Source organism: Caulobacter sp. FG7 (genome assembly GCF_057808875.1).
The window spans coordinates 162583-356739 of the sequence record NZ_JBMDIW010000001.1; the positions used below are offsets into that span (position 1 = coordinate 162583).

Sequence of the window (194157 nt, forward strand, 5' to 3'; positions counted from 1 at the left end):
CCGCGCCGCCGGCCATGGACTGGAACATCTCGGCCCATGACGACGTCCTGCCGGGCGTCGACGCCGGCGTCGGCGAGGCCAGCGTGCCGCGCATCGCCATCCACGCCTTCGGCGTCCGCGCCGAGACCCTGGCGGTCATCGAGGCCGCGGCCGCCGACCGCCGCATGGCCCGCGCCTCGGTGGTCGCCCGTCACGGCGGGCTGGAGGCGGCCGTCGACTTCTACCAGAACCAGCCGACGCCCTCGCTGGTGCTGGTCGAGACCATGGACTCGGCCCAGCGCATGCTGGCCCTGCTGGACGGCCTGGCCCAGGTCTGCGATCCCGGCACCAAGGTCGTGGTCATCGGCCAGACCAACGACATCGCCCTCTATCGCGAGCTGATGCGTCGCGGGGTCAGCGAATACCTGACCCAGCCCAAGAGCCCGCTGCAGGTGATCCGCGCGGTCACCGCGCTCTATTCGGACCCGTCGGCCCCGTTCGTCGGCCGTCAGGTCGCCTTCGTCGGGGCCAAGGGCGGGGTGGGTTCGTCGACCCTGGCCCACAACTTCGCCTGGTCGATGGCCGAGCGGATGGAGGCGGCCACCGTCATCGTCGACCTCGACCTGCCGTTCGGCACCGCCGGCCTCGACTTCAACCAGGACCCGCTGCAGGGCGTGCTCGACGCGCTGAGCCAGCCCGAGCGCCTGGACCCGGTGCTGATGGACCGCATGATGGTCCGCTGCGGCGACCGCCTGTCGCTGCTGGCCGCTCCGGCCACGCTGGAGCAGGACTATGACATCGGCGCCGACGCCTACGAGGAGGTGACGCAGAAGATGCGCGGCGCCGCCCCGTTCGTGGTGCTGGACCTGCCTCACACCTGGGCGCCGTGGACCCGCAAGGTGCTGGTCGGCAGCGACGACCTGGTGATCGTCGCCACGCCCGACCTGGCCTCCCTGCGCAACGCCAAGAACATCGTCGACCTGGTGCGCCAGGCCCGTCCGAACGACGTCCCGCCGCGCCTGGTGCTCAACCAGGTGGGCGTGCCGGGCCGTCCCGAGATTCCGGTCAAGGACTTCGGCGAGGCGCTGGGCGTGACCCCGTCGCTGGTGCTGCCGTTCGATCCCAAGCTGTTCGGCCAGGCGGCCAACAACGGCCAGATGGTGGCCGAGGTGGCGCCCAAGTCGAAGGCGGCGGAAGGCGTCGACCATCTGGCGCGGCTGATCAGCCGTCGCGAGGCGCCGGCGGCGACCAAGTCGGCCTCGATCCTGTCGGGTCTGTTCAAGAAGAAGTAGGGGCGAATGTTCGGCAAGCGCGATCAGGCCACCGTCACCGAGCGCCAGGCGCCGCCGCCCGCCCCCACCGGCGGGACGGCCATCGCCACGCGCCCGCAGCGCGTCGATCCGGCCGCGCCCGCCCCGGCCGCGCCGGCCAAGCCGGCGTCCGCGCCCAAGGCCACCCAGGGGCTGGAGCAACTGCGCGCGGCCCAGGGCCAGCCGCAGACCGCCACGATCGTCCGTGAGCAGAGCGACTACTACCACGCCACGAAGACCACGATCTTCAACGCGCTGCTCAACACCATCGACCTGTCGCAACTGGCCCAGCTGGACCAGAAGGCCGCCGCCGAGGAGATCCGCGACATCGTCGCCGAGCTGGTGGCGATCAAGAACGTCTCGATGTCGGTGTCCGAGCAGGAGCACCTGGTCCAGGACATCATCAACGACGTCCTCGGCTACGGCCCGCTGGAGCCGCTGCTGGCCCGCGACGACATCGCCGACATCATGGTCAATGGCGCGCACCGGGTGTTCATCGAAGTCGCCGGCAAGGTGCAGCTGACCAACGTCCGCTTCCGCGACAATCTCCAGCTGATGAACATCTGCCAGCGGATCGTCAGCCAGGTCGGCCGCCGGGTCGACGAAAGCTCGCCGATCTGCGACGCCCGCCTTCCCGACGGCAGCCGCGTCAACGTCATCGCGCCGCCCTTGGCCCTGGATGGTCCCACCCTGACCATCCGGAAGTTCAAGAAGGACAAGCTGACGATGAAGAACCTGGTGGAGTACGCCTCCATCAGCCCCGAGGGCGCGCGCGTCCTCGGCGTCATCGGCGCCTGCCGCTGCAACGTCATCATCTCGGGCGGCACGGGCTCGGGCAAGACCACCTTGCTCAACACCATGACCGCCTTCATCGACCCCACCGAGCGGGTCGTGACCTGCGAGGACGCGGCCGAACTGCAGCTGCAGCAGCCGCACGTGGTGCGCCTGGAAACCCGTCCGCCCAACCTGGAAGGCCAGGGCTCGGTGACCATGCGCGACCTGGTCAAGAACTGCCTGCGGATGCGTCCCGAGCGCATCATCGTCGGCGAAGTCCGTGGTCCGGAGGCGTTCGACCTCCTCCAGGCCATGAACACCGGCCACGACGGCTCGATGGGCACGCTGCACGCCAACAGCCCGCGCGAAGCCATCAGCCGCGTCGAGAGCATGATCACCATGGGCGGCTACGGCCTGCCCTCCAAGACCATCAAGGAGATGATCGTCGGCTCGGTCGACGTCATCATCCAGGCCGCCCGCCTGCGCGACGGTTCGCGCCGCATCACCCACGTCACCGAGGTGGTCGGGCTGGAAGGCGACGTCATCGTCACCCAGGACCTGTTCGTCTACGAGATCACCGGCGAGGACGAGAACGGCAAGGTGCTGGGCAAGCATCGCTCGACCGGCATCGCCCGGCCGCGCTTCTGGGACCGCGCCCGCTACTACGGCCTCGAGCGCGAGCTGGCCGAGGCGCTGGACGCGGCGGAGTAGGGCGGGGTCATGTTCATCCTGATCGCGGTCCTGGGCTTCATCACCATCGCGGGCCTCGGCTTCGTCCTGACGGGCGGCGGCGAGAGCGCCGGCGCCAAGGCGTCCAAGCGCGCCCAGGTGATCGTCGGCGGCGGCGAGCGCCAGGCCGCCGCGCGGGCCAAGGTCGCGGCCAACACCCCCGACGCCCGCCGCAAGCAGATCCTCAAGACGCTGAAGGAACAGGATCGCAAGCAGAAGAAGGCCACCCTGACGATCGCCGCGCGCCTGCGGGCCGCGGGCCTGGGCGAGAACGTCAGGGTGTTCTGGATCATCAGCGTTGTGCTGGGGGTGCTGGTCGCCGTGCTCCTTCTGGGGCTTCGGCAGATGCCGCTGGTGGCGCTGGGCGGCGGCTTCGCCGCGGCCCTGGGCCTGCCGCGCTGGGTGATCGGGTTCCTTGGCAAGCAGCGCACCAAGAAGTTCATCGACGCCTTCGCCGACGCCATCGACATCATCGTCCGCGGCATCAAGTCGGGCCTGCCGGTGCACGACTGCCTGAAGATCATCGGCAAGGAGAGCCCCGAGCCCCTGGCCGGCGAGTTCCGCACCCTGACCGAGAACATCGCCATGGGCATGCCGCTGGATACGGCGCTGGAGCGGCTCTACGAGCGGATGCCGACCGCCGAGGTGCGGTTCTTCGCCATCGTGCTCAACATCCAGCAGAAGACCGGCGGCAACCTGGCCGAGGCGCTGGGCAACCTGTCGACCGTGCTGCGCTCGCGCAAGCTGATGGCCGAGAAGATCAAGGCCCTGTCGGCCGAAGCCGTGGCCTCGGCCTTCATCATCGGCTGCCTGCCGCCGGGCGTGATGATCCTCATCACCGTCATCGCCCCCGACTACATGAGCACCCTGTTCACCGACCTGCGCGGCCGCCTGATGCTGCTGGTCGCGGCGGTGTGGATGAGCATGGGCATCTTCATCATGCGCCGCATGATCAACTTCAAGTTCTAGGGAGACGCGCATGGTCCAGATGCTGACGGATCCTTCGAACCTCCTGACCGCCTTCGTGGCGCTGGTGGTGTTCGCCACCATCATCACCCTGGCCGCGCCGGTGATGAGCAACAGCGGGCTGGAAAGCCGGCTGAAATCGGTGGCCAACCGCCGCGAGGAACTGCGTCGCCGCTCGCGCGCGGCCATGGCCCAGAAGGGCGCGTCCGGTTCGAGCCTGCGCCACACCGACGAAGGCGTCTACAAGACCATCGTCGACCGTCTGCAGCTGTCGAAGCTGCTGGAGGATCCCAAGGTCGTCGACAAGCTGGCCCAGGCCGGCTTCCGCGGCCCCAAGCCGGTGTCGACCTTCTACTTCTTCCGCTTCGTGATGCCGTTCGCCTTCGCCCTGCTGGCGGCGATCTACCTGTTCGGCATCGACGGCTTCGGCCTGCAGATGACCCAGAAGCTGGCGATCTGCGTCGGCGCCCTGACGGTCGGCTACTATGCCCCCAACCTCTACATCCAGAACGCCGCCCAGAAGCGCCGCGAGTCGATCGTCGCAGCCTTCCCCGACGCCCTCGACCTGCTGCTGATCTGCGTCGAGAGCGGCATGTCGATCGAGGCGGCGATCCAGAAGGTCAGCGGCGAGGTCGGCACGAGCTCGATGGAGCTGGCCGAGGAACTGAGCCTGCTGACCGCCGAGCTGTCCTACCTGCCCGACCGGCGGCTGGCCTATGAGGGCCTGGCGCGACGCACCAACCACCCCGGCATCAAGTCGGTGGCCACGGCCATGATCCAGGCCGAGCGCTACGGCACGCCGCTGGGCGCGGCCCTGCGGGTGATGGCCAAGGAAAACCGCGAGCTGCGCCTGTCGGCCGCCGAGAAGAAGGCCGCCAGCCTGCCGCCCAAGCTGACCGTGCCGATGATCGTGTTCTTCCTGCCGGTGCTGTTCATCGTCATCCTGGGCCCGGCGATGCTCAAGGTCGGCGACATGATGGCCAAGAAGCCGGTCGGCTGAGCTTCCCCGAAAAGTCGACCCCCGCCGGCGCAGGTTCCGGCGAGGGTCAGTCAGGGGAAAGGATCAACCCGCCAGGCGCGGGGCCGGGCGCGGGGCTCCGGCGGCCGCCAGGAAGGCGGCGTGGCTCGGCAGCGAGGCGGCGGAGCGGCCGGCGATGCGGGCCAGGTCGTCCAGCCAGCCGTCGACCTGGGCGTTTGCGACCACGGCGGTCATCGGATGGGCCGCGGCGGGCGTGACGCCCTGGCCCAGCAGCACCTGCACCCAGCTGCTTTCCTTGAAGAGGTCCTCGTCGCGGCTGAACACCCGGCCGCTGCTGGCGAACAGCGCCATGCGCTCGGCCAGGCTGTCCGGGATCTCCATCGCCTTGCGGCTGGCCCAGAACGGCGTGTCCTCGCGCTGCGTGGCCTTGTAGTGCAGCACGAGAAAGTCGCGGATGCAGGCGTATTCCTGCTCGGTCTGGCGATTGAATTCGTCGGCCAGCAGCGGGTCGAAGCCCTTGTCGGGAAACAGCGCCAGCAGGCGGGCCAGGCCCGACTGCACCAGGTGGATGCTGGTCGACTCCAGCGGCTCCATGAAGCCCGAGGCCAGGCCCAGGGCCACGACGTTGCGGTTCCAGCTCTTCTTGCGGCGGCCGGTGACGAAGGTCAGCAGGCGGGGCTGCGCCAACGCCTCGCCTTCCAGGTTGGCCATCAGGGTGCGGGCGGCGGCGTCCTTGTCGGTCCAGGCGCTGGAGAAGACGTGGCCGTTGCCGGTGCGGTGCTGCAACGGGATCCGCCACTGCCAGCCGGCGTCGCGGGCCCAGGCGCGGGTGTAGGGAACCGGCGGGGCGTCGTCGCGGCTGGGCACGGCCCAGGCGCTGTCCATCGGCAGCCACTGGCGCCAGTCCTCGTAGCCCGATTTCAGCGCCTCCTCGATCAAGAGACCCCGGAAGCCCGAGCAGTCGATGAAGAGCTCGCCCTCGACCCGGCCGTCGTCCTCCAGGGCCACGGCGCGCAGGAAGCCGCTGTCCCCGTCCTGGTCGACGCCGACGATGCGGCCCTCGATGCGTTGCACCCCGCGCGCTTCTGCATAGCTGCGCAGATGACGGGCATAGAGGGCGGCGTCGAAGTGGAAGGCCCAGGTCAGGGGCTCTGCGCCCGGCTGGCCCTGCGGCGTGCGGCCAAAGCGTCCGGCGCGCGCGGCCAGGGCGTTGGCCGACCAGGCCCAGAAATCGTCGCTGGCGGCTCCGCGCCGGCGGGCGTCCAGCCAGTAGTGATGGAAGGGCGTGGTTCCCAGCGGCCGGCCGACCGGACCGAAGGCGTGCATGTAGCGATGGCCGGGGGCCAGCCAGTCGACGAACTCGATGCCCAGCTTGATCGTGCCTTCGGTGGCCCGCAGGAAGGCGTCCTCGTCGAGGCCCAGGAAGGCGTTGAAGTTGCGCAGCTGCGGGATCGAGGCTTCGCCGACCCCGACCGTGCCGATCGCCTCGGACTCCACCAGGCTGATCCTGGCGGCCGGGCCCAGGGCGCGGGCCAGCATCGCCGCGCTCATCCAGCCGGCCGTGCCGCCGCCGACGATGACGATCCTGCCGATGCGGTTGTCCGCCATGGCCTGTGAGTCCTTCTCTCCCTGTGAAAAGCAAAAAGCCCCGCCGGCGGACCGGCGGGGCTCTTCGGGGCGGGCCTAGAACTTGTAGGCGACGCCGAACATGTAGGTGGTGCCGTACTTCTGGTAGTCGATGGTCCGGCGCTTATCGCCGTTCTCGTAGGTCTTGAACGGCTCGTCGGTGATGTTGTTGGCTTGCAGCATCAGCGACAGGCCCTCGAAGCGGCCCTCGCGGAATTCGTAGCCGATCTGGGCGTCGAGCACCGATTCAGCGTCCACCGTGCGGTAGATGCGCGCGGCCGACAGGCCGGCCACCTCGCCGAGGAACTTGCCGCGATAGCGGTTGCTGATCCGGGCGTTGAAGCCGTTGTTCTCGTAGTAGAACGTGGTGTTGACGACCTTCTTCGACAGCCCGGGCATGTCGATGGGGTCCATGTTGTCTTCCAGCTTCACTTCGCTGTCGGTCAGCGAGGCGCTGAACTGCAGGCCGAAGTGGCGCAGGGGCTCCCACAGCAGGTCGCCCTGCAGCGAGGTCGAGAACTCGACGCCGCGGATGAAGCCGCCCTTGCCGTTGTCGGGGCCGGTGACCAGGCCGACGGTGGTGCCCAGCGCGGCCTGCTGGGCCGGCGTCAGCAGATAGGTGAAGGCCGCGAAGTCCTTGTAGCTCGAGGAGTTCGAGTTCACGTAGTTCGACAGCTTCTTGTAGTAGGCGGCCACCGAGACATAGGCCGAGCGGCCGAAATACTTCTCGAGCGACAGGTCCACGCCGTCGGCGATGTACGGACGCAGGCGCGGGTTGCCGCCGTTGGCGCTGAAGTACGACTGGTTCGGATTGGTCGAGGTCAGGTAGGCCGGGTTCTGGTTGAACGACTGGCTGGCGCGCAGTTCGTCCATCCGGGCGCGGGCCAGGGTGCGGGCCAGGCCGACGCGCAGCAGGGTCTCGTTGCTGAGGTCGAAGGTCAGGTTCAGGCTGGGCAGCACGTAGGTGAACTTGTCGCCGTCGTCGGTCGACATCGGGTTGGCGACGTTGTTGGGATCGACGGCTACGCCGGTCGAGAACTGGTCGGTATAGACCACCTGCACGCCGGCGTTGCCGGTCACCGGGATCGAGCCCAGGGTGCTGTCGATGCCGAACTTGGCGTAGGCCAGGTGAACCTCTTCGCGCACCGACCAGTTGCGGGTCTGCACGGCGGGGTTCTGGTCGGCGATCAGCGTGTAGACGCCGTTCTTCAGCAGGTACATCGGATCATAGGCCAGCATGCCCTTGATGCCGATCATGTCGAGGCTGACCGTGCCCAGGATCGCCGCGGCCGGGATGGCGCGGCTGGTCGGGGCGCCGTCGGCGATGCGGCCGCCGAAGGTCAGGAAGCTTTCGTGCACTTCCTTGGACTTCTCGCGCAGGCTGCCGTTGTAGGCGAACTCGACGCTGTTGATCGGGCCCCAGGACAGGTCGCGCTTCGCGGCCAGCTTGATCGCCTTCAGCTCGTCCTCGATTTCCGGGGTGTTGTAGAAGCCGGCCTGGGTCAGCGCCCCGCCGGCCGCGCCCGCGCCCCAGCCTTGCGGGTCGGTCAGCACGATCTGGGCGGCGTTGGTGTAGTCCAGCGTCGAGCTGAACAGGGTGCCCGCGCCCGGCGTGGTGCGGAAGCTCAGGGTGTCGGTCGCGCCGCTGCCGCTGGGGCCGGTGCCCGAATAGGACTCGAAGATCACGTCCTTGCGCTCGGCGTGCGACCAGGAGAGGTCGGCGACGGCGGTCCAGCCGTTGTCGAACGTGTAGGCGGTGTTCCAGCCCAGCGAGGCCAGCTTGGCGTTGCGGGTGTTGAGGTCGTTGCGCATCACGCCCTTGACCCCGGTGTAGGTGCCGGCGGTCACGAAGCCGTCGGTGACGGTGTAGCCGGGCTGCAGCGTGGCCGAGCTCCAGTAGAGCGGCAGCTCGATGCCGCGCAGGATCTGCTTTTCCTTGAAGTCGGAATAGTAGGCGTCGAGCGAGGTGTGGAACTTGTCGTTCGGCTTGTATTCGAACACGCCGATCACGCCGGTGCGCTTGAGGTTGTTGGACTGGTTGTAGGGCTTGGCGCCGCCGATCACCAGGTCGTTGGCCGCGCCCGTGGTCGGGTAGCCCCAGGCGTTGAAGCGACGGCTCTGGGTCGGCGAAGAGATGTGCGAGACCGACAGGGCCACGCCGACGGTGTCGTCGGCGAACTGGTCGACGAAGGTGGCGCTGAAGCGGCCGCCCTTGTCCTTGGCGTCGGGGTTCAGCTTCTTCTCGCCGTTCATCTCGTAGCGGGCGTTGGCCGAGATGACGGTCTTGCCGTAGTCGAGCGGGCGGATGGTGCGCAGGTCGACGGTGGCGGCCAGGCCCTGGCCGACGACGCCGGCGTCAGGGGTCTTGTAGACCACCACGCCGCTGAGGATTTCCGACGGATACTGGTCGAATTCGACGCCGCGGTTGTCGCTGGTCGAGACCTGCTCGCGGCCGTTCAGCAGCACGGTGTTGAAGTCGGGGCCCAGGCCCCGGACCGAGATCGACTGCGCGCGGCCGTCCAGGCGCTGGGCGGTCAGGCCGGGCAGGCGGGCCAGGGATTCGGCGATCGAGGTGTCGGGCAGCTTGCCGATGTCTTCGGCCGAGACCGTCTCGACGATCGAACTGGAGGCCTTCTTCAGGGCGATCGAGTTCTCGATCGAGGCCCGGATGCCGGTGACGGTGATTTCCTCGACGGCGTTGTCTTCGGTGGTCTGGCCGGCGGCCGGGGCCTGCGCCTGGGCCGCTCCGGCGGCAAGCAGCAGCGCCAGGCCGGTGGCGGCCCCGCTCATCAGCGCCGCGCGGCGCAGCTTGAATCGGATGTCCATGTGTTCCCTCCCGCAAGTTGGTCCGCGCGGTTCTCCCGCGCCGTGTTGCGCAAATTACTGCAAACGCATTGCGACTTTTGCAACTGAAAAAATGGACGGATTGTCATGTTACGCCACGTCAGGCGTACGAACTCCACGTTTGCAAGGGTTTTTGCGGCTATTTGGCCACAGTGCGACAGGGCTTGGTGGGCTGATCGCGAGGCGAATGGATTGACAGCCTGCAAACGGCTTTGCAAATCTATGCAAAATTGACCTGAGCGGCGCATCGTTCAGGATCGCGACGCTAGGGATGGAGGGGCAGGGGATGAACACCCGCAATCGGTGGGGGCGGCTGGCGGCCGCGCTCGGCTGCGCCGGCGTGACCCTGACCGCCGTTCCGGCCCTGTCGGCGCCGGCCTCGGAAGCGTTCCGCGCCAGGCCGCCGCAGGACGAGGTGATCTATTTCGTCCTGGCCGACCGCTTCGCCAACGGCGACCCATCCAACGACCGTGGCGGCCTCAGAGGCGACCGCCTGGCGACCGGCTATGATCCGACCGACAAGGGCTTCTTCCACGGCGGCGACTTCAAGGGCCTGGCCGGCAAGCTCGACTACGTGCAGGGCCTGGGCGCGACGGCGATCTGGCTGGCGCCGATCTTCGTCAACAAGCCGGTGCAGGGTCCCAAGGGCCAGGAGAGCGCCGCCTATCACGGCTACTGGATCACCGACTTCACCGATGTCGACCCGCACCTGGGAACCAAGGCCGACTTCAAGGCCCTGGTCGACGCCGCCCACGCGCGGGGGATGAAGGTCTATCTCGACATCGTCATCAACCACACGGCCGACGTCATCAAGTTCCGCGAATGCGAGGGCCGCCGCTGTGAATACCGCAGCAAGGCCGACTATCCGGTCAGCCGCCGGGGCGGCGTCTCGGGCGCGGCGATCAACGCCGGTTTCGCCGGCGACGCCGACGGCTCGGCCGAAAACTTCCGCAAGCTGACCCGGCCCGACTTCGCCTATACGCCCTACGTCCCGGCGGCCGAGGCCAAGGTCAAGAAGCCCGACTGGCTGAACGACCCGATCTGGTATCATAACCGCGGCGAGAGCGACTTCGTCGGCGAGAGCTCGCTCTATGGCGACTTCGCCGGGCTCGACGATCTCTACACCGAGCATCCGCGCGTCGTGGCCGGCTTCATCGACATCTACGGCGCCTGGATCGACGAGTTCGGGATCGACGGCTTCCGCGTCGACACCGCCCGCCACGTCAATCCGCAGTTCTGGCAGGCCTTCGTGCCGGCCATGCAGGAACGGGCGGCAAAGCGCGGCATCCCCAACTTCCACATCTTCGCCGAGATCGCCGACCCCGATCCGGTGGCCCTGGCCCGTTCGTCCGTGGTCGACGGCTTCCCGGCCGCGCTGGACTTCGCCTTTCAGCAGGCGGTGACCGAGACCGTGGCGGGCAAGGCCGGGACCGACCGCTTCGCCAGGCTCTACGCCGCCGACGCCCTCTATCGCGGCGGCGAGGCGGCCGGGCCGCAGATCCCCACCTTCCTGGGCAACCACGACATGGGTCGCTTCGGTCGCCGGCTGCTGGTCGGCCATCCCGTCGCGCCGGACGCCGAACTGGTCCAGCGCAACGTGCTGGCCCACGCCATGCTGATGTTCCTGCGCGGCGCCCCGACCCTCTATTACGGCGACGAGCAGGGCTTCACCGGCGATGGCGACGACAAGGACGCCCGCGAGGACATGTTCGCCAGCCAGGTCGCCGTCTACAACGACAACCGGCTGATCGGCGGCAAGGGCGGCTCGGCCGATCGCTACGACGCCGGCGCGCCGCTCTATCGCGCCATTTCCGGCATGGCCAAGGTGCGCGCCGCCGAGCCGGCCCTGCGCTCGGGTCGGCAGGTCATCCGCGCCGCCGGCGACAAGCCTGGCCTGCTGGCCGTCTCCCGCATCCTCCAGGGCCGCGAAGCCCTGGTCCTGTTCAACACCGGCGCGGCGCCGGTGGACGCCCATGTCGAGGTCGAGACGACCTCGGGCGCCTGGCGCTCGGTGGTCGGGGCCTGCGCCCCGGCGGCCGCGGCCCCCGGCAGCTATCGCGTGACCATCGCGCCGCTCGACTACAAGATCTGCGTCTCGGAGGGCGCGCACCAGTGACGACCGAAAGCTTGACCAAGCCCGCCGACGTTTCCCTCGCCGCGCCCGCCGAATGGTGGCGCGGCGCGGTGATCTATCAGGTCTATCCGCGCAGCTACGCCGACTCCAACGACGACGGGGTGGGCGACCTTCCGGGGATCACCGCGCGCCTCGAGCATATCGCCTCGCTGGGCGTGCAGGCGATCTGGCTGTCGCCGTTCTTCGCCTCGCCGATGAAGGACTTCGGCTACGACGTTTCGGACTATCGCGACGTCGATCCGATCTTCGGAACCCTGGCCGACTTCGACGCCCTGATCGAAAAGGCCCATCGCCTGGGCGTGAAGATCATCATCGACCTGGTGTTTTCCCACACCAGCGACGAGCACGCCTGGTTCGCCGAGAGCCGCGAAAGTCGAGATAATCCGTATGCGGATTGGTATGTCTGGGCCGACGCCAAGGCGGACGGTTCGCCGCCGTCAAACTGGCAGTCGGTGTTCGGCGGTCCGGCCTGGACCTGGGACGCCCGGCGCGGCCAATACTACATGCACAACTTCCTGGCCTCGCAGCCGCAGCTGAACCTGCACAATCCGAAGGTGCAGGAGGCTCTGCTCGACATCACCCGCTTCTGGCTGGAGCGCGGGGTCGACGGTTTCCGCTTCGACGCCATCAACTTCTCGATGCACGACCCGGCGCTGCGGGACAATCCGCCCCTGCCGCCGGGCGGCAAGCGCACGCGGCCGTTCGACTTCCAGGACAAGGTGTTCAACCAGGGTCACCCGGACATCCCGAAGTTCCTGTCGCGCCTGCGGGCCCTGACCGACCAGTACGAGGGCCGGTTCTCGGTGGCCGAGATCGGCGGCGACCGGGCCGACGAGGAGATGAAGCTGTTCACGGCCGGCGAGGACCGCCTCAACAGCGCCTACAGCTTCCTCTACCTCTATGCCGACGAACTGAAGGACGAGCTGGTGCGCTTCGGCGCGACCTCGTGGCCGGGCGCGCCGGGCGAGGGCTGGCCGTCCTGGACCTTCTCCAACCATGACGCCCCGCGGGCCGTGTCGCGCTGGGCCCGCGGCCGCGATCGCAAGGCCTTCGCCGAGATGGGCCTGCTGCTGCTGATGACCCTGCGCGGCAACGTCTTCGTCTACCAGGGCGAGGAACTGGGCCTGCCCCAGGCCCATGTGCCGTTCGAGCGGCTGGTCGATCCCGAGGCCATTGCCAACTGGCCTCAGACCCTGGGCCGCGACGGCGCCCGCACGCCGATGCCGTGGACGGCCGGGGCGGCCAATGCCGGCTTCTCCACCGTCGAGCCGTGGCTGCCGGTCGATCCGGCGCACCTGCCCCTGTCGGTCGACGCCCAGGAAGCCGACCCCGCCGCGACCCTGCACGTCGCCCGCCGCCTGATCGGCCTGCGCGCGCAGTGGCCGGCCCTGAAGACCGGCGGTATGCACCTCGTCGACACCAACACCCCGCTGCTCGTTTTCGAGCGCGGCGAGGGCGAGGCGGCGATGCTGTGCGTGTTCAACCTCGGCTTCGAGGCGGTTCCTTGGGAGCTGCCGGAGGGCTGGACGATGGTCGACAGCGTCAATCTCGGCGGGCCGGGCGTCGTGCCGCCGCTGGGCGGCCTGCTGGCGAAGCGGGGCGCTGCGTGAAAGCCCTCCCCCTTGATGGGGGAGGGTTGGGTGGGGGTGATCCCGCGTCGGCCGGCTGGCTTGGCCGGCCTCGCGTCACCCCCATCCCCGACCCTTCCCCCATCGAGGGGGAAGGGAGAGGCGGGTCACCCCCCGCAGCTCTCGCGAATGATCAGGTCCGTCGGAACTCGCTCGCTGCGGCTGGCCCCCTGCCCACTGGCGTCCAGCAGCTTGGACACCATCAGCCTTCCCGCCTTGGCGGTGTCCTGAGAGATCGTCGACAGGGCCGGGCGCGAGTAGCGGGCGAAGGGCACGTCGTCGTAGCCGATCACCGAGACGTCGCCCGGCACCGACAGGCCGGCGTGCTGCAGGGCGCGAATGGCGCCCAGCGCGATCAGGTCGGAGGCGGCGACGACGCCGTCGAACTTCACGCCGCGCTGAATGAGGCTGTCGATGCTGGCCTCGGCCGACTCGACTTCGAAGTGGGCCGGCACGATCAGGTCGGGATCCACGCCCAGGCCGAACTGCTCGACGGCGTCGAGATAGCCGCGGTGGCGCTGCATGGCTTCGGGCGCCTCGGTGTCGCCCAGGAAGACGATGCGCTTTCTTCCGAGACGCGCCAGGTGCAGCGTCGCGCGCTTAGCGCCCAGCGGGTTGTCCGACCCCACCGAGCAATAGGCCTGGTCGGGCAACTGCGCGCCCCAGACCACGAAGCGGGCTTCGGTCTCGGCCAGGCGGTTGAAGGCGGTGTGCAGCCAGGACTGGCCCAGGAAGATCACCCCGTCGGCGCGGCTGGTGGTCATGGCCGCCGACAGGTCCTCGAAGCTGCCCGGGGCCACGTGGCTGACCAGGATGTCGCAGCCCCGCTCGCGGGCCGCCTCGCCGACCCCGGCGAACAGTTCGAGGAAGAACGGGTCCGACAGCCGGCCCTCGCGGTGCTGCGGGCGCGGCACGACGATGGCGATCGTGCCCTCGGCGCCGATGGGCCCCGCGGGCATGTAGCGGCGGAACGGATAGTCCATCTCGCGCGCCAGCTTCCAGATCAGTTGCTTGGTGCGCTGGTTGACGGCGGGGCTGTCGTTCAGCGCCCGCGAGGCCGTGGAGATCGAGACGCCGGCCATCCTGGCCAGGTCTTCCAGACGCGTCGCCCCCTTGCTCACCGTGTCCCGCCCCTGTGGTGCCTAGCGGCTGCAAAACTTGCCGCAAATTTTTTCAACGACCTGTTTAACGCATCGCCCGCCGTGCTTGGCAAGTGCGGCGAGGCGAGGTTTTCCGGAGTAGAAGCATGATCCTGCGCCTTCTCGCCGTGGCCGCCCTGGCCCTGGCGGCTTCGCCTGCGCTCGCGGCCGTCACGGCCACCGCCACCTCGCCCGACAAGGTGCTGAGCGTGACGGTGACCACCGACAACGACGGCCAGCCGACCTATTCGGTCAGCCGCCTGGGCCGGCCGGTGGTGGCGCCGTCGAAGCTGGGCTTCATCCTGGTCGACGCCCCCAAACTGCAACGCAATTTCGAGGTCACCGACCAGAAGACCCGCAGCGTCGATGAGACCTGGGACCTGCCCTGGGGCGAGCGCAAGGCGGTGCGCAATCGCTTCAACGAGCTGCGCGTGACCCTGGTCGAGAAGACCCCGCTGCACCGGCGCCTGGACGTGGTGTTCCGCCTCTATGACGACGGCCTGGGCTTCCGCTACGAGTTCCCCGAGCAGGCCAACCTGAAGACCGCCCGCATCGGCGAGGAGCTGACCGAGTTTTCCCTGGTCGACGAGGCCACGGCCTGGTGGATCCCGGCCTATGAGTGGAACCGCGAGGAGTATCTCTACAATACCACGCCGGTCGAAGAGGTCAGCGTCGCCCAGACGCCGATGACCCTGCGCACCAAGGACGGCCTGCACGTCTCGATCCACGAGGCCTCGCTGGTCGACTATGCCGGCATGAACCTGGCCCGCGCCCAGGATCGCCGCTTCAAGGCCAGCCTGACCCCGGGCATCGGCGAGGCCAAGGTCGAGCGCACGGCGCCGTTCCCCACCCCCTGGCGCACTCTGCAGATCGCCGACAGCGCCGGCGGCCTTGTGACCTCCAGCCTGATCCTGAACCTCAACGACCCCAACAAGCTGGGCGACGTGTCGTGGATCAAGCCGATGAAATATGTCGGCGTCTGGTGGGAGATGCATCTCGACCACAAGACCTGGGGCTCGGGGCCCAAGCACGGCGCGACCAACGACAACGTCATGCGCCACATCGATTTCGCCGCCAAGCACGGCCTGGGCGGGGTGCTGGTCGAGGGCTGGAACAAGGGCTGGGACGGCGCCTGGTTCGCCGACGGCTCGGAGTTCAGCTTCACCGAATCCTATCCGGACTTCGACCTGAAGAAGCTGACCGACTACGCCCGCAAGAAGGGCGTCGTCCTGATCGGCCACCACGAGACGGCCGGCAATACCGTGGTCTACGAGCGCCAGATGGACGGCGCCTTCGACCTCTACAGGTCGGTGGGCGTGCCGGCGGTCAAGACCGGCTATGTCGCCGACGCCGGTGGCGCCCAGGTGACGGGACCGGACGGCAAGGTCCATTTCGCCTGGCACGAAAGCCAGGCTATGGCGCAGCATCACCTGCGGGTGCTGGAAGCCGCCGCCAAGCGCCAGATCGCCATCAACGCCCACGAGCCGATCAAGGACACCGGCCTTCGCCGCACCTATCCCAACTGGATCAGCCGCGAGGGCGCGCGGGGCATGGAGTTCAGCGCCTGGGGCCAGCCGGGCAACCCGCCCGAGCACGAGGCCAACCTCGTCTTCACCCGCCTGCTGGCCGGGCCGATGGACTACACGCCGGGCATCTTCGGCATGAAGACCAAGGCTCCCGACGGCGTCGCCACCACCTGGGCCAAGCAGCTGGCGCTGTACGTGGTGATCTACAGCCCGATCCAGATGGCCGCCGACCTGCTCGAGAACTACGAGGCCAACCCCAAGCCGTTCAAGTTCATCGAGGACGTGCCGGTCGACTGGGCCGACACCAAGGTGGTCAACGGCGAGATCGGCGACTTCGTCACCATCGCCCGCAAGGACCGCAAGAGCGACGACTGGTACCTGGGCGCGATCAGCGACGAGCAGGGCCGGGTGCTTTCGGCGCCGCTGTCGTTCCTCGATCCGGGCCGCAGGTACCGCGCCGAGATCTATCGCGATGGCGAGAAAGCCGATTGGAAGACCGCCCCGCAGGACATCGTCATCGAAGCCCGCGAGGTCACCGCGGCTGACGTGCTGGAGCTGAAGCTGGCCCCCGGTGGCGGCCAGGCGATCCGCTTCGTGGCGCTGAAGCGCTAGCGCTTCTCTCTCTCCGTAAAATCCCCGCTTTCGCGGGGGTTTTACGGTTTGGGGGCGACGCCTGTTCCTCGTCCTTCGACGAGCTCAGGATGAGGAACAGGGCAGAGGCCGCTCAGTCGAAAACCTCACCCTGAGCCTGTCGAAGGACGGGGTTTTCGGCCCTACCCAAATACCAGCGACCGGTGCGCGCCCACCCCCGCCAGCACGCCGTCGGCCGAGGCCAGGGTGGCGTTGTGGTTGGCCCGCGCCGCGTCGCCGGCGGCGAACACGCCCGGCACGCTGGTCGCCTTCCAGTCGTCGACGCTGATCAGCGGGCCCAGCGGGCCGTCCTCCAGCGCGCAGCCCAGACGCTGCGCCAGGGGGCTGGCCATGCGCACGGTCGGCGAGGCGAAGATCGCCTCGATGGCCACGACGCGGCCGTCGGCCAGCCGGGCGCCGGACAAGTCCGGCTCGTCGCCCAGCAGCTCGACCACCGGAACCTCCTCGATCGCCACGCCGCGCGCGGCCAGCTGGCCCCGTGTCTCGGCGTCGATCGGCAGGCCCTGGCTGAACAGGATGGTGGGGCCCCAGTCGGGGATCATCTGGGCCTTGTGTAGGTCCATCGGACCGCTGGCCAGCACGCCCAGCCTGCGGTCGCGCGCCTCGTAGCCGTGGCAGTAGGGGCAGTGCAGCACGGTGGCGCCCCAGCGGGGCTTCAGGCCCGGGATGTCGGGCAGCTGGTCGGCGACGCCGGTGGCCAGCACCAGGCGCTTGCCGCGCAAGGTGCGGCCGTCGTTCAGGGCAACGGAAAAGCCCCCGTCCTCAGCGCCGGCGTCGCGGGCCTCGGCCTCGACGAACCGTACGGTGGGATAGGCCGCCAACTGACAGCGCGCCTCGCGCAGGATGTCGAACGGCGCCTTGCCGTCCTGGCCGAGAAAGCCGTGCGAGGCGTCGGCGAAGCGGTTGCGCGGCAGGCCGGCGTCGACCACCAGCACGTCGCGGCGGGCGCGGGCCAGCTGCATGGCGGCGGACAGGCCGGCGAAACTGCCGCCGACGACGATGACGTCATGACTCATGATGGGGATCCTTGCAGCCGGCTGCCGCCAGTACGACGCGGCGCGGGCCGATCTGGGCGGCCAGGTCCGCCAGGGTGATCTTGGAGAGCCGCTCGTCCAGCAGGCGGCGGGCCTGGGCGACCGCGTCGTCCAGCGCGACGTTTACCGCCTTTTCGACCAGGCAGCCGGGGCTTTCCTCGGCCTTGCCCAGCGCCAGCAGCGGCTCGTCCAGGGCGGCCTGGATGTCGGCCAGGGTGACGGCGTCCAGCGGCTTCAGCAGGGTCCAGCCGCCGCCGTGGCCCTTGGTCGAGCCGACGATGCCGGCGTCGCGGAGTCCTGCGAAAGTTCGGCGGATGACCACCGGATTGGTCGCGGCCCACGAGGCCAGGACGTCCGAGGTCAGGGCCTTGTCGGCCTGTTCGGCCATGTGCAGCAGCACGTGCAGGGCGACGGAGAGGCGGCTGTTCCGTTTCATGTAATTATACATGTTACGTGATGGGGCGGGATGCAAGGGGCTCCCGCTTCCTCTTGTCATTCCCGCCCCCGTGGCGGGGACATCCCACCGCTGCCGAAGAGGCTTCTCGCCGTTCGCCGGGCGACAGGAAAGACGGTGAGGACTAGCTCGGCTCGAGCATTTCGGCGAGCGCCAGCACCGCCGTCCACGTCCGCCCGGTGATCCGCGTGCCGAGCGTCTTCTCGACCAAGCTGGTGGTCAGTTTCGAGCCGCCGACGCCGTCGGGATAGATCGCATAGATCTGGCGGCTTTCGGCCCGCGCCTGCTCGGTCCCGCGGATCGCCGCGCGCAGGGCGCCCATGGCCTTCTTGTCGGGGGTGTCCTTGCAGAACAGAGTCATCAGCCAGCCCGGATCGGCCGCCGCGAAATCCGGGAACGGGTTGGCCGCGACCAGGGCCCGCCAGGCCTCGGCGGTGCGGACATAGACATCGGTGCGCAGGCCCAGGCGCGCCATCAACTCGGTTTCGATCTGGGTCTGAAGTTCCGCGCCGGTGCGCTCGTTGCTCTCAAACACCAAGTCGCCGACCTTGGGGCCCATGCGGACTTCGGTGTGGCCGAGATCGGTCAGCACGCCGGTCAGTTCTTCGGCGGTGATCAGACGGCCACCGGCGGCGTTGACGCCGCGCAGCAGGGCGATGTGGAGGGACATGGTCGGGCCTTTCGAACGAGGCGGCTGTTTAAGCCCTGTGCGGGCCGCCGTCGCGGGGGATTTGAGGCCGGCGCTTCTTGCGCCTCACGCGCCGGCGGAGCCAGGGGGGCGCCGCAGGGGCGGGATGACGGGAGAGTGGTGGTGATGCAAATTTATGAGAATTCTTGCTGATCGCAGGCGGTCCTCATCTCGGGGGAGGTCTCGTGAACGCCAGGCGGAAGATCCATTTCGGCGCCCATTTCGCCCTTAGTACCTACGATAGCCTCACTTCCCCGTTGCATCGCCCCGCGCCCCATGCGCAAATGCCCGCATCAAAGCGCATTGCAAATATTTGCGCAAAAGGCCGGGCCAACCGGCGGCGTCAAGGTGGGGAAGCGATGACCAAGGCCAGGCTGAGCCTCTTCCAGATCTGGAACATGTGCTTCGGGTTCTTCGGGATCCAGATCGGCTTTGGCCTGCAGAACGCCAACACCAGCCGCATCTTCCAGACCCTCGGCGTCGAGATCGACCACCTGGCCATCCTGTGGATCGCCGCGCCCGCCACGGGCCTCCTGGTGCAGCCGATCATCGGCTACCTGTCCGACAAGACCTGGGGGAAGCTGGGCCGCCGACGGCCCTACTTCTTCTGGGGCGCGATCCTGACCACGGCCGCCCTGGTCGTGATGCCCAATTCGCCGACCCTGTGGATCGCGGCCTCGGCGCTGTGGATCATGGACGCCTCGATCAACATCACCATGGAGCCGTTCCGGGCCTTCGTCGGCGACAACCTGCCCGACGAGCAGCGATCGACCGGCTACGCCATGCAGAGCTTCTTCATCGGGATCGGAGCCGTGCTGGCCTCGTGCCTGCCGTGGATCCTGACCAACTGGCTGGACGTGGCCAACACCGCCCCGGCCGGCCAGATCCCGCCGTCGGTGCGCATCGCCTTCTATGTCGGCGGGGCGGCGCTGCTGGCCTCGGTGCTGTGGACCGTCTTTTCCACCCGCGAATACTCGCCCGAGCAGATGGCCGCCTTCGAGGCCGCCGAAGCCGCCGCCAAGGGCGAGGCCGTGGCGATCGAAGCCGGTCTCGGCCGGGCCGTCTCCACCTATCTGACCGGCGGCGCGATCTGGACGGTCGCCGGCCTGGCGGTCGCGGCTGGCGTCTACGCCTCGAAGCTGGAGAAGGAGCTCTACGTCCTGGCCGCCCTGGTCGCCGGCTTCGGTCTGGCGCAGCTGGTCGCCGGCCAGCTGAAGCGGGCAGGGCGCGCGGCCAACGGCTTTTCCGAAGTGGTCGAGGACCTCTTCGCCATGCCCGCCACGATGAAGCAGCTGGCGGTGGTGCAGTTCTTCTCGTGGTTCGGCCTGTTCGCCATGTGGATCTACACGACCCCTGCGGTCGCCGCCTTCCACTACGGCGCCAGCGACGCGACCTCGGCCGCCTACAACGCCGGGGCCGACTGGGTGGGCGTGCTGTTTGGCGTCTACAACGGCGTGGCGGCACTGGCGGCCCTGCTGATCCCCGTGATCGCACGCGCCTTCAGCCGCCGCGTCGCCCACGCCCTGTGCCTTGTGCTGGGCGGGCTTGGCCTGCTGTCGTTCCTCGTGATCCGCGACCCCAAGCTCCTGGTCATCGGCATGGTCGGCGTGGGCTTTGCCTGGAGCTCGATCCTGTCGTCGCCCTATTCGATCCTGTCGGGTTCGGTGCCGGGGCGGAAGATGGGCGTCTATATGGGCATCTTCAATTTCTTCATCGTCATCCCGCAGCTGCTGGCCGCCACGGTGCTGGGCCTGCTGCTCAAGACCTTCTTCGGCGGCCAGGCGATCTACGCCCTGGTGCTGGGCGCGGCCTCGTTCCTGATCGCCGCGGCTTCCGTCTTCGCCGTCAACGACCCGGGCGAGCCCAAGCGGCTGGCCAAGTCTCTTTCGTGAGGCCCCTCATGCGTACCCTCAAGACCCTGATCCTGGCCGCCTCGGCCCTGACGGCGGCGTCGGCCGCCCAAGCCGCCGAGCCGGCGACGACCTGGGCCTATTCGGCCAAGACCGCCGTCGGCGCCTCCTACGAGGCCTATGTCGACGGCGCCTACAAGGACGGCGGCCCGACCGGCGCGGTGTCGAAGGTGTGGTTCTCGGTCGCCGACGGCGTGCTGACCGAAACCATGTACGGCCTGATCCACGAGGCCCAGATCAAGCAGATGCGGATCGCCGTGAAGACCGCCGACGGCGTCGCGGTCGAGGGTCGCGACACGACCGCCAGGACCGAATATCTGTATACGGACAAAAAGGGCCGCCCGCTGTCGCCGGCCTACAAGATCACCACCACCGACAAGGCCGGCCGCTTCGTCATCGAGAAGCGGATCTTCACCGATCCCGACCGCCACGCCCTGTTCCTGCGGGTGACCATCAAGCCGCTGAAGGGCTCGGTGACGCCGTTCCTGGTGCTGGAGCCGCACATGGCCAACACCGGCGGCAACGACGTCGGGTCGGCCGGCGCCCAGGCGCTGACGGCCGGCGAGGGCAAGGTCTACCTGACCCTGCGCGGCGACCGCCCGTTCGCCAAGGCCGCCGCCGCCAGGCTGGAGGGCAACGACGCCCTGAAGATCCTCGGCGAGGACGGCGTGCTGGCCGGCGGCTCCGAAGCCAAGGGCGCGATCGTGCTGGCCGCCCAGTTGCCGACCCAGGCCTCGGGGGCAGCCACCTACGACTTCGCCATCGGCTTCGGCGCGGATCCCGGCGCCTCGGCCCAGACGGCCATGGCCAGCCTGAAGACCGGCTATGACGAGGTGCTGGCCCGCTACAACGGCGAGGGCGACCGCGTCGGGTGGAGCGACTACATCGCCTCGCTGACCGAACTGCCGCGGGTGGCCAAGGAAAGCGCCGACGGCGGCAAGCTGGCCTATGCCAGCGCCCTGATGCTGAAGGTGCAGGAAGACCGCACCTATGCCGGCGCCCTGATCGCCTCGCTGTCCAATCCCTGGGGCGACACGGTCGACGCCTCCAAGCCCTCGACCGGCTACAAGGCCGTCTGGCCGCGCGATTTCTACCAGTGCGCCATGGCCCTGGCGGCCCTGGGCGACAAGGAAACGCCCCTGGCCGCCTTCCACTACCTGCCCACCGTGCAGGTCGGCGAGAAAACCCCGGGCAACAAGGGCGCCGGCGGCTGGTTCCTGCAGAAGTCGGAAGTGGACGGCACGCCCGAGTGGGTCGGCGTCCAGCTCGACCAGACGGCCATGCCGATCATGCTGGGCTGGAAGCTGTGGAAGCTGGGCTGGCTGTCGGAGCCGGACCTGAAGGCCTACTACGCCCGCATGATCAAGCCGGCCGCCGACTTCCTGGTCGACGGCGGCAAGGTCGGCATCGGCTGGAACAAGGCGACGATCACGCCGCCCTACACCCAGCAGGAGCGCTGGGAGGAGCAGGACGGCCACTCGCCCTCGACCACGGCCGCGGTGATCGCCGGCCTGGTCACCGCCGGCGAGATCGCCGACCTGGCCGGCGACGCCAAGTCGGGCGACCGCTACCGCCAGACCGCTGACGCCTATTCGGCCAAGGTCGAGGCGCGGATGTTCACCACCTCGGGCAAGTTCGGCGACGGGTCGTACTTCATGCGCCTGAACAAGAACGAAGACCCCAACGACAAGGCCCCGATCGGCGCGGCCAACGGCCAGATCGCCCCGCCCGAGGACGAGGTGGTCGACGGCGGTTTCCTGGAACTGGTCCGCTACGGCGTGCGCCGCGCCGATGACAGCCACATCGTCGGCAGCCTGCCCGAGCTGGACGACACCGCCCGCGAGGACATGTACCGCGTGCGCTACGACTTCAGCTTCCCCGGCGTGAAGGGCAGCTTCCCCGGCTGGCGGCGCTACGACGTCGACGGCTATGGCGAGGACGCCAAGACCGGCGGCAACTACGGCGAGGGCGGGGAGATGAGCCCCGGCCAGCGCGGCCGGGTCTGGCCGATCTTCACCGGCGAGCGGGGGCACTACGAGCTGGCCTTGGCCGCCGAGAAGGGCAAGCCCTCCAAGACCCAGATCGCCGCCATCCGCGCCCGCTATGTGAAAGGCATCGAGCTCTTCGCCAATGACGGCCTGCTGATCCCCGAACAGGTGTGGGATGGCGTCGGCGCCAAGACCCGCCATCCCTACGTAACCGGCGAGGGCACGGATTCGGCGACGCCGCTGGCCTGGTCGCACGCCGAGTACCTCAAGCTGCTGCGCTCGCTGGCCGACGGCCAGGTCTGGGATCGCTACGAGCCGGTGGCGGCGCGGTACGCGAAGTAGAGGCGTTTGCCCCAGGCGCGGCGTCGGCTACGGTTCCGCCCCGGAGGAACGCCATGACCGGTCAGCCGATCACGCTGAGGCTGCGCATCCAGGACCCGGTTCCTGGCGTGGCCTACAGCCTGCAGGACAAGAAGAACCATCCCGTGGGGCCGGTGGTCGCGGGCGACGCCTCCCTCGCCCTCGACGTGGAGGTGCGCGCCGCGCCGGGGCCCCGGTTCCTGGGCGAGTTCGTCCGCAGCGAAGGGCCCAGCCGGCGGTTCGTCTACATCGCCATCGGAACCTCGGCCGGCCAGCACGGCTCGACCTGGACGAGGCGGGCCAAGATCGACATCCACACCATCCCGGCCGACCTGCTGGCGCGGGCCCTGGAGGGCGCGGTGCTGGAGGTGCTGCTGCCCGGCCGCGCCAAGGACGGCGGCCCGGCCTGCGCCACCGTCGTCCCGCTCGAAGGCTGGCGCGTGGTCGGCTGACGCGCGCCTTCCTCTGGCCCTCGACTCCGGCTAAGAACGGAGCATGAACGACGCCGTCGACCCCTACCTGATCCTCGCCCTGGTGTTCCTGCTCGCCGCCGCCGGCGCGGTGGTGTGGGCGATCATGGCCCAGCGCAAGGCCGCGGCCGCCGAGCAGGAGGCCTGGCGGCTGTCCGCGCAGCTGGAGCAGGCGCTGGAGCGCCACCGCATGCTGGAAGACCAGTCGGCGACCCAGATCGAACTGATCCGCGCCCAGGCCGAGAAGAGCGCCCAGGCGGTGGCCGAGCAGCTCATCAAGCGGGCCGACGAGAACGCCAAGAGCCGCGACCAGCTGACCCATGCCCGCCTGGAGGCCCAGCTGAAACCGGTGGCCGAGACCCTGGCCAAGTTCGAGGCCCAGGTCACCGCCGTCGAGAAGGTGCGCGCCGAGGAGACCGGCGGCCTGAAAGCCCAGATCGCCGCCTTGATGGAAGCCTCGACCGCCACCCAGGCCGAGGCCCGCAAGCTGTCGGCGGCCCTGCGTCGCGGGGCCGGCGTGCAGGGCCGCTGGGGCGAACAGATGCTGCGCAACGTGCTGGAGATGGCGGGCCTGAAGCACGGCGTCGACTTCACCGAGCAGGTGCAGCTGGACGGCGGCCGCATCCGGCCCGACGTGGTGGTGCGCATGCCGCGCAACGCCGCCTTCGTCATCGACGCCAAGTGCTCGCTGAACGCCTATCTGGAAGCCCAGGACGCGGTCGACGACGTCACCCGCGAGGCCGCCTACCTGCGCCACGCCGCGTCCTTGCGCACGCACATCCAGCAGCTGTCGGCCAAGGCCTATTGGGACGCCCTGGAGGTCTCGCCCGACTTCGTGGCCATGTTCGTGCCCGGCGACGGGATTCTCGCGGCGGCCCTGGAGCGCGCGCCCGAACTGATGACCGAGGCCATGGAAAAGCGGGTCATCATCGCCACGCCCTCGACCCTGTTCGCCCTCTGCAAGGCCGTGTCCTACGGCTGGCGCGTGGAGGAGCAGGCCAAGAACGCCGTCGAGGTCGCCGCCCTGGGCCGCGAGCTCTACAAGCGCGTGGCCGACATGGGCGGCCACGTGGCCGGCATGGGCAAGTCGCTGTCGGCCGCCGTCGACAAGTATAACGCCTTCGTCGGCTCACTGGAGAGCCGGGTGCTGCCCAAGGCCCGCGAGTTCGAGAAGCTGAAGGTCGAGCACGGCGGCAGGGGCATCGAGGAGCTGGCCGGCGTCGACACCGCGGTGCGGCCGGTCACCAAGCTGGAAATCTCAGACGCCTCAAATGGTTCTGGCGACGGGGTGGGACAAAACCCCGCCTTGACCCTTGGAAACGGGACGCCTACCTGAGTCCCGTTATGGCTATCCGTCGCATCCTCACCATCGACAATGCCGCCGACCTGGCGACGCTGAAGAAGATTTCCACGCCCGTCGAGGCCGTCACCGACGAGGTGCGCGCCCTGATGGATGACATGCTGGAGACCATGTACGACGCGCCCGGCATCGGCCTGGCCGCCGTGCAGATCGGCGAGCCCGTGCGCATCATCGTCATGGACCTGGCCCGCGAGGAAGAAGAGCCGGCGCCGCGCTACTTCATCAATCCCGAGCTGTTCGATCCGTCGGAAGAGCTGTTCGTCTACGAGGAAGGCTGCCTGTCGGTGCCGGAATATTTCGACGCCGTCGAACGCCCGGCCCGCATCAAGGTGCGCTACCTGAACTACCAGGGCGAGAAGGTCGAAGAAGAGGCCGAGGGCCTGTTCGCCGTCTGCATCCAGCACGAGATGGACCACCTGGAAGGCGTGCTGTTCATCGACCACCTGTCGCGCCTGCGCCGCGACCGGGCGATGGCCAAGGCCAAGAAGGTCGCCCGGGTGGCCTGATCGCCGCCGCATGGAGTTTCAGAAGAGCCCCGGTCCCAAAGGCCGGGGCTTTTTTTGATCCTCCCTCGCGTAGCGGGGGAGGTGGCGCGGCGCCATCGGCGATGTGACGGAGGGGGCGACGGCTCGCACGGCGCCCAGTCTCGCCCCCTCCACCACTTCGTGGTCCTCCTCCCCCGCAAGCGGGGGAGGAGAGGGGCGGCGCCAAGATCCTCCCCCTCTGGCGGAGGTGGCCCGAAGGGCCGGAGGGGGGGCGTTTTCAGCTTCCGCTGAACTGGTCGATCATCGCGCCACACCCCGCTCCGTCAACGTCGCCGACACCTCTCCCTTCAGGGAGAGGGTTCCCCCGCGCGGCTTCACGCGCTAACCCGCATCCTAGATGCCCCAGTCCGTACGCACCGCCTATCGTGAGCGTCTCGCCGCCGGCGAGATCCGTCCCGACGTCGCCCAGGCCGCCGCCATCGACGCCCTGGCCCGCCTGGAGTCAGACCTCGACAATGCCGGCGAGCCCAGCTTCTCGTTCTTCGGCCGCAAGCCCAAGAGCCAGCGCGGGCTCTACATCTGGGGGCCGGTCGGCCGCGGCAAGTCGATGGTCATGGACCTGTTTTTCGACAGCGCCCCGGTGCACCGCAAGCGCCGGGTCCACTTCCATGTCTTCATGGCCGAAGTGCACGCCCACATCGACGCCTGGCGCAAGGGCGACGCCGCCGAGCGCAAGGCGCGCTTCGGCCGCCACAAGGGCGACGACCCGATCGCGCCGACGGCCGAGCTGATCGCGGGCGAGGCGCGGCTTCTCTGCTTCGACGAACTGCAGGTCACCGACATCGCCGACGCCATGATCCTGGGCCGGCTGTTCGAGGCGCTGTTCGCGGAAGGGGTCACGCTGGTGGCCACCTCCAACCGTCCGCCCGACGACCTCTACAAGGACGGCCTCAACCGCCAGCTCTTCACCCCCTTCATCGCCATGCTGAAGGAGAAGATGGAAGTGGTGGCCGTGCGCGGCCCCGTCGACTTCCGCCTCGACCGCCTGCGGGCCGGCCGCACCTGGCTCTCACCCCTCGGCAAGACCACCGAGGCCGAGTTCGACACGCTGTGGGCCGACATGCTGGACGGCGCCGAGGAGACCGGCGCGACGCTGGAGGTGATGGGCCGCAAGCTGCGCCTGCCGCGCGCCGCCGGCGGCCTGGTGCGCAGCTCGTTCGCCAGCCTGTGCCAGCAGGCGCTGGGGCCGCAGGACTACCTGGCCCTGGCCGAACGCTTCCACACCATCTTCCTGGAAGACATTCCGCTGCTCGTTCCCGAGAAGCGCGACGCGGCCAAGCGCTTCAACACCCTGATCGACGCCCTCTACGAGGCCGACGCCAAGCTGGTGGCCCTGGCCGCCGGCGAGCCCGAGGCGCTGTACCCGGCCGGCGACGGCTCGTTCGAGTTCGAGCGCACCGTGTCGCGCCTGCAGGAGATGCGCTCGGCGGACTATGTGGGGCGGGTGCGGGACTAGGATCTGAAACCTCTCCCATAGGGAGAGGGAGGGTCCGATTTCTCAGAACACCCTATCCAGCGACACGGTGAACCTGCAGGCCAGCCCCGCCGGTTCGTACTCGATCGCCACCCGCCCGCGCAGCTCGGCGCCAATGCTGCGTTCGATCAGGCGCGAGCCGAAGCCCCGGCGATCCGGGACGGCCACGGGCGGGCCGCCGGCTTCGCGCCATTCGAAGGACAGCATGCCCGGCGGCTCCTCGCGCCAGGTCAGCAGCAGGCGGCCGGTCTCGGTGCTCAGCGCGCCGTACTTGGCGGCGTTGGTGGCCAGTTCGTGGAACACCATGCCCAGCGACAGGGCCACGCGGGCGGGCAGGTTGAGGTCGGGGCCGTCCATGACGATGCGGGCCGGATCGTAGGGCGCCAGCTCCTGCGCCAGGATCTGGCGCAGGCCCGCGCCGGCCCACTGGCTGTCGGTCAGGGCGTTGTGGGTCTGGGACAGCGCCAGCAGGCGGGCCTCGAAGGCGCGGGCGAAGGCCTCCGGCGTCAGGGCGCCGCGCAGGGTCTGGCGAGCGATGGCCTGCACCGTGGCCAGGGTGTTCTTGACGCGATGGTTCAACTCGTCGAGCAGCAGCCGCTGCTGCTCGCCGGCCAGCACCTTGTCGGTGACGTCCGAACCCTCGACCAGCACGCCGGAGACCGAGCCGTCCGGCTCGATGATCGGCTGGTAGATGAAGTCGAGGAAGCGGTCCTCCAGAGGCCCGTCCGGCGTGCGTTGCAGCGCGACCTTGATCTCGCGGCCGATGAAGGCCTCGGCGCTGGCGGCGACCCGGTCGAGCAGGGTCACGAAGCCCTGTTCGACCACCTCGGGCAGGGCCTCGCGCAGGGGCAGGCCCACGACGTCGCGCCAGCCGATCAGCTGGGTATAGGCTTTGTTGACCAGGTCGAAGCGGTGCTCGGGCCCGCGCAGCACGGCCATGAAGCTGGGGGCCTGCATGAACAGGCGACGCAGGTCGTCGTTCTGGCCCCCGGCGGCGCCGGCCCGCAGCAGCACGTCGTCCTGCAGCATGGCCATCTCGCCCCGACCGAAGGCGACTTCCTTCAGCCGCTGGATGGCCGTGACGTCCTGGGTGTGCTGGACGATGTAGGCTGTCCTGCCGTCGGGACCGGGAATCGGGGTGTGAGTGGCGCTCCAGATCCGATCCTCGAAGCCGCCGCCCAGATGGTCGGGGCGCTCGATGGCGTAGGGGATCAGCGGCAGGTGGTCGACCTTGCCGCTGTCGCGGGCCCGCAGCAGCGACTCCTCGAGCCGTGCGCGCGACTCGCCCTCGGCGGGGAAGGCCTCGAACACGTGGACGCCCGCGATGCTCTCCCAGCCGCGACCGACGGCGTCCAGATAGGCCTGGTTGGCGGCGACGTACCGCAACTGCCGGTCCAGCATCATGTACGGCGTCGGCAGACGATCGAACACCGTCGCGAAATCGATCGGCCCAGTCATCGCCTGAAGTTCATCGCCTGAAGGTCATCCCCCACTGAACAGCCAGCGATAACGCAAGCTTTGCTAGAGAGGTTCCTTCATTCCCCCATCGGGTGAAATGCGAACGTATCTCAAGTAACGGCCGTTTCGTTGACACCCCGGCGCTCGCGCTTAAAAGCGTCCCGCAACGCACAAATCCACAGGTTGGACGTAAAAATGACCGAGACGAGCCGGGGGCTCCCTGAGCGTCCGCTGTCGCCGCACCTCCAGGTCTGGCGCTGGCACATCACCATGGCGTGCTCGATCCTGCACCGCGCCAGCCTGTTCGCCCTCTATGTCGGCGTCCTTCTGCTGGCCGGCTGGGCCCTGGCCCTGGCCTCGGGTCCCGACCACTACGCCTGCTACACCGGCGTGCTGGGTTCGGTGCTGGGCAAGCTGGTGCTGTTCGGCATCACGGTCGCGGTCTTCTACAACGTCGGCTACATCGTCCGTCAGAGCTTCTGGGACCTGGGCAAGGGCTTCGCGCCGAAGACCGCCGACGCCACGGGCCTGGCCGTGATCGCGTTCGCGATCGTCGCCGCCGTGGTCACCTGGATCATCGCCCTCGCGACCGGAGCGATCTGACCATGAGCACCTCCAAGAGCCAATTCCGCACCCCGCTGTCGCGCGCGCGCGGCCTGGGCGCCTCGCACCACGGCGTGGGTCACTTCATCTCCGAGCGCGTCTCGGGCCTCGCCCTCGTGCCGCTGTTCATCTGGGGCGCCTTCGCCGGCATCCGCCTGGCCGGCTCGGACTTCGACACCGTCGCCGCCTGGGTGGCGATCCCGATCAACGCCGTCCTGCTGTCGCTGCTGTTCATCGCGCTGCTGGTGCACCTGAAGAACGCCATCCAGGTGGTCATCGAGGACTATGTCGAGGCGTTCGCCCCGAAGGCCGCCCTCGTCATCGGCAACCTCTTCGTCTGCATGCTCGCGGGCGCCGCCGGGATCGTCTCGATCCTGAAGATCGCCTTCACCGGAGCCCTTTGATGTCGGCCTATACGTTCATCGACCACAAGTTCGACGTCGTCGTCGTGGGCGCCGGCGGCTCGGGCCTCCGCGCCGCGCTCGGCGCCGCGCAAGCCGGCCTCAAGACCGCCTGCATCACCAAGGTGTTCCCGACCCGCAGCCACACCGTGGCGGCCCAGGGCGGCATCTCGGCCTCGCTCGGCAACATGGGCCAGGACGACTGGCGCTGGCACATGTTCGACACCGTCAAGGGTTCGGACTGGCTGGGCGACCAGGACGCCATCGAGTACCTGACCCGCAACGCTCCGGCGGCGGTCTATGAACTCGAGCACTGGGGCGTGCCGTTCTCGCGCACGGCCGAGGGCAAGATCTACCAGCGCGCCTTCGGCGGCATGACCAAGAACTTCGGCGAAGGCCCGATCCAGCGCACCTGCGCGGCGGCCGACCGCACCGGTCACGCCATGCTGCACACGATGTACGGCCAGTCGCTGGCCCACGACACCGAGTTCTTCATCGAGTATTTCGCCCTCGACCTGATCATGGAAGACGGCGCCTGCCGCGGCGTGACCGCGTGGAAGCTCGACGACGGCACCCTGCACCGTTTCCAGGCCCAGACCGTGATCCTGGCCACCGGCGGCTATGGCCGGGCCTACTTCTCGGCTACCTCGGCCCACACCTGCACGGGCGACGGCAACGCCATGGCGCTGCGCGCCGGCCTGCCGCTGCAGGACATGGAATTCGTGCAGTTCCACCCGACCGGCATCTACGGCGCCGGCTGCCTGATCACCGAAGGCGCCCGCGGCGAAGGCGGCTATCTGACCAACTCGGAAGGCGAGCGCTTCATGGAGCGCTACGCCCCGTCGGTTAAGGACCTGGCGCCTCGCGACATGGTCAGCCGCGCGATGACCATCGAGATCCGCGAAGGCCGCGGCGTGGGCCCCAACAAGGACCACATCTTCCTGCACCTCGACCACCTGGATCCGAAGATCCTGGCCGAGCGCCTGCCGGGCATCTCGGAGACGGCGAAGGTGTTCGCCGGCGTCGACGTGACCAAGGCGCCGATCCCGGTGCTGCCGACCGTCCACTACAACATGGGCGGCATACCGACGAACTATCACGGCGAAGTCGTCACCAAGTCGGGCGACAACCCCGACCAGGTGATCCCGGGCCTGATGGCCGTGGGCGAAGCCGCCTGCGTGTCGGTGCACGGCGCCAACCGCCTGGGCTCGAACTCGCTGATCGATCTCGTGGTGTTCGGCCGCGCGGCCGGCCTGCGCTGCGCCGAGACCCTGACCCCCGGCGCCAAGCAGCCGGAACTGAAGGCGTCGCAGACCGAAGCGCACATCGAGCGCTTCGACCGCATGCGCAACGCCAACGGCTCGATCCCGACCGCCGAACTGCGCCTCGAAATGCAGAAGGCAATGCAGGAAGACGCCGCCGTGTTCCGCACCGGCGAGAGCCTGGACAGCGGCGTGGCCCGCCTGCAGGCCGTCTGGGACAAGAAGGGCGACGTGAAGGTCTCCGACCGCGGTCTGGTGTGGAACACCGACCTGATGGAAACCCTCGAGTTCGACAACCTCATCGGCCAGGCCGTCGTGACGGTGAACGGCGCGGCCAACCGCACCGAGAGCCGCGGCGCCCACGCCCGCGAGGACTTCTCCGAGCGCAACGACACTGAGTGGATGAAGCACACCCTGGCCTGGCTCGACAACGAGACCGGCAAGGTCAGCATCGATTTCCGTCCGGTGCACAACTACACGATGTCGCAGGACATCGACTACATCCCGCCGAAGCAACGGGTTTACTAGGGGAACGCAGATGGTCCAGCTCTCTCTTCCCAAGAACTCCCGCGTTCAGAGCGGCAAGCACTGGCCCGCTCCGGCCGGCGCCAAGAACGTGCGCTCGTTCAAGATCTACCGCTACGATCCCGAAACCGGGATGAACCCGCGGTGGGACACCTATGACGTCGACGTCGACGCCTGCGGCCCCATGGTCCTGGACGCGCTGCTCTACATCAAGAACACCATCGACCCGACCCTGGCCTTCCGCCGGTCGTGCCGCGAGGGTGTCTGCGGCTCCTGCGCGATGAACATCGGCGGCCGCAACACCCTGGCCTGCACGCACGGTCACTCGGAGACCCCGGGCAAGGCCGTGCAGATCAGCCCGCTGCCGCACGTGCCGGTGGTCAAGGACCTGATCCCGGACCTGACGCTGTTCTACGCCCAATACGCCTCGATCGAGCCGTGGCTGCACACCACGACCCCCGAGCCGCAGAAGGAGTGGCGCCAGGCCCCGGAAGACCGCGAGAAGCTCGACGGTCTGTACGAGTGCATCCTGTGCGCCTGCTGCTCGACCTCGTGCCCCAGCTACTGGTGGAACGGCGAGAAGTACCTGGGCCCGGCGGCCCTGCTGCACGCCTACCGCTGGCTGATCGACAGCCGGGATGAAGCCACCGGCGAGCGCCTCGACGACCTCGAGGACCCGTTCAAGCTCTATCGCTGCCACACGATCATGAACTGCGCCCAGGTCTGCCCGAAGGGCCTGAACCCGGCCAAGGCCATCGCCTCGATCAAGAAGATGCTGGTGGAGCGCGTGGTCTGACGACCCATTCTCTTCCGGTTTTCGGATAGTCTGCAAAGCCTCGCCGCTCGTCGGCGAGGCTTTCGCATATTCGGCGGCCTGTTCGCCTGCCGCGCTTTCCGGCGGGCGCCCTTTCCGATAGGGCGGGTGCTGTTCTATGGCTGGAACGACGTTGGTCGGCCCGGCTTGCAAAAGATGACGGGGTCGTCAATTTTGTTCCGTGCGGGAGGCAAGCGCGTTGAGTGAAGCGGTCGTGAGCGATCCGAAGGCCAAGGTGGTGATCGTCGGCGCGGGCCATGCGGGCGGCTCGGCCGCCGCCTTTCTGCGCCAGTACGGCCACGAGGGCCCGATCGTGATGATTGGCGAAGAGCCGTTGCTGCCCTATCAGCGCCCGCCGCTGTCCAAGGCCTGGCTGAAGGGCGAGGCCGACGCCGACAGCTTGGCCCTCAAGCCGCAGGAATGGTACGCCGAGGCCAATGTCGCGCTGCGCCTGCAAGGGGTGGCGACCGGCCTCAACCGCGGCGATCGCACCGTGACCCTCGCCTCGGGCGAGGTCATCACCTACGACTTTCTGATCCTGGCCACCGGCGCTCGCGCCCGCGAACTGCCGATCCCCGGCGCGGATCTGGCCGGCGTGCTGGCCCTGCGCACGGCGGCCGACGCCGAGGCGCTGAAGGCGGCCCTGGGTGAGGGCAAGCGCCTGGCCGTGGTCGGCGGCGGCTATGTCGGCCTGGAGGCGGCCGCCTCGGCCCGCGCCCTGGGGGCCGAGGCCACGGTGATCGAGCGCGAGAGCCGGGTGCTGGCCCGCGTGGCCTGCGAGACCCTGTCGACCTTCTTCCAGGACTATCACGGCGCCCGCGGCGTGACATTCGAGCTGAACGCCAATGTCGAGGCCTTCGAGGGCGAGGACGGCCACGTCACCGGCGTGCGCCTGAAGGGCGGCGAGGTCGTGCCTTGCGACGCCGCCCTCGTGGGCGTCGGCGCCCATCCCAATGTCGAGTTGGCCCAGGACGCGGGCCTGGAGTGCACGGGCGGCATCGTCGTCGATCTCGAGGCCCGCACCAGCGATCCGCGCGTCTTCGCCATCGGCGACGTCGCCCATCGGCCGCTGCCGCTGTACGAGCGCCAGTTCCGTCTCGAAAGCGTGCCCAACGCCCTGGAGCAGGCCAAGCAGGCCGCCGCCGCCATCGTCGGCCGCGCGAGCCCGTCGCCGGAAGTGCCGTGGTTCTGGTCGGATCAGTACGACCTGAAGCTCCAGATCGCCGGCCTGCCGTTCGACGCCGACAGCACCATCGTGCGCGGCGACGTGGCCGCCGCCAAGTTCGCCGTCTTCCACCTCAAGGGCGACCTCGTCCAGGCCGTGGAAGCCGTCAACGCGCCGCCCGAGTTCATGGCCGGCAAACAATTGATCGCCAAGCGGACGCCCGTGTCTAAGACAAAGCTGTCCGATCCGGCGATATCCATGAAGGAAGTGGCGGCCTGAAAGCCGCCCGCTAGCTACGCAGGGGAACCATGGCCAAGATCACCTACATCGAATTCGACGGGACCGAGCACGTCCTCGACGTCAAGCCGGGCCTGACGGTCATGGAAGGCGCTGTGAAGAACAACGTCCCGGGCATCGACGCCGACTGCGGCGGCGCCTGCGCCTGCGCGACCTGCCACGTCTATGTGGACGACGCCTGGACCGACAAGACCGGCGACAAGTCGGCCATGGAGGAGTCGATGCTCGACTTCGCCGAGAACGTCGAACCCAACAGCCGCCTGTCCTGCCAGATCAAGGTCAGCGACGCGCTGGACGGCCTGGTCGTGCGCCTGCCGGAAAGCCAGCACTGACACTTTGAGAGGCGAGGGGATCTCAGCGGCTCGGGACGAGGCGCCGGATCCCCTCTTGCATTTCCAGGAGCGCCTCGACGACGTGTTCGTCGCGGATCATCGCGCGCGCATAGGCCTCCACGCGCGGCAGCGCCTCGATCGGGTCGATCCCGAGACGCCCGCCCGTGACCCGGGCGGCCAGCAGCGCAGGCGCGATCGCGCAGTCGGCGTGCGACAGTGATCCGCCGACGGCGTAGGGGCCGTCTTCCAGCAGGTCGTCGAGCAGGGCCAGGGCGTCGGCCAGCTGGTCGACCAGCCGGCGGTTCTCGGTCGGACTCTGGGGCGCGGCCAGCGCGACCATCGGCGGCATCAGGTAGAGATCGGCGACGCGCACCAGCTGCCGCGCCCGCGCGCGTTCCAGGACGTCGGCGGGGAGAAGCGGGCGCGCCTGGGGAAAGAGCTCCTCGAGCAGCTCCAGGATGACGGCCGACTCCCACACCGCCTCACCGTCGTCGAAGATCAGCACCGGCACGCGGCCCGTCGGGCTGATGTCGCGAAATTGCCTGTCATTGGGCCAGCCGGACGGCGGCGGGACGATCTCGACGTCCAGGCCCTTGGCCCGGAGCGCGATCCTGACCCGGGTCGCGAACGGCGAGGCCGGAAGGCTGATCAGCTGCATGGAAGGCCCCCTCTTAAGCGAGGGCGCGACCTTCGCGCGCTCCGGCGCGGCTTGCAACCGAAGGGGTCAGGCCCCCTTGGCGCTCGCCGCCACGGGAGCGGCGGCGATGGGGCCCTGGCTGAGGGTCGGATCCTTGGCGACCACCCGCCGCGCCAGAATTTCCGAGCCGCTGCCGGTCAGGTGGCCGTAGTCGAACTGCACCGGATAGCCCTTCGGGTCGATCTCCAGGCAGTGGCCGGCCGGGCACATGGCCGAGGCCAGAGACACGTAGCGGGCGCCCTTCTTGCGCGCCAGCTTGCCGACCTCGCGGTCGACGCCGCTGACGTCGATGCGCTGCTCGTCGACGAAGTCGGGATCGTGCAGGCGGTCGGAGACGGCCAGCAGGCGGGGCAGGGGCGAGCGGTACTCGATGATCGGGCCGAACACGATGACGTCCAGGCCCTGGCCGCGCAGCTTGGTCAGGGTGGCTTCCAGCCGCGGCAGATCCTCGCGCTTCCAGCGGGCGGCCAGCACGACGGTGTCGACCTTGTGGGCCGGCAGGTAGTCGTCGAACATCCGGTCCATCAGCGCCACGCAGCGCTCCTCGGCCGAGCCGGGGTGGGTCAGGGTCGGCTTGCAGCCCGAGGCGGTGGCCTGCATCACGTTCACCGTCGGCATGGCCTTGGCCAGGCCGTACCACAGGTGGGCGGCGTGGCTGTCGCCGATCAGCAGGTAGTCGCGGCGTTTGGGATCCTGGCGGACGCAGGCCATGTCGAAGTCGTCGACGGTCGAGCCCGACGGCAGGAAGCAGGTGCCCTCGCGCATCTGGCGGTGGCTCTTGTCGGTCAACAGGTCGGCGATCTGCTGGACACGCGGCGAGTAGCGGTAGGACAGGCCCTGGTCGACCTGGCCGGCCACGCCGACGGCGACCAGCACGGCCGCGGCGGCGCCGGCGGCCTGGAACAGCGCCTTGCGGGGCAGCTTCAGCGGGCCGACCCGGAAGGGCCGCTCGATCAGCCACCACGAGATCGTCGCCAGCACCAGCGAGACCAGCACCGTGCCGATCTTGATCGCCATGGCCGGGGCGCCGCCGAACAGGAAGCTGTTCATCTGGGCGCCGACCATCACCGGCCAGTGCCACAGGTACAGCGAGTAGGAGATCAGGCCGACGAAGACGACGGGGCGCCACGACAGCAGCCGGCCCATCAGCGTCGGCCCCGTCTCGCCGGCGGCGATGACCAAAGCAGCGCCCAGGCAGGGCAGGATGGCGGCCGCGCCGGGGAAGGGCATCTGCTCGCGATACAGCAGCACCGCTGCGCCGATCATCGCCAGGCCGGCGAAGGCGGCGGCTTCGCGCATCCAGGCGCTGCGGATCTTGGGAACCATGCCGAGCGCCAGCACCGAGCCGATCATCAGCTCCCAGGCGCGGTTGTGCGGCAGGTAGAAGGCCGCGCTGGGCGCCAGGGCAACGCTGGCCACGGCGCTGGCGAACGAGGCGGCCATCAGGCCCCAGATGATCGGCTTCAGCCGCGTGGGGAACACCCGCAGCAGAAACGACAGCAGCAGCGGAAAGACGATGTAGAACTGCTCTTCCACCGACAGCGACCAGGTGTGCAGCAGAAGCTTGGTCGAGGAGTCGGAGTCGAAATAGCCGGCCTGGGTCCAGAAGAAGACGTTCGAGGCCGAGAACACCGCCGCGATCAGGCTGCGGGCGTATTCCAGCATCTCGCCGGGCAGCAGGGTGAAATAGGCCAGCGCGGTGGCCGCGACCAGCACCGCCAGCAGGGCCGGCGCGATCCGCCGCACTCGCCGCTCGTAGAACCGCAGCAGCGAGAAGTCGCCCCGGGAGAGCTCGGCGAAGATATTGCCGGTAATCAGGTAGCCGGAGATGACGAAGAACACGTCCACCCCGACGAAACCGCCGGGCAGCTGGTTGAAGCCGGCGTGGAAGGCCACCACCGGCAGCACGGCCACGGCGCGCAGGCCGTCGATGTCCTTGCGGTACTGCATGCGTGTATCCCTGCCGTCTGGAACACCGGCTAGTCGCGCGCCGCCCCCCGGGCCCGTCAACGTCAACCTTGGATCGAGAGCGATAAGGACAGCTTGTGACCGTTGCTTGTTCGCCCCGCGCCGAACATGTGGACAGCGCGCGGGCCGCCCTGGGCGATAACCCCGATCGTCAGGGCGATCCATGTCGATGAGGGCCGGTCGCCGACGCAAACCCCCTCGCCTGCGGCGGTCGCGCTTTCGGCTGCGCTTACTTGAGGGCGATCATTCTAATAGTTTATACTTAAGGCTGAATTTGCGAAAGTTCGCCAACGGGGAGTGCGAGCCATGCGGGAAAGACGCGCCCGCTACGTGGTTTTGCCGCGGAGCGGAATCCTGAGCGACACCCTGCAGGCCGCGCTCAGCGAGCCTGGCTTGAAGGCCGGCGCCTGGGAGGAGACCCCGGGGCAGGCCCAGGGCCGCTTGCTGAGGGCCGCTGTCAGCGCAGCTTCGCTGTTCGAGCCAAGCACAGGCGGAGGGACGGAAGCCGTGGCCATGGCCGAGGCCTCGCCGGCGGCGATGGACCAGCTGGCGGCCGAGATCGGCGACGAGGACTATCGGGTGCTGTCGCAGCAGTTCGACGATGGTCCGGCCATGGTCCGCCTGACCGAGACGGCGCGCCTGGGCTTCGAGGCCGCCAATCCGGGCGTACGCGTGCTGCCGGTCACGCGCTACAGCTTGCCCGACACCGAGGCCGCCGCCCGCCGCCGCAGCAAGCCCGCCGCCGAGGGGCGGGGCGGAGCGGAGGTGGCCGCCGCATCGTCCGGCAAGGTCACGCAGAACGCCGTGGGCGCCGACAACCTGGTCTGGGCGGCCGACCTGAAGAGCGTCATCCTGCCCACCCTGGCGGCCGGCGCTCTGGGAGAGGGGGTCAATGTCGGGGTCATCGACACCGGGATCGACTTTGCCCATCCCGCCTTGGCCGGATCTCTGCAGGCTTCGCGCTGCCTGATCGCCGGCGCCAATCCGAGCGCCGGCCGGCCGGTGGACTGGGGCGCGCCCCGCGCCGCCCGGGCCGCTCACGGCACGCACGTCGCCGGGATCATCGCCGCTCGGCCGGGACAGGGCGGTCCCGAAGGCGTGGCGCCGGCCGCGGGTCTGTGCAGCTATCGGATCTTTCCCGACAATCCGGGCGGAGAGAAGGGGGCGGAAAACATCGACATCATAAACTCGATCATCGCCGCCATTCGCGACGGCTGCCATGTGATCAATCTCAGCATCGAGGGCGCCAAGCTGCGCGAGGACGGGGTGCGCAGCGCCATCACCGAGGCCTGGAACCAGGGGGTGATCTGCGTGGCCGCCGCGGGCAACGGCTCGGGCAAGCCGGTCAGCTATCCGGCGGCTCATCCCAACTGCGTGGCGGTGACGGCCCTGGGCAGGAAGGGCGCCTATCCGCCGCGGCCCGAGTTCCAGAAGTACGAGTCGACCGAGCTCTCGGCCACCGACCCGTCGATCTACTTGGCCAGCTTCTCCAACTTCGGGCCCCAGGTGCAGTTCGCCGCGCCTGGACACGCGATCGTTTCGACCTTCCCCGACGGCCAATGGTGGTTCGATTCCGGAACCTCGATGGCCGCGCCCTACGTATCGGGCGTCCTGGCCAGGGTGCTGTCGAACAATCCCCAGGTGCTGAACGCCTTTGGCGACGCAACGCGTAGCGCGGCGATGCTGGGCCTGTTGATCGGCGGCGCCCGAGCCCTGAAGCTTCCGCAGCGTGCTCAGGAGGGGTATGGTCTGGCCTCGTGACCTGGAGTGCGTGTCGTGGATGGCCCCCGCGCCAAGCTGATGCTCTTCCCCAGCGGCGGTTTCGCCGAGGCCGGTCCCGTGGCCATCGACGATCTTCGAACCCAGATCCGCCAGACCACCGGCATCAGCGACCTTGCCCTGGAGCCGCGTGGAGACGCCGGCGTCGAATTGACCTTCCCTGCCCGCAACGCCTGGGAGCGCGACCGCGTCCGCAAGCTGGTCGACAACGAGGTCGACGGCTGGAACGTCGGTGAAATCAGCACCTACGCCCTGCCCAAGTCCTTGTAGGGACGCAGCAGCGCCACGAAGGCGATCAGGCGGGGCGCCTGCCAGCGCGGCGGGCCCGGTGGCATGGCGCGTTCGGCCGCCAGGATCAGGGTAATCATGGGCAGGGCCAGCAGGTGTGAGCCCGGTACGGCCTCGCACAGCATCATCCAGGGCCAGCAGGCCGCCACGCACCAGCTTCCCGTGTGCAGTCCGAACGCCAGGCAGTCGCGCCATGCGGCCCAGCCCTTGACCGACAGTGGTCGCATGCGGTGCGAACGGTTGCGGGCCAGCTGGGCGACCGGCGAGGCGCTCCAGGCCAGGGCTCCGGCCAGGGCCAGCCCGAACAACCATTCGGGGGCGAGCCATTGGCGCAGCAGCATCGTCGCCGCCATCAAAGCCGCGGCCATCGGCGCCCACGCGCCCAGATAGGCCCCCACGAACAGGGCCACCGAGCGCGGCAGGTCCCGGCGGAAGGTGGTGCGCTCGATGTGCTCGATCGGCAGGATCAGGAGGGGCAGCATCATCGCGCAGAGCATGGCGATCCACCTGAGCGCCATGCTCGACGCGTCCAGGAGCTGAAGGTTCACCAACAGCAGGCTCAGCGATGCGCCCTGACCGCAGACGCCGGCCCAGGCCGGCTGTTCGGCGCCGACGCCTCCGGGCGCGAAGGCCAGGACGAAAGCCGCGGCGCTGACCGCCAGGGGCCCGGCGCGCGACCAGCGCCCCAGGCCCGAGGTCAGCTGGACGATCACTCTTCGGTGTCGGGGGCGGTCGCGGAGGGGGCGCTGTAGACGCTGACCCGGCCAACCTTGAAGGGCGCGGTTCCGTCACCGGAGGACGATTGGGTCAGGATGACCTCCAGGTCCTCGAGTTCGGCGTTGGCGTTGCGCTTGAGCGCATTGACCGCGTCGGTGATGTCGACAACGAAGCTCATGCCGTTGCCGCCGTGGCCGCCCTCGGGATCGGAGGCGTCCTCCAGGCCGAACAGCGCCTCGCTGCGAACGAATTCGTCCGCCGACCCCGGAGCCTCCTGGGCTTTGCCCTTCACGCCGATGTTGATGCTGATGACCGCATTGGGCGTCTCGCCCGTCACGTTCTCGATGTTGAGGAAGTAGCTCTGCGGGGCGTCGTCGAGGCCGGCCGGAACGTTGGCGGTGACCAGGCTCAGGTCGGCGGCGATGCTCTCGCCGGGCGGGACCGTGGCGTTGATGACGTTCGCGCCGACCAGGTTGGAGGCGGGAGGGGCGGCGGGGCTTTCGTCGTCGAGGCCTGCGGGCATGGCTGCGCCTCTCACGGTGGGCGGCCGGATGCCGGAGCCCTTGTAAAGATCATCATAGGTGGGGGCCAGCGGGGCGCCGGGCAAGGTCTGGGACGGCTTGAACGAGCGGAACACGCCGTTCGGATCGGGCAGGGTGAAGGGGGGCAGGGCCGGGCCGTTGGCCCAGGCCGAGCCGGTTTCGCGGATATTGGACGGCACGCTCATCCAGGCGGCCCACAGTCGGTCGATGTTGCAGTGATGCAGCCAGAAGATCGGGTCCAGAGCCGCATACCGGGGGCTGCCCATGAAGCCGCGATTGCCGCCGATCATGACGTGCACGAGGTTGTGGGGATTGAGCTCCATGGCGCCGGCGGCGTTCGGCGCGCCGCCGAAGCCTTCCACATTGGGGGCCGGGGTGTAGCGCGTGAGGGTCATGGCTCTCAGGTTGATGTCGGTCGGCAGGCCTGGGCGCGGGGCCAGCACCGTATATTCGCGCGGCCAGGGCGCGCCGCCGCCGCCATAGGGCATGACGTACAGAGGATTGGGCGAGCCGTCGGGCAGGGTCGGCAGGGTGAAGACCCGCGGGATCCGCCGGGAATTGGGATCGTTGGCGTTCAGATAGTTCCAGTAGGGCAGCGTCCAGCCGGGCGGGCCGCCCAGGTCGACGATGGTCTTGGCGACGATCGCCTCGAAGGCGGCGCAGTAGCCCCGGTGCCAGGGCAGAAAGAACCAGTTGCCATGCTGGCACTGTCGCCATTGCGGGGCGACGGGCTGGCCCGGAGGCAGGATGCCGAACTGCTGCCATCCGGCCGGATCGACCCCGTGCAGGGCGGCTTGAAAGGCCCAGCTGGTCGGATCCGAGGCGGGTTTGGCGGCTAGCGCCCTCACGGCCCGGGCGTACCACTCCGTGGTGGGCGACCAGCCATTGCCGAACGATGCGACGTCACGCCTCACATTGGACATTTGGTTCTCCCCGCTGACTTGAGGCCGCGCTCGACGGCCCGCGAGCGTCACAGCTTGACCAGTGGCTGTCAACCTGAGGTATATAAAATGTCGCGTTACCCTTGAGGTGGAGTCGGGTTGCGCGGAATGGTCGCGATGCGAGCGTTGGCCAAGTTTACGTCTCGCGGGTTGCGTTCAAGCTTGACTTTGGCGCGCTCCGATCATCGCATGCTCCCCGCAGGTCACGGTTGTGCGCCTGCAATCTGGGGGCGTGATGTTCTGTCGGGTTGTGTGTCGCGCGTTGGCCGCGATGCTGTGGTCGAGCGTTCTGTCAGTAGGCGTCGCGCAGGCCCAGTCGACAGTCACCTACGCCTATGACGCCCTGGGGCCGCTGTAGAACGACTCCGATCCGGACGGCGATCCACTGACCATCGTGGCGATCAACCAGCCGGACAACGGCGTCACGGCCAGCTTCACCGGCAACACCATATCGCTCGACCGCATCGTCGCGGGGACCGTCGTGGTCGTCTACGCGATCTCGGGCGGCCAGGGGCGCACCGCCCAGGCGAGCCTCTTCATCACCGGCAACCTCGGGACGCCGGAATGGTGACGACGCCCTCGTCCCCCGCCGCCGCCGGGGCCTCGCCCCGGGGGCGCCTCGCCGCCATCCGCGCCGCCTTTGTCTCAAAGCTTTCCATCCCACAGGGACCAATGATGCCCGTGCTCGCTTCCCGCGCCTTCTGGATGTCCTCGTCGTGCTGGACGCGCGGCCTGATCGGTTCGGGCCTGGCGCTCGCCATCGGCGGAGCCGCCTTCGCCCAGGCGACGACCACCCTGCCGTCGATGCGCTTCGCCCGCGGCGAGCTGGTCTCGCCCAGCGCCGCCGTCGGCTATTACGGCGCGGCGACCACCCGCTCCTCCAGCTTCACCGGGGTCAGCGGGTTCGAGGGACGGCCCCCCGAGGTGGTCGAACTGGCGCGCGCCCTGAAGGGCGACGAGACCGACCAGGGCAAGATCGCCGACCTGATCCTGGAGCACGTGCGCAACGGCGCCGACACCGCCTTCACCTTCGGGCTGAGCAAGGGGCCGCTGGGCGTCATCGTCGACAAGTCGGGCACGCCGTTCGACCAGGCGGCGCTGGTCGTCGAACTGGCCAGGCAGTCGGGGCTGAACGCCCGCTACCGCGTCGGCCAGGTCCGCCTGACCGCCGCCCAGTTCGCCGACTGGACCGGCATCGGCGACCGGCAGGCCGCCTGCCGTTTCCTGGCCAACGGCGGCATTCCCGCGAGTTTCCCCGAAGCGACGTCCGCCGACTGCTCGTCCGGCGGGACCTTCACCACCGTGACCCTGCTGCACGCCTGGGCCGAGGTCGAGGTCGGCGGCGCCTGGCGGGCGCTGGATCCCAGCTTCAAGGCCCGCAAGCCGGGCTCGGCCAACGACGTCGCCGCCCTGGCCGGCCTGACCGCCGGCGCGGCGACGACGGCCGGCGCGACGGGGCTTGAGACCGGCAGCCAGTCGGGCGCGCCCTATATCCGCAACGCCGGCTCCGAGCAGATCGACGCGCTCTTGTCGGCGCGCAGCGTCCAGCTCCTCAATGCGATCCGCAACTCGGCGACGGCCTCGACCGAGGACCTGTCGACCTTCCTGGGCGACGGCGGCCGCACAGAGACCTATCTCGGCACGCCGGCCTGGACCAACGCCGCGCCCTACGTGATCACCGATCCGGGCGTGGTCATCACCGGCGACCTGCCGGACCAGTACCGCACCAAGCTGCACGTGCGGATCGAGTTCTGGATCTATCCGAACCCGCCGGCCACCGGCCCCGCGCCGCTTGAGCGCCTGCTCTACGCCGACGAGATCTACGGCCGCCGACTGGAGATCGACACCGACTTCGACGAGAACATGACGAGCTACCACCACGACCGCGTCGCGATCGAGCTCGACGACGTGCCGCTGGCGACCTGGAGCCGCGACTGCCCCGGCTACGTCAACGCCTGCACGCCGGGCTTCGACGGCATCTTGCAACTGGCTGTCGACCATCCCTACGCGTCCGGCGCGGGCGCCTATGCCGACCAGACCGTCCGCAAGTATGTCGGCCTGACCGTCCCGGTGGCCATCGTCGCCGGCTTCGGCTCCACCTCCGACGCCCTGGGCGCCAAGTGGGCGGGCGAGCGGGCCAAGGATGAACTGCTGCCGCGGCAGCAGGGCAGCTATCAGTGCGCGGAAGGCAAGGAGTACCAATGCTTCCCGATCTACCGGACCTCGGTGGGTGACCAGCAGCGCCAGCGCTTGACCGCCAACTGGCTGGCTGGGGCTAGCCAAGCCTTCTATATCCACAACCGCATCGCCGGGATCGAGGGGCAACACCACCATTCTCTGGGCGTCACGGCCTGGCGCTACAAGGTGGAGTCCCGTCAGGACAACACGCTTCAGATCGCCGACTGGAGCATCGCCGAGCAGACCACCAACCTCGACATCGACAGCATGTTCAGCCTGGCGAGCCGGACCAACGACGCCGGCAAGGTGCAGGCCGCGTCGCGCGCCTTCGCGATGACGGCGGCGACCCTGGAGGGCGCGCTGGTCGAGCAGGTGATGGACACCCCCGACAGCGCCTCGACGGCGGCGCGGTTCGCCTGGGGCAACCGGCCCGAGGAGGATCCGTGCAATTTCGGCGCGCGGCGGTTCTACAGCTATGCGTCGGCCAGCGCGGCCAATCGCCCGGGGCTGCTGCTGGGCGAGGGGCCGTCGGGATGCGCGAGCACCCTGCCTCAGGCCTATTCGACCTTTCTCGAGAACGGCAAGACGCGATACGCCCAGGCCCTGGATCGCTACATCGCCGCCGGCTACCAGAGCGTCGTCGGTTCCGCCGAAACCTTCATGGGGCCGGGGCACCGCGTCGGCGCCCAGCTGCCGCCGACCTGCTCTGTCTATGACGGCGGCTGCTACTCAAAGGGCTACGACGAGTCCCCGCAGCGCGGCGGCGCGCTGAGCGCGACCCGCTACGACGGCGCGATCGTGGCCGAGGTGGCCCACGCCATCGTCGACCGCAATGGCGTCACCAAGGGCGGCGCGGGCAAGGACGCCGAGCGCCAGGGCGCCTATGACCCCAATCGCGCGGCCGATCTCCTGAAGGACCGCTTCGTCGATCGCGGCGCGGTCGTCGGCGTCGAGCTGAAGACGGGCCTGGCCGGCTACACCACGCCGACCCTGGCCGCGGTCGGCGGCGAGGCGCCGCTGGGGCTGCAATATAAGCTGACCTATAAGGCCGGCGTGCCGTGCATGGGCGAGACCGGCCCCTGCACGGGCCCCGTCCAGGGCGGTTGGTCCAGCAACTGGGAAACCCATTTCAGCGTCTCGGGCAGCGCGGCCGAGAGCCTGGGCGCCTCGTCACTGCGCGCGACGCCGAGCAGCCTGGCGACGTTCGCGGCGCTCCAGGCCGTCTATGCCGACGCCTCGATCGACGACCTGCGCAAGGACGTCTACGCCAACCTCGTCGCCGACTGGTGGCGCCGCCAGATGGCCGGCAACACCGCGACGGTGACCTCGTCGGGCAACGGCCTCCAGTTCGTCAAGCTGGCCGATGGGTCGTGGTGGGCGCCGACCAGTCCGGAGAGCCAGCTGCTGCAGACCGGCGTCTCGGTCAGGGTGAGGGACACCTGTCCGGACTTCGCCGCCACGCGGCGCTGGGACTGGATGGGTACGAATTTCACCGCCAAGATCAGTCCGGGCGACGCGCTGGCCTTCGCGCCGTGGAAGACCAACTACATTCCCCAGGACGTCTGCGCCTTCACCTACGGCTTCAAGCCGACGACGTGGACCTGGACCAAGGGCGGCTCGCTGACCTTCGCCACCGACGGGTTCGGCAAGGTGACAGGGGTGACGACCAGCACCGGCCGGACGGCGACGATCTCCGAAGTGGGCGAGTTCGCGGCTGGAGGGCAGACAGCGCGGCCGGTCGTCAACGCCAAGGGCGAGACCATCCGCGTGGATTTCGCAGCCCCGGTCTCGCGTTCGGCGACCGCGCGGCCCGTTCCGTTCCAGCGGATCGCCACGATCTATGAGCCTGTGGAAGCCGGGGCGTCGACGGCGGGCGCTCGCGCCTCGCTGTCCTATGTCTACGACAACGTGGGCAAGGTGCGCGAAGCGCGCGACGGCGTGGCCATCCAGAGCAATCTGGCCGCGCACCGCTTCTTCCTTGCCGAAGGCGTGCGGGCCCAACGGATCGATCCCCTGGGTGGCCGCTACACGATCTATTTCGACCAGAACGGTGATGTCGTTCGTAACGTCGACGAACTGGGTCGTGTGACCGTCTCCGCATACGATGGGCGTCACCGCACCCTTTCGCACACTTATCCCGAAGGCGATGTCGACCAGTTCAAGTACGACGATCGCGACAACGCCATCGAACTGAAGAAGGTCGCCAAGCCGACCTCCGCTGAATTCGGCACGCCGATTGTGATCCAGGCAGCTTACGACGCGACCTGGAACAAGCCCCTGTGGGTCAAGGACGCCCGCGGCTACCAGACCGACCTGACCTATGTCGCCGCTGGCCTGGCCGGCGCGGGCGAGATCGAGACGGCCACCCAGCCGGCGGTCAACAACGTGCGTCCGGTCTGGCGCTACGAGTACGGCGCGCTCGGCCTGGTGACCAAGGCGACCGACCCGACCGGCGTGGTCACAACGACGGCCTATGACGGTCTCGGCAATCCGACCAGCTCGACCCTGGATCCGACCGGGGTGGCGGCCACCAGCTGCAAGTCGTTCGACGCCGCCGGCGATGTGCTGAGCGAAACCGACCCCCGCGCGGGGGTGTGCCCGTGAGCCGCGCAAAGGGGATGACCAGCATGAACAAGCAGCGAATGGCCTGGCTCTGCGCGGCCAGCATGGTTGGTTTGGCGACGGGTCTCGCCACTGGGCAGGCGTGGGCGCAGACCTACGCCGCCAGCGACTACACGACCTATTACCAGTACGACGCCATGCGGCGGCCGGTGATGAAGATCGGGCCCGATCCCGACGGCTCCGGCCCGCTCAAGCGCAAGGTCGAGAAAACCACCTACGACACGGCCGGGAGGGTGGTGCGGCTGGATGTCGGGACGACTAGCAACACCACCGGTTCCGACTTCGCCATCAGCCAGACGACGCTGACGCGCTACGACGCTTCGGGCAACAAGACCCAGGTCCATGCCTTCCCGGGCACCGAGGCTGCCAGTCTGACGCAGACGAGCTATGACAGCATGAACCGCGTCGTCTGCTCGGCGGTGCGGATGAACGGCGGCGCCTTCAACGATCTCTACAACGCAACTGATCGACCGGACGCCTGCGCCCTGACGACCCAGGGCGCGCAGGGGCCCGACCGGGTGACGAGGACGGTTCTCGACCTGGCCGGCCAGACTCTCCAGGCGATCCAGGCGAAAGGCACGAGCGTCGAGCGCGTCTACGGCGTCTACAGCTATACCGCCAACGGCAAGCAGGAGACGATCACCGACGCCAACGGCAACAAGACCACCCTGGCCTATGACGGCTTCGATCGGCTGAAGTTCCAATACTTCCCGTCGACGACCCGGGGGGCGGGGACGTCGAGCGCGACCGACTACGAGCAGTACGGCTACGATCCCAGCGGCAACCGGGTGGGATGGCGCAAGCGCGATGGGGCGGTTACCGGCTACGGCTATGACGCACTGAACCGGATGTTGGCCAAGGAAGGCCCGGGCTTTGCGACGGTGAATTACGCCTACGACTTGGCGGGGCGCCCCACCTCGACGCATTTCTATGCCAGCGGCCAGGGGGTGACCTACACCTATGACACCGCTGGGCGGCAGCGGACCGAGACCACCTTCGGCCGGACCCTGACCTATGATCATGACAAGGCCGGCAACCGCACCTACCTGCGCTGGCCTGACAACGCCTCCACCAGCTTCGCCTACTACGCCGACAACAAGCAATATTGGCTGGGCGACGGCGCGAATTTCGGCGTCAACACCAATCGCGACGACCTGGGGCGAATAGCTAGCATCGGCAGCACCAATCGGGTGTCGATCCATGGCTACGATCCTGGCAACCGCCTGACCTCGCTACAGCATGTGCTGCCGTCGAGCAGCGCCTCCGCCGTCACCCTCGGCTTCACCTACAATTCGGCCAGCCAGGCGATCAGCCAGTCGGTTTCGAACAGCGGCTATGTCTGGGGGGCGACCAACACCAGCCTGGCGGCGACGGCCGACGGTCTCAATCGCGACGCCGCGATCGCGGCGGCCGGCGGCTATGACGGTCGCCAGAACCTGATCAGCGACGGCGCCGGACGGACCTTCGGCTATGACGGTGAAAACCGCCTCACCTCGATGAGCGGGCCGGCCAACGCGGCGCTGGAATATGATCCGCTGGGCAGGCTCTCCAAGACGACGATCAACGGCGCCGTCACCCAGTTCCTGTATTCGGGCGACAAACTGGTCGCCGAGTACGACGGCGCCGGCACGCTGCTGCGCCGCTATGCTCATGGCCAGGGCGATGACGTGCCGCTGGTCTGGCTCGAGGGGGCGACGGTTTCGGCCGCCGCGGCCCGCTACCTTCTGACCGACCGGCAGGGCTCGGTCATCGGCGTGGTCGACGGTTCGGGCGTTTCGATCGCCAGCTACACCTACAGTCCCTACGGCGAGCCTGGCGACAACTGGGGCGCTGGCAGCCGCTTCCGCTACACCGGCCAGATCGCCCTGCCGGAAATGAAGCTCTATCACTACAAGGCGCGCGCCTATGACCCGGCGCGGGGATGGTTTCTCCAAGCCGACCCCATCGGCTACAAGGATGACCTAAACCTATACGCATACGTCGCAAACGATCCGGTCAATAGGAGGGACCCAGACGGGACCTATGGGCGTGGAACAGGTTTTACGGACGACCAGTGGAAGAACTTTAATAAAATTCAGCAGACTGCCGCGAAAGATATGGACCGGCGCGCGGATAAACTCGACGCTAAGGCTGATAAAATGGACGCGAAGGGTAAGGCTGGCGGCGACCAATTGCGTGAGAGGTCTGCTGCGCTTCGATCTGGCTCTCGCTTCCTAAAGAGTGATGGGAGTGATGGTGCTAAGGCAAATATGGTTTCGGCTTCCGACTGGAAAGGCAGCGCAGGTGCCGCAGCAAAGGTCGATAAGATTGGCGGCAATCAGATTTTCCTCAACGGTGGGCATAGTGCTTGGGCGAAAGGAAGCACTGATGATCGCGTGACGTTCATCGTAGGGCATGAGTCACTTCACAATGCAGGCTATCGTCACGCGCTCGGGCCTGGTGGCACTCCTTCGTATCGTTATGGCGACCCAGCCCAGCAAAATGTTTATAAATCGATAACTGGGACCCCTGCGGCGAATAGTGATCCTGATCATCTTATGTCTGAGGTCTATAAGTGAAGTATTTTTTTGCTATTATAATTCTAACGACCGGCTGTGTTGCCGCTGATTCATCGAATTCATTCTATATTGGGTATAAATCTAATGATGTTCCGGTAGATGGTAGAATCTATATAAAATATAAAAATGATACTGCGAAAGGGGTGTGTCTATATCCAACGAATTGGCCTCGAGGTGATGGAAAAATTGACTCTGGAAATGGGCGGATTTTCATTACGATAGATGAAAAAATATACCCTATGGAGGATTTTGATGGCGGGTACTGTCCGGGGTGTGTGACTAGGGTTGAGCCTGGTCAGGAAATTGTCGGTCATTTCAATTATGTCGACTTTGGTATTCCTGGGGAATTAATTGAGAAGAGAAAATCTCTCAATTTTTCCCCAGTGGCCACCCCCTGTAAAGTCAGTGTAACTAAGCATTAGGCTAAATGGGGTGTAGAATATTCATTCCAATAATATGTCGCAATTTAATCGATCGTCCGTAGTCTGAGTGGTGCCGCGCAGATTGAGGGCGTCGGTGAGGCCTGTTGATCTGCCATTCGACGCTTTTTGCTCAAGGTGTTCTCCCCCCCCCCCCCCTCTCTCTCTCTTTCTCACCCCGCTCCAAAACTAACCGTATGCGACCCGCCCGCCCCTGACGGTCCCTCTGTATAGGGCAGGCATGCGCTGAGGGCGGCGATGGCTCGGGCTTCGGCGACCAGGCGGGCTTCGCTGGGCGGGCCGCCCTGGGGGCGGACGATGCGGGGCGGGGTGGCCATCAGGCCGCGGTGATCCAGGGTCACTTCCAGCTGCACGGGCACGGTCGAGCGGCCGGGCAGCTTCTTCCAGCAGGGCTCGACGAAGCCGAACAGGCCCCCGCCGCCGGCGCCCTTGCCCCTGGTGGGCGAGGCCGAGCGCGGGCCGGCCGCGGGTTTGGCGGCGGCCTGGCCGGTCTCGCGCCCAGCGCCTTCGCCGCCGCGATCCTCCTGTCCCTTGCCGCGCCCCTCGCCCTGCTGGTCGCCCCGGCTCTGGCGCGCGCGGGCGGCCTCGACCGCCTCGAACAGGCTGCGGGCCGAGCTGCGCGGCTGGGTCGTCTGGGTGACGGGGATGGCGATCTCGGGGTCGGCCTGGCGCAGCCTAGTCAGCAGCTGGGCGATCTGGGCCGACTGCTCCTGCGCCGGATCCGGCTGCTCCTCGCCGGCGCGGCCGGAAAGCTCGATGGCCACATAGGGCTCGACGGGGCCGACCGTCTCGCCGCCGCCGGCCTGGGGCAGGTCGCCGCCGGCCTGGCCGAACATCGCCAGCAGCAGCAGGGCGTGAAGCGCCACCGACGCGGCGAGCGCGGCTGTCCGTCGACGGCGTCGTGAAGCGAGACTGGGGAGCAAGTTCGAGTAACCACTGGTTGCGCTCTGCGCTTATATGATAGAACCGGGCTTCGGAAGGCCTTGGTGGGAGCGGGCGCGTCGGGGGCGATGCGGGCCGGTAGTAAGATTCGTTTTCGCAACAATCATTGCGCCCCGCACGGCGAGGCGGGGTTCGCCGCCGTCGACGCCCTGGTGGCGCTCGTCGTGCTGTCGACCTGCCTTGGATTGACCCTGGCCGCCGCCCACGCCTCGCGCCGTGCAGGCGAGGCCGCCGCCGAGTTCGCCCAGGCCCAGGCGCTGCTGCGCTACCTGGTCCAGACCGCGCCGGCCGCGCCCGAGCGCGTCAGCGGGCGCAGCGGGGGCCTGGCCTGGACGCGCGAGGTCTCGCCGCTGGGCGGTCCGGCCATGCGTCCGCGCATCTGCCGGGTGAAGGTGGAGCTGCGCGGCGACAGGAGCCGCCGCCGCTATCAGGTCGCCACCGACCGCGCCTGCCCGGAGGCGGCGTGATGCCCGACGACGGCTACACCGACGGCTACACCCTGGCCGAGGCCCTGGCGGCGATCGTGATGATCGGCCTGGCCATCGGCGGCCTGGCCCAGGCGGCCCATGTGATCGGCCGGCTGCAGGAGCGGTCGGCGGCCGGCGTCCAGGCGCAGGCCCGGAGCCTGGCGCTGCAGCAGGGGCTGGATCGCCAGCTGCAGGCCGTCGAGCCGGTCTGGTCCGATCGCGGCGGGGCGCAGGCGTCCGGCCGTTCGGCCGTGCTGCCCTGCGGCCATGGCGCCATGTGTCGGCTGGACCTCGAGAGGGCGGCCGACGGCGAGCGCCTGAACCTGAGCGACGCCCGCGGGCGCAAGCGTTCCCTGGCCCTGGGGCCGACGCGCCGCGCGCGGTTCGCCTATGTCGACGACGAGGGCGTGCACGAGACCTGGCCGCCGGCGGTCGTGCCCCGCCGGACGCTGCGGGCCATCGCCGTGATCGACGGCGAGCGGCCCCTCGCGGTCGGCCGCATCTGGCCGGCCCAGCCAGGGCCCTGCGTATTCGATTCCGTCTCTGGCGAGTGCAGGAGCGCGTCATGATCAAGCCCGCCAGCCTGCAGCTCGTCGAAGCCGAGGCCGCCGAAACCCCAGCCGAAGCCGCTGTCGTCGAGCCGCGCGTCTTCGCCCGCTCCATCGCCGCCCCGGCCGGCTGGCCTTGGGAGCAGTCGCGCGCCGCCGCGCTGGAGGCCCGCCATTCGGCGCCCCTGCCCATGCACGAGGTGGCCCACCAGCTGCGCCGCCTGGAAGCCTGGCGACCGGGGCAGCCGGCGCGGTTCGCCGCCTTCTACGTCCGTCGCGCCGAGGTCGGCGACCGGCTGGAGACCGAGGCCCTGCTGGCCGGCGAACGTCATCGCGTGGTGTTCGTCTCGTCCGCCCAGGAGCTGCGGCGGATGCGCATGCTGGCCCTGGTCGGCCTGGGCGCGGGCTTGACGGTGTTCGCGGCCATCGTCGGGGCCGGGGTGGCCCGCCAGGCTGGCGAGGCGGCCGAAGCTCGCCTCTCGGCGCTGGAGGTCAGCGCCCGCGCGGACCTGCGCAAGGCCCAGACGCTGAGCCGGCAGCGGCGCCTGGCCGCCGCCATCGAGGACCGCGACCGCGGTCCGGGGTTCGACATGCCGCTGTCCGATCTCGCCTGGAGCGCGCGCGGCAAGAAGCCCGAGGCGAGGATCCTGTCCTGGCACTGGGAACCCGGCCTGTCGGCGGTCGAGAGCCGCGGCAAGGACAGTCCCTTCGCGGCCGTCGACCGACCGGTCCAGAGGTCGGGTGCGCCGGTCCGCCGCGGCGTCTGGCTTTGGGGCGTCGGGCCCGCCGCCCAGACCGCCGAGCCTGTCGCCGCGGAGCCCCGCCGATGAACGTGAAAGCTCAGACCCCTGGCCCCTTGATGGTGCTGGGCGCCGTCCTGTCCGCCGCCAGCATCGCCCTCGTCGGCGCCTGGGGCCTGGCCGGCCTGGCGCGGCCCGTCGACCTGGAGAGCCGTCTCGAGGCCGTGACGGCCATGCAGGCGCGCACCGAGCGGCTGGCGGCGGGACGGGGCTCGAGCACCATCTATCCGCCCGAGGCCGTGTGCCCGTCCACCAAGGCCGCCGACCTGGTCGCCGCGCGCCAGCGCCTTGAGGTGATGGCGACGGGCTCTGGCCTGACCCAGCCGAGCGTGAAGGTGGCCCCGGCCGCCGCCGAGTTCGGCGATCCGCTGACGCCGGTCCGGTTCACGGTCGAGGCCGGCGGTTCCTATGCAGCGGCTGTCGGGCTCATGGAGACCCTGCGGCGCGGCCCGATGCTGACCCAGGCCGACGCGGTGGATCTGCGTGGCGAGGACGGGGCGGTGCGACTTACTCTTGAAGGACGCTTCTATTGCTGGACCGCCGTTTCACGCTGATCCTCGCCGCCGCGCCCGTCGGACTGGCGCTCGGCGTGGCGGCCTGGGCCGCCGCCGGAGGGCCGAAGATGGCCGGCGAGCGCATCGCCGCCGTCGAGGAGGCCGCGCCGCGACTGCGCAGCGGCCGCGGCGCGGCAGCGCCGGGCGCCGGCGACTGGAGCGGCGCGCCGTCGCTGTTCGCGGCGACCGTGGCGGCCGAGCCGGAGGTCCGCCTGCTGGGCCTGTCGCGCAGCGCGCGGCGGACGGCCGCGCTGGTCTCGATCGGCGGTGCGGCGGCGGTCTGGCTGTCGGTCGGGGAAGCGCGTGACGGCGTTACCCTCGAAAGCGTCAGCGCCGGCGGCATCACGATCGATACGGCCGGCGGCCTGCGTGACGTGCGGCTGGGCGAGGCGAGCGCGGGCGCGTCCGGCGGCTCGACGTCGCCGTCGACGCTGAGCGACGCCAGGCCGCCTCCGGGGCGCGGACCGATCCCGCCGGCCAGCGCGCCGGCGATGAGCGGCACATGAGGAATCTTCGACTTTGGGGCCTGGCGTGAAGCGTTTGAAGTATAGCACCGCGGCGATCTGGCTGGCCTTGGCGCCGGTCGTGGCCGGCGTGTCCGCGCCGGGCGTCGCCTGGTCGCAGGGACGGGCCGAGACCTACACCTTCGCGTTCCGCGACGCCGACATCGCCCAGGTGGTCGAGGAGATCCTCGGCTCGACGCTCGGCGTCGCCTACACCGTGGATCCGGCGATCACCGGCAAGATGTCGTTCCGCATCGAGCAGCGGCTGACCCGCGCCCAGCTCTACGAGGCGCTGGAAGCGACGCTGGCGGCCAGCGACATCGTCCTGGTGCGCGAGGGCGACAATGTTCGTGTCACGCCGCGCGCCAAGGCGCGTTCCGGCAGCGCCATCCGCACCGCCGGCGACGGCTCGCGCAGCCGCCGTGCTGGCTATGACGTGCTGGCCGTGCCCGTCTCGTTCGTCGCCCCCAGCGAGGTGGCCAAGGCGCTGGAGGCGATGAGCGGCGGCGATACGGTGCTGTACGTCAACGACAAGCAGGGCCTGATTATCCTCGGCGGCCTGGGTTCCGAGATCGACGCTGCGCTGGAGACCATCAAGGTCTTCGACCGCAGCGCCTTCGAAGGCTCGCGCATCCGCTGGTTCGAGCTGCGCCAGGTGTCGGCCTCCACGGCCGCCGGCGAGCTGGAGCGACTGCTGCAGGCCGGCGGCATGACCTCGGTCACGCTCGTCCCGCTCAAGCGGCTGAACGGCCTGGTGGCCCTGGCCCGCACCTCGCAGGCCCTCGACGAGGTCGGCGCCTGGGTGCGTCGCCTCGACGTCGTCGCGCCCGACGCCGGCTCCAGCCTGTGGGTCTACCGGCCGCGCAACGTCGCCGCCGAGACGCTGGGGGCGACCCTGGCCAGCGCCTTCGGCGCCGAGGCCGCCTTCGCGGGCAGCAACGCCGCCAACACCGCCTCCACCCTCTCGGCGTCGTCTTCGTCGATGACCGGCGGCACGAACGGCGGCGCGTCCACGAGCGGCGGAGCGGCCGCCTCGACCGCTGCCCCGTCGTCGGGCGGGGCGCGGGTGACCGCGGGCTCGGAAGGCGAGGACGGCGTCCGCATCAGCGTCAACAAGGACTCCAACACCCTGCTGATCTTCGCCTCGCAGTCGCGTTGGCTGCAGATGCAGAAGATCCTGGCCGAGATCGACCGTCCGGCCGGCCAGGTGATGATCGAGGCGTCGATCCTGGAGGTCACGCTCAACAACGACCTGCAGTTCGGGGTCGACTGGCAGGCGCTGGGCGCCTCGGGCAAGCTGACCGCCAGTTCGATCTACAACGAAGGCGGCGCGGTCGCCCCGACCTATCCGGGCTTCTCGGTCACCTACCTGGCGGGGGACATCAAGGCGGCCATCAACGCCCTGGGCTCCAAGACCGACGTCGAAGTCGTCTCGGCGCCGAAGATCGTCACGCTCGATAACAAGTCGGCCACCCTGCAGGTCGGCGACCAGGTGCCGATCGTCACCCAGTCGTCCCAGAACACGACGAGCGAGAACCCGGCGCTGATCAACACCGTCGACTATCGCAACACCGGCGTGATCCTGAACGTCACGCCGCGCATCACCGGCGACGACCGCATCGTCCTCGAAGTGGCCCAGGAGGTCAGTTCGGTCGCCCGCACGGTCACCTCGGGCATCGACTCTCCGACCATCCAGCAGCGCAAGCTCGAGAGCACCCTGGCCATCGCCGACGGGGCGGTCGTCGCGCTCGGCGGCATGATCAGCCGCACCCGCACCCGCAACGAGGCCGGCGTGCCGGGGCTGCGCAGCGTCCCTGGCATCGGATCGCTGTTCAAGTCGCAGAGCCGGGACGAGAGCCGCACCGAGCTGATCGTGCTGCTGACGGCGCGGATCATCACCGACCCGGCCGGCGCCCAGCGGACGATGGAGGATCTCTACGCCGACCTGCGCGAGTTGCGCGCCCGCGGGCTGTTGCCCGATGGCCGATAGGACCGGCGGCTATGTCAGCGGCGCCGCCTTGGCGGTGGTCCTGGCCATGTCCATGATCGCCGGCGCGGTCACGCAGCGCAGCGTCTCGGCCCTGCGGCAGGCCCAACGCGACATGGCTGCGCTGCAGGCCGACTACGCCCTGGCCGGCGCTCAGGAGCAGGCCGTCGCGCGTCTGGTCGGCGACACCGGCGAAGGGAGACTGTCGTTCACCGTCGAGACCGGCGCCGGTTCGGCGGCCGTCCTGGCCGAGCCGGAGCGCGACAAGCTGCGGCTGGCCAATGGGGTGGCGGCGAGCGATCTGGCGGCTCTCGGGGTGGCTGATCCCAGCGCCCTGCAGGCCCGGCTGACGGCGCTGGCCGGCCTCTATCCCTCGCCCGAGACGCTGTCCCAACTGGCGGCGGCGCCCGACTGGCGGACCTGCGGAGCCTCCCTGGTCTCCGGCTGGGGCGAGGCGAGCGAGGCGGTGGTCTCGGCGCCGGGGCGGCCGGGCGCGCAAGGGTCCGGCTCGCGCCTCGGACAGGTCTGGCGCTTGCGGGCCCGGCTCGATTCAGGTTGGACGGACGAACGCCTCGTCCGCTTCGTGGGCGGCGACCAGCAGGCGGCCGCCGTCATCTGGCGCAGCTTCAGGCGACAGGGAGAGGGCGGCGATCGATGCATCGGCAAGAAGGCCAAGAGCGCATGACCAGGAATGACGACGGCTACACTCTGACCGAAATGCTGGTGGTGATCGCCATCATCGGCCTGATCGCGGCGGTGCTGACGCCAAGCCTGATGGGCCAGCTGGGCCGTTCGCGCGTCAAGGCGGCCGAGCTGCAGCTGGATTCGGTGGCCGCCGCGGTGGAGACCTTCCGCAGCGACGTGGGCCGCTATCCGACCGAGGCCGAGGGGCTGAAGGCCCTGGTCGACGCGCCGTCCGGCGAGGACGCCTGGACGGGGCCCTATGTGAAGAACGCCAAGACCCTGCAGGACCCGTGGGGCCAGACGCTGATCTATCGCCTGACGGACGAGGGTCAGGCGTTCGAAGTGTCCAGCAACGGCGCCGACCGCAAGCCGGGCGGCGCCGGCGTCAAGCGCGACCTGCGTCGGCCTGAATGACGGTCGACTGGCCCCTGCTGGCGCTGGGCGCCGCCTGCGGCCTGCTGGCGGGACGCGTCTGCGTCGCCGTGGCCGGACGCGTGGCCGGCGCAGGCGCGGCCTGGAGCGGCGGGCTTCTGTCGATGCACCCGCTCGCGCAGGTCGCCGGCGGGCTGGTCGTGGCGTCGGCCCTGGCCGTCGCCCCCGGTGTCCGCGGCCCGCTGCTGGCGCTGCTGGGGCTGACCTTGCTGACGGCCGCCGTCATCGACGCGGCGACGATGCGCTTGCCCGACGTCCTGACGGCGATGGTCGCCGCCGCCTGCGGGGTTTTGGCCTGGCTGGGAGGCCGGCTGATCGAAGGCGCAGCCTGCGCCGTCGCCGTCGCCGTCGTGCTGCTGGTGCTGCGCGCCGTCCTGGCCCGCCGCGCCGGTCGGCAGGCCCTGGGACTGGGCGACGTCAAGCTTGCGGCCGCCCTGGCGCTGTGGCTTGGCGCGGCCACGCCCTGGTTCCTGGTGCTGGCGGCCCTGGGCGCGCTGGCCCTGATCGTCGTGCGGCGACCGGCCGACGGCCGTCTCGCCTTTGGCCCGAGCCTGGCGCTGGGCGCCTGGATCGTCGGCCTTGTCTCGGAGGCCGGCCCATGGCCGATGTGACCCGCCTGCTGAACGATCCCTCCGCCCGCCAGCGGGCGGCGCTGCTGGAGAACCTGCTGGAGGCCGGCCTGGTCGACGCCTCCGCCGTGGCCCGGGCCGAACTGGTGGCCTCGCGCACCGGCCAGCCGGTCGAGCAGGTGCTGAACCAGCTGGGCTCGCTGGCCGACGACGACCTCGCCCAGGCCTATGCCGAGGTCTCCGGCTGCGAGATCTGGCGCCCCGAGCGCCTGTCGCCCGCGGTCGATCCGGCCGAGCTCGGCGTCTCCGAGGAATTCCTGCGCCGCGCCCGCATCCTGCCGCTGCGCCGGGTGCGCGACGGCCTGATCTGCGCGGCGTGCGACCCGCTCGACAACGAGGCGCTGAGCGGCCTGGTCTTCGCCACCGGCGAGACCGTCAGCCTGTTCGTCGCCCGGCCGGCCGACTGGCGGCGAGCCATGGACACGCTGTTCGGCCAGGCCGCCCGCGCGTCATCGGACGACGCGCCCGACGAGCGGCGCCTGGAGCGCGAGATCGACCAGGTGTCGGACGGCGCGCTCGACGGCGGCGGGGCGCGGCTGGTCTCGGCGGTGTTCGAGGCCGCCCTGGCGGCCGGGGCGTCCGACATCCATTTCGAGCCCCGCCGCCATGACCTGGCCATCCGCCTGCGCATCGACGGCCGGATGGTCGATCACCGGGTGGTCTCGGCCGACCTGGCGGCGCCCGCCGTGTCGCGCATCAAGGTCATCGCCAACCTCAATCTGGGCGAGCGCCGCCTGCCGCAGGACGGCCGCACCAGCTTCGTCGTCGGCGGCAAGGCCGTCGACGTGCGCGTCGCCACCTCGCCGACGGTGTTCGGGGAGTCGGCCGTGCTGCGGATCCTCGACCGCTCGGCCGTGCCGCTCGACCTGAAGGCCCTGGGGCTGGGGGCGGCGGTGTCCGAGCCGCTCGACCGGGCCGCGCACATGCCGCACGGCCTGTTCCTCATCACCGGCCCGACCGGCAGCGGCAAGACCACCACGCTCTACGCCATGCTGCAGAGCTTCGCCGGCTCGGCCAAGAAGGTGCTCAGCATCGAGGACCCGGTCGAGTACCACTTCGAGCACGTTTCCCAGACCCAGGTCGCCGCCCAGCTGGGCCTGACCTTCGCCGCGGCCCTGCGCTCGTTCCTGCGCCAGGATCCGGACGTGATCCTGGTCGGCGAGATCCGGGATCCGGAGACGGCCGCGGTGGCCATCCAGGCGGCCATGACCGGCCACCTGGTGCTGGCCTCGGTGCACGCCAACGACGCCCTGGGGGTGCTGCCGCGTCTGCGCGACATGGGCGTGGAGCCCTACCAGCTGGCGGCGGCCTTTCGCGGCGCGGCCGCCCAGCGGCTGGTGCGCAAGCTGTGCCCGCACTGCCGGGTCGAGGCGCCGATCGACGCCGCCGGGGAGGCCGTGCTGACGGCTGCGGGCCTTTCGGCGCCGCGCCGGGTGTTCCGCGCCGTGGGCTGCCCGTCCTGCAGCGGGGGCTTCCGGGGGCGGATGCCGATCGCCGAGGCCTTCCTCGCCGACGACCGGATGCTGCGGGCCGTGGCCGAAGGCGAGGGCGAGAGCGCCCTGGCCGCGCACGCGCATCGCCGTGGCCTGGAAAGCATGCTGCGCGACGGCCTGGTCAAGGCCCTCGAGGGCGTGACGACCATCGAGGAAGTGACGGCGGCGGTCCATGGCTGAGGGAGCGAGCCGCTTCGACTACGTGGCGCTCGACGCCGGCGGGCGCCGGGTCAAGGGCCGGATCGAGGCCGGCGGCGAGGCCCAGGCCTTCGAGCGCCTGCGACGCGACGGCCTTTCGCCGGTCCGGCTGAAGCGGGCCCGCGACGCCGGCGCGGCCGCCGGAGGGCAGGGCGGTTCGCGCCGGGCGATCGACGATCGCCGGCTCTCGACCCTGCTTGGCAGTCTCGCCGACCTGCTGCGCGCCGGCGCCGACATCCGTTCGGCGCTGGGCATTCTCGGCGGGCCCGGCGCGCCGCCGGCTGTGCGCGAGTTCTGCCGCAGACTGGCGGCCCAGATCGGCGGCGGCGAGGCCGTCGAGGCCGCCTTCGCGCGCAACCTGCCGTCCAAGGACGCCTTCGTGGCGGCCTTCGTCGCGGCGGGCGAGGCCTCGGGCGACCTGCCGGGCGGCCTGCAGCGCGCCAGCGACCTGGTCGCCTCGCGCGACAAGCTGCGTGAACAGCTGATCTCGACCCTGTCCTATCCGGCCTTCGTGCTGGTCAGCACCGTGGCGGCCCTGCTGGTCATCCTGCTGTTCGTGGTGCCGACCCTGACGCCCCTGGTCGAGACCTCGAACGGTCCGCCGCCGCTGGTCCTGGGACTGCTGATCGGCGCGAGCTCGGCGTTGCAGTCCAGCGGGCCCTATCTGGCGGCCGGGGCGGGGGTGGCGGCGATCGCGCTTCTCGTCATGGGACGGGCCGGCCTGCTGGCCGAGCCGGTCGACCGGTTCCTGGTCGAGGGGCCCACCGGCCCGCTGGTCCGCCCGCTGGTGTTCGGCCGCTTCGCCATCGGGCTGGGCGGCATGCTGGCGGCCGGCGCGCCGATGTCGGAGGCCCTGCGGCTGGCGGTCCGCGGCGTCGGCTCGCCCACGGCCCGCGAGCGCCTGGCGAGCCTGGCGCCGACCGTGCGCCAAGGCGTGGCGCTGTCGGCGGCGCTGGAGCGGGTGCGCGGCTTTCCCGCCGCCGCCGCGCGCCTGGCCGCCGTCGGCGAGGCCTCCGGCGCGCTGGGCCAGATGCTGGCGCGCGGCGGGCGGCTGGAGGAAGAGGCGGCCATGCGGCGCATCGAGGCCTTCGGCCGGATGGCTGGCCCGGTGCTGATCGTGCTGCTCGGCGGCATGGTCGGCCTGCTGATGGCCGGCCTGCTGTCGGGCGTCACCGAGCTGGGCGAAGCGGCGCTGCGCTGACCCGTACCGAGCGACGGAGCTTGCTGCCGTCTGTCGGCCGGAAGAGCGCGTTGACGCGGAAAAGTTGTGGATATTGCCAAGCTTCATTTGACAGTCGCGCGCCCTATGGTTGCTCAATGCCGCGTTGAGTAGCGCCGCAAGGCGGGGGCTAGTATGAGCGTTGAGTGCAAGGGCCTGGGGTGGGTCCGAAGGCGTATGCGTGCGGGCGGCGGGCCGCGAATGCCCTACGCTCGTCTGGCCGGGCTGAAGCCCGTCGGCCTGGCGCTCGTTGCCTCGCTCGCCGCGGGCGAGGGCCTCGCCCAGACCTCGATCACCTACCGCTACGATACGCTGGGGCGCCTGATAGGCACGAGTTCATCGAACGGTGACGCGGCCAACTACGCCTATGATCCGGCGGGCAATCGCACGCAGGAGGTCGGCTTCACCAACAACCGCTTCCCGGTCGCGGTGAACGACGTCCTGCGCGTGCCCTTCAACACCACGACGATCTTCGATCCCCGCGTGAACGACAGCGACCCGGACGGCGACGCCCTGTCGGTGACGGGCGCGAGCGGCGCGGCGCACGGGGCGCTGTCCACGACAGGATCGTCCATCACCTACACGCCCGCCGCCGGCTATCGCGGTTTCGACAGTTTCTCCTACACGATCACGGACGGCCGCAGCGCCACGGCTTCGGCCACGGTGGCGGTGACCGTGGGCGACCCGCCGACCGTGAGCCCGGTCTCGGCGACCGTGGCCTATAACGGCTCGACCTCGTTCGCCCTCCAGCCGGCCGGGGCCTACACCTCGCTGACGATCACCCGGGCGCCGGCCCATGGCTCGGCGTCGATCTCGGGCACGACGGCGACCTACACGCCCTCGACCGGCTACTACGGGGGCGACAGCTTCGACTATGCCGCGACCGGCCCCAGCGGCACGGGCGCGGCGGCGACCGCCAGTCTGGCGGTGGCGCCGCCGCCGCCGCCGACGGCGTCGGACGTCTCGGTCTCGACCAACAGCAACAAGGCCGTGACCATCACCTACCCGGTCGCGGGCGATTACGCCCAGATCGTCATGGACGCCGCTCCCGCGCATGGCACGGTCGTCAACAGCGGCTTCTCGGCGACATACACCCCGGCGTCCGGATACACCGGCGTCGACGCCTGGACCTATCACGCGGTCAACCCCGGCGGCAGTTCGGCGGTCCGAACGGTGACCGTCAGCGTCGTCAACCAGGCTCCCGTCGCCAACAACGACTACTACAGGTTCGAGCGGTCCAGCGCGGCCAGGAGCCTGGCTGTACGGGCCAACGACACCGATCCGGATGGCGACGCCCTGTCGATCATCGCCGTCACTCAGCCGGGCAACGGCGCGACGGTCACGTTCACGAGCAGCGCCGTGACGCTCAGCCGGGTGATCGCTGGAACGACGACCTTCACCTACACGATCTCCGACGGCAACGGGCACACCGCCACCGCGACCGTCGAGGTCATAGGGCTGATCAACGGCGTCGAGCCGTAGTGTCCGCGAACACTTTCTGCTTCAATTCTTGCACTTGGACGCATCGATGAACCGCGTTTCGCGCCTGGTGCTGGCGAGCTTTTCCGCGCCGGCCTCCCTTCTGCTGATCGCCGCCGCGCCTGCGCCGACCCTGCCCTCGATGCGTTTCGTGAGCGCCGAGGTCGTGTCGCCGTCGACAAGCTACTACGCCGGCGCCAGCACCCGCTCCTCGTCCTTCACCGGCGTCAGCGGCTTCGAGGCGCGGCTGCCAGAGGTCGTGGAGATGGCCCGCGCCCTCAAGAACGATGTGGACCTGATCTACGGCTTCGTCCGCGACCAGATCCGCACCGATTTCGCCTTCGGCCTGCGCAAGGGCGCGCTGGGGGCGGTGATCGATCGTTCCGGCACGCCCTTCGACCAGAACGTGCTGTTCGTCGAGATGCTGCGCCATTCGGGCTACACCGCCCAGTACCGGGTTGGCGAGATAACCCTGAGCGGTTCTGCATTCGCCGCCTGGACCGGCGTGTCCGACGCCGGCGCCGCCTGCCGCATGCTTGCCGCCGCCGGCATTCCGTCCAGCGTCAACGGCTCGGCGGCGCTCGACTGTCCGATGAGCGGCCCGGTGACCAGCGTGAAGATGCTGCACGTCTGGACGGAGGTGATGATCAATGGGGCCTGGTACAGCTTCGACCCGAGCTACAAGGAGTCGTCCTGGCCCGGGCCGCACGACCTGGTTGCGGCAAGCGGCCTGAGTTCTGGGGCGACCGCGGCGCAGCTGGCGGCGGGCTTCCAGACCGGAACCGACGCGGCGTCGGGCGCGCCGTTCGTCCGTGGCGGCTCGCCGGCCCAGCTGGACGCCTATCTCAAGTCCCGCGACGTCCAGCTGCTCGCCCACCTGAAGTCCAGCAACTTCGTCTACACCACCAACGCCGTCGTCGGCATCGGCCAGATCGTGCCGGACGCGCCGCCCGCCGGCGGCTGGCGGCGCCAGGACTTGCCCTATTACAGCGCGAGCCCCCGCTACACCTACGGCGATATTCCCGACCTCTACCGCACCAAGCTCACGGTCACCGCGATCAAGAACATGACCGTGCCGGTGAACATGCTGTCTCGGACCCTGTTCACAGACGAGGTCTACGGCCGGCGCCTGGGCTTCGACACCAACTTCACCATGGCCGACATCCAGGCCCCGAGCGACTACTGCTACCAGGAAGTCCGGCTCGTGCTCGACGACGTCGTCCTGCAGACCTATTCCGAGCAGCGCGACATCAACGTCCAGGGCATGTGCGGTTCACGCCCGGACGGCGTGGTTTCCCTGGCCATTGATCACCCTTATGCGGCCCAGGGCGGCGCCTATGCCGACCAGACGGTGATCAAGGAAACGAAGTTCTACGTTCCGTCGGCGGTGGTCCTGGGCCTCGGCGAAACCTCGTCGCAGCTGGCCAGCAAATGGTCGGGAGAGCGGGAGGACGATCGGGCGCTGCCCGTCTGGGTCGCGGGCGGGCCCAACAACTGCGATCCGTCCTACGCGTGCGGCGCCACGTTCTGGTCGCCCGTCAGCGACATGCACCGCCAGGGCCTGGCGGCCAACTGGCTTGCCCAGTTTTCGCGGATGCTGTCGTTGCAAGCTGCGGTCGGCGGGATCGAGGAGCAGCACCACCACAGCCTGGGCCTGGTGTCGTGGAAGCATGGTCTGGAGGTGATCCAGAACCAGCCGACCAATCCCAATCACAAATGGGATTTCGGGATCCGTGATCAGTATACGGCCATGGATGTCGACACGACGCTGAGCCTGACCAGCCGAACCAACGATTTCAACCGCGTGCGCGCGGCCTCGCGCGCCATCGCTGTAGCGGCCGCGACACTGGAGGGATCGACCTTCGAGCAAAGCGAGGACCTGCCCGACGTCGCGTCGACCGCCTCGCGCCTGGCCTGGGCGATGACGCCCGACAACGAAGATCCCTGCGGCGCCGGCGCGCGGCGCATCTATGATTTCACCGGCACGGGCAGGGATGCTCGGGCCGCCAGCGCGATGACCTATGAGGGGAGCTCTGCGGGCTGTTCGCAAAGCCCCAGGTTCCAGACCAATGTCGGCGAAACGCTGAAGGTCATTCTGAACGGCGCGGTGCAATCCTATCTCGACGCGGGCTTCAGGGTCACCGCGGCGGGCGAGGGCTATCTTGGTCCGGGCAGCCGGGTCGGGCCGCTGGCCGCCAAGCAGGCCTGCCTGGTCGCGTTCGGCGCGGCGTGCACCGGCCAGTTCGACCCGACCCGCCAGCGGGGCGGGGCGATCGTCGCCACGCGTTTCGGCGCCGCCGGCGAGGTCTTGGAAGTCGCCCATGCGCTCACCAGCTACGACGGCGTCACCAAGGGGGGCGGCGGCACCGAGCCGGAGAACTCTGGCGAGTATGATCCGAGCCGCGCCGCCGACGTGCTCAAGGACCGATTCATCGACCGCAGCAGCGCGCTGGGCGTGGATCTGTCGACGGGCAAGGTAGAGTTCACGACCCCCGTGCTCGAGGCCGCGGGCAACGGCCCGTTCCCCTACAAGGTCGAACGCAAGCTTAGCTATCAGGCCGGTCTCAAGGGATGCCTTCCCGGCTATTTCGGCTATTGCTACGGTCCGCCCCAAAGCGGCTGGGCCGATCCGGAGAAGATCTACTTTGGTCTGTCGGGTTCGGCGCTCGAGGCCATGGGGACGACCAACGTCCTGGCCTCGTCCGGCAGCCTGGTGGCCTTCCTGGCCCTGCAGGACGTCTACGCACGGACCGATATCGACGACCTGCGCAAGGACCTGACGGCGGCGCTGATCGGCGACTGGTGGCGACGCCAGATCGTCGGCAACGCCGCGACGGTGACCAAGGGCTTCAGCGGCGCCCAGTATCTGCGGCTCGCCGACGACAGCTGGGCTGCGCCCATGGGGTCGCCGGGAGAGCTCAGCCAGGTCGGGGTGCGCACCAAGGTCCGCGACGTCTGCCATTCCGACTGGCCGGGGCCGACGAAGGTCACCTGGCTGACATCCCGGCGGTGGGACGCCCAGAACGTCACCTTCAGCCTGCGCAACGCCGGCGGCGACGTGATGACGTTCAAGCCCTGGGTGGTGAACTACGATCCAGAATCCGACTGCGCGAACGCCTACGGCTTCTCGCTGCGGACCTGGACCTGGCCGCGCGGCGTCTCTGTCAATTATGAGACCGAGACGACGAGCCTCGGACGAGCCCTCTACCGCAGTTCCACCACGACCGACGCGGCTGGCGGTACGTGGACCTTCGACTATGCCGCCCCCGTGGCCCGTTCGGCGACCCAGCGTCCGCGCCTCTATCAGGCGCTGCAGCAGGTCTTCGCTCCAAGCAACCCATCCGTTCCGCAGATCCAGTACGCCTACGATACGCTGGGCCGCGTCTCGGCGGCGCGCGACGGCGTGGGCACGGTCGATGGAGCGAACGGCTATCAGTTCTTCGTCGTCGAGGGCTATCGCAGCGAGCGGATCGACCCGCTCGGCCAGCGCTACGTGATCGAGACGCGTCCTTCGACGGGCCTGACCGCCAGGGGCGCCCCCGCCACCACCCAGGTGCGGCACGTCGACGAACTGGGACGCGTGACGACCAGCCTGATGGACGGGCGCGGCCGGATCCAGCAGCGCGCCTATCCGGAAGGCGACATCGACAGCTTCGGCTACGACGCGCGCGACAACACCATCGAGCTGCGCAAGATCGCCAAGCCCAACACCGGTCTCGCCGATCTGGTGGTCACGGCTGGTTACGACGCGACCTGGAACAAGCCTTCGTGGATCCGCGACGCGCGCAACAACACCCCCGGCGACAGCGCCTACGGCCTGCAGACCGATTTCGCCTACAAGGCCTCGGGCGCCGGCGCCGGCGAGATCGAGACCGTCACCCAGCCGGCGGTGAGCGGCGGGCGCCCGGTGTGGCGCTACGAGTACGGCGCGCTCGGCCTGACCACCAAGGTCACCGATCCGACCGGCGTGGTCACGACCATGACCTACGACGCCAAGGGCAACCCGACGACCTCGACGCTCGATCCCGCCGGCGTGGCGGCCACCTCGTGCAAGGTCTTCGACGCCCTTGGAAATGTCGTCAGCTCCACGGATCCGCGCGCGGGGGTGTGTCCGTGAGGCGGGCGTCGACGGCGAAAGGCGCTGCCCGGATGAAGAGACTCCTGTTGCTTGCCTCCGGCAGTGTCGCTGGCCTGGCGGCGGCCTTGTCGGCCCATGAAGCGTCGGCGCAGACCGCGGCCGACTACACGACCTACTATCAGTACGACGCCATGCGGCGGCCGGTGATGGAGATCGGCCCGGATCCGGACGGAACCGGCGCGTTGAAGCGCAAGGCGACCAAGACCACCTACGACGCCGACGGGCGGGTCGTGCGGGTGGATGTCGGCACGGTCGATGCGGTTTCGGCCAGCAGTGGGGCGGTGCAGGTCACCAACTTCGTGATCTTGCAGTCGATGCTCTCCAAGTACGACGTGTTAGGCAACAAGACCCAGGTCTACGCCTCTCCCGGAACGGCGGCGGCGAGCCTGACCCAGACCAGCTACGACGCGCTCAACCGGCCGCTCTGTACGGCGACCCGGATGAACGAGGGGCTGTTCGCCGCACTTTACGACGCCTCCAATCGACCCAACGCCTGCGCCCTGCAGGCCGAAGGGGCGCAGGGCGCCGATCGCGTGACCAAGACGGTCTATGACGGCGCGGGTCAGGCCCTGCAGACCCTGGAGGCGCTGGGGACGGCCTCGCAGCGCACCTACGCGACGTACGGCTATACGCCCAACGGCAAGCAACAGACGATCACCGACGCCAACGGCAACAAGACGACGCTGAGCTATGACGGCTTCGATCGCCTGAAGTATCAGTATTTTCCGTCGACGACGCGTGGCTCTGGGGCGTCCAGCGCCACCGACTACGAAGAGTACGGCTACGATCCCAACGGCAATCGTGTCGGCTGGCGCCGGCGCGACGCCACCGTCACCGGCTACGGCTTTGACGCGCTGAACCGGATGACGGCCAAGGAAGGGCCAGGGCTCGCGACGGTGAACTACGCCTACAACCTGGCGGGCCGTCCGACCTCAACCCACTTCCACGCCACCGGCCAGGGGGTGTCTTACGCCTATGATTCGGCTGGCCGTCTCTGGACGGAAGCCACCTTCGGCCGGACCTTGACCTACGGATATGACAAGGCCGGCAATCGGACGCATCTCTATTGGCCCGATGGCGCGGGTGTCGTGTCGGCCTACGACGCGGCGGGCCAGGTCTTCTGGCTGGGTGATGGAACCAACTTCGGCGTCAACACCACGCGCGACGACCTGGGACGCCTCTTGGTCATCGGCAGCACCAACCGGGTGTCGATCATCGGCTATGACCCGGCTGGCCGCCTGGCCAGCCTCCAGCACGCCCTGCCGTCGAACACCGCCGCGGCCGCGACCTTCGGGTTCAGCTACAACGCCGCCAGCCAGATGGTCGGCCAGACCATCTCCAACAACGCCTATGTCTGGAGCGGCGCCAACATCAATCTCAGCGCCACGGCCGACGGTCTCAACCGCGACGCCGCGATCGCCGCGATCGGCGGCGGCGGCTGCGGGGCGGGCAAGGGTTACGACTGCCGCGGCAACCTGACCAACGACGGCGCGAACCGCACCTTCGGCTATGACGGCGAGAACCGGCTGACCTCGGTCGGCGGATCGGTCGCCGCCGGTCTCGAGTACGATCCGCTGGGGCGGCTTTCGAAGACGACGATCAACGGCGCGGTCACCCAGTTCCTTTATGCCGGCGACCAGCTGGTCGCAGAATACGACGGGGCAGGAACGCTGCTGCGCCGTTACGCCCATGGCCAAGGGACCGACGTGCCATTGGTGTGGATCGAGGGATCCGGCGTATCCTCGTCGGCGACCCGTTATCTGCTGACCGATCGCCAGGGCTCGGTGATCGGCGCGGTCGACAGCGTCGGCGTCTCGATCGCCAAGTATACCTACGGCCCTTACGGCCAGCCCGGCGACAACTGGGGCGCCGGCAGCCGCTTCCGCTACACCGGCCAGATCGCCCTGCCGGAGCTGAAGCTCTATCACTACAAGGCGCGGGCCTATGATCCGGCGCGCGGGTGGTTCCTGCAGACCGATCCGATTGGGTATGGGGACGACCTCAATCTCTATGCCTACGTCGGTAATGATCCGCTGAATAATGCAGACCCTACGGGGATGGCCATTGTCGTTCAGAATGAGACTCAGCGAGCTCCAATATTAGCTAGAATAAATGAAGTTTCTAAAATACAGTATAAATTTGATAAAGGTGGTTCTCTTGTTAGGGATGGTGATGCAAAATTAAATAAGGCAGGATCTTCAATATATTCGGCTAAGTTGAACGCGGCAATAAGTGGGCCGAAATCCATATCGGTAAGTATGGGGGAGAAGCTTGTAGAGTCGCATGTCTCAAAATCTGGCCTTACTGTAAATCGTATTTATAGATTGGCTGGCCCGGAGGTTGGTGAGGGGATGACGAGTGTGAAGGGGGATAGGGTCGTCATCACGGGGCGTTCTACTGAGGCTATTGGTGTGGGTGGCGCTCCAATCAGGCAAACTTCGGGACAAATACTTATGCACGAGCTAGTTGGGCATGCTATTCCGCGTTCATTTGGTGGCGGAAGCGGTAACGCGGTCACCGACGAAAATAAGGTGAGAGCTGAGATTGGGGTGCCGTTGAGGGCACCGCAGGATCAGCACGGGAATTGATTGCGAGGGCGTTTTGGTATGGTGAAAATGCGCCAGGCGCGGCTATTTATCACAACGTGCGTGATTTCTTTGAGTGTTATTTCGTGTGCTGAAAAGCGTGCAAACAATTTTCATGAATCCGTAAATGGTGAGAAAACTGGAATATGTTACAGAAGATTGGAGTGGTTTGACAAATTTGGAACTCTAAAGAGTAGATATGAGGTGATAATTGTTAGGCAATCGAAAAGTGCTTACGACGACATGAGTAGGCTGGAGGATGTGGAGATTGATGGTCACGGTCCGCTTATTCCTGATCTAAAGCCAAATAAGTGGCACAGTGGCTGGCTATCCGATACGGAATACGATTTCACATCAGGCCCCAGCTGTAAAAATTTGCCACCATTTCATGATTATAGGTAATCAATTGAGGCTGTCCGTGGTTCGGCCCGCTTTGAAGTGCAATATCTCAATTGCAGGTTCGCGGACTTGGATCGCAGGTGGGGTAGCTGCGAAAGCTTGAAGGTCGCCATTGAGGGCCCTGATTGTGGTGGGCAAGCTCCCTGAGGTGCGCGCCGCCCTCCACCCGGCGTGAGCCTGGCCCGCGCCGGGTGACCGGCCTGCGTGCGGTGCTCGACGTTTCGGCGGTGCTTGACGGTCAGGCTCGAGCGCCCCAGCCTCTCCCTTTCAGCATATTGCGGCGCTGGAGCTGGCGTCTTCGCTTCTTTGAATGTGACCACGAAGGTCTCAGTTTAGCAGCTGTCCACAACCCGCTTAGGTGCGGGCTGAAGCAATCCTGAGTATTCCTACAGCACTGCTTCTGGCCCGGTTCTCGGTCTGCATCGGTTTTACGGTGCCCCTGAGCACCCGGGGAAATTGCCGATCTCGGCGCATCCTAGGGGGCGCCTCGGCAACGAGGCGGCCTTTCCATATGACACTTCGGACGGTCGCTAGCGATATCCATCCCAGCGAAATCACACCCACCAAGGCCCCAAGTCACCACCGAGCTTAAAGCCCTTCCGGTAGGGTCGAACTCGTTGTCCTGCTGGAAGTGGTGGTGCCGCCTAGGTGACTCGAACACCTGACCTACGCATTACGAATCCGTGCACTATGTGTACGGTAGGCTACGGTGAAAGTCGATAGTATTCTGAAATAGCTAGAGAAAGTGATTTTCCTTCTACGGTGTCCTACGGTCTCGGCGCGGCTATTTCGATTTCCTATGCTTCCATCTTGCTTCCACGACGGCGTCGCTGTACCTCGCGCTCCGTTTTCCTGGGGGCGGCGTGCCAAAGAAATCGAGTGTGAGGCTGACGAAGCGGCTGGTCGAAAAGGTCCAGTCCGGCGAAACCGTGTTCGACGCGGAAGTTCCTGGTTTCGGCCTGCGCTGCACGCCGGCGGGGACAAAGTCCTTCATCGTCCAGTTCCGCATGCCGCACGGAAAGCAAGGGAAGGTGACCTTGGGCGGTTTCCCGACGCTGACGGTCGATCAAGCGCGGGAAAGGGCTCGTGAGGTACTGGCCAAGGTCAGGGCCGGCGTCAATCCGAGCACTGACCGTGCGCGTGAGCGGGGCGTGGAGACCTTTGCCGATCGTGCCGCCCACTACTGCGAGGTCTACGGGGCTCAGCTCAAGGGGCGGACGGTCAAGGACGCCAAGCACCTGTTGGACAAGTACGCGGTTCCGGTCTGGGCGGGCCACAAAATGGGCGACGTCACGCAGGACGACGTTCTCGGGTTGATCACTGGTGTGCGCGAGAAGGCCGGGCCGTTCCAGGCCAACCGGCTCAGGGCGACGCTCAGCAAGATCTTCAACCTCGCCATGGAAGCGCGTCTATGCACGAGCAATCCGTGCCTGGGGGTGAAGAAGTACCCGGAGGACCCGCGGACGCGCTTCTACTCGAACGATGAACTCGCGGCGATCCTGTCGGCCTGTGACAGCTATCCGCTGCAGAACCCGGCCTGCGCTGTCCGTCTTCTCGTGTTCACGGGGGCTCGCCTCCAGGAGGTCCTGCGTGCCGAGTGGGAGCAGTTCGACCTTCAGCAGGGGAAGTGGCGGAAGCCGTCGTCCCATACGAAGGCCAAGCGGTTGCACAACCTCGGCCTGCCGACGCGCGCGGTCGTGATGCTGCGTGAAATGCGCGCCCTGGATCCCGACGGGAAGTACGTGTTCCCCGGGCGTGACGTGAAATTCGATCCTCAGCGTCCGGATCAGGACCTGCGACGCCCCCGGACGCACCTGGACAACATCTGGAAGTGGATCGAGGAGCAGACCGGGATCGTCGACGCCAATCGCCACGACTTCCGCCGGACCAAGGCGACGGCCATGCTGGAAGATGCCCAGCCCCTGCCCGTGATCGCCAGCGCGCTCGGACACTCGACCCTGGCGACGACCATGAAGTACGCGCAGCTCGACACCACCACTCAGCAATCCGCGTCTGATCGTGCCGTGGAGCGAATGCTCATCAAGGTTGGTCGGAAGGTGGTTGAGAGCGAGAAGTCCTAGACGGGGGAGGTCTATATGGACCCGGGTCGGCTGCGTCAGGCCCTTCCGGCATCCTGTTCCCTTATGGGTAAGGTCAAAGATATGGGCCTGGGAATCCCGCCGCGCACCAACCTGACGTTCTCCTGCGCGTCGCCACGCGTTTCGCTTTCCTTATGCCTCGTGGGGCCGTGAGGGCCTTTACGTGCAAGGGCTTAGGGGGGGGGCTGGAGCTGGCAACGGCAAGCTGACATTGGTTACCTCCGTGGGCGTGGGGCTTAGCTGAAGGCTGCCGTTAAGGTGGCGTGCGCTGGCCAAGCACGATTACGTCTGCCGACGCGAACGGGATGACGGTCGGTCGGCCAAACCGATGCGGCGGCGTTGGGTGTGTGGTGAAATTTGCCGAGGTTTATTTGAGGAAAATCTGAGGATGGACGTTGACGGGCGCGTTGGCCCGACCTATCTTCGTGATGGGGGCGTTGTGCCTCCACCCACCCGGACGGGTTTGTCCGGCTTTGAGCGAGGAGAGTGAATGTATGCCCCAAATATTGAGCAACGATCGCGAAGGCATAGGCCGTTTGCCGGTCGTGTTCTCAGCGGGATCAATCTTCCCGATATGCGCTTCCTTTATGTGAAGGCGGTGACTGTTCCTGTGAAGAGCTTGCTCTTCACTGTATCGATGACCCGATTTGACCTGTTGAGTTATCGGATCACTTCACAGGAACATTGAAGAGTAAGCGCGATCTGGTGACTCGACGCCTATCCAAGGTGTGTCGATGCGCCGACGTGTTGTCATTGGAAAGACCTTCGATCTGAAGGCTACCGTTCCTCAAAAGGGGAGGGGAGGCGAGAAGTCGAGGGGGAAGAATAAGCGCACGGTCGTGGCCGGCCGTCCGTGGGAGTTCGACGCTAAGCTGGCGAAGTCGCGCGTCGAGATTATTGACGCGTATGGGCGCACGCTGTTGGCGGCGGCTGTCTTCATTGTTGGAACGCTGTTCCTGGCTGGGTCCGCCATTTGGGGGCTCATCACCCATTCGTTCTTGGCGGTCGGTGCCGTTTGGGCCGTGATCGGACCGGTCTGGTCCGCTCTGGCCATGTACTATTTCGGCTCCCTCAAGAGCAAGTAGCGAGGATTTTGGCTTGGCTTCACCAGAAAAGAAGGTTCGGGTCCAAATCGACTTGGCTCCTCAATCTTTCGATCGCCTGAAGCGGCTTAAAGAAATCACCGAGGCCTCGTCCTACACGGACGTTCTCAAGGATGCGCTACGTCTTTACGAGTTCATTATTGAATCCGATCAGAAGGGGGCGACGCTGAAGGTCGTCGATGCGTCTGGCCGAGAGTCGGACTTAAAGGTCTTCGCCTAGAGCTTCGGTTCGAGGTGGTTGCGTGGGGCATTGCGCGTGCCGCTGCCCGCACCAATCCGGCAGTAACCGGCAAAATCTCCACCATTGATGCCTAGAGCTGGCGTGACGTCTCTCGCAACCACCGATGCGACAAGCGCCAAGTTGAGGTTGCTAACCTCCAGCGACGTCGGAGGTCGGGGATCCGTCGTTGGCGATGGCTGCCAGTCCTTGGTCTCCATGCCCATCCAGCGAATGGAGCTGTTGGATGAGCAGTTGTTCCAGGAAGGCTTCCATCGGAGCCAAGTCTGCGCTGCCGGTCGCCCGGAACGTCTCGTCCGCGTGAGCAAGCGCCGCCTCGAATTGCGGCTTGTTCGCCATGACCAGCTGAATGACCGTCGGGCTGCCCGGTAGCATGAAGCCGTATTTCAGGCAGAGGCAGGCGTAGGCAAAGGCGCGGGCGGCCCGCCCGTTGCCGTTTTTGAATGGGTGGATGAAATTGATCTTCCACAAGGCCCAGGCAGCGATCTCCATCGGAGAGCTGTCGGCCCACATGGCGGCCAGTTCGGCATCGAACGCGACCATTAGGTCGGGAACCTCGCCGTGGCCGGGCGGGGTGTGCGCTACCTTTTCTGCATTGCCGACAAAAACGTCGGTCTCCCGAAAGTTGCCTGGGGCCTGAAGCAGGAAAAGGGTGCCTGTCCGATGGATTTCTCGCAGAGCATTGCTGTTGGGCGTGATCGGGCACCCGCCTTCCGTTGGAGGAGCGACGTGGGTGAAATACCGCACGAGGGCCTCCATAACGTTGATCTGATTGGCGTAGTTGAGGACCTCGATCTCGTGCGCTACCGGGCCGTTGATCAGATCCCAATTGCTGTCCAACATCACGTGCCAAAGAAAAAGGCCCGGTTCTTGACCGGGCCTTCTCACTTCATACGAGAGTCGCTGGAGTTTCAAGCCCCGAGAGTCGAGGTCTCATGTCCCTCGACCTCGTCGAGAATATCTTCGATCTTTTCTTTGGTCAGGGAGGACTCGCGACCGCGAAGGCCCATGATCAGGCTCACGCGCTGAGCGCGTCGTTCCACTGGAGTCATCTTGTGCTCCCTCGCCCTTGCGACGAGAACGTCCAAAGCGTTTGTGGTTGCCATAAGGTTGTTTCCCTCTCCGACGCTCGCCCTACGCGCCGTGCAGATGTGCACATTAGGATCGGTACGCGAGCCGTCAACAGGATCGAGGTGATTTTCACCTCGATCATCACAACGAGCGACACGCCACGCCGTTCCCGGTCTTGACCAGCTTAGAATCTTTTGCCCCAAAAGGTTAAGTTTGAGTAACCGGCCTCCGTGTGGGGGCGGTGGCAGAAGCAGCTTTAGGCGAGATCGTTGTCGTCGAGCATGAAAGTCGTGCACGCCTCCAATTAACCTCCGATTTGGTCACGTTCGTGTCCGCCGTACGTGATCGGCGGGAGCGCGAGTTGCCGCTGTAGCAGCCGAACGGCGCAGTTTCGGTAGGGCTCGACGACGCGGCGACATTCTGTCGCGCCTCCGCTGCCGCTGCTGATCAGCAATATATGTTCTCTTTTTGTTCCATCAAGTTCCTTGATGGGGGAACTTGCCGAGTTTGCCGCCCTTGGCCCCGTGAGTCCCGTGCCCTAGATGGTCGCGCTCCACCGTCCAGGAGCGTCACATGCAGCGGTTCGTCGCCTATTACAGGGTCTCCACCAAGCGGCAGGGTGACAGCGGTCTGGGGCTGGACGCTCAGCGCGACGCCGTCAGGGCCTTCGTCGCCGGCCGGGTGGTCGTCGCCGAGTTTGAGGAGGTCGAGAGCGGCAAGAAGGCCGATCGCCCGGCCCTGGAGGCCGCTCTACGTGGCTGCAGGCTACACGGGGCGACTTTGGTTATCGCCAAGCTCGACCGCCTCTCCCGAAGCGTGACGTTCATCTCGAAGCTGATGGACGAGGGCGTCCAGTTCGTCGCCTGCGACCTACCGCACGCCAACGCCCTCACCGTCGGCATCATGGCCAGCGTCGCCCAGTTCGAGCGCGAGATGATCTCGACCCGGACCCGCCAGGCGCTCGCGGCTGCAAAGGCTCGTGGTGTCGTCCTCGGCGGTCGTCGCGGCGATCACCGGATCGAGGACCATGCCGAGGTCGGCAGGCAGCGATCTGCACGCGTCCGGCGAGTTGCGGCCGACGTCACCGCCAGAGACTGCTTGAACGTGATCAAGGAGATCAGGCAACAGGGCGTCCTCTCGCTCCACGGAATCGCGACGGCCATGAACGATCGTGGCGTGCCCGCTCCCCGCGGAGGTCGGTGGTCTGCCGGTCAGGTTCGTCGCGTCGTCATGCGCGTGGGCTTGGCGGCGTGGGGGATCCAGTAGTGCAGCGTATCGTCGATGTCGTCCTTTCGCCCGCTGACGAGCAGGCTATCAAGCGCATTACGGCCGACATTGATGACCCAGTGCTGCGCGCTCTACACGATGCCAAGGCTCGCCGGGACTTCGAGGGACGTGCTCGGAAAGGGATCCGGAACCGCGAAGTCTTCCGGACCGCGCACCGCGAAGCTGTCGCGGGTGGTCACCCCGACCCAATCGAGTACGCGCTTCAGCGTACGGAGCAAGCAGCGTTGCTGGAGCTCCACCAGCGAGAGATCAACCAGATCCTGGCCAAGGTGAAGAAGCGGCCGATCAAGCTGGCGGACAAGATCATGCTCGCCCGTGAGAAAGCAGCCAAATCTGCACGCCGGGGGACGTATCGCCAGCCGTCTCGGGACAAGCTGTACGTTGCGCTGATTGGGTCTGCCGAGAAAGACGGTCGTCTAGGTGACGTCACTTCAGTAGGGGCCGAAATCACTTCCAAGCTGAAGCACTACCGCCTCCCGCACTGGGGCAAGACGACGATGCCCTTGAAGGTGATGGCGATGTCCATCATCAGCGCCAGGAGAGGGGCCTTGGCGTTCTCGTTGAGGCTCGGCGACGACCTCTGCCGCCAGGCTCTTGAGAGCAAGAAGGGGCCTGCGAGTTTCGTCCAAGACGTGATCCGGAAGTCGCTGAAGCGTGAGATGGCCGACGATGCGCCCGATTTCTGGTTCGCGATCGAGCGAGACCATGCGTCCAGATTTCACCTACATGGGGCGGTGGTCATCCAGCCTGGCCATCCGGCGGTGCCGATGGTCGAGGCGGCGCTGCGTAGGGCCTCACGTTGGAGCGCCGACAGCGGTCACCAGCATATTCTGAACGTCCGTCCTCTGACCGAGCCGATCTTTTGGGCCGACTACGTCTGTAAAAGCGTCAACCTGACGGCGCTCGACGTGGAGAGCCGCCTCTATGCCTGGACATCCGGCGTGCAGGATGCCGCTCGTGGTGGCTGGGACGGCATCAGGGCGAGTCTGCCGCAATCAGCGAGCCGTCGCTAAAACCCGTTTCGGCCTTCCACGAATGCAGCAAGGTGGCGCGCCTGTTCTTCGTTGTTGAGCACGATCTGCTTCCAGGACACGTACCTGCGCTGATACCAGACAGGTTCGATCCCATCGTTTCGGAATGCGCTGTCCATGATCTCGCTGGCGTCGTCGATCATGTCGATGTCGACGGCAAAATAGCCTTCTGCGATTTTGGTGACTGGGTTGGCGAGGGCGCGTTGTTTCGATCTACGGTCGGCAATTATCTGCTCGACCATTTCGGCTACCTCTTCGTCGAAGGTCATGGCTTGAGTTGCTCGATTAAGGCGATGCTGTTGGGTTGCGCTGGAGCAGCGAATTTGAGCCGCCCGGGGGCGTAAGGGCAAGGTGCCGCCTAAGCTGGATCGACCTTTGCCCGTTCCGACACCGCGAACTCGACCGTCTCGGCGGTGGCGGTGGTCCTGTCATCGTCCAGACCGTACAAGTCCCACAGCTGCTCCCGGATCATCCGCTGGTTCTTGATGAGCAGGCTGATCGCCGCCGCCTCGGCTAGTAGGCTACTCAGTGGGCGGTCATCACGGATCGCGTCGGCCATCGCCTTCATCTGCAGGTGCTGGAGAAGCTCTGTGGCCTTCAGCTGCTTTTCCCGCAGCGCGACGATCTCCTCGGCGCGGCGGGCTGCGTCGTCCTTCAAGCCCTCGATGCAGGCTTCTTCGACGACGTGACAGCGGGAGCCGTAGATCGCTTCGCGCTTGTTCATGCCCTCGCTCATCGACTGCCGGGAGATCCCGAACTTCCTGGCGAGGCCGGCCTTGGTCATCTGGCCGGTCTCCAGAAGGGCTTTGGCCTGCGCCCACTGGGCCGGGGTGAGGCGCGTCTGTCGCGCAGGTTCTGGTTCAGATTTCATCGTCTCGTTCGTGGTCACGAGAAATCATTATACCAAGAAGACGAATTATCGCCACGCACAGAGCGCTGTTTGCCGAGTTAATCGTCTCTCGTGGTGATGTAGAACATCAGCATCGTCCAGACGGAGATTTGACGGTGTTGAAGTTCTTTTATGTGTGTCGTGAGATTTTTCTGGCTGATAGCGACCTTGGAGGTGGTCGATGACCAACGCTTTCGCCAGCTATATCGCCTCTCAACTCGTCCTCCAGGACCGTACTGCCGACCAGCTTGCAGAAGCCGCTGGCTACAAGCGTTCGACCATCATCGGCATGTGGGTCAGGGGTGAGTTCATCCCGGACCAGGCGCTCTTGCCCAAGCTCGCTGAGGTCCTCGGCGTGGACATCGTCACGCTGGCGCTCAACTGGCTCGCGGCGGCCTTGCCCAACCAGGAGGAGGCCTTCCTGTCCGCGATCGTCACTCGGGCTCAGCAGATCGAACTCGTCGAGGACGACCGATGAGCTGCGACCGGGATCCGATGGAGTGGCTGTTGGCGGCCTGGTTCTTCGGCTGGCCGATCATCGCCCTCGTCCGCTTCGAGATCCGGATGCGGCAGGGGCGCTACGACTCCGGAAAGCGGGATGGTCCGCCCTGACTCCTGGGAGTCGCTCAGGGGCTAGAAGCGGGGTGCTGGGCTACATGGGTAGCGGGTGACCGCTTCGAGTCCTCCTGGGCGAATTTTCGTGGATGGTTGAGGGGGCGGTGGTTTCGGAGCGCTCCGAGCTTGCTTTCGCCGACAGGAGGGCCTATCCGACCGCCCTCGCGCTTAGGCGCGACGCTCACGGCCTTCTTGGTCGGCTACGTCCACCCATCCGGCGCAACCCAATCGGCCGGCCCTGGGATCTCAATGAACCTCTCTAAATCGACGGCCGAAGTCCGTCCGTTCGCCCTGTCGGGCAACCTCCTCACGACGGCTCAGGTCGCCGAATATTTCTCGATGTCGCCGCGAGCGCTGGAAGACTGGCGCTACAGGGGCGGTGGTCCTCGCTTCAGGAAGATCGGTCGGTCCGTCCGATACGCGCCGGCCGACGTCCAGGCGTTCCTGGACGGTGTCGCCTGTACGAACACGGGGCAAGCCGACCTGCTGAGGGCTGCTTGAGCTTCGATCCCTATGCTTCCACCTTGCTTCCACGGCCTGCGGATGCCCCGTGGAAGTAACCGCTTCCGAAGAGAAAATCGTTTATTTTCAAGGAGTTGAGTGGTGCCGCCTAGGTGACTCGAACACCTGACCTACGCATTACGAATGCGCCGCTCTACCGGCTGAGCTAAGGCGGCCCACGGCGCTTCGGCAGAATCGCCGGGCGCGAGGAGCGGCCTATTTAGCGGGGCGCGGGCCGCTTGCCAAGCGTCGTCGTGCGCCTGTGTTGCGACGGGGCGCCGGAGCGGGGCCGGGGGCGTCGGGCGAGGGCGGTTCGTCGAGCACGCCGGGGTCGTCCGGAAACGGGATCAGGGCCCCGCCGGTCTCGGCCGCGTGCACGAAGGCGGTGGATTCGGCCAGGGTCGACTGGGCGTAGGCCGTGGGGAGCTGCGGTAGGTCGCTCATCGTGCGCTCGCGGCGCTCGAAGCGCGGATGGATCAGTTCGCCGGTCTCGGCGTAGCTGGCGGCCAGGCGGGCCCAGTCCTCGCGGCCGTAGGCGAAGGCCTGGCCCTCGGGGTCCAGATCGCTCCAGTCGGGCTCCTGCGGGGCGGCCACGCCCCGGGCGACCCAGGCGCGGGCCTCGTCGGGCTCGGCGTTGGCGAAGGCGACGCGGGCCATCAGGCCGGCTAGGCGGGCCGTGGGAGAGGCTTCCTCGGGCAGCAGGCGGGCGGCGGCGCGGGCGGCGACCGGGTCGCCGCCGATCAGGGCGCTTTCGACCTTGAGGATGCGGCTCTCGCGGGCCTCGGGCTTGAGCTGGGCGAGGGCCGAGAGGCGCGCGGCGCGGGCCTTGGGCGTCTCGCTGGTCTTGAGGTCGCGATAGGCCAGCCACAGGGCCGGGTGGGGCGCGCCCTTCCAGGCGGCCTCGATCAGGGTCGCGGCCTTGGCGGCCTTGCCGTCGGCGGCCAGCAGGCGGGCGGCCATGACCACGCCGGGGGCGAAGTCGGCCTTCAGCTTCACCGACTGCAAGGCGAAGTCGAGCGCCTGGTCCTGGGCCTTGGGATCGTCGCTGTCCTCCAGGCTCGCCGCCGAAGCGGCCAGCAGGGCCGCGCGGGCCCGTTCGGCCACCAGCGGCGAGACGATCTTGCGTTCCTGGCCGCCCTGGACGAGCTGCAGGGCGGCGGCCCAGTCGCCGGCCTCAAGGCGGGCTTCCAGCAGGGCGCGCCAGGCCCATAGGGCCGAGCGGGCCAGGCCATAGGCGGTCTCGGCGTGCCGCAGCGCCAGGGCGCGGTCGCCCTCGGCCAGGGCCAGTTGCATCAGGCCGCGCAGGCCGGCCAGGCGCATCTCGGGAAAGCCCAGCATGGCGTTCCAGGCCTGGCGGGCGGCGGTGGTGTCGCCGGCGGCCTCGGCGGCCTGGGCGGCCAGCACGCGGACCAGGGCCGGGGCGTCGTCGTTGAGGTCGGCGGCCTTCTGGGCCAGGCGGCGGGCCTCGGAGCCGTCGCCGGCGGCGACCGCGAGAAAGCCGCGCGACAGCGCCTCGACGGCCTGCTTGCGGCGGGCCTCGGCGCGGGCGCGGGCGGCGCGACGGGGCGCCTCGATGATCCACAGCAGGCCGCGCCACAGGGCGGCGGCGACCAGGGCCAGCAGCAGGGTCAGGAGGGCGGCGGCGGCGGCCGTCATCTCGACCCGCCAGCCCAGCCATTCCAGGCTGGCCGCGCCCGGCTCGCCGGTCAGCGAGACCACGATCACGGCGATGACCGCGATCAGCACGAGGGCGAGAAGGGCGCGGATCATCGGGAGGCCCCGGGGGAGGTCGCGGGGGGCGCCCCGGCCAGGCGGGCGTTCTGCTGGGCGCGGGAGACCTGCATCAGGCCGGCCAGGGCCTCGTCGCGGACGGCGGCGACCAGGCGGTCGATCTCGGCCCGGCGCTCGGCCTCGGCCCGCCAGGCGGCCAGCACCGGGCGGGCGCCGGGCGGCAGGGCGTCGAGGGCGCGCAGGGCGCCGGTCAGGTCGCCGGCGTCGAGCCGGGCCTCGGCGCGGGCCAGCACGGCGTCGGGGCCGCTTCCGGCCGTCGAGCCGACCTGGCGGATGGTGACGACGCGCGACAGCGCGTGTTGCAGCTTGGCCAGGGCCCCGGCGTCGGGGCCCGGCTCGTGGGCGGCGACCGAGGCGCGGCCGGCCAGGTCGTCGAAGCCGGCGGCCAGACCCGCGACCGTGGGGGCGCCCTGGCGGGCCAGGCGTTCGAGGGCGCGCACCTCCGACGACGGCGGCAGCACGCGCTCGAGGGCGGCGACGGCGTCGGCGAAGGGCTCTCCGCCCTGCGCCGCCTGCGCCAGGCTGGCGGCGGCGAGGGCCGCGCCGGCGGCGTCCAGCGTGTGCTGCTGGCCCGATTCGAGCAGGGCGATGCGGGCCTCCAGCCGCTCGATCTCGGCCGACGGCGACGGCGCGGACGGGGCGGCGACCACCGGAACGTCGGCGGCGGGCGCGGCGAAACCGGCGGCGACCGGCTGCTGGGCCGGCGGCGGGGCCTGGGGCGCGGCGTCCTTCTTCCCAAACCAGGTCGGGCCGAAGCGGGCGATGGCGATCCCTGCGCCGACGCAGGCGACGCACAGCACGATCATCACCCAGAACATCGGGCCCAGCAGGGGCTTTCGGGCATAGAGGGCCGGGTCGCTGGGGGCGGCGATTTCGGCGGGGTCGGGGGCGGCGCTCATGATCCCCATTCGTGCCCCACGCGCGAATTGGGTGCAACTTCGCCTTAAGGCGAGAGCAGCTCGAACAACGCTGTTTCGCGGGGGCGCGGCGCGGCGGCCACAGGCCCCAGATGTCCGTCGGCGGAAAGACCGGCCAGCGGCGCGGCCACGGCCGGCGACAGGCAGAAGGCCTTCAGGCCGGGCGCGGGATGCTGCGCCAGCAGGGCGGCCAGCGCCCGGGCGGCCTTGGGCGAATGCAGCAGCACGGCGTCAAGGCCGCCGAGCGTCGCCAGGGTCTCGGCGGCCGGGGCGCGGACGACGCTTTCGTAGACGGCGGCCGTGCGGGCCTCGATCCCGGCGCGCAGCAGCGGCGAGACGAGGTCGCCGGCCGGCTCGGCGGCGGCCGGATGCAGCACCGCGCCTTCGAAAGTCATGCGGCGGGCGGCGATCAGGGCGGCCAGGGCGGCGACGTCGCCGTCGGCCGATTCGATCCGGGAAAAGCCGGCCTCGGCGGCGAGGTCGGCGGTGGCTGCGCCGACCGCGAACACCGGCAGGCCGCGCTGGGCGCTGGCCCGGGCGAAAGCGGCCACGCCGTTGCGGCTGGTGAAGGCCAGGGCGCCGACGCCGGAGAGGTCGGCCGTCCATCCCAGGTCGCGGACCTCCAGCAGCGGGTCGACCAGGGGCGAAAAGCCGAGCGCCGTAAGACGCGCGGCGGTGGCCTCGGCGCCGGGGCGGGCGCGGGTGATCCAGACGCGGGGCGCGTCCGCCGTCATTCCGTCGGCGCGATGATGGCGTCGCCGCCCTCGGCCTTGACCGCAGCGCCGAGCGACAGGCCCAGGGCCAGCGCCTGGCCGGCGTCGTCGTCGCCGGTCAGCACGACCTCGCCCTCGTGGCGGACGCGCAGGACGCCGTCGGGGCTGAGGGCCTCGACCAGCAGCGAGAGGCGCGAGCCGTCCAGGCGGCCATAGGCGCCGACGGCCGTGCGGCACGAGCCTTCCAGGGCGTAGAGCGCGCCGCGTTCGGCGGCCACGGCGATGGTGGTCGGCCGGCAGCGGATGGCGGCCAGCCAGGGGGCGTCGACGTCCTCGGCCCGGCTTTCGATGGCCAGGGCGCCCTGGCCCGGGGCGGGCGGGGCGGCCAGCGGGTCGAGCCAGCTTTGCGGGATGTGGCCCATGCCCAGGCGGTTGAGGCCCGACTGCGCCAGCAGGATGGCGTCGGCCTCGCCGCGCTCCAGCTTGGCCAGGCGGGTGTCGACATTGCCGCGCAGCATGACGACGTCGAGGTCGGGGCGCACGTGCAGGGCCTGGGCCTGGCGACGCAGGGACGCGGTGCCCAGGCGCGCGCCGTGGGGCAGGTCTTCCAGCCGCTGGGCGACCTTGCTGATGAAGGCGTCGCGGGGATCTTCACGTTCGGGCGTGGCGGCCAGCACCAGGCCCGGCGGCAGTTCGGCCGGCATGTCCTTCAGCGAATGCACCGCGCAGTCGATGCGGCCGTCGAGCAGGGCCTCCTCGATCTCCTTGGTGAACAGGCCCTTGCCGCCGATCTCCATCAGTCGGCGGTCCTGGATGCGGTCGCCGCTGGTGACGATCGGGATCAGCTGGGCGTAGGAGGCGATCTCTTCCGGGTCGGCGTCCAGCGGCGCGCCGAGGGCGTGGGCGATCCGCGCCTGCATGTGGCCGGACTGGGCGAGCGAGAGCTTGGAGCCGCGCGCGCCGATGCGGATGGGTTGCCGGGACACGGTCTGGACGTTACCTGCTACGAAACTTCGTAAGCCATGCTGCTACAGGAGCTGCGGGACCCCCGCAACCGGATGACAACCCTTAAGAACTCGGGCCTGGAGAAGGGTCTCACCGTCCTTGGTCTGGAGACCAGCTGCGACGAGACCGCCGCCTCGGTGGTGCGCCGGAGCGCGGACGGGCGCGTCGAGGTGCTGTCGTCGATCGTCGGCACCCAGTTCGAACAGCACGCCCCGTTCGGCGGGGTGGTGCCCGAGATCGCCGCCCGCGCCCATGTCGAGGTCATCGACAGCGTCGCCGCCCAGGCCATGCGCGCGGCCGGGATCGGCTATGACGCGCTGGACGGCGTGGCGGCCACGGCCGGACCGGGCCTGGTCGGCGGGGTGATGGTCGGCCTGGCGTTCGGCAAGGCGGTGGCCCTGGCCCGCGACCTGCCGCTGGTGGCGGTCAATCACCTGGAAGGCCACGCGGTCTCGGCCCGTCTGGGCGCCGAGGTGGCCTATCCCTTCCTGCTGCTGCTGGTTTCCGGCGGACACTGCCAGCTGCTCGAGGTCGGCGGCGTGGGCGCCTGCAAGCGCCTGGGCACCACCATCGACGACGCGGCCGGCGAGGCCTTCGACAAGATCGCCAAGAGCCTTGGTTTGCCCTATCCAGGCGGCCCGGCGCTGGAAAAGCTGGCCAAGGCGGGCGACGCCTCGAAGTACGAATTGCCGCGCGCCCTCCTGGGCCGCAAGGACTGCGACTTCTCGTTCTCGGGCCTGAAGACGGCCGCCGCCCGCATCGCCGCGACCCTGACGACGGATCAGGAGCGCGCCGATCTGGCCGCCGCCGTGCAGTTCGCCATCGCCCGCCAGCTTTCCGAACGCACCGACCGGGCCATGAAGCTCTATGCCGCCGAACATGCGGCCGGCGAGCGCCGCTTCGTCGTCGCCGGCGGGGTGGCCGCCAACGGCGCGGTGCGCGCGGCCCTGCTGAAGGTGTGCGAGGACAACGGCTTTTCCTTCGACGCCCCGCCGCTGGCCTACTGCACCGACAACGCCGCCATGATCGCCCTGGCCGGGGCCGAGCGCCTGGCGGTGGGCATTTCCGATGATCTGGACGCCGTGGCGCGTCCCCGCTGGCCCCTCGACGAGGCCGCGGCGTTATCCAATCCGAGCAACAGTTTCGGTCGAAAGGGAGCCAAGGCATGAGCTTCAAGCACGCGGGCGTCGTCGGCGCCGGGGCGTGGGGCACGGCCCTGGCCCAGGTGGCTGCGCGCGCCGGCCTCAAGGTCACCCTGCAGGCCCGCGAGCCCGAGGTCGTCGCCTCGATCGCCGCCCAGCGCGAGAACACGGTGTTCCTGCCGGGCGTGACGCTGGAGCCGGCGATCACCGCCGTTTCCGAGATGGCGGGCCTGGGGTCTTGCGACCTCATCCTGGCCGTGCCGCCGGCCCAACACCTGCGCTCGGCCATGGCGGCCCTGGCCCCGCACCTGAAGCCCGGCGTTCCGGTGGTGCTGTGCTCCAAGGGCGTCGAGCAGGGCTCGCTGAAGCTGATGACGGAGGTGGCGGCCGAAGCCCTGCCGGGCGTCGCCATCGCCGTGCTGTCGGGCCCCAGCTTCGCCGGCGAGGTGGCCCGCGGCCTGCCCGCCGCCGCCACCCTGGCCTGCGAGGACGAGGCCCTGGGCAAGGCGATCGTCGAGGCCATCGCCATCCCGACCTTCCGCCCCTACTGGGCCGCCGACGTGATCGGCGCCGAGGCCGGCGGGGCGGTCAAGAACGTGCTGGCCATCGCCTGCGGCATCTCCGAGGGCAAGGGCCTGGGCCGCAACGCCCACGCCGCCCTGATCACCCGGGGCTTCGCCGAACTGACCCGCCTGGCGGTGGCCGCCGGCGGCAAGGCCGAGACGGTCGCGGGCCTTTGCGGCCTGGGCGACCTGGTGCTGACCTGCTCGTCCAGCCAGTCGCGCAACATGAGCGTGGGCCTCGCTTTGGGCGCGGGCCAGACCCTGGAACAGGCCCTGGCCGGCAAGGTCAGCGTCGCCGAAGGCGTCGCCTCGGCCCCGGCCGTTCGCGCCCTGGCCCGCAAGCTCGGCGTCGAGACCCCGATCTGCGAGGCTGTCGCCGCCATCCTGGCCGGCGAGGTCGACGTCGACAGCGCCATCCTCGGCCTGCTCTCCCGCCCGTTGAAGGCCGAGGGGTAGGAAGAAACAAGATCCTCCCCCTTTGGGAGAGGTGGCGCGAAGCGCCGGAGGGGGGACGTTTTCAGCTTTCGAGGCGCTGGCCGTCTCATCAGCTGCTTCCCCCTCCGTCGGCTGCGCCGACACCTCCCCCACAGGGGGAGGATCCTCCAGAACGGCCCCACTGATCTCTAGGAAGGACCCCCGCCCATGCCGCTCTACGCCATCGTCTGCAAGGACAAGCCCGGCGCGCTCGAAACCCGCCTGGCCGTACGCCCCAAGCACCTGGAATATCTGGCCCAGTCGACCAACCTGAAGCTGGCCGGCGCCCTGCTGGACGACGCCGGCAATCCGATCGGCTCGATCCTGGTGGTCGAGGCCGACGACAAGGCCGTCGCCCAGGCCCAGGCCGACAATGATCCCTACACCGCCGCCGGGATCTTCGAGAGCGTCGAGATCAATCCCTGGCGCCTGGCCGTCGGCTCGGTCTGACGTCCCTGATGGACGACAATCCCGCCCGCCCCGCGCCCGGCCAGGCGATCTGCGCCCTGGCCGACATTCCCGAGCCGGGCGCGGCGGGTTTCCGTTACCGTGAGGGGCAGGCGATGTTCGCCGGCTTCGTCGTTCGCAAGGACGGCGGGGTGTTCGGCTATGTCGACAGCTGTCCCCACGCCGGCTGGCCCCTGGCCGGGATCAACGGCCGCTTTCTCACCCGCGAGAACGACCTGATCCTGTGCGCCGGCCATGCGGCCCTGTTCCGCATCGCCGACGGCGCCTGCGTGGCGGGGCCCTGCGCCGGCAAGCACCTGACCGTCTGGCCGATCACGGTCGAGGACGGCCAGGTCCTCGCGGCCTGACCCTTCCTTAACCGATGGTCGGTTAGGGTTCCTCGACCTTGAGAGGAGCCCGCCGCCATGGCCGACGGATCGACCCCCGCCCCCACGGGTGCTTTCGACGCCGAACTGACCGACGCCGTCGACGCGCGCGGCGCGGGCGCCAAGCTGCGCTCGCTGGGCAAGATCAATCCGCGCCTGGCTCCGCAACTGGCCCGCACCATGCTGGGCAAGGCGCGCGACAACGAAAGCGCCGGCGCCTTTTCCGCCTACTGCGAGACCAAGGGCTTCGAGTTCACCTCGGCCTGGGCCGCCAACAACATTCCCTTCGTGGCCCCGCTGCTGCGCGACTTCATGGCCCGTCGCCCGGCCGGCGGTCCCAAGACGCGCTACATGGAGATCGGCGCCTATGAGGGCCGCAACCTCGCCTTCATGGACTGGATGTTCCCCGACCGCCTCGACGTGACGGTGATCGATCCCTGGTTCGACGAGGGCCTGAACCCGGAAGAGAAGTACCTGGCGGTCGAGCCGCGCTTCCACCGCAACATGGCCCGCACCACCTTCGGCAAGGTGGCGACCCACAAGGGCTTCTCGACCTACGAGCTGCCCAAGATGCTGCAGGCCGGCGACAAGTTCGACCTGATCTATGTCGACGGCAGCCATACCGCCCTGGCGGTGATGATCGACCTGTGCTGCTGCGCCAGCCTGCTCGAGGTGGGCGGCATGATGGTGCTCGACGACTATTGGCACGACATCAGCGAGATCGGCGGCCCGGGCGTGAAGCAGGCGGTCGACCACTTCCACGCCGCCTTCGGCCGCTATTTCGAGGTGGCCGCGGTCTATCGCCAGGTGGCCCTGGTCAAGACGGCCGAGATCCCGCGCTAGGCGCGGATCGGGGTTCAGTCGTGGTGCGTGGCCCTCGTCCTTCGACAGGCTCAGGATGAGGACCATCTACAGGCCGCGGCAGTAGGAAAACCTCATCCTGAGCTTGTCGAAGGACGAGGTTTTTCTCGAGCGCCGAATGTCGGGTCGCTCCGGGGGCAAGCCCCGCCCTCGCTCAACCGCGCGGGGCCTGATATGGGCTGCGCACGGAGTTTCTGACCACATGACCGATACGATTTCCGACGCCGTGGCCGTGGGCCGCCGGGTGCTGAGCATCGAGGCCCAGGCCCTGACCCAGATGGCCGACGAGCTGGGCGAGGCCTTCGCCCGCGCCGTCCAGGTGATGCACGACGCCAAGGGCCGCATCGTCTGCACCGGCATGGGCAAGTCGGGCCACGTGGCGCGCAAGATCGCCGCCACCCTGGCCTCGACCGGCAGCCAGGCGATGTTCGTCCACCCCGCCGAGGCCAGCCACGGCGACCTCGGCATGATCGGCCCCGACGACGTGGTGCTGGCCCTGTCGAAGTCGGGCGAGGCCCGCGAGCTGGCCGACACCCTGGCCTACTGCAAGCGCTTCTCCATTCCGCTGATCGCCATCACCGCCGTCGCTGGCAGCCAGCTGGGCCAGGCCGGCGACGTGCTGCTGCTGCTGCCCGACGCGCCAGAGGCGACGGCTGAGGTCAACGCCCCGACCACCTCGACCACCCTGCAGATCGCGCTTGGCGACGCGCTGGCGGTAGCGCTGCTGGAAAGCCGCGGCTTCACCGCCAGCGACTTCCGCGTCTTCCACCCCGGCGGCAAGCTGGGGGCGATGCTGCGCACGGTGGCCGACCTGATGCACGGCGAGGGCGAGCTGCCGCTGATCGGGGAGGGCGCGCCGATGAGCGAGGCGCTGCTGGTCATGAGCCAGAAGCGCTTCGGCGCGGTCGGCGTGATCGATGTGTCCGGCGCCCTCGTGGGCCTGATCACCGACGGCGACCTTCGCCGCCATATGGACGGCCTGATGACCCACGCCGCCGGCGAGGTGATGACCAAGGGGCCACTGGTCATCGGTCCCCACGCCCTGGCCGCCGAGGCCCTCAAGGTGATGAACGAGCGCCGGATCACCGTGCTGTTCGTCGTCGAGGCCGGCCGGCCGGTAGGCGTGCTGCACGTCCACGACCTGCTGCGGGCGGGGGTGATCTAGATCGATCCTCCCCCTCTGGGGGAGGTGGCCCAGAGGGCCGGAGGGGGGCGGCCGATGCCGAGCACCCCCCTCAGTCGCTTCGCGACAGCTCCCCCAGAGAGGGAGCATCTTTGGCGTTACGGCCGCGCCTCACCCGCAAACGCCGCCAGGTCCTTGATCAGCGACACGACGGCCTGCTCCACCAACTCGCCGCCCTTTTCGGGCGTGGCCAGGGCCGGGTCGGAACCCATGCGGCCGTCGGCGTAGCGGGCGCGGAAGTCCAGGGCCTCGCGGATCGGGCCGGTGGGGGCGATCTTGGGTTCGTACTCGGCGGTCTTGATGCTGTCGGGATAGCCCCACTGGGTGACGGCGATTTCCGACGGGGTGGCGTGGCTGCCGTGGCCGACCGGGAATTGGCGCATGGCCAGAGCGTTGACGCCGTCGAGGTCCCACCAGTTCTTCAGCTTCATGGCGAAGGGGCAGCGCTCCTTGCGGAAGCTGTATTCGGCGTAGATCTCCGAGAAGGCCGCCTCGATGGTGGCGACGTTGCCGCCGTGGCCGTTGAGGAAATAGATCTTCTCGAACCCGTGGGCGCCCAGCGAGCGCGTCCAGTCGCCGATGGCGGCCATGAAGGTCGACGGGCGCAGGAAGATGGTGCCCGGGAAGGCCAGGTGGTGCTGGGCCATGCCGACGTTGAAGGTCGGCGCCACCAGCACCTCGTCCGAACGCCTGGAGGCCTCGTGGGCGATGATCTCGGGGCACAGCCAGTCGGTGCCCAGGAGGCCCGTGGGGCCGTGCTGTTCGTTGGAGCCGATCGGCACGATCACCGTCTTCGAACGCGTCAGGAAGGCTTCGATCTCGGGCCAGGTCGAAAGAGCGAGCAGCATGGCGGGGTACTCCGAAAAGGCGTCGGCGGCCGGGGTTGCGACCGGCTTTCCAGCGCTTTACGCCCGAAGTCGGGCTTCGCCGACCCCCAAACTGCCCGAACGGCGTGCGGCGGAGCCGCGGCGCGCTCGACCTGCGCGTGCTTGCCGAGGGGCGGCTGCCGCGCGCAAGGTGCTGGCCCGGCGTCACGCAGAACGCCGGGGAGGAGACCGCTGATGGCCCAAGCCCACGCCCGGGACGTGCTGGCCGTGCTCGACGGCGCGGGACCGGCCCTGTCGCCGGTGGCGGCCTCGTGGCGGCGCAGCCTGGTTCTGCACGGCCTGGATCCGGAGAACCGAAAGGCCCCCGACACCCTCACCGAACGTGAGCTTTCAGAGGTCCAGGAGCGCATGGGCGCCCTGCGCGCGGCGGCCTCCGACACGCTTGACGCCCTGTTCCAGGCCGTGGGCGCGCAAGGCTCCTGCGTGCTGCTGACCGACAGCGCCGGCGTGCCGGTCGACCGACGTGGCGCGGCGGCCGACGATCCGGTGTTCCACCGCTGGGGCCTGTGGACCGGTGCGGTGTGGAGCGAGGCGCGCGAGGGCACCAACGGCATCGGCACCTGCATCGCAGAGCAGCGCACCCTGACCATCCACCGCGACCAGCACTTCCACACCCGCAACATCGGCCTTAGCTGCACCGTCGCGCCGCTGTTCGATCCGCAAGGCAGGCTGGCCGGGGCGCTGGACGTCTCGTCCTGCCGGCCCGGGCTGGACGGCATGACCGGGCTGATGGAGGCGGTGGTCAACGACGCGGCGCGCCGCATCGAGTCCAAGGCCTTCCGCGAGGCCTTCCCCGGCGCGCGCATCGTGCTGCTGGCCGACGGCCGCGCCGACCGCGCCTCGACCCCGATGCTGGCGGTCGACGCCGACGACGTGGTCATCGGCGCCACCCGCGCCGCCCGCCAGGCCCTGGAGCTGACCGACGACAAGCTGAAGCGCGGCCTGCCGTCCCCCGACCGCGGCGCCGACCTGGAAGACGCCGAACGCGCCGCCGTCCGCCGGGCGCTCGGCGCGGCGGGAGGGAACGTGTCTGCGGCCGCCGGTGCGCTGGGGGTGAGCCGTGCGACGCTGCACCGGAAGATCAACCGACTGGGGCTGGGGCGGGTGTAGCTGACCCTCTCCCTCTGGGAGAGGGTCTTCAGGAGCCGCCCCACCTGTCGCAAAGCTGAGACACCCCGCGCCGGTCTCCGCCGCCGCCCCGCTCCACATCAAGAAACCGGGCGCAACCTCCCTCCAGACGCCGAACACGGCGCGACGGAGGAAACCATGACCAAGCCCGAGTTCATCGACTCGCTGTCCCGCCCGCCGTTCAAGGCGCGCTACGACAACTTCATCGGCGGCCAGTGGGTCGCGCCGGCCGACGGCCGCTATTTCGACAACGCCTCGCCGATCACCGGCCGCAAGATCTGCGAGATCGCCCGCTCGCAGGCCGTCGACATCGAGCGCGCGCTGGACGCCGCCCACGCCGCCAAGGACGCCTGGGGCAGAACGAGCGTCGCCGAGCGCTCGCGTATCCTGCTGAAGATCGCCGACCGCATGGAGGAGAACCTCGCGGTCCTGGCCAACGCCGAGACCTGGGACAACGGCAAGCCGATCCGCGAGACCACGGCCGCCGACCTGCCGCTGGCCATCGACCACTTCCGCTACTTCGCCGGCTGCCTGCGCAGCCAGGAAGGCTCGATCTCCGAGATCGACCACGACACCATCGCCTATCACTTCCACGAGCCCCTGGGCGTGGTCGGCCAGATCATCCCGTGGAACTTCCCGCTGCTGATGGCCTGCTGGAAGCTCGCGCCCGCCATCGCCGCCGGCAACTGCGTGGTGCTGAAGCCCGCCGAGCAGACTCCCGCCTCGATCATGGTGCTGTTCGAACTGATCGGCGACCTGCTGCCGCCGGGCGTCGTCAACGTCGTCAACGGCTTTGGCCTGGAGGCCGGCAAGCCGCTGGCGTCCAGCCCGCGCATCGCCAAGATCGCCTTCACCGGCGAGACGTCCACCGGGCGCCTCATCATGCAGTACGCCAGCCAGAACCTGATCCCGGTGACGCTGGAACTGGGCGGCAAGTCGCCCAACATCTTCTTCGCCGACGTGGCCGCGCAGGATGACGACTTCCTCGACAAGGCCTTGGAGGGCTTTGCGATGTTCGCCCTCAATCAGGGCGAGGTCTGCACCTGCCCAAGCCGCGCCCTGGTGCAGAAGTCGGTCTATGACAAGTTCATGGAGAAGGCGCTCAAGCGCGTTCAGGCGGTGGTGCAGGGCAATCCGCTCGACCCCTCGACCATGATCGGCGCCCAGGCGTCGGAAGAACAGCTCAACAAGATTCTCGGCTACATGGACGTGGGTCGCAACGAGGGCGCGCGGCTGCTGACCGGCGGCTCGCGCACCGTGCTGCCCGGCCAGCTGGCCGACGGCTTCTATGTCGAGCCCACTGTCTTCGAGGGCCACAACAAGATGCGGATCTTCCAGGAGGAGATCTTCGGCCCCGTCCTGGCGGTGACCACCTTCGAGACCGAGGAAGAGGCTCTGGAGATCGCCAACGACACCGCCTTCGGCCTCGGGGCCGGGGTGTGGACCCGCGACGGCTCGCGCGCCTACCGCTTCGGGCGCGGCATCCAGGCCGGCCGGGTGTGGACCAACTGCTACCACGCCTATCCGGCCCACGCGGCCTTCGGCGGCTACAAGCAGTCGGGCGTGGGCCGCGAGACCCACAAGATGATGCTCGACCACTACCAGCAGACCAAGAACCTCTTGGTCAGCTACAGCGCCAAGGCGCTGGGCTTCTTCTAGGCCTTTTCGGTTCCTCCCCCTGGGCCCTCGCCGCCGCGGCGGGGGCTCCTTTTCCTCCGGTCGGCGACGACGGGAAGGGCGGCGCCGACGGCCCCAAAACCGACAAATCGAACAAGACCAGAATTCTGCCGCACGAAACAGAATTGGTCTTCTTGCGCGGGAGGCGGTGCTTCGCATACTCCCGCTCGCAAGACGACGACTGACGCAGCGGCAACATCGCTGGCGACGACAAGATCGACTGAAGAGACGTTAGGGAGACGCGTGGTGAGCGACGGACAGCTGTTTCCGGTTCCGGAAGACTGGGCGGGCAAGGCCCATATCGACGCCGCCGCCTATGAGGCCGCCGTGGCCAGGGTCGAGAGCGATCCCGAGGGCTACTGGCGCGATCTCGCCGCCCGTCTCGACTGGATCAAGGCCCCCACCAGGATCAAGGACGTCTCCTACGCCAAGGACGACTTCCGCATCCGCTGGTACGAGGACGGGGTGCTGAACGTCAGCGCCAACTGCATCGACCGGCACTTAGCCAGCCGCAAGGACGACGTCGCCCTGATCTTCGAGGGCGACGAGCCGGGCGTTTCCGACAAGATCACCTACGGCCAGCTGCACGACCAGGTCTGCCGCATGGCCAATGTGCTGAAAGACCTGGGCGCCAGGAAGGGCGACCGGATCACCATCTACCTGCCGATGGTTCCGGTGGCGGCGATCGCCATGCTGGCCTGCGCCCGCATCGGCGCCATCCACTCCGTCGTGTTCGGCGGCTTCTCGCCCGACAGCATCGCCGGCCGCATCCAGGACTGCGACTCCCGCCTGGTCATCACCGCCGACCAGGGCCGCCGCGGCGGCAAGACCGTCCCGCTCAAGGCCAATATCGACGAGGCCCTGACCCACTGTCCGCAGGTCGAGAAGGTGCTGATGGTCCGCTGGACCGGCGCCGACGTGCCGGTGGTCGAAGGCCGCGACGTGATCTGGAACGACGTGAAGGACGCGGCCTCGCCGGTCTGCGAGCCCGAGCCGATGAACGCCGAGGATCCGCTGTTCATCCTCTACACCTCCGGCTCGACGGGTAAGCCCAAGGGCGTGCTGCACACCACCGGCGGCTACCTGGCCTGGGCCAGCTGGACCTTCGAGTCGGTCTTCGACTACCGCCCCGGCGAGATCTTCTGGTGCACCGCCGACGTGGGCTGGGTCACCGGCCACTCCTACGTCGTCTACGGGCCGCTGGCCAACGGTGGGACCAGCCTGATCTTCGAGGGCGTGCCCAACTACCCGACCCCGTCGCGGTTCTGGGACGTGGTCGACAAGCACAAGGTCGAGATCTTCTACACCGCGCCCACGGCCCTGCGGGCCCTGATGCGCGAAGGCGACGAGCACGTCCTCAAGAACGACCTGTCTTCCCTGCGTCTGCTGGGCAGCGTCGGCGAGCCGATCAATCCGGAAGCTTGGCTCTGGTATCACCGCGTGGTCGGCAAGGACCGCCTGCCGATCGTCGACACCTGGTGGCAGACCGAGACGGGCGGCATTCTGGTTTCGCCGCTGCCGGGCGCCACGGCCCTGAAGCCGGGCTCGGCCACCAAGCCGCTGCCGGGCGTGAAGCTGCAACTCGTGGACGCCGAGGGCGCGGTGCTGGACGGCGCGACCGAGGGCAACCTCGTGATCACCGACAGCTGGCCGGGCCAGATGCGCACGGTCTATGGCGATCACCAGCGCTTCTTCGAGACCTATTTCTCGACCTATCCTGGCAAGTATTTCACCGGCGACGGCTGCAAGCGCGACGCCGACGGCTACTACTGGATCACCGGCCGGGTCGACGACGTCATCAACGTCTCGGGCCACCGCTTAGGGACGGCCGAGATCGAGAGCGCCCTGGTGGCGCACGAGGCCGTCGCCGAGGCCGCGGTGGTCGGCTACCCGCACGACATCAAGGGCCAGGGCGTCTACGCCTACGTCACCCTGAAGGCCGACGCGGTGGCCACCGAGGAACTGCGCAAGCAGCTCGTGCTCTGGGTCCGCCACGAGATCGGCCCCTTCGCCGCCCCCGACGTCCTGCAGTGGGCCCCCGGCCTGCCCAAGACCCGCTCGGGCAAGATCATGCGCCGCATCCTGCGCAAGATCGCCGAGAACGCGGTCGACGCGCTGGGGGACACCTCGACGCTCGCCGATCCGTCGGTGGTGGATGACCTAGTGCGCAACCGCGCGGGTGCGAAGGCGGCTTAGGGGAGGCGAAAACCTCGCCCTTCGACGAGCTCAGGGTGAGGTTTTCTACTGCACGGCCGTTCCGTGGTCCTCATCCTGAGCCTGTCGAAGGGCGAGGACCACGCTTGGCGGTCGCCAGCTTGTCCACAACCCGCCATAGGTCTATATTCAAAACGCCGCCAAGGTGGCGGCGTTTGGTTGAGATCGCATGGCCCCGGTCGTGAAAATCCAGGAACTGCTCGGCGGCGAGGCCGTGACTGGCCCGCTCGTCACGGAGTTCGACGTGGTCCGGCTGGTCCGCAGGGGCCTGTCGGTGGCGGCGGTCGACGGCTTCCTGGCGGCCACCCACCAGCCGTTCTCGGCCATCGAGCCCTATGTGATGCCCCGGCGCACCCTCAACCGTCGCCGCGACGCCGACCAGCCGCTGGATCCGGCCGAGTCCGACCGCATGGTGCGGATCGCCCGCATGGTGGCGGCCGCCGAGGACGTGCTGGGCGACCAGGAGCGCGCCTGGCGCTGGTTGGAGCGGCCCAACCGCACTCTGGAAGGCCAGACACCGATCTCGATGGCCGACACCGATCTCGGCGCCCAGGGCGTCGAGCGGCTGCTGGGCCAGATCGCGCACGGTCTGGCGGCTTGAGGCGTGCATTTGACGCCGCCCGCCATGCGGTATGAATCCCAAGACGGATCACTTTTGAGGGTTCGTCGATGATCGTCCATCGCATCGCCAAGGCGGCTCACGTCGGCCTGGACGGGGAGGGGGCCCGGCTCTACGGCGGCCGCTGGAACTCGCCCGGACGGCCGATGCTCTACACCGCCGCCAGCCCGAGCCTGGCCGTGCTGGAGGTGCTGGTGCATCTCGACCTGCCGCCCGACCTGCTGCCGCTGGACTACCGCCTGCTTTGGATCCACGTGCCCGACGAGGCGCCTAGCCTCGTGCTGGACGCGGTTCCGGCCGACAGCGTGGCGGCCGGCGACGCCTTCCTGAGCGCCGGACAGGCGTTGTGCCTGCGCGTGCCCAGCCAGGTGGTGCCGCAGGAGATCAACACCCTGATCAATCCGCGCCATTCGGCCTTCGTCGGCGTCCGGGTGGAGCGCGAGGAGCCGTTCCGGTTCGATCCCCGTCTGTTCTGACCTCTCGCGTGACCCCCACGCCCTAGCCTCATCCCCCGCCAGGGTTTATACGCGCGGCCATGTTTGAAGGCCTCTCCCCCCTCGCCCGTGAAGCCCGCTCCTGGCCGTTCGAGCAGGCGCGCGCCACCATCGCCCGCGTCCTGCGCGTGCGCCTCCCCGATCGCGCCGACCAGGAGGCCGCGAAAGCCCTGATCGACGCCGGCAAGACCGACGAGGCGGTGAAAGCCTATCCGGCCCTTTCGAAGGCCGTGATCTTCGAGACCGGCTACGGCCCGTCGGGCCTGCCGCACCTGGGCACCTTCGGCGAGGTGGCGCGCACGACCATGGTGCGCCAGGCCTTCCGCGCGCTGGTCGACGACCACATCCCCACGCGCCTGATCGCCTTCAGCGACGACATGGACGGCCTGCGCAAGGTTCCCGACAACATCGAGAACAAGCAGCCGCTGATCGAGGACCTGGGCAAGCCGCTGACGGTCGTCCGCGACCCCTTCGGCACCCACGACAGCTTCGGCGCCCACAACAACGCCCGCCTGCGCGCCTTCCTCGACAGCTTCGGCTTCGAGTACGAGTTCGTCAGCTCGACCGAATGCTACAAGGGCGGCCTGTTCGACGAGACCCTGCTGACGGCCCTGGCCCGTTTCGACGCCATCCAGAAGGTGATGCTGCCGACGCTCGGCGAAGAGCGCCGCGCCACCTATTCGCCGTTCCTCCCCATCAGCCCCAGCACCGGCAAGGTGCTGCAGGTCCCGACCCTGGAGCGCAACGTCGAGAAGGGCACGATCGTCTTCGAGGACGAGGACGGCAGCAAGGTCGAGGTCCCGGTCACCGGCGGCCACGTCAAGATGCAGTGGAAGCCCGACTGGGCCATGCGCTGGACCGCCCTGGGCGTCGACTACGAGATGAGCGGCAAGGACCTGATCGACTCGGTCAAGGCCTCGGGCGCGATCTGCAAGGCGCTGGGCGGGGTTCCGCCGGAAGGCTTCAACTACGAGCTCTTCCTGGACGAGAACAACCAGAAGATCTCCAAGTCCAAGGGCAACGGCCTGTCGATGGAGGACTGGCTGCGCTACGGCGCGCCGGAGAGCCTGTCATATTACATGTTCCAGAGCCCCAAGTCGGCCAAGAAGCTCTATTTCGACGTCATCCCCAAGGCGACGGACGAGTACCTGCAGCAACTGGACGCCTTCCAGCGCCAGGAACCGGCCAAGCAACTCGACAACCCGGTCTGGCACATCCATTCGGGCAAGCCGCCCGAGCAGGGCTCGCCGGTGTCGTTCAGCCTGATGCTGAACCTCGTTTCGGCCGCCGACGCCTCGACCAAGGAGATCCTCTGGGGCTTCCTGTCGCGCTACATCCCGGGCGCGTCGGCGGAAACCCAGCCGCTGCTCGACCGCCTGGCCGGCTACGCGATCAACTACTACGAGGACTTCGTCAAACCGACGAAGACCTTCCGCGCGCCCACCGACCAGGAACGCGCCGCGATCCTCGACCTGCTGGCCAAGCTGAAGGCCATGCCGGCCGGCACGCAGGACGCCGAGCTGATCCAGAACGAGGTGTTCGAGGTGGGCAAGACCCACGGCTTCGATCCGCTGCGCGCCTGGTTCCAGGCCCTCTACGAAGTGCTGCTGGGCCAGAGCCAGGGCCCGCGCTTCGGATCCTTTGCCGCGATCTTTGGTGTCGACCGCACGATCGCGCTGATCGAAGAGAAGCTGGGCTGAGGTCTTAAACTCCTCCCCCGTGCAACGGGGGGGAGGGGGACCACGAAGTGGTGGAGGGGGCGAGACTGGGCGCCGTGCCGACCGTCGCCCCCTCCGTCACGCTGGGTATCCGCAGCGCGCCACCTCCTCCGTTTCTCGGGGGAGGTGCTAAGTCGGCGGAAGCTGAAAACGTCCCCCCTCCGGCCCTTCGGGCCACCTCCCCCAGAGGGGGAGGATCTACGGCGTCCTGCGACACCGTGCCTCGGTTCATGAACGGAATCTGAATTTCGAATTAAGGGTTTGTGCGAACTTCGGAGTCTAGCCTGGGAACCATCAGAACCAGGAATAGTCCGATGGCTTCCTTCACCCTTCGCCCGCACGATCGTTCGGAATTCGACTCGCTGATCGGCGGCATCGCCTCGCAGTTCCCCGGCGCCCGCATCGAGGCCGCCCACAATGACACCTGGGCCTCCTACCGGGTCGACGTGTCGTGCGAGGACCCCCGCGCCGCGGCCCTTCGCGACTGGCTCAACGGCCACCACGCCGACTGCCCGCGCACCTGATCCTGCCGGATTTGGGTCCAACCCTACTGGCTGACCCACTGCACGCAGGCGACCCAGGCCACCGCCATCCGGTCGAGCGTGCGGTCGTCGCCGTCGCGTAAGACCGAGGTCAGCTCGATCGTCCGGGCCGTCAGCCGGCCCAGTTCCCTGATCAGAACCTCGCCTTCGGTGGTCATCGCCACCACCCGGTCGCCGCGCCGGGGCTCGGCCGTCGCCGAGACCAGAAGGCGGTCGCCGTCGCGATAGACCGGCGCCAGGGCGTCGCCCTCGACCTCCAGGGCGTAGAGCCCGTCCTCCCGCGGCCCCGGAAGCTCCATCTCCTCCCAGCCCGCCCCGCGCGGCGCGCCCGCCTCGTCGAACAGGCCCGGCGCGGCCCGCGCCTGGCCGATCAGCGGAATGCCGGCGCGCTTGCCCTGCACGCTCTCGGTCAGGGCCGCGAACTCGGAAAACCCCACCCCCGTGGCTTCCAGCACCTTGGCCAGGCTCTCGGTCGAGGGCCAGCGGGGGCGCGTCTCGACGTCGCCGCGCTTGGAGCGGTTGAAGGCGGTGGGGTCCAGGCCCGCCAGCTTGGCCATGGCCGAGGGGCTCATGTCGAACCGCTTGGCCAGGGCGTCGATCGCGGTCCACAGTTCGGCGTGCGAGAGCATCGGGTCCTCCACACGTCCAAGTGACGGGACCGAAAGGAAATTAAGCCCGCGACATAGGAATGTAAACCTATGCCCCAAGGTCAAGGTTGACGTTTACGTAAGCGTTGACGTTCCGCAAGGTCCGGTCTAGCGTGAACGCCGATAACCAATGACCCGGCCGGGAAGGCCGGCCGCACCCTGGGAGGGTACCGATGGCAGCCGATCTTCGACGTCCCGAGCGCACGTTCTCGATCCGTCAGCTGTGCAACGAATTCAAGGCCACGCCCCGGGCGCTGCGCTTCTACGAGGACAAGGGCCTGCTGACGCCGGCCCGCGAGGGTCTCAACCGCGTCTATTCCCACAAGGACCGCGTCCGCCTGCAGCTGATCCTGCGCGGCAAGCGCGTGGGCCTGTCGCTGTCGGAAATCCGCGAACTGCTCGACCTCTACGACGAGAACGACGACGGCGCGGCCCAGATGGCCCGGTCGCTGAAGAAGTTCCGCGAGCGCGCCAGCGCCCTGGAGCAGCAGCGCGAGGACATCGACGGCGCCCTGATCGAACTGCGCGAGGCCTGCGACCGCCTCGAGAAGCGCCTGGCCGAGATCCGCCCCGACCTCTTGCCGCGCTCGGCCGACTACGAGCAGCTGCTGCGCGCCCGGCTCGACGGCGCCGAAATGGCGCTGGGCAAGTAAGGCCCCAAGTAAGGCCAGAAACACTCAAGGCCGCGCCCGTTTCCGCCAAGACCGGCGGGGCGGGCGGGCCTTGGTTCCACCTCCCCGATCCGACCCATCAGGACTGCTTTAAATGACCTACCAGCCGCCCGTTCGCGATCACATGTTCCTGCTGCGCGACGTGCTCAACATCGAGCAGTACGGTAACCTGCCGGCCTTCGCCGACGCCTCGATCGACGTCGTCGAGCAGATCGTCGAGGGCGCGGCCCAGTTCACCGGCGAAGTCCTGGCCCCGCTGAACAGCGTCGGCGACAAGACTGGCTGCAAGCTGGATCCGGTCACCAACACCGTCACCACTCCGCCGGGCTTCAAGGAAGCCTACAAGGCCCTGTGCGAAGGCGGCTGGACGGGCCTCGGCTCGGATCCGACCTACGGCGGCCAGGGCCTGCCGCACGTCGTGAACCTGTCGTTCTCGGAAATGTCGAGCAGCGCCAACATGGCCTTCTCGATGTATCCGGGCCTGGCCCACGGCGCCTATTCGGCCATCCACACCGGCGGCACCGACGCGCAGAAAGAGACCTACCTGCCCAAGATGATCACGGGCGAGTGGACCGGCACCATGAACCTGACCGAGCCGCACTGTGGCACGGACCTGGGTCTGCTGCGCACCAAGGCCGTCCCGCAGGCCGACGGCAGCTACAAGATCACCGGCCAGAAGATCTGGATCTCGGCCGGCGAGCACGACATGTCGGACAACATCGTCCACCTGGTGCTGGCCCGCATCGAGGGCGCCCCGGCCGGCGTGAAGGGCATCAGCCTGTTCATCGTGCCGAAGTTCTTCCCGAACGCCGACGGCAGCGTCGGCGCGCGCAACGAGGGCGCCAAGTGCGTGGGCCTCGAAGAGAAGATGGGCATCCACGGCAACGCCACCTGCGTCATGCAGTACGACGACGCCGAGGGCTACCTGATCGGTGAGGAGAACAGCGGCCTGAAGCTGATGTTCGTGATGATGAACGAGGCCCGCCTGGGCGTCGGCCTGCAGGGCGTGGCCCAGGCCGAAGCGGCCAACCAGGCCGCCGTCGCCTTCGCCAAGGACCGCCTGCAAGGCCGTTCGCTGACGGGCCCCAAGAACGCCGACGGTCCGGCCGACCCGATCATCGTCCACCCGGACGTGCGTCGCCTGCTGCTGGAGAACAAGGCCATCATCGAAGGCGGCCGCGCCTTCCTGTTCTGGACCGCCCTGCACGGCGACCTGGCCCACGCCCACCCCGATGAAGCGGTGCGCACCAAGGCCGAGGACTACATGGGCCTGCTGACCCCGGTGCTGAAGGGTTACCTGACCGACCGCGGCTTCCAGGTCTGCTCCAACGCGGTGCAGGTGCACGGCGGCTCGGGCTTCACCGAGCACTTCCCGGTCAGCCAGTACCTGCGCGACTGCCGCATCGCCCTGATCTACGAAGGCACCAACGGCGTTCAGGCCCTCGACCTCGTGGGCCGCAAGCTGGCGGCCAAGGGCGGCCGCGGCGTGATGACCTTCTTCCAGGAAATCGACCAGTTCGTCGGCGAGAACGACGGCGACGCCGAGCTGAAGCCGTTTGTCGACGCCCTGGCGGCGACCAAGGCCCAGCTGCAGGACGGCACCATGTGGCTGATGCAGAACGGCCTGCAGAACCCCGACAACGCCGGCGCGGCCTCGACCGACTACATGCACCTCTTCGGCCTGACGGGCCTGGCCTACATGTGGGCGCTGATGGTGAAGTCGGCCAACGCCAAGATCGCCGAGGGCTCCACCGACCCGTTCTTCACGACCAAGGTCGCCACCGCGCGTTATTTCATCGAGCGGGTCTTGCCTGACGCAGGGGCGCATCTGGCCAAACTGAAGACCGGCTCGGCGACCCTGATGGCGCTGCCCGCGGAGGCTTTCTGATCATGAGCGTGCTCGACGTCGCAAAACCCGCCTTCATGGCCGAAGAAGACATCGCGATCTTCGAGGACGCGGTGGGCAAGTTCTTCGACGAGCACGCGCCTGAAAACGTCGTGGCGACCTGGCGCAAGAACCACTGCGTCGATCGCTCGATGTGGAACAAGGCGGGGGAGGCCGGTCTGCTCGGCCTCTCCACGCCGGAAGAATACGGCGGCTCCGGCGGCGACTATCGCCACGAGGTCGTCCTGATGGAACAGCTGGGCAAGAAGGGCGTCGACGGCTTCGGCGCCAGCCTGCACAACGCCATCGTCATGCCGTACATCTTCCACTACGGCACCGAGGAGCAGAAGCAGCGGTGGCTGCCGCGCCTGTCGACCGGCGAGCTGGTCGGCGCGATCGCCATGACCGAGCCGGGCGCAGGCTCGGACCTGCAGGGCGTCAAGACGTCGGCCAAGAAGGTCGGCAACCAGTACGTCGTCAACGGCTCCAAGACCTTCATCACCAACGGCCAGACGGCCAATCTCATCATCGTCGTCGCCAAGACCGATCCGGCCGGCGGCGCGCGCGGCACCAGCCTCGTCGTGGTCGAGACCGACGGCGCGGAAGGCTTCGAGCGCGGCCGCAACCTCGACAAGCTGGGCCACGAGGCCCAGGACACCTCGGAGCTGTTCTTCAACGACGTGAAGATCCCCACCGAGAACCTGCTCGGAACCGAGGAAGGCCAGGGCTTCTTCCAGCTGATGGCCCAGCTGCCGCAGGAGCGGCTGAACATCGCCGTGCAGGGCATGGCCACCATCGAGCGGGCGCTGGAGCTGACCATCGCCTACGTCAAGGAGCGCCAGGCGTTCGGCAAGCCGATCATCGCCTTCCAGAACACCCAGTTCGTGCTGGCCGAGTGCAAGACCGAGGCGACCGTCGCCAAGGTGTTCGTCAACCACTGCATCGAGCGCCACCTGAAGGGCGACCTCGACGCCTCGACGGCCTCGATGGCCAAGTATTGGGTCACCGACCTGGAGAACAAGATCGTCGACCGCTGCCTGCAGCTGTTCGGCGGCTACGGCTTCATGAACGAGTACCCGATCGCCCGGATGTATAAGGACAGCCGCGTCCAGCGCATCTACGGCGGCACCAACGAGATCATGAAACTGCTGATCGCGAGGACGCTCTGATGATGTTCGCCGACGCTCCGCCGCCTCCGCCCCCCTCTCTTGCTAATGGCGACAGCGCCCGCTCGGCCGTGGTCTGCGTCAAGGCCGAGGGCCGCCGCCCGCTGCAGTTCTCGGGCAAGCTGGAAGGCAAGCGCCCCCAGCCCGGCGCCTTCGACCTGCCGCTCAAGCCCGGCGTCGAGCAGTGCAACAACCTGCTGCGCTCCAAGATCGCCACCTGGACCCTGACGGTGAACACCTCGGGCTTCACGCCCTGCCGCCTGCCCGCGCCGGAGTTCGGCCAGCGCGTCGTCTATTCGGCCAAGGCCTCGGCCCGCGGCCTCACCTGCGCCCCGATCCACAAGTCGCCGATCGGGACCTGGAAGAAGTAGCATGTCGACCCACGTCGCCATCGTCGACTGGAAGCTGGAGCCCGGGGCGGACTTCCCCCGGGGGCGCTACAGCCGCGCCCATACCCTGTCATTCGACGGCGGGGTCACGGCGCTCGGCTCGGCGTCGCCGTCGGTCGTGCCGCTGCCCTGGTCGGACCCGGCGGGCGTCGATCCCGAGGAGATGTTCGTGGCGGCGCTGTCGTCCTGCCACATGCTGACCTTCCTCGACCTGGCCCGCCGCGCCGGCTTCTTCATCAGCGCCTATCGCGACACGGCCGAGGGCACGATGACCCGGAACGAGCATGGCGCTCACTGGGTTAGCCATGTCGCCCTTCGCCCCGACATCGTCTTCGAGGGCGACGCGCCCGACGAAGCCAAGCTGGCGGCCCTGCACGAGGCCGCCCACCACGCCTGTTTCATCGCCAACTCGGTCCGGACGGACGTCCGGGTCGAGCCGGCGCTCGAAAACGCCCTGCAAAGCCTTTCCACTTCCAATGCTCACATTGGAAGTGGGTGAAAAGGCTTTGAAAACAAAAGTCTAGAGCGCGAACGCGCTCTGGGGCCAACACACTTAAAAGATCGCAGGAAGGAGCCATTCAATGGCCGACGCTTACATCTTCGACGCCGTGCGCACCCCGCGCGGCAAGGGCAAGAAGGACGGCTCTCTGCATGAGATCACCGCCCTGTCGCTGGCCAGCCAGGTCCTGGAAGCCATCCGCGACCGCAACAACCTGGACACCTCCAAGGTCGACGACGTCGTCCTGGGCTGCGTGGCCCCGGTCGGCGAGCAAGGCTCCGACATCGCCCGCACCGCCGTGCTGACGGCCGACTACGCCGAGAACGTCGCCGGCGTGCAGATCAACCGCTTCTGCGCCTCGGGCCTGGAAGCCGTGAACATGGCCGCGGCCAAGGTCATCTCGGGTGAAGCCGACCTGACCATCGGCGGCGGCGTCGAGAGCATGAGCCGCGTGCCGATGGGCAGCGACGGCGGCGCCTGGCCGACCGACCCGTCGTCGGCCTTCAAGACCTACTTCATGCCGCAGGGCGTGTCGGCCGACCTGATCGCCACCCTCTACGGCTTCTCGCGCGACGACGTCGACGCCTACGCCGTCGAGAGCCAGAAGCGCGCCGCCCAGGCCTGGGCGGAAGGCCGCTTCAACAAGTCGGTCGTGCCGGTGAAGGACCAGCTGGGCCTCAACATCCTGTCGCACGACGAAACCGTCCGCGCCTCGACCACCATGCAGACCCTGGCCTCGCTGAACGCCTCGTTCACGGGCATGGGCGAGATGGCCTTCGACGCGGTCGCCACCCAGCGCTATCCGCAGGTCGAGCGCATGACCCACGTGCACCACGCGGGCAACAGCTCGGGCATCGTCGACGGCGCCGCCGGCGTGCTGATCGGCACCAAGGAAATGGGCGACGCGCTGGGCCTCAAGGCTCGCGCCCGCATCAAGGGCATGGCCTCGATCGGTTCGGAGCCGTCGATCATGCTGACGGGCCCGTCGCTGGTCACCGAGAAGCTACTCAAGAAGCTCAAGATGGAAGTCGCCGACATCGACCTCTACGAGCTGAACGAGGCCTTCGCCGCCGTCGTCCTGCGCATGATGCAGGCGCTGGACATCCCGCACGACAAGATGAACGTCAACGGCGGCGCCATCGCCATGGGCCACCCGCTGGGCGCCACCGGCGCGATGATCCTGGGCACCATGGTCGACGAGCTGGAACGCTCCGACAAGGAAACCGCCCTGATCACCCTGTGCGTCGGCGCCGGCATGGGCACCGCCACGGTCATCGAACGCGTCTGATCCAAGCACAGATCGTCATCCCGGACGGCCGTAGGCCGATCCGGGACCCAGGGGCCGGCGCACTGCGGTTCACCTGGGTCCCGGCTCTCCGCTTCGCTACGGCCGGGATGACGACCCAATTTCTGAAGGACTAGTCCACATGGAAAACTTCAAGATCGAGGTCGACGGCGACGGCATCGCCCTGGTCACCTTCGACGTCCCCGGCCGTTCGATGAACACCCTGACCGCCTCGGTGATCAAGGAGGTCGGCGAGCTGGTCGAGCGCATCAAGACCGACGCCGAGATCAAGGGCGTGGTCATCACCTCGGGCAAGACCACCGGCTTCTGCGCCGGCGCGGACCTCGGTGAACTGGGCGGTTCGGGCGGCCTCGGCGGCGGTGATCTGCAAGCCGCGTTCGACGCCGGCTTCGCCCTCAACAAGGCCTTCCGCGGCCTGGAAACCAGCGGCAAGCCGGTGGCCGCGGCCATCAACGGCCTGGCGCTGGGCGGCGGCCTGGAATTCGTCCTGGCTGCGCACTACCGCGTGGTCGCCGACCTGCCGAAGCTGCAGCTGGGCCTGCCGGAAGCCAAGGTCGGCCTGCTGCCGGGCGGCGGCGGCACCCAGCGCCTGACGCGCCTTATGGGCGTGATGGCCGCTGCGCCGTATCTGCTCGAGGGCAAGTCGATGAAGCCGGCCGAGGCCCTGGGCCTCAAGGTCGTGCACGAGGTCGTGCCGGCCGGCACGGAAGTCGAGGCCGCCAAGACCTGGATCAAGACCAAGGGCGACCCCGTCGCTCCGTGGGACAAGAAGGACTTCAAGATCCCTGGCGGCGGCCCCTACACCCCGACCGGCGCCCAGGTGTTCATCATGGGCAACGCCATGCTGCGCAAGAACACCTACGGCAACTACCCGGCCCAGCAGAACATCATGAAGGCCGTCTATGAAGGCCTGCAGGTTCCGTTCGACGCCGCGATCCGCATCGAGACCCGCTACTTCATCAAGACCCTGATGACGCCGCAGGCCAAGGGCATGATCCGCACCCTGTTCCTGAGCCTGCAGGAGCTGGGCAAGGGCGCGGGCCGTCCGGCCGGCGTGCCGCACTACGACGTCAAGAAGGTCGCCGTGCTGGGCGCCGGCATGATGGGCGCGGGCATCGCCTACGTCCAAGCCATGGCCGGCATCGAGACCGTCCTGATCGACCAGAGCCAGGAAGCCGCCGACAAGGGCAAGGGCTACGCCGAGGGCCTGGTCAAGAAGGCCGTCTCGCGCGGCAAGCTGACCCAGGAGAAGGGCGAGGCCATCCTGGCGCTCATCCACCCGACCGCCGACTACGCCAACGTCAAGGGCAGCGACCTGGTCGTCGAGGCCGTGTTCGAGAACCGGGAAGTCAAGGCCGCCGTCACCAAGCTGGCCGAGGCCCAGCTGGCCGACACGGCCGTGTTCGGCTCCAACACCTCGACCCTGCCGATCACCGGCCTGGCCGAGGCCTCGATCCGTCCGGAAAGCTTCATCGGCATCCACTTCTTCTCGCCGGTCGACAAGATGGGCCTGGTCGAGATCATCCTCGGCGAGAAGACCGACCAGGCGACCATCGCCAAGTCGATCGACTACGTCCTGAAGATCAAGAAGACCCCGATCGTCGTCAACGACAGCCGCGGCTTCTACACCTCGCGCTGCTTCGGCACCTTCGTGCAGGAAGGCATGGAACTGCTGAGCGACGGCATCGCGCCGGCGATCATCGACAATGTCGGCCGCGCCACCGGCATGCCGCGCGGTCCGCTGGAAATGCACGACGACGTCGCGCTGGACCTGTCGCACAAGATCGCCGTCCAGACGAAGAAGGACCTCGGCGACAAGTACGAGGAGCGTCCTTTCACCGCGATCATCGCCAAGATGGTCGAGGACCTGGGCCGCTACGGCCGCAAGAACGGCAAGGGCTTCTACGACTATCCGGAAAACGGCCCCAAGACCCTGTGGCCGGGCCTGTCGGACCTCGTCGAAGTGACCGTCAAGGACGCCGACAAGGCGCTGATCGAGCAGATCCGCACCCGCCTGCTGTACCGCCAGGCCGTCGAGGCCGCGCGCTGCTTCGAGGAAGGCGTGATCACCGATCCGCGCGAAGCCGATGTCGGCGCGATCCTGGGCTGGGGCTTCGCGCCTTGGACCGGCGGTCCGATCAGCCTGATCGACGGCGTGGGCGTGGCCAAGTTCGTCGAGATCCTCGACCAGCTGGCCGCGGCCTACGGCTCGCGCTTCACCCCGCCGGCCCTGCTGCGCGAGATGGCCGCCAAGGGCGAGACCTTCTACGGCCGCTTCGGCGTCAAGGAGAAGGCGGCCGCCTGAGAGGCGACGTCAGTGCGTGATCCTCGTCCGAAGTTTATCCTCGGGCCGACCTGCGGTCGGACCCGGGGGACAAGCTCAGGATGAGGATCAAGGGCGGACGGCGACAGTAGAGAACCTCACCCTGAGCTTGTCGAAGGGCGGGGTTCTCGGACCAGTCTTCGCCCGCAAGGCGAAATGAGGAGGCCCGGCGGCGACGCCGGGCCTTTTTCTTTGCGCCGCCGCATCAATGCCGCCATCGCCGCGCCCCATCGCCCGGCTACCTCGACGCCAGCCGCGCGTTATGGCGGCGAGCAGGGGTTTGGGATGGCCGGCAGGCGATCGACAGTTCGCCGCAGGAGGCCTTTCACCCTCGCCCTGATCGTGGCGAGCGGCCTGCACGTGCTGCTGGGCGTGGGCCTCTTGGCCGGGATCAAGGTGATGCCGCCGCTGGTCGAGCAGAACCTGATCGTCGACCTGGTGGACGTCGCCCCGCCGCCGGCGCCCCGGGTCGAGGCGCCCACAGCGCCCGTCCCGACGCCTTCCGCGCTCAAGACCCCGCCGGCCCGCGCCGTCGCGCCGCCGCCGCCTCCGGCCCAGGTCGCGACCGCGCCCGCGCCGAGTCCGGCTCCGGCCGCGCCGCCGGCTCCCCGCGCCGCCACGGCGCCGCCCGGCTTCAAGTCGCGCGGCGCGCCCACGCCCGGCGGCGAGGACCTGCGCACCGCCGCCCGCGAAGGCGGCGGCTGCAATCACGCCGACCTCTATCGCCTGACCAAGGCCGAACGCGCCGCCTGCGACGACAAGCTGGGCATCAAGTCCCGCGACGCGCCGATGTACGCGGTGATCGACCAGGCCAAGAAGGACTTCTTCGACGGGGCCTGCAAGAAGGACGACGAGTGGTGCCTCTACCGCACGGGGCAGGGGCCGTATCCGGGCCTGCTGGCCCTGATGAAGAAGAAAAAGGACGAGTGGTGACCCCCTCAGTCGCTCCGCGACAGCTCCCCCAGAGGGGGAGCATTCAGAGGGCGAGGCGGCGCCAATGGATCCTCCCCCTCTGGGGGAGGTGGCCCGGAGGGCCGGAGGGGGGCGTTTTCAGCTTTCGAGGAGGTGGACGGTCATCACCGGCTTCCCCCTCCGTCGGCTTCGCCGACACCTCCCCCTTCAGGGGGAGGATCTTTCAACGAAAAAGGGCGGCCCTTGCGAGCCGCCCTTTCCGTGTTCGAACCCGAACCCCAGCGCCTTAGAAGCGCTTGCTGACGCTCAGGTACAGGCGACGCTCGACTTCCAGGCCGGCGCTCTGGCGCTGGCGGCTGTCGCCGAGGTTCTGGCCGCTGAGGGCCACGGTGACGTCGCCCTCGAAGGTGCGGGCCACGCGGCCGCCGATGGCGGCGTAGGCGTCGATGTCCACCAGGCGCGGATTGGCGCCGACGGCGTAGAGGGCGTAGGCCTGATGGTCGCCCACCAGGGTGACGAAGGCGTCGGCCGTCCACGGACCGCCGGTCCAGCCCAGGGCCACGTTGCCGCGGTTCTCAGGCGTGGTCGCGCCGAAGGCCGCCGAGCGCAGCACCGGCGAGAAGCCGGCCAGCGGCTCGTCGTCGACCTCGGTGTGCGTCCAGTCGGCGTTCCAGCGGAAGCCGGCGGCCAGCTCGCCCGAGGCGGCCAGCTCGAAGCCGGTCATCTTGCTCTCGCCGATGTTGCGGTAGCTGAGCACCGGCAGGCTGACCAGGGTCGGCGCGACGTCGACCTGGGCCGAGGTCGGCTGGCCCTTCACGTCTTCGGTCTTCTGGACGAAGGCCTTGGCGCTGACCTGGGCCTTGAGGGCAGGCAGGGCGCGCTCGTAGGTCAGCTGGTAGTTGGTGACGATCGCCGGTTCCAGGGTCGGGTTGCCGGCCAGGCCCAGGGTGTAGGGCCCGACGCTGACGCGGGCCTGCAGGGCGCCCAGGTCGACGAGGGTCGGCACCTGCACGCCGCGGGCGGCGCTGGCCTTGAAGGTGTCGGCGGCGGTGGCGCGCCACACCAGGCCGAGGTTCCACGACGGCTCCTCGATCTTGCGGTCCCAGTAGCCGTTGCCCAGCGGCGGCGAGCCGGCCGGGAAGGCGCCGTCGCGCGACAGGTCCAGGCTGTCGTAGCGGCCGGCGGCGGTGAAGGCGAGCTTGTCGGTGATCGCCCAGTTCCACATCGCCGAGGCCGACAGCACGTCGTAGCTGACCTCCGCGCCGCCGATCGGGGCGGTGTTGACCTCGTTGTGGCGGTATTCGCCGCCGAGACGGATCGTGTGCTTCGCGCCGATCTTGAACAGGTCCTGGGCCGAAACGACCGTGATCTTGTTCTCGAACCGCGCCTTCTGGCCCAGGATCACATGCTTGGCGGTCAGGTCGTTCTGGTAGGCCGAGAACTGCAGCTGGCCGACCTGGGTGTCGGCGGTCAGCGTGCCCTTCAGCGAGCCCGTCAGGTACTTGCTGGGCGAGTAGGCGTAGTTGGACAGCATGTCGCTGACCTGGACGTTCGAGTACGAGCCCTCGATGCGCAGTTCGGCCTTGTCGGTCAGCTGGGTGACGGTGTCGAGGTTGGCCGACACGCGCGAGGGTTCGTTCTGCTGGCTCTTGGCGACGCCGACGGTGTTGTCGAACTCGTCCGACTTGGCCGCGCCGGCCGAGAAGCGGGCGCTGAAGCGCTCGCCCAGCTTGAACGACTTGGCCAGCGAAACCTCGCCGTAGCGGGCCGAACCGCCGCGCACGGTGATGTCGCCGGTCTGGTCGAACTTGGGGTTGGCGGTGATGATGTTGACCACGCCGCTGACGGCGTTGAAGCCGAACAGGGCGCTGTTGGGGCCCTTCACGACCTCGATCTGGCGGATCTCCGACAGCTGCACCGGCAGGGTCGCCCAGGCGGTGTAGCCGTAGTGGTCGAGATAGACCTGGCGGCCGTTGATCAGCACCAGGAGGCGCGGCGACATGGCCTGGTTGTAGCCGCGGACGCTGACGTCGGCGGCGCCGGCGCCCCAGGTGGTGACGTCCAGGCCCGCGACGCGCGACAGGATGGTCGGCAGGTCGACGGCGCCCGAGCGGGTGATGTCTGCGGCCGAGATGATGGTCATGTCCACCGGCGCTTCGGTCGAGCGCTGCGGGGCGCCGGTGGCGCTGGTGGTGACCGGTTCGTTGAACAGCTGCTCGAGCGAGCCGTAGTCGATCGATTGGGCCGAAGCGATCGAGGGCGCGGCCGAGGCGGCGGCGACGAGGAGGCCCGCGGAAACGCCGGCCAGGAGAGTCTTCTTCATGGGTATGTCTCTTGTGCTGGCGGCGATCAGACTTCGCGGATCATCATGCGGAAGGCGGACTTGAAGACCGCCCCCACCGCCGCGGCGGCGCCGCGGTTGACGATGATCTCGACCTTGGGGTCGGCCGACACGCTCATGACGCAGGCGCCGCTGGCGGCGCAGGACGCGTCCGAGCCGATGGTGATGATCTTCTTGGCCTTGGCGGCCGCGCCCACGGGGCCGGCGGTCACGCCGGTGGTGACGTAGAGGGCGGCCACGCCCGAGACGCCCGAGACGGCGCCGGCTTCGACCGGCTTGGCCGTCAGGGTCAGGGCGCCGGTGGTGAGGCCGCCGCCGATGGCGGCCATGACGGCGTTCTTCTCGGCGACCGAGGCCGGCTTGGACGGGTCGAACACGACGCCCAGCACGGCCTTGCCGGAGGGGCCGTTCTCGAGGAAGGTCAGCGCGCGGCCGGCGATCTGCACGTCCTTGGCGGCGTCGGCATGGGCGCTGAGCGGCGCGACGGCGAGGAGCGTCGCGGCCAGCGCCACGACGGGTTTGTTTTTCGACATTCTGTTGAAATCCCCTGCCCTTTGTTGGGCTTGTGGGCGGGGTGATGGCGCGGCGGATGTAAAGAAGACGTAACGTCGGGCGCGTGACGGTGTTATGCAAAATCTTGCACTGGTCGGGTAGTCGACGGATAGACAACTTCAGGTCTGCGCGTGACCTTGCGGCAGGCAAGCTCTATGGCTGTCGGCGCGTCATCTTGAGTTGTGTTCGGACAGAATGTCGCAGTCCGCGATTTATTTTCCGATCGCCGAACTTCAGAGGGACAGGCGCTCGGCGGCGACTCCGGCCGCGCGCAGGGCCGCCAGGCGGGCGAAGGCCAGGGTCAGGGCCTTGCGGCGGGCGCCGGCCAGCGGCGTGACGGGCGCGGCCCGCACCACCGCGCCGCCGAAGCCGTCGGCGACGATCAGGCCCGGTTCCTCCGGCAGGATCCCGTCGGGAAACTGCGGGGCGACGGCGAAGTGGAAGGCGTCGCAATAGGGACCGTACTCGCCCCACTTGCGGTCGACGCGGTAGTCGTCGAGGCCCGACTTCACCTCGACGATGACGATGTCGCCCTTGGGGCCCAGGGCCATCAGGTCGGCCCGGCGACCGTTGGGCAGGGTCACCTCGGCCAGCGGCGCATAGCCCAGGTCGACGAGCAGCCGCGCCGCGCCGCGGGTGACGGCGGTGGTGGTTTCGGGGCGCCCCATGGCCGAGGGGGTGAGGGTGATGTCGACGACGACGTCCATGTCGCCAGAATGTTCCATCTTTGTTCGCTATGCAAGCGGGGCGCGCGCTCAACCCCGCGCGTGCTTGGTGACCCGCAGGCGCGAGACGTCGTAGCCCATGGCCTTGGCCCGGTCGGTGAGGGCCTGGGTCAGGCCGGGCGTGGGCTTGTCGCGGGTCAGCAGCCACAGATAGCGGCCGCTGCCCTCGCCGACGATCGCCCAGCTGTAGTCGTCGGCGTGGTCGAGCACCCAGTAGTCGCCGAGGAAGAAGGGACCGAAGAACGACACCTTCAGCTTGGCCCCCGTGGCCTTGTCGACCACCTTGGCCTTGCCCAGGCTGATCTTCTCGATCCCTTCGGGGCCGCCCTTGCGGCAGGTGTTGCGCACCTCCACCAGGCCGTCGGGGCGCAGCGAATACTCGGCGGTGACGCCGTCGCAGCCCTTCTCGAAGCGGAAGTCGTAGCGCGCGGCCTCGTACCACAGGCCCAGGTACTTGCTCAGTTCGACGCGCTTGGCCGGCTGCGGCGGGCGGGGATTGCCGGGCGGGCCGGCCCCGGCGCAGGCGGCCAGGGCCAAGAGGGCGACGCCGCAGGCGCCGGCGACGGCGAGGCGGATGGCGGCCACCCTCACGCCTCGGGCTGCTGCGGGAAGACCAGCTTCTCGTAGCCCAGGGCCTTCACGCGGGCGAGGGCGGCCGACCGGGTCGCCTCGTCCATCACCGGCTTGCGCGACAGCAGCCAGACGAAGTTGCCGCCGGGCGTGGCCATGATCGCCCACGACGCATCGTCGGCGTGGTCGAGGACCCAGTATTCCTGCTTCTTCAGGCCGCCCAGGAAGTTCATCGAGAACTTGGCGTTCTCGGACCCGGCGACGATCTTGCCGCTGGTGTTGAAGGTCTTGGCCTTGCCGGTGGCGCTGTCGCGGCGGCAGACCTGGCGCACCGAGAAGCTGTCGGCGGTCTTGGCGGTGAATTCGGTGGTCGGGGCCTCGCAGTTGCGCTGGCCCGAATTGGGGGTGCGGGCGATCTCGTACCACTTGCCCGAATAGAAGGCCGCCGCCACCGGCTTGGACGGCGGCTGGGCGCCGGCCAGGGCCGAAGAGGGAAGGGCCAAGACCGGCGTCGCGGCCAGGCACGCCGCGAGGGACAGGATCAGGCTTACGCGCATTCCGACACCTTGCTGCTTGGCGGGCTTTGCGCCCTGCTCAAGTTCATCCCCCGAACGGAGGCAAACGCAAGGGGAGGCAGCGGTGTTCCTTCACGCGAAAACCCTCTCTCTTTGATAGAGGGGTGTCGATCCTGATGGAGCCCCATCATCGTCATCCCGGAAAGCCCGGAGGGCTTATCCGGGACCCAGGGGACTGGGCGCAGGAGATGTAGGCGCTGCCTGAAGCCTGGCCGACGCGATGCACCGGCCCCTGGGTCCCGGTTCTACCACCCGCTTTCGCGGGTGTCCGGCCGGGATGACGGCGTAGAAGCAAGGTGATCGAGGTTTGCCGGCCAGCGGTGAAACCTCTCACCCTCCCACCGCTGCGCGGCGGGCCCCTCCCTCTCTCGAAGAGAGAGGGGTCTTTCGATCACTCCGCGGCGATGGTCACCGGGGCGACGCGGTCCTTGAAGTTGATGGCCTGCAGGTGGCGGATGCCTTCCTCGGCGATGTCGTCGCCGACCATGCGGTCGCCCTCGGCCTTCAGTTCGTCGAGGTCGACGTACATGGCGTAGAACGCCTTGGTGCGGTCGGTGATGATGCCGGCGTTGAGCAGGGTCTTCACCAGCACCCGGAAGATGTTGGTCTGTTCCTTCATGTGCTCGCGACGCAGGTCGTCGGTCATGATCTGCCCGTACTCCTCGACCACCTTGTCGGGGTCCAGGCCGAACTCGCGGTAGAGATCCAGCTGCTGGTGCGGCGAAACGAGGTTGAACAGCAGGGTCTGGAAGCAGTGAGCCGCCCAGTCCTCGATGATCGCGTGTTCCTCGGCCGTCAGCTTGGGCACCGTGCGGTCGGCCCAGATCTTCCCGAACTTGTGGTGGAAGGCCTCGTCGGTCATCACCAGTTGCAAGAGCTTCTTGCCGAGCGGATCGTGGATTTCCTTGAAGAAGGTGGCGAAGGCGCCCATGGCCAGGCCCTCGACCAGCATCTGCATGCCGATGATCTTCTTGTAGACCTCCGGGGCGGCGATGATCTCGACCAGCAGGCTCTTCAGCGCCGGGCCGCATTCGACCGGCTTGCCCCAGCGGGCCTTGATGTATTTGGCGAAGGCGGTGACGTGGCGCGCCTCTTCGCGGGTCTGGTTGGCGGCGTATTCCTGCGCGCCCTGGTCCTTCAGCACGTGGCACAGGCTGGCCGACAGGTTCAGCGCGCCCTGCTCGCCGTGCAGGATCGACGAGAAGCTGCGCAGCACCGACTGGTTGATGAAGCGGGTGCGCTGCTTGGGATCGGAGAGGTGGTTGGAGACGTACTCGGTCGACAGGGCGATGACGAGGTCCTCGGGAACCAGCGGCTGGTTCTCCATGTCGAACGGCTCGTCGAAATCGATATAGGCCTTGTCGAGCGGGTCCCAGAAGTGGTCGTGGGTGGCCGAGATGATCTTGTCGAAGGCGCTCGAGCGGTTTCCGTACCGGTCGAGTTCGAGCATGGACTCGAAGTCGTCGGGCGCCACCGCGTCGTACATGGCGTCCTTGGTGATGTTCTTGTCCGTCACGGTCGGCTCCTCTCCTGTGGCCTCTCGGCTGCTCGACGGGGCCCGTCTGTCGCGGGTCTCTCCTCGAGTGAACACTGTCCACTCAAATTTCCGGTACGGTCAAATTAAAAATGACGATGGCGTCACCTTTGCCGCAGCCGCTTGAACCAGAATGGGAAACGCCGCCATGGGCCTGAACGTCTTCGTACTGACGGGCGCCGGGGTTTCGGCCGAGAGCGGGCTTGGGACCTTCCGCGACGAAGGCGGGGTATGGATGCAGTACGACCTCTCGGAGGTCGCCACGCCCGAGGGCTTCGCCCGAGATCCGGCCAAGGTGCGGGCCTTCTACAACGCCCGTCGGGCCAACCTGGCGGCCGCTGCGCCCAATCCCGCCCACTTCGCCCTGGCCCGGCTGGAGCGGGAACTGGCGGCGCGGGGCGGGCGGCTCTTCCTGTGCACCCAGAACGTCGACGACCTGCACGAGAAGGCCGGCTCGACCGCCGTGGTCCACATGCACGGCGAGCTGGCCGTCACTCGCTGCCACGCCTGCGAGGCTGTACGCCCCGATCCCGGCCCGCTGGACGCCGAGGCCGTCTGCGGATCCTGCGGAGCGGCCGGCATGGCCCGTCCGCACGTCGTCTGGTTCGGCGAGGTCCCGCTGTTCATGGACGAGATCTTCGAGGCCCTGGAGGACAGCGACCTGTTCGTCGCCATCGGCACCTCGGGCTCGGTCTATCCGGCCGCCGGCTTCGTGACCGAGGCGCGGCGGATGGGGATCCGCACCTGCGAGATCAACCTTGCGCCCTCCGACAACGCCCGCGCCTTCGACGAGCGGCTTTATGGCCCGGCCGGCGAGGTGGTTCCGCGTTGGGTGGAGGCGGTGCTGTCCTAGGCCAGGCGCGGGCGGAACTGGTCCATCAGGGCTTCGGCCTGCTCGACATCGTCCTCGTCGACCGCGTCGGACGACAGCACCCTGGCCAGGCAGCGCACGGCGGCCTCGATCGAGCGCCGCACGCCAAGGCCCTCCAGGTAGCACTTGGCCAGCGGCAGGCAGGCGGAATCGTCGCCAGCGGCGGCGCACCGCGCGAACCAGCGGACCATGGCGCGGTGGTCGCCGCGTTCGCGATAGAGGATGGCGATGTTGTTGGCGGAAACCGTGCAGCGGGCGCGGCGCCAGGCCTGTTGATAGAGGCGCATCGCCTCGGCCTTGTCGGGCGGGGCCCCCAGGCCATTGTCGTGCAGATAGGCCAGGTTGGTCAGGGCGGTGATGTCGCCGAACTCGGCGCAGCGCGCATAGCCTTCGCGCGCCCGGGCGTAGTCTCCGGCCTCCTCGGCGTCGAAGGCGATGTGCAGCAGGGCGTCGGTCTCGATCATCGGCCAAGCTATGGCATGGTCGCGTCGGCGCCGCCTAGTCCTCCACCGCCGGCGGCGGGATCAGGGCCAGGAAGTTGCGCACCAGGGGCGAGGCGTCGCCGGCGCGGGTGGCGATGGCCAGCGGCACCTTCGGCACGGCCCCGTCGAGCGGGCGATAGACCACCCCGCGCACCGCCAGCTGGGCGATCGAGCCGGGGGCCATGGCCACGCCCAGGCCCGCGGCGACCATGTTGATCATCGCCACGATGTGCGGCGTCTCCTGGCCGATGGTCGGCTCGAAGCCTTCCTGGGCGCAGGCCTCGCGGATCAGCCCCAGGAACGTGCGGCCGATCCCCTGCGAGAAGATCACGAACGGTTCGCCCGCCAGCGCCGCCACCGGCACGCGCGCCTGGGCGGCCAGGCGGTGGCCGGCCGGCAGGGCCAGGATCAGCGGCTCTTCGCCGAGGGGCAGCAGGTCCAGCCCCTCGGCCGCGACATTGCCGGGGCGCACGAAGGCCGCGTCCAGCTCCGAATGCAGCAGGCGCTCGGCCAGGCGCGCCGAGTGGCTCTCCTCGACGATCAGGCTGGCGTCGGGGTACTTCCAGTGGAAGACGGCGAAGGCCTCGGTCACCGCCGGGTGGAAGTTGGCCGACGAGGTGAAGCCCACCCGCAGCGCGCCCACATGGCCGCCGCCGGCCCGGCGCGCGGCTTCCTTGGCCCGTTCGGCCTGTTCCAGGATCAGCCGGGCCTCGGCCAGGAAAGCCCGCCCGGCCTCGGTCAGCTCGGCGCCGTGCGGCCGGCGCAGGAACAGCGGGTAGCCGATCTCCTTCTCCAGGTCCCGGATCTGCTGGCTCAGCGGCGGCTGGCCTATGCCCAGGCGCGCGGCGGCGCGCGTGAAGTTCAGCTCTTCCGCGAGGGCGACGAAATAGCGGACGTGGCGCAGTTCCATGGGGTGGCGCGGGCTCGGCGGAAAACTCAGGCGGGCGGAAACTTGCCCCGGACGGTCGGGCGGGCCGCTTTCCAGAGAATGACGGCCAGAGCCGCCAGCGCCGCCGGAACGAGAGCCGCCAACCATACGATCACCACGACCGTCAGTTGCAACACCGATAACGCGACCACGAAGGCCTTGTTCTCCGGCTTGCTTGCCTTGGGGCGCGGGATGGACACTGACGCAATCTCTCGCAACGCGGCTGGCAAGACTGCGCACGGCGAGCGAGCGCATTCAGGCCAGTCGTCAGCGGTGTTGCATCGACCTCCGACGAATCTGCGGGAAGTATTGCGCAGAATCCGTGATATTCAATCGCAAACTCCCGCGACGGGGGATATTGTGTATTTACGCACCGTTCGTTGGGCGAATTTTGAGGCAAAATATGGACGCGTCTCCAGGTATATCTGGAAACTATTGCTCCATATCTTTTGAATATCGCCGGTCAGCCTTCCAGAATGGCGAGCACTTTCGGGTGGCGACGGGCCAGATCCACCAGGCGCTCGACCAGGGCCTCGCGGCTGTCCAGCGCCAGGCCGTCGCGCAGCCTCGACATCCGATCGCGCACCGCCTGCAGGCCCGGCTCGTCCAGCGCATTGGCCGCCACGACCACTGCCGCCTGGTGCTTGCAGGCGCCGAACTTCTCGAACCCCGGGCAGTCGCAGCGCCCCTCGCCGGCCGGAGCGCGCAGTTCGACCACGTATAGGTCGCCGGCGCTGCCGGTGACGTGGGCGCTGACCGCGTCGTCCTCGATCGACACCAGGGCGACGTCGCCCTTCTCGGCGATGGCCACGCCGCTTTCGAACCAGCGCTCGTCCATCCGCTCGCGCCAGATCTCGGTGTCGAAAAGGCTCATGCCTCGTCCTCGATGCGGTGGATGTCGTCGTCCGACAGTCCGAAGTGATGGCCGATCTCGTGGACCAGCACGTGCTCGATCAGCGCGCCGAGGGTCACATCGCCGCGTTCGCACCATTCGTCCAGGATCGGGCGGCGATAGAGGAAGACCATCGAGGGCTGGGCCCCAAAGTCCAGCACCGAGCGGCGCGACAGGTCCACGCCCTGGTAGAGGCCGGTCAGCTCGAACGGATCCTCGATGCCCAGGCTGTCGAGCGCCTCGTCGGTCGCGAAGTCGTCGACGCGGAAGACGACGTCGCCGGTCAGGCGGCGGAACTCTTCGGGCAGGCCGTCGAAGGCGGCCTTGGCCAGGGCGGCGAAATCGTCCAGCGAGGGGGCGAGGCGGTCGGTCCAGGTCATGAACTTCACATAACGCGATCCGCGCTTCGGGGAAGGGGCCAGATCGCGCTCTCGCCACGCGCGGTCTAAGCTGCGAGATCTGATTCGACCCTTATGCCTTTGGGGCTAGCGACACGCCGGATGACATCGCTCGATCTGATCCTGGCCGCGACGGCCGGCGCGGTCTGCCTGGCGATCTGCGCCACCCTGTGGGCCCTGGCCCAGCGCCGCGCCTTCGACGCCCGCCTGGCCGGCATGCGGCTGCGTCTCGACGCCCTGGAAAACGGCTCGGTGGCCGCCCAGGCCTCGGCTGAAGCCTTCGACAACGCCCTGGTGGCGGTCGAGGATGGCGCGGCCCGCCTGGTGTCGGGCGACGACAGCCTGCACGCCTGCGCCCAGGTGCTGAACGTCGAGGCCACGCCCGACGCCCTGGTCGAGGCCCTGATCGCCGGCGATCCCGATCACGCCGCCCGCCTGAAGGCCCTGTTCGAGCGCGGCGAGGCCTGCGCCTTCGAGGCCCGCGGTCCCGGCGGCCGGGTCATCGTCGAGGGCCGCGCGGCCGGCGCCCTGGCCTGGCTGCGCCTGGCCGCCCAGACCGGCGACCTTGGCCTGCCCAGCGCCGCCCGCTTCGCCGCCTTCGTCGACGGTTTGTCCGAGCCGGCCTGGATCGCCGCCGCCGACGGCGCGCCGACCTGGGCCAACGGCGCCTATCTGCGGGCCGTGGGCGTCGACAGCGCCGGCGAGGCCGCCCGCGCCGGCAAGACCTTCGACCGGGCCGTCGACGCCCTGGCCGTGGAGGCCGCCGCCAAGACCGAGCGTCGCGAGACCGTGCGCTGGACGCCGATCGACGGCCGCCGCCGGGCCTTCCGCTTCACCGTCAAGCCGCTGGACGGCGGCGGGGCCGGGGTGTTCAGCGCCGACGTCACCGAGGTCGAGGACGTCCGCGAGACGCTGAAGAACCACGTCGCGGCCCACGACGAGACCCTCAACCACATCGCCGACGGCGTGGCGATCTTCAGCGCCAGCCGCCGCCTGTCGTTCCACAACACCGCCTTCGCCGACCTCTGGGGCCTGGAGCCGGCCTGGCTGGCCGAGCGGCCGACCCACGGCGAGGTGCTGGACCGCCTGCGCCAGCGCCGCCGCCTGCCCGAGACGGTGGACTATGCAAAGTGGAAGGCGGCCGAACTGGCCCGCTACGAGGACCTGGGGCCCCAGGCCGACGAGCTGTGGGACCTGCCCGACGGGCGCACCCTGAAGGTCGTGCGCCAGCCCCACCCGCTGGGCGGCATGCTGCTGCTCTATTCCGACATCACCGGCGAGTTGCGGCTTAAGGCCCAATACAACGCCCTGATCCAGGTGCAGCAGGCCACGCTCGACAAGCTGAACGACGCCGTGGCCGTGTTCGGCTCGGACGGCCGCCTGCGACTGCACAACGAGGCCTTCGAGACCTTCTGGAACGTCACGCCCCAGGCCCTGCAGGCCGCCGGCGACTTCGAGGGCGTGGTCGAGCTGTGCGTGCGCCGCCTGCACGACCTGTCGTTCTGGCGCGAGCTGAAGGGCCGGGTGGCCGATCCCGATCCGCAGATGCGCGCCCCGACCTCGGGCGAGGTGCGCACCTCGGACGGCCGCATCGTCGTCTACCAGAGCCGGCCGCTGCCCGACGGCGCGACCCTGATCGCCTTCGCCGACGTCACCGACACCCGCCACCTGGAAAGCGCCCTGGCCGACCGCTCCGCCGCCCTGGCCGAGGCCGAGCGGCTGAAGCGCGACTTCGTCGGCAACGTCTCCTACGAGCTGCGCACGCCGCTGACCACGATCATCGGCTATTCGGAACTGCTCGAGCGGGCCGAGGGCCTGCACGAGCGCGGCAAGGGCCACGTGGCCGCCGTGCGCGCCGCCGCCACCCAACTGGCCCGCTCGATCGACGACGTGCTCGACATGGCCCAGATCGACGCCGGCGAGATGGCGCTGGAGATCGAGGACATCCGCGTCGTCGACCTGCTGCAAGGCGCGTATCAGCGCGGCGGCAAGGACGCCGAGATCGGCGGGGTGACGCTGGAGGTGATCTGCGACGAGGAGGTCGGCCTGATCCGCGGCGACGCCAAGCGCCTGAACCAGACCGTCGACCACCTGGTCGAGAACGCCCTGCGCCAGACCCCGCCGGGCGGCAAGGTGACGATCTCGGCTCAGCGCGCCCTCGGAGAGGTCAAGCTGCACGTGCGCGACACCGGCCGGGGCGTGCCCTTCCACGTCCAGGCCCACATCTTCGACCGCTTCGTCGGTCGCGACCGTGGCGGCCCGGGCCTGGGCCTGGCCTTGGTCAAGGCGCTGGTCGAACTGCACGGCGGCTGGGTGGCCCTGGAGAGCGAGCCGGGCGCCGGCTCGACCTTCACCTGCCACCTGCCCGAGACCCAGCACCCGGGCGCGGCCCAGCCGGAGTTCGGGTTCTAGGATCGCTGTGGCCGTGCGTGATCCTCGGCCTTCGACAGGCCGAGGGTGGGGATCAGGTGAGCGGCTGCATTCGTCCCTCATCCTGAGCTTGCCGTTCGTCCCTCATCCTGAGCTTGTCGAAGGACGAGGGGCGCACACCGCCAACAAAAAGGGCCTCCCGAGATGTTCGGGAGGCCCTTTTCGCGTCCGGCGAGGCCCCCGGTCGCCCGGGAGCCTCTCTTGGCCTCAATACTTGTAGGTGAAGCCCATGAAGAACCGGCGGCCGAAGTAGCCCAGTTCGGTCAGGCGGATGTCGCCGGCCGTGGAGCGTTCCTCCTCCTTGGTCAGGTTCTTGCCTTCCACGAAGAAGGACAGGCCCTTGGGGCCCGGCTTCCAGGTGATCTTGCCGTCCAGGTAGCCGGTCGGGTCGCGGAACACCGGCTGGCCCGAGGTGTCTGCGGCCGAGACCAGGTATTTGGAGCGGTAGTTGTAGGCCAGGCGCGCGTTGATCGGGCCCTTGTCGTACCAGACCGTGAAGTTGGCGCTGCTCTTGGACAGGCCGGGGAAGGGCAGGGGCGAGCCGTCGAGCGTCGAGTAGAGCTCGACGTCCTTGGCTTCCTGGTAGGTGTAGTTGGCGTCGACGCCCAGGCCCGACAGCGCCCCTGGCAGCCAGGTGAATGCGGTCTTGCCGGTCAGCTCCAGGCCCGAGATCTTGGCCCCGTCGCCGTTGATGTAGGTGCTGTAGTTATACAGCACCCCGTCGCCGTAGTAGTCGACCTTGCCGATCAGGGTGCGCGACGAGACGTAGAACGACTTGATGTCCTTGTAGAACAGCCCCAGCGAGATCTGGGTGTCGCTGTTGGGGTAATACTCGAACGACAGGTCGTACTGGTTGGCGCGATAGGGCTTCAGTTCCGGATTGCCGGCCGTGCAGCTGGGCTCGTCGAACTCGCCGTTGGCGTCGGGCGAGTTGTCGGTGGTGCAGCTGACCGTCGGCATCAGGTAGTCCATGCGCGGCCGGGCCATCAGCTGGGCGAAGCCGGCGCGGGCGGCCAGCTTGTTGGGCGCCAGCCACAGGCCCACGTTGAAGCTGGGCAGCCACACCGTGTAGTCCTTGGTCATGGTGGCGATGCTGTTGCTCAGCACGTAGGTGGTCGAGGTGCCGCCGTTGGTCGCCGCATAGGTCTCGCTGCGGGTCTGGGCGCCGGCGCCCTGGGTCTTGGTATGGACGCGCCGCCAGCCGAAGTTGCCGTTCACGTCGTAGCCCAGGAGCGGGAAGGCGTAGTTGAACTTTAGGTACTGGGCGTCGGTCTGTTCCTGGATCCTGTAGGGGATCTGCTCGTAGGTCTCGCCGTCGTTGCCGGTGGTGGTCGTCAGGTTGTTCAGGTTGAAGTGCGACGTGTCGAGATACTGGGCCACCGAGTTGAAGTTCGGATAGAGCCAGGTCGAGGGCAGGCCGTTGCCGCCGAAATAGAAGGCGCTGGGCAGCTGGGTCATGGCCTGGGCGAAGACGGCGTTGGAGAACGCCCGCGACCAGGTCTCGCTGGTCGACCAGTAGCCGGTGGTATAGGCGGCCGAGGCGTTGGTCGGATTGGTCTGGTCGGCCGTCTGGCTGGCCAGGATCGTCGCCGTCGAATTGACCGCGTTGCTGTAGATCACCGTGTCGTCGGTGGTCGAATAAGCGTTGGCGCCGCCGTCGATGATGTAGCCGCCATAGCCGTAGCCCGAGGTCGAGAAATCGGTGGCGCGGCCGCCGAACTCGATCTTCTTCAGGAACGGCAGGTCGACCTCGTAGTCGAAGTCGATCTTGTATTGCTTCTCCTCCGACTGGGAGTTCGATGGACGGTACTGGATCTGCCACTGGCGGATCGCCGAGGCGTCCGAGGGGCTGTAACCGTCGGCGAAGGTGAAGGACGGATTGCCGGTCGACGGGTCCAGCGTCACCGTCATGCCGGGCGTGTCGAAGCTGACGCTGACATTGTTGGTCTGCGAGACGGTCGAGGTCTCGGCGCTGGAGGCCTGGAACTCGATCTGCAGGCGGTCGCCGCGGTAGTTGGCGCCGATGTTGTAGTAGTCGCTGGTCGACTCGTAGGCGAAGTCGCGGGCGCTGATGCCAAAGCCGTTGTAGCCGCCGGCGCCCGAGGTCGTGAGGCAGTTGCCCAGGGTGTATTGGATGACGTTGTGGTTGGCGTCGGTGACCACCGAGCCGGCCGTGGTGTCGGTGCTCGAGCACGACGTGCCGCTGGCGGCGGTGTTGCGCAGGCGCGTGGCGGACGTGAAGTCGGTGCCGTAGTTGATGTCGTTCAGCCGCTGGCTGCGCTCATTGCGGTTGTAGCTGACCCAGGCGTCGATCTTGTCGGTGAACTTGTATTGGGCCGTGAACTCGGCCGAGATCCGCTCGTCGGTGCGGGTCCAGACGCCGTAGCGGGCCACGCGCGGGGCGTAGTCGTACCACTGGCTCTGGCAGGCCGTGCGCAGGTTGCTGGTCGAGATCTGGGTGGCGTCCGGCGTCACCAGCGAGGCGCAGCCGGCATAGGTGTCGACGCCGCTGGCCAGGTCGACGATGTCCTGGCTGTAGGCGGTGGAATAGTAGTCGACGGTCTTGTCGGCCGAGTTGTCGAAGTCGGCGAACCGGCCCCAAGACGAGTTGCGGACGTAGTCGCCGCGGGTGTCGACCTTGTCGTAGGTGACATTGGCCATCAGGCCCAGGCGGCCGTCGAACAGCTGGGTGGCGGCGAAGATGTTGCCGCGCGGCTTCCAGTTCTTGACCGTGTCGAGGTTCTGCATCGAGCCGGTGAACGACAGGGTCGGCTTCTTGAAGTCCAGCGGCTTGCGGGTGGTGACGCTGACCGTGCCGCCGACGCCGCCCTCGGTCATGTCGGCGGTGAAGCCCTTGAACACGTCGATCGACTTGACCAGCTCCGAGGCCAGTTCCCGAAAGTCGTTGGAGCGGCCGCCGCCGCCGTAGACCTGCAGGTTGCCCGCGGTCGACAGGGTGCTCATGCCGTTGATCTCGACCCGGTTGAGGTCGGGTTCGACGCCGCGGATCGACACCGCGTTGCCCTCGCCGAAGTCGCGGGCCAGCTGCACGCCGGTCACCCGGCCCAGGGCCTCGCCGACGTTCTTGTCGGGGAACTGGCTGATGTCTTCGGCGACGATGGAGTCCGAGATCGTGCCGGCCCGCTTCTTGCGGCCCATGGCCGATTGCAGGCTGGCGCGGGTGCCGACGACGACGACCTCCTCGACCTTGTTCTCGACGGTCTGGTCGGCGGCCGGCGGGGCTGTTTGGGCGAGGGCGGCGGGCGCGCCGATCCCCAGGATGGCGACGGCGAGGCCCGTGGTCGCCAGCAGTTGGTGTTTCATGGGTTTCCTCCGATGAGAGACTGGCGGTGTCCCGCCTTCTTTCGCCCTCGGGCCGCGCGGCCCTTGGGCGTGTTGGTGGATGGCTGGAGGCAAGGCGCGTCGAGGCGGCGGCCGCGACCGGCAGGGCGCGACGGAACGGTTGTCGATGCGGGCTTGCACGGACGCCGGGGCTCGGGCGACGCGGCGGGCGTCGGAGCGCTGGCCGGTCGCCGGATCTCCGGCGTCTGGCTTCGGCGTGTCGCGGTCGGGCGGGGGGGGTCGCGCCGTCGCGAGTGTAGAGCGGTCTTCACGGTCGTCGCGGATCTCTTGATCTCTGCGACGGCGTCGAAAATCTTATCGAAGAGCCGCTGTTGTCAATCTCTGTTGTCTGAGTTTTGACAACATAACCATGTATTCGATGGTCTTTGCGATGGTGAAAACTGACCGATCATTTCGATTTCGAATTGTTTCCACTTGGAAACCATCGATACGCGCTATTCTCAACTTGTGAAACTACATCGCAGAAAGCGGGATTCGTCTTGCCAGATCGGCGGCCTGGGCCTAGGGGACTGGATCAGGCGGCAGGCGTCGACCCTAGGGCGGGCCTGTCTGGGAAGGGGAAGCGGGAGGACCAGGATCACCGGCCTCGCAGGGCGCGCCAGACGCGCGCGGCGGCGCCGGCGGACTTCACGGATAGGATTGAAACTGCGCGTGGCGGGTTTTGTTTGTGCGCCACCCAACACACCCCGCCGGGGCTGGCTGGTTCAGCCCGGACGCCAGCGCATGGCGACGGCGATCTCGGTTTCCGAGGCCTCTTCGACGAAGCCGGCCTTGCGGTAGAGCGCCTGGGCGGGGGCGTTGTCGAACCCGACGTCCAGTGTGATCGACGCGGCGCCGGCCTGCGCGGCCGCGTCCTTTATCCACGCCATCAGGCCAGAGCCCAGGCCAAGGCCGCGGGCCTCCGGCGCCAGCAGCAGGTCGATCAGCCGCCAGTCGGCGTGGGCGCGGTCGAGCAGCAGCTGGCCGGCCGGCGCATCGCACGCCAGCACCAGCCAGCGGTCGGCCTTGGGATAGGCGCTGGCGACATGGATCTGCTGCAGGCGCAGCTGGTCGGCCATCATCGCGGCCACCTGCTCGCGCGGCCAGCCCATCGCCAGGAAGGACGCGCCGCGGAACTCGGCGTGCCAGCGCGCGAGCAACGGCGCGTCGCCGTCCTCGATCGGGCGGATGCTAACCTCGTGGGCCAGAAGCGCCGCGGGCAGGGGCGGGATGTCGAACGGTGATTTCATCGCGACGACTCGCGGGTGAATGGGCTAGATCGACGCATAGGTTGCGCTACGGGTTGGGCTCGGGGCGCGATCGGCCAAGACAAGTTCAGGCAAGACAAGTTCAGGACAGACGAGGGGGACGCCATGCTGCTGCTCAAGCCGGAAGATTTCGAACCGTGGGTGGGCAAGCAGGTGCGCGTCGCCACCATTCCGCATCCGGTCGAGATCACCCTGGCGGCCATCTTCCGTCCTGGTTTCGCGCACGACATCCGCGAGCCCTTCTCGCTGATGTTCGAGGCGCCGATGAACATCAACCTGATCGACGGGGCCTACGAGTTCGACTGCGGCAAGGGCGGTCCGCATACGATCGTCATCACCCAGCTGAAGCCGTTGCCGGGCGCCCGGGTCTACCAGGCGGTCTTCAACTGACGACGCCGGCCCGGCTGGGAACGTCCTGGCCGGAAAAGTCCGATCCGAAATAGAAAACGCCGGCCCGTGGACAGCCACGGGCCGGCGTCTTTCGTTTCCGCCGATTAGTTGCGCGAGGGGAAGATGCCCGCGACGCAGATGATCGACTGCAGGCCGAGGTAAGGCTGCATGTTGTCGAACGGCTGGTTGTTGCCGGTGATGCCGACGGTGACGCTGCCGGCGATGCCGGTGACGGTGCCGGCCGACAGGTTCACGGCCGTGCCGGTGGTGCCGGCCGGGGCGAAGATGCCGGCCTGGGCCACGTTGAGCGCGTCGTAGGCGTTACAGATGTGCGCGTTGGCGGTGGGTTGCACCGACTGCTGGCCGTCGACCACGCTGCCCAGGGCCTGGACGTTCACGGTCGGCGAGCCCGACGGGGTGAACACCGCGGCGTGGTTGTGGGCCGGCATGTTGGTGATGTTCAGGGTGGTGGTCGGCGTACCGGCCAGCTCGCCCTGGACGTAGGACGGCAGGCCGGGGCCCTGGCCCGGGCCGACCATGGTGCGGCTGCGCAGGTCCGGCAGACCGAAGGTGGTCTGGCCGTTGCCGCCGAAGGTGGTTCCCAGCAGCGAGAACAGCGCGGTGTTCTGCGCGATCGCGATCAGTTGTCCGTTGGTATACATGAAGTTGCGCGGGGCGAAGTTACCCGCGAACTGCACGATCATAGCCATATAGAAGTCCATGGCGTCAGGCCCTCCCACAATGTTGAGTTGCCAGGCTACACAGCGACGCCCGTAGCGCGCAAGACGCTCGTTTCACGCGCGTGACCCAGCTCCGACCAGGCGCGCGGCAAGTCCCGGAAATCCCTTGATAACCGGTCACGCGTATCGGTGTCTCAACTTTGGGACACACTCTTGGCGCGCGATGTGACAATTCACACGGGAAACGCCTTGGGGCTGTGCATAATGTACGGTTACGTGTAATGGGCTGGTAATGCGCGCGGATGGAGAGTCCGGGGCGGACTACCGCGCGTGGATATATTGGGGCTGGGGAAATTGATGTTTCAGGGGTGGATGACCCGCATTCTGCGGGGTAACGCGACTGCAGCGCAGTCCGGCGAGGCGCAGGTTCTGCGTGGCCGTGAGCGCACTGTCATGCAGCGCGCGCGCTATCTGGTCATGGCCATGGTCGCTTTGCTGGCGGCCGCGGTCGGGCCCTCGGCGGCCTTCGCCTCGGCATATTGCGACGCGATCAACGCGGGCGCCCTGAACCAGACCACGACCTACACCGCCGGCGCGCTCACCACGACCGACGCGCGGATGACGAGCGGTCTCACCACCCTGAACGGGCTTTTGACCCAGCTGTCGAACCACGCGGCGAGAGCCAGTTGGTACAATGGCGGGGCCAAGTACAATTATACGGTGGGCGAGCAGATCACCGTCACCGCCACGATCACCGGCACTAATCTGAACGCGCGCCTTTATAGAGGGGCGAGCGACACTTCGATCGGCAGCCTGGTCAACAGCGCCAACCTCGCCGCCAGCGGCACGATCACCTGGACGCTGCCGGCGTCGGAGTATGCGCTGGAATCCCGGATCGTCGGCCTCGCGTCGGCGGACGGCACGGTCGTCATCACCGCCAGCTGCCTGCCGCCGATTCCCACGATCACCAACATCGCGCCCAATGCGGGTCCGACGGGCGGCGGCACGAGCGTGACGCTCACGGGCACGGCCCTGACGAACGCCACCCTGACCGTCGACGGCTCGACCGTTACCCCCACTTCGGCCAACGACAACCAGATCGTCTTCAATACGCCTGCTCACGCCGCCGGCGCCGTCACCGTCGCCGTCGCCACGACCGGCGGTACGGCCTCCACCAGCTACACCTATGTCGCGCCTCCGACGGTGACCGCGGTTTCCCCCATCGCCGGCCCCACCGGCGGCGGCCAGACTGTGACCATCACCGGCACGGGCTTCTCGGCCGCCAACCCCACGGGCGCTGTCAGCTTCGGTGCGACCACCGCCACCTACACGATCAACAGCAACACCCAGATCACGGCCACCTCGCCCGCCAATTCGGCTGGCACTTACGATGTCACCGTCACCACGGTGGGCGGCACCAGCGCCACCAGCGCGGCCGACCAGTACACCTACGTCGCCGCGCCGACCGTGACCGCGGTCTCGCCGACGGCCGGTCCGACGGGCGGCGGCACGACGGTGGTCATCACCGGCACGGGCTTCGCAGCCGCCCCCGGTACGGGCGGGGTCAGGTTCGGTGCGGCCAACGCCACCTACACCATCAACAGCAACACCCAGATCACGGCCACCTCGCCCGCCAACTCGGCCGGCACCTACGACATCACCGTGATCACGCCTGGCGGCACCAGCGCCACCAGCGTGTCTGATCAGTTCACCTATGTGAACGCGCCGACGGTGACCTCGATCTCGCCGACCGCGGGTCCGACCTCGGGCGGCACGACGGTGACCATCACCGGCACGGGCTTCGCGGCCGCGGCGGGAACGGGCGCCGTGCAGTTCGGCGCGGCGAGCGCCACCTACACCATCAACAGCAACACCCAGATCACGGCGACGTCGCCGGTCAATTCGGCGGGCACCTACGACGTTCGGGTGACCACGGTGGGCGGGACCAGCGCCACCAGCGCGTCCGACCAGTTCACCTATGTCGCGCCGCCGGTCGCCAGCTCGCAGACCTACGGCTCGATCGTCGCCTATAACGACGGCGCGAACCTTTCGACCAACATCGACCTGTCACTCTATATTACCGGAGGCGGCACGCCGACCAACTACGCGGTCGGTTCGGCCACCACGGCCCAGGGCGGCAGCGTCAGCGTCAACAGCAGCGGCATCGCCACCTATACGCCGCCTGTCGGCTTCCGTAACGCCAACGACAGCTTCACCTACACGGCGACCAACCTCGGCGGCACCTCGGCGCCGGCCACGGTCACCGTCACGATCGGCAATCCGACGATCACGGTGACCCTGCCGTCGCCCACGGCCACGGTCGAACGGGTCTACAACGCCGGCGCCAACCCCGTGACCTTCTCGGGCGGCCGGGCGACCTACACCGTCAACAGCATCAACGGCCTGCCCACGGGCCTGACCTACTCTGGCGGCGTCATCAGCGGCACGCCGGCGGTCAACGGCGTCTTCACCGTCACCGTCAACGTCAGCGACAGCTCGCTGGGCGCTGGTCCCTACAACGCCAACACCACGGCGACCCTGACGGTCAGCCTGCCGCCGGCCCCGGTGGTCTCGTCCTTCTCGATCAACGGCCTGACCTACAACGCCGGTTCGGCCACGGCGACGACGTTCAGCGCGGCCTCGCACGCCACCGAAAGCCCGACCGGCTACCAGGTCGGCGCCTCGTCCTATGGCGCGACGGTCAGCGTCGATAGCGCCGGCCTGATGAGCTACACCCCGCCGGTCGGCTTCCGCGGCACCGACACCTTCAACTGGGTCGCCACCAACGCCGGCGGCACGTCTAACGTCGGCCAGGTCTTCGTGACCGTGGACGACCCGGTGTTCTCGGTCACCCTGCCGGCCGCCACCGGCACGGTCGGCGCCGTCTACAACAGCGGCGGCCTGGCCGTGACCATCAGCGGCGGCAACCCGCCCTATAACAACTTCTCGGCCACGGGCCTGCCCGCCGGCCTGACGATGAGCAGCTCGGGCGTCATCACCGGCACTCCGACCACGGCGGCCAACACCACGGTCGTGGTCACGGTCACCGACAGCTCGGGCGGTAACGGCAGCTACACCAGCACGGCCTCGGCCACGCTGAACATCGCCGCGCCGACCATCACCCTGTCGCCGGCCTCGGGCGCCCTGCCGGGCGGCCAGGCGGGCGTCTCGTACAGCCAGACCATCACCAGCACGGGCGGCTATGCGCCGATCACCTTCGGTGTGACGGCCGGCTCCACGCCGCCTGGGACCTCGCTGGTCGGCAACTCGATCTCGGGTACGCCGACGGCCACGGGCACCTACAACTTCACGATCACGGGCACCGACAGCAGCGGCAACGCCTATGCCGGCTCGGCCGCCTACAGCATCACGGTGGCCGCGCCCGCGATCAACGTGACGACCACGTCGCTGGTCTCTGGTACGGTCGGCGTCGCCTACAGCGACGACGTCGTCGCCACCGGCGGCAACACGCCCTACACCTTCTCTGTCGATACCGGCACGCTGCCGCTCGGCATCACCCTGAACCCCGCCAACGGCCGGATCTCCGGCACGTCGACGCAGGCGGGTTCGTTCCCGATCACGATCCGGGTCACGGACGCGACCACAGGCGGCACCTATTCGGCCACCCAGTCATACACCCTGGTCATCAACCCGCCGACGATCACCCTGTCGTCGACCACGCTGCCCAACGCCACGATCGCTCAAGCCTACAGCGCAAGCGGCGCGCCGATCACGGGCACGGGCGGCACCGCGCCGCTGAGCTACTCGGCGACCGGCCTGCCGGCCGGCCTGACGATCAACGCCACCAGCGGCGTCGTCTCGGGTACGCCGACGGCGGGCGGCAACTTCAACTTCAACGTCACCGCCACCGACAGTTCGACGGGCGCCGGCGCGCCGTTCACCGGCACGCAGAGCTACACGCTGATCGTCGATGCGCCGGCGATCGTCGTCTCGCCGACCAACCCGACCCTCACGCCGGTCGCGGCCGGCGTGGCGGTGAACACCCAGTTCACCGCGGCCGACGGCGTGGGCCCCTACACCTACTCGGTCGGCACGGGCCTGCCTCCGGGCGTCACCCTGTCGGGCGACAGCCTGACGGGCACGGCCACCGCCGTGGGCACCTACACCTTCACCATCACGGCTCAGGACTCGAGCACGGGCGCTGGTCCGTACACCGGCCAGCGCACCTACACCCTGGTCATCGGCGCGCCGGTGATCACGGTCGCGGGCTCGCTGCCCAACGGCCAGTCGGGCGTCGCCTACGGCAGCCACACGCTGACCGCCAGCGGCGGCACCGCGCCCTACACCTTCGCCGACTCGGGCAACCTGCCCGCCGGCCTGACCCTGTCGCCCACCGGCACGCTCTCGGGCACGCCGACGGAAGCGGGGACCTTCAACGTCACCATCTCGGCCACCGACTCGACGGCAGGCGGCTCCTTCCTGGGCAGCGCGGCCTTCACGATCACGATCGCGCCGCCGAGCCTGACCGTGACCACGACCAGCCTGCCCGCCATGACGGCCGGTGCGCCCTACACGGCCACCCTCTCCGCCAGCGGCGGCGTGGCTCCCTACGCCTACGAACTGACGACGGCTCCGGGGTCTCTGCCGACCGGCCTGACCCTGGCCGCCAACGGCCAGATCAGCGGTACGCCGACGGCTTCGGGCGCTTTCAACTTCTCGATCCGCGCCAAGGACTCCACCACGGGGACCGCCGCGCCGTTCTTCAGCGCGCCGCAGGCCTTCGGCGTCACCGTCGGGGCTCCGGTCCTGGTGGTGAACCCGACCAGCCTGCCGGCTGCCACGCAGCACAGCGCCTATAGCCAGACGATCACCGCCAGCGGCGGTACGGCGCCGTACACCTATACGGTGGTCGGTTCCGCACCGGCCGGCCTGTCGCTGAACCCGACCACCGGCGAGCTTGCGGGCACGCCGACGGCCGTGGGCTCGTTCAGCTTCTCCGTCCGGGCCCAGGACTCCACCACCGGCGCCACGCACTTCTTCGACCAGCCCTATACGCTGGCGGTGAACGTGCCGGCTCCGCCGACCCCGGGCGCGGTCTCCCTGACCGTGGCCGCCAACAGCAGCAACAACGTGGTCACCCCGTCGCTGAGCGGCGTCCCGGCGACCTCGGTGGCCGTGGCCGCCGTCCCGGCTCACGGGACCGCGACGGTCAACGGCATGGCCTTCGACTACACGCCGACGGCCGGCTTCTCGGGTACGGACACCTTCACCTACACCGCCTCGAACGCGGGCGGGGCCTCGGCTCCGGCCACGGTCACGATCACCGTCACCGCCCCGACCCTGGTGGTCGCCGGCACGCCGGTGGACGGCATCGTCGCGGTCGCCTATCCCGGCGTGACCTTCACGGCCTCGACCGGTACGGCGCCCTACACCTTCGCGGGGAGCGCCCTGCCTCCGGGCCTGGTGATCAACGCCACGACCGGCGTCCTCTCGGGGACTCCGACCGCGGCGGGGACGTTCAACGCGGTGATCAGCGCCACCGACGCCTACGGCGCCACGGGCTCGGCCACCTTCCCGATCAACATCCTGGCCCCGCTGGTGACCATCACCAGTCCCGCCGCCGGCTCGCTGCCGACTGCGACGGCCTATGTCGCCTACAGCCAGACCTTCACGGCCACGGGCGGCGCCACGCCTCCCAGCTTCGCGGTCACCGCCGGCGCTCTGCCGCCCGGCCTGACCCTGAGCGCCTCGGGCGTGCTGTCGGGCCAGGCGACCACGGTGGGGACCTATAACTTCTCCGTCACGCCCAGCGACGGCTCGGCCTCGCCCGGTCCCTATCCGGGCCCGGCCGTCGCCTACAGCCTGGTGGTGGTCGCCCCGACCCTCACCCTGGGCCCGAACTCGCTGCCGGCCGCCGACTACGGCGTCGCCTACAGCCAGACCTTCCAGGCCGTCGGCGGCGTGCCGCCCTACACCTACACGGTCACCGCCGGCGCCCTGCCGACCGGTGTCACGCTGAACGCCTCGACCGGCGCGCTCTCGGGCGCGCCGATGGAGGAGGGGACCTTCCCGCTGACGGTGCGGGCCACCGACTCCGCCGGCGGTTCGGGTCCGTTCTCGGCCAGCGTCAACGTCACCCTGACGGTCAACCGCGCCCCGGCGCCGGTGGTCGAGCCGACCAGCACGACCACGCCGGCCGGTTCGCCGACGACCGTCGACGTGTCGAACCTGATCGACGGCTTCTATGACTCGGTGGTGATCGTGGATCCGCCGCAACACGGCACGGCCGTCGTCAACGGCGGGGCTGCGCGCATGCGCTCGCAGTCCGGCTCGGGCACGGTGACCATCACCTACACCCCGAACCCGGGCTACTACGGTCCCGACAGCTTCACCTACGCGGCTTCCGGGCCGGGTGGGACCTCGTCGCCGGCCGCGATCAGCGTGGCCGTCGCCGCCCCGGCTCCGGTCGTGGTCGACGATGCGGCGACCCTGAACGCCAACGCCCAGGTGGTCATCCCGGTGACCGCCAACGACACCGGCCCGATCTCGACCATCGCCATCGCCACGGCTCCGACCAACGGCACGGCGACGATCTCGGGCCTCGAAGTGACCTATGTCCCCGCCGCGAACTTCTTCGGCACGGACACCTTCACCTACACGGCCACCGGTCCCGGCGGCACGGGCGGTCCGGCGACGGTCACCGTCACGGTCAACCCGCTGGCGGTCCCGACCCAGGCGGCCCAGACGCTCACCGTGCTGGCCGGCCAGTCGGTGACCCTGGCCGCCACCCAAGGCGCCACCGGCAGCCCCTTCACGGGCGTGACGGTGGTCACCGCTCCGGGCAAGGGCACGGCCGTCGTCAACGGCGAGACCATCGTCTACACCCCGGCCGTCGGCTTCCAGGGCCCGTCGGACAGCTTCACCTACCGGATCAACAATCCGTTCGGTGCGTCCAACCCGGTTCCTGTGACCGTCACCGTCAACCCCGCGCCCCTGACGGCGCCGCCGATCACCGTCGAGATCCTCGCCGGCCAGAAGGCGGTCGTTAATCTGGTGGCCGGAGCCAGCGGCGGGCCGTTCACCGGCGCGGCGGTGGTCTCGACCGCCCCGGCCAACGCCGGCGCCTCGGTGGTCACCAGCCCCTCGTCGGGCGCCTACACCCTGACCTTCACCCCCGACAACGCCTTCGCGGGCACGGCGGTGGTGAGCTACACCCTGAGCAACGCCTTCGCGACTTCGGCCCCCGGCCGGATCAACGTGATCGTCACGGCTCGTCCGGACCCGTCGAAGGATCCGGAAGTGAAGGGTCTGATCGCGGCCCAGGATGCAGCGGCTGTCCGCTTCGCCGACGCCCAGATCAGCAACTTCAACCGTCGCCTCGAGCAGCTGCACAACGGCGGCGGCGCGGGTCGCGGGTTCGGGGTCAGCGTCAGCGGCGGCGTCACCGAGCGCGAGGACGGCCTGGAAGCGCGCGAGCGGTTCCGCAAGTACGCCAGCCTCGGCATGAACGACGCGGCCGATCCGTCCAGCCCGCTGCTGCCTGCCGACACGGCCGGCTACACCGAGAAGGACGACGGCGAAGACGGCCAGGCCGGTCCCAAGCGCTGGGGCGTCTGGGCGGCTGGCTCGGCGGACTTCGGCATGCGTGACGCGGTCGGGTCGCAAAGCGGCTTCCGCTTCACCACCGACGGTCTGACCGGCGGCATCGACTACCGGGTGAACGAAGACTTCGCCTTCGGCCTGGGTCTCGGCTACGGCCGCGACTCCAGCCGGGTCGGCAAGTCGGGCACCAAGAGCAAGGCCGAAAGCTACAGCGCCGGCCTCTACGCCAGCCTGAAGACGGGCGAGAAGACCTTCATCGACGGGGTCCTCGGCTACGGCACGCTCGACTTCGACACCCGCCGCTACGTCACCTCGACGGGCGAGCTGGTGAACGGCGAGCGTGACGGCGACCAGGTGTTCGCGGCTCTGACCTTCGGGATGGAGCAACGGACGCAGACCAGCCTGCTGTCGCCCTACGGCCGCGTCGCCTTCAGCCGCTCGAACCTGGACAAGTTCTCGGAAGTCGGCGGCGGGCCCTTCGGCCTGACCTACCACGCGCAGACCGTGAAGAGCCTCACCGGCACCCTCGGCCTGCGTGGCGAGTTCCTCCGCAAGACGGCGGCCGGCCTGCTGGCTCCGCGCTTCCGGGTCGAGTATTCGCACGACTTCGAGAAGGCCAACGACGCCCTGCTCAACTACACCGACTGGGTGGGCGGGCCGACCTATCGCCTGACGGTGGATCCGATCGACCGCGACCAGCTGCGGCTGGAGCTCGGGGCCGACCTGACCATCAAGAACGGCATCCGGTTCGGCCTGGACTTCGACAACATGGTCACGAAGGACAGCGACAGTCAGGGCGTCAGGCTCTCGATCCAGTCGCCCTTCTGACCGAAGGCGAAGACCTGAACTAGGGAGGGCGGCGCCGGCGACGGCGCCGCCCTTTTCTTTTGTTTCCTCCCCCGCGTGCGGGGGAGGGGGACCACGAAGTGGTGGAGGGAGACTGGGCTCAGTGCGGGCCGTCGCCCCCTCCGTCACGCCGCGTATCCGCAGCGCGCCACCTCCCCCAGCGCCCAAAAGAAAACGCCCGACGGGTTGGTCCCGCCGGGCGTTCGCTGTTTCGGGCTCGAAGGGCGCGGCGTCCGCGCCCGCGCAAACTACCGGTCGAAGTTGCGGGCCAGCAGGAATCCGAACACCGCGCCGGCCACGAAGGTGCCCAGGGCCAGGGCCAGCGGATGCTCCTCGGCGGCCTTGTGGGCGGCCTCGGCCTTGGGCTTGGACCAGGCGACGGCGGCGTCGGTCTTCTCGTGCACGTACTCGCGGGCGACCTGGGTCTTTTCGACGGCGGTCTCGGCGACGGTGGTCGCGGCCTTCTTGACGGCCTCGGTGGCCTTGGCGGCGGTCTTCCTGGCGCTGGCCTTGACGGTGCTGGCGCCGCCGGCGAGGTCGGTCTTGATGGTGGCGTCGGTCATCGGCGTCTCCCGGTGTGAAAGGACTTGGTGTCGGGGCCCCGCGCAAGGCGCGCCCCGAGGCGTCTGGAGACTAACACCTGGCGAGCCGGTTTGGTTCGGGCAAGAGGCGATCACACGCGTTTTGCGCGTATCGGCGCAAAAGAACCCGCGTGGCGGCTCAGTTGTCGCGCACGACCTTCAGCACCGCCTCGCCATAGCGGTCGAGCTTGCCCTGGCCCACGCCGCCGGACTTGCCCAGCGCCGCCAGGGTCAGCGGGCGGGCGGCGGCGATCTCGGCCAGGGTGGCGTCGTGGAAGATCACGTAGGGCGGCACGTGCTGGGCCGAGGCCTGGTCCTTGCGCCAGGCGCGCAGGGCCTCGAACAGCATCTGGTCGCCCGGCGGCACGGTCAGGGCCTGGCGTCGGCGCAGGCTCTTGCCGCCGCCGCTCGCGCCCTTGCCGCCATCCCCGCCCGGGGCCTGGCGCAGCGACACCTGCCGCTCGCCACGATAGACGGCGCGCACGCCCTCGCCGTCGCCCAGGCCGATCAGCGGCCGGCCCTCGTTGGGGTCCTCGCGCAGCAGGCCCTCGAAGACCAGCGTATCGAGCAGGTCGCGCCAGCCCTGCGGGCTGAACTCCTTGCCGATGCCGAAGGTCGACATCTGGGCTTCCTGCTGTGAGACGTCCTTGGTCTTGCCCAGCAGGTGGTCGATCAGCCGGCCGCGGCCGAACCGGCCGCCAAGACGATGGGCGGCCGACAGGGCCTTCTGGGCGGCCTGGGTGGCGTCGACCCCCGTCGGGGGCGAGACGCAGATGTCGCAGGTCCCGCAGCGCTCGACCCCCTCCTCGCCGAAATAGCGGCGGACGGCGGCGGCGCGGCAGGTCATGCCTTCCAGCATGGCGTAGAACTGCCGCAGCTTGCGGCTCTGCACCTGCTTGACCTCGTCGGGGGCCTCGCGGGCGTCGATGCGGCGGCCGGCCCAGGCCAGGTCGGCGCTGCTATAGAGGGTGATGCCCTCGGCCGGCTGGCCGTCACGTCCGGCGCGGCCGATCTCCTGCCAATAGGCCTCAATGGCGGCCGGCGGATCGGCGTGGATCACGAAGCGGACGTCGGGCTTGTCGACCCCCATGCCGAAGGCGATGGTCGCCACCATCACCGCCTCGTCGGCCTCGAGGAACTGCTCCAGGCGGCGGGCGCGCACGGTCTTGTCGAGGCCGGCGTGATAGGCCAGGGCCGGCACGCCGTTGTCGATCAGCATCTGGGCCAGTTTCTCGGTCGAGTCCCGGCTGCCGGCATAGACGACGCCCGCGCGGCCTGGCCGCTCGGTGACCAGTTCGATGACCCGGTCGTGGCCCTTGCCGCGCTTGCGTTCGGCGTTGAGCGCCAGTTCGGGACGGGCGAAGCTGTCGACGAACTCGGCCGCGCCCTGCAGGCGCAGCTCCATGCGGATGTCGTCGCGGGTGCGGGCGTCGGCCGTGGCCGTCACCGCCAGGCGCGGGACGTTGGGGAACACCTCGGCGATGCGGCCCAGCATCCGGTACTCGGGCCGGAAGTCGTGGCCCCACTGGCTGACGCAGTGGGCTTCGTCGACGGCGACCAGCGACAGATCCAGGCGCGACAGCCGCTCCAGCATCCAGCCCTGCATCAGGCCTTCGGGCGACAGGTAGAGCAAATCGAGCTGCCCAGCCTCGATGCGCCGCCAGATCTCGGCGCGTTCCTCGGGCAGGGTGTTGCTATCCAGGCGTTCGGCGGCGACGCCGGCCTGCTGCAGGCCCGCCACCTGGTCGGCCATCAGCGCGATCAGCGGCGAGACCACCAGCCCCAGGCCCGGGCGGACTAGGGCGGGGATCTGGTAGCAGAGGCTCTTGCCGCCGCCGGTCGGCAGCACCGCCAGGGCGCTGCGGCCTTCCAGCAGCTCGCCGACCACCTGCGCCTGCAGGCCGCGGAAATCCTGGTGGCCGAAGGTGCGGCGCAGGACATCGCGCGCGGCGTCGAGCGAGGGCGGGGAGGCGAGGGCGGTGGACACGGCGCTCTTTTGGCAGGGGCGAGACTCCGCGCCAAGGCCGGAAACAGCGGATTTTTCAGATCCTCCGCCTCAGTCGGCTTTGCCGACGGTTCCCCCAGAGGGGGAGCATCCTGGCGCTTTAGATCCTCCCCCTCTGGGGGAGGTGGCCCGGAGGGCCGGAGGGGGGACGTTTTCAGCTTCCGTAACCCCGACCGATTTTGCACCCACGCCCCCCGCCGATCGCTGACGCGATCGCCTCCCCCACGGGGGGAGGTTCCTGGTTGTGGGACCCGCCCGCTCGGGTTCTCCCCCGCTTGGTTAAACCGCGTTCACCTCTCGTCAATTCTATCGCGTGTTTGGTCGCTGTGAGCTATGACACCGCCACGCGGGCGGGGCTAACGAGACCTAGGGTTACAGATGGCTAACGGCGCCTTCGGCGGAAACAAGCCGGCGAAGACTCAACGCACGCCCCTCCAGGCGCTGCTTTACTGGACGACGGTCCTGGGCGTGTGGGGGCTGATCTTCGTGGTCACCTTCTTCGCGGTGTTCGCGCGCGACCTGCCCGACACCTCCAAGCTCTACGACGTCACCCGCCAGCCCTCGATCAACTACCTGGATCGCTCGGGCGCGCTCCTGGCCGTGCGCGGCAGCCAGTACGCGCCGCCGGTCGACATCGACGCCCTGCCCGAATACGTGCCGGCCGCCTTCGTCGCCATCGAGGACCGCCAGTTCTACCACCACTTCGGGTTCAACCCGTGGGGCATCGCCCGCTCGCTGATCTGGAACATCACCCATGACGGCGGCCCCCAGCGCGGCGGCTCGACCATCACCCAGCAGCTGGCCCGCAACCTGTTCCTCAGCCCGGCCCAGAACTACAAGCGCAAGGCCCAGGAGCTGATCCTGGCCGTCTGGCTAGAGCTGAAGTTCAGCAAGAAGCAGATCCTGGCGCTCTACATGAACCGGGTCTATTTCGGCGCCGGCGCCTATGGCATCGAGGCCGCCTCGCAGCGCTACTTCAACAAGCCCGCGAAAGACCTGACCATCGGCGAGGCCGCCCTGCTGGCCGGCATGATGAAGGGCCCGGCCCGCTACTCGCCGGTCAGCGCCAGCGAGCGCGCCGCCCGTCGCGCCACCGTCGTGCTCGACGAGATGGTGCGCCTGAAGGCCATCACCCCCGAGCAGCGCGACGAGGCCTTCAAGACCCCGGTTCAGGTGTCGGCCACCCTGGCCAACCAGCGCGCCCAGTATTTCACCGACTATGTCGACGCCCAGGTGCGCTCGCTGGTCGGCGAACCGACCGAGGACCTGGTGGTCGAGACCACGCTGGACCTGCCGATCCAGGTGGCGGCCGAGCGCGCCGTGCAACTGGGCGTCGAGGGCCATCTGAAGCAGGGCGTCCAGCAGGCCGCCCTGGTGGCCATCGACGGCGAAGGCCGCATCCGCGCCTATGTCGGCGGCGAGGACTACGGCCAGAGCCAGTTCGACCGCGCCACCAGCGCCCGCCGCCAGGCCGGCTCGGCCTTCAAGCCGTTCGTCTATCTCACCGCCATGGACCAGGGCCGCAATCCCAGCGTCATGGTGGTCGACGAGCCGGTGAAGATCGGCAACTGGGAGCCGCGCAACTACACCAACACCTTCCTGGGTCCCATGACCCTGCAGACGGCGCTCGCCCAGTCGATCAACACGGTCGCCGCGCGCCTGGCCAACGAGGTCGGCACCAGCAACGTCGCCGCCACCGCCCGGCGCCTCGGCATCACCAGCAAGATCCAGCTGGATCCGTCGATGGCCCTGGGCGCCGTCGAGGTCAGCCCGCTGGAAATGGCCCAGGCCTACGCCCCGTTCGCCAACGGCGGCTTCCTGGCCAAGGGCTACGGCATCGAGCGCATCCGCACCGCCTCTGGCAAGGTGCTCTACGACCACAGCGTCGACAAGCAGCCGCGCCCGTCGGTGATCGGCTCGCCGTCGCTGCAATACATGAACCAGATGATGCGCCAGGTGGTGAACGGCGGCACTGGCGGCCGCGCCAAGGTCGCCGGCTACGACATCGCCGGCAAGACCGGCACCACCAGCGACTACAAGGACGCCTGGTTCGTCGGCTACACCGGCGGCTTCGTCGCCGCGGTGTGGACCGGCAAGGACGACAACACCGCCATGAAGCGCGTCAGCGGCGGCGGCCCGCCGGCCGAGATCTGGAAGGTGTTCATGAGCTCGGCCCTGCCGCGCCTGAAGGCCACCCCGATTCCCGGCGGCGTCGCCGAGGTTCCCGCGCCGGTCGAGGACCCGATCGGCGACATCCTGGGCGGCGGCGAGACCCCCGCCGCGGATCCGGGCGCCGCCCCGCCGCCGGCTGGAACTCCGCCGGCCCAGACGGCGCCGGAACTGCCTTACTGAGAAGACCCATCGCCCCGGACGTCAGCCGACGTCCGGGGCGATCCTTTTGACCCTCTCTCTTAGAGAGAGGGAGGGGCCCATGCGAAGCATGGGAGGGTGAGTGGTTACACCTTCAGCCGGCGTGCCGGCACTTCACCCCCAACGGCGCCAGGATCGTCCAGAGGCTTCGCCTACCCACTCACCCTCCCACGCCTGCGGCGCGGGCCCCTCCCTCTCTCCACGAGAGAGGGCTTCTTTGGGCGGCTTCTGGACCTTTGCCAGTGTCTGGGAACAGTCTTGCCGCGAGCGGGGGCAGGGAAAAGGCATCCTATCCAGCCCAATCCGGCCAACAGCGTAAACCGTTGTTAAGGCTCACTGTTAAGGTCTGCGACACCTCTCCGAAAGCCGGTGTTTACCCCCTGCCTGTATCACTCTGAACCAACAAGAGTCGCTCTCCACGTGGGCGCGGCCGGTTCTGGTGGATGGCCTTCAATGACCAAGACGGTGCTCGTCGTCGACGACGATCCGACCCAACGTCGACTGATCCAGGCGGTGCTGGAGCGCGAAGGTTTCGCGGTCTGCCACGCCGAGAACGGCGACGCGGCCATGGCGCACCTGGCCGCCGGCGCGCCGGCCGACGTGATCCTGCTGGATCTCGTCATGCCCGGCCTGCCCGGCCAGGAGGCGCTGAAGGAGATGCGCGCGCGCGGCTACGCCCAGCCGGTGATCGTGCTGACCGCCAGCGGCGGCGTCGACACCGTGGTGAAAGCCATGCAGGCCGGCGCCACCGACTTCTTCATCAAGCCCGCCAGCCCCGAACGGATCACCGTGTCGATCCGCAACGCCCTGTCGATGGGCGACCTCAAGGGCGAGGTCGATCGCCTCAACAAGCGCGTCGCGGGCCGCACCACCTTCTCCGACCTGATCGGAACCTCGCCGGCCATGACCATGGTCAAGCGCATCGGCGAGCGCGCCGCCAAGAGCGCGATTCCCGTGCTGATCACCGGCGAGAGCGGCGTCGGCAAGGAGCTGATCGCCCGCGCCGTGCACGGCTCGTCGGATCGCGCCGGCAAGCCGTTCGTGGCCGTCAACTGCGGCGCCATCCCCGAGAACCTCGTCGAGTCGATCCTGTTCGGCCACGAGAAGGGCAGCTTCACCGGCGCGTCCGACAAGCACTCGGGCAAGTTCAAGGAAGCCGACGGCGGCACCCTGTTCCTCGACGAGGTGGGCGAGCTGCCGCTGGACGTCCAGGTCAAGTTGCTGCGCGCCCTGCAGGAGGGCGAGATCGACCCGATCGGCTCCAAGCGCTCGGTCAAGGTCGACGTGCGCATCGTCTCGGCCACCAATCGCGACCTGTCGGCCGCGGTCGCCCAAGGCCTGTTCCGCGAGGATCTCTATTACCGCCTGAACGTCTTCCCGGTGGAGGCGCCCAGCTTGCGCGAACGCCGCGAGGACATCCCGGCCCTGGTCGAGGCCTTCGTGCGCCGCTTCAACGTCGAGGAAGGCAAGCGCGTGGTCGGGGCCTCGCCCGAGACCCTGCAGATCCTCTGCGCCTTCGACTGGCCCGGCAACGTGCGCCAGCTGGAGAACGCGGTCTACCGCGCCATCGTGCTGGCCGACGCGCCCTACCTGCAGCCCTACGACTTCCCGGCCATCTCGGGCGTCGTGGCCCCGCCGCTGGAGCCGTCGCCGATCGAGCCGCTGCCGGTGATGATCCAAGCCGCCGCCGCCCACGCCGAGACCGGCGCGCTGGGCGAGGCGCCGGTGCGCATCCTCGACGGCCACGGCCACCTGCGGACCCTGGAGGAGATCGAGCGCGACCTCATCCAGCACGCCATCGAGGTCTATGCCGGCCACATGAGCGAGGTCGCACGGCGCCTCGGCATCGGCCGCTCGACCCTCTATCGCAAGGTCCGCGAGCAGGGCATCGACGTCGACGTCAAGGAAGCCTCGTAAGGGCGCGGCCTCAGGCCGCCTCTTCCTCGTCCACGGCGGTCCAGCCGGCGCCGTCGCGGCGGACGCGATGGTCGGTCTCCAGGGCCTGCAGTTCCAGCAGCACGGCTGCCAGCGGCAGGGCGCGGTTCCAGCGGCGCTCCAGCTGGCGGACGATCTCGGGGACGGTCATCACCGCGCCCTCGCGGCCCAGCACCATCAGGATCATGTCGCGGGCGGCGCGCGGCTTGCGGCCGCGGCGGGCCGGGGCCGCGAAGCTGGCGGGTTCGCCAGGCGCGGCCAGGCCGGCGCGCTCCAGCGCCCCCAGGGCCACGCCGATCGCCTTCAGCTCGCCTTCGAAAGGCTCCTGCGCGCGGCGCTGGGCCTCGATCATGCGCACTTCCAGGTCGGCTTTCCGGCGCAGAAGGAATTCGTAGGTGTTGGCCATCGCCTCGTTCCCGTGAACGGGTCGCCAGGCCGGCCTCCACGCACCGACCCCTCCGACGCCGCCTTTCGGCCGCTCCGCTCACTTAGTTCAATGATTGTAATGATTTACGCTGGCGGCAGTTTGTCGCAGCATTCTTAATGCGAGATTAACCGCAGTCCGAGAACGTCGGTATTTGGTAAGAAATAAAGACTGTTTTCGTGTCTTTCGGCACAGATGCTCGGTCAGATTGCGCCCGGTTCGGCGGCGGGAGTTCCTTGTCCTGCCTGGCCTTGGCCCCAGCGGGCGACCAGGGCGATCGGCACGCCCACCAGCACAAGATGCGCTCCCAGGTTGTTAACAAAGCGCGGCCAGGCGAAGGCGGCCGCCGGACCCACCTGGCTGAGCGGCAGCACGACATAGTTCATGACGACGTAGGTCGCCGCGCCGTAGGCCAGGCCCATCAGCAGCGGCCGGCGGACCAGCACCGGCAGGCGCCGCGCGGCCAGCACGTAGAGCGCCGCCATCACCGACATGATGAAGTAGTGCAGGAAGAGACCCAGGGCCGCCGTGGCGCTCCCGCCCTGGAAGGCCGCCTTGCCCAGGAGGCCGCTGGCGATCGACTGCAGGATCCGCTGGGGCGGCACGGCCTTGGTCACGCCCCAGAAGGTGAAGGCGTCCAGGATGTCCAGCGTGCCGGCCAGCAGGGTGGCGGCGGCGATGACGAGCAGCACGGGGCGCGTCGCGCCGTGTCGGATGGCCATGAGCGGTTCCTCCCCGTCCTTGGCGGCGAGGCTAGACCGGCGAACGGCGTTCGACAATCACGCGCCTTCCAGGTCGTGCTTCAGGCGGTTGAGCAGGTCGGCGGCGGCCAGGGCGTAGGGGCCGATCCAGCGGTCGTGGATGTCCTGGAAGGGGCCGGCGTCCAGGTGGTTCCAGCGCACCCGGCCCTCGCGCCGCACGACGATCAGCCCGGCCCGCTCCAGCACGCCCAGGTGCTGCATGACGGTGCAACGGTCCAGCGTTCCGGCGAAGTGCTCGCACAGGTCTCCCGTCGTTCGCGGGGCGGCCTTCATCAGGTCCAGCATCTGCCGCCGCCGGGAGTCGGCCAGGGCCTTGAACAGCAGGTCGTCTTGGGCGGCGCTTGACATGTTATAGAATTATAACCTTACATGCCGGCGTTCGCCAAGGGAGGACCGCCATGTCCAGCGACGCCAGATCCGACCAGACCCCGCTGGCCTTCGAGGTGCAGCTGAAGATCCGCAAACCCGCCGCCGAAGTGTTCGACGCCGTCGTCGACCCTGAGAAGCTCAGCGGCTATTTCCTGCGCGAGGGCAGCGGCCCGCTGGTCGCCGGAACCACCGTGCTGTGGCAGTTCCCCGAGTTCGAGGAGCGCTATCCGGTGGTGGTGCGCGAGGTCGCGGCCCCCGAGCGCATCGTGCTGGAGTGGGGCTCGGCCATCGCCGGCGACCCCGACACCCGGGTGGTGATGACCTTCGTGGCGCTCGATGCGGCAAACACCATGGTCAAGATCAGCGAGTCCGGCTGGCCCCACACGCCCGAGGGCCTGAAGGCCTCGCACGGCAACGCCGGCGGCTGGATGCACATGATGGCCGCGATGAAGGCCTACCTCGAGTACGGGATAAACCTGCGCGAGGGCGGGGCGTTTTAAGAGTCCCTCTCTCGAAGAGAGAGGGGTCAAAACGCCTAGCCCTCGTCCTCGGCCTCTTCCACCACCTCCGGCCGGCCCTTGCGGGTGAAGCCCTTGCCGCGCTTCATCGGCTTGCGCTCGCCCTTGGCCTTGGCGGTGATTTCCTTGAGCTTGATGGTCTGGTTGACCGACAGGGCCTGGCCGGCGCCGCCCTTTTCCGGGTCTCCGAAGGCTCTTCCATAGGTCTCGATGCGCTGGGCCACCGAGCCCAGGAACTCGCCCTCCCAGTCGGAAAGCTCGATCCCGCCCTTGTCGGCCATTCGCCTGGCCTTCTTGAGGGCGCTGAGGGCGGCCTTCCTGGCCTGGGCCCTTGGATCCGGGGCTTTGCGATCGGGCGGCTTGGCGCGCATGACGTCAGCCTAGCAAAAAGGCCCTCTCCGGGGAGAGGGCCTTTTCAAAATCAGATCTCGCCGATGGCCGAGAGGTAGAGGTCGAGGATGGCGTCCTCTTCCTGGCGCTTGGCGCGGTCGGTCTTGCGCAGGCGGACCACCTTCTTGAGCACCTTGACGTCGAAGCCGTTGCCCTTGGCCTCGAGGTAGACTTCCTTGATCTGCTCCATGATCTCGGCCTTTTCGACTTCGAGGCGCTCGACGCGCTCGATGATCGACTTCAGCTGGCCCTGGGCGGTGGAGTTCAGAACGTCGGCGTGCGGGATGGCGTCGTCGGCCATGGAGATCTCTCGCGAAAAGGGGCTGAAAACCGGAGCCGCGGAAACTAGTTCGGACGCGCCCCGAGGGAAAGCCGATTCAGAGGGAAAGATCGGCGACGGCGCGATGCATGCTTGACGTGCGCCAGCCGCGACAGCAACCAGTGCGGATGTAATCCGGGCGGGTTTTCCGCCCGTGACCACGGGGGATACATGCTCAAGACCATCTTCCGCGTCGCGGCGTGCGCCGCCGCGCTTTGCGCGGGCTCGTTCCAGGCCGCCCAGGCTTCCGACCTGTCGAACTACGAGTCGATCGGCGAAATCCTGGTCCTCAACGGCGGCGTCGTGCTGTTCTTCACCGGCAACACCTCGCGGTCGACGCCTCCCGCCTGCCATACCATGACCGGCCGTTGGGCTTTCGATGGCAGCACGCCCGCGGGCCAGGCCAAGCTTTCGGCCCTGATGACGGCCTATGCGATGAAGAAGAAGGTCAAGATTCTGGGCCTGTCGACCTGCAGTGTCTGGGGCGACACGGAAACGATGAACTACATCGTGCTCGAGCCCAACTGAGCCTGGATGGGGTCAGGCGATCGCGGGCGCCAGCAGCCCATGCGCCTCGACCGCCGGACGCAGCGCCGCCGGGTCGGTGAAGTGGTGGACGTGGAAGCCCATCGCCCGCGCGGCCTCGATGTTGGCGGCGCTGTCGTCGACGAACAGCAGGTCCATGGGTGACAGGCCGGTGCGTTCGAGGACGATCTCGTAGATGCGCGGATCGGGCTTGATGACTTTTTCCTCGGCCGAGACGACGGCGTCGCGGAAATGGCGGAAGGCCGGGCTCATGGCCTGCACGCCCGGCCAGCTTTCGCTCGACATGTTGGTCAGGGCGAACTGCGGCACGCCGGCTGCGGCCAGGTCCTCGATCAGGGATTCGGTCTCGGCGATCACGCCCGAGAACATCTCGTCCCAGCGATCCCACCAGGCGGCCAGATGCTGGGCGTGCTCGGGAAACTGTGCGGCGCGCAGGGCGATGTTCTCGCCGAAGGAGAGGCCGCGATCGGTTTCGCTATGCCAGTCCAGGGTCCCGACATGCGAAAGGAACCGGTCGAGATCGGCCGGTTCCTTGAAGATCTTCGCGTAGAGCGTGCGCGGGTTCCAGCGCACGATGACGTTGCCGACGTCCCAGAGCAGGGCCCTGGGCGACGCAGGCGGCGTCATCAGCCCTGCTTGGCCTTGAAGCGCGGGTCGGTCTTGTTGATGATGTAGATGACGCCCTTGCGACGCACCATCTTGCAGTCGCGGTGGCGACCCTTCAGCGACTTCAGCGAGCTGCGAACCTTCATGACCGTCTCTGTTGTCAGCGGAGAGGTTCGGGCGCGCCATCAAGCTCGCCGGAACATCCGGATGTTTCGGAGGGCGTGCGTATAGGCAAGACGGGGCGATGAGTCAATCGGCCAAGGCCCCGCTGCGCGCAGCCGTCGCGCGGTGTTGCGCTCAAGCCTCCGTCTGGGGCGCGGGCGGGACCGCCGGCTTGAACGACAGCCCCTTGGGCGGGGGCGGTCCGAAGCGGTTGTCGGTCGCCTGGCCGGGCAGGCCGCCCAGGACCGACAGCAGCACCGGCAGCACCAGCACCGCCACGCCCAGGGCGTTCTGGTAGGCCTGGGGCGCAATGACGAAGCCGCCGCCGAAGAACAGCGCCAGGAGGGCGACGAACACCCCGCCGGCCCACCAGCCGGTGCGGCCAAGGTCGTGCAGGCGCGGGATGGCGGCGATCAGCATCACCACCAGGGCGGCCGGCAGGGGACGCATGAACACAAGGGCCGAGACCAGCGTGGCGGCGATCGCCACCCCGACGATGACCCAGTAGCTGGCGCGGTTGATCCGGCCCTTCAGCAGTTGCACGTCGAACCCCTCGCGCCGACCTCGGTATGTCGAAGCCTTCTAGAGCAAAGCTTGTGGAGAGGCGATGCGAACCGGGAACTCACTTTGTCCTGGCGTCCTTGTGATTGAAGCTTTCGCACGAACCCCGGTAGCCTGCCCCGATGGATAGACGCGTATTCCTCGTTCTGCTGCTGGCCGGTTGCGCCGACACGACCGTCAACGCCCCGCTGGCGCCGTCGACCCCGGTCGCCCCGCCGCCGGTCGCTTCCACGCCCGCCGCCCCGACCCCGCCCTCCGCGGTCACGGCGGTGGAAACGGGCGGCCAGGTCGCCGCCTTCAACGCCTGGCTGGAGCAGTTCAAGCCCAAGGCCGTGGCGGCCGGCGTGCCCCAGGCGGTGGTCGATCGCGAGCTGAACGGCCTGACGCCCAATCCGCGCGTCATCTCGCTGGACGGCCGCCAGCCGGAGTTCTCCAAGCCGGTGGGCGACTACATCAAGGGCGTGATCAGCGACGACCGCGTGGCCGTCGGCCGCGGCAAGCGCGACGCCCTGCCGTTCCTGCCGGCGGTCGAGCAGCGCTACGGCGTGCCGCGCGACATCCTGCTGGCCGTCTGGGCGATGGAATCGGCCTTCGGCAAGATCCAGGGCGACTTCGACGTGGTCCGCTCGATGGCCAGCCTGGCCGCCGACGGCCGCCGCCGCGGCTGGGCCGAGGGCGAGCTGATCGCCGCCCTGAAGATCATCGCCTCCGGCGAGGACACCCGCGACCAGCTGAAGGGCTCGTGGGCGGGCGCCATGGGGCAGACCCAGTTCCTGCCGTCCAACTACCTGTCGACCGCCGTCGACTTCGACGGCGACGGCCGCCGCGACATCTGGCGCAGCGACGCCGACAGCCTGGCCTCGGCCGCCAACCTGCTGGCCAAGGGCGGCTGGAAGCCGGGCGTGGGCTGGGCCAGGGAAGTGATCCTGCCGGCCGGCTTCGACTACAGCCTGGCCGAGGGCCCGCGCGAGCTGCCCGCCTGGTGGGAAGCCAAAGGCGTAAAGAGAGCCGACGGCCTGCCCTGGACGGCCGCCGACGCCGCATCGCCGGCCGGGCTGATCCTGCCCGCGGGCGCGGCGGGTCCTGCCTTCCTGGCCCTGCCCAACCACTTCGCGATCCGCAAATACAACAACTCCACCTCCTACGCCTTGGGCATCGGCCTGCTGGCCGACCGCTTCAGCGGCGGCGGGCCGCTGGTCGCGTCCTGGCCGGTGGAGCAGCCGCTGTCGCTGGGCGACCGCATGGCCGCCCAGATCGCCCTGGCGCGCCTGGGCTTCGACCCTGGTCCGGCCGACGGCGTCATCGGCGCCGGCACCCGCAAGGCCCTGCGCGCCTGGCAACAGAGCCGCCAGCTGCCGGCCGACGGCTATCTGTCGTCCGACATGGTGGGCAAGCTGAAGGCCCAGGCAGCGATTTCGTAGGGCGCGCGAAATCCTCCCCCTGAAGGGGGAGGTGGCCCGGAGGGCCGGAGGGGGAAGTCCCTGCTGAAAATGAGAAAGCCGACGGCGTGGGCAGTCACTACCCCCTCCGTCGGCTTTGCCGACACCTCCCCCTTCGGGGGGAGGATCTAGTTTACGCCGCCTGGCTGACCTGCGGCGGGAACACGTCGTCCATGCGCAGGTAGGTAATCAGGCGGGTGTCGACCGACAGGATGGCCTGCACGAAGCGCAGTTCGTCGGCGCCCATGTCCGGGGCCGGCTGCAGGTGGTCGCGAGTGATGGTGAAGGTCTCGGAGACGGCGTCGACCAGGATCCCGGCCAGGCGGTCGTGGCACTCGACGACGACGATGACGTGGCGGGTCTCGGGGATGGTGACGCCCAGGCCCAGGCGGTTGCGCAGGTCGATGACCGGCATGATCGCGCCGCGCAGGTTGATGACGCCCTTGAGGAAGCCCGGCGCATGCGGGATCGGGGTCGCCGGGGTCCAGCCGCGGATTTCGCGGACCGTCTTCACGTCGATGCAGAACTCCTGCTCGCCGATGCAGAACGAGATCAGCTCGAGGGCCGGTTCGGCGTGTTCGGTCATCAGGAAATCCCCGGGGTCTGGAAGGCTGGCGCGGACGTCTCCGCTCGCCTGCCACAAGAGCCCGGCCGCCGTTTAACAACGGTTAATGCTGAAGTTTCTCGTGGGGCGCGAGGGCGAGACCGATTGTCGCGGGCTAAAATCCAGGCGCGGTGCGTGATCCTCGTCCTTCGACAGGCTCAGGATGAGGACCAGGGCAGGGCGGTTCAGTGGAAAACCTCACCCTGAGCTTGGGTTTTCGGTCCCGAAGGCTCAGCCCGCCGCGCGCGCCCGCTTCTTGACCAGCATCGCCGCGCCGGCCTCGGCCAGCGAGGTCTCCGGCTCGGCGCCGGTCTCGATTTCACGCACGCCGAACGAGACGTGCAGCGGCGCGCTCCATTCGCCGAACTGCACGGGGACGCCCCGGATGGCGCCGGCCAGGCTTTCGCCCTTCATCTCGGCGGTGGCCCTGTCGGCCTGGGTCAGCAGCACGGCGAACTCGTCGCCGCCCATGCGGCCGACGATGTCGCTCTCGCGCACGTTGGCCAGCAGGCGCTCGGCCACGGCCTTCAGCGCGCTGTCCCCGGCGGCGTGGCCGAAGCGGTCGTTGACGGCCTTGAAGTTGTCGAGGTCGAAGAACACCAGGCTGGCCGGCGAGCCGTAGCGCTGGGCGAAGGCCGAGACGCGGCGAACCTCGCGCAGGAAGGCGCGGCGGTTCAGCACCGGGGCCAGCACGTCCATGTCGGCCAGGGTCTCGGCCTCGTTCAGGCGATACTTCAGGCGCGAGACCTCGGTGCGCAGGTCCTCGACCTCCGACATCAGGGTCTGGAGGGCGGCCTGCACCTTGGGCGTCAGGTCGGCGGGCTCCAGGCCCAGGAACCCGGCCTTGTCGACGGGCACGGTTCCGCGCGGCGCGGCCGAAACGCCGGCGGCGTCGGCGAGCGCCCGGCGGCGGATCGCGGAGAAGGTTTCGGTGCGGGCGCCTGAGATCTTCATCGGAGGTGCGGCGAATCACTTCTGGTCAAGCTGGAAAGGAAATCTGCGTTTTCTCATTAACCATGACAATGCCGGTGGTAGTCGGGCGCCAATAAGCCGCAGGTGGAGAGGCGGGGCGTCGCAGGCGGAACAACGGTCGAGAACGTCCGAGAACGGGCTTTGGCCCGGGGAGACGACCCGCTATAAGGCGCGCGATTCAAGGGGCCGCCCCAGGTTCCTTGGTGTACCCTTCGTCGTTCGAGGAAGACGCCGATGACCACGCCGCCTGTCGCCATCGTCATGGGCAGCCGCTCCGACTGGCCGACGATGAAGAAGGCGGCCGACGCCCTCGACGAACTGGGCGTGGCCTACGAGGCCAAGGTCGTTTCGGCCCACCGCACGCCCCAGCGCCTCGTCGAGTTCGCCACTTCGGCCAAGGCTGCCGGCTACCAGGTAATCATCGCCGGGGCCGGCGGCGCCGCGCATTTGCCGGGCATGGTCGCGTCGATGACCCCGCTGCCGGTGCTGGGCGTGCCGGTGCAGTCCAAGGCCCTCAGCGGCCTCGATTCCCTGCTGTCGATCGTGCAGATGCCCGGCGGCATCCCCGTGGCCACCCTGGCCATCGGCGAGGCCGGGGCCAAGAACGCCGGCCTGCTGGCCGCCCAGATCCTGTCGCTGGCCGATCCCGCGCTCGCCGCCCGTCTGGACGCCCAGCGCGCGGCCCAGACCGACAGCGTCGCCGAAAGCGTCGAGGACTAAGACCATGACCGCCTCTCCGGCTCTTCCTCTGCCCCCCGGCTCCACTCTCGGGATCCTCGGCGGCGGGCAACTGGGCCGGATGCTGGCCCAGGCCGCGTCGCGCCTCGGCTTCGACGTGGTGATCCTCGATCCCGAGGAGAACAGCCCGGCCGGCCGCGTCGCCGCCCGCCAGATCGTCGGCGCCTATGACGACCGCTGGGCGCTCAAGCGCCTGGCCGAGGCCTGCCACGTCGTCACCTACGAGTTCGAGAACGTGCCGGCCGACACCGTGGCCGAACTGACGGCCCTGGGCTGCGAGGTCGCCCCGGGCGCGGCCGCCCTGGCCGCCGCCCAGGATCGCGTCGTCGAAAAGACCTTCCTGGCCGAGATCGGCGTGCCCACCGTGGCCTTCGCCCCGGTCGACGACGAGGAGAGCCTGCTCGCCGCCGTGGCCAAGATCGGCGCCCCCAGCCTCCTGAAGACCCGCCGCGAAGGCTATGACGGCAAGGGCCAGGCCTGGATCCAGCGTCCGGGCGACGCCATCGCCGCCTTCGAGAAGATCGGCCGCCAGCCGGCCATCCTCGAGGCCCCGGCCGACTTCGGCCGCGAGCTGTCGGTGATCGCCGCGCGCGGCCGCAACGGCGAGATCGTCTGCTATCCGCTGTCGGACAACCACCACGAGGGCGGCGTCCTGCGCCGCACGATCGCGCCGGCCAAGGCCACGCCCTCCGAGCGCGACCAGGCCGAGGCCATCGCCGCCAAGATCCTCACCGCGCTCGACTATGTGGGCGTGATCGGCGTGGAACTGTTCGAGCTGGCCAGCGGCAAGCTGCTGGTCAACGAATTTGCTCCGCGCGTCCACAACACCGGCCACTGGACCCAGGACGGCTGCGAGGTCGACCAGTTCGAGCAGCACATCCGCGCCGTCGCGGGCTGGCCGCTGGGCCCGACCGCCGCCCTGGCCCGCGTCGAGATGACCAACCTGCTCGGCCCCGAGGTCGACGCCTGGAAGAAGCTGGCCGCCGAGCCGGAGACCCGCATCCACCTCTACGGCAAGGGCGAGGCGCGTCCGGGCCGCAAGATGGGCCACGTCAACCGCCTGCGGCCGCTGGAGGGCTGAGGAACACCCCCTCAGTCGCTTCGCGACTTAAATCCTCCCCCTATGGGGGAGGTGGCGCGAAGCGCCGGAGGGGGGGGGCGTTTTCAGCTTTCGAGGCGTTGGAAAGTCGTCAGCGACTTCCCCCTCAGTCGCTTCGCGACAGCTCCCCCTTCAGGGAGAGCATCTGGGTCACCCCCGCGCGTACCGCATCTTCGCCAGGGCGCTCAGGAACTCCGCCGCCAGGTTGGGAGCCTTCACCCCCGCCTTCCACTTCTCGAAGGCCATCACGCCCTCGATGCGGGCGTCCAGGTGCTTGAGGGCCGACTCGCGGCCAGACGCCAGGTCGACCGCCAGGGTCGAGACCAGGATTCCCGACAGGATGGCGCGCTTGGAATAGTGGTTTTCGTCGGTGGCGACGTCGCCGGCCCAGCGCCACAGCTGGTCGGCGCTTTCCCACAAGAGAGACAGCGCCAGCGGAAGGTTGGTCGGGAAGGCCAGGAATGCGGCCCAGCGTCGCACGGCCTCGCTGTCGTGGGCGGCCGCGTCGATGCGGGCGATGACGCCCTCGCGGATCTTCTGGCGGATCTTCAGGGTCGCCGGATCGAGCTTTGCCAGCGATTCCATCGCCTTGGCGTCGTGGCGGCGGGCCAGGATGGCGGCCAGGTCGCGCGGGCCCTGGGGCAGCAGGAGATCGGTTTCGCCCGGCGACAGCTGGGCCGCGGCGGCGGCCGCGCGGACCAGGCTGGCGTTCCAGCCCAGGCGCGGCGACAGGCGCAGGGCCTCGTCCAAAACCCGTTGTTCGGCCTTGTCGGCCCAATCCTGCGTTGCTTCGGCGGCGGTCTGGCTCATGAATCCGAGTCTACACCGGTGTTTAGCGCTCGTCGCGCATGGACACGCGGCGTTGGCTCTGCTATCTGCCGCCCCTCGTCGCCCGGAAGCACCCCTTCCAGGGCGTAAGGTTTTTATTCGCCCGCCCGGCCCCTCAAGAGGGACTTGGGAAATTGGTCGGGCCGTCGAATGGAGAGTCACCCCTGGTCCAGATTTTCGTCCGCGACAACAACGTCGATCAAGCCCTGAAGGCCCTCAAGAAGAAGATGCAGCGCGAAGGCTCGTTCCGCGAGATGAAGCGCCACGTCCACTACGAAAAGCCCTCGGAAAAGCGCGCCCGTCAAAAGGCCGAAGCCGTCCGTCGCGCCCGCAAGCTGGCCCGCAAGCGCGCCCAGCGCGAAGGCCTGCTGCCGATGCCGAAGAAGGCTTCGCGTTAAGAGCGCCGTCGAGGCGCGGCTCGTCGCGCCTCCGCGTTCCACGCACCCGAAAACAGACGAAACCCGCGCCGGGCGACCGGCGCGGGTTTTGTTTTGGCCGCATAGCTCCTCCCTCATGAAACGGGGGAGGTGGCGCGGCGCCATCGGCGACGTGACGGAGGGGGCGACCGCGCGCTCCGAGCCCGGTCTCGCCCCCTCCACCCCTTCGGGGTCCCCCTCCCCCGCAAGCGGGGGAGGAGCCGTTTGTTTCGCTTCCACGCCGAAAGCCCCCTCGACGGATCGCCGGACCTCGCCTAGGTTCGCGCGGAACAAGAAGGGAACGCGCATGAGCGGCGACATTCGCATCGGCATCGGCGGCTGGACCTTCGAGCCCTGGCGCGGCCATTTCTATCCGTCCGACCTGAAGCAGAAGGAGGAGCTGGCCTATGCCAGCCGCCAGCTGACGGCGATCGAGATCAACGGCACCTACTATTCCAGCTTCAAGCCCGACAGCTGGCGCAAGTGGCGTGACGAGACGCCCGACGGCTTCGTGTTCGCGGTGAAGGCCTCGCGCTTCACCACCAACCGCAAGGTGCTGGCCGAAGGCGGTGAGTCGGTGGGCAAGTTCCTCGACCAGGGCCTGACGGAGCTGGGCGACAAGCTCGGCCCCATCCTCTGGCAGTTCATGCCGACCAAGAAGTTCGACGAGGCCGATTTCGGCGCGTTCCTCGCCCTGCTGCCCAAGGAGAAGGACGGCATCCGCCTGCGCCACGCCGTCGAGGTGCGCAACGACACCTTCATGACCCCGGCCTTCCCGGCGCTCCTGAGGGAGCACGGCGTGGCCGGCGTCTACGCCAAGCACTTCGACTATCCGGAGTTCGCCGACGAGGCCGCCGACTTCGTCTATGCCCGCCTGCAGACGGGATCGGACGCGGTCGCCACCGCCTATCCCGAGCCGGAGCTCGACGCCTGGGCCGACCGCCTGAAGACCTGGGCCGCCGGCGGCGCCCCGGCCGACCTGCCGCGCATCGACAAGGCTTCGGCCCCCGTCGCCGACAAGCGCGACGTGTTCGCCTTCATCATCCACGAGGGTAAGGTGAACGCCCCGCACGGGGCGATGGCGCTGATCGATAGGGTGAAGTGAGCCGCTACGCGGCCCCCTCAGTCGCTGCGCGACAGCTCCCCCAGAGGGGGAGCATTTTCAAAGAGCGTCGGCGCCAATAGATCCTCCCCCTCTGGGGGAGGTGGCCCGGAGGGCCGGAGGGGGGACGTTTTCAGCTTTCGAAGCGCTGAAAGTTCGCGCCCTCCCCCCACCGATCGCTGCGCGATCGCCTCCCCCACAGGGGGAGGTTCCTGAAGCTCACCCCGCCGCCGCGGCCGCCATATCCCGCCACGGGCGAGCCTCGCGCCGGAAGCGCGGGTGGGTCTTAGAGAGCCGCTTGTCGAGTTCGGCCAGGGCTTCGCGGGCCTCGGCCTTGCGGCCGGTCTCGCCCAGGAACACCGCATAGCGGGCCATGCCCTCGAAGCCGGGCATGTGGGCGGCGGCCCAGCGCAGCGAGACGTCGGCCTCGTCGTTGCGGCCCAGCGCCGCCTGGGCGCGGCCCAGGGCCAGGGCGGTCTGCGGGGTGCGGCTCTTCTCGCCCTGCTGCCCCAGCGCCTCCAGCAGCGGCAGGGCCTCGGCCGCGCGGCCAAGCTCGATCAGGCTGTTGGCGCGGGCCAGCATCAGGGCCGGGTCGTCGGCATAGTGGCCCTGCAGGGCCTGGGCGTAGATCCGCTCGGCCTCCTCGTGCTTGCCAAGGCCGCTGGCGGCGGCCGCAAGGCGCGAGAGGTTGGTGACGGTCGGCGCGTCCTCGGCGTCGCGGCTGGCTTCGCGATATTCCCGCTGCGGGTCCAGCGCCTGGCGGGCGGCGGCCTTCATCTGCTGGGCCTTGGACCCGCCCATGAACTCCGGCGCGATGATGGCCAGCAGGTAGACGATCCCGCCCAGAGGCTGGAACATCAGGATAATCAGCAGCCAATACATCGCCTGGCCCGTGCGCACGACGTGAACGCAGAGGGCGATCGAGAAGATCAGCGACAGGCCGATAGCGGGGAACATCGAAAGGGTCTCCGGATACGTCCCGGCTATGTGTGGCCCGTATGCCGGGCCGTCAATCGGCGAGGTCGTCCCAGGTCGAGGTTTCACCGGCCTCTCGTGGCCGTTCCCGCAACACAGCCCCTTGCGTGTTCGTCATGTGTCCGACTAGTGTCGTTATATTGCGAGAGTGCAATCCACTATGTGGGATTATCTCGCGAAACACATAAGCAGACCGGGCAAACCGGCGCTTGGGTTGGAAACATAAGGGCGGGTCCATGGAGACGCCGCCGTCAGGAGGGACCTATGTCGTCGTCGTCCTCGTATGGTTCGCGTCTGCGGACGGGCTGTTCCTTGGCCGTCCTTATGTCGGCGGCCCTGGCGGCCGGCGCGGCCGGCGCCCAGACAACCTCTCCGCCCGCTGGCGAGACCACCGAGAATGCGGTGGAAGAGGTGATCGTCACCGGCTTCCGCGAAAGTCTGAAGAGCGCCCTGAACGTCAAGCGCCAGTCCTCGGGCGTGGTCGACGCCATCAAGGCCGAGGACATCGCCGACTTCCCCGACGCCAACCTCGCCGAGTCGATCCAGCGCGTGCCGGGCGTGTCGATCACCCGCGTGGCCGGCGAGGGCCGCACCATCACCGTGCGCGGCCTGCCGCCGAACTTCACCCGCGTGCGCATCAACGGCATGGAAGCCCAGTCGACCAGCGGCGCCACCACCAGCGACCGCGGCGCGAACCTGGGCCGGGGCTTCGATTTCAACACCTTCGCCTCGGAGCTGTTCAGCGGCATCGCCGTGCGCAAGACCGCCCAGGCCGAGGTGATCGAGGGTTCGCTGGGCGCCACGGTCGACCTCGACATCGCCAAGCCGCTCGACCAGAAGGGCCGCACCTTCGTGGTCGGCGGCTCGCTGGGCTACAACGACCTGTCGAAGAAGAACGACAAGAAGCTCTCGGCCGTGCTCGGCGACCGCTGGGACACCGCCTGGGGCCAGTTCGGCGCCCAGGCCTCGCTGGCCTGGAGCAAGCGCGAGTTCCTCGAGGACCAGTGGGGCTCGGGCGGCTGGAACCCGGCCACGGTCGACGGCGGCTTCTGCACGCCCGTCGGCCGCCCGGTCCCGAACCCCGCCTTCAACGCCGCCAACGGCACCGATGCGGCCAACTGCGCCACCGGCGTGCCGCGCCCGGCCGCCAACGACACCCTCTTCGACCTGGGCAACCGCTCGACGGTGTTCTTCCCGCGCCTGCCGCGCTACGGCCGCTTCCACCACGACCAGGAGCGCACCGGCGCCACCCTGGCCCTGCAATGGAAGCCCAGCGAGCGCACCTCGTTCGGCTTCGACGCCCTCTATTCGAACTATGACGTGGTGCGCGAGGAGAACTGGCTGGAGGGCTTCTCGTTCGCCCGGGCCATCAGCCAGAACGGCAAGCCGCAGACGGCCATCCGCGAACTGATCCTGCGCGAGGCCGGAACCAGCCACACCGCCGGCGTCAACTTCGGCCAGAAGGTCTACGACGTCGACTACGCCCGCTTCGACGGCGTGGACGTGCGCTCCGACACCCAGCACGACGAGTTCAAGAACGTCTTCCAGCAGTATACCTTCAACGGCAAGCACGAGCTGACCGACAGCATCACCATCTCGGGCCTCGTCGGCTATTCGAAGTCGGACTACGACCAGCCGATCACCACGACGATCATGTTCCAGCGTCCCAACACGAGCATGACCATCGACTTCCGCGACGATCGCGACCAGCCCAAGATCACCCACGGCTTCAATGTTGCCGACGCCAGCCAGTATACCTTCGCCGCGCCCAACGCCGAGGTGCGGCTGTCGCAGATCTTCACCACCAACATCTACAAAACCGCCGAGCTGAACCTGGCCTGGGCCGTCGACGACGACCTGACCATCAAGGTCGGCGCCCACCACCACGAGTTCACCTTCGACACCTCGGCCCGCCAGCGCGCGAACAACTTCCTGGTGCCGACCCTGACCACGGCCCAGCTGCAGGCGGTGACCAAGGTCGTCGACGACTTCGGCGGCAACGGCATCAAGAAGGACGTCTTCCCGTCGTCCTGGGCGACCATCGACTACGACAAGTTCGTCGACAGCCAGAACCTCTACAGCGACAGCGGCATGTACGCCCTGATCCCCAACTACGGCGGCATCCGCCGGGTGGAGGAGAAGGTCACCTCGGCCTATCTGCAGGCCGACCTGCGCACCGAGATCGGCGGCCTGCCCGTGCGCGGCGACGTCGGCTTCCGCATCGCCCAGACCGACCTTGCGTCGCGCGGCTACCAGATCGGGGCCACGCCCCAGCAGGTGACCGCCGAGCACAGCTATCACGACGTGCTGCCGTCGCTGAACTTCGCCGTCGACCTGCGCGACGACCTGGTGGTGCGCTTCTCGGCCGCCAAGGTGGTGTCGCGGCCTGACCTCGGCTTCCTGACCCCGGGCGGCAGCCTGAACCTGACCGGCACGCCGTCGATCGCCTCGGGCAATCCCGAGCTCGACCCGATCCGCGCCACGACGGTGGACCTGGGCGCCGAATGGTACTTCGCCCCGGGCTCGGTGCTGGGCGTGGGCGTGTTCTACAAGGACATCGCCACCTATGTGCAGAACCAGTCCCAGCAGATGACCTTCCGCGAGACCGGCCTGCCGCTGTCGCTGATCGGAACCTCGGGCGTGGATCCCGACAACACCCCGATCACGGTCACCCGCCCGGTCAACACCCCCGGCGGCCCGCTGAAGGGTTTCGAGATCAACTACCAGCAGACCTTCACCTTCCTGCCGGGCTTCCTGCGCCACACCGGCGCGCTGGTGAACTACACCTATGTCGACTCCCAGATCGACTACTTCCTGGCCGCCGGCGGGGTAACCACCAACGACCTCGTGGGCCTGTCGAAGAACGCCTACAACGCCACGCTCTACTACGAGGACGCCAAGTTCAGCGCCCGCGTCTCGGCCTCGTACCGCGACAAGTCGATCGTCGCCCTGCCGGCCAACAACCCGCTGCAGGACGTCGAGGGCTACGACGCCAACCTGACCTTCGACATGGCCGCCTCGTACCAGATCAACGACCGCCTGAAGCTGTCGCTGGAAGGGCTGAACATCTTCGACCGCTTCAACCGGCAGTTCATCGACTCCGACCGCGACAGCACCTTCGTCTACACCCACACCGGCCGGCAGTTTAACCTGGGCCTGCAGTACCGGTTCTGATGTGAACCCCTCTCTCTTAAGAGAGAGGGAGGGGCCCGCCGCGCAGCGGGGGAGGGTGAGAGGTTACAGCCTCTCACCGCTTCCATCGGCGCCCTGGAAGGCGCCTGGTGCGTACCCGGAACTCAGGGCCGTCGCACTGCGTCAGCCTTTTTCATCAAGGGCGAACCGGAGGTCGCTCCGGCCAGTGTAGGCGCCAGCCCACTGGACGGTCAGCGCCGCGAAGACGTGGTGCTTGGCGCCCTCGAAGCGGTCGCCGGAAACTTCCGAGAAGGGTGGGAAGCGGACATTGCCACGCTCCGCTGCGGCTAGCGCGCCGCTTCGACCGGCACGACGGCGTGCCCGTGGTAAGTCGACACTTCCGCCGACGTGATCTCGGCAATGTAGCCATCCGGCCGCACGAGCAGGTGGTTGAGGTCGGGCCGCATGATCTGGGTCGCGTTTCCGTGGCGCATGGCCTCGAAAAGGCGGCGACCGTCAGCGAGCCGTTGATCCGGGACGCGGTCGCCGGGACTGAGGTCGCCAACCGCCGCGCCCTGCCCCAGCGGACCGCCGTGGTAGCTGAGGCCCAACTGATTGGTCAGGTCGCCTCGCGACTTTGACACGCTGACGTGCAGCTGCTGGGTCACGTCCAAGACGGTGGCGGCAACGGGGAGGCGCTCGGCTCCGTAGGTCTCAAGGATCGACGCATCGCCCGTCCGGATCGCCGACACCAGCTTCCAGCCCAGGTTGAAGGCGTCCTGAAGTCCGGTGTTCAGGCCCTGTGCGCCAGACGGCGGATGGATGTGGGCTGCATCGCCCGCAATGAACACGCGGCCAACATCGTAGCGATCGACCATCCGCGCCTGGTGGCGATAGCGCGATTGCCAAGCGACGCGCCGGACCGTCTTGCCGGTAAGGCGCGCGACCCCCTTTTCGAGGCCGCCGGCGGCGATCTGCTCCGGCGCCTGCAACTGAAAGAGATCGCCGTTGGGCAGGGGCGCCAGCGAATGCAGCCCGCCTCGCCGCAGTGGGTAGGCGTGCCAGAAATTCCGGTCGAGCCCTTCGATCTCCATATCCGCAACGATGCTGGTCTTCTCGTCGACGGCGGAGCCGTAGAGCTTCAGGCCCAGCAGGCCGCGCGTCTTGCTGCGTCCCCCGTCGCATGCGGCGACGTAGTCGGCGGTCACGCGCTCGCCGGTGGTCAGCGTAACGCTCACCTGCTTGTCGTCCTGAACGAGCGCTTCAAGGCCGGCGCCGAGCTCGATCCGGCCACCCAGCGCCTCGACCTTGGCCCTGAGAATCTCCTCGGTGCGCCATTGCTCCAGCATGATCAGGTTTGGGAAGGGGCGATCCTCGGTCGGAACATCATGCGTGCCTAGCGACCAAGCTTTTTTCCCGATGGGGCCGATGTGAAGCTTGATGAAGGGATAGAGCGTTCCACTGGCCGTCACCTCGTCGGCCAGCCCCATCATGTCGAGTAGTTCGAGGGAGCGCGGCTGAATTCCCTTGCCGCGTGAACCGGTGAAGTAGTCGGTCGCTACGTCGATGATGCGAACCTCGACGCCTCGGCGCAGCAGTTCGATCGCCAGTGTCATTCCCGTGGCGCCTGCGCCAACCACCAAAACCTGGGTCATGACTCGCCTCTATATGTATGGGTTTTGCATATAAATGGGCGTAACCGAATGGGTGGCGGAGCGCAACAACAATATGCATAATGCACATAATGGACTGGACCGACCGCTTGCACGGCGCACTGATCGCCATCTCCGACCGTGTCAATCGGCTGGACCTCGACGCGAGTTTGCTTGCGGCCTCGGGGGTGCGGCTGGATCGGGCGCTTTTCCCGTTACTGTCGAGGGTAGCGCTGAACCCGGACTTCAACGTCGCCGAATTGGCCAACCTGGTTGGGCGTGACCACTCGACGGTCAGCCGCCAGGTCGTGAAGCTGGAGCAGCTTGGGCTGCTGACCCGGACCAGCGATCCGGACGACCAGCGCGCCCGTCAACTGGCCCTGACGAAAGCCGGCGAGGAGATGCTTTCACGGGTGGCCGCGGCGCGCAGGCAAAGAATGGAAGATCATTTCACCGGCTGGGATGAGGCCGACCGCGACCGGCTGATCGCCTTGATGTCCAGGATGCTTGAGCGCGGCCCACCTGGAAGCGACGAAGAGTAGGCGTGCCGGTTGCCGGTCCTTGGCCAAGCGCCAGAAAGTGACCAGCGGGTCCGAAGCGGACACCGGCAACGTCCGCTGAGGGTCGTTAAGGGACGTCGCCTCAGCCGAACACGGCATCGCGCCAGAACATGCTCGGCTTGCGAAACCAGGCGCGATCCACCCCCTCGCCGAATGCTGCGAGTTGGCGCATATCCACGCCATACCGATGGAACAATGCGATGAACTCTCTGAGTTCGTCGTCGTCCGGCGCACGCGACAGCGTGATTGTCAGGTCAGAGCCGAGCCCATCGTAGCGGGCGACGCAGTCAATCCGATCCAGCCACTCGAAGAACGCGCTCTCATCCAGAGGGCTGTAGTAGATGACGCTGGTTGCAACGAGAGTCTGTGACTGGGCGGCCATTCCACGACCATGCCTAGGCAAGGCGGCAGATTGCAACGTCCGACTTGGGTCGCGAGCAGCATGTGCCAGTTAGTCTATGAGCACACGCCGGCATTTGCTGATGCTATGTGTCCGCCGCGGCGGGGGGAAGGACACCCCCGTTAGGGGGCGCCAGAGGGTAATGCTGACCGCGCCCAGGGTCTTGGGCGCCGTCTGCGTAATAGTCAGGCGCAGGCCTAGCTCCGCCGCACCTTGATGTCCGACTAGGGAAGCAGCGGCCGCTCCGAAAGGGGATATCCAGCGCGCCCAACCGTTTGGCGCGGACTGACCAATTCGCGTGGCGCCAGATTGGGCCGACGGTGAACCTCTCACCCTCCCATGCTCCGCATGGGCCCCTCCCTCTCTCTAAGAGCGAGGGGGCATCGACCCTATTCCCCGCGCGGCTTCTTCGGGTCGGCCTTGGGGGAGGGGGCCAGGCGCAGGACCTCGGCCTGATAGCGCTCGTCGTCGCCGGCGGCGGCGAAGGGCAGGGCGTCGGTCATCGCGTCCAGCAGCGGGTCCAGCCACTGGTGCTCGACCTTGTGGAAGTCGCCCAGCACGTAGTGCATGACCATGGCCTTGTCGCCCGGATGGCCCACGCCGATGCGGCCGCGGCGGAAGGCGTCGCCGATCTGGCTGGTCACCGAGCGGATGCCGTTGTTGCCCGCCGCCCCGCCGCCGGCCTTCATCCGGAAGCGGCCGGGGGCCATGTCGATCTCGTCGTGGAAGACGATGACGTCGGCCGGCGACAGCTTGAAGAACTTCATCGCCTCGCCCACGGCGCGGCCGGCCTCGTTGTAATAGGTCTTGGGCTTGAGCAGCAGCAGCTTGACCACGCCGTCGGGCGTCTGGACCTGCCCTTCGCAGGCCAGGCCCTGGAAGCGCGCGCGCCAGGGCGCCGTGCCCCATTTGCGTGCGATGGCGTCCACGGCCATGAAGCCGACGTTGTGGCGGTTCTTCTCGTACTTGGGCTCGGGGTTGCCGAGGCCGGCGAGGATCAGCATCGCTAGGTCCCAAAAGATGTGGAGCGAAAACCTCGTCCGGAGTTCATCCTCGGGTCGATCTTTGATCGAGCCCGGGGGACAAGCTCAGGACGAGGTTTCGAATTCGGCCTTCCAGTAGCCCTCACCCTGAGCCTGTCGAAGGGCGAGGGTGGGCCAAACGAAAACGGGCGGACCCGAAGGCCCGCCCGCTTCCTAGATCAGTTCGGTCGTCAAACCGAGCCTGGATCAGCCTTCGGTGGTGGTGTCGCCGGCGTCCGACTGGGCCGAGGCCGAGGCCTTCAGGGTCGCGATCACGAAGTCGCGGTCCACGGCCGGCTTCACGCCTTCCGGCAGCTTCACTTCCGAGATGCGGATGGTGTCGCCGATGTCGTGCGAGGCCAGGTCGATGACCAGCTCTTCGGGGATCTGGTCGGCCGGGCAGGCCAGCTCGACGGTGTGACGGATCACTTCCAGCGAGCCGCCCTTCTTCAGGCCGATCGAGGTTTCGTGGTTCTTGAAGTGCACCGGCACTTCGATCTTGATCAGCTGGTGCTCGCCGACGCGGAACAGGTCGAAGTGGATCGGCTCGTCGGTGACCGGGTGGAACTGGACCGACTTGGCGATGACCGATTGCTTGTCTTCGCCGTGCTGCAGCGTGACCAGGTGGCCGAGCAGCTTGCCGGTGTAGAGCGCCTTGCGGAATTCGTTGGTCTTCACCGCGACGTTCACGGGGCCCTTGTCGCCGCCGTACAGCACGCCGGGCACGAGGCCGGCGCGGCGGGTTTCACGAGCGCCGCCGGTGCCGGCGCGCTCACGGATTTCGACGTTCAGGATGATATCGGCCATGTCAGTTCTCTCTTGAGGGCCCATGCCCTCGGAATGCGAAATCGCCGCACAAGGCCGGATTGCCCCGCTCGGTCGACGTTTTCAGGAGGGCGCCCAATACACGAAGAGGGCCGCTGGTGCAATCCGGCGGCCCTCTCGCTGTCAGCCGGGGATGGCTGGATCAGGCTTTCTTCTTCTTCACGGCCGCCGGCTTGGCGGTCGTCTTCTTCTTGGCGGTCGGCTTTTCCGGCGGCGGGGGCGGAAGGGGCTCGACCGGCATCGGCGAGCCCGAGGCCTTGATGACGCAGGCGCCGGTGTCGATCATGGCGTGCTGGCCCAGGCAGAAGATGTCTTCGTAGTGCGGCTTGGACACGGCCAGGCACTGGTAGAGGTTCAGCTTGGCCATGTTCAGGCACGAGGCGCTGCTGGGCTCGGCCATGATGGCGTCGATGGTGGCCAGGTTGTCGTCGCCGGCCGCGCCGAGGGCGGCCAGGGCGGCCACGGCTAGGCTGCGGATGACGGTCGGGCGATAGGGCGGCGGGGCCGAGCGCGGGCCGGCCGGCGCGGCGGTGGCGTCGATGGCCGCGTCGATGCTGGCCGCGGCCGGCGCCGGCGCCGGCGGGGCGTTGACCGTCACCAGGGTCGCCTGCTGAAGCTGGGCCACGTCGGCGGTGTCGGCCAGGGCCGGGACGGTCGAGGCGCTCTTGGCGTAGGCCAGGCGAGCGTCGCGGTCGGTGACGGCGGCCTTCGACCAGGCCACGCGCTGCACGTCGTAGGCCGACTGCTTCACCTTCTTGCCGGCCTGGTAGACCTTGAGGCCGTCGGCGCCGAGGGTGTCGATGATGCGGGCCGCGGCGGTGTCGCTGCCCTTGAAGCCGACGGCGTAGGCCGGATCGGCGATCAGCTGGTTGATGACCTGCTGGCGCTGGGCCGGATCGGCGGCGAAGGCGCGCACCGAGGCCACGAACGTGGGATCCTGAAGGGCCAGCACCGCGCCGTACGACATGACGCCGCTGAGGAAGTGCTTCTGCTCGTAGCCGACGCCGACCTTCAGCGAGGCCTGGATCTGCTCGCCGTTCTGGAAGTTGGCGTCGATGGCGCCGGCGCGCTGCATGTAGCCGCGGAAGGCGCTGGCGCGCTCGACCACCTTGCTCGACAGGGTGATGGGCGGCGGGGCCGGCGGGGCCTTGACGACAGGCGGGGGCGTCGGCGCGGGCGGGGTGGAGCAGCTGGCCAGGATCGAGGCCGCGGCGAGCGCGACGGCCGTGATGGCGGCGTGCGGACGCAGGTTGAAAAGCATGCTGACGACATCCCCGTGTGACTGGAGCCGGCTTAACATCGCCGACGGGCGACATTGTGACAGTCAGTCCGTTAACCAGACTTTGACAAGCGGGACTATGTCGCGATTTCCGCGAGAGCGCGGATTCCGTTGGATATTTCGCCGACGGAAAATGTGGCGCTGATGTGGCGGCGCGGTTCCGGGGGTTAACGGAGAGGGGGGGGTGGATATCCCTCAACCGTAAAATCCCCGCGAAAGCGGGGACCCAGGCTTTCTCTGAAACGCGGGGCGCTCGACGATAAAACACCTGGGTCCCCGCTTTCGCGGGGATTGGTCGGAACAATAGGGACTTTAGTCGAACAGCTTCGAGACCGACTCTTCGTTGGCGATGCGGCGGATGGCCTCGCCGATCAGCGGGGCGCACGAGACGTAGCGGATCTTCGGGCAGGCCTTGGTGATGTCGGAGGCCTCGATGGAGTCGGTGACCACCAGCTCGGTCAGCACCGAGTTGGCCACGCGCTCGGCGGCCGCGCCCGACAGCACGCCGTGCGTCACATAGGCGCTGACCGAGACGGCGCCGTGGTTGATCAGGGCCTGGGCGGCGTTGCACAGGGTGCCGGCGGAGTCGGCGATGTCGTCGAACAGGATGCAGCGGCGGCCTTGCACGTCGCCGATGATGTTCATCACTTCCGACTGGCCCGGGCCCGAGCGGCGCTTGTCGACGATGGCCAGGTCGGCGTCGTCCAGGCGCTTGGCCAGGGCGCGGGCGCGGACCACGCCGCCGACGTCCGGCGAGACGACCATCAGGTCGTCGCCCAGCGGGTAGTTCTTGATGATGTCGTCGGCCAGCAGGCGCGAGGGCAGCAGGTTGTCGGTCGGGATGTCGAAGAAGCCCTGGATCTGGCCGGCATGCAGATCCATCGTCAACACGCGGTCGGCGCCCGAGCGGGTAATCAGGTTGGCCACCAGCTTGGCCGAGATCGGGGTGCGGCCGCCGGTCTTGCGGTCCTGGCGGGCGTAGCCGAAGTAGGGCAGCACCGCGGTGATCCGCTTGCCCGAGGCGCGCTTGAGCGCGTCGATGCAGATCAGCAGTTCCATCAGGTTGTCGTTGGCCGGGTAGCTCGTCGACTGGATCACGAAGACGTCCTCGCCGCGGACGTTCTCGTCGATGGTGACGAACACCTCAAGGTCGGCGAACCGGCGCACCTGGGCGCGGGTCAGCGGCATGTCGAGGTACTCCGCGATGGCCTGGGCCAGCGGACGGTTGGAGTTGCCGGACAGCAGCTTCATTTTGGATTCTCGGGTGGGGGACGCCGTTGCCGGGCCTTCTAGCAGCGATCCGCCTGGGGGCAACCCGCTTATGGCCCCAGGTTGCGCTTCGTGAACGTTTCGTGTCGTTGAGGCCGCAGCTTAAGGATCCTCCCCCTCCTGGGGGAGGTGGCCCGGAGGGCCGGAGGGGGGACGTTTTCAGCTTTCGAGACGGTGGCCGGTTCGCGCGGACTTCCCCCTCCGTCGGCTGCGCCGACACCTCCCCCTTCAGGGGGAGGATCCCCTTCACCCCTCCAGCATGATCGCCGACAGCAGCCGGCCGTAGTCCTTCTGGCCGCTCAGCACCGCGCGGCGGTTGGAGAAGAAGTGGTCGCCCTCGGCGCAGGTGTCGCGGCCGACCCATTCGCGCTGCTCGACGCCGGCGGTGGCGATGCGGTCGAGCACGAAGGCGGGAAGGTCGAAATGGCGCTTTTCTTCGGTCTTGCCGGGCTTGAAGAACCGCTTGGAGCCGGGGCAGTCGGCCTCGAACTTGGCGAAGAACTCCAGGCCCACCTCATAGGAGTCCGGGCCGATGCAGGGGCCGACGGCGGCGACCATGCGGTCGGGGCGTCCGCCCAGTTCGACCATGGAGTCGACGGCGGCCTGCACCACCCCGTCCAGCGCCCCGCGCCAGCCGGCGTGGGCGGCGGCCACCACGCGGGCCTCGGGATCGACGATCAGCACCGGGGCGCAGTCGGCGTGCAGCGCGCCGCAGACCACGCCCGGCGTCTTGCTGACCACGGCGTCGCCCTGCGGGCGGGCGTCGCCCCACGAGCCGTCGGCGACGATGGCGATGGTCGAGTGGATCTGGAAGCAGGTGTTGAGGTCTTCGCGCGCCGCGCCGAACCAGCGCGCGGCCCGGGCGCGGTTCTCGATCACGTCGGCCGGCTCGTCCTGGCTGCCGCGGCCGACATTGAGGCTGTCGTACAGCCCCTGCGAGACGCCGCCGTTGCGGGTGAAGAAGGCGTGGCGCAGGCCCGGCACGGAGGCCAGCAGCGAAGACTGGACGGTGGGGAGCGATGCTTTGGTCATGCCTCGTCCTCGAAGAGCGGGGGATTGAGCCCCGGCGCGCTCAGGCACGCGACCTTGAAGAGATCGCCCATCTGCGCCGCTCCGGTCAGGCGATCAAGCTGTCTTGCGACGACCTCGGCGCGATCGGGCCGCGCGGCGGCCAGAGCCTGGGCGCGGGCCTCGATCCCGAGGGCGCGCAGGAAGTCGCCCTGGGTGATCACCGGCGGCGCGCTGGCTCCGGCCTGCCGGGCCGCCTCCAGCACGGAGGGGAAGTCGGCCCAGACGGTCAGGTCGGCCTGGCCGGGATTGTCCAGCGGGCCTTCCTTCCGGTGGGCGCGCAGGGCCTGCAGGGTGTCGCCGGGCTCGCTCGTGGCGCGGCCGTAGTCGATCAGCAGGGCGGCGCCGCCGTCGCGGGCCAGGCGATGGCCGAGCTCCGAGCCGAGCGCCGCCTGGGCAGGCGAGGATTCCAGGATGGTTCCCAACGGCAGGCTCCCTTCCCCCTCGATGGGGGAAGGGCTGGGGATGGGGGTGAAGGCGGTTCCGCTGGCGAGGGCGGTGCGGTGCTTGGCGCCGCGACCACCCCCACCCCCGACCCCTCCCCCATCAAGGGGGAGGGGAGAGAGTTGTTTAAGCCCGAACGCCAGTTCGCCGTCTTCGCTCAGCCCCACGACCCGTTCGGCCCAGCCGTCGGCGGTCTTCACGAACTGGCGGGCGGGCAGGCAGTCCAAAAGTTCGTTGGCGACCAGCAGCAGCGGCGCGCCGGCGCGAACCTCTTCCAGCCGATCGGCCCACTGCACCGAGGCGCCGGAGAGCTTTTCCTTCTGCGCCGCGCGCAGCACCGGCGAGACCTCGACCAGCCACAGGTCGGCGGCCTCCAGGAAGGCGGGCAGCAGGCGGCCAGCGCGCAGGATGTCGCTCATCAGCGTGCCGTCGCCCGGCCCCATCTCGACCAGGCGGAACGGGGCCGGGCGGCCCAGGCGATCCCAGGTCTCCATCAGCCACAGGCCGATCAGTTCGCCGAACATCTGGCTGACGCCGGGGGCGGTGACGAAGTCGCCCTCGGCGCCCAGCGCCGGCCGGTTGGCGTAATAGCCGTCGCGCGGATCGTGCAGGCAGCGGGTGAAGTATTCCGGGACGCTGATCGGGCCGTCCTGGGCGATCTGGGCCTTAAGGCGGCCAAGCAGCGCGGGCTTGCTCAGGCTCAAGGCTGGACCGTCTCCGCGGGGGCGACGACCGGCTGCTTCAGCGCTTTCCACACCAGCCAGCCGCCGACCAGCAGCATCGGGGTCGACAGCATCATCCCCATGGTCAGGCCCAGCGGGAAGTTGGGCATGAAGGCGTCGGGCTGGCGCACGTTCTCGAGGCTGGCGCGGAACAGGCCGTAGCAGAGCATGAACAGGCCCACGAGCCCGCCCCGGCGCTGCAGGAAGGCAAAGCGGTGGGTGGCCAGGCGCAGGATCAGGAACAGCAGCACCCCTTCCAGCGCGGCCTCGTAGAGCTGGCTGGGATGGCGGGGCAGTTCGCCGGCGACGCAGGCGCCGCCTTCCAGGTCGCGGATGCGGTCGTTGCAGAACACCACGCCCCAGGGAACGTCGGTGGTGCGGCCCCACAGCTCGCCGTTGACGAAGTTGGCCAGGCGGCCGAACAGCAGGCCCAGCGGCGCGACCGGGGCCACGAGGTCGCCCAGCTTCAGCAGGTCGACGCCGTTCTTTCGGGCGAACAGGATGACGGCCAGGCAGACGCCCAGGAAGCCGCCGTGGAAGCTCATGCCGCCGTGCCAGACCTGCAGGATCTCCAGCGGCCGGGTCCAGATCGTCGACGGGCTGTAGAACAGGACGTAGCCGAGGCGCCCGCCCAGGATGATGCCCAGCGTGATCCACAGGACGAGGTCGTCGATCTGCTCGGGCGTGGCGGTCGGCGCGCGGCCGCCCCACAGGCGCGGGGTCTTCACCAGCCGCACCGCGTAGCGCCAGCCCAGCAGGATGCCGGCCACGTAGGCCAGGGCGTACCAGCGGATGGCGAAGGGACCCAGCTGGACGAGGACGGGGTCGAATTCCGGAAAGATCACGCCGTTCGGCTCCGTTCGGGACAGATGGTCGCAGGGATAGCTGGTTACCCGTTCGCTTTCATCCCCTGCGCACCATATAAAGAACTGTGGGCGATTTGCGCCCGGCCGGAACGAAGATGCACAGCCAGAACCCCTTCCTCGACGAATTCGCCAAGTTCACCCAGGCCGCCATGGGCATCGCCCAGACCGCCGGCGACGAAGCCAAGACGGCGTTCCGCGCCCAGGCCGACCGCTGGGCCGCCGAGCTGGACCTGGTGCGTCGCGACGATCTCGAGGTCCTGAAGGCCCAGGTGGCCGCCCTGCAGGCCGAAGTCGCGGCCCTGAAGGCCGAGAAGGCCGCCCCTGAAAAGGCCGCCGCCAAGCCCGCCGCGAAGAAGGCGACTCCGAAGGGCGACAAACCCGCGCAAAAGGGCGAATAAATCGTTTACCGCTCGCTCCAAGCGTGAACGCTGTTGTGGCCAAACGCGCGAAGCAGCTTAGACTCTTCTTTCGTGGGCGACACCCGGCGGGTCCCACGCCCGTCATCGCCCCCGGGGGCCAAAGGTTCTGATGGACACCCAACCCGACGACGACGTCCTGCTGGCGCTGGATCCCCTTGAGGTGGTCGAGCACGTGCTGGCCGCCGAAAACCTGACCTTCGACCGGACGGAGGACGGCGATCTCGCCTTCGCCCTGACCGGCGACTGGAAGGATTACGAGCTCTGGTTCGCCTGGCGTCCTGAGGCCGACTGCCTGCAGCTGTGCCTCTCGCTCGACCTGCGGGCGTCCAAGACCAAGCGCCCGGCCGCCTACGAGCTGCTGTCGATGATCAACCAGCGCGTCTGGCTGGGTCACTTCGAGGTCTGGACCGACGACGGCGAGGTGGTGTTCCGCCACGCCCTGGCCCTGCCGTCGGGCGAGCGCCCGACCATGGCCCAGGCCGCCTCGATGATCGACGCGGCGGTGGAAGCCGCCGACCGCTTCTACCCGGCCTTCGACTTCCTGCTGCACGGCGCCAAGACCCCCGACGAGGCCATGGCCGCCTGCATGTTCGAGACGGTCGGCCAGGCTTAAGAGCCTAAGTTCCTCCCCCGTGAAACGGGGGAGGGGGACCACGAAGTGGTGGAGGGGGCGAGTTCAAGCTCGGCGCTCTGTCTCTCGCCCCCTCCGTCACGCTGCGTATCCGCAGCGCGCCACCTCCCCCGCTTCGCGAGGGAGGAGCAGGCGCCTCAAGCTCTCCCGACAATCATCAAACGGGCGCCGCCTCACCAAACAGGTGACGCCGCCCCCATGCCGCGCTAAGCGCCCTGCGACACCAGACACGCGGGAGCTTTGCCCATGACCCCCATCCTTCTGCTCGGCGCGGGCCGCATGGGCGGGGCCCTGATCGAGGGCTGGCGCAAGACCGGGGCTTTCGCCCTCTCCGACCTGATCGTTCGCGACCCGGCCGCGACCGACGAGGCCTTCCCCGGCGCGGTGGTCAATCCGCCGCTGGAGGCGCTTTCCGCCGCCAAGGTGGTGCTGCTGGCGGTCAAGCCGCAGATCTGGCGCGAGGCGGTCGCGGACGTGGTTCCGCACCTGGCCCCCGACGCCATCATCGTCTCGATCGCCGCCGGGGTGCGCGCGGCCGACATCGCGCAAGCCTTCGGCGGCCGGCGCGTGGCGCGGGTGATGCCGACGACCGCCGTGGCCATCGGCCAGGGCGCGGCCAGCCTCTATGCCGACACCGCCGAGGCGCTGGAGGCGGCCAAGGCCCTGCTGGCCCCGGTCGCCGCCACGGTCGAACTGGCCGACGAGCAGCTGATGCACGCCGCCACCGCCGTCTCCGGCTCGGCCCCGGCCTATCTCTACGCCTTCATCGAAGCGCTGGAAGCCGCCGGCGTCGGCCAGGGCCTGTCGCCCGAGGACTCCGCCCGCCTGGCCCGCGCCACCATCGCCGGCGCCTCGGCCCTGCTGGCGGCCGGCGGCGAGGAGCCCGCCGAACTGCGCAAGCAGGTCACCTCGCCGGGCGGCACCACGGCCGCGGCCCTGTCGGTGCTGATGGGCGAGGGCGGTTTCGGCGACCTCCTGCCCCGCGCCCTGGCGGCGGCGGTGAAGCGCTCGGAAGAGCTGGGGGGGTAAGAAAGATCCTCCCCCTGATGGGGGAGGTGGCCCGAAGGGCCGGAGGGGGAAGTGTCTGATAAGGCGGTACAAGCCCCAGACGCAGCAATCCCTTCCCCCTCAGTCGGCTTCGCCGACAGCTCCCCCTTCAGGGGGAGCATCTACGGCGCCGTCACGTCCACCAGCGCCTGGGGCGCCTTCCCCTGCGCCTTCGCCACGAACTCGACCGCCCGCACGATGTGGTCGGCGAACTCGCCGCCCAGCAGGCGGGTGTGGGTGGCGCCGGCCACGTGGTCGACATAGCCGTGCTGCGAGGCCTTGGCGGGGGCGGCCTGCATGTCCTTCCACTGGGCGCGATCGCCGACACGGGCGCCGGCGGTGACCACGGCCACCGGCCATTCGGGCTTGAACGGCGGCTGGGCGGCGGCCTGGTCGGAGGCCTGGGCCCACAGGGTGACCTCCTGGGCCGAGGTGCGGTTGTGGCGGCCGTTGGCGAAGCCCCAGCGCTTTTCGGCCTTGGCGTCCGGCGGCAGGCCGATCTTGTCGCCCAGGCGGGTATAGACCAGCGGCTTGTAGAGGCCGGTCGAGGCCCCCAGCGCCGCCGCGCGCGAGATGAACACGAACGACTTGATGAAGCCCTGGGCGCGGCGGATCTTGGCTGCTTCCGGCGTCGCGGCGTCGACCAGCACCAGGCCCGCGACCTTGTCGGGGTTGCGGCCGGCGTATTCGCGCAGGCGCAGGCCCGCCATCGAGTGGCCGACCAGGATGTAGGGGCCTTTCTCGCCCGAGGCGGCGACCAGCTTCTCGAAGTCGGCCACGATGGCCAGGCCGTCGCGCGGGGCCGGTCCCTTGGGCGAATAGCCCATGCCGGCGCGGTCATAGGCGCAGGCGCGCCAGCCGGCGGCGGCCAGGGCGTCCTGGGTCGCGCCCCAGTCGGCGGCGAAGCCGAAGGCGCCGGCTTCCAGCCAGACGGTGGGGCGATCGGCGTGGGTGGCCTCGCCCTCGCACACCAGCCGCAGCTTACGACCCTCGCCGATGTCGACGAAGGTCCCACGCGGGGGCTTGTGCCCGACCGCGGCCATCACGCCGCCCGTCGCGACGAAGGAGACGAAGAGCAGGGTGAAGGCGGCAAGGGCGCGTCCGGCGTGCTTGAGCATGGGCCTCAATGTAGGGGCGCAGGGCCGTTCGTCGAGAGCGCCCGCGACGTCCGGGCGCGGTTTCTTTTCGGCGGATCAGTCCCTAGACTCGCAAGCCATGCGTCGCGCCCTGTCCGCCCTGCTGTTGGTCGCCGCCCTGGCCTCGTCGGCCGGGGCCCAGACCCATGCGCGCCGCGCCCTGTCGACGCCCGCCCCGGAAGCCACGCCGGCCCCCAGCGCCCAGGCGGTGATCCCGCCGCCGATCCCGCTGCAGTCGCCCAGGCCCGGCGCCGATCCGGCCGCCTGCAAGGCCGTGTGCGCCAAGACCTACTACTTCTGCCGCGCCAACACCGACGACGACAGCTGCCCGTCCGAATGGGCCCGCTGCGACGCCCGCTGCAAGGCGACGTTCGTCAGAACCCCCTGAGATCCTCCCCTTGTGGGGGAGGCGTCGGCGAAGCCGACGGAGGGGGGAAGCGGCCAATGCCTCGAAAGCTGAAAACGGCCCCCCTCCGGCCCTTCGGGCCACCTTCCCCGGAGGGGGAGGATCTTGTCGCATCTCCTCTTGCTCCGCGCCCGGAACGAGGCTCAAATCCTGACGGGGCGTCATTGACGCCGCCCAACAAAAGAGCCGCGCCTCGATGTCGAACATCGCCTATTTCCCCGCCATGCCGCCGCGCGAGGACAATCGCCCGGGCAAGCGCGAGCGCACCAAGACCGCCAACCGCCAGGCCATACTGGACGCGGCCCGGCAGGTGTTCGGCGAGCTGGGCTATGACGGGGCCACGGTGCGCGACATCATCCGCCTGACCGGTTTGGCTTCGGGCACCTTCTACAACTACTACAAGTCCAAGGAGGAGGTGTTCGACGCCCTCGCCGACGACGGGGCGCGGCGCTTCCGGCCGCTGCTGCGGGTGGAGTTCGAGAAGGCGACCGACTTCGCCTCGTTCCTGCGCGGGGCCATGCGGGCCTATTTCGACTTCCTGGCCGCCGAGCACGAGACCTGGCGGGTCAACCGCCCGGCCGGCGAAACCCATCCGCAGGTGCGCGCCACGCCTGAGGTCACCGCCGTCTTCGCCGAGGTGCGCGAGGCCTTCGAGCGGGTGCTGGAGCGCGACCACGCGCCCCCCGTGGACCTCGACTACCTGACCGCCGCCTGCATCGCCGTGGCCCGCGAGGTCGGCGACAAGATGCTCGAGCGCCGGCCGATGGATACGCAAGGCGCCACTGCCTTCGCCGTCGGCCTGATCCTCGGCGGCCTGCCGGCGCTGCCCAGGCCCTGACCGAAACCTCGTCCTTCGACAGGCTCAGGAAGAGGTTTCTGTCGCCCCGACCTGTCTGTAGCCCTCATCCTGAGCTTGTCGAAGGACGAGGGCGGTTCCGCTGAAGCAGAGAGAAAGAGCCCCCGAATGGCCGACATCCAGAAGCTGGTCCTCAAGACGATCCTGTCGCTGCCGACCCCGATCCTGCGGGCGCTGAGCGGCGGGGGCGTCGTCTATCGCGGCGGACGCACCCTGGATCCGCGCTTCCAGTTCTTCGCCAACGCGGCCAAGGGCCTGCCGTCGATGACCACCCTGTCGCCGCAGGAGGCGCGGGCGGGCAGCGCCAAGGGCCTGCTGGCGGTCTCGGGCCCGCCCGAGGTCGGGGTGCGCAACGAGAGCCTGACGATAGACGGCCCCGGCGGCCAGATCCCGATCCGCGCCTATCGCCCGGCCGAGCAGGACAGCGCCGCGCCGCTGATCGTCTTCGCCCATTTCGGCGGCGGGGTGATCGGGGATCTGGAGACCTGCCACGCCTTCTGCGGGATCCTGGCGCGCATCGCCAAGACCGCCGTGCTGTCGGTCGACTACCGCCTGGCGCCGGACCATCGCTTCCCCGCGGGGCTCGACGACGTGCTGGCCGCCTGGCGCTGGGGCCGCGACAACGCCGCCCGCTTCGGCGCGGCGCCGGGAGAGGCCGCGATCGGCGGCGACAGCATGGGCGGCAACTTCGCCGCCGTGCTGGCCCAGGAGGCCAAGCGCACGGGCGAGGCCCAGCCGGCCTTCCAGCTCCTGATCTATCCCGCCGTCGACGTGGCCAGCGAGACGCCGTCGATGGGCGTCTATGCCGACAGCTATCCGCTGAGCCGTCCGATCATGGAGTGGTTCATGGGCCACTACATGGGCCCCGAGGCCGATCCGGCCGACCCGCGCCTGTCGCCGGACAAGACCGCAGACCTGACGGGCCTGGCGCCCGCCATCGTCGTCACCGCCGGCTTCGACCCGCTGGTCGACCAGGGCGAGGCCTACGCCAAGCGGCTGATCGCGGCCGGCGTGCCCACCACCTACCGCTGCTACGACAGCCTGGCGCATGGGTTCACCGCCTTCACCGGCGCGGTGCCGGCGGCGGATGCCGCCTGCCGCGAGATCGCGGCGCTGGTGCGGGCGGAGATCGAGGGGCGGCGCGGCGCGTGAAGGCGCTCGTCGTCGAGGCGCTGGCGCCCGACTTCGCCGGCTGCGCGGTCCGCGAGGTCCCGACTCCGGCGCCAGGACCCGGCGCGGTGCTGGTCCGCGTCAGGGCCGCCAGCGTCAACTTCCCCGACCTGCTGATGACCCGCGGCGAGTACCAGCTGAAGCCGGACCTGCCGTTCACGCCGGGCCTCGACTTCGCCGGCGAGGTGGCGGCCCTGGGTGAGGGCGTTGCGGGCCTGGAGGTCGGCGCGGCGGTGGTCGGCGGCGCGCGCACCGGAGCCTTCGCGGAATACATCGTCGTTCCGGCCAGAGCGCTGAAGCCCAAGCCCGGGCGGCTGTCGTTCGCCGAGGCGGCCTCCTACGGCGCGGCCTATCTGACGGCTCGCGTGGCGCTGGTGCGGCGGGCCAACCTGCAGGCCGGCGAGTGGCTGCTGGTGCATGGCGCGGCGGGCGGGGTGGGGCTGGCGGCGGTGGATCTGGCCAAGGCCATGGGCGCGAGGGTGATCGCCGCCTCGGCCTCGGACGACAAGCTGGCGCAGGTCTCGCGGCTCTATGCCCCTGACGCTGTCGTCAACGTCACCGGCGGTTTCCGCGACCAGGTGAAGGCGATCACCGGCGGGCGCGGGGTGGACGTGGTCTACGACCCCGTGGGCGGCGACGTCTTCGACGAGAGCCTGCGGTGCCTGGCCTTCGACGGCCGGCTCTTGGTGATCGGCTTCACCTCGGGGCGGATCCCCACGGTCTCGGCCAATATCCCGCTGATCAAGGGGATCTCGGTGATGGGCGTGCGGGCCGGCGAGTACGGCCGCCAGTTTCCCGAGCGCGGGGTCGAGGACCAGGCGGCGGTGTGGGCGATGGCGCAGGCCGGAACGATCCGCCCGCACGTCCACGCCGAGGTCCCGCTGGACCGCTGGCGCGAGGCGTTCGAGCTGCTGGCGTCGCGGCGGGTGGTGGGCAAGGCGGTGGTTGTTCCGTGAAACCTCTCTCATCCTTAAAGACCCTCTCCCAGAGGGAGAGGGAGGGGCCCAGGCGAAGCCTGGGAGGGTGAGGGGTTTAGACGGCGGCCGTTTCGCGCTGTCGTTCTCGCCATGTCGTCAGGATGGTCCGGAAAGGGTGTAACCCCTCATCCTCCCACGCCTACGGCGCGGGCTCCACCTTCTCCCTATGGGAGAAGGTGAGTTCAGGCCGGCCTTCGCGCCCTCAGCGCCTGGGCGATCGTGCCGTCGTCGAGCCAGTCGAGGTCGCCGCCGACGGGAACGCCGCGGGCCAGCATCGTCACCGGCACGTTGGTCTGGGCCAGGCGGTCGGCCAGGTAGTGGGCGGTGGTCTGGCCGTCGACCGTGGCGGGCAGGGCCAGGATCACCTCGGCGACCTCGCCGCTGGAGGCCCGCTCCAGCAGCTCGCCCACCCGCAGGGTCTCGGGACCCACGCCGTCCAGCGCCGACAGCAGGCCGCCCAGCACGTGGTAGCGTCCCTTGAACGAGCCGCCGCGCTCCATCGCCCACACCGAGCCGACCTCCTCGACCACGCACAGCAGGCGCACGTCGCGTGAGCCGTCCGCGCACACCGCGCAGGGGTCGGTGGTGTCGAGCGAGCCGCAGGTGGAGCAGGTCTTCACCTTGGCCTGGGCGTCGGCCATCGCCGCCGACAGCGGGGCCAGCAGCGTGTCGCGCTTCTTCAGCAGGGCCAGGGCCGCCCGCCGGCCCGAGCGCGGTCCAAGGCCCGGCAGCTTCGACAGCAGGGCGATCAGGCGCTCGATCTCGGGTCCGGCGGAGGCGGCCATTGTCTCTCTTGTTCAGGCTGTGCGTGGTCCTCGCCCTTCGACAAGCTCAGGGTGAGGACCAAAATCACGCCGCGTCAGTAGAAAGCCTCATCCTGAGCTTGTCGAAGGACGAGGTTTTCGCGTCCGAAATCAGAACTTCATCCCGGGCATGCCGCCCATCAGGCCGGCCATCGGGCCGGCGGCTTCCTGCATCATCTGGGCCTGCTTGGCTTCCAGCTTCTTCTTGGCGTCGGCGTGGGCGGCGACGATCAGGTCGGCGATGACCTCGCCTTCGCCCGGCTCGATCAGGCTGTCGTCCAGCACGACCTTCTTCAGGTCGCCGCCGCCCGACAGGGTGACGGTGACCATGCCGCCGCCGGCGGTGCCTTCGATGACCACCTCGGCGAGGCGGGCCTGGGCGTCGGCCAGTTTCTGCTGCATGGCCTGGGCCTGCTTCATCAGGCCGCTGAGGTCTTTCATGGTCTGCTCCTCGAAAGGTTCTTTCCCTCCCCCTCGATGGGGGAGGGGCAGGGGTGGGGGTGGAAGCGCCGGCGGGTTCGGGCGCGGCCAAGCCGCATCCTGAAAAGCCGTGTCACCCCCATCCCCGGCCCTTCCCCCCTCGAGGGGGAAGGAGGGAAATCAATCCTCGGCCTCGTCCGGCTCGATCGGCGCGGGTTCGGGGGCCAGGACCTTGCGGATCTCGACGATCTCCGTGCCCGGGAAGGCGCTGAGCACCGAGGCGACGAACGGATCGGACTTGATGGCCGCCAGGGCTTCTCGCTCCTCGCGCTTCTGGCGCTCCATCAGGCTTTCGGCCCCGCCGCCGCCCTCGGCGGCGATCAGCCAGGGCTGGCCGGTCCATTCCTTCAGCGCGCGGACCAGGCGTCCGGCCAGGTTGCCGGGGGCGCCGGGGGCGGCCTCGAAGGTGATGGCGCCGGGGCGGAAGCTGATCGGGCGGACATACTGCTCGACGTCGAGCCTAAGCCCGATGTCGCGCTTCTCGGCGATCAGCTTCAGCACGTCGTCGAACGAGGCCAGCACGGGGGCGGCCGGCGCGGCGCCGACGGCGGCCATGGCGCGCGGCGCGGCCGAAACGGCTCCGCCAGGGGCTGCTCCACCGCCCACGGCGACGCCGCCGCCCGGACCACCAGGATTGCCGCCGTCGCGCAGGACCTTCAGCGCGTCTTCCGGACCCGGCAGGTCGGCGGCGTAGCACAGGCGGATGATCGCCATCTCGGCGGCGGCCATGGCGTCGGGCGCGCGGCGCACCTCGTCATGGGCCTTGAGCAGCATCTGCCACAGGCGGGCCATGGTCCCGGCGCTGGTCTGGGCGCCGACCGAGGTCAGGCGCGCGGCCTGCTCCTTGGGCATCGACAGGGCGTCGGGACCCAGGGCCTTGGCCACCGAGGCGGCGTGGCTGTGGTCGAGCAGGTCGAGCATCACCACCACCGGGTCGGCGCCGAAGCCCCACAGTTGGCGGAAGGTGGTCAGGGCCTCGCCCGGCTTGCCGCTCATCACCTGTTCGAACAGGGCGATGGTCTGGCTGCGGTCGGCCAGGCCCAGCATGTCGCGCACCACGGCGGCGGTGACGATCTGGCCCTTCTCGGTCTGGACGATGGCCTGGTCGAGCAGCGACAGGCCGTCGCGGGCCGAGCCCTCGGCCGCGCGGGCGATCAGGGCCAGGGCGTCGGGATCGATCTTGGCGCCTTCGCGCTGCGAGATGCGGTCGAAGTGCTTGGCCAGCACGTCCGGCTCGATCCGGCGCAGGTCGAAGCGCTGGGTGCGCGACAGGATCGTCACCGGCACCTTGCGGATCTCGGTGGTGGCGAAGATGAACTTGGCGTGCGGCGGCGGCTCTTCCAGCGTCTTCAGCAGCGCGTTGAACGCCGCCGTCGACAGCATGTGCACTTCGTCGATGATGTAGACCTTGTAGCGCGCCTCGACCGGGGCGTAGCGCACCCCGTCCAGCAGCTCGCGCATCTCGTCGACCTTGGTGCGGGAGGCGGCGTCGAGCTCCAGCACGTCCATGTGCCGCCCCTCGATGATCGCCCGGCAGTGGCGGCCTTCGGTGGTCAGGTCGACCGATGGGCCGTGGACGGTGTCGCTCTCGTAGTTCAGGGCGCGGGCCAGCAGGCGGGCGGTGGTGGTCTTGCCGACCCCGCGAACGCCGGTGAGCATGAAGGCGTGGGCGATGCGGCCGGTGGTGAACGCGTTGGCGAGCGTTCTTACCATGGCCTCCTGGCCGATCAGGTCCTCGAAGGTGCGCGGGCGGTACTTGCGCGCCAGCACGGTATAGGCCGCGCCGGGCTCGTCCGGTTCGGGTTCGGGCAGCGGCTTGGACGCGGCGGGAGCCGGGGCGGGCTCCTCGCCGAAGATGTCGGCCGTGTTCTCGTCGCGCTCGACGGTTTCCTCGCGGTCGAACGCGGGCTCGTCCCAGGGCGGAGCGGAATCGGGCGTGAGGTCGTGGTCGGCCATGGGCGCAGTCTAGAGCGTCGGGCGGCGCGGCAAAAGGCTCGCGGGCGGCCGCATCGCGTCTGCTGACAGAATTTAAGGGGTGAGGTGGAGACCGGCGGGCGACCCGAGGGTGATCTCGTTGTGGCTGCTGCCTTCCGGCCCTGACCAAGTTGGCGAGGCCATCGTCCGTCGCCGATCTCCGAGGGGGTATATCGCGACTCATCGCGCGATATGCAAGCGCCAAGCGCTCCGTCTGGTGACGACTCTTCGTCGCCGGCCGTCGCTGGGCGGGCGCCGGACGCCAAAACCCCTTACACTTTGCCCGGCCAGCCTCTACAGAATCGACCCATGCCGCTTTCCGAGATCGTCAACATCTTCGCGGGCAACCCGCTGGACCGCGCCGGCGAGCGCCGAGGCGACGCCAGCTGGATCGCCGAGAAGCTGGAGGACGCCCAGTCCCTGGCCGTCGCCGTGTGGAACGGCAAGGTGCTGGTCGAGGATTCGCCGTCTGCTGACGACGAGCCGACCGGCGTCCAGATCGCCTATCTGCGCGCCGACATGGCCAAGGAGCTGGCCGGCACCGACGAGCGCCTGCTGTTCATGGGCCTTTGGAAGGACATCGCCGTCTTCGCCGTCGACCTGGAGGGCGCGGCCGACCCGTCCGAGGGCGCGCTGCAGGGGCTTGGCCGGTTCGAGGACCTGCGCGGCGCGGCCGCGACCCTGCCCGCGCCGGACGCCGGCATACTGGCCACCGCCAAGTCGATGTTCGAATGGCGGCGCAAGCACCCGTTCTGCGCCAATTGCGGCAACAAGAGCGACATCGCCGACGGCGGCTGGAAGCGGATCTGCCCGTCCTGCCACGCCGAGCACTTCCCGCGCACCGACCCGGTGGCGATCATGCTGGCCGTGCACGGCGGCAAGTGCCTGCTGGGCCGCCAGGCGGCCTGGCCCGCCGGCATGTTCTCGGCCCTGGCCGGCTTCGTCGAACCCGGCGAGACCATCGAGGAGGCCTGCGCCCGCGAGCTGAAGGAAGAGGCCGGCCTGGTGGCCACCAAGGTCCGCTACCACTCCAGCCAGCCCTGGCCGTTCCCCGCCTCGCTGATGATGGGCATGATCGCCGAGGTCGACAGCGACCAGGCCGCCCCCGACCAGACCGAGCTGGAAGCCGTCCGCTGGTTCGACAAGGACGAGGCCAAAGCCCTGATCCGCGGCGAGATCGAGGATGCCTTCGCGCCCCCGACGCTGGCGATCGCGCATCAGCTGATCAAGACCTGGTGCGAGAGCGAGGGGTGAGGGGGCTTCCTGATCCCTCTCTCGAAGAGAGAGGGATCAGGTTTGCGTCACCTCACCCCGCCAGCTTCACCCACTCCCGCACGACCATCGCCACCAGCACCAGCGTCGACAGGCCGAACGCCAGGAACCGCGCCATCACGATGTTGACGCTGGCCTGCACCAGGCTGTGCACGATCCGCAGGGCGACATAGGTCCAGGCCAGGGCCACGGCCGCCCCGTCGCCATGGCCGGCGACGAAGATGGCCAGGGCCGCCGCGTAGAAGATCGTCGGCTGCTCCATCAGGTGATTGTAGTTGTGGGCTGCCTGCCGCGCGGCGTCGGGCAGCACGTCCAGCGCGCCCGGAAAGCGGGCGTCCTGCGGCTTGATCCCGGCCTTGATCATCGCCGGCAGCCGCTGGGCGTACATCCACGCCCACATCACCAGCGTCCAGCTCACCAGCGCCAGCACCGGCGCGATCATCGTGTTCATGGCTCTTGCCTCCCCAGGTCGTGTTTCGGGGAGGCTATCGGGGAAGGCGCGCTGAGCGAAGCCTGCCGCTTGGTCAGCGCTTCTTCAGCGTCTCTTCCATGCCGCGGCGGGCCAGTTCGTCGGCGCGCTCGTTGTGCTCGTGGCCGGCGTGGCCCTTGACCCAGCGCCAGTCGACCTCGTGGCGTAGGCGCGCCGCGTCGAGGCGCTGCCACAGGTCGACGTTCTTCACGGGGCTCTTGTCGGCGGTCTTCCAGCCCTTGGCCTTCCAGCCATGGATCCACTGGGTGACGCCCTTCATCACGTACTGGCTGTCGGTGTGCAGCTCGGCCTTGGTCGGGCGGTTCAGCGCCTCGAGCGCCATGATCGCGCCCATCAGCTCCATGCGGTTGTTGGTCGTCGCCAGCTCGCCGCCGCAGATCTCCTTGCGCTTGTCGCCGTACATCAGCACCGCGCCCCAGCCGCCGGGGCCGGGATTACCGCGGCAGGCGCCGTCGGTGTAGATGATCAGCTTCGGGGTCATGACTGGCGCCCGAACAGCGACAGGCCCTCGCGGTGGACGGCCAGCTTGCGCTCGTACTCCAGCGGGTCTTTGGGGCGCACCAGGGCGCCGGCCGGGGTGGCGTTCCAGTCGGCCAGCCGGGTCAGGAAGAAGCGCATGGCCGCGCCGCGCGCCAGCATCGGCAGGGCGTCGCGCTCGGCCGGGCTCAAGGGGCGGCGGCGCTCGTAGCCGGCGATCAGGCCTTGGGCGGCGGTGACGTTGAAGCTGCCGTCGGCCTCGAAGCACCAGGCGTTCAGGGTCACGGCCACGTCGTAGGCGTAGGCGTCGTCGCAGGCGAAGTAGAAGTCGATGGTCGCCGCGAACTTGCCGTCGGTCCTGAAGAAGACGTTGTCGGGGAAGTAGTCGGCGTGGATCGTGCCGCTGGGCAGATTGCGCGGCCAGGCCAGGGCCATCTCGGCCAGGTCCTTGTCGATGGTCGCGGCCAGGCCCGGCTTCAGGTCCTCGGCGGCCTGGCGGTGCTTGGAGAACAGCGGGGCCCAGTGCGGCTGGCCAAGATCGTTGGCGCGGCGGCCGGCATAGCCTTCGCCGGCCAGGTGCAGCCAGGCCAGGCCCTCGCCGGCTTCGCGGCAGTGGGCGGGGCTGGGCTTGCGCACCGACAGGCCCGGCATGAACCCGACGATGGCGGCCGGCTTGCCGCGCAGGGTCTTGAGGGTCTTGCCCGCCTTGTCGGGAACCGGCCGCGCCGACGGATAGCCGCGGTCGGCCAGCCAGCCCAGCAGGTCGAGGAAGTAGGGCAGGTCCTCGGGCCGCGCGCGGCGCTCGTAGACCGTCAGGATGTAGCGGCCCGTCTCCGTCTCCAGCAGGAAGTTGGAGTTCTCCACGCCCTCGGCGATGCCCTTGAACGCCAGCGGGGCGCCCAGGTCGTACTCGGCCAGGAAGCCTTCGAGCTCTTGATCGGTGATGTCGGTGTAGACGGCCATGGGCGCGGGATGCGGCGCCGCGCGCTGGCGGTCAAGCGGCTCCTGTCGGCGGCAGGAGGGCCGTGCTATGGTTTTCGTCGCAAGGAGCGCTCCATGATCGAACTCAAGATCGAGCAACAAGGCGAGGCGGTTAAGGTCGAACTGACCGAGGAACTGCTTGCTCTGCTCGGCGCCAAGGCCGGCGACACGCTGGTCATTGATGGCGAAGCGGGTGGACCGTTCACGCTGGCGGCGCGATCGACGGACGAGCGCTTCGAGCGTGGCCGCGCTTTCCTCGATCGTTATCGGTCGACCTTCGAGGCGCTGGCGAAGTAGTTCTGATGAACGAGCCGGTTTGGATTGACGAGGCGCTGTTGATCCGTTGGCACGACTTGGTGCTTGCCGAGACGGGCGGCGCAAGCGGAGTGCGGGACGCTGGGCTGCTCAATTCGGCTCTGGCGCGTCCGACAAATCGCTACGTCTATGAAGGTCTTTCAGATCTGATCGAGCTTGCCGCCACCTATGCCGTGGCGGTCGCTTCGAACCACCCATTCATCGACGGCAACAAGCGCGCGGCGTTCATGGCGCTCGGCATGTTCCTGGAGGACAATGGACTTTGGCTCGCGGCCGAGCCCGACGATGCGACGAAGGTGATGTTCGCTGTCGCCGCCGGTGAGATCGGCATCTCCGAACTCACCGAATGGCTCCGTCCCCGCGTCATCGACGCGCCCTAACTGCCCTATGCCGTCGTCAGCAGCCGGGGCAGCTTGAACGTCACCGTCTCGCGGGCCTCGACCAGTTCCTCGATCTCCAGGTCGAAGTGGCCGCTGATGGCGTCGATGACGCCCTGCACCAGGTCTTCGGGGGCCGAGGCGCCGGCGGTCAGGCCGATGCTCGAAACGCCCTCGAACCAGCTCCAGTCCAGGCCCGTGGCGTCGTCGATCAGGTAGGCGGACTTGGCGCCGGCCTTCAGGCCCACTTCCTTCAGGCGCACCGAATTGGAAGAGTTGCGCGAGCCGACCACCAGGATCAGGTCGGAGGCTTCGGCCAGCATCTTCACCGCGTCCTGGCGGTTGGTGGTGGCGTAGCAGATGTCTTCCTTGTGCGGCGCGGCGATGCCGGGGAAGCGCTCCTTGAGCATGGCGACGATGTCGGCGGTGTCGTCGACCGACAGGGTGGTCTGGGTCAGGAAGGCGACGTTCGAGGCGTCCTTGGGCTGCCAGGTGCGCGCGTCGTCGATGTCCTCGATCAGGGCCACCGTGCCCTCGGGCAGCTGGCCCATGGTGCCGACGACCTCGGGGTGACCGGCATGGCCGATCAGCACGATCTCGCGGCCGTTGTCGAAGTGCTTCTGGGCCTCGACGTGGACCTTGGAGACCAGCGGGCAGGTGGCGTCCAGATAGATCATCTGCCGCGACTTGGCCTCGGCCGGCACCGATTTCGGCACCCCGTGGGCCGAGAACACCACCGGGCGGTCGTCGGGGGCTTCGTTCAGCTCCTCGATGAAGATCGCGCCCAGGGCTTTGAGGCGATCGACCACGTGGCGGTTGTGGACGATCTCGTGGCGCACATAGACCGGCGCGCCGAACTTCTCGATGGCCCGCTCGACGATCTGGATGGCCCGGTCGACCCCGGCGCAGAAGCCGCGCGGGCTGGCCAGGAACAGGCGGAGCTTGGGACGGATCGGCGCGGGCGTGGTCATGGCGCGGAACCTAAGCGTTCGCGCGTCCGTGCGCCAGACGTGCCGGACATGGCGTTTTGACGACCAAGCTGCAACGTGCGCCCGTTGCGAGGTCACGCATATGCCTTTATCAGGCTGCATGACGCCGGTTGGGGCCTTTCCCTTTCTGGCAATCCTTCTCGAACCGGACGTTTCATGCGCCGCACGCTTTCCGTCGCCTTCAGCGCCCTGATGGCCCTGTCGATCGCCGTCACCGCCACCAGCGCCTACGCCCAGGGCGGCGGTCGCGGCGGCCAGGGCGGCGGCCAGGAGGACGACGGCTCCAAGAAGAAGAAGCGCGACGAGGAGTGGAACCAGCCCAAGGCCCCGCTGGCCCAGCTGCGCAACGCCGGCCCGTGCCCCTTCGTGAAGGTGCTGTACGACGCCAGCCGCTATGTCGAATTCAAGGGCGGCAAGGAAAGCGCCGCCTCCACCGGCTACACCGGCGAGATCCAGGGCGTGTCCTCGGGCTGCGCCTACAAGAGCAACGACCCGATCAAGATGCAGGTCGAGGTGCTGTTCGCCCTGGGCCGTGGTCCCGAAGCGACCGAGACCCGCAAGACCTACCGCTATTGGGTGGCCGTGACCGAGCGCAACAAGTCGGTGCTGGCCAAGGAATATTTCGACCTGCCGATCACCTTCCCGGCCAGCGGCGACCGCGTCTACGCCACCGAGAAGCTGCAGACCATCACCATCCCGCGCGCCGAAGCCACGACGAGCGGCAGCAATTTCGAAGTCCTGATCGGCTTCGACGTCACCCCGGAAATGGCCGCCTTCAACCGCGACGGCAAGCGCTTCCGCGTCAACGCCGGCCAGGCCGCCCAAGCCCAGCAAGCAGGGACTCCTCCTAAGCAATGAACGATTTGAAGCGGTCCTTGAGCGAGGCGGCCGCGGCCGCTTTCCAGGCCGCCGGACTGTCTCCCGACTTCGGGCGCGTCACGGCGTCCGACCGGCCCGACCTGGCCGACTTCCAGTGCAACGGCGCCCTCGCCGCGGCCAAGAGCGCCAAGCGTAACCCCCGCGAAATCGCCGTCCAGGTGGTCGAGCAGCTGAAGGCCGACCCGCGCCTGGCCTCGGTCGAGATCGCCGGCGTCGGCTTCATCAACATGCGTGTCAGCCCCGCGGCCCTGGCCGCCCGGGCCGACGAGATCGCCGCCGACGAGCGCGCCGGCGCCAGCCTGCTCGCCGAGCCGCGCCGCGTGCTGGTCGACTATGCCGGTCCCAACGTGGCCAAGCCGATGCACGTGGGCCACCTGCGCGCCTCGATCATCGGCGAGTCGATCAAGCGCCTGTACCGCTTCCGCGGCGACCAGGTGGTGGGCGACGCCCACTTCGGCGACTGGGGCTTCCAGATGGGGCTGCTCATCACCGCGGTGATGGACGAGGACGCCTTCATCGCGGCCCTGATGGACAAGCTGCCGGACGCCCCGCGCGACTTTTCCGACGCCGACGCCGCCAAGGTGCGCGCCGAGTTCGCCGGCCGGGTGACCCTGGCCGACCTCGACCGCCTGTACCCGGCCGCCGCCGCGCGCGCCAAGGAAGACGCCGACTATCGCGACCGCGCCCGCAAGGCGACGGCCGACCTGCAGAACGGCCGGTTCGGTTATCGGCTGCTGTGGAAGCACTTCGTCGACGTCAGCCGCGTGGCCCTGGAACGCGAGTTCCACGCCCTGGGCGTCGACTTCGACCTGTGGAAGGGCGAGAGCGACGCCGACCCGCTGATCGCGCCGATGGTGCGCCAGCTGGAGGACAAGGGCCTGCTGGTCGAGGACCAGGGCGCCCGCATCGTCCGCGTGGCCCGTCCGGGCGAGACCAAGAAGAAGAAGCTGCCCGACGGCTCGGTGATCGAGGTCGAAAGCCCCGATCCGCTGCTGGTGGTCTCGTCGGAAGGCTCGGCCATGTACGGCACGACCGACCTGGCCACGATCCTGGATCGCCGCCAGTCGTTCGACCCGCACCTGATCCTCTACTGCGTCGACCAGCGCCAGGCCGACCACTTCGAGCAGGTGTTCCGCGCCGCCTACCTGGCCGGCTACGCCGAGCCGGGCGGCCTGGAGCACATCGGCTTCGGCACCATGAACGGCGCCGACGGCAAGCCGTTCAAGACCCGCGCCGGCGGGGTGCTGAAGCTGCACGACCTGATCGAGATGGCCCGCGAGAAGGCCCGCGAGCGCCTGCGCGAAGCGGGCCTCGGTTCGGAACTGTCGCCGGAAGCCTTCGAGGAGACCGCGCACAAGGTCGGCGTCGCCGCCCTGAAGTTCGCCGACCTGCAGAACTTCCGCGGCACCTCCTACGTCTTCGACCTCGACCGCTTCACCAGCTTCGAGGGCAAGACCGGTCCGTACCTGCTGTACCAGACCGTCCGCATCAAGAGCATCCTGCGCAAGGCCGCCGAGCAGGCCGTGCAGGCCGGGCCGGTGATCGTCGCCGAACCGGCCGAACGGGATCTGACCCTGCTGCTGGACGGCTTCGAGGGCGCGCTTGGCGAGGCCTACGACAAGAAGGCCCCCAACTTCGTGGCCGAGCACGCCTACAAGCTGGCCCAGGGCTTCTCGAAGTTCTACGCCGCCTGCCCGATCCTCAGCGCCGAAGACCCGGCCGTGCGCGCCTCGCGCCTGACCCTGGCCCAGACGGCGCTCAAGCAGCTGGAGCTGGCGCTCGACCTGCTGGGCGTGGAAACGCCCGAGCGGATGTAGGACGAAGGGAGGGGCGGGCCTGATCGGCCCGCCCTTCTTCTCCCTTCCCCCTTTGATGGGGGAAGGGCCGGGGATGGGGGTGACAGCGGTTCAAGACCAGGCGCAAGCCTGACCGCCGCAGCCACCCCCACCCCTGCCCCTCCCCCATCGAGGGGGAGGGATTAGCTCAGGCTGAACCCCGCCACATTCTCCGTCTTCACCGGCCCGGCGACCTCGCCGACCGTCACCTTCCGCAGCGCCACGTCGCGCACCGGCAGGTCCTTCTCGCCCTTGATGCTGCACACCGAGCCGGCCTGCGCCACGCGCACGTCGCTGACCCGCAGGCCCTCGATCTGCGTCAGCCGCCGCTCGTAGGTCGGGACCAGGGTGCGCCACTGGTAGAGGACGTCGGTGTCGATCGCGAGCACGCTGCCGGCGATCTTCGTGGCGCTGACATTGCGCATGTGGACGTTGCGCACGAAGCCGCCGCGCCGCTCGTTGGTCTTGACGAACAGCAGGTTGGCGATCGGCACGGCCCAGCCGTCCTCTCCCTTGCCGTCGCCGACGAAGTGGCAGTTGTCGACGAAGACGTTCTCGATCCCCGCCGACAGTTCGCTGCCTACGGCCATCAGCTGGTGGCCGTTCCTGATCTGGCAGTCGCGCATGACGACGTTGCGGGTGGGAACCCCTAAGCGCCAGGCGTCCTGGTCGCGCCCCGACTTCACCGACACCGCGTCGTCGCCCTGGTCGAACACGCAGTCCTCGATCAGCACGTTCTGGCTCATCTCCGGGTCGACGCCGTCGTTGTTGTGGCCGTGGGCGCGGATCTTCACCCGGCGAATGACCACGTCGGTGCAGAGGAACGGGTGGATCACCCAGAACGGGCTGTCCTCGATGCTGACGTCCTCGATCAGTACGTGGCGGCAGCGGTTGAACTGGACGAACTGCGGACGCAGGTTGGCCTCGCCCGCCGTCATCCGGCGCGCGTCCACCGGCTCGCCCCTGGCGGCCTGGTGATAGAGCGCCACCAGGGCGTCCATGTGCGGCTTGGGCCGCTTGTACCACTCGCGCCAGACGTCCAGCTTGGCCTTCAGCCTGCCGGGGCCGGTGATCGCCACGTTCTCGCAGTCGAAGGCGTAGACCAGCGGCGAGTAGTTCCAGCACTCCAGCCCCTCCCAGGTGGTCTGGACGGGCGGCAGGTAGTCGGCGGGTTTTTCGGAGAACAGCAGGGTGGCGCCCTTGGCCAGGTGCAGGGCGACGTTGCTCTTGAAGTGGATCTTCCCCGTCGGCCACGTCCCCTCGGGGACCACCACCACGCCCGCGCCGGCGGCGTTGGCGGCGGTGATCGCAGCGGTGATGGCGGCGCTGGTCCTTTCCTGGTCGCCCTGGTCGGCCCCGAAGGCGGTGATCAAGAAGCGCCGGGCGCGCGAGAAGTCCGGAACGCCGATCGAGGGCATGTCGAACGGCGCGGTGGGCGCGACCAGCTTGCGGGGAAAGGGCCTGGCGATGGCCAGGCTGGGGATCAGCGGGGCGAGCAGGCCGGCGCCCAGCGCCGTCCGCCGGGTGGTCTGAACGATAGCCATGCCGCGTCTCCCGATGCCGGGCGTTCGCCGCCCTTGTCGGGATGCATTGCTCGCATGATGGGATGCGAAGTCAATATTTGAGAATATTCCTTCTCCCTGGAGGGAGAAGGTGGCGCGAAGCGCCGGATGAGGGGTTAGGGACGGTCGACGGCGTGCCGGCACGCCGGCCGGCGTCGTCACCCCTCACCCTCCCAGGCTACGCCTGGGCCCCTCCCTCTCCCCTCCGGGAGAGGGTTTCCTAAACCAGCCGCTCCAGACCGGCCCGCGCGGCCTTCAGGAACACGCTGGGCAGGGCGGTCAGGCCCTCGTGCGGGGTCCAGACGAAGTCGCCGGCGACGTCGGCCTCGGCGACCATCACCCGCAGGGTCAGGGAGAAGTGGGTGAAGACGTGCTCCACCGCGCCCAGGTCGCGCCAGGGGGCCAGGATCGGGGCGGCGCGGGCGGCCTCGTCGTCGCTCCACGGGCGCTCGCGCCAGTCCGAGGTCGGCAGGCCCAGCATGCCGCCCAAGAGGCCCTTGTCCGGGCGCCGCACCAGGGCCGTCTCGCCCCGGCGGCTGACGATGTAGGCCACGCCGTGGCGGCGCGGGCGGTCGGCCTTCCTGGTGCGGCGGGGAAAGGTCTCCGGCGCGCCCTTGGCCCGGGCCGCGCAGAAGGTCTCCACCGGACAGAAGCCGCACAGCGGGGCCTTGGGCTTGCAGATGGTGGCGCCCAGGTCCATCAGCGCCTGGGCCCAGTCGCCGGGGCGATCGTCGGTGACCAGGCCGGCGGCCAGGCGCTTGAGTTCCGGCTTGGCGTCGGGCAGCGGCGTCTCCACCGCGAACAGCCGCGCCATCACCCGCTCGACATTGCCGTCGACCACGTTGGCCGCCCGGTCGAAGGCGATGGCCGCCACCGCCGCGGCGGTGTAGGCGCCCACGCCCGGCAGGGCCAGCAGGCCCTCCTCGGTATTGGGGAACTCGCCGCCGTGCTGGCCGGCCACCGCCCGGGCGCAGGCCAGGAGGTTGCGGGCGCGGGCGTAGTAGCCCAGGCCCGCCCAGGCGGCCATCAGCTCGCCGTCCTGCTCGGCCGCCAGGGCCTCGACGGTGGGCCAGCGCTGGGTGAAGGCCAGGAAGTAGGGCGTGGCGTGCGGCACGGTGGTCTGCTGCAACATCACCTCCGACAGCCACACCCGGTAGGGGTCGCTGCGCAGGCCCATGGCGCCGGCGGCGGGGCCGGTGCGCCACGGCAGCACCCGCGCCTCGCGGTCGTACCAGGAAAGCAGTGCGGAGCGGATCGCGGCGACGTCGGTCATTGTCCGCCTCCTATCGCAAATCCGCGCGCGCGAGGGGAGGGGGACATGCTAGCATTGTGAGGCAATGTATCGCCGCACGCTGCCCACGGCCGACGAGGCCCTGAAGATCCTGTCGCGCCGCCGCACCCGGCCGCCGATGCGCGTGCCGCCGCCGGCCGGCAAGAGCCTGGCCAAGTTCATCCGCGAACTCGACAAGAAGCACGGCCAGGGCCCCGGCGCGCTGCAGGCCCGCTGGAAGGAGATCGTCGGCGAGAGCCTGGCCCGCCGCACCGAGCCCGTCCGCATCATCAAGAGCCGCACCGGCGAGGGCGGCACGCTGGAGCTGCGCGTCGACGGCCCCGTCGCCTCGCTGATCCAGCACCAGGTCCCGCAGATCACCCAGCGCCTGGACCTCTTGCTGGGCAAGGGCGCGGTGACCCGCCTGCGCATCGTCCAGGGGCCCGTTCGCGTCGCCGCGGCCGCCTCGGCGCCGCCGCGCCCGCGCCGCCGGCCGCCGCTCGACGCGGCCCAGGAACGCGACTTGGCCACCAGCCTCGCCGACCAGCCCGAAGGCCCGCTGAAAGAGGCGCTGCTGAAGCTGGGCCGGGGCGTGCTGCGCAACGAGCGTTGACAACCTTCGCGGGTTGCCGCTGATGCGCGAAAGCCTCATCGGCGCCATTTTCACGCGGCTAAAGAATCGCGCTTAACTTCACTGTTCACGTTCGAGGAAGACCCGACCATGCGCTCGCCCCTTCGCCGGATTCTGCTCGCCGCGACCCTGGTCGCCAGCGTCGCCGGCCTGTCCGCCTGCAACAAGTCGGGCTCGACCGTCACGGCCGACGACATGAGCCTGGGCAATCCCAACGCCAAGGTCACGGTCATCGAGTACGCCTCGGCCAGCTGCGTCCACTGCGCCAAGTGGAACGAGGAGGTCTTCCCGGACTTCAAGAAGAAATACATCGACACCGGCAAGGTGAACTACGTCTACCGCGAGTTCCTGACCGCCCCGCCGCAGGTGGCCGCCGCCTCGTTCCTGCTTGCCCGCTGCGCCGGCAAGGACAAGTATTTCTCGGTGCTGGACTCGGTCTACCGCTCGCAGGAAGAGATGTTCACCACCGGCGATTATCGCGGCGTGCTGCTGCGCATCGCCCAGTCGTCGGGCCTGAACGAACAGCAGTTCGACGCCTGCGTCAGCGACGAGAAGGCCCTGAAGGCCCTCAATGACCGCATCGAGCGCTACTCCAAGGAAACCGACATCAAGGGCACCCCGACCTTCGTCATCAACGGCAAGAAGCTGAACGACGAAGGCGGCGAGGCCCCGCTGGCCCAGCTGGACACCGCCATCGCCGCGGCGAGCAAGTAAGCATGACCCTGGACCGGCGCGCGCTGATCGTCTCGGGCATGGCGGCCGCCGCCATGCCGACGCTGGCGCGCGCCGCGCCCTTGCCCGCCCAGCCGGGCGACCACGTCCTGGGCTCGCCCAAGGCCAAGGTGCAGATCGTCGAGTACGCCTCGATGAGCTGCGGCCACTGCGCCCACACGGCCATGGAGGTCATGCCGGCGATCAAGAAGCGCTACATCGACACGGGCAAGGCCCGGCTGGTGTTCCGCGAGTTCCTGACCCCGCCCTACGACCTGGCCGGCGCCGGCTTCCTGCTGGCCAACCGCGTGCCGCCGGCCCGCTATTTCGAGGCGGTCGACGCGATCTTCGCCGCCCAGAAGTCGATGTACCAGACCGGCGACTACTGGGGCGGCCTCTTGGGCGTGGCCAAGCGCTTCGGCCTGACCGAGGCCCAGCTGGAAGCGGCCCTCAACGACAAGGCCGCCCTGGCCGCGCTGAACGCCCGCGTCGAGGCCTCGGCCAAGCGCGACAGGATCGAGGGCACCCCGACCTTCTTCGTCAACGGTTTCCAGCTGGTCGGCGAGGTCACCGTGGACGACCTGGCCCAAGCCATCGACAAGGCCCTGAAGGGCTAGCGGGCGGGCGCGGCCGTGCAGTTCCAGCGTCTGCGCCTCTCCGGCTTCAAGTCCTTCGTCGAGCCGACGGAGTTCCGGATCGAGCCTGGCCTGACGGGCATCGTCGGGCCCAACGGCTGCGGCAAGTCCAACCTGCTGGAAGCCCTGCGCTGGGTGATGGGCGCCAACTCCGCCAAGGCCATGCGGGCCGGCGGCATGGACGACGTGATCTTCGCAGGCAGCGGCAACCGCCCGCCGCGCAACCACGCCGACGTCACCCTGACCATCGACAACGCCGACCGCACCGCGCCGGCCAGCTTCAACGACGATCCGGTGCTGGAGGTGGTGCGCCGCATCGACCGCGGGGCCGGCTCGACCTACCGCATCAACGGCCGTGAAGTCCGCGCCCGCGACGTCCAGCTCCTGTTCGCCGACGCCTCGACCGGCGCCAACTCGCCGGCCCTGGTGCGCCAGGGCCAGATCAGCGAGCTGATCGGCGCCAAGCCGCAGAACCGCCGCCGCATCCTGGAAGAGGCCGCCGGGGTCTCGGGCCTGCACACGCGCCGCCACGAGGCCGAGCTTCGCCTGCGGGCCGCCGAGAGCAACCTGACCCGCCTGGAAGACGTGGCCCGCGAGCTCGAGACGGCCCTGAACCGGCTCAAGCGCGAGGCCCGCCAGGCCGAGAAATACAAGCGCCTGTCGGCCGAGATCCGCGCCGTGCAGGGCGCGGTGCTGTTCGCCCGCTGGGCCGAGGCCCGCGACACGCTGGAACGCACCCAGTCCGAGGCGACCCAGTCGGCCCGCGAGGTCGAGGAGACCGCCCGCGCCGCCGCCGCCGGCCAGGGCGCGATCGTCACGGCCGAGGCCGCCATGCCGCCGCTGCGCGAAGAGGCGGCCATCGCCCAGGCGGTGCTGGGCCAGCTGGCCATCCAGAAGGACCGCGCCGAACGCGACGCCGCCGCCGCCGCCGCCGAGTTCCAGCGGCTGTCGGCCGATCTGTCCCGCATCGACGAGGACCGCGCCCGCGAGCAGCAGGCCGCCGAGGACGCCGGCCGCTCCCTCGCCCGCATCGAGCCGGAACTGGCCGAGGTGCGCGGCCTGATCGCCGCCGCCCCCGAGCGCGGCCCAGAGCTGGAGACCGCCGCCAAGGCCGCCGAGGCCGCGCGGGCCGAAGCCGACAGCGCCGTCGAGCGCCTGGCCGCCCAGTCCGCCGCCGAGGAGGCCCGCGCCCGCGCCGCCGCCCAGCGCCTGGCCGAGGCCGAAAGTCGCCTGGCCCGCACGGTCCGCGCGCTGGACCAGGCCAAGGCCGAGCGCGCCGCCGTCGGTCCGGCCGTCGACCCCGCCGCCGCCGAGGCTCGCCTGCGCTTCTCCAACGCCGAGGCGCAGCTCGCCGCCGCCCGCGCCGCCCTTGAGGCCGCCGAGGCCGAGCGCACCAGCGCCGCCCAGGCCGAGGGCGCGGCCCGCGACCTGGCCCGCAAGGCCGAGGACCAGCTGGGCCGCCTGCGCACCGAAGCCCGGGGCCTGGCCCAGCTGACCGCCCCGCGCGCCAAGAGCGGCTTCTCGCCCGCCCTCGACGCGGTGACGCCCGACAAGGGCTATGGCGCGGCCCTGGCCGCCGCCCTGGGCGACGACCTGGAAGCCGCGCTGGACGCCCGCGCCCCCTCGCACTGGGCCGGAGCCGAGGCGCCCGCGACCTCGTGGCCCGAGGGCGTCCAGCCGCTGGCCCCGCTGGTCAAGGCGCCGCCCGAGCTGGCCGCGCGCCTGGCCATGGTCGGCCTGGTCGAGCGCGCCGACGGCGAGCGTCTGGCCAAGGGCCTGCCGGTCGGCGCGCGTCTGGTCTCCAAGGAAGGCGACCTGTGGCGCTGGGACGGCTTCGTGGCCAAGGCCGACGCCCCCAAGCCCGCCGCCGTCCGCCTGGAGCAGCGCACCCGCCTGGCCGAGGTCGAGGCCGAGATCGACGCGGTCGCGCCGCAGGCCGAGGCCGCCACCGCGACCCTGAAGACCGCCGCCGACCGCCTGCGCGCCGCCGAGGACGCCCTGCGCGACAAGCGCCGGGGTCCGCCCGACGCCGAACGCCTGCTCACCCAGGCTCGCGAGACCGTGGCCCGCTACGAGCGCGAGGCGGCCCAGCGCGAGGCCCGCGCCCAGTCGCTGGACGACACCATCGCCCGCTTCGAGGCCGAGCGCGCCGAGGCCGACGAAGCGCTTGCAGGCGTCCGCGCCGAGCACGAGGCCGCCGGCGCGGTCGGCGATCTGGCCCCGCAACTACAGGCCGCCCGCCAGGCCGCCGCCGCCGCGCGCGAGGCCGCTTCGGCCGCCCGCTCGGCGCTGGACCTGGAGAACCGCGAGCGCGCCGGCCGCCAGCGCCGGCTCGAAAGCCTGGAGCGCGATCTGGGCGACTGGACCCGCCGCCGCGACGCCGCCGCCAAGCGCGCCGAGGCGCTGGAGGCCGACCGCGCCAAGGCCGCCGCCGCCCTTGAGGCCGCCCGCGCCGCCCCGGCCGAGCTGGAAGAGAAGCTGCTGGTTCTGGTCGACCAGTTCGACGCCGCCGAGCAGCGCCGGGCCAAGGCCAGCGACGCCCTGGAGGCGGCCGAGACCGCCCGGATCACCGCCGACCGCACCGCCCGCGCCGCCGACCAGGCCGCCGGCGAGGCCCGCGAGCGCCGCGCCGCCCTGGTCGCCCGCCTGGACGCCGCCCGCGAGCGCTTCGCCGAGATCGCCAGCAACATCCGCGAGAGCGCCCGCATGGAGCCCGAGGCCCTGGGCCGCCACCTGGCCGGCGAGGCCGTGGCCGTGCCGAAGGACGCCGCCGGCGTCGAGGCCCACCTCTTCGCTCTCGAGCGCGAACGCGACGCCATCGGTCCGGTGAACCTGCGCGCCGAGGAAGAGGCCCAGGAATATGCCGGCCGCCTGGAGACCATGCGCATCGAGCGCGCGGATCTCTCGGGCGCCGTGGCCAAGCTGCGCGACGGCATCGAGGAGCTGAACGCCGAGGGCCGCGAGCGCCTGCTGGCGGCGTTCGACGTCATCAACGCCCACTTCCAGACCCTCTTCCAGGCGCTGTTCGGCGGCGGCCAGGCCGAGCTGCGGCTGATCGAGAGCGACGACCCTCTCGAAGCGGGCCTGGAGATCTTCGCCTGCCCGCCCGGCAAGCGCCTGGCCAGCATGAGCCTGATGAGCGGCGGCGAGCAGGCCCTGACCGCCAGCGCCCTGATCTTCGGGGTGTTCCTGGCCAATCCGGCCCCGATCTGCGTGCTCGACGAAGTCGACGCGCCGCTCGACGACGCCAATGTCGACCGCTACTGCAACATGCTCGACGAGATGCGCCGCCGCACCCTGACGCGCTTCATCGCCATCACCCACAACCCGGTGACCATGAGCCGCATGGACCGCCTGTTCGGCGTGACCATGTCCGAGCGCGGGGTCAGCCAGCTGGTGAGCGTGGACCTGAGCACCGCCGAGGAACTGGTGGCGGCGCAGTGATGGGATGCTCCCCCTGAAGGGGGAGCTGTCGCGGAGCGACTGAGGGGGAAGTTGTTGCGGCGTCTCAGTGGCCGCTTCCCCCTCCGGCCCTTCGGGCCACCTCCCCCTTCAGGGGGAGGATCTCAATGTCCGAACAGCCCCATCACCATCTGCCGCAGCGGATTGGCAGGATCGGCCAGCAGCTTGACGGCCATGGCGCAGGAGATCGTCACCAGCAGCGGCCGGATCAGCCGCGCCCCGAACCGCACGGCCAGCCGCGAGCCGAGCTGCGCGCCCAGGAAGGCGCCGACGGCCATGGCCAGGCCGATGGGCCAGATCACCGCCCCCTTGAGGATGAACAGCGCCAGCGCCCCGACATTGCTTGCGGCGTTGGCCAGCTTGGTGTGGGCGGTGGCCTTCAGCACGCCGTAGCCGAGCAGGGTGACGATGGCGACCATGTAGAAGGCGCCCGCGCCCGGGCCGAAGATGCCGTCATAGAAGCCGACGATCGGGGCGATGAAGCCGGCGAAGACCGGCAGGGCCAGGCGGGCGGGGCCGTCCTCGGCCTTCAGGGCCTTGGACAGGCCGAAATAGGCGGCGATGACGATCAGCAATACAGGCACGAGCGCCGCCAAGGCGCGCGGCGAAAGAAGGCTGGCGCACAGGGCGCCGACGATCCCCGCCAGGCCCGCGGCCAGACCGATCGGCCAGGCGGTCTTCCAGTCGATCAGGCCGCGCTTGGCGAAGGCGCGCGTGGCCGAGACCGAGCCGAACGTGCTCTGCAGCTTGCTCGTGCCCAGCGCCGCGATCGGCGGCAGGCCCGAAAGCAGCAGCGCCGGCAGGGTGATCAGGCCGCCGCCGCCGGCGATGGCGTCCAGCGTCCCGGCCACGAAGGCCACGGCGAACAGGATGACGAGCAGCTGGACGCTCAGATGTTCCATGGCAGGGCCCTAAAAACGCAAAAAGCCGCCCGGGAGCCGGGCGGCCGCAGGCGGCGGGTGAAGGAAGGGGAGGCGGCCATGGCGCGTCTCCCCATCGTTCGATCAGCCGATCAGGCTGCCCCACTGGTGGGCGCGCGAGGCCTTGCTGGTGCGGCCCAGGGCCTTCAGCTCTTCGCGGGCGGCGGCCTTTTCTTCCTTGCGGACGCGTTGCTCGGCCACTTCGGCGGCCTTGCGTTCCTTGCGTTCGGCGCGCTTGACGGCCGCGATCTCTTCCTGGCGGGCCAGGGCTTCGAGGCGGGCGATTTCCTTGGCTTCGGCGCGGGCGGCGCGGACGGCTTCCAGCTCGGCGGCGCGCTGCTCGTCGCGCTTGTCGAAATCAGGATCCTGAACGGCGGCCTTCGGCTTGAATTTCGCCAGCATGGCCTTCTTGGCGTCTTGCTGGGCGGTGATGCGATCGGCGAATCCGGTGTTCTTCAGATAGGACATGAAACTTCGTGCTGTTGGAGAGGCGCGTCTCTAAACCCCAAAACGGCTGAAAAAGCAATTGGACAGGCCCCGCTTGCCGAAGGACGGAATGTCGCGCGCGAGCGACCGGCGAGGGGCGGGGCCGCCTGGGAGACCCGGATTCCGTGGTTCAGCTGACCCTGGGGAAATTCCCTCGCGAAAACAGGGCTTTGCGTAGTTTCTCCACAATCTTGACGCACCGCAGCGCGCCCTATAGGTTCCGCCGCGATCAAGCCGGCCGAAAAAGCGCCTTCTTCAGGCGCGTCTGCGGGCGCTTTCGGACCTGACCGCTTCCCATGCCCAAGGCCGACGAACCGAACGACAAGGCCCTGCAAAGCCTCGACGCTCGGCTCGACGCTTTCGAGGCGCGGAAGGCGGCGGAAAAGCCCGTCAAGGCGGCGGGCGAGAAAGCTTCCCAGGACGGCTATCGCCTCCTGGCGGATTTGATCGGGGGCGTTCTGGTGGGGCTCGGCTTCGGCTGGCTGCTCGATCATTATGCCGGGACGGGGCCTTGGGGGATGGTCGGCGGTCTGCTGATCGGCACGGGTCTCGCGATATTCTCCGTCGTCCGCAAGGCGACGAAACTGAGCGCGCAGGCGTCCAAGGCTCCCGCCGAGGATGTAGACAACGGGGACGGGCCAACCGCCCCCAAGCAGAAGAGAGACTAGGGCCGATGGCCGATCCGATGCACCAGTTCCAGATCCAGAAGATCGTGGAAGTGCCTCCCGTGAAGGTTCCGGGTCTCGGCTATATCGACCTGTCGATCACCAACTCGGTGTTCGCGATGCTGCTGGCCGCGACCCTGATCGTCGTCTTCTACGCCATCGCCGCCCGCAAGGCCGTGGTTCCGGGCCGCCTGCAGACCGTGGGCGAGATGCTCTACGGACTGGTCGACGGCCTGGCCGAGTCGATCATCGGCCACGACGGCAAGAAGTACCTGCCCTTCGTCTTCACCCTGTTCGCGTTCGTGCTGTTCATGAACCTGCAGGGCATGTTCCTGGTGTTCACCGCCACCTCGCAGCTGGCCGTGACCCTGACCCTGGGCATCATGGTCATCCTGACCGTGGTCGCCGTCGGCTTCGCCAAGAACGGCATCAAGTTCTTCAAGCTGTTCGCGCCGTCGGGCGTGCCGTGGCCGCTGTATTTCCTGCTGGTGCCGATCGAGATCCTGTCGTTCCTGATCCGCCCCATCACCCTTGGCCTTCGTCTGTTCGGCAACATGCTGGGCGGCCACGTCGTGCTGAAGATCTTCGCCGGCTTCGTCGTCGCCCTGGGCGGCCTCGGCGTCCTGGGCTGGGCCGGCGCGGCCCTGGCCCTCTCCTCCGTCATCGCCCTGACGGCGCTCGAGTTCATGGTGGCCTTCCTTCAGGCCTTCGTGTTCGCGGTGCTCACCTGCGTCTATCTCAACGACGTCGTGCACCTCGACAGCCACTGATCACCCTTTTCTCTTCAACCTATCTCTGAATTCTCAAGGAGCCTCACTATGGAAGCGGAAGCCGCTAAGTACATCGGCGCTGGCCTGGCCATGCTCGGCATGATCGGCGCGGGCGTTGGCCTGGGCGTCATGTTCGGCAACTATTTCCAAGGCGCGCTGCGTAACCCGACCGCCGCCGCTCAAGAGCGTCCGATGCTGTTCCTCGGCATGGCGCTGACGGAAGCCCTGGGCATCTTCGCCCTGGTCATCGCCTTCCTGATCCTCTTCTCGTAATCCCCAGAGCGCGGCGGGGCCGGTTCACGGCCCAAGCCGCGCTTTGATCTTCTAGAACCGAGCCTGCCCGTCCGTATCCGGATGGCAGGCGTTAGCTGAGAGGCGCCCTCGCCCATGGCGACGGAAAATCACGGCACGGTCGAGTCGACTGAAGCCCCTGGGCACGAGAGCGGCGGTCTTCCGCAGCTCCAGTTCCAGCACTGGGGCGGTCAGATCGTCTGGCTGCTGCTCATCTTCGCCGTTCTCTACGTCGTGCTGTCGAAGGGCCTGCTGCCCCGCGTCAGCGGCGCGATCGACGAACGCGGCGCCAAGATCGCCGGCGACATCGCCGACGCCCGTCGTCTGAAGGACGAAGCCGAAGCCCAGGCCCGCGCGGCCGCGGCCGAGGTCGCCGAGGCTCGCGCCAAGGCCCAGAAGACCGCTGCGGACGCCAAGGCCAAGGCCACGGCGGAAGCCGCCGAGCGTCAGGCCAAGGAAGAAGCCGTGCTGGCCGAGAAGCTGGCCGCCGCCGAAGCCTCGATCACCACCGCTCGCGACGAGGCCATGAGCCACGTCCGCACGGTGGCCGAGGAAACGGCCGGCGCCATCGTCGAGAAGCTGACGGGCAAGGCGGCTTCGGCCGCCGAGCTCAAAGCGGCTCTGGCCTAAGGAGTAGCCGACCATGGAACATCAATCCCTGTTCAGCTTCTCCAACCCGGAATTCTGGGTTCTGGCGGCTCTCGTGATCTTCTTCGGCCTGCTGGTCGTGCTGAAGGTCCTGCCCGGCGCCCTGTTCGGCGCGCTTGACGGCTACGCCGCCAAGATCCAGGCCGAGCTCAACGAGGCCCAGCAGCTCCGCGAGGAGGCGCAAGCCCTGCTCGCCGAGGTCAAGGCCCAGCGCGAGGAAGCCGAGCGCCAGGCTTCGGCCATGCTCGAGGCGGCCAAGGCGGACGCGATCCGCCTGGAAGCCGAGGCCAAGGAGAAGCTCGAGGAGCAGATCAAGCGTCGCGCCGAAATGGCCGAGCGCAAGATCGCCCAGGCCGAGGCCCAGGCCGCTGCGGACGTCAAGGCCGCGGCCGTCGACCTCGCCTCGCAGGCCGCCGAGGCGGTCCTGCTGGCCCGCGTCGCGACCGGCTCGGACCCGCTGGTCGATGCGGCCATCGGCCAGATCGGCGGCAAGCTGCAGTAGTCCTTCCCGGACGGCTGAAAGATCGAAAGGCGCGGCTCGCAAGGGCCGCGCCTTTTTCTTTTGCCTGTCGGACCCTCTCTCTTTGAGAGAGCGACTGTCTGGATGATCAAGCGGCGAGTAAGGCGCGGGCGTCTCGGGC

General features: G+C 68.8%; 172 protein-coding genes, 1 tRNA gene, 1 other RNA gene and 3 pseudogenes (1 of these 177 only partly in view). 104 read left to right on the forward strand and 73 right to left on the reverse strand.

From position 1 onward, the window contains the following. The 4 genes in view from ACODR1_RS00820 to ACODR1_RS00835 are tightly spaced (at most 10 nt apart) and all read left to right on the forward strand, a layout consistent with a single transcriptional unit that may run on beyond the window. A protein-coding gene (locus ACODR1_RS00820; protein ID WP_488878753.1) for a CpaE/TadZ family protein crosses the window boundary here: on the forward strand, nucleotides 1–1271 show its 3' portion. 292 nt of this gene lie to the left of the window's left edge; 1271 of the gene's 1563 nt are visible here — the last part of the coding sequence; its start codon lies off the left edge, out of view; its stop codon occupies nucleotides 1269–1271. Between the two features lie 6 nt (nucleotides 1272–1277). Continuing rightward, nucleotides 1278–2774 carry a TadA family conjugal transfer-associated ATPase gene (locus tag ACODR1_RS00825; RefSeq protein WP_488878754.1) on the forward strand — a complete coding sequence of 499 codons (1497 nt, stop codon included), beginning with the start codon at nucleotides 1278–1280 and terminating at the stop codon, nucleotides 2772–2774. A 9-nt stretch (nucleotides 2775–2783) separates the two neighbouring features. Beyond that, nucleotides 2784–3761, forward strand: coding sequence for a type II secretion system F family protein (locus tag ACODR1_RS00830; protein ID WP_488878755.1), 978 nt, complete (start codon nucleotides 2784–2786; stop codon nucleotides 3759–3761). A gap of 10 nt (nucleotides 3762–3771) precedes the next feature. After that, the gene (locus ACODR1_RS00835; RefSeq protein WP_488878756.1) at nucleotides 3772–4758 is read left to right on the forward strand and encodes a type II secretion system F family protein; all 987 of its coding nucleotides are present in this window, start codon (nucleotides 3772–3774) and stop codon (nucleotides 4756–4758) included. Between the two features lie 63 nt (nucleotides 4759–4821). Here ACODR1_RS00835 and ACODR1_RS00840 read toward each other — a convergent pair whose 3' ends face one another. Then, nucleotides 4822–6345 (reverse strand): tryptophan halogenase family protein, encoded by a 1524-nt coding sequence (locus ACODR1_RS00840; protein ID WP_488878757.1) that lies wholly within the window; start codon nucleotides 6343–6345, stop codon nucleotides 4822–4824. A gap of 75 nt (nucleotides 6346–6420) precedes the next feature. Continuing rightward, nucleotides 6421–9189, reverse strand: coding sequence for a TonB-dependent receptor (locus ACODR1_RS00845; protein WP_488878758.1), 2769 nt, complete (start codon nucleotides 9187–9189; stop codon nucleotides 6421–6423). A gap of 304 nt (nucleotides 9190–9493) precedes the next feature. On the opposite strand from ACODR1_RS00845, the gene ACODR1_RS00850 reads away from it, so the two are divergent. Together ACODR1_RS00850 and ACODR1_RS00855 are read left to right on the forward strand one after the other, a co-directional pair. Further along, nucleotides 9494–11323 (forward strand): alpha-amylase family glycosyl hydrolase, encoded by a 1830-nt coding sequence (locus ACODR1_RS00850; protein WP_488878759.1) that lies wholly within the window; start codon nucleotides 9494–9496, stop codon nucleotides 11321–11323. Then, nucleotides 11320–12951: an alpha-amylase family glycosyl hydrolase gene (locus ACODR1_RS00855; protein ID WP_488878760.1), complete on the forward strand. Its 1632-nt coding sequence runs from the start codon at nucleotides 11320–11322 to the stop codon at nucleotides 12949–12951. Before ACODR1_RS00850 ends, ACODR1_RS00855 begins: the two co-directional genes overlap by 4 nt. Before the next feature lie 125 nt (nucleotides 12952–13076). On the opposite strand, the gene ACODR1_RS00860 is transcribed toward ACODR1_RS00855, so the two are convergent. Next, on the reverse strand, nucleotides 13077–14090 hold the full coding sequence (locus tag ACODR1_RS00860; protein WP_101718651.1) for a LacI family DNA-binding transcriptional regulator: 1014 nt from the start codon (nucleotides 14088–14090) through the stop codon (nucleotides 13077–13079). 125 nt (nucleotides 14091–14215) lie between these two features. Here ACODR1_RS00860 and ACODR1_RS00865 point away from each other — a divergent pair, with 125 nt between their 5' ends. Beyond that, a complete protein-coding gene (locus tag ACODR1_RS00865; protein WP_488878761.1) occupies nucleotides 14216–16246 on the forward strand; it encodes a glycoside hydrolase family 97 protein in 2031 nt (676 codons plus the stop codon). Between the two features lie 161 nt (nucleotides 16247–16407). Here ACODR1_RS00865 and ACODR1_RS00870 read toward each other — a convergent pair whose 3' ends face one another. From ACODR1_RS00870 to ACODR1_RS00880, 3 genes are all read right to left on the reverse strand, one after another. Then, a complete protein-coding gene (locus ACODR1_RS00870) occupies nucleotides 16408–17301 on the reverse strand; it encodes an NAD(P)/FAD-dependent oxidoreductase (protein ID WP_488878762.1) in 894 nt (297 codons plus the stop codon). Further along, nucleotides 17291–17755, reverse strand: coding sequence for an RrF2 family transcriptional regulator (locus ACODR1_RS00875; protein ID WP_488878763.1), 465 nt, complete (start codon nucleotides 17753–17755; stop codon nucleotides 17291–17293). Before ACODR1_RS00875 ends, ACODR1_RS00870 begins: the two co-directional genes overlap by 11 nt. 142 nt (nucleotides 17756–17897) lie before the next feature. Next, nucleotides 17898–18443, reverse strand: coding sequence for a DUF1697 domain-containing protein (locus tag ACODR1_RS00880; protein ID WP_488878764.1), 546 nt, complete (start codon nucleotides 18441–18443; stop codon nucleotides 17898–17900). Nucleotides 18444–18820: 377 nt separating this feature from the next. Here ACODR1_RS00880 and ACODR1_RS00885 point away from each other — a divergent pair, with 377 nt between their 5' ends. From ACODR1_RS00885 to zapE, 6 genes are all read left to right on the forward strand, one after another. Next, nucleotides 18821–20353, forward strand: coding sequence for an MFS transporter (locus tag ACODR1_RS00885; protein ID WP_488878765.1), 1533 nt, complete (start codon nucleotides 18821–18823; stop codon nucleotides 20351–20353). 8 nt (nucleotides 20354–20361) lie between these two features. Next, complete coding sequence (locus ACODR1_RS00890; RefSeq protein ID WP_488878766.1) at nucleotides 20362–22701, forward strand: glucan 1,4-alpha-glucosidase; 2340 nt, start codon at nucleotides 20362–20364, stop codon at nucleotides 22699–22701. A gap of 53 nt (nucleotides 22702–22754) precedes the next feature. Then, complete coding sequence (locus tag ACODR1_RS00895; protein ID WP_488878767.1) at nucleotides 22755–23171, forward strand: DUF5990 family protein; 417 nt, start codon at nucleotides 22755–22757, stop codon at nucleotides 23169–23171. 43 nt (nucleotides 23172–23214) lie between these two features. Continuing rightward, entirely contained in the window at nucleotides 23215–24525 is a 1311-nt protein-coding gene (locus tag ACODR1_RS00900) for a DNA recombination protein RmuC (protein WP_488878768.1), read from the forward strand. Between the two features lie 8 nt (nucleotides 24526–24533). After that, a complete protein-coding gene (gene def, locus ACODR1_RS00905) occupies nucleotides 24534–25055 on the forward strand; it encodes a peptide deformylase (RefSeq protein WP_116488503.1) in 522 nt (173 codons plus the stop codon). A 376-nt stretch (nucleotides 25056–25431) separates the two neighbouring features. Next, nucleotides 25432–26550, forward strand: coding sequence for a cell division protein ZapE (gene zapE / locus ACODR1_RS00910; protein WP_488878769.1), 1119 nt, complete (start codon nucleotides 25432–25434; stop codon nucleotides 26548–26550). Nucleotides 26551–26592: 42 nt separating this feature from the next. On the opposite strand, the gene ACODR1_RS00915 is transcribed toward zapE, so the two are convergent. After that, nucleotides 26593–28026: a sensor histidine kinase gene (locus ACODR1_RS00915; RefSeq protein WP_488878770.1), complete on the reverse strand. Its 1434-nt coding sequence runs from the start codon at nucleotides 28024–28026 to the stop codon at nucleotides 26593–26595. Nucleotides 28027–28221: 195 nt separating this feature from the next. Here ACODR1_RS00915 and sdhC point away from each other — a divergent pair, with 195 nt between their 5' ends. The 6 genes from sdhC (at nucleotide 28222) to ACODR1_RS00945 (ending at nucleotide 33425) form a co-directional block, all read left to right on the forward strand. Further along, the gene (gene sdhC, locus ACODR1_RS00920; protein ID WP_488878771.1) at nucleotides 28222–28629 is read left to right on the forward strand and encodes a succinate dehydrogenase, cytochrome b556 subunit; all 408 of its coding nucleotides are present in this window, start codon (nucleotides 28222–28224) and stop codon (nucleotides 28627–28629) included. Between the two features lie 2 nt (nucleotides 28630–28631). Then, entirely contained in the window at nucleotides 28632–29033 is a 402-nt protein-coding gene (gene sdhD, locus ACODR1_RS00925; protein ID WP_101718639.1) for a succinate dehydrogenase, hydrophobic membrane anchor protein, read from the forward strand. Continuing rightward, nucleotides 29033–30820, forward strand: coding sequence for a succinate dehydrogenase flavoprotein subunit (sdhA, locus tag ACODR1_RS00930; RefSeq protein ID WP_488878772.1), 1788 nt, complete (start codon nucleotides 29033–29035; stop codon nucleotides 30818–30820). The genes sdhD and sdhA overlap by 1 nt, the downstream gene beginning before the upstream one ends. 10 nt (nucleotides 30821–30830) lie before the next feature. Next, on the forward strand, nucleotides 30831–31613 hold the full coding sequence (locus ACODR1_RS00935; protein ID WP_101718637.1) for a succinate dehydrogenase iron-sulfur subunit: 783 nt from the start codon (nucleotides 30831–30833) through the stop codon (nucleotides 31611–31613). A gap of 232 nt (nucleotides 31614–31845) precedes the next feature. Next, nucleotides 31846–33075, forward strand: a complete 1230-nt coding sequence (locus ACODR1_RS00940) for an NAD(P)/FAD-dependent oxidoreductase (protein WP_488878773.1) — start codon at nucleotides 31846–31848, stop codon at nucleotides 33073–33075. A 29-nt stretch (nucleotides 33076–33104) separates the two neighbouring features. Further along, a complete protein-coding gene (locus ACODR1_RS00945; protein WP_101713977.1) occupies nucleotides 33105–33425 on the forward strand; it encodes a 2Fe-2S iron-sulfur cluster-binding protein in 321 nt (106 codons plus the stop codon). Between the two features lie 22 nt (nucleotides 33426–33447). On the opposite strand, the gene ACODR1_RS00950 is transcribed toward ACODR1_RS00945, so the two are convergent. Next, the gene (locus tag ACODR1_RS00950) at nucleotides 33448–34083 is read right to left on the reverse strand and encodes a glutathione S-transferase family protein (RefSeq protein ID WP_488878774.1); all 636 of its coding nucleotides are present in this window, start codon (nucleotides 34081–34083) and stop codon (nucleotides 33448–33450) included. A 66-nt stretch (nucleotides 34084–34149) separates the two neighbouring features. Continuing rightward, nucleotides 34150–36072, reverse strand: coding sequence for an acyltransferase family protein (locus tag ACODR1_RS00955; protein ID WP_488878775.1), 1923 nt, complete (start codon nucleotides 36070–36072; stop codon nucleotides 34150–34152). Nucleotides 36073–36396: 324 nt separating this feature from the next. Here ACODR1_RS00955 and ACODR1_RS00960 point away from each other — a divergent pair, with 324 nt between their 5' ends. Together ACODR1_RS00960 and ACODR1_RS00965 are read left to right on the forward strand one after the other, a co-directional pair. Continuing rightward, nucleotides 36397–37851 (forward strand): S8 family peptidase, encoded by a 1455-nt coding sequence (locus ACODR1_RS00960; RefSeq protein WP_488878776.1) that lies wholly within the window; start codon nucleotides 36397–36399, stop codon nucleotides 37849–37851. Between the two features lie 15 nt (nucleotides 37852–37866). Next, nucleotides 37867–38139, forward strand: coding sequence for a hypothetical protein (locus tag ACODR1_RS00965; protein WP_488878777.1), 273 nt, complete (start codon nucleotides 37867–37869; stop codon nucleotides 38137–38139). Here ACODR1_RS00965 and ACODR1_RS00970 read toward each other — a convergent pair. Both ACODR1_RS00970 and ACODR1_RS00975 read right to left on the reverse strand, forming a co-directional pair. Next, entirely contained in the window at nucleotides 38115–38870 is a 756-nt protein-coding gene (locus tag ACODR1_RS00970) for a copper chaperone (RefSeq protein WP_488878778.1), read from the reverse strand. The two genes, ACODR1_RS00965 and ACODR1_RS00970, sit on opposite strands and share 25 nt — an antisense overlap. Beyond that, a complete protein-coding gene (locus ACODR1_RS00975; RefSeq protein WP_488878779.1) occupies nucleotides 38867–40339 on the reverse strand; it encodes a tyrosinase family protein in 1473 nt (490 codons plus the stop codon). Before ACODR1_RS00975 ends, ACODR1_RS00970 begins: the two co-directional genes overlap by 4 nt. Nucleotides 40340–40727: 388 nt before the next feature. Between ACODR1_RS00975 and ACODR1_RS00980 the strand changes: the two are divergent. The 3 genes and pseudogenes from ACODR1_RS00980 to ACODR1_RS00990 form a co-directional block, all read left to right on the forward strand. Then, nucleotides 40728–40928: pseudogene (locus ACODR1_RS00980) on the forward strand (Ig-like domain-containing protein); the annotation flags it as partial. A gap of 104 nt (nucleotides 40929–41032) precedes the next feature. Further along, the gene (locus tag ACODR1_RS00985; protein ID WP_488878780.1) at nucleotides 41033–45139 is read left to right on the forward strand and encodes a transglutaminase domain-containing protein; all 4107 of its coding nucleotides are present in this window, start codon (nucleotides 41033–41035) and stop codon (nucleotides 45137–45139) included. A gap of 23 nt (nucleotides 45140–45162) precedes the next feature. Next, on the forward strand, nucleotides 45163–47715 hold the full coding sequence (locus ACODR1_RS00990) for an RHS repeat-associated core domain-containing protein (RefSeq protein WP_488878781.1): 2553 nt from the start codon (nucleotides 45163–45165) through the stop codon (nucleotides 47713–47715). A gap of 592 nt (nucleotides 47716–48307) precedes the next feature. On the opposite strand, the gene ACODR1_RS00995 is transcribed toward ACODR1_RS00990, so the two are convergent. After that, on the reverse strand, nucleotides 48308–49021 hold the full coding sequence (locus tag ACODR1_RS00995; RefSeq protein ID WP_488878782.1) for a hypothetical protein: 714 nt from the start codon (nucleotides 49019–49021) through the stop codon (nucleotides 48308–48310). A 144-nt stretch (nucleotides 49022–49165) separates the two neighbouring features. Here ACODR1_RS00995 and ACODR1_RS01000 point away from each other — a divergent pair, with 144 nt between their 5' ends. The 17 genes from ACODR1_RS01000 to ACODR1_RS01080 all read left to right on the forward strand — a co-directional run bounded on the left by ACODR1_RS01000 (nucleotide 49166) and on the right by ACODR1_RS01080 (nucleotide 70634). Continuing rightward, nucleotides 49166–49564: a hypothetical protein gene (locus ACODR1_RS01000; protein ID WP_488878783.1), complete on the forward strand. Its 399-nt coding sequence runs from the start codon at nucleotides 49166–49168 to the stop codon at nucleotides 49562–49564. Then, nucleotides 49564–50133 (forward strand): hypothetical protein, encoded by a 570-nt coding sequence (locus tag ACODR1_RS01005; protein WP_488878784.1) that lies wholly within the window; start codon nucleotides 49564–49566, stop codon nucleotides 50131–50133. Before ACODR1_RS01000 ends, ACODR1_RS01005 begins: the two co-directional genes overlap by 1 nt. Beyond that, entirely contained in the window at nucleotides 50130–50942 is an 813-nt protein-coding gene (locus tag ACODR1_RS01010) for a hypothetical protein (RefSeq protein WP_488878785.1), read from the forward strand. Before ACODR1_RS01005 ends, ACODR1_RS01010 begins: the two co-directional genes overlap by 4 nt. Then, the gene (locus ACODR1_RS01015; protein ID WP_488878786.1) at nucleotides 50939–51466 is read left to right on the forward strand and encodes a hypothetical protein; all 528 of its coding nucleotides are present in this window, start codon (nucleotides 50939–50941) and stop codon (nucleotides 51464–51466) included. Before ACODR1_RS01010 ends, ACODR1_RS01015 begins: the two co-directional genes overlap by 4 nt. Beyond that, complete coding sequence (locus tag ACODR1_RS01020; RefSeq protein WP_488878787.1) at nucleotides 51442–51972, forward strand: hypothetical protein; 531 nt, start codon at nucleotides 51442–51444, stop codon at nucleotides 51970–51972. Before ACODR1_RS01015 ends, ACODR1_RS01020 begins: the two co-directional genes overlap by 25 nt. Before the next feature lie 25 nt (nucleotides 51973–51997). After that, entirely contained in the window at nucleotides 51998–53959 is a 1962-nt protein-coding gene (gene gspD, locus ACODR1_RS01025; protein ID WP_488878788.1) for a type II secretion system secretin GspD, read from the forward strand. Further along, on the forward strand, nucleotides 53949–54641 hold the full coding sequence (locus ACODR1_RS01030; protein ID WP_488878789.1) for a hypothetical protein: 693 nt from the start codon (nucleotides 53949–53951) through the stop codon (nucleotides 54639–54641). Before gspD ends, ACODR1_RS01030 begins: the two co-directional genes overlap by 11 nt. Continuing rightward, on the forward strand, nucleotides 54638–55054 hold the full coding sequence (gspG, locus tag ACODR1_RS01035; protein WP_488878790.1) for a type II secretion system major pseudopilin GspG: 417 nt from the start codon (nucleotides 54638–54640) through the stop codon (nucleotides 55052–55054). The genes ACODR1_RS01030 and gspG overlap by 4 nt, the downstream gene beginning before the upstream one ends. Continuing rightward, nucleotides 55051–55683: a prepilin peptidase gene (locus ACODR1_RS01040; RefSeq protein WP_488878791.1), complete on the forward strand. Its 633-nt coding sequence runs from the start codon at nucleotides 55051–55053 to the stop codon at nucleotides 55681–55683. The genes gspG and ACODR1_RS01040 overlap by 4 nt, the downstream gene beginning before the upstream one ends. After that, the gene (locus ACODR1_RS01045) at nucleotides 55671–57374 is read left to right on the forward strand and encodes a GspE/PulE family protein (protein WP_488878792.1); all 1704 of its coding nucleotides are present in this window, start codon (nucleotides 55671–55673) and stop codon (nucleotides 57372–57374) included. Before ACODR1_RS01040 ends, ACODR1_RS01045 begins: the two co-directional genes overlap by 13 nt. Then, the gene (locus ACODR1_RS01050) at nucleotides 57367–58593 is read left to right on the forward strand and encodes a type II secretion system F family protein (protein ID WP_488878793.1); all 1227 of its coding nucleotides are present in this window, start codon (nucleotides 57367–57369) and stop codon (nucleotides 58591–58593) included. Before ACODR1_RS01045 ends, ACODR1_RS01050 begins: the two co-directional genes overlap by 8 nt. Nucleotides 58594–58812: 219 nt before the next feature. Next, on the forward strand, nucleotides 58813–60093 hold the full coding sequence (locus ACODR1_RS01055; protein ID WP_488878794.1) for an Ig-like domain-containing protein: 1281 nt from the start codon (nucleotides 58813–58815) through the stop codon (nucleotides 60091–60093). A gap of 46 nt (nucleotides 60094–60139) precedes the next feature. Further along, nucleotides 60140–64207: a transglutaminase domain-containing protein gene (locus ACODR1_RS01060; RefSeq protein ID WP_488878795.1), complete on the forward strand. Its 4068-nt coding sequence runs from the start codon at nucleotides 60140–60142 to the stop codon at nucleotides 64205–64207. A gap of 32 nt (nucleotides 64208–64239) precedes the next feature. Next, the gene (locus tag ACODR1_RS01065) at nucleotides 64240–66816 is read left to right on the forward strand and encodes an RHS repeat-associated core domain-containing protein (RefSeq protein ID WP_488878796.1); all 2577 of its coding nucleotides are present in this window, start codon (nucleotides 64240–64242) and stop codon (nucleotides 66814–66816) included. A gap of 1277 nt (nucleotides 66817–68093) precedes the next feature. After that, a complete protein-coding gene (locus ACODR1_RS01070; RefSeq protein ID WP_488878797.1) occupies nucleotides 68094–69293 on the forward strand; it encodes a tyrosine-type recombinase/integrase in 1200 nt (399 codons plus the stop codon). Nucleotides 69294–70045: 752 nt separating this feature from the next. After that, the gene (locus ACODR1_RS01075) at nucleotides 70046–70396 is read left to right on the forward strand and encodes a hypothetical protein (RefSeq protein WP_488878798.1); all 351 of its coding nucleotides are present in this window, start codon (nucleotides 70046–70048) and stop codon (nucleotides 70394–70396) included. Between the two features lie 13 nt (nucleotides 70397–70409). Continuing rightward, on the forward strand, nucleotides 70410–70634 hold the full coding sequence (locus tag ACODR1_RS01080; RefSeq protein ID WP_488878799.1) for a hypothetical protein: 225 nt from the start codon (nucleotides 70410–70412) through the stop codon (nucleotides 70632–70634). 150 nt (nucleotides 70635–70784) lie between these two features. On the opposite strand, the gene ACODR1_RS01085 is transcribed toward ACODR1_RS01080, so the two are convergent. Further along, nucleotides 70785–71495: a Fic family protein gene (locus ACODR1_RS01085; protein WP_488878800.1), complete on the reverse strand. Its 711-nt coding sequence runs from the start codon at nucleotides 71493–71495 to the stop codon at nucleotides 70785–70787. An 801-nt stretch (nucleotides 71496–72296) separates the two neighbouring features. On the opposite strand from ACODR1_RS01085, the gene ACODR1_RS01090 reads away from it, so the two are divergent. Together ACODR1_RS01090 and ACODR1_RS01095 are read left to right on the forward strand one after the other, a co-directional pair. Further along, complete coding sequence (locus tag ACODR1_RS01090; RefSeq protein WP_488878801.1) at nucleotides 72297–72989, forward strand: recombinase family protein; 693 nt, start codon at nucleotides 72297–72299, stop codon at nucleotides 72987–72989. Next, nucleotides 72989–74023 (forward strand): hypothetical protein, encoded by a 1035-nt coding sequence (locus ACODR1_RS01095; protein ID WP_488878802.1) that lies wholly within the window; start codon nucleotides 72989–72991, stop codon nucleotides 74021–74023. The genes ACODR1_RS01090 and ACODR1_RS01095 overlap by 1 nt, the downstream gene beginning before the upstream one ends. Here ACODR1_RS01095 and ACODR1_RS01100 read toward each other — a convergent pair. Further along, complete coding sequence (locus ACODR1_RS01100) at nucleotides 74020–74310, reverse strand: hypothetical protein (RefSeq protein WP_488878803.1); 291 nt, start codon at nucleotides 74308–74310, stop codon at nucleotides 74020–74022. The genes ACODR1_RS01095 and ACODR1_RS01100 overlap by 4 nt on opposite strands. Nucleotides 74311–74399: 89 nt before the next feature. After that, nucleotides 74400–74930, reverse strand: coding sequence for a hypothetical protein (locus ACODR1_RS01105; protein WP_488878804.1), 531 nt, complete (start codon nucleotides 74928–74930; stop codon nucleotides 74400–74402). Nucleotides 74931–75111: 181 nt separating this feature from the next. Between ACODR1_RS01105 and ACODR1_RS01110 the strand changes: the two genes are divergently transcribed. From ACODR1_RS01110 to ACODR1_RS01120, 3 genes are all read left to right on the forward strand, one after another. Next, nucleotides 75112–75408, forward strand: a complete 297-nt coding sequence (locus tag ACODR1_RS01110; RefSeq protein ID WP_488878805.1) for a helix-turn-helix domain-containing protein — start codon at nucleotides 75112–75114, stop codon at nucleotides 75406–75408. Then, the gene (locus ACODR1_RS01115; RefSeq protein WP_488878806.1) at nucleotides 75405–75542 is read left to right on the forward strand and encodes a hypothetical protein; all 138 of its coding nucleotides are present in this window, start codon (nucleotides 75405–75407) and stop codon (nucleotides 75540–75542) included. The genes ACODR1_RS01110 and ACODR1_RS01115 overlap by 4 nt, the downstream gene beginning before the upstream one ends. Nucleotides 75543–75794: 252 nt before the next feature. Then, on the forward strand, nucleotides 75795–76046 hold the full coding sequence (locus ACODR1_RS01120; protein WP_488878807.1) for a helix-turn-helix transcriptional regulator: 252 nt from the start codon (nucleotides 75795–75797) through the stop codon (nucleotides 76044–76046). Between the two features lie 100 nt (nucleotides 76047–76146). Here the strand turns inward: ACODR1_RS01120 and ACODR1_RS01125 are convergent. The 5 genes from ACODR1_RS01125 to hemC all read right to left on the reverse strand — a co-directional run bounded on the left by ACODR1_RS01125 (nucleotide 76147) and on the right by hemC (nucleotide 80453). Next, nucleotides 76147–76222 (reverse strand) — tRNA-Thr (locus ACODR1_RS01125). A gap of 40 nt (nucleotides 76223–76262) precedes the next feature. Beyond that, nucleotides 76263–77816, reverse strand: coding sequence for a heme biosynthesis HemY N-terminal domain-containing protein (locus ACODR1_RS01130; protein ID WP_488878808.1), 1554 nt, complete (start codon nucleotides 77814–77816; stop codon nucleotides 76263–76265). Continuing rightward, nucleotides 77813–78736: a COG4223 family protein gene (locus ACODR1_RS01135; RefSeq protein WP_488878809.1), complete on the reverse strand. Its 924-nt coding sequence runs from the start codon at nucleotides 78734–78736 to the stop codon at nucleotides 77813–77815. Before ACODR1_RS01135 ends, ACODR1_RS01130 begins: the two co-directional genes overlap by 4 nt. 44 nt (nucleotides 78737–78780) lie before the next feature. Continuing rightward, complete coding sequence (locus ACODR1_RS01140) at nucleotides 78781–79488, reverse strand: uroporphyrinogen-III synthase (RefSeq protein ID WP_488878810.1); 708 nt, start codon at nucleotides 79486–79488, stop codon at nucleotides 78781–78783. Further along, nucleotides 79485–80453, reverse strand: a complete 969-nt coding sequence (gene hemC / locus ACODR1_RS01145) for a hydroxymethylbilane synthase (RefSeq protein ID WP_488878811.1) — start codon at nucleotides 80451–80453, stop codon at nucleotides 79485–79487. Before hemC ends, ACODR1_RS01140 begins: the two co-directional genes overlap by 4 nt. Nucleotides 80454–80525: 72 nt before the next feature. On the opposite strand from hemC, the gene tsaD reads away from it, so the two are divergent. The 7 genes and pseudogenes from tsaD (at nucleotide 80526) to ACODR1_RS01180 (ending at nucleotide 85510) form a co-directional block, all read left to right on the forward strand. Next, complete coding sequence (gene tsaD, locus ACODR1_RS01150) at nucleotides 80526–81641, forward strand: tRNA (adenosine(37)-N6)-threonylcarbamoyltransferase complex transferase subunit TsaD (RefSeq protein WP_488878812.1); 1116 nt, start codon at nucleotides 80526–80528, stop codon at nucleotides 81639–81641. After that, nucleotides 81638–82633 (forward strand): NAD(P)H-dependent glycerol-3-phosphate dehydrogenase, encoded by a 996-nt coding sequence (locus ACODR1_RS01155; protein ID WP_488878813.1) that lies wholly within the window; start codon nucleotides 81638–81640, stop codon nucleotides 82631–82633. The genes tsaD and ACODR1_RS01155 overlap by 4 nt, the downstream gene beginning before the upstream one ends. Nucleotides 82634–82819: 186 nt before the next feature. After that, the gene (locus ACODR1_RS01160) at nucleotides 82820–83101 is read left to right on the forward strand and encodes a YciI family protein (RefSeq protein WP_488878814.1); all 282 of its coding nucleotides are present in this window, start codon (nucleotides 82820–82822) and stop codon (nucleotides 83099–83101) included. 8 nt (nucleotides 83102–83109) lie between these two features. Then, the gene (locus ACODR1_RS01165; protein ID WP_116488523.1) at nucleotides 83110–83466 is read left to right on the forward strand and encodes a Rieske (2Fe-2S) protein; all 357 of its coding nucleotides are present in this window, start codon (nucleotides 83110–83112) and stop codon (nucleotides 83464–83466) included. Between the two features lie 57 nt (nucleotides 83467–83523). Beyond that, nucleotides 83524–84327 carry a class I SAM-dependent methyltransferase gene (locus ACODR1_RS01170; RefSeq protein WP_488878815.1) on the forward strand — a complete coding sequence of 268 codons (804 nt, stop codon included), beginning with the start codon at nucleotides 83524–83526 and terminating at the stop codon, nucleotides 84325–84327. A gap of 6 nt (nucleotides 84328–84333) precedes the next feature. Further along, nucleotides 84334–84447 (forward strand): annotated as a pseudogene (locus ACODR1_RS01175) (hypothetical protein); the annotation flags it as partial. A gap of 100 nt (nucleotides 84448–84547) precedes the next feature. Then, a complete protein-coding gene (locus ACODR1_RS01180; protein WP_488878816.1) occupies nucleotides 84548–85510 on the forward strand; it encodes a KpsF/GutQ family sugar-phosphate isomerase in 963 nt (320 codons plus the stop codon). Nucleotides 85511–85626: 116 nt separating this feature from the next. Here the strand turns inward: ACODR1_RS01180 and ACODR1_RS01185 are convergent, their stop codons facing one another. Beyond that, entirely contained in the window at nucleotides 85627–86376 is a 750-nt protein-coding gene (locus ACODR1_RS01185; protein WP_488878817.1) for a creatininase family protein, read from the reverse strand. Nucleotides 86377–86589: 213 nt separating this feature from the next. Here ACODR1_RS01185 and ACODR1_RS01190 point away from each other — a divergent pair, with 213 nt between their 5' ends. The 7 genes from ACODR1_RS01190 (at nucleotide 86590) to ACODR1_RS01220 (ending at nucleotide 94789) form a co-directional block, all read left to right on the forward strand. Continuing rightward, a complete protein-coding gene (locus ACODR1_RS01190; protein WP_488878818.1) occupies nucleotides 86590–87525 on the forward strand; it encodes a GAF domain-containing protein in 936 nt (311 codons plus the stop codon). A 156-nt stretch (nucleotides 87526–87681) separates the two neighbouring features. Further along, nucleotides 87682–89202, forward strand: a complete 1521-nt coding sequence (gene adh / locus ACODR1_RS01195) for an aldehyde dehydrogenase (RefSeq protein ID WP_488878819.1) — start codon at nucleotides 87682–87684, stop codon at nucleotides 89200–89202. A gap of 261 nt (nucleotides 89203–89463) precedes the next feature. Beyond that, the gene (acs, locus tag ACODR1_RS01200; RefSeq protein ID WP_488878820.1) at nucleotides 89464–91416 is read left to right on the forward strand and encodes an acetate--CoA ligase; all 1953 of its coding nucleotides are present in this window, start codon (nucleotides 89464–89466) and stop codon (nucleotides 91414–91416) included. Between the two features lie 187 nt (nucleotides 91417–91603). Beyond that, a complete protein-coding gene (locus ACODR1_RS01205) occupies nucleotides 91604–92035 on the forward strand; it encodes an Xre family toxin-antitoxin system antitoxin (protein ID WP_488878821.1) in 432 nt (143 codons plus the stop codon). Nucleotides 92036–92103: 68 nt separating this feature from the next. Beyond that, entirely contained in the window at nucleotides 92104–92529 is a 426-nt protein-coding gene (locus ACODR1_RS01210) for an RES family NAD+ phosphorylase (protein WP_488878822.1), read from the forward strand. 59 nt (nucleotides 92530–92588) lie between these two features. Then, nucleotides 92589–94247: a lysine--tRNA ligase gene (locus ACODR1_RS01215; RefSeq protein ID WP_488878823.1), complete on the forward strand. Its 1659-nt coding sequence runs from the start codon at nucleotides 92589–92591 to the stop codon at nucleotides 94245–94247. Nucleotides 94248–94579: 332 nt separating this feature from the next. Then, complete coding sequence (locus ACODR1_RS01220) at nucleotides 94580–94789, forward strand: hypothetical protein (RefSeq protein ID WP_058348051.1); 210 nt, start codon at nucleotides 94580–94582, stop codon at nucleotides 94787–94789. A 23-nt stretch (nucleotides 94790–94812) separates the two neighbouring features. Here ACODR1_RS01220 and ACODR1_RS01225 read toward each other — a convergent pair whose 3' ends face one another. Further along, complete coding sequence (locus tag ACODR1_RS01225; protein ID WP_488878824.1) at nucleotides 94813–95436, reverse strand: S24 family peptidase; 624 nt, start codon at nucleotides 95434–95436, stop codon at nucleotides 94813–94815. Between the two features lie 191 nt (nucleotides 95437–95627). Between ACODR1_RS01225 and ACODR1_RS01230 the strand changes: the two genes are divergently transcribed. The 6 genes from ACODR1_RS01230 (at nucleotide 95628) to ACODR1_RS01255 (ending at nucleotide 101352) form a co-directional block, all read left to right on the forward strand. Beyond that, the gene (locus ACODR1_RS01230) at nucleotides 95628–96107 is read left to right on the forward strand and encodes a MerR family transcriptional regulator (RefSeq protein ID WP_101718614.1); all 480 of its coding nucleotides are present in this window, start codon (nucleotides 95628–95630) and stop codon (nucleotides 96105–96107) included. Between the two features lie 112 nt (nucleotides 96108–96219). Further along, nucleotides 96220–98013 carry an acyl-CoA dehydrogenase C-terminal domain-containing protein gene (locus ACODR1_RS01235; RefSeq protein WP_488878825.1) on the forward strand — a complete coding sequence of 598 codons (1794 nt, stop codon included), beginning with the start codon at nucleotides 96220–96222 and terminating at the stop codon, nucleotides 98011–98013. A gap of 2 nt (nucleotides 98014–98015) precedes the next feature. Continuing rightward, a complete protein-coding gene (locus ACODR1_RS01240) occupies nucleotides 98016–99179 on the forward strand; it encodes an acyl-CoA dehydrogenase family protein (RefSeq protein ID WP_058348047.1) in 1164 nt (387 codons plus the stop codon). 2 nt (nucleotides 99180–99181) lie between these two features. Continuing rightward, nucleotides 99182–99547: a hypothetical protein gene (locus ACODR1_RS01245; protein WP_488878901.1), complete on the forward strand. Its 366-nt coding sequence runs from the start codon at nucleotides 99182–99184 to the stop codon at nucleotides 99545–99547. Between the two features lies 1 nt (nucleotide 99548). Beyond that, nucleotides 99549–100064 carry an OsmC family protein gene (locus ACODR1_RS01250; protein WP_488878826.1) on the forward strand — a complete coding sequence of 172 codons (516 nt, stop codon included), beginning with the start codon at nucleotides 99549–99551 and terminating at the stop codon, nucleotides 100062–100064. 82 nt (nucleotides 100065–100146) lie between these two features. After that, the gene (locus ACODR1_RS01255) at nucleotides 100147–101352 is read left to right on the forward strand and encodes an acetyl-CoA C-acetyltransferase (RefSeq protein ID WP_488878827.1); all 1206 of its coding nucleotides are present in this window, start codon (nucleotides 100147–100149) and stop codon (nucleotides 101350–101352) included. A gap of 14 nt (nucleotides 101353–101366) precedes the next feature. Here the strand turns inward: ACODR1_RS01255 and ACODR1_RS01260 are convergent. Next, nucleotides 101367–101471 (reverse strand): annotated as a pseudogene (locus ACODR1_RS01260) (hypothetical protein); the annotation flags it as partial. Nucleotides 101472–101491: 20 nt separating this feature from the next. Between ACODR1_RS01260 and ACODR1_RS01265 the strand changes: the two are divergent. Next, the gene (locus ACODR1_RS01265; RefSeq protein WP_488878828.1) at nucleotides 101492–103675 is read left to right on the forward strand and encodes a 3-hydroxyacyl-CoA dehydrogenase NAD-binding domain-containing protein; all 2184 of its coding nucleotides are present in this window, start codon (nucleotides 101492–101494) and stop codon (nucleotides 103673–103675) included. 303 nt (nucleotides 103676–103978) lie between these two features. Next, nucleotides 103979–104626 carry a hypothetical protein gene (locus ACODR1_RS01270; RefSeq protein ID WP_488878829.1) on the forward strand — a complete coding sequence of 216 codons (648 nt, stop codon included), beginning with the start codon at nucleotides 103979–103981 and terminating at the stop codon, nucleotides 104624–104626. A 265-nt stretch (nucleotides 104627–104891) separates the two neighbouring features. Here ACODR1_RS01270 and ACODR1_RS01275 read toward each other — a convergent pair whose 3' ends face one another. The 6 genes from ACODR1_RS01275 to ACODR1_RS01300 all read right to left on the reverse strand — a co-directional run bounded on the left by ACODR1_RS01275 (nucleotide 104892) and on the right by ACODR1_RS01300 (nucleotide 110884). Further along, nucleotides 104892–106928 (reverse strand): TonB-dependent receptor plug domain-containing protein, encoded by a 2037-nt coding sequence (locus ACODR1_RS01275; RefSeq protein WP_488878830.1) that lies wholly within the window; start codon nucleotides 106926–106928, stop codon nucleotides 104892–104894. A gap of 26 nt (nucleotides 106929–106954) precedes the next feature. Beyond that, on the reverse strand, nucleotides 106955–107479 hold the full coding sequence (locus ACODR1_RS01280) for a hypothetical protein (RefSeq protein ID WP_488878831.1): 525 nt from the start codon (nucleotides 107477–107479) through the stop codon (nucleotides 106955–106957). 252 nt (nucleotides 107480–107731) lie between these two features. Further along, nucleotides 107732–108205, reverse strand: a complete 474-nt coding sequence (gene mmcB / locus ACODR1_RS01285) for a DNA repair putative endonuclease MmcB (RefSeq protein ID WP_488878902.1) — start codon at nucleotides 108203–108205, stop codon at nucleotides 107732–107734. Nucleotides 108206–108253: 48 nt separating this feature from the next. Further along, nucleotides 108254–108808 carry a lipocalin family protein gene (locus tag ACODR1_RS01290; protein WP_488878832.1) on the reverse strand — a complete coding sequence of 185 codons (555 nt, stop codon included), beginning with the start codon at nucleotides 108806–108808 and terminating at the stop codon, nucleotides 108254–108256. Between the two features lie 2 nt (nucleotides 108809–108810). Then, nucleotides 108811–109350 (reverse strand): lipocalin family protein, encoded by a 540-nt coding sequence (locus ACODR1_RS01295; RefSeq protein WP_488878833.1) that lies wholly within the window; start codon nucleotides 109348–109350, stop codon nucleotides 108811–108813. Nucleotides 109351–109759: 409 nt separating this feature from the next. Further along, nucleotides 109760–110884: a ferritin-like domain-containing protein gene (locus ACODR1_RS01300; protein ID WP_101718603.1), complete on the reverse strand. Its 1125-nt coding sequence runs from the start codon at nucleotides 110882–110884 to the stop codon at nucleotides 109760–109762. A 166-nt stretch (nucleotides 110885–111050) separates the two neighbouring features. Between ACODR1_RS01300 and ACODR1_RS01305 the strand changes: the two genes are divergently transcribed. Then, nucleotides 111051–111755 (forward strand): SIR2 family NAD-dependent protein deacylase, encoded by a 705-nt coding sequence (locus tag ACODR1_RS01305; protein ID WP_488878834.1) that lies wholly within the window; start codon nucleotides 111051–111053, stop codon nucleotides 111753–111755. Here the strand turns inward: ACODR1_RS01305 and ACODR1_RS01310 are convergent. The 5 genes from ACODR1_RS01310 to ACODR1_RS01330 all read right to left on the reverse strand — a co-directional run bounded on the left by ACODR1_RS01310 (nucleotide 111752) and on the right by ACODR1_RS01330 (nucleotide 114455). Beyond that, a complete protein-coding gene (locus tag ACODR1_RS01310) occupies nucleotides 111752–112237 on the reverse strand; it encodes a tetratricopeptide repeat protein (RefSeq protein ID WP_488878835.1) in 486 nt (161 codons plus the stop codon). The genes ACODR1_RS01305 and ACODR1_RS01310 overlap by 4 nt on opposite strands. A gap of 34 nt (nucleotides 112238–112271) precedes the next feature. Next, nucleotides 112272–113165, reverse strand: coding sequence for a LysR substrate-binding domain-containing protein (locus ACODR1_RS01315; RefSeq protein ID WP_488878836.1), 894 nt, complete (start codon nucleotides 113163–113165; stop codon nucleotides 112272–112274). Between the two features lie 26 nt (nucleotides 113166–113191). Beyond that, nucleotides 113192–113383: a hypothetical protein gene (locus ACODR1_RS01320; protein ID WP_240621507.1), complete on the reverse strand. Its 192-nt coding sequence runs from the start codon at nucleotides 113381–113383 to the stop codon at nucleotides 113192–113194. A gap of 263 nt (nucleotides 113384–113646) precedes the next feature. Next, on the reverse strand, nucleotides 113647–114057 hold the full coding sequence (locus ACODR1_RS01325; RefSeq protein WP_488878837.1) for an SWIM zinc finger family protein: 411 nt from the start codon (nucleotides 114055–114057) through the stop codon (nucleotides 113647–113649). Continuing rightward, the gene (locus ACODR1_RS01330; protein WP_488878838.1) at nucleotides 114054–114455 is read right to left on the reverse strand and encodes a metallopeptidase family protein; all 402 of its coding nucleotides are present in this window, start codon (nucleotides 114453–114455) and stop codon (nucleotides 114054–114056) included. Before ACODR1_RS01330 ends, ACODR1_RS01325 begins: the two co-directional genes overlap by 4 nt. Nucleotides 114456–114575: 120 nt before the next feature. Between ACODR1_RS01330 and divL the strand changes: the two genes are divergently transcribed. After that, the gene (divL, locus tag ACODR1_RS01335) at nucleotides 114576–116885 is read left to right on the forward strand and encodes a cell cycle protein kinase DivL (RefSeq protein ID WP_488878839.1); all 2310 of its coding nucleotides are present in this window, start codon (nucleotides 114576–114578) and stop codon (nucleotides 116883–116885) included. Nucleotides 116886–117110: 225 nt separating this feature from the next. On the opposite strand, the gene ACODR1_RS01340 is transcribed toward divL, so the two are convergent. After that, nucleotides 117111–120227 (reverse strand): TonB-dependent receptor, encoded by a 3117-nt coding sequence (locus ACODR1_RS01340; protein WP_488878840.1) that lies wholly within the window; start codon nucleotides 120225–120227, stop codon nucleotides 117111–117113. Nucleotides 120228–120970: 743 nt separating this feature from the next. Next, nucleotides 120971–121495 (reverse strand): GNAT family N-acetyltransferase, encoded by a 525-nt coding sequence (locus ACODR1_RS01345; RefSeq protein ID WP_488878841.1) that lies wholly within the window; start codon nucleotides 121493–121495, stop codon nucleotides 120971–120973. Nucleotides 121496–121618: 123 nt separating this feature from the next. Here ACODR1_RS01345 and ACODR1_RS01350 point away from each other — a divergent pair, with 123 nt between their 5' ends. Beyond that, complete coding sequence (locus ACODR1_RS01350) at nucleotides 121619–121903, forward strand: DUF6916 family protein (protein WP_101718595.1); 285 nt, start codon at nucleotides 121619–121621, stop codon at nucleotides 121901–121903. Nucleotides 121904–122007: 104 nt separating this feature from the next. Here ACODR1_RS01350 and ACODR1_RS01355 read toward each other — a convergent pair whose 3' ends face one another. After that, nucleotides 122008–122625: a phage tail protein gene (locus tag ACODR1_RS01355; RefSeq protein ID WP_488878842.1), complete on the reverse strand. Its 618-nt coding sequence runs from the start codon at nucleotides 122623–122625 to the stop codon at nucleotides 122008–122010. A 411-nt stretch (nucleotides 122626–123036) separates the two neighbouring features. Between ACODR1_RS01355 and ACODR1_RS01360 the strand changes: the two genes are divergently transcribed. Next, nucleotides 123037–130974 (forward strand): putative Ig domain-containing protein, encoded by a 7938-nt coding sequence (locus ACODR1_RS01360; RefSeq protein ID WP_488878843.1) that lies wholly within the window; start codon nucleotides 123037–123039, stop codon nucleotides 130972–130974. A gap of 266 nt (nucleotides 130975–131240) precedes the next feature. Here ACODR1_RS01360 and ACODR1_RS01365 read toward each other — a convergent pair whose 3' ends face one another. Beyond that, nucleotides 131241–131555: a hypothetical protein gene (locus ACODR1_RS01365; RefSeq protein WP_488878844.1), complete on the reverse strand. Its 315-nt coding sequence runs from the start codon at nucleotides 131553–131555 to the stop codon at nucleotides 131241–131243. A gap of 157 nt (nucleotides 131556–131712) precedes the next feature. Then, complete coding sequence (recQ, locus tag ACODR1_RS01370) at nucleotides 131713–133560, reverse strand: DNA helicase RecQ (protein WP_488878845.1); 1848 nt, start codon at nucleotides 133558–133560, stop codon at nucleotides 131713–131715. Between the two features lie 396 nt (nucleotides 133561–133956). Between recQ and ACODR1_RS01375 the strand changes: the two genes are divergently transcribed. Further along, nucleotides 133957–135930 (forward strand): transglycosylase domain-containing protein, encoded by a 1974-nt coding sequence (locus ACODR1_RS01375; protein ID WP_488878846.1) that lies wholly within the window; start codon nucleotides 133957–133959, stop codon nucleotides 135928–135930. 471 nt (nucleotides 135931–136401) lie between these two features. After that, nucleotides 136402–137865, forward strand: coding sequence for a sigma-54-dependent transcriptional regulator (locus tag ACODR1_RS01380; RefSeq protein WP_488878847.1), 1464 nt, complete (start codon nucleotides 136402–136404; stop codon nucleotides 137863–137865). A 10-nt stretch (nucleotides 137866–137875) separates the two neighbouring features. Here ACODR1_RS01380 and ACODR1_RS01385 read toward each other — a convergent pair whose 3' ends face one another. The 3 genes from ACODR1_RS01385 to ACODR1_RS01395 form a co-directional block, all read right to left on the reverse strand. Continuing rightward, a complete protein-coding gene (locus tag ACODR1_RS01385) occupies nucleotides 137876–138289 on the reverse strand; it encodes a hypothetical protein (protein ID WP_488878848.1) in 414 nt (137 codons plus the stop codon). Between the two features lie 221 nt (nucleotides 138290–138510). After that, the gene (locus ACODR1_RS01390) at nucleotides 138511–139029 is read right to left on the reverse strand and encodes a hypothetical protein (protein ID WP_488878849.1); all 519 of its coding nucleotides are present in this window, start codon (nucleotides 139027–139029) and stop codon (nucleotides 138511–138513) included. Nucleotides 139030–139086: 57 nt separating this feature from the next. Then, nucleotides 139087–139416: an ArsR/SmtB family transcription factor gene (locus ACODR1_RS01395; RefSeq protein WP_488878850.1), complete on the reverse strand. Its 330-nt coding sequence runs from the start codon at nucleotides 139414–139416 to the stop codon at nucleotides 139087–139089. A 50-nt stretch (nucleotides 139417–139466) separates the two neighbouring features. On the opposite strand from ACODR1_RS01395, the gene ACODR1_RS01400 reads away from it, so the two are divergent. Continuing rightward, entirely contained in the window at nucleotides 139467–139937 is a 471-nt protein-coding gene (locus ACODR1_RS01400; protein ID WP_488878851.1) for an SRPBCC domain-containing protein, read from the forward strand. Nucleotides 139938–139972: 35 nt separating this feature from the next. Here the strand turns inward: ACODR1_RS01400 and ACODR1_RS01405 are convergent, their stop codons facing one another. Beyond that, the gene (locus ACODR1_RS01405) at nucleotides 139973–140326 is read right to left on the reverse strand and encodes a hypothetical protein (protein WP_488878852.1); all 354 of its coding nucleotides are present in this window, start codon (nucleotides 140324–140326) and stop codon (nucleotides 139973–139975) included. A gap of 50 nt (nucleotides 140327–140376) precedes the next feature. Next, nucleotides 140377–140646 (reverse strand): nucleoid-associated protein GapR, encoded by a 270-nt coding sequence (gapR, locus tag ACODR1_RS01410; RefSeq protein ID WP_058348015.1) that lies wholly within the window; start codon nucleotides 140644–140646, stop codon nucleotides 140377–140379. Between the two features lie 189 nt (nucleotides 140647–140835). Between gapR and ACODR1_RS01415 the strand changes: the two genes are divergently transcribed. Next, nucleotides 140836–141192 (forward strand): hypothetical protein, encoded by a 357-nt coding sequence (locus ACODR1_RS01415; RefSeq protein WP_488878853.1) that lies wholly within the window; start codon nucleotides 140836–140838, stop codon nucleotides 141190–141192. A 12-nt stretch (nucleotides 141193–141204) separates the two neighbouring features. Here the strand turns inward: ACODR1_RS01415 and ACODR1_RS01420 are convergent, their stop codons facing one another. The 3 genes from ACODR1_RS01420 to ACODR1_RS01430 all read right to left on the reverse strand — a co-directional run bounded on the left by ACODR1_RS01420 (nucleotide 141205) and on the right by ACODR1_RS01430 (nucleotide 142521). Beyond that, nucleotides 141205–141837: an HAD family hydrolase gene (locus ACODR1_RS01420; RefSeq protein ID WP_488878854.1), complete on the reverse strand. Its 633-nt coding sequence runs from the start codon at nucleotides 141835–141837 to the stop codon at nucleotides 141205–141207. Then, nucleotides 141837–141962: a type B 50S ribosomal protein L36 gene (ykgO, locus tag ACODR1_RS01425; protein ID WP_004616427.1), complete on the reverse strand. Its 126-nt coding sequence runs from the start codon at nucleotides 141960–141962 to the stop codon at nucleotides 141837–141839. Before ykgO ends, ACODR1_RS01420 begins: the two co-directional genes overlap by 1 nt. A 151-nt stretch (nucleotides 141963–142113) precedes the next feature. Then, nucleotides 142114–142521, reverse strand: a complete 408-nt coding sequence (locus ACODR1_RS01430; protein WP_488878855.1) for a DUF805 domain-containing protein — start codon at nucleotides 142519–142521, stop codon at nucleotides 142114–142116. A 140-nt stretch (nucleotides 142522–142661) separates the two neighbouring features. Between ACODR1_RS01430 and ACODR1_RS01435 the strand changes: the two genes are divergently transcribed. Further along, nucleotides 142662–143960 (forward strand): lytic murein transglycosylase, encoded by a 1299-nt coding sequence (locus tag ACODR1_RS01435; protein WP_488878856.1) that lies wholly within the window; start codon nucleotides 142662–142664, stop codon nucleotides 143958–143960. Between the two features lie 151 nt (nucleotides 143961–144111). Here the strand turns inward: ACODR1_RS01435 and ACODR1_RS01440 are convergent, their stop codons facing one another. After that, nucleotides 144112–144564, reverse strand: a complete 453-nt coding sequence (locus tag ACODR1_RS01440) for a chemotaxis protein CheW (protein WP_058348012.1) — start codon at nucleotides 144562–144564, stop codon at nucleotides 144112–144114. Nucleotides 144565–144813: 249 nt separating this feature from the next. Beyond that, the gene (locus tag ACODR1_RS01445; RefSeq protein ID WP_488878857.1) at nucleotides 144814–145536 is read right to left on the reverse strand and encodes a GGDEF domain-containing protein; all 723 of its coding nucleotides are present in this window, start codon (nucleotides 145534–145536) and stop codon (nucleotides 144814–144816) included. Between the two features lie 252 nt (nucleotides 145537–145788). On the opposite strand from ACODR1_RS01445, the gene purE reads away from it, so the two are divergent. Together purE and ACODR1_RS01455 are read left to right on the forward strand one after the other, a co-directional pair. Next, complete coding sequence (gene purE / locus ACODR1_RS01450) at nucleotides 145789–146274, forward strand: 5-(carboxyamino)imidazole ribonucleotide mutase (protein WP_488878858.1); 486 nt, start codon at nucleotides 145789–145791, stop codon at nucleotides 146272–146274. Between the two features lie 4 nt (nucleotides 146275–146278). Beyond that, a complete protein-coding gene (locus ACODR1_RS01455) occupies nucleotides 146279–147373 on the forward strand; it encodes a 5-(carboxyamino)imidazole ribonucleotide synthase (RefSeq protein ID WP_488878859.1) in 1095 nt (364 codons plus the stop codon). 168 nt (nucleotides 147374–147541) lie between these two features. On the opposite strand, the gene ACODR1_RS01460 is transcribed toward ACODR1_RS01455, so the two are convergent. Continuing rightward, on the reverse strand, nucleotides 147542–148201 hold the full coding sequence (locus ACODR1_RS01460; RefSeq protein ID WP_488878860.1) for a COQ9 family protein: 660 nt from the start codon (nucleotides 148199–148201) through the stop codon (nucleotides 147542–147544). Between the two features lie 182 nt (nucleotides 148202–148383). On the opposite strand from ACODR1_RS01460, the gene rpsU reads away from it, so the two are divergent. Both rpsU and ACODR1_RS01470 read left to right on the forward strand, forming a co-directional pair. Further along, complete coding sequence (rpsU, locus tag ACODR1_RS01465) at nucleotides 148384–148617, forward strand: 30S ribosomal protein S21 (protein ID WP_081612876.1); 234 nt, start codon at nucleotides 148384–148386, stop codon at nucleotides 148615–148617. Nucleotides 148618–148942: 325 nt separating this feature from the next. After that, nucleotides 148943–149740 (forward strand): DUF72 domain-containing protein, encoded by a 798-nt coding sequence (locus ACODR1_RS01470; RefSeq protein WP_488878861.1) that lies wholly within the window; start codon nucleotides 148943–148945, stop codon nucleotides 149738–149740. Nucleotides 149741–149956: 216 nt separating this feature from the next. Here ACODR1_RS01470 and ACODR1_RS01475 read toward each other — a convergent pair whose 3' ends face one another. Then, nucleotides 149957–150694 (reverse strand): tetratricopeptide repeat protein, encoded by a 738-nt coding sequence (locus ACODR1_RS01475; RefSeq protein WP_488878862.1) that lies wholly within the window; start codon nucleotides 150692–150694, stop codon nucleotides 149957–149959. A gap of 330 nt (nucleotides 150695–151024) precedes the next feature. On the opposite strand from ACODR1_RS01475, the gene ACODR1_RS01480 reads away from it, so the two are divergent. Continuing rightward, nucleotides 151025–153886 (forward strand): TonB-dependent receptor, encoded by a 2862-nt coding sequence (locus ACODR1_RS01480; RefSeq protein WP_488878863.1) that lies wholly within the window; start codon nucleotides 151025–151027, stop codon nucleotides 153884–153886. A gap of 305 nt (nucleotides 153887–154191) precedes the next feature. Here the strand turns inward: ACODR1_RS01480 and ACODR1_RS01485 are convergent, their stop codons facing one another. Next, nucleotides 154192–155499: an FAD-dependent monooxygenase gene (locus ACODR1_RS01485; protein ID WP_488878864.1), complete on the reverse strand. Its 1308-nt coding sequence runs from the start codon at nucleotides 155497–155499 to the stop codon at nucleotides 154192–154194. 89 nt (nucleotides 155500–155588) lie between these two features. Between ACODR1_RS01485 and ACODR1_RS01490 the strand changes: the two genes are divergently transcribed. After that, nucleotides 155589–156038, forward strand: coding sequence for a MarR family winged helix-turn-helix transcriptional regulator (locus ACODR1_RS01490; protein WP_488878865.1), 450 nt, complete (start codon nucleotides 155589–155591; stop codon nucleotides 156036–156038). Between the two features lie 100 nt (nucleotides 156039–156138). On the opposite strand, the gene ACODR1_RS01495 is transcribed toward ACODR1_RS01490, so the two are convergent. From ACODR1_RS01495 to lgt, 8 genes are all read right to left on the reverse strand, one after another. After that, nucleotides 156139–156438: a hypothetical protein gene (locus ACODR1_RS01495; RefSeq protein WP_488878866.1), complete on the reverse strand. Its 300-nt coding sequence runs from the start codon at nucleotides 156436–156438 to the stop codon at nucleotides 156139–156141. A 407-nt stretch (nucleotides 156439–156845) separates the two neighbouring features. Continuing rightward, nucleotides 156846–157460: an aminoacyl-tRNA hydrolase gene (gene pth / locus ACODR1_RS01500; RefSeq protein WP_488878867.1), complete on the reverse strand. Its 615-nt coding sequence runs from the start codon at nucleotides 157458–157460 to the stop codon at nucleotides 156846–156848. 225 nt (nucleotides 157461–157685) lie between these two features. Continuing rightward, nucleotides 157686–158285 (reverse strand): 50S ribosomal protein L25/general stress protein Ctc, encoded by a 600-nt coding sequence (locus ACODR1_RS01505; RefSeq protein WP_488878868.1) that lies wholly within the window; start codon nucleotides 158283–158285, stop codon nucleotides 157686–157688. A gap of 160 nt (nucleotides 158286–158445) precedes the next feature. Next, nucleotides 158446–159564 carry a hypothetical protein gene (locus tag ACODR1_RS01510; protein WP_488878869.1) on the reverse strand — a complete coding sequence of 373 codons (1119 nt, stop codon included), beginning with the start codon at nucleotides 159562–159564 and terminating at the stop codon, nucleotides 158446–158448. A gap of 330 nt (nucleotides 159565–159894) precedes the next feature. Further along, the gene (locus ACODR1_RS01515; protein WP_488878870.1) at nucleotides 159895–160833 is read right to left on the reverse strand and encodes a ribose-phosphate pyrophosphokinase; all 939 of its coding nucleotides are present in this window, start codon (nucleotides 160831–160833) and stop codon (nucleotides 159895–159897) included. Between the two features lie 264 nt (nucleotides 160834–161097). Beyond that, complete coding sequence (gene pgeF / locus ACODR1_RS01520; RefSeq protein WP_488878871.1) at nucleotides 161098–161883, reverse strand: peptidoglycan editing factor PgeF; 786 nt, start codon at nucleotides 161881–161883, stop codon at nucleotides 161098–161100. Beyond that, nucleotides 161880–163067, reverse strand: coding sequence for a class I SAM-dependent methyltransferase (locus tag ACODR1_RS01525; RefSeq protein ID WP_488878872.1), 1188 nt, complete (start codon nucleotides 163065–163067; stop codon nucleotides 161880–161882). The genes pgeF and ACODR1_RS01525 overlap by 4 nt, the downstream gene beginning before the upstream one ends. Beyond that, the gene (lgt, locus tag ACODR1_RS01530) at nucleotides 163064–163930 is read right to left on the reverse strand and encodes a prolipoprotein diacylglyceryl transferase (RefSeq protein WP_488878873.1); all 867 of its coding nucleotides are present in this window, start codon (nucleotides 163928–163930) and stop codon (nucleotides 163064–163066) included. Before lgt ends, ACODR1_RS01525 begins: the two co-directional genes overlap by 4 nt. 116 nt (nucleotides 163931–164046) lie before the next feature. Between lgt and ACODR1_RS01535 the strand changes: the two genes are divergently transcribed. From ACODR1_RS01535 to proC, 3 genes are all read left to right on the forward strand, one after another. Further along, a complete protein-coding gene (locus ACODR1_RS01535; RefSeq protein ID WP_116491014.1) occupies nucleotides 164047–164349 on the forward strand; it encodes an accessory factor UbiK family protein in 303 nt (100 codons plus the stop codon). 130 nt (nucleotides 164350–164479) lie between these two features. Next, nucleotides 164480–164983 (forward strand): type III secretion system chaperone family protein, encoded by a 504-nt coding sequence (locus ACODR1_RS01540; protein ID WP_101713958.1) that lies wholly within the window; start codon nucleotides 164480–164482, stop codon nucleotides 164981–164983. Between the two features lie 264 nt (nucleotides 164984–165247). Next, complete coding sequence (gene proC / locus ACODR1_RS01545) at nucleotides 165248–166030, forward strand: pyrroline-5-carboxylate reductase (protein WP_488878874.1); 783 nt, start codon at nucleotides 165248–165250, stop codon at nucleotides 166028–166030. Nucleotides 166031–166170: 140 nt separating this feature from the next. Here the strand turns inward: proC and ACODR1_RS01550 are convergent, their stop codons facing one another. Beyond that, nucleotides 166171–167166 (reverse strand): alpha/beta fold hydrolase, encoded by a 996-nt coding sequence (locus ACODR1_RS01550; protein ID WP_488878875.1) that lies wholly within the window; start codon nucleotides 167164–167166, stop codon nucleotides 166171–166173. Nucleotides 167167–167263: 97 nt separating this feature from the next. On the opposite strand from ACODR1_RS01550, the gene ACODR1_RS01555 reads away from it, so the two are divergent. From ACODR1_RS01555 to ACODR1_RS01570, 4 genes are all read left to right on the forward strand, one after another. Beyond that, complete coding sequence (locus ACODR1_RS01555; protein ID WP_488878876.1) at nucleotides 167264–167572, forward strand: hypothetical protein; 309 nt, start codon at nucleotides 167264–167266, stop codon at nucleotides 167570–167572. Between the two features lie 214 nt (nucleotides 167573–167786). After that, the gene (locus ACODR1_RS01560; protein ID WP_101713963.1) at nucleotides 167787–168428 is read left to right on the forward strand and encodes a TetR/AcrR family transcriptional regulator; all 642 of its coding nucleotides are present in this window, start codon (nucleotides 167787–167789) and stop codon (nucleotides 168426–168428) included. 126 nt (nucleotides 168429–168554) lie between these two features. After that, nucleotides 168555–169598, forward strand: coding sequence for an alpha/beta hydrolase (locus ACODR1_RS01565; RefSeq protein WP_488878877.1), 1044 nt, complete (start codon nucleotides 168555–168557; stop codon nucleotides 169596–169598). Further along, the gene (locus tag ACODR1_RS01570) at nucleotides 169595–170572 is read left to right on the forward strand and encodes an NADPH:quinone oxidoreductase family protein (RefSeq protein ID WP_488878878.1); all 978 of its coding nucleotides are present in this window, start codon (nucleotides 169595–169597) and stop codon (nucleotides 170570–170572) included. The genes ACODR1_RS01565 and ACODR1_RS01570 overlap by 4 nt, the downstream gene beginning before the upstream one ends. A gap of 203 nt (nucleotides 170573–170775) precedes the next feature. Here ACODR1_RS01570 and recR read toward each other — a convergent pair whose 3' ends face one another. The 4 genes from recR to ffs all read right to left on the reverse strand — a co-directional run bounded on the left by recR (nucleotide 170776) and on the right by ffs (nucleotide 174013). Continuing rightward, entirely contained in the window at nucleotides 170776–171378 is a 603-nt protein-coding gene (gene recR / locus ACODR1_RS01575) for a recombination mediator RecR (RefSeq protein ID WP_488878879.1), read from the reverse strand. A gap of 129 nt (nucleotides 171379–171507) precedes the next feature. Continuing rightward, nucleotides 171508–171837 (reverse strand): YbaB/EbfC family nucleoid-associated protein, encoded by a 330-nt coding sequence (locus tag ACODR1_RS01580; protein WP_101718557.1) that lies wholly within the window; start codon nucleotides 171835–171837, stop codon nucleotides 171508–171510. 159 nt (nucleotides 171838–171996) lie between these two features. Beyond that, nucleotides 171997–173832, reverse strand: a complete 1836-nt coding sequence (locus ACODR1_RS01585) for a DNA polymerase III subunit gamma/tau (RefSeq protein WP_488878880.1) — start codon at nucleotides 173830–173832, stop codon at nucleotides 171997–171999. 82 nt (nucleotides 173833–173914) lie between these two features. Further along, nucleotides 173915–174013: signal recognition particle sRNA small type (gene ffs / locus ACODR1_RS01590), an RNA gene on the reverse strand. Nucleotides 174014–174159: 146 nt separating this feature from the next. On the opposite strand from ffs, the gene nudC reads away from it, so the two are divergent. Next, the gene (nudC, locus tag ACODR1_RS01595; RefSeq protein WP_488878881.1) at nucleotides 174160–175104 is read left to right on the forward strand and encodes an NAD(+) diphosphatase; all 945 of its coding nucleotides are present in this window, start codon (nucleotides 174160–174162) and stop codon (nucleotides 175102–175104) included. A 52-nt stretch (nucleotides 175105–175156) separates the two neighbouring features. Here nudC and ACODR1_RS01600 read toward each other — a convergent pair whose 3' ends face one another. From ACODR1_RS01600 to thrB, 3 genes are all read right to left on the reverse strand, one after another. After that, the gene (locus tag ACODR1_RS01600; protein ID WP_488878882.1) at nucleotides 175157–175573 is read right to left on the reverse strand and encodes an MAPEG family protein; all 417 of its coding nucleotides are present in this window, start codon (nucleotides 175571–175573) and stop codon (nucleotides 175157–175159) included. A 73-nt stretch (nucleotides 175574–175646) separates the two neighbouring features. Beyond that, the gene (gene rnhA, locus ACODR1_RS01605) at nucleotides 175647–176093 is read right to left on the reverse strand and encodes a ribonuclease HI (RefSeq protein ID WP_058348612.1); all 447 of its coding nucleotides are present in this window, start codon (nucleotides 176091–176093) and stop codon (nucleotides 175647–175649) included. Further along, entirely contained in the window at nucleotides 176090–177052 is a 963-nt protein-coding gene (thrB, locus tag ACODR1_RS01610; RefSeq protein WP_488878883.1) for a homoserine kinase, read from the reverse strand. The genes rnhA and thrB overlap by 4 nt, the downstream gene beginning before the upstream one ends. A 93-nt stretch (nucleotides 177053–177145) precedes the next feature. Here thrB and ACODR1_RS01615 point away from each other — a divergent pair, with 93 nt between their 5' ends. Together ACODR1_RS01615 and ACODR1_RS01620 are read left to right on the forward strand one after the other, a co-directional pair. After that, entirely contained in the window at nucleotides 177146–177367 is a 222-nt protein-coding gene (locus tag ACODR1_RS01615) for an AbrB/MazE/SpoVT family DNA-binding domain-containing protein (protein WP_488878884.1), read from the forward strand. 5 nt (nucleotides 177368–177372) lie between these two features. Then, nucleotides 177373–177765: a type II toxin-antitoxin system death-on-curing family toxin gene (locus ACODR1_RS01620; RefSeq protein ID WP_488878885.1), complete on the forward strand. Its 393-nt coding sequence runs from the start codon at nucleotides 177373–177375 to the stop codon at nucleotides 177763–177765. A gap of 5 nt (nucleotides 177766–177770) precedes the next feature. On the opposite strand, the gene ispH is transcribed toward ACODR1_RS01620, so the two are convergent. After that, nucleotides 177771–178733 (reverse strand): 4-hydroxy-3-methylbut-2-enyl diphosphate reductase, encoded by a 963-nt coding sequence (ispH, locus tag ACODR1_RS01625; protein ID WP_488878886.1) that lies wholly within the window; start codon nucleotides 178731–178733, stop codon nucleotides 177771–177773. A gap of 174 nt (nucleotides 178734–178907) precedes the next feature. On the opposite strand from ispH, the gene ACODR1_RS01630 reads away from it, so the two are divergent. Both ACODR1_RS01630 and ACODR1_RS01635 read left to right on the forward strand, forming a co-directional pair. Beyond that, on the forward strand, nucleotides 178908–179609 hold the full coding sequence (locus tag ACODR1_RS01630) for a Tat pathway signal sequence domain protein (protein WP_488878887.1): 702 nt from the start codon (nucleotides 178908–178910) through the stop codon (nucleotides 179607–179609). Further along, nucleotides 179606–181447, forward strand: coding sequence for an arginine--tRNA ligase (locus ACODR1_RS01635; RefSeq protein WP_488878888.1), 1842 nt, complete (start codon nucleotides 179606–179608; stop codon nucleotides 181445–181447). The genes ACODR1_RS01630 and ACODR1_RS01635 overlap by 4 nt, the downstream gene beginning before the upstream one ends. A 161-nt stretch (nucleotides 181448–181608) precedes the next feature. Here ACODR1_RS01635 and ACODR1_RS01640 read toward each other — a convergent pair whose 3' ends face one another. Beyond that, the gene (locus tag ACODR1_RS01640; RefSeq protein ID WP_488878889.1) at nucleotides 181609–183009 is read right to left on the reverse strand and encodes a glycoside hydrolase family 28 protein; all 1401 of its coding nucleotides are present in this window, start codon (nucleotides 183007–183009) and stop codon (nucleotides 181609–181611) included. Between the two features lie 238 nt (nucleotides 183010–183247). Beyond that, entirely contained in the window at nucleotides 183248–184300 is a 1053-nt protein-coding gene (mutY, locus tag ACODR1_RS01645) for an A/G-specific adenine glycosylase (protein ID WP_488878890.1), read from the reverse strand. Between the two features lie 64 nt (nucleotides 184301–184364). Here mutY and ACODR1_RS01650 point away from each other — a divergent pair, with 64 nt between their 5' ends. The 4 genes from ACODR1_RS01650 to smc all read left to right on the forward strand — a co-directional run bounded on the left by ACODR1_RS01650 (nucleotide 184365) and on the right by smc (nucleotide 189718). Next, entirely contained in the window at nucleotides 184365–184910 is a 546-nt protein-coding gene (locus ACODR1_RS01650; RefSeq protein WP_488878891.1) for a DUF721 domain-containing protein, read from the forward strand. Between the two features lie 108 nt (nucleotides 184911–185018). Then, complete coding sequence (locus ACODR1_RS01655) at nucleotides 185019–185642, forward strand: DsbA family protein (protein WP_488878892.1); 624 nt, start codon at nucleotides 185019–185021, stop codon at nucleotides 185640–185642. Nucleotides 185643–185644: 2 nt separating this feature from the next. Continuing rightward, nucleotides 185645–186256 (forward strand): thioredoxin domain-containing protein, encoded by a 612-nt coding sequence (locus tag ACODR1_RS01660; RefSeq protein WP_488878893.1) that lies wholly within the window; start codon nucleotides 185645–185647, stop codon nucleotides 186254–186256. A 15-nt stretch (nucleotides 186257–186271) separates the two neighbouring features. Then, nucleotides 186272–189718, forward strand: a complete 3447-nt coding sequence (gene smc / locus ACODR1_RS01665) for a chromosome segregation protein SMC (RefSeq protein ID WP_488878894.1) — start codon at nucleotides 186272–186274, stop codon at nucleotides 189716–189718. A 122-nt stretch (nucleotides 189719–189840) separates the two neighbouring features. Here smc and ACODR1_RS01670 read toward each other — a convergent pair whose 3' ends face one another. Together ACODR1_RS01670 and ACODR1_RS01675 are read right to left on the reverse strand one after the other, a co-directional pair. Then, entirely contained in the window at nucleotides 189841–190638 is a 798-nt protein-coding gene (locus ACODR1_RS01670; protein ID WP_488878895.1) for a TSUP family transporter, read from the reverse strand. Nucleotides 190639–190740: 102 nt separating this feature from the next. Beyond that, a complete protein-coding gene (locus ACODR1_RS01675) occupies nucleotides 190741–191124 on the reverse strand; it encodes a DUF6481 family protein (RefSeq protein ID WP_488878896.1) in 384 nt (127 codons plus the stop codon). A gap of 314 nt (nucleotides 191125–191438) precedes the next feature. Between ACODR1_RS01675 and ACODR1_RS01680 the strand changes: the two genes are divergently transcribed. The 5 genes from ACODR1_RS01680 (at nucleotide 191439) to ACODR1_RS01700 (ending at nucleotide 194018) form a co-directional block, all read left to right on the forward strand. Next, nucleotides 191439–191810, forward strand: coding sequence for an AtpZ/AtpI family protein (locus ACODR1_RS01680; protein WP_101718537.1), 372 nt, complete (start codon nucleotides 191439–191441; stop codon nucleotides 191808–191810). A 5-nt stretch (nucleotides 191811–191815) separates the two neighbouring features. After that, nucleotides 191816–192577 carry a F0F1 ATP synthase subunit A gene (locus ACODR1_RS01685; protein ID WP_488878897.1) on the forward strand — a complete coding sequence of 254 codons (762 nt, stop codon included), beginning with the start codon at nucleotides 191816–191818 and terminating at the stop codon, nucleotides 192575–192577. Between the two features lie 48 nt (nucleotides 192578–192625). Next, a complete protein-coding gene (locus ACODR1_RS01690) occupies nucleotides 192626–192850 on the forward strand; it encodes a F0F1 ATP synthase subunit C (RefSeq protein ID WP_101713756.1) in 225 nt (74 codons plus the stop codon). Nucleotides 192851–192964: 114 nt separating this feature from the next. Next, nucleotides 192965–193498 (forward strand): F0F1 ATP synthase subunit B family protein, encoded by a 534-nt coding sequence (locus tag ACODR1_RS01695; RefSeq protein WP_488878898.1) that lies wholly within the window; start codon nucleotides 192965–192967, stop codon nucleotides 193496–193498. Nucleotides 193499–193511: 13 nt separating this feature from the next. Further along, a complete protein-coding gene (locus ACODR1_RS01700) occupies nucleotides 193512–194018 on the forward strand; it encodes a F0F1 ATP synthase subunit B (RefSeq protein WP_488878899.1) in 507 nt (168 codons plus the stop codon). Nucleotides 194019–194157 lie beyond the last annotated feature (139 nt).

Bases quoted from the DNA above. Each gene is read 5' to 3' on its own strand.
- ACODR1_RS01100 (WP_488878803.1), bottom strand. From the start codon at position 74,310: ATGACCTTCGACGAAGAGGTAGCCGAAATGGTCGAGCAGATAATTGCC.
- ACODR1_RS01245 (WP_488878901.1), top strand. From the start codon at position 99,182: ATGTTCGCCGACGCTCCGCCGCCTCCGCCCCCCTCTCTTGCTAATGGC.
- ACODR1_RS01615 (WP_488878884.1), top strand. From the start codon at position 177,146: ATGATCGAACTCAAGATCGAGCAACAAGGCGAGGCGGTTAAGGTCGAA.
- ACODR1_RS01495 (WP_488878866.1), bottom strand. From the start codon at position 156,438: ATGGCCGCCCAGTCACAGACTCTCGTTGCAACCAGCGTCATCTACTAC.
- ACODR1_RS01325 (WP_488878837.1), bottom strand. From the start codon at position 114,057: ATGAGCCTTTTCGACACCGAGATCTGGCGCGAGCGGATGGACGAGCGC.
- sdhC (WP_488878771.1), top strand. From the start codon at position 28,222: ATGACCGAGACGAGCCGGGGGCTCCCTGAGCGTCCGCTGTCGCCGCAC.
- ACODR1_RS01130 (WP_488878808.1), bottom strand. From the start codon at position 77,816: ATGATCCGCGCCCTTCTCGCCCTCGTGCTGATCGCGGTCATCGCCGTG.
- ACODR1_RS01160 (WP_488878814.1), top strand. From the start codon at position 82,820: ATGCCGCTCTACGCCATCGTCTGCAAGGACAAGCCCGGCGCGCTCGAA.
- ACODR1_RS01005 (WP_488878784.1), top strand. From the start codon at position 49,564: ATGCCCGACGACGGCTACACCGACGGCTACACCCTGGCCGAGGCCCTG.
- ACODR1_RS01040 (WP_488878791.1), top strand. From the start codon at position 55,051: ATGACGGTCGACTGGCCCCTGCTGGCGCTGGGCGCCGCCTGCGGCCTG.
- ACODR1_RS01225 (WP_488878824.1), bottom strand. From the start codon at position 95,436: ATGCTCTCGCACGCCGAACTGTGGACCGCGATCGACGCCCTGGCCAAG.
- ACODR1_RS01700 (WP_488878899.1), top strand. From the start codon at position 193,512: ATGGAACATCAATCCCTGTTCAGCTTCTCCAACCCGGAATTCTGGGTT.
- ACODR1_RS01075 (WP_488878798.1), top strand. From the start codon at position 70,046: ATGCGCCGACGTGTTGTCATTGGAAAGACCTTCGATCTGAAGGCTACC.
- ACODR1_RS01085 (WP_488878800.1), bottom strand. From the start codon at position 71,495: ATGTTGGACAGCAATTGGGATCTGATCAACGGCCCGGTAGCGCACGAG.
- ACODR1_RS01295 (WP_488878833.1), bottom strand. From the start codon at position 109,350: ATGCGCGTAAGCCTGATCCTGTCCCTCGCGGCGTGCCTGGCCGCGACG.
- ACODR1_RS00880 (WP_488878764.1), bottom strand. From the start codon at position 18,443: ATGTCCCTCCACATCGCCCTGCTGCGCGGCGTCAACGCCGCCGGTGGC.
- ACODR1_RS01045 (WP_488878792.1), top strand. From the start codon at position 55,671: ATGGCCGATGTGACCCGCCTGCTGAACGATCCCTCCGCCCGCCAGCGG.
- ACODR1_RS01455 (WP_488878859.1), top strand. From the start codon at position 146,279: ATGACCGCCTCTCCGGCTCTTCCTCTGCCCCCCGGCTCCACTCTCGGG.
- ACODR1_RS00850 (WP_488878759.1), top strand. From the start codon at position 9,494: ATGAACACCCGCAATCGGTGGGGGCGGCTGGCGGCCGCGCTCGGCTGC.
- ACODR1_RS00870 (WP_488878762.1), bottom strand. From the start codon at position 17,301: ATGAGTCATGACGTCATCGTCGTCGGCGGCAGTTTCGCCGGCCTGTCC.
- ACODR1_RS01280 (WP_488878831.1), bottom strand. From the start codon at position 107,479: ATGTCGAAAAACAAACCCGTCGTGGCGCTGGCCGCGACGCTCCTCGCC.
- ACODR1_RS01565 (WP_488878877.1), top strand. From the start codon at position 168,555: ATGGCCGACATCCAGAAGCTGGTCCTCAAGACGATCCTGTCGCTGCCG.
- ACODR1_RS01640 (WP_488878889.1), bottom strand. From the start codon at position 183,009: ATGGCTATCGTTCAGACCACCCGGCGGACGGCGCTGGGCGCCGGCCTG.
- ACODR1_RS01240 (WP_058348047.1), top strand. From the start codon at position 98,016: ATGAGCGTGCTCGACGTCGCAAAACCCGCCTTCATGGCCGAAGAAGAC.
- ACODR1_RS01630 (WP_488878887.1), top strand. From the start codon at position 178,908: ATGCGCCGCACGCTTTCCGTCGCCTTCAGCGCCCTGATGGCCCTGTCG.
- ACODR1_RS01535 (WP_116491014.1), top strand. From the start codon at position 164,047: ATGCACAGCCAGAACCCCTTCCTCGACGAATTCGCCAAGTTCACCCAG.
- purE (WP_488878858.1), top strand. From the start codon at position 145,789: ATGACCACGCCGCCTGTCGCCATCGTCATGGGCAGCCGCTCCGACTGG.
- divL (WP_488878839.1), top strand. From the start codon at position 114,576: ATGACATCGCTCGATCTGATCCTGGCCGCGACGGCCGGCGCGGTCTGC.
- ACODR1_RS01660 (WP_488878893.1), top strand. From the start codon at position 185,645: ATGACCCTGGACCGGCGCGCGCTGATCGTCTCGGGCATGGCGGCCGCC.
- ACODR1_RS00960 (WP_488878776.1), top strand. From the start codon at position 36,397: ATGCGGGAAAGACGCGCCCGCTACGTGGTTTTGCCGCGGAGCGGAATC.
- ACODR1_RS01135 (WP_488878809.1), bottom strand. From the start codon at position 78,736: ATGAGCGCCGCCCCCGACCCCGCCGAAATCGCCGCCCCCAGCGACCCG.
- ACODR1_RS01305 (WP_488878834.1), top strand. From the start codon at position 111,051: ATGGGCCTGAACGTCTTCGTACTGACGGGCGCCGGGGTTTCGGCCGAG.
- ACODR1_RS01340 (WP_488878840.1), bottom strand. From the start codon at position 120,227: ATGAAACACCAACTGCTGGCGACCACGGGCCTCGCCGTCGCCATCCTG.
- ACODR1_RS00845 (WP_488878758.1), bottom strand. From the start codon at position 9,189: ATGGACATCCGATTCAAGCTGCGCCGCGCGGCGCTGATGAGCGGGGCC.
- ACODR1_RS01385 (WP_488878848.1), bottom strand. From the start codon at position 138,289: ATGGCCAACACCTACGAATTCCTTCTGCGCCGGAAAGCCGACCTGGAA.
- ACODR1_RS00895 (WP_488878767.1), top strand. From the start codon at position 22,755: ATGACCGGTCAGCCGATCACGCTGAGGCTGCGCATCCAGGACCCGGTT.
- zapE (WP_488878769.1), top strand. From the start codon at position 25,432: ATGCCCCAGTCCGTACGCACCGCCTATCGTGAGCGTCTCGCCGCCGGC.
- ACODR1_RS01185 (WP_488878817.1), bottom strand. From the start codon at position 86,376: ATGCTGCTCGCTCTTTCGACCTGGCCCGAGATCGAAGCCTTCCTGACG.
- pth (WP_488878867.1), bottom strand. From the start codon at position 157,460: ATGCTGATCCTCGCCGGCCTCGGCAACCCCGAGCCCAAGTACGAGAAG.
- ACODR1_RS01650 (WP_488878891.1), top strand. From the start codon at position 184,365: ATGTATCGCCGCACGCTGCCCACGGCCGACGAGGCCCTGAAGATCCTG.
- rnhA (WP_058348612.1), bottom strand. From the start codon at position 176,093: ATGACCCCGAAGCTGATCATCTACACCGACGGCGCCTGCCGCGGTAAT.
- nudC (WP_488878881.1), top strand. From the start codon at position 174,160: ATGCCGCTTTCCGAGATCGTCAACATCTTCGCGGGCAACCCGCTGGAC.
- ACODR1_RS01090 (WP_488878801.1), top strand. From the start codon at position 72,297: ATGCAGCGGTTCGTCGCCTATTACAGGGTCTCCACCAAGCGGCAGGGT.
- ACODR1_RS01470 (WP_488878861.1), top strand. From the start codon at position 148,943: ATGAGCGGCGACATTCGCATCGGCATCGGCGGCTGGACCTTCGAGCCC.
- ACODR1_RS01675 (WP_488878896.1), bottom strand. From the start codon at position 191,124: ATGTCCTATCTGAAGAACACCGGATTCGCCGATCGCATCACCGCCCAG.
- ACODR1_RS01655 (WP_488878892.1), top strand. From the start codon at position 185,019: ATGCGCTCGCCCCTTCGCCGGATTCTGCTCGCCGCGACCCTGGTCGCC.
- ACODR1_RS00840 (WP_488878757.1), bottom strand. From the start codon at position 6,345: ATGGCGGACAACCGCATCGGCAGGATCGTCATCGTCGGCGGCGGCACG.
- ACODR1_RS01255 (WP_488878827.1), top strand. From the start codon at position 100,147: ATGGCCGACGCTTACATCTTCGACGCCGTGCGCACCCCGCGCGGCAAG.
- ACODR1_RS01190 (WP_488878818.1), top strand. From the start codon at position 86,590: ATGGCCCAAGCCCACGCCCGGGACGTGCTGGCCGTGCTCGACGGCGCG.
- ACODR1_RS01375 (WP_488878846.1), top strand. From the start codon at position 133,957: ATGGCTAACGGCGCCTTCGGCGGAAACAAGCCGGCGAAGACTCAACGC.
- ACODR1_RS00825 (WP_488878754.1), top strand. From the start codon at position 1,278: ATGTTCGGCAAGCGCGATCAGGCCACCGTCACCGAGCGCCAGGCGCCG.
- ACODR1_RS01010 (WP_488878785.1), top strand. From the start codon at position 50,130: ATGATCAAGCCCGCCAGCCTGCAGCTCGTCGAAGCCGAGGCCGCCGAA.
- def (WP_116488503.1), top strand. From the start codon at position 24,534: ATGGCTATCCGTCGCATCCTCACCATCGACAATGCCGCCGACCTGGCG.
- ACODR1_RS01230 (WP_101718614.1), top strand. From the start codon at position 95,628: ATGGCAGCCGATCTTCGACGTCCCGAGCGCACGTTCTCGATCCGTCAG.
- ACODR1_RS01420 (WP_488878854.1), bottom strand. From the start codon at position 141,837: ATGACGCCGCCTGCGTCGCCCAGGGCCCTGCTCTGGGACGTCGGCAAC.
- ACODR1_RS01555 (WP_488878876.1), top strand. From the start codon at position 167,264: ATGCGTCGCGCCCTGTCCGCCCTGCTGTTGGTCGCCGCCCTGGCCTCG.
- ACODR1_RS00985 (WP_488878780.1), top strand. From the start codon at position 41,033: ATGCCCGTGCTCGCTTCCCGCGCCTTCTGGATGTCCTCGTCGTGCTGG.
- ispH (WP_488878886.1), bottom strand. From the start codon at position 178,733: ATGACCACGCCCGCGCCGATCCGTCCCAAGCTCCGCCTGTTCCTGGCC.
- ACODR1_RS01490 (WP_488878865.1), top strand. From the start codon at position 155,589: ATGGACTGGACCGACCGCTTGCACGGCGCACTGATCGCCATCTCCGAC.
- ACODR1_RS01065 (WP_488878796.1), top strand. From the start codon at position 64,240: ATGAAGAGACTCCTGTTGCTTGCCTCCGGCAGTGTCGCTGGCCTGGCG.
- tsaD (WP_488878812.1), top strand. From the start codon at position 80,526: ATGACAACCCTTAAGAACTCGGGCCTGGAGAAGGGTCTCACCGTCCTT.
- ACODR1_RS01355 (WP_488878842.1), bottom strand. From the start codon at position 122,625: ATGGACTTCTATATGGCTATGATCGTGCAGTTCGCGGGTAACTTCGCC.
- ACODR1_RS01445 (WP_488878857.1), bottom strand. From the start codon at position 145,536: ATGAAGATCTCAGGCGCCCGCACCGAAACCTTCTCCGCGATCCGCCGC.
- ACODR1_RS01250 (WP_488878826.1), top strand. From the start codon at position 99,549: ATGTCGACCCACGTCGCCATCGTCGACTGGAAGCTGGAGCCCGGGGCG.
- ACODR1_RS01330 (WP_488878838.1), bottom strand. From the start codon at position 114,455: ATGACCTGGACCGACCGCCTCGCCCCCTCGCTGGACGATTTCGCCGCC.
- ACODR1_RS01110 (WP_488878805.1), top strand. From the start codon at position 75,112: ATGACCAACGCTTTCGCCAGCTATATCGCCTCTCAACTCGTCCTCCAG.
- mutY (WP_488878890.1), bottom strand. From the start codon at position 184,300: ATGACCGACGTCGCCGCGATCCGCTCCGCACTGCTTTCCTGGTACGAC.
- ACODR1_RS00915 (WP_488878770.1), bottom strand. From the start codon at position 28,026: ATGACTGGGCCGATCGATTTCGCGACGGTGTTCGATCGTCTGCCGACG.
- gapR (WP_058348015.1), bottom strand. From the start codon at position 140,646: ATGGCCGACGACGCCATCCCGCACGCCGACGTTCTGAACTCCACCGCC.
- ACODR1_RS00885 (WP_488878765.1), top strand. From the start codon at position 18,821: ATGACCAAGGCCAGGCTGAGCCTCTTCCAGATCTGGAACATGTGCTTC.
- ACODR1_RS00935 (WP_101718637.1), top strand. From the start codon at position 30,831: ATGGTCCAGCTCTCTCTTCCCAAGAACTCCCGCGTTCAGAGCGGCAAG.
- ACODR1_RS01580 (WP_101718557.1), bottom strand. From the start codon at position 171,837: ATGAAAGACCTCAGCGGCCTGATGAAGCAGGCCCAGGCCATGCAGCAG.
- ACODR1_RS01360 (WP_488878843.1), top strand. From the start codon at position 123,037: ATGCAGCGCGCGCGCTATCTGGTCATGGCCATGGTCGCTTTGCTGGCG.
- ACODR1_RS01505 (WP_488878868.1), bottom strand. From the start codon at position 158,285: ATGGCCGATATCATCCTGAACGTCGAAATCCGTGAGCGCGCCGGCACC.
- sdhA (WP_488878772.1), top strand. From the start codon at position 29,033: ATGTCGGCCTATACGTTCATCGACCACAAGTTCGACGTCGTCGTCGTG.
- ACODR1_RS01055 (WP_488878794.1), top strand. From the start codon at position 58,813: ATGCCCTACGCTCGTCTGGCCGGGCTGAAGCCCGTCGGCCTGGCGCTC.
- ACODR1_RS01680 (WP_101718537.1), top strand. From the start codon at position 191,439: ATGCCCAAGGCCGACGAACCGAACGACAAGGCCCTGCAAAGCCTCGAC.
- gspG (WP_488878790.1), top strand. From the start codon at position 54,638: ATGACCAGGAATGACGACGGCTACACTCTGACCGAAATGCTGGTGGTG.
- ACODR1_RS01050 (WP_488878793.1), top strand. From the start codon at position 57,367: ATGGCTGAGGGAGCGAGCCGCTTCGACTACGTGGCGCTCGACGCCGGC.
- ACODR1_RS00865 (WP_488878761.1), top strand. From the start codon at position 14,216: ATGATCCTGCGCCTTCTCGCCGTGGCCGCCCTGGCCCTGGCGGCTTCG.
- ACODR1_RS01440 (WP_058348012.1), bottom strand. From the start codon at position 144,564: ATGACCGAACACGCCGAACCGGCCCTCGAGCTGATCTCGTTCTGCATC.
- ACODR1_RS00950 (WP_488878774.1), bottom strand. From the start codon at position 34,083: ATGCAGCTGATCAGCCTTCCGGCCTCGCCGTTCGCGACCCGGGTCAGG.
- mmcB (WP_488878902.1), bottom strand. From the start codon at position 108,205: ATGGACGTCGTCGTCGACATCACCCTCACCCCCTCGGCCATGGGGCGC.
- ACODR1_RS00990 (WP_488878781.1), top strand. From the start codon at position 45,163: ATGAACAAGCAGCGAATGGCCTGGCTCTGCGCGGCCAGCATGGTTGGT.
- ACODR1_RS01475 (WP_488878862.1), bottom strand. From the start codon at position 150,694: ATGTTCCCCGCTATCGGCCTGTCGCTGATCTTCTCGATCGCCCTCTGC.
- ACODR1_RS01460 (WP_488878860.1), bottom strand. From the start codon at position 148,201: ATGAGCCAGACCGCCGCCGAAGCAACGCAGGATTGGGCCGACAAGGCC.
- adh (WP_488878819.1), top strand. From the start codon at position 87,682: ATGACCAAGCCCGAGTTCATCGACTCGCTGTCCCGCCCGCCGTTCAAG.
- ACODR1_RS01060 (WP_488878795.1), top strand. From the start codon at position 60,140: ATGAACCGCGTTTCGCGCCTGGTGCTGGCGAGCTTTTCCGCGCCGGCC.
- ACODR1_RS01485 (WP_488878864.1), bottom strand. From the start codon at position 155,499: ATGACCCAGGTTTTGGTGGTTGGCGCAGGCGCCACGGGAATGACACTG.
- ACODR1_RS00955 (WP_488878775.1), bottom strand. From the start codon at position 36,072: ATGCAGTACCGCAAGGACATCGACGGCCTGCGCGCCGTGGCCGTGCTG.
- recR (WP_488878879.1), bottom strand. From the start codon at position 171,378: ATGGCCGCCTCCGCCGGACCCGAGATCGAGCGCCTGATCGCCCTGCTG.
- ACODR1_RS01180 (WP_488878816.1), top strand. From the start codon at position 84,548: ATGACCGATACGATTTCCGACGCCGTGGCCGTGGGCCGCCGGGTGCTG.
- ACODR1_RS01000 (WP_488878783.1), top strand. From the start codon at position 49,166: ATGCGGGCCGGTAGTAAGATTCGTTTTCGCAACAATCATTGCGCCCCG.
- ACODR1_RS01395 (WP_488878850.1), bottom strand. From the start codon at position 139,416: ATGTCAAGCGCCGCCCAAGACGACCTGCTGTTCAAGGCCCTGGCCGAC.
- ACODR1_RS01600 (WP_488878882.1), bottom strand. From the start codon at position 175,573: ATGAACACGATGATCGCGCCGGTGCTGGCGCTGGTGAGCTGGACGCTG.
- proC (WP_488878874.1), top strand. From the start codon at position 165,248: ATGACCCCCATCCTTCTGCTCGGCGCGGGCCGCATGGGCGGGGCCCTG.
- ACODR1_RS01510 (WP_488878869.1), bottom strand. From the start codon at position 159,564: ATGCTTTTCAACCTGCGTCCGCACGCCGCCATCACGGCCGTCGCGCTC.
- ACODR1_RS01560 (WP_101713963.1), top strand. From the start codon at position 167,787: ATGTCGAACATCGCCTATTTCCCCGCCATGCCGCCGCGCGAGGACAAT.
- ACODR1_RS01690 (WP_101713756.1), top strand. From the start codon at position 192,626: ATGGAAGCGGAAGCCGCTAAGTACATCGGCGCTGGCCTGGCCATGCTC.
- ACODR1_RS01315 (WP_488878836.1), bottom strand. From the start codon at position 113,165: ATGGAACTGCGCCACGTCCGCTATTTCGTCGCCCTCGCGGAAGAGCTG.
- ACODR1_RS01170 (WP_488878815.1), top strand. From the start codon at position 83,524: ATGGCCGACGGATCGACCCCCGCCCCCACGGGTGCTTTCGACGCCGAA.
- ACODR1_RS01265 (WP_488878828.1), top strand. From the start codon at position 101,492: ATGGAAAACTTCAAGATCGAGGTCGACGGCGACGGCATCGCCCTGGTC.
- ACODR1_RS00900 (WP_488878768.1), top strand. From the start codon at position 23,215: ATGAACGACGCCGTCGACCCCTACCTGATCCTCGCCCTGGTGTTCCTG.
- ACODR1_RS01435 (WP_488878856.1), top strand. From the start codon at position 142,662: ATGGATAGACGCGTATTCCTCGTTCTGCTGCTGGCCGGTTGCGCCGAC.
- ACODR1_RS01275 (WP_488878830.1), bottom strand. From the start codon at position 106,928: ATGAAGAAGACTCTCCTGGCCGGCGTTTCCGCGGGCCTCCTCGTCGCC.
- sdhD (WP_101718639.1), top strand. From the start codon at position 28,632: ATGAGCACCTCCAAGAGCCAATTCCGCACCCCGCTGTCGCGCGCGCGC.
- ACODR1_RS01415 (WP_488878853.1), top strand. From the start codon at position 140,836: ATGCTCAAGACCATCTTCCGCGTCGCGGCGTGCGCCGCCGCGCTTTGC.
- ACODR1_RS01540 (WP_101713958.1), top strand. From the start codon at position 164,480: ATGGACACCCAACCCGACGACGACGTCCTGCTGGCGCTGGATCCCCTT.
- ACODR1_RS00830 (WP_488878755.1), top strand. From the start codon at position 2,784: ATGTTCATCCTGATCGCGGTCCTGGGCTTCATCACCATCGCGGGCCTC.
- ACODR1_RS01515 (WP_488878870.1), bottom strand. From the start codon at position 160,833: ATGAAGCTGCTGTCCGGCAACTCCAACCGTCCGCTGGCCCAGGCCATC.
- ACODR1_RS01235 (WP_488878825.1), top strand. From the start codon at position 96,220: ATGACCTACCAGCCGCCCGTTCGCGATCACATGTTCCTGCTGCGCGAC.
- ACODR1_RS01205 (WP_488878821.1), top strand. From the start codon at position 91,604: ATGGCCCCGGTCGTGAAAATCCAGGAACTGCTCGGCGGCGAGGCCGTG.
- ACODR1_RS01030 (WP_488878789.1), top strand. From the start codon at position 53,949: ATGGCCGATAGGACCGGCGGCTATGTCAGCGGCGCCGCCTTGGCGGTG.
- ACODR1_RS01210 (WP_488878822.1), top strand. From the start codon at position 92,104: ATGATCGTCCATCGCATCGCCAAGGCGGCTCACGTCGGCCTGGACGGG.
- ACODR1_RS01115 (WP_488878806.1), top strand. From the start codon at position 75,405: ATGAGCTGCGACCGGGATCCGATGGAGTGGCTGTTGGCGGCCTGGTTC.
- ACODR1_RS01620 (WP_488878885.1), top strand. From the start codon at position 177,373: ATGAACGAGCCGGTTTGGATTGACGAGGCGCTGTTGATCCGTTGGCAC.
- ACODR1_RS01685 (WP_488878897.1), top strand. From the start codon at position 191,816: ATGGCCGATCCGATGCACCAGTTCCAGATCCAGAAGATCGTGGAAGTG.
- ACODR1_RS01365 (WP_488878844.1), bottom strand. From the start codon at position 131,555: ATGACCGACGCCACCATCAAGACCGACCTCGCCGGCGGCGCCAGCACC.
- ACODR1_RS01215 (WP_488878823.1), top strand. From the start codon at position 92,589: ATGTTTGAAGGCCTCTCCCCCCTCGCCCGTGAAGCCCGCTCCTGGCCG.
- thrB (WP_488878883.1), bottom strand. From the start codon at position 177,052: ATGGCCGTCTACACCGACATCACCGATCAAGAGCTCGAAGGCTTCCTG.
- ACODR1_RS01165 (WP_116488523.1), top strand. From the start codon at position 83,110: ATGGACGACAATCCCGCCCGCCCCGCGCCCGGCCAGGCGATCTGCGCC.
- ACODR1_RS01405 (WP_488878852.1), bottom strand. From the start codon at position 140,326: ATGCGCGCCAAGCCGCCCGATCGCAAAGCCCCGGATCCAAGGGCCCAG.
- ACODR1_RS00890 (WP_488878766.1), top strand. From the start codon at position 20,362: ATGCGTACCCTCAAGACCCTGATCCTGGCCGCCTCGGCCCTGACGGCG.
- ACODR1_RS01350 (WP_101718595.1), top strand. From the start codon at position 121,619: ATGCTGCTGCTCAAGCCGGAAGATTTCGAACCGTGGGTGGGCAAGCAG.
- ACODR1_RS01380 (WP_488878847.1), top strand. From the start codon at position 136,402: ATGACCAAGACGGTGCTCGTCGTCGACGACGATCCGACCCAACGTCGA.
- ACODR1_RS00835 (WP_488878756.1), top strand. From the start codon at position 3,772: ATGGTCCAGATGCTGACGGATCCTTCGAACCTCCTGACCGCCTTCGTG.
- ACODR1_RS01155 (WP_488878813.1), top strand. From the start codon at position 81,638: ATGAGCTTCAAGCACGCGGGCGTCGTCGGCGCCGGGGCGTGGGGCACG.
- ACODR1_RS01400 (WP_488878851.1), top strand. From the start codon at position 139,467: ATGTCCAGCGACGCCAGATCCGACCAGACCCCGCTGGCCTTCGAGGTG.
- ACODR1_RS00975 (WP_488878779.1), bottom strand. From the start codon at position 40,339: ATGTCCAATGTGAGGCGTGACGTCGCATCGTTCGGCAATGGCTGGTCG.
- ACODR1_RS01220 (WP_058348051.1), top strand. From the start codon at position 94,580: ATGGCTTCCTTCACCCTTCGCCCGCACGATCGTTCGGAATTCGACTCG.
- ACODR1_RS01585 (WP_488878880.1), bottom strand. From the start codon at position 173,832: ATGGCCGACCACGACCTCACGCCCGATTCCGCTCCGCCCTGGGACGAG.
- ACODR1_RS01310 (WP_488878835.1), bottom strand. From the start codon at position 112,237: ATGATCGAGACCGACGCCCTGCTGCACATCGCCTTCGACGCCGAGGAG.
- ACODR1_RS00945 (WP_101713977.1), top strand. From the start codon at position 33,105: ATGGCCAAGATCACCTACATCGAATTCGACGGGACCGAGCACGTCCTC.
- ACODR1_RS01270 (WP_488878829.1), top strand. From the start codon at position 103,979: ATGGCCGGCAGGCGATCGACAGTTCGCCGCAGGAGGCCTTTCACCCTC.
- ACODR1_RS01695 (WP_488878898.1), top strand. From the start codon at position 192,965: ATGGCGACGGAAAATCACGGCACGGTCGAGTCGACTGAAGCCCCTGGG.
- ACODR1_RS00875 (WP_488878763.1), bottom strand. From the start codon at position 17,755: ATGAAACGGAACAGCCGCCTCTCCGTCGCCCTGCACGTGCTGCTGCAC.
- ykgO (WP_004616427.1), bottom strand. From the start codon at position 141,962: ATGAAGGTTCGCAGCTCGCTGAAGTCGCTGAAGGGTCGCCACCGCGAC.
- ACODR1_RS01635 (WP_488878888.1), top strand. From the start codon at position 179,606: ATGAACGATTTGAAGCGGTCCTTGAGCGAGGCGGCCGCGGCCGCTTTC.
- ACODR1_RS01670 (WP_488878895.1), bottom strand. From the start codon at position 190,638: ATGGAACATCTGAGCGTCCAGCTGCTCGTCATCCTGTTCGCCGTGGCC.
- ACODR1_RS01345 (WP_488878841.1), bottom strand. From the start codon at position 121,495: ATGAAATCACCGTTCGACATCCCGCCCCTGCCCGCGGCGCTTCTGGCC.
- pgeF (WP_488878871.1), bottom strand. From the start codon at position 161,883: ATGACCAAAGCATCGCTCCCCACCGTCCAGTCTTCGCTGCTGGCCTCC.
- ACODR1_RS01140 (WP_488878810.1), bottom strand. From the start codon at position 79,488: ATGACGGCGGACGCGCCCCGCGTCTGGATCACCCGCGCCCGCCCCGGC.
- ACODR1_RS01120 (WP_488878807.1), top strand. From the start codon at position 75,795: ATGAACCTCTCTAAATCGACGGCCGAAGTCCGTCCGTTCGCCCTGTCG.
- ACODR1_RS01550 (WP_488878875.1), bottom strand. From the start codon at position 167,166: ATGCTCAAGCACGCCGGACGCGCCCTTGCCGCCTTCACCCTGCTCTTC.
- ACODR1_RS01390 (WP_488878849.1), bottom strand. From the start codon at position 139,029: ATGGCCATCCGACACGGCGCGACGCGCCCCGTGCTGCTCGTCATCGCC.
- ACODR1_RS01015 (WP_488878786.1), top strand. From the start codon at position 50,939: ATGAACGTGAAAGCTCAGACCCCTGGCCCCTTGATGGTGCTGGGCGCC.